This is a genomic window from Roseivivax marinus (assembly GCF_900109705.1).
GTDB classification, from domain to species: domain Bacteria; phylum Pseudomonadota; class Alphaproteobacteria; order Rhodobacterales; family Rhodobacteraceae; genus Roseivivax; species Roseivivax marinus.
This window is the reverse complement of sequence record NZ_FOAI01000006.1, coordinates 1-224,845: the sequence shown is the minus strand read 5'-3', so window position 1 is coordinate 224,845 and position 224,845 is coordinate 1. Positions and strand designations below refer to the sequence as shown.

Below are 224,845 nucleotides of genomic sequence, written 5' to 3'. Positions count from 1 at the left end.
GGGATGCATCGGGCATCCGGTCCGTTGTGTTCGGTGCGACGACGCCAGGGAGGAGGAGAGGCGCCGTCGCTGTTTCCGAGAACCCCAAGGGAGGAGGAGAGGGTCCACGGCTCGGTGCGGAGGAGGATGCATCGGGCATCCGGGTCCGCTGTGTTCGGTGCGACGACGCCAGGGAGGAGGATAGGCGCCGTCGCTGGTTCCGAGAACCCCAAGGGAGGAGGAGAGGGTCCACGGCTCGGTGCGGAGGAGGATGCATCGGGCATCCGGTCCGCTGTGTTCGGTGCGACGACGCCAGGGAGGAGGAGAGGCGCCGTCGCTGTTTCCGAGAACCCCAAGGGAGGAGGAGAGGGTCCACGGCTCGGTGCGGAGGAGGATGCGTCGGGCATCCGGTCCGCTGTGTCTAATTTCAGGATGCGGGACTTTGTTTCGTCGCCCGCTCAACCTGATCTGTCTCATTCTCGCTGCGCTGCAACATCACTTCGATGGAATTCTTCCAAAGGTGCGTCGCGCAATCATATTTTCTATCTCAGGCGTCGTGGGCTGCCTGCCAGGCGATCGATTTCAACTGAGACCGGTGCAGGCCGAGGTCCGCCAGTTCCGCGCCGGTCAGGCGCGACAGCTCGCGGTAGGTCTCGCGGTACACCCGGCGCTGTGCCGACCGGGCGCGCCACGCCTCGACGAACGAGGTCGCACGTGCACCCAGGGTGCCGGTCGTCGCGGTCGTTGTCGTCAGCGTTGCCATTTCCGTCTCCGTATCGTCTCGTCCGTTTCGTTGACCCCAATCTGAGCGCTATGCTGCACCTGCACAATGGCCGAGACGACAAGGCAGCCATGCGCGGAACGCAACGTGTAAATCCAGCAAAACCAAATGGTTCCGGGGGAGGGCTTTGGTGACGCGACGTTTTTATCGCTTGTGCGGAATACCTGTCGCGAACCTGACGCACGTATAACTCTAATTTTTACGCGCGAAAATAACCTTGGGTTGTGTGGCGCGCAGTCGACTAGTTTGCCGTGCGCGCCGTTAGCGCTGCACAAATCGCGTCGAGCCCATCGCTCAGCGCGGCCGGGCCGGGCTGGAGGATCAGCGGCGACTTGATTTCGTGGATCAGGCCTTGCGCAACCGCCGAGATCGTCTCCCAACCGGGACGCGCGGCGATACGTTCGGGGCGGACCTTCTTGCCGCACCACGAGGCCAAGATGACGTCCGGCGCGGCCTCGATCACCGCCTCGGGCAGGATGATCCGGTCCTTAGCCGCCGTGCAGCCGCGCAAGTGCGCGAAGCAATCGGTGCCACCCGCGATCTCGATGAGGTCAGACACCCAGCCGATACCGGTGATGATCGGGTCGTCCCATTCCTCGAAGTAGACGCGTGGGCGGGGACCGGTGCCAGCCTCGGCGGCGACGGCTGCGAGGCGCTCCTCGAACGACACCGCCAGCGCTTCGGCCGCGCCGGCGCAGTCCACGATCCGCCCGAGCGTGCGGATCATGCGAAGAATGCCGGCCACGTCGCGCTGGTTGAAGGCGTGAACCTCGACGCCCTCGGCGATCAGGGCGCGCGCGATGTCCGCCTGCAGATCCGAGAATGTCAGGACGAGGTCCGGCGCAAGCGCGAGGATCTTCGGTATGTCAGCCGAAGTGAAGGCCCCGACCCGCGGCTTCTCCCGCCGCACGCGCGCAGGGCGCACCGCGTAGCCCGTCACCCCGGCGATGCGGTGCTCCTGCCCGAGCAGGTAGAGCGTCTCGACAGTCTCTTCGGTCAGGCAGACGATGCGCTCGGGTCCGCTCATTCCAGAACTCCGGTGGTTTCGATAAGGGGGCCGTTCTCGGTGCGGTGAACCCGCGCGCGGAGGCGGAACACCTGCGCCAGCAGGTCCGGTGTCAGCACGTCCGACGGCGGCCCGTCTGCCACCATGCGCCCGGCATCCAAAACCACGACGCGGCTGCAATGCCGCGCGGCAAGGGTCAGGTCGTGCAGCGACACGAAGACGGCGCGTCCCTCGGCGGCCAGCGCCGCGAAGGTCTCGAGCGTGGCAACCTGAGCCGCCGGATCGAGACCCGCCACCGGCTCGTCGGCCAGCAGAAGCGGTGCCTCCTGCGCCAGCGCGCGGGCGATCAGGGCGCGCGCCTGCTCTCCGCCCGACAAGTCGGTGGCACGGCGCCCGGCAAAAGCCGTGAGCCCCATGCGCCCCAGTGCGCCGTCGATGGCCGCGCGGTCCTCGGCGCGCAGCCGGGTGCCAGGACGCAGGTGCGGTAGGCGGCCCAGCGTCACCAGGCGCTCGACGGTGACGGGCCACGCGATCTCCCGCGCTTGTGGCAGCCACGCGGCAGCGGCGGCGCGGCCGCGCGGCGACATGGCCGCCAGCGACGAGGAGCCCGTGGCCGGGATCAGGCCGAGCGCCGCGCGCAAGAGCGTCGTCTTGCCGGCGCCGTTCGGTCCGATCAGGCCAACGCACTCGCCGGGCTCGATCCCGAGTGATACGTGATCGACCACCGGGCAGGCGCCGCGGTGCACTGTAAGGGCATCCAGACGCAGCGCGGTCATGCGCCCTCCGACCGGGTGCGCCAGATCAGGTGGAGGAAGAGCGGCGCGCCGATCAGTGCCATGACGACGCCGAGCTTGAGGTCGCGCGCGGGCAGAATGACCCGCACCGCGATGTCGGCGGCGAGCACCATCGCCGCGCCGCCGAGCGCCGAGGCCCAGAGCAGCGTGGAGGGCCGCGCGCCGGTCAGCGGCCGCAGAAGGTGCGGCACAACGAGGCCCACGAAGCCGATCGCGCCCGCCACCGCCGTCGCCGCGCCCACAGCCGCAGCCGTGCCGAAGAGAAGCGTCAGGCGCAGCCGGACCAGCGAAACGCCAAGTGCCTCCGCCGCGTCCTCGCCCAGCGTCAGCGCATCGAGCCCGCGCCCGAGGGTCAGAAGAGCAGCCCATCCCAGCACCATGACCGGGGCCGCCAGCGCCAGGTGGCTCAGCGACCGGTCCGACACCGATCCCATCATCCAGAAAACGATCTCGGCGGTGGCGTAGGGGTTTGGCGACAGGTTCAGAACCAGCGCGGTGAGCGCTCCCGTCAGCGCCGACACCGCGATCCCGGCGAGGATCAGTGTCAGCGACCCGCCGCGTGGCCCCGCCAGCATCAGAAGCACCCCCACCGCGCCCATCGCGAACAGAAGCGCGGTCAGCGGCAGGGCCAGCGCGAAGGCGGCGACCAGTCCGGTCTGCAGCGCCAGCACGGCCCCGAGCGCGGCCGCGCCGGAGACACCGATCAGCCCCGGCTCGGCAAGCGGATTGCGCAGGAAGCCTTGCATGGCCGCGCCCGACAGTCCTAGCGACGCCCCAACCATCGCGGCGAGCGCGGCGCGCGGCAGGCGAATTTGCTGCATGACAGTAACCTCGAGCGGATCGCCGATCCCGAACAGCGCTGCGACGGCGTCGCCCATGGGAATCGCGGCGTAGCCGACGACGAGAGACGCCAGCAGCAGCGCCAGCGTCACCGCGGAGAGCAGCGCCGCGAGGGCCGGGGCGGGGAGGCGGTCGGGCGTCATCGAGTCGCTCCAGCTGATGTCGACGGTTCGCGCTCGTCGGCGCGCGTGTCCGAACGCCGAAACAGACCGCCTCCGCGCGCCGGTATCCGGGCGCCGGCTCGCGAGCCGCGCGGGATTTCGACGACTGAACGCGTGCGAGTCGCGAAAGGGAATAGTGTCTCCGCAGAGTGACAGCGTTCTCTGTCGGCTTCGTCCGCAACTCCGGACTCACCGCATTGGCCGCGTTGAGCGCGCGGCACTCCGTAGTGATGCTGGCCGCCATGGCCCTGTGTGACGACCGCGGACCTCATTATGTGCCCGCCTCGTCGGCCAGCGTCACCAGCCGTTCCAGAGCGTCCAGCAATTTCGGCGTCTCGCAGCTCCAGTCGGCGCCGTCGCGGACGTCGCGCAGGGCGCCGGTGGCGGCAAGGGCGGGGTGGCGGACCATCTCGGTCGCCCAGGCGAAACCCTCGTAAGGCGTGCCGACCACGATAAGGTCGGGATCGGCGAGCACGGCGGCCTCGAGCGGCAGGCGGCCGCCGGGAGGGAGGCCCAGCTCTGTCGCCACGTTCCGCATTCCTGCCGCACGCAGGAGGTCGTCTGCCATGCTGCCGGCGCCCGAACTGCGGCCCTGCGCATGATACAAGAGGGTGCGCGGGCCTGACTCTGCGTCGCGGGTCAGACGCGCGCGCCGGCTCTCGAAGGCATCGATCATCCGGGCGGCGCGCTCCTCCTGGCCCAGCACCTCGCCCATGCGCCGCATGTTGGCCACCGCCTCGTCGAGCGAGCTGACAGGAGCGAATGTCTCGACCCGGTAGCCCAGACGCTCCAACATCGTGACAGTCGCGCGCGTGGTATAAGTACCGGCGAGCACGAGGTCGGGCTTTCGCAGCACGACCGCCTCGGCGGCGCCGGGCGTGACGGGCACGTCGGCCATCTCGGCGGCATAAGCAGAGGTGGCTGGATCGTGCGCCAGCGTCGACACGGCCACCAGCGCGTCGGGCGCCAGGAGCCACGCCAGCTGGTCGGTACAGACATTCAGCGACACGACCCGCTGCGGTGCGTCTTGGGCAAATGCACCGCCCGACAGCACCGCCGCGCCCAGCCCGACGGCTAGCGCGACGGCGCGGGTCATGGCCTCAGAACGAGGCACGGACACCGAAATAGGCCGCGCGGTCCGAGGTCGCGTAGTCAGGCACGCGCTGGTACTCGACGCCGCCAAGGTTCTCGATCCGCAGGTAGGCCTCGACGCCCTCGCGCACTTGATAGGCGGCCTGCGCGTTGACCACGGTGAACGCATCGACTTCGGACAGCCCGGTGAAGGTGGCATTGTTCACGTCCGGGAAGTCCGCCGCGTGGCGCACCTGCAGGGTGCCGGTCAGCTTCGGCGTGATCGCCGCGTCGAGAGCGAGGTTGAGATCGTAGCGCGGCACGTTGGCGAGCGGGTCGTCGTTCTGGTCGCGCGCGTCCGTGTAGGTGAAGTTGCCGCGCAGGCTCAGCCGGTCGCCGAGCGGCGCCGATGCCGCCAGCTCCAGCCCCTGGGTCACCGAGGTTCCGGGCGTCTGAATGTAGCCCGCGGGGAATTCGAAGCCGATCAGGTCGTCGATCTCGGTGTAGAATGCGGTCGCCCGGACCGTCGCGCCGCCGGTGAAGTCCTTCTGCAAGCCGATCTCGGCGCTGCGGCTGCTTTCGGGGTCGAGCCCGGTGTTGCCGTAGTCCGGGTTGTACAGTTCGTAGAGCGAGGGTGCGCGGAAGCCCGAGCCGAGCACGCCGCGCAGGGTCATGCCATCGCCGAACCGCCAGGCGGCCGCGGCGCGCGCGGTGGTCTCGCCGCCGAACTCGGAATGGTCGTCGTGGCGCAGCGCCAGCGACAGGTCGAGGTCGGGCGTCGCGGTCCAGAGCGCCTCGGCGTAGATCGCGCGGGTGGTGACATCCTCGGGCGCGCTTTCGGCGCTCTCCTCGGTGCGTTCGGCGCCGAAGCTCAGGGTGACGGCGTCGGTCGCGGTCCAGCTGCCGCGGTATGACACTGTCTCGCGCTCGCCCTCGAAGGACGATTCGAACCCGTTGGCCGAGGTGGTGCGGTCGGTGCGGTAGCGCGTGGCCTCGAAGAAGTGGTCGACCGGCCCGGTGGTCACCTCGGCGTAAGCGCGGATCGCGCGCGTTTCGGTCTCGGACGTGCCGTCCTCGGGATCGGCACCATAGGTTGCATCGTATTCGCCCTCGGCGGTCAGGCCAAAGCCCGACAGGCCCAGCCGGACGTCCGGGGTCACGTCCACGTAGGCGTCGAACGACAGCCGCGACCCCTCGTAGCCGTCATCCTCGTCGTAGCCGTCGGCCTCGACCGCCGAAAATCCGTCGGTGACCACACGCGAGAAGCTGAGCGCGATCCCCGCCCGGTCGGTGGCGGCGCCAAGGCTCAGGCTGCCCCGGCGGGTGTCGTAGCTGCCCGCCTCGAGCGAGACCGATCCTTCGGTGCCCGCGCTCGCGGGCGCGCGCGCGGTGGTGACGGAGACCACGCCGCCGATCGCCTCGGAGCCGTAAAGCGCCGATTGCGAGCCCTTCAGCACCTCGACCCGATTCACGCCGGCCACGGTCAGGTTGCCCCAGTCATACTGTACCTGCGGGCCGGTGGGGTCGGTGACGTCGATGCCGTCGATGACCACCGGCACGTAGCGCGGGGGCAGGCCGCGCAGGCGCACGCTGCCCACGGTGCCCAGCCCGCCGTTCTGCGTGGTGCTGACGCCCGGCAGGGTGTCGAGGTAGTCCGACAGCGACAGGTCCGGCGCGGTCTCCAGGTCCTGGGTCTCGACGACTTCGACGGTGGCGCCGGTCTCGGACAGCGCGGTGGGCGCGGCGTTCGCGGTGAAGGTGAGCGTTCCGAGATCGACGACTTCATCCTGCGCGGCTGCGGGGCGGGAGATGGCAATGGCCGCGACGCAGAGCGCGGCGGCAGAGACGGAGAGACGCATGGGCGCGTTCCCTTTCCAAAGCGCGGCCCGGATGGGACCGCATGGTACGACAGGTCTTCGGAGAGGGGATGACCCTTCCGCAGACGGCGAAGTGATGTCACCGCGACGGAAGAACCGTTACCGCTGCCGCGCCCCGCGACGGGTAGGGTGATCGCTCTGGCAGGTCTCCTGGCTTCGCGGGTCGTCGCGCGGGCCGGGCCTTCCCGGGGCCGCGTTGGCCCCAGTGGCATCTTCCGGTCGCGCTCACCGCTTACAGTTGCGGGGGCAGCCGCGGCGTCGCACCGCGTTCCCTTTTCACCGGCATGTGCCGGACCTGAGCGCCTTCCTGCTACGGAAGGGGGGCGTTCCGCGCAAGACCGAACCGCCATGCGCCCGAATTCCGGCCGCGCCGGGCGGGATTCGGGGTCCGGATTGGGACCGTATGGGACAAAGCATGGGATTGGTTGGGATCAGGGGCTGAATTGGCTGTCGAAATGCCGGGCGACGATGGTCCGCAGTGGGACTCGCCCGGGATTCGAATGAAGCAGATCGTTCGAATCGTGGACCGAAGCGGGAACATTGGCCGTGCCGCGGAGTTTGTGCCCAAATTGCCACGCTTTTGCAGAGGCATGATAGGCTCCAGATCGGGGTTTGATCTGGGCGGAATTTGGCCAGTCAGGCGGAACATCTAGTCGATCTTGACGAGCTCGGCGCAAGATAAGCTCTCATTTCCGTGATCCGCCGCGATCCACATCTGGTTATCCACAGTGCCTGTGAACAAGATTCTGTAGTCGTCCCAACTTTTCCCGTTGAGGGGAGGCGTTTCCCATGCCATACCTAACTCATCCGAAGGGAAGCAGACAAACAGCGGAACAACGCAACAATCCGCAATGAAAAAAACCGAGGCAGGTTTCTACAGGCAACTGTTTCTCAAGGACAAATGGAATTCGAGCGGCGCGGGCGAGCAGACATCCCCCCAGGTGGCGCGCGCTCTCGGATCCTCCCGCAACGCGGGACCAAGCGGCGGGTCGATCAATGGCAGCTGATCGACCCGCCGTATTTCGTTTCGGGGGCAGGAAAGGGCTAGCGGCGTGGGCCGACGGCTGAGGTTCAGGGGCGAGAGTACCAACAAGGTCGATGGCAAGGGCCGTGTCTCGATCCCCCCCTCCTATCGCCGTGTGCTCGAAGCGGGCGATCCCGACTGGGCTGCCGGCGCAGAGACCGGCCCGAGCCTGGTCATCGTCTACGGCGACCACCGCTCCAAGTGCCTCGAGTGCTACACCATCGAAGAGTTCGAAGCGGTCGAGGACCGCATTTCGCGCATGAAGCGGGGCAGTCAGAAGCGTCGCGTGCTCGAGCGCCTGTTCTCGTCGCAGAGCATGACCACCACCATCGACAACACCGGCCGCATCGTGCTGACCCAGAAGCTGCGCGAGAAGCTCGGCATCTCGGGTGAAATCCAGTTCGCGTCGAACGTCGATACCTTCCAGATGTGGGAGCCGCAGACCTACCGCGAGGAAGAGCTGTCGAAGACCGAGGCCTTCCTCGAGTCGATGCCCGACGACTTCGATCCGCTGGAACTGCTCGACGACGAGGACGACGAGGAGGTGGCGTAAATGGCCGCGCCTCACGTTCCGGTCCTGTTGCGTCCCATCCTCGAGGCGGCCGCGCCGGTCCGGGGTGTCTGGATCGACGGCACCTTCGGGGCAGGGGGCTATGCCCGCGCCCTGCTCGAGGCCGGGGCGGGCACCGTCTACGGCATCGACCGCGACCCGCTGGCCCACGAGTTGGCCGCGCCCTGGGCCGCCGACTACGGCGACCGGCTGCGACTCGTGCAGGAGAACTTCGCGAATCTCGACACGGTTGCGTCCGACGTGGACGGCGTGGTGCTGGATCTCGGCGTGTCGTCGATGCAGCTCGACCGCGCCGAGCGCGGCTTTTCCTTTCAGAAGGACGGCCCGCTCGACATGCGGATGAGCCAGGACGGGCCGTCGGCCGCCGATCTCGTGAACGAACTGACCGAAGTCCAGCTGGCGGACATCCTCTTCACCTACGGGGAAGAGCGCGCCTCGCGCCGGATCGCGCGGGCCATCGTGCGCGAACGCGCCGAGGCGCCGATCGAAACCACCCTGCGCCTGTCCGAGATCGTCGAAGGTTGCCTGCCGCGCCCCAAGCCCGGCCAGTCCCATCCTGCCACGCGCTCGTTCCAGGCGCTGCGGATCGCGGTCAACGACGAGTACGCCGCGCTGCACGAAGGTCTGGCGGCCGCCGAGCGCGCGCTGGCGCCGGGCGGGCTGCTGGCGGTGGTCACGTTCCACTCGGTCGAGGACCGCATGGTGAAGCGGTTCCTGCAGTCGCGCGCCGGGCAGACCGGCCGCGCCAACCGATTCCAGCCGCAGATCGAGGAGCCCGATCCTCAATTCGACCTTCTGTCGAAGAAGGCCATCGGTGCCGACCGTGACGAGCTTGACGCCAACCCCCGCGCGCGCTCTGCCAAGCTGCGGCTCGCGCGCCGCACCGAGGCGCCCGCGGGCGTGCTCGACCCGTCCGACATTGCGATGCCGCGCCTCAAGGAGACCCGCTGATGCGCACCTTCGTCTACGTCCTCACCGCGCTGGCCGTGATCGGCCTGGGCTTCTGGGCCTACCACGAGAACTACAAGACGCAGGCGGTGCTGTCCGAATCGGAGCACTACGCCCGCGAGATCGGCCGCGCACACGAGCGGCTGTCGATGCTGCGCGCGGAATGGGCCTACCTGAACCGGCCCGAGCGCCTGCGCGACCTCGCCGAGATCAACTTCGACCGGCTGGGTCTTCTGCCGTTCCACCCCGACCAGTTCGGGCGCGTGGACCAGGTCGCCTATCCGCAGCCGACCGAGACCGGGCTCGAGATCGAGGAGCCCGTCGACATCTCCAGCCAGGGAGCCGAGCCATGATCCGCACGCCGCTTCGCCCGCTCGCCCGCATCCTCGATGCCCGCGGCAAGGGAGAAAACCCCGACGCCATCGAACGCGAGAACCTGCGCATCCGTCACGAGCAGATGCGCGACAAGGCCCGCGCCCGCGCGGAGAGCCGGCTGCTGGTTCTGGGCGTGCTGTTCTTCTGCGCGTTCTCGGTGATCGGGGCGCGCATGGGCGTGCTGGCCGGGTCCGAGCCCGCCGAGCCCCGCGCGCAGGCGTCAGGCGCCGCCATCGTGACCGGCCGCGCGGACATCGTCGACCGGCGGGGCCGTATCCTCGCGACCAACATGGAGACGCATTCGCTCTACGCCCATCCCCAGCAGATGATCGAGCCCGAGCGCGCCGCGGACGAGCTGGTCAAGATCTTCCCCGAGATGGAGAAAGAGCGCCTTCTCAAGGACTTCACCGGCAAGCGAAAGTTCGTCTGGGTGCGCAAGACGCTGTCGCCCGAACAGAAGCAGGCGGTTCACGACATCGGTGAGCCGGGCCTGCTGTTCGGCCCGCGGGACATGCGGCTCTACCCGAACGGCAAGCTTGCGAGCCACATTCTCGGCGGCACGCGCTTCGGCCACGAGGACGTGCGCTGGGCCGAGGTCGTGGGGTCGGCCGGGATCGAGAAGTATTTCGACGACGAACTGCGCGACCCGGCCCGCGAGGGCCGCCCGCTCGAGCTGTCGATCGACCTGACCGTGCAGGCCGCGGTCGAGCGCGTGCTCAAGGGCGGCATGATGCTGATGAACGCCCGCGGCGCCGCGGCCGTTCTGATGGACGTACATTCCGGCGAGGTGATCTCGGTCGCGTCGCTGCCGGACTTCGATCCGAACTCGCGCCCGCTGCCGCCGACGCAAGGATCGCCGTCGGACAGCCCGCTCTTCAATCGTGCGGTGCAGGGCGTGTACGAGCTGGGCTCGGCCTTCAAGATCTTCGCCGCCGCGCAGGCCATCGATCTGGGGCTGGTCAATGCGCAGACGGTGATCGACACCAACCCGCCGCTCAAGGTGGGCGGATTCCGCATCGGCGAGTTCCGCAACAAGAACTACGGGATGCAGACCGTCGAGGAAGTCATCATCAACTCGTCCAACCGGGGGACCGCCCGTCTGGCGCTTTCGATCGGGCAGAAGCGCCAGCAGGATTTCCTCAAGGACCTCGGCTTCTTCGAGCCCACGCCGTTCGAGATCGTCGAGGCCAAGGGAGGCAAGCCGCTGCTGCCGGCGAAATGGACCGACCTGTCGAGCGTGACGATCTCCTACGGCCACGGCCTGTCCAGCTCTCCGCTGCACCTCGCCGCGGGTTACGCGGCCATCGCCAATGGTGGTCGCAAGGTGAAGCCGACCCTGCTCAAGCAGTCCGGTCCGCAATACGGGCCGCGCGTGATGGGCGAGGCAGCGGCCTCCGCGGCACAGGTGATGCTGCGCAAGGTGGTCACCGAGGGCACGGCGAGCTTCGCCGAGGTCGCGGGCTACCACGTGGCGGGCAAGACCGGCACCGCCGACAAGCCCAAGGAGCGCGGCGGCGGCTACTACAAGGACAAGGTCATCGCGACCTTCGCCTCGATGTTCCCGGCGACCGACCCGAAATACGTCCTGATCGTCACCCTGGACGAGCCCGTGGACACCACCGGCGACCGTCCGCGCCGCACCGCCGGCTGGACCGCGGTGCCGGTGGCGCGCGAGATGATCACGCGCATCGCGCCGCTTCTCGACCTGCGCCCGGACTTTTCCACCGAGACCGGTCTGACGCTGGCGCGGAACTGAGGGCGGTTCGGCGTCGACGGGGGCGGTCCCGGGACGGCATGGCGGGCGCGTGAGGGCCACGGCGGAGCGAGGGCGCTGCCCTCGCGCTCCCGAGGTATTTGACGCCCAAAGACAGGCGGGGTTCCGCCGTCGCCGGGCCTTCCGCCGCGGTGCGCCACCTGATAGATCCCGTTCAAAACGGAGGGCGACATGAGCCGGGGGCAGAGCGTGAGCGGTATCGAGAAGTCACTGGGCGAGCTGGGCCTGACCGCCCGTGGCGGGCGCGACGTCCGCGTCTCGGGCCTTGTCGTCGACAGCCGCGAGGCCGGGCCGGGCACGCTGTTCGCGGCGATGCGGGGAACGCGGATCCACGGTGCGGAATTCGCCCGCGCGGCGCTGGCGCAGGGGGCGGTGGCGCTTCTGACCGACGCCGAGGGTGCCGAGATCGCCGCCGAGGCCGTGGCCGAGCACGACACCGCCCTGATCGTGGCCGCCGATCCGCGCCAGGCGCTGGCGATGACTGCCGCGCTGTGGTTCGGCGCCCAGCCCGAAACGATGGTCGCGGTGACCGGCACCAACGGCAAGACCTCGGTCGCGGCCTTTACCCGGATGATCTGGCAGGAACTCGGCGTGCGTGCCATCAACCTCGGCACCACCGGGGTGGAGGGCGACTGGCACGCGCCTCTGCGCCACACCACGCCCGAGCCGATCACCCTGCACCGCGCGCTCGCCGCGGCGCACGAAGCGGGCGTCGAATGCGCCGCGATGGAGGCCTCGTCCCACGGGCTGGAGCAACGCCGGCTCGACGGCGTCACGCTGACCGCGGCGGCGTTCACCAACTTCAGCCAGGATCACCTCGACTACCACGACAGCTTCGACGCCTACTTCGCAGCCAAGGCCGGGCTGTTCGCCCGCGTCCTGCCCGAGGACGGCACCGCGGTCATCAACCTCGAGGACGCGCGGGGCGTCGACATGGCCGCGATCGCCCATGCGCGGGGCCAGCAGCTGATTACCGTCGGGCGCGAAGAGGGGGCCGACATTTGCCTTATGGGGCAGCGCTTCGAGGCGGCGGGCCAGACCGTGCGGGTTCGTCACGACGCCGTGGTGCGGCAGGTGTCCCTGCCGCTGATCGGCGGCTTCCAGGCCGAAAACGTGCTGCTTGCGGCCGGCCTCGCCATGGCCTGCGGCGCCGAGGCCGACGAGGTCTTCGCCGTGCTGCCGCGCCTGTCGACGGTGCGGGGGCGGATGCAGCTCGCCGCCACGCGCGAGAACGGCGCGACCGTGTTCGTGGACTATGCCCACACGCCCGGCGCCGTCGAGACGGCGATCACCGCGCTGCGTCCTCACGTCATGGGGCGGCTCGTGGCGGTGATCGGCGCGGGCGGCGACCGTGACCGGACCAAGCGGCCCCTGATGGGGGCGGCGGCGGCCGCGAACGCCGATCTCGTGATCGTCACGGACGACAACCCGCGCTCGGAGGACCCGGCTTCGATCCGCGCCGCGGTGATGGAGGGCGCCCCGGACGCCATCGAGGTCGGAGACCGCGCCGAGGCGATCCTGCGCGGGGTCGATGCGCTGGGTCCGGGCGACGCGCTGCTGATCTGCGGCAAGGGGCACGAGACCGGGCAGGTGGTGGGCGACACCACCTATCCCTTCGACGATGCGGAGCAGGCGTCGGTCGCGGTGTCGGCCCTTGACGGTACGGGAGCATGAGCGTGCTCTGGACCGCGGACGAGGCGCAGGCGGCCACCGGCGGACGGCTGGCCGGGCCGACCGACTGGACTGCGCGGGGTGTTTCGATCGACACCCGGACCCTGCGCCGGGGCGACCTTTTCGTGGCGCTGAAGGACGTGCGGGACGGGCACGATTTCGTTGCGCAGGCGCTCGAGAAGGGAGCGGCCGCCGCGCTCGTCACGCACCGCCCCGAGGGGGTGCCCGAGGATGCGCCGCTTCTCATGGTGGACGAGGTGCTTTCGGGGCTCGAGGCGCTGGGTCGCAGGGCGCGGACGCGGACCAGGGCGAAGGTCGTGGCGGTCACCGGTTCGGTTGGCAAGACCTCGACCAAGGAGATGCTGCGCCAGGTGCTGGGCGGCCAGGGCCGCACCCATGCCGCCGAAGCCTCCTACAACAACCACTGGGGCGTGCCGCTGACGCTTGCGCGGATGCCCGCGGACACCGAGTTCGCGGTGATCGAGATCGGCATGAACCACCCCGGCGAGATCGCGCCGCTGGCGCGCATGGCCCAGCCGGACGTGGCGATCGTGACCACCGTCGCCGCCGCCCACCTCGCGGCCTTCGACGGGATCGAGGGCATCGCCCACGAGAAGGCGGCGATCTTCGAGGGTCTGAAGCCCGGCGGCATGGCGATCTTCAAGGGTGATCTCGAGACGTCTCCGATCCTGGAGGCCGCGGCGCTGGCCGCCGGTGCCGCCGTTCGGACCTTCGGCGAGACCGCCGCCTGCCACCACCGCGTCACCGACATCCGCATCGGCGACCGCCACACCGTGTCCGAGGGCCGGGTGTGGCGCGCACCGGTGCTCTACAAGGTGGGCGCGCCGGGCCGTCACTTCGCCGTCAACGCGATGGCCGTGCTGGCGACCGCGCAGGTGCTGGGTCTCGACCAGGCGACCGCGCTGGGCGATCTCGGCCGATGGACCCCGCCGGCCGGCCGCGGCCTGCGAGAGGTCGTGGCGCTCGACCTCGTCGACAGCCGCGCGACGCTCGAGCTGATCGACGACGCCTACAACGCCAATCCGACCTCGATGGAGGCCGCGCTCGAGGTGCTGGCCGCCGCCCGCACCGTGGACGACGTTGGCCGCGTCGCCCGGGGCCGGCGCATCGCCTATCTCGGCGACATGGGCGAGCTTGGCGCGGGCGAGGCCGAAGCCCATGCAGGCCTCGCCGAGTCGCGCCACATGAAGCGCATCGATACCGTGCACTGCGTGGGGCCGCTGATGCGGAACCTCTACGATGGGCTGCCCGCCGAACGGCGCGGGCGCTGGACCGAGACCGCGGCCGAGATGGAGCAGACGCTGCGCCGCGACCTCGACGCCGGCGACGTGGTGCTCATCAAGGCGTCCAAGTACATGGGCCTCCCGCGTCTGGTTGACGCAATCAAGAAATTGGGCGAAGGCGCCAGCGTCCCGGACGCCTGAGCGCAGCGACGAAGAGCGTGCCGCGCCGCGGGGGTGCCCCGGCGGGGCGCGCGACCGGAAACCACGAACAGGACAGGTGGGAGACGACGGATGCTATTCTGGCTGACCGAGCTTTCGGACGGCGGCGGGGCGTTCAACCTTTTCCGCTACATCACGTTCCGCGCCGGCGGCGCGTTCCTGACGGCATTGCTGTTCGGGTTCCTGTTCGGAAATCCGCTGATCAACGTGCTGCGGCGGCGGCAGGGCAAGGGCCAGCCGATCCGCACGGACGGCCCCGAAACCCACATGTCCAAAGCCGGCACGCCGACCATGGGCGGTCTGCTGATCGTGGGCGCGTTGCTGACCTCCACGGTGCTCTGGGCACGTCTGGACAACCCGTTCGTGTGGATGGTCCTGTTCGTGACGATCTGCTACGCGGCGATCGGCTTTGCCGACGACTACGCGAAAGTCACCAAGCAGAACGCGGCCGGGCTGTCGTCCAAGATGCGGCTTCTGCTGGGCTTCCTGATCGCCGGCGTCGCGGGCTACTGGGCCTCGCTCTTCCATCCGCCTGAGCTGACCGGAAACCTTGCACTGCCGGTGTTCAAGAACACGCTGATCCATCTCGGCTATTTCTTTGTGCCCTTCGCGATGATCGTGATCGTGGGCGCGGCGAACGCGGTGAACCTGACAGACGGGCTCGACGGTCTGGCGATCATGCCGGTGATGATCGCGGGCGGCACGCTGGGCATCATTGCCTACGCCGTGGGCCGCGTTGACTTCACCGAGTATCTCGACGTGCACTACGTGCCCGGCACCGGCGAGATCCTGATCTTCTGCGCCGCGCTTTTCGGCGGAGGGCTGGGCTTTTTGTGGTACAATGCGCCGCCCGCGGCGGTCTTCATGGGCGACACGGGCTCGCTCGCGCTCGGGGGCGCGCTCGGGGCCATCGCGGTGGCCACCAAGCACGAGATCGTGCTGGCCATCGTCGGCGGGCTCTTCGTGGTGGAGGCGTTGTCGGTCATCATCCAGGTGATGTACTTCAAGCGCACGGGCAAGCGTGTGTTCCTGATGGCGCCGATCCACCACCACTACGAAAAGAAGGGGTGGGCCGAGCCGCAGATCGTGATCCGGTTCTGGATCATCGCGCTTATCCTCGCGATGATCGGTCTCGCCACCCTCAAGGTCCGGTGACGCCATGATTGCGGTGCACGGACACGCGGGCGAGCGCGTCGCCATCCTGGGTCTCGGCCGGTCGGGCCTGTCCGCCGCGCGGGCGCTGCGCGCCGGCGGGGCGGTGCCTGTCCTGTGGGACGACAACCCCGACGCGCGGGCGCGGGCCGAGGCCGAGGGCTTCGAGATCGCCGACCCCACGCGCGCGGGCGCGCTGGCGGCGGTGACCATGATGGTCGTCTCGCCCGGCATCCCGCATCTTTACCCGGCGCCGAACCCGGCCATCGCCGCGGCGATGGAGGCGGGGGTGCCCGTCGACAACGACATCGGCCTGTTCTTCCGCGCGCTGGGGCAGGGGGCGTGGGATTCGCTCGACACCCCGCCCAAGGTGGTCGCGGTCACCGGGTCGAACGGCAAGTCCACCACGTCGGCGCTGATCCACCACGTGCTGGAAGAGGCGGGCCGCCCCGCGCAGCTGGCCGGCAATATCGGGCGCGGTGTTCTGGATATAGACGCCCCCGGAGAGGCCGGCGTCGTGGTGCTGGAGCTGTCGTCCTACCAGACCGAGCTGGCCCGCGCCCTGACCCCCGACATCGCGGTCTTCACCAATCTCACGCCGGACCACCTCGATCGCCACGGCGGGCAGGGCGGCTATTTCGCGGCCAAGCGCAGGCTTTTCGCCGAGGGCGGCCCCGACCGTGCGGTGGTCGGCGTGGACGAGTCCGAGGGCCGCTTCCTCGCCAACCAACTGGCCACCGCGTCCGCCGACGACCGGGTGATCCGGGTTTCGGCCGGGCGCAAGCTGTCGGGACCCGGCTGGCAGGTCTTCGCACGCAAGGGCTTCCTCACTGAATGGCGCAAGGGCCGGCAGGTGGGCTCCATCGACTTGCGCCAGGTGCGCGGCCTTCCGGGCGCGCACAATCACCAGAACGCCTGCGCCGCCTATGCCGCGTGCCGGGCGCTGGGGCTCGGTCCGCGCCAGATCGAAGCCGGTTTCCACAGCTTCGAGGGGCTGCCTCACCGGAGCCAGATCGTCGCCGAGGCGGACGGCGTCACCTACGTCAACGACTCCAAGGCCACCAACGTGGACAGCGCGCTGAAGGCGCTGCAGGCCTTCGACAAGGTGCGCTGGATCTGCGGCGGCCTGATGAAGGAAGGCGGGCTCGGCGCGCTGGAGCCGGGCTTCGGCCACGTCGAGAAGGCCTACGTCATCGGGCGCGAGGCGGCGGCGTTCTCGCTCGAGCTCAAGGGCGTGGAGGCCGAGGTCTGCACCACGATGGCGCAGGCCGTCGCGCGTGCCGTCGCGGAAGCGCAGCCCGGCGAGACCGTGCTGCTGGCGCCGTCCGCGGCCAGCTTCGACCAGTACGACAATTTCGAGAAGCGCGGCGAGGATTTCGTGGCGCAGGTGAAGGCGGCACTGGGCAGAGCCTGACAGGCGGCTTACGCCGGGCGGCGCAGGTCCGTCATCACGCCCGCCTCGAGCGCCTGCCGGTGGATCGCGCCGATCTGCGCGGGAATGCGCTCCAGCCCGAGGATGCGCGCGATGGCAAGCCGGTGATTGCCGTTGCCGGCCAGCATCGGGCGGCCGGTCCGGTCGATATGCACGAGTACGCCACCATGCTCGCGACGGAAGCGCTCGGGCCGCGAGATCACCGGCTCGAGACGCCGGACACGCGCGATCTCCTCGTACATCCGGTCGATCCGTTCGTAGCGCCGGTGCACGTCCTCTCGCGTGCGGCAGCCGTCGAACACCCCGGCGCGGGCGATCCGCGCCATCATCTCGTCGATGATGCCGGTTTCCTCCCAGCTCTCACCCTGAACGAAATGGCGATTGCAGGCGGCGATCTTCTTGGCTTCGTCGATGGGTCGCCAGGACAGGTCCCAGTCTCCGTCCGCGACGGTGCCGCTGTGGCGCCGGCGAAAGACGGTCTTGCCGCCGCGGGCGTAGATTCCCGTGATCTCGCGCGGGTCGATCCAGACGCATTCGTCCGACAGCGGCGCGTCCCGTCCGTAAAGCACGCGATTTTTCAAGTCGCGCAGGGCCTTGCGGGGCACGCCGGCTTCGATCATGCGCATCAGGCGCGGACGGGAGGAAACGGACTCGTCTGTCATGGCGCTTGGAATGTAACGCCTTCATGACAGAACGGGAGGGGGCGCCGTGAAAGGTAACGGTTTTATGTATCTTTCATGACATATCCAGCACGCGTGCTGCGGTCTACGAGGTGCCTTGCGCGGCACTGATGGCCTGACCCGCCGCCCATCCCGACGACCACGCCCACTGGAAGTTGTAGCCGCCGAGCCAGCCGGTCACGTCCACCGCCTCGCCGATGAAGTAGAGCCCCGGCACCTGCGCCGATTCCATCGTCTGCGAGGACAGCGTGTCCGTCGCCACGCCGCCCAGCGTCACCTCGGCGGTCCGGTAGCCCTCGGACCCCGCCGGCACCAGGCGCCAGCATCCCAGCGCCTCGGCCAGCGCCGCGATGCGCGCGTCCGAGAGGTCGCCGAGCTTGCCGGACAGGTCCATCGTCTCGGAGAGGTGCGCCACCAGCCGCTGGGGCAGGTGCCGGGCCAGCTCGGTCGTCAGTGCCCGCCGCCCCTGCGCCGCGCGCCCTTCGCGGAGTGCGGTGGCCAGGTCGGTGCCGGGCGCGAGGTCGATCTCGACCGCCTCGCCTTCGCGCCAGTAGCTCGACGCCTGCAGCACTGCCGGGCCCGAAAGCCCGCGATGGGTGAACAGCATCCCCTCGTCGAAGGCCGCGCGGTCCGTTGCCACCCGGGCCGGGACCGCCACGCCCGACAGGGGCTTGAAGCGCCCGTCGGGAAAGGTCAGCGGCACGAGCCCCGGCCGTGTTTCCGTCACGCGGTGCCCGAACTGCCGCGCGATGTCGTAGGAGAGCCCCGTGGCCCCCATCTTCGGGATCGACTTGGCACCCGTCGCCACCACCAGCCGCTCGGCGCGGACGTCGATGCGACGGCCCTCCCGCTCCAGCGTTGCCACGAAGGTGCCGTCGTGGCGCAGGTCGACCAGTTGTGTCGAGAGCCACAGCTCGGCCGGGCCCATCTCGGCGCGCAGCATCTCGATGATGTCGCGGGCGCTGTCGTCGCAGAAGAGCTGGCCCAGCGTCTTCTCGTGCCAGCCGATGCCGTGCTCGGACACCATCGAGATGAAATCCCACTGGGTGTAGCGCGCCAGCGCAGACTTGTGGAAATGCGGGTTCTCGCCGAGATAGCACTCGGGTCGAATGTCGAGATTGGTGAAGTTGCAGCGCCCGCCGCCCGAGATGCGGATCTTCTCGCCCGGCTTCTTCGCGTGGTCCACCACAAGACAGCCCGGCCCCGCCTGGGCCGCGCACATCATGCCCGCCGCCCCGGCCCCGAGGATCAGCGTGCGAACCTGTCGCGTGGTGCCGTTTTCCATGGCGGGGCAGGGACCACGGTGCGCGGGTCTGCGCAAGCCCCGCCGTGCCGTCTTTTCCCCGCCGCGCGAGGTGATAAGGTCGCGCGACGCCCCGGCACGGCACGATCGGGGCCCGATCACGCACGAGGAGAGCATGTCCCGACCTTCGGCCATCCCGAGGCCCCGATGAGCGAACCGCTGGTGTTGATCCCCGGCTTCGGCTGCGACGCGCGGGTCTTCACGCGGCAGGTGGAGGTGCTGTCCCGGCGCGTGCCGGTGACGATTCTGCCCGCCGCCTCGGGCGAGCGCATCGAGGAAATCGCCAGCGCCGCCCTGCCACACCTGCCGTCGCGTTTCGCGCTGGCCGGGCAGGGCTTCGGCGGAATGGTAGCCATGGAGATCGTGCGCCGGGCCGCCGACCGCGTGCAACGGCTCGCCCTGCTGGCGACGACGCCGCTGCCCGACACGCCGGCCGAGGCCGCGGCGCGCGAACCCCGGGTCGTGGCCTTGCGCGGCGGGCGCATGGAGGACGCGATCTCGGGCGAGATTCCGGCCTCGGCGCTGGCCCCGGGCGCGACCCGCACGGTCTGCCACGCACAGCTCATGACCATGGCGCGCGACCTCGGCAAGGACGCGCTCCTGCGCCAGATCAGGGCGCTCCAGCGGCGCAAGGACCAGCAGGCGGCGCTGCGCAAGGCGCGCGTGCCCGTGTTGGTTCTGGCGGGCGCGCACGACACGCTCGTGCCCGAAAAGCGCCAGCGTTTCCTGGCAGAACTGGTGCCGCACGGACAGCTCGAGATGATCGAGGATGCCGGCCACCTGCCCAGCATCGAGACGCCGGACGCGGTGACCGACGCGCTGTCGGACTGGCTCGAGGCGCCGCTTATCCTGCGTTGACCACGCCGGTCGCGCCCCATATGTGAGCCCTGCGCGGAGGGCCGGATGGCCGCGGGCGGGCCTGTCCCGTCCGAGGAAAGTCCGGACTCCCCGAAGAGACGGTGCCGGGTAACGCCCGGGCAGGGCAACCTGACGGATAGCGCCACAGAGAACAGACCGCCCGGTCAACGCGACCGGGTCAGGGTGAAACGGTGGGGTAAGAGCCCACCGGGGGGCCGGCAACGGCGCCCGCATGGCAAGCCCCACCGGGAGCAATGCCAAATAGGGATCCCGCGCGGACGCCTCGCGTGCGCAGGGCGGCTTCGGCCCGAGGGATCCGGGTTGGCAGCTCGAGCCGCCGGGCAACCGGCGGCCCAGAGGAATGGTCATCTCCGCCCCGCGAGGGGTGCAGACAGAATCCGGCTTACAGGCCCTCCGCGCATCCGAGACCTTCACCCCGAAGGAGGCCGCGCCTTCTTCCTGGTAAGATATCCCGGGAGCGCGAGAGCCATGCTCTCGATCCGCCGCACTCGATCGGCGCCGCCCGCAGATCGCGCCGGCACCCGGTTGACATGGCCCGCGTCCCGTGTAGAAGGCGGACTTCAGATTTCACGGGCCGCGCGCCCGGAGACTCGCGTGCCCGCCCGAAGGAGACCGACACATGGCGAAGCCGACCACCATCAAGATCCGCCTGAACTCAACCGCAGGCACCGGCCACTTCTACGTGACCAAGAAGAACGCGCGGACGATGACCGAGAAGATGACGATCCGGAAGTTCGACCCGGTTGCGCGCAAGCACGTCGAATACAAGGAAGGCAAGATCAAGTAAGCCTTCCGCCTCGCATCGCGAGGGACAGGGCGCCGTCCGCCACGTGCGGGCGGCGTTTTCGTGCGTGCTGGCGTGATCGGGCCGGGCGGGGTACGCTGGCGCGGCTCACTCGGAGGCCAGGCATGTCCGCCATCGACGCTCTCGCCATCCGGCGCGCGACGCCGGAGGATCTCGACGCGGTCGACGCACTGTTCAAGGCGTCGTATCCCGCCCTCCTGCGGGCGGACTACCCGCCCTCGGTTTTCGTCACCTCGATTCCCGTCATTGCCAGGGCCCAGCCCGCCCTTCTCGACTCCGGGACGTTCTTCCTTGCCGAAGCCGAGGGCGACGTGGTCGGCGCGGGGGGATGGTCGATCGCTGCGCCGGGCCAACGCGCGGGCAGGGCGGGCATTGGCCACGTCCGACACGTTGTGACCGATCACACCCGGACCCGGCGCGGAATCGGACGCGCGCTTCTGGGCCGTGTGGCGGCCGATGCGGCAGAATGGGGCGTGACCGAACTACGCTGCCAATCGACGCTGACCGCCGTCCCGTTCTACCGCGCACTCGGGTTCGTCGAGGTCGGTCCGATCAGCGTCGAATTGCCCCGCGGCATCGCTTTCCCCGCGGTCCTGATGCGCCGGAGCCTCTGACGCGGCGCATTCTGGGCCGGAGCAGACCTGTCATCCCGTCACGCACGAAAAAGCCCCGCCGGATCGACCAGCGGGGCTCTTTTTTCCGTGTCCGGACCGTCAGGCCCGAAGCTTGCTCACTCGCGGTTGCCCAGAAGCTGCAGCAGGAACATGAACATGTTGATGAAGTCGAGGTAGAGACGCAGGGCGCCCATGATCGCCGACTTGCCGAGCCACTCGCTGTCGCCGTACCGCGCGTGCTCGATGTACTCGTTCTTGATCTGCTGGGTGTCGTAGGCGGTCAGGCCCGCGAAGATCAGCACGCCGAGGATCGAGATCGCGAAGGCGATGGCGGGCGAGCCGAGGAAGATGTTGATGATCGACGCCACGATCAGGCCGATCACGCCCATGATCAGGAACGAACCCCAGCCCGAAATGTCCTTCTTGGTGGTGTAACCCCAGAGCGACAGGCCCGCGAAGGCGATCGAGGTCACGAGGAAGACCTGGATGATCGAGTAGCCGGTGAACACCAGGAAGATCGAGCTGATCGACAGACCCATCACCGCGGCGAAGACGTAGAATACGGTCTGCGCGGTCGCGGCAGACATCCGGTTGATGCCGGCCGAGAAGCCGAACACGAACAGCAGAGGCGCGAACATGATGAGCCACTTGAGCGGCGACGTGTAGAGCGCGGAGCCCAGCTGCGTCAGGTAGGTGTCCGAACTGATCTGCGCGACGCCCGCCGACGGATCGGCAGTGGTGGCGAGACCCGAGATGGCCCACGCCGCGAGGAAAGTGATGAAAGTGCCCACGGACATGGTGCCGTAGACCTTGTTCATGTGGGCGCGCAGGCCCGCATCGACCTCACCGGTGCGGGCGCCGGCCGCTGTCCCGGTGCGGATCGTGTTGTAGTCTGCCATTGATGCCTCCGAATTGAACCCTGTGCCCGGACGTTTGCCCGGATTTGCAGGTAATATCGGGGGTGGGGAACGGCTTTTCAAGATAGTTCCGGCGTGGCGCGGGCGACCGTACGACATGTCGCAGGGCGACGTCTGCAGGGCAGGCGGACGGGACGGAACTGACCGGGCCTCAGACTCGGAGCCCCGGGACACTTCGAGGTGGAAGACGCGGCAGGCGGCCCGGCGGTCCGGAGGAGGGCGCCGGGCCGGGACAGCGGACCGCGCGTGCGGCGATCAGGAGGGCATCTCGATCACCACCTTGCCGGTGGCCTGCCGGGTCCGCAGGAGTTCGAGGCCCTCGTCGGCGCGCTCGAACGGCAGGACGTGACTCACATGCGGGTGCAGCTTGCCGTCCGCATACCAGCCGATCAGGGTGGCGAGGCTGTCGGTGACCACCTGCGGGCGGAAGGCGAGATAGCCGCCCCAGTAGAGACCGAGCACCGAGACGTTCTTGACCAGCAGGTGGTTGGCCTTGATCTGCGGCACCTCGCCGCTGGCGAAGCCGATGGCGAGAATGCGCGCCTCGGGTTTGCAGGCGCGCAGCGCGGCGGTGAACTGATCGCCGCCCACGGGATCGTAGACCACGTCCGCCCCGCCAAGCGCCTTTACTGCCTCACGGATGTCGTCGGTCTCTGCGTCCAGGAGGTGGTCGGCGCCGGCGGCACGGGCGGCCTCGAGCTTATCGGCGCCGCGGGCGCAGGCGATCACCGTGGCGCCCATGCGCTTGCCGATCTCGACCGCGGTCAGTCCGACGCCGCCGGCCGCGCCGAGGACGAGCAGTGTCTCGCCCGGCTGCAGGCGGGCCCGATGGTCGAGCGCCACGTGGCTGGTGCCGTAGGCGATCTGGAAACCAGCGGCTTCGACCGCTGTCATGGAGTCGGGCAGGCGTACTGCGCGGATGGCGTCGAAAACTCCTTCCTCGGCCAGTCCGCCGTGACCGCCGTAGACCGCCACGCGGTCGCCCACGGCGAGGTGATCAACGTCCGGCCCGGTGGCGGTGACGGTGCCCGCGACCTCGAGTCCGAGAGTGAAGGGCGGCTCGGGCGTCTCCTGGTAGGTGCCCTTGACCATGAGAAGGTCGGCGAAGTTCAGGCCGCAGGCCGCGATCCGGACGCGGATCTGACCCGGGCCGGGGGCTCGTAACGTAACGTCACTTATCGATGGTGGCGTTCCTGCCGCGGACACACGCCATGCGCGAACGTCGGGTTCGGTACCGTTGCCGTGATTTGTCATCGATAATCTGCCTTTACTTACGGTAAGTTGCGTGAATTCCGCGTTATTCCCGGGACGATTTGCGAATGTTTCCCGGCGACTGCCCTTCGTGAACGCACAGGGCCTACCAAGGGGCGAGCAATCGGTTTTTCTTGCCCGGCTGCGTTGTTTGGCGTAAACCCGACACATGTCGTAGGGGTGCACGACGCCAATAGCGGATCTGACCGGGTGGGTTCCAGTGACAGGGAACCCCGGGGGCCGGACGGGTCTTGTAGCGAAACGTGATGGCGCAAGGAAACCAAGAATGACGCATCCTGTGGACGTGCATGTCGGGAAACGGATCAGACATCGACGCTGGCTCGTCGGTATGACGCAGCAACAGCTCGCCGAGCGTGTGGGCATCAAGTTCCAGCAGATCCAGAAGTACGAGACGGGGGCCAACCGGGTCAGCGCGTCCCGTCTCTGGGATATCGCGGACGCGCTCGACGTGCCGGTCAGCTTCTTCTTCGAGGGTCTCGAGGCCACCGAAGCCGAGATGTCCGAGGCCGGGCACGAGGCGATGCCGACCACCGACGCGGTTCCGGCCGACATCCTCGGCGACAAGGAAGCACTGGATCTCGTGCGCTCCTACTACGCCATCCCCGAACACCAGCGCCGCCGCCTGTTCGAACTGGCGCGCGTTCTCTCTGACGTCGCCTGAAAGCCTCCGTTCGACGAGGACGGCTGACGCTTGTCATCACGTGCCGTCCGGTCTAGCCCCACGGGCAGGGACCGGACGGACACCATGATGACCTACACCCCGACATTCTACGATCTCGACGCCGGCACTGCCCGGTCGCTCGTCGCGGCCGCCCACGCGGCCGCGGATGCGGCGCGCGCGGCGATCCTGCCGCATTTCCGGGCCACCGGGCTGTCCGTCGACAACAAGGACGCCGGCGGCTTCGACCCGGTGACCGAGGCCGACCGGGCAGCGGAAACCGCCATGCGCGCCGTGCTGGCCGAGATGCGCCCCGAGGATGCGATTCTCGGCGAGGAAGCGGGGACCACGCCCGGCACCAGCGGGCTCACCTGGGTGCTCGACCCGATCGACGGCACGCGCGGGTTCATGTCGGGCACGCCGACCTGGGGCGTGCTGGTCGCGGTCTCGACCGGGGACCGGGTGATCTACGGCCTGATCGACCAGCCCTATATCGGCGAGCGGTTCGAGGGCGGTCTCGGGCGCGCCACCTACGCCGGGCCGCACGGCGGCGGGACGCTCCGGGCGCGGGGAACCGCCTCGCTGGCGGACGCCACCCTGATGACCACCTTTCCCGAGGTCGGCACGCGCGGCGACGCGGAAGCCTTCGGTCGCGTGGCGCGGCAGGTCCGGCTGACGCGCTACGGCTGCGACTGCTACGCCTACGCGCTTCTTGCCGCGGGCCATGTGGACCTGGTGATCGAAGCCGGGCTTCACGCCTACGACATCCAGGCGCCGATCGGGGTGATCGAGGCCGCGGGCGGCATCGTCACGGACTGGGAGGGCGGTCCGGTCCTGCACGGGGGCCGCGCGCTGGCAGCGGCGACGCCGGAACTGCACGCGGCGGCGCTTGCCGCGCTGGCGGGCTGAGGCGCCGCCGGGCGGCAAGGGGAGCACCGGGATGGCCGAGATATTGATCCGCGGCGCCGACACCGTGCTGACGATGGAGACGCCGGAGGCGCGGCTCTCGCAGGTCGACATCCGCCTTCGGGATGGCGCGATTGTCGAGCTGGGGCAGGGGCTCGACGCGGACGGGGCGGAGGTCGTCGATGCACGCGGATGCGTCGTCACCCCGGGGCTCGTGAACACCCATCACCACCTCTACCAGACGCTGACGCGAGCTGTGCCGGGCGCGCAGGACGCGCTGCTCTTCGGGTGGCTCCGGACCCTCTATCCGATCTGGGCGCGCTTCGGGCCGGACGAGATGCACGTCTCGGCGCTGACCGGGCTGGCGGAATTGGCGCTGTCCGGATGCACGATGACCTCGGACCACCTCTACCTCTATCCGAATGGCGCACGGCTGGACGACACCGTGGCCGCGGCCGACGCGGTGGGGCTGCGGTTCCATCCGACGCGCGGCGCCATGTCCATCGGCGAGAGCGCCGGAGGTCTGCCGCCGGATGCGCTGGTCGAGGACGAGGACGCGATTCTCGAAGACTGCATCCGCGTGGTCGACGCCTTTCACGACCCGGACCCGGCGGCGATGGTGCGTGTCGGGATCGCGCCGTGTTCGCCGTTCTCGGTCAGTCGCGAGCTGATGCGCGACGCGGCGCTTCTTGCGCGGGACAAGGGCGTGATGCTGCACACGCACCTCGCCGAGAACGATGAAGACGTCGCCTATTCGCTGGCGCAGTTCGGCTGCCGACCGGGGCAGTACGCCGAAGATCTGGGCTGGACCGGCCCGGACGTCTGGCACGCCCACTGCGTCAAGCTCGACGGGGCCGAGATCGACCTTTTCGCCCGGACCCGGACCGGCGTGGCGCATTGCCCATGCTCGAATTGCCGGTTGGGCTCGGGGATCGCGCCAGTGCGTGCGATGCGCGACGCCGGCGTCCCCGTCGGACTGGGCGTGGACGGGTCGGCCTCGAACGACTCGGGTAACCTCGCGGCCGAGGCGCGCATGTCACTGCTGCTTCAGCGGGTCTCGCGCGGGGCCGACGCCATGAGCCCGGCCGAGGCGCTGTGGATCGCCACGCGCGGCGGGGCCGAGGTGCTGGGCCGGGGCGACGTGCTGGGGCGTGTCGCTCCGGGCTTCCGCGCCGATCTCGCGATCTGGGACACGCGGGGCGTGGAGACTGCGGGCAGCTGGGACCCGGCCGCACTGCTGCTGGCCGGGCCGAGCCAGGTGCGCGATCTCTATGTCGAGGGCCGCGCGGTGGTCCGGGATGGCGAGTTCCTGCCGTTCGAGCTGCCGCTGGTGCTGGAACAGCAGAGAACGCTGGCCCGGCGGCTTGCCTCGACGCTATAAGGCAGCGAACTGAAGGTACCGTAGAGCGTGTAAATATGTCTTTCGGAAACATCCTTTCGCGTGTGTCTGGCGTTGCCGCGCTGATCCTTTGCCTGTCCTCCCTGCCGCTTCAGGCGGCCGTGAACGATATCCGTTCGGCGCACGGCCTCGCGCCGCTCGCGCGGTCGGCGACGCTCGATGCGGTCGCGCGGGAACACGCACGTTATCTCGCCCGGCTGGGCCGGCTGAGCCATTCCGGCCCCCAGGGGCAGATCGGCGATCGCGCGCGCGCGGCGGGATACGACTACTGCCAGGTCGCCGAGAACCTCGCGCGGGGACACCGTAGCGAAGACGCTGTCCTGCGCGGTTGGCTGCGCTCGCCGTCTCACCGGCGGAACCTGTTGCACCGCGACTTTGCCGAGTACGGCATGGCGCGGACCGGGGGCAACGTGTGGGTCCTCGTGGTCGGCCGCCGCGGCTGCTGACCAGCCGAGACGGGGGAATTAGATTAAATTTTTCAGTATCTTGCGCTGGATCAGCAGCGAGCGTTCGGGGCATGACGGAGCCGGTTCCATACCGGAGGTCGCCTCATGCTCTGTCGCCTGCGCCACGCGTTCGCCGCCCTGCTGTGCCTGCTGCCGCTCTGGGCCGAGGCGGCCCAACCGCTTGACGCATTCCGCCGGCAGAACGGGCTCGGCCCCTTGCGCGCGAACCCGGCGCTGGAGCGGCTCGCGCTCGGGCACGGCGATTACCTCATGCGCAGCGGCCGGACGACCCATTTCGGTCCGCGGGGCGAGCGGATCTCGGACCGCGCCCGCGCCAGGGGCTACCGCTACTGCTATATCGGCGAGGCGCTGGCGCGCGGGCAGGGAGACATCCATTCGGTGATCGGCGACTGGGCGGCCTCGCCGTCGCACCGGCGCATCCTGCTGGCGCGGATGGCCACGGAATACGGCCTCGTGCGGATGCCGGGCAACGTGTGGGTGCTGGTCACCGCGCAGCCCGGCTGCTGATGCTGACGACGCCGCGACGGCGCTCGGCTGCGCCGTCGCCCCGCCCGCCGTCCCGCAAGCCGCCTAGCGGTCGACCCTGCGGCCACCGATCCACGTTTCGCGCACGGCCCGGTCGTCGCCCATCATGATCGTCGCGAACAGCGCCTCCCACGCGTCGTGGGCGCGCTCGGCCCGCAGCGCGAGGGCCGGGGTCGAAGCGAGGTCGAGCACGCAGAGATCCGCCTCATAGCCCTGCGCCACGCGCCCGATCCGGTCGCCCAGCCGCAGCGCCTCCGCCGACCCGGCGGTGGCAAGCCACATGAGCTCGGCCGCGTGCAGGGGGCGACCGCGCAGCTGACCGACCTCGTAGGCCGCGGCCATGGTCCGCAGCATGGAGAACGACGACCCTCCGCCGGTATCGGTGGCCAGCCCGATGCGCAATCCTGCCGCGGTCAGTCCGTCCATGTCGAAGAGCCCCGAACCGATGAAGGTGTTCGACGTCGGACAGTGCACGAGGGCGGCATCCACCTCGGCCAGCCGGGTGCGCTCGCGCGGCGCGAGATGGATCGCGTGGCCATAGAGGCCGTTCGGCCCCAGAAGGCCCGCGCGCTCGTAGGTGTCGAGGTAATCGCGCGCCTCCGGGAACAGCTCGCGCACCCAGGCCACCTCGTCGGTCTGCTCGGACAGGTGCGTCTGCATCAGGCAGTCGGGATGCTCGGCCCAGAGCGCCCCCAGCGCCTCGAGTTGCGCGCGCGTCGAGGTCGGCGAGAAGCGTGGCGTGATGACGTAGGACAGCCGGCCGCGTCCGTGCCAGCGCCCGAGCAGCGCCTTCGAGTCGTCATAGGCGCGCCGCGCGTCGTCCAGCAGGCCCTCGGGGGCGTTGCGGTCCATGCAGGTCTTGCCCGCCAGCACCCGCTGGCCCCGCGCCTCGGCGGCGGTGAACAGGGCATCGACGCTTTGAGGGTGGACGGTGCAGTAGCTCGCCACGGTCGTGGTGCCGTGCGCGGCGGTCAGGTCCAGGTAGGCCTCGGCCATGCGCGCGGCGTAGTCCGGATCGCCGAAGCGCATCTCTTCGGGAAAGGTGTAGGCGTTCAGCCAGTCGATCAGCCGCTTGCCCCAGCTCGCGATGATCGCGGTCTGCGGGTAGTGCACGTGGGCGTCCACGAAGCCCGGGCATATCAGCGCGTCGCGATGCTCGATCACCTCGGCCCCGGGATGGGCGGCGACCAGCGTCGCGCCGTCGCCCACCGCGGCGATGCGTCCCGCGGCCACGACCACGGCGCCGTCGGGGTCGATCCGCAGTGCGTCTGTCCCCTCGCGGAACGGGTTTCCCTCGGTGCGCAACACCTGGCCCCGCAGAACGATTTCATCCATCGTGCCCGTCCTTTCATCGCCGTGAGCCGCAGACGCGCGACCCTAATCGCGCCCGTGCCGGAGGACAATCGCGGCCCCTGTTGCTTTTCCCGGGGCTGCCCTATGGTCCGCCCGGACCGGCGGACGACAGACCAAGGAGGCGCGGCGCATGAGCGAAGAGCAGACGGACATCGCCCCCGAGCCGGAGGCCGCCGAAGACGACGCCTACGCGCTCGACCCAAAGACGATCGCCTCGATCGTCTACGCGGTGGACGTCTCCGACCGCGACAAGCTGGTCGAACTGCTCGACCCGTTGCACCCCGCCGACATCGCCGACCTGATCGAACAGCTCAACGCCTTCGACCGGATGCGTCTGATCCGGCTCTACGGGGCGGAGTTCGACGGCGACATCCTGACCGAACTCGACGAGGGCATCCGCGAGGAGGTCATCGGCATCCTCAATCCGAAGGTCCTCGCCGACGCGGTGCGGGACCTCGATTCGGACGACGTGGTCGACCTGCTGGAAGACCTCGAGGAGCCGCAGAAGGAAGCGATCCTCGAGGTTCTGGACGATCCCGACCGGATCGCCGTTCAGCAATCGCTGACCTACCCGGAATACTCTGCCGGCCGCCTGATGCAGCGCGAGGTGGTGATGGCGCCCGAGCACTGGAACGTGGGCGAGGCCATCGATTTCCTGCGCAATTCGGACGACCTGCCGGATCAGTTCTACCACGTGATCCTCGTCGATCCGCGGCTCAAGCCGGTGGGAAAGGTGGCGCTCGGCAAGCTCATGGGCTCGCGCCGCGAGGTGCTGCTGAACTCGATCACCGACGAGAGCTTCCATGTCATCCCGGTGTCCCGGTACGAAGGCGACGTGGCGTACGCGTTCAACCAGTACCACCTGATCTCGGCCCCGGTGGTGGACGAGACCGAGCGGCTGGTCGGCGTCATCACCATCGACGACGCCATGGCCGTGCTCGAGGAGGAAAACGAAGAGGACATCCTGCGCCTCGCCGGTGTGGGCGAGGAAAGCTCGCTGTCCGACAGCGTGATCGCCACCACACGCCAGCGTTTCCCCTGGCTCGCGGTGAACCTTGTGACGGCGGTACTGGCCTCGCTGGTGATCGCGCAGTTCGAGAACGCAATCGCCCAGCTCACCGCGCTCGCCGTGCTCATGCCCATCGTGGCCTCCATGGGCGGCAATGCGGGCACGCAGTCGCTGACGGTTGCGGTGCGCGCTCTCGCGACGCGTGACCTTACCGGATCGAACGCGCTGCGGGTGATCCGGCGCGAGGTCGTGGTAGGCCTCGTGAACGGTGCGGCCTTCGCGCTCATCATGGGGATCGTGGGGCTCTTGTGGTTCGGCTCGGCGCAGCTGGGCGGGGTGATCGCGGCGGCAATGGTCATCAATCTCGTGGTGGCGGGCCTCGCCGGGATCGGCATTCCCATCGTTCTGGAAAAGCTCGGCGTGGACCCCGCGCTTGCCTCGGGCGCGTTCGTGACGACGGTGACCGACGTGGTCGGCTTCTTCGCCTTCCTCGGCCTTGCCGTGATCGTGTTGCTGTGACCGAAGAAACCGCCCCCGATCCCAAGGCCGCGGCCCGCCGCGCGGCCTTCGACCGGCGCAAGGCCGCCTTCAATGCGCGCCCGGCCGATCCTGCGCGCCTCTTGCGCGAGGTTCTCGCCGCGCACCGGGGAAGGCCGCTGTCGGGATACATGCCGATCCGGACCGAGATCGACCCCCGCCCCGCGATGGCCGAGGCCGTGGCTCACGGGCCCGTGGCCACCCCGGTCATCCGGGGTGCGGGCCAGCCGCTCGACTTCGCGCGCTGGACCCCGGACACGCCGCTCCGGACCGGCCCCTTCGGTGCCGCCATTCCGGAGACGCTCGATCTGATCGATCCCGAGGTCCTGATCGTTCCGCTCGTCGCCTTTACCCGGGCGGGCGACCGGCTTGGCTATGGGGGCGGCTTCTACGACCGTACGCTCGCCCGTCTACGCGCGGCGCGTCCGACGCTCGCCATCGGCTTCGCCTTCGCTGCGCAGGAGGCCGATACGCTGCCCACCGAACCCACCGACCAGCGCCTCGACCTGATCGTTACCGAGGCCGACATCCTCACGCCGGTCTGAGTGGGGCAGGGGCATCGCGGTCGCACGCGAAGTCCGCGCAGTTTCGTGACCCGGGCAGGACACGCATGAACGACTGCCGCTGATCTGGCCCAAGTCGGCTGGCCAGTATCGCAGCGCCGTTCCGTTTCACGCCGCCCCTTACCGTTCCACAAGCTCCACCCGGCGGTTCCGGGCCTGTCCGTCGCCCGTTGCATTGGATGCGACTGGAGCCAAGGGCCCGACCCCGGCGGGCACGACCCGATCCGCCGAGACCCCGTGGCTCCCGACCAGCGCGTCGACGACCGCTTGCGCACGGCGACGCGAGAGGTCGAGGTTGAAGTCGTAGCCGCCCACGGTGTCGGTGTGACCGACGATGTAGACGTCGATGTCGGGATTGTCCGAGAGCAGCTTCGCCATCTCAGCGAGCGCGGCGTCGGATTTGGGCGTCAGCGTCGCCTCGTTGGTGTCGAAGTAGATGTCCGAGGCCGAGGCCGCGCGCATGGGAGCGGAAGCGTGGGAACGGATCCGGGCGGAAACGCCAGAGAGCGACGATCGCGCCTTCCGCGAGACGGTGCAGGGCCTCTCCACCCGATTGATCGAAACCGCCGGCGGGACGCCCTCGGACTGGGACGTCGTGGCGTTCGACTCCGATCAGGTGAACGCGTTCGCGCTGCCGGGCGGACGCATCGGCGTCTTCCGAGGACTCTACGACCTCGCCCAGAGCCCCGATCAGCTGGCCGCCATCATCGGCCACGAGATCGGGCACCTGCAGGCGGATCACGCGCGAGAGCGGATGGGCAACGCCCGCGCCCAGAACGCGCTCCAGCGGGTGGTGGCGTTCTTCCTGCGGCAGTCGGACATCGAGTTCGACGAAGAGATCATGGCCGCGCTCGGGCTCGGCCTGCGCTACGGGCTGGCGCTGCCCTACGGGCGCCAGCAGGAGCTGGAGGCCGATCGCCTTGGGCTGACCCTCATGCGCGACGCGGGCTTCCAGCCTCAGGCGGCCGTGCAATTGTGGGAGAGGATGCAGGCCGCTCAGCCCAACCGACCGCCCGAGTTCCTTGCCACCCATCCCGCCCCGCAGGCGCGCATCCGCGAACTGCGCGAGATGATCGAGGCCTGAGGCAGGCGCTTCCGAAGGGCGCTCAGTTTTCCGAGGGCCTGCCGCAGCGTGCTGCCGTCCGCTCGAAGACTTCGGTGCTCTGCGGGTCATTTCCGCGGATCATCGCATCGAGGCGAAGCACCCAGTCGCGGGCGTCCCGGTGGATCCGGCCGGCGTCGTCGGGGTCTGCCTCTGCCCGAAAACGCTCTGCGTCGGCGCGGGCATCCGCCGCGCCGTCGAGATAGGCGGAGATGTCGGCATAACGAGCGAAGCCCTCCCAGAACGCCGCGCAGTCGGCGGCGTCACTCTGGGCGGCGCGCAGGGGCACAGCGGGTAGGGTGATAACAAGGATCAGGGCGCCGGCCAGCGGCGCCCCGCGCATCAGCGGATCGCGACGCGCGCGGCGCTCTCGGGCAGTTCCTCGTCGAAGCAGCGCTGGTAGAACTCGGCCACGGTCTGACGCTCGAGCTCGTCGCACTTGTTGAGGAACGACACGCGGAACGCATAGCCGATGTCGTGGAAGATCGAGGCGTTCTGCGCCCAGGCGATCACCGTCCGGGGGCTCATCACGGTCGACAGGTCGCCCGACATGAACGCGGTGCGCGACAGGTCCGCGACGGTGACCATCTGGCGGACGGTCTTGCGGCCCTTGTCCGTGTCGTAGGCCGGGCACTTGGACAGAACGATCTCGGTTTCGGCGTCGATCGACAGGTAATTGAGCGTCGCGACGAGGCTCCAGCGGTCCATCTGACCCTGGTTGATCTGCTGGGTGCCGTGGTAGAGGCCAGTTGTGTCGCCGAGGCCCACCGTATTCGCGGTCGCGAAGATGCGGAAGAACGGGTGCGGGTGCAGCACCTCGTTCTGGTCGAGCAGCGTCAGCTTGCCGTCCACCTCCAGCACGCGCTGGATCACGAACATCACGTCGGCGCGGCCGGCATCGTATTCGTCGAACACGATCGCGGTCGGGTTCCGCAGGGCCCAGGGCAGGATTCCTTCTTGGAATTCCGTGACCTGCACGCCGTTCTTCAGCTTGATCGCATCCTTGCCGATGAGGTCGATCCGGCTGATGTGGCTGTCGAGGTTCACCCGCACGCAGGGCCAGTTCAGCCGCGCGGCGACCTGCTCGATATGCGTGGACTTGCCGGTGCCGTGGTAGCCCTGGATCATGACGCGGCGGTTGTGGGCAAAGCCCGCGAGGATCGCCAGCGTCGTGTCGGGGTCGAACCGGTAGGTCGAGTCGAGCTCCGGCACGCGCTCGGTGCGCTCTGCGAAGCCGTGGACCTTCATGTCGGTGTCGATCCCGAAGACGTCGCGGACCGAAATCTCCTCGGTCGGCTTGGCGTTGATGTCGATCGAACCGTCCGCCATGTGCTGCTCCGTCCTCGTCTTGTCCCGTTTCGGCAGGTGTCGCGCGCCCCCTCCGGGCCCGCTCCGCGCGGCCCCGGAGGGGGCGCGGCGCGGGGTCCGTGGTGCAACATATCGCGACGGGGGGCAAGGGGAAGGATCGACAGGCGGACGCGCGGCGGCTAAGCCTCTTGGGTATGGCCCGATCCTGATGCGGCCGGCAGGGCCGGGCAGGGGACCCGGGTGACCAGTCCGGGCCGGTGGCGGCCCGGCCCCCCAAAGCGCCACCCGGACGGCAGATGACGATCCAGAAGACCCCGCACGAAGAGATCGAGGAGCTGCTCGCCCGCATCGCGATGGGCGACCGGAAGGCGTTCTCGGCGCTCTATGACCGGACCTCGGCGAAGCTTTTCGGCATCTGCCTGCGCGTGCTTGGCGATCGCGCCGAGGCCGAGGAGGCCCTGCAGGAGGCCTATGTCCGGATCTGGAACCGGGCCGACGCCTACCGCGTGAACGGGTTCTCGCCGATGACGTGGCTCATCACGCTGACCCGCAACATTGCCGTGGACCGCCGCCGCCGGCGCCCCGCGCGGCCGGCAGAGGCGCTCGATCTTGCCGACACCATGCCCGACACCGGCCCGGGCCCCGAGGACATCACCGAGGAACGCTCGGAGGCGCAGCGCCTTCACGCGTGCCTGCGCGAGCTGCCCGACGATCGCGCGGCGCTGGTGCGCAGCGCCTATCTCGACGGCTTCACCTATGCCGAACTGTCCGAGGCCACGGGGATCAAGCTCAACACCGTGCGCACCTGGCTGCGGCGGTCGCTGATCCAGCTGCGCGAGTGCCTGGCCCGATGAGCGTGGGCGTGGATACGGTCGGCCCCGAGGACGGCGGCACGGCGCTGGCGGCGGAATACGTCCTCGGCCTCATGTCGGATGCGGAGTCCGAGGCCTTCGAGGCGCGGCTCGCCGACGAGGACGCGTTGGTCGACGAGGTCGTGCTCTGGACCGAATATCTCGCGCGGCTGGTGGACGCGATCCCCGAGACGGCGCCTGCGGCGGCGGTGAAGCGGCGGATCGAAGCGACGGCATTCGGAGAAACGCTCGGACGCTGGAGCCGGTCGCCGCTGCGGCAGATCATTCCCTACGGCATTGGCGGCGCGCTCGCGGCCATGGCGCTCTGGGCTGCGGTGTCCTTCGGCCTCGTCGGGGGTGGCGGGCCCGAACAGCCGGTGCTGGTGGCGGACGTGACACTTGAGGATTTGCCGGTTGCGATCCACGCGGGCTACTTCGCCGAGGCCGGCGAACTGCTGGTGATCCGCGAACAGGGCGAGGTGCCGGCGGGTGCCGATCTCGAGCTGTGGCTGGTGCAGGAAGGCGCGGCGCCGGTGTCGCTGGGCCTCGTGCCTCGAACCGAAGAGCGCGTGCGCTATCCGCTGGCGGACGTCGTCGCCGCGGACCTAGGGGGTGCGACGCTTGCCGTCAGCCGCGAGCCCCCGGGCGGCTCGATCACCGGCCTGCCGACCGGTCCGGTCGTGGGCACCGCGCCGGTGCTGCCGTTCTGAACCGGCCCGGGTCCGGTTCGCCGGCAGCGCGTCGCCGTGCCGCCGATCACCGCCCGTTGAAACATCCCTGACCTGAACGTGTCCGTCGTGTGAGACCGGGGGTGAAACCCCGGTCCGCTCCTGCCCGTGGGTGCATGTGTCCCCGGCGATGAACGTCGGGACGCACAGCAAAAGCCCCTCGAGGGAGGATACGTCATGACCACCAAGACATTTCTCGCAGCCCTGACCGGCGCCGCGTTCATCGCCGGCGCGGCTACCGCCCAGGACAACCCGCAGGTCGGCGGCGCCGACATGTTCGCCGACCGCACCATCGTCGAGAACGCGGTCAACTCTCCGATCCACACCACGCTCGTGGCCGCGGTCCAGCAGGCCGGTCTGGTCGACACGCTGAACGGCGAAGGCCCCTTTACCGTCTTCGCGCCCACCGACGAGGCCTTCGGAATGCTGTCCGAGGACAGCCTCAACGCGCTTATGATGGACGAGAACCAGGAGCAGCTGGCGCAGATCCTGACCTGCCACGTGGTCGCGACCAACGCGATGTCCGACGCCATCGCGGGCATGATCGCCGATGACGGCGGGATGCACCCGGTGCCGACCGTGGGCGGTTGCACGCTTCAGGCCGAGATGAGCGGCGACACCATCACCCTGACCGACGAGAACGGCCGCAGCGCGACCGTGACCATCGCCGACGTGCAGCAGTCCAACGGTGTCATCCACGTGATCGACCGTGTGCTTCTGCCCGCTGGACAGGCGGGCTGAGCGATCCGCATTTTGTCGGGGCGTCCGCACTGACTATCTAATGAGCGGACGGGCGCCGACCCGTCGCCCCGCCGGTGTCCCTCCCGGCGGGGCGGCGCCGGTCCCGGCGCATCACCGACCCTGTTCATTCCGCGAGGAGGCCCGACACCATGATGAGACGCGACTTCATGACCCGCACCGCCGCCATTCTGGGGCTCGGCACCGCCGCCGGGGCAGTGACCCGCGGCGCCACCGCCACCGCCGCCGAGGGCGAGGAGACGTTCCCGCTGACCCGGACCGAGTCGGAATGGCGCGAGATGCTCAGCGATGCCGAGTACCGCGTGATGCGCGAAGAAGGCACCGAGCGGGCCTTTTCATCGCCGCTTCACGATCTCAAGACCGAGGGCACCTATGTCTGCCGCGGCTGCGACCAGGCGCTCTATTCCTCGGAGCACAAGTTCGACAGCGGCACCGGCTGGCCGAGCTACTGGCAGCCGATCGCCGAGGACGCCGTCGGCACCAAGCCCGATCGGTCGTTCTTCATGGTCCGCACCGAGGTCCACTGCTCCAACTGTGGCTCGCACCTGGGCCACATCTTCGAGGACGGCCCCGAGCCCACGGGTCTGCGCCACTGCATCAACGGCGTCTCGCTGAAATTTCAGGAAGCCTGAGCGCACGCGGGGTCGTTTTCGGCCCCGCGCTGACGTTCGAGTTCCAAAAGATCGGCCCGGCCCCCGGTTCGTCGGGGGCCGGGCCTAATCAAGGGAAAGTCCATGTTGAGAGGTGCGCTCCCGGAAGCGACGGTCCGAAGGGGACGAACGGACCGACGCCACCGGGAAAAGAGCCGACCGCCGGTTGGGATCGAGGCGCGATCGGTGTGACGCGCCTACAGGCTATTCAACCCGGGATTGAAAGTCGATAGGAAAATGCAGCCTTTCGCTGTTCATATTCCGGTCACTTGAAGTTTCGGCTTTCCTTGATCTGGTCCCAGGCCCACATGACCTCCTGAAGCTGCTCTTCCTGGCTGCGGTCGCCGCCGTTCATGTCGGGATGCAGAACCTTGATGAGCGCCTTGTAGGCCTTGCGGACCTCGGCCTTCGACCAGTCTTCCTTCGCCTCGAGAATCTCGATCGCGCGCCGCTCCGTGGACGGCAGGCGCTTGCTGGAGCTGCCGCCGCCGTTCCGCCCGGGATTGCGCGTGGCGTTGTTGCCGAGAACCTGGTGCGGGTCCTCGATGCCGAGCCGCGCCCAGGCGCGGGCCTCGGGATCGCGCCAGTCCTTGGTCTGGCGGTCCCAGACCTTGTCCGAGGTCGCCTGCGCGTTCATCTCGGCCTCGGTCTTGCCGTGGAAGAAGTCCCACTTGAGATTGTATTCGCGGACGTGGTCCTTGCAGAACCAGTAGAAATCGTCGAGCACGTCAGGAGCCTTCGGCGCACGGAACTTGCCCGGCTGGTCGCATCCCTCGTGGTCGCAAATGCGGGTCGACGTCTCGGATTCACCGGACATCCCCCGCCGGCCACGCGGGTTTTTCTTCTTGGCCGAGGACACGGACATGTCGAAACCGAAGGGATCGGATTTGCTCATGGGGCACCTCTTTTCGACTCGGACGCCGGAGTTTAGACAAAACGCGGCCGGATGTTAGGGGTTTGGAGGCGAAAATTGTCGCGAACATCGGAAATCGAGACACGCCTGCGCGAGGCGTTTTCACCGGACCATCTTGAGGTCCACGACGACAGCGAGAGCCATCGTGGACATGCTGGATTTCAGGAGGGCGGCGAGTCCCACTTCCACGTGGTGATCCGCTCGTCCCGGTTCGAGGGGCTGTCGCGCATCGCCCGTCACAGGGCGGTGCACAAGGCGCTGGGCGAAGACCTCGTGGGCCAGATCCACGCGCTGTCGATGGACCTCGCCACGCCCTGAGCGTGGCGATGCCCTTGTGTTCGGTGGCCTAGCGGTCGTCCGGGTCGTCGGGCGACTGCGCGGCGCGGGCCCGCAGGATGGCCGAGAGATCGCGGACCTGTTCGGTCTCCTCGACGCCGTTGTCGTGCCAGCCCTCCGGCGCGGACGGCTTCTCGGGTGCGGGACCGGGTTGCAACGCGTGCTGCAGGTTCGCGGTGTCTCCCGGCTGATCCGCCTCGTTCTGGTCCGCGTCGGTTGGGTCCGCGGGGGCCGGTTCCGTCGGAACGGGCGCCGACGCCAGAGCGGCTGACAGTTCGTCTATGGGCGCTTCCTGCGGCACTTGCGTCGCGGGCTCTGTCTGCTCCGTCGCGGCGCGCGGTTCATCGGTCCGAGGTTCCTGAGCGGGCCGGGCGTCGCGCGGGGTGACCGCCGGTGCAGCCACCGCGGCCGCGGCAGGTGCGGCAGTCGAAACCGAGGGCGCCGGCTTCGGGGCAGGGGCCTCGAGCATCCGGGGCTTCAATTCCGCGTCGCCGTCGCCGGTGGCACGGCGGAAGACCAGCATCGTGCGCCAGACCGTGACGGAGCCCGTCAGGCCCGACCGCTCTTCCGACGGCAGCGTCTCGGCGCGCTGGTATTCCCAGCCCCCGGACGCCATCTCGTTCATCAGTTTCTCTATGGCATGGGCAAAGCGGGCCTCGTTGCCCTTCACGCCCTTTGCCTTCTCGCCACGGGAGGGCGCTGGCAGGACCTTGTATTCGTAGTTGGGCATTGCGTTACCTGCTCTTCGGTGCGGCGCGCATCCTACCTGCGGCGGGACGCCGGGGAAAGCCGTGCGGGGGATCCCGGCAAGCTTTCGCCCCGGACCCGGTCCGGTGGGCGCCTTGTCGTTCAGTAGGACGCGAAGCCGGACGGCGCCCGGCTTCGGCGTCGGTCGTTCGTCGCGAGTGCAACAACCGGCCGAACGGCCGGCGGGCCGCTCAGAGGCCGAGTTTCGCCGTGACGATCTCGTTCACGGCCTTCGGGTTCGCCTTGCCTCCGGTGGCCTTCATCACCTGTCCCACGAACCAGCCCGCGAGCTTGGGGTTGGCCTGCGCCTTTTCCACCTGTGCGGGGTTCGCGGCGATCACGTCGTCGACCGCGGCCTCGATGGCGCCGGTGTCGGTCACCTGCTTGAGACCCTTCTCCTCGACCACGTCGGCGGGGTCGCCGCCCTCGGTGTAGACAATCTCGAACACGTCCTTGGCGATCTTGCCCGAGATCTCGTCGGCCTTGATGAGCTTGACGATCCCGCCCAGCTGCGCCGGCGACATCGGGCTGTCGGCGATATCGCGGTCGTCCTTCTTGAGGCGGCCGAACAGCTCGTTGATGACCCAGTTCGCCGCGAGCTTGCCGTCGCCGCAGGCGCCGGCCACTTCCTCGAAATACATGGCGTTCTGGGTGTCGGCGGTCAGTACCGAGGCGTCATACTCGCTGAGGCCGAAGTCCTTGACGAAGCGTGCCTTCTTTTCGTCCGGCAGCTCGGGAAGGGTGGCGGCGATGCCGTCGACCCAGGCCTGCTCGATCTCGAGCGGCAGCAGGTCCGGATCGGGGAAGTAGCGGTAGTCGTGCGCCTCTTCCTTCGAGCGCATGGACCGCGTCTCGCCCTTGTCGGGATCGTAGAGCCGGGTTTCCTGCACGACCTCGCCGCCGCCCTCGATGATGCGGATCTGGCGGCGCGCCTCGTAGTCGATGGCCTGCTGGATGAAGCGCATGGAGTTCATGTTCTTGATCTCGCAGCGCGTGCCGAGATGCGCGAAATCCTGCGTCTCCATGTACTTCTCGTAGGCGCCCGGGCGGCACACCGAGACGTTCACGTCGGCGCGCAGGTTGCCGTTCTGCATGTTGCCGTCGCAGGTCCCGAGATAGCGCAGGATCTGGCGCAGCTTGGTGACGTAGGCGGCCGCCTCTTCGGGGCCGCGGATGTCGGGGCGGCTGACAATCTCCATCAGCGCGACGCCGGTGCGGTTGAGGTCCACGAAGGACATCGCGGGATCCATGTCGTGGATCGACTTGCCGGCGTCCTGCTCTACGTGGATACGCTCGATCCGGACCTTGCGGGCAATGCCCGGCTCCATGTCCACGAGGATCTCGCCCTCGCCAACGAGCGGGTGATACAGCTGGCTGATCTGGTAGCCCTGCGGCAGGTCGGGATAAAAGTAGTTCTTGCGGTCGAAGGCCGAGCGCAGGTTGATCTGCGCCTTCAGGCCGAGGCCGGTGCGGACCGCCTGCTCGATGCAGAACTCGTTGATGACCGGCAGCATCCCCGGCATCGCCGCATCCACGAACGACACGTTCGAGTTCGGCTCTGCGCCGAAACGGGTCGACGCGCCCGAGAACAGCTTGGCCCGGCTCGCCACCTGGGCGTGCACTTCCATGCCGATCACGAGCTCCCAGTCGTGCTGGGCTCCGGCGATGACCTTGGGCGTCGGGGCCTCGTATGTCAGGTCCAGCATGAACGGTCTCCTTCGGGATCACTCGCGTGGGTCGCACGCGGGTTTAGTCCCGCGGCCCGGACGGGGCAAGAGGGGCAGGGCGCGCCGTGCGCGCCGTCAGGCGTAGGTCCAGCCTTCCGGCCCTGCGCGCACGCTGCGCCCGGCGGCGAGGTCGTCGGCGAAAAGACGGCCGATGGACGACAGCGCGCGGGCGGCACCGGTTTCCGGTCCGTCGGCCGGGGCGGCCGTTGCGACGGGCGAGGGCGCCGCGGCCCAGACCCGCGGATGCACCTCGCGGAGGTGGTCGGTGACGATCCAGCAGAACGAGGTCGCGATGGCGCGATGTGCGGGCGGTGCATCCGGCCCGCAGGAGAGAGTGAACCCCGTGAGCGCGGCGAGCCGGTTCACGACCGCCTGGTCAGGGCCCGCGGCGAGGATGTCGTGCAGCCCCTCGACGAAAAGCGCAGGGTCGAGCGCCGCGACACAGGAGGGGTCCGCGTCGATGGCGTCGAGGCAGGTCCAGACGTAGCCTCCCATGCCCCAGATGTCCGCGGTGCGCGCCGCAGAGCGGCAAGCCGCCTCGTGCAGCGCGGCGTGGCTGCCGAACCGGTCCGGCATCATGTCGCGCCCGAGCGCCGAGAGGTGTCGCGCGCAGCGTGGGTCGAGATCGATGAGGTCGTCGTAATCGTCGATCACCCGCGCCGCTGCCCCGCGGGTGCCTGGCAGAACCGCGCAGCGCGCCGCGGCGAGGCTGGCGGCGTCGGCCTCTACGGGGTCGAATGCGTCGAGCAGCTTGCGTGCCGCGTTGAAGTGGGTGTGAAACCCCGCCCGGCCGATCCGCCGGTCGGCTGCCTGACGGAGCCACGCGGTGCCCAGATCCAGATGCGCCCGCACCACCACCAACGCGACACCGTGATCGAGGCTGAGCGCGTCAAGCTCGTCGCGCAGGTCCGCGATCGGACGGTTTGCGGCGTCGGCGTCCGAGCGACCCGCTGCCGCACAGGCGGCGCTCACGGCATCCTCACGTGCGCCTGCGGCCAGCAGTTCGGCCACCGATGCGCCGCCCGGCGTCAGGGCGCGCGCCGAATCGGCGGCCCGGATCAGCGCCCCGAGCTCGGCCCAGTCCTGTTGCCGGGCAAGGTGGCGGCCTTGGGCCAAGATCTGCGCGCGGGCACGATCCTCCGCGCTGGAGGTCAGGATCGGCACGTCGATCTGCCCCGGTTCTGGCCGTTCGGCAGCCTCGGGGGGCAGGCCGACCCGCTGACCAAAGGGACGCATGGCACCGCGGGCCAGGTCGCGAACGTCAGCAATTCGAGGGCGGTGGAGGAAGGCGCGGGCATTGAACATGAGCCGGGTGTGGCGGCGCATCGGGGCGGCAAAATGGCGCAGACCGAGCGCGCGAGGGGCCAATGCAGGGCTTCCAAAATCCGAATGGTAAACGCGCGATTTGGCGGCATTCCGCGCATGGAATGTTGCCGCGCTTGCACGCGCGCGCGTGATTAAGGACACCGGACAGCATGAGAGCTGCCACTCACACCGCATGGCCGGCACCGCGCCGGTCCCCGTGGACCCCGCTGCGCGCGACTGCCGCGGCGCTCCTTCTCTGCCTCAGCCTGCCCGTGAGCGGGGCCGGACCGGCCTCCGCCCAGACGATCGGCGCGATGTCCCCGCATCCCGGTGCCGGCGTGTCCGATCAGGCGGTCGAGGTGTCGCTGCGCCCTAAGGTGCGCGACGACCGGCTGCCGAAGGCGCGCTGGGGCACCTCGGCGCGCGGCCAGACCTGGACCCGCGCCGCGGTCTCGGCGTTGCGCGGCCCGGCCTCCGGGCTGACCGATATCGTGCCCGGCGATATCGACACCTGGTGCCCCGCCTACGAGGAGAACAACCGCCGCCTGCGCGAGGCGTTCTGGGTAAGCCTCGTCTCGGCGCTGGCCAAGCACGAAAGCACCTATCGCCCTACGGTGGTGGGCGGCGGCGGGCGCTGGCACGGCCTTTTGCAGATCCTGCCTTCGACGGCGCGGCTCTATGGCTGCCGCGCGGGCTCGGGCGCGGCGCTGCAATCGGGCGCCGCGAATCTCAGCTGCGGCTTGCGGATCATGGCGCGCACCGTGGCGCGCGATGGCGTGGTGTCGGCCGGCATGCGTGGCGTGGCCGCCGACTGGGGGCCGTTCCACTCGAGCACCAAGCGCTCGGACATGATCGCGTACACGCGCAGCCAGGCGTTCTGCAAATCGGTCCCGGGCAAGCGCCCGATGGCGCGTCCGGACGTCGACGAGACCGTCCCGCTCTATGCCGAGATCCCGCCGCGTGACGCTCCGGTGTTCAGCACGCAGGGCCGGCTGGCCCCCTGACGCGCCACGGCCCGTCGTGATGCGGCGGGCCGGTTTCCGGGCGCGCCAAGCTGTGCGGCGCGTCCACGAATCTTCCGGAAATCGTAATGTTCGAGGTGTCGTGCCATCTGGTGTGGCGCTTTGACGTCGCGCGCTATTAGCTTGAACTTACTGGAAAACTGTCAGCCCGCGCGGTGCTCAGGTCGCCTTGAGCCAGGACGGGCGGCGCGAGTTGTCGATCAGCGACACCGCCGGGGCGCGACGGCCGCCGAGGGCCAGCGTGGCGCGGCGCAGAAGGTCGATGCCCTCGTCCGACGTCTTCGGCAGCGCCGCGGCCGAGATCGGCTCGCCCACCGTCACGCGGTAGGGCTGGCGCGCCTTGTTCAGCGTCTCGTGGAAGAGCGTGATGTCGCGCAGCGTCGGGTGGATCAGGTCGAAGAGGTAGAACAGCGCCGAATTGCGGGCGCGGATGTTCACCGGGATCACGGGCAGGTCGAACTTGCGCGCGATCATCGCCGCGGACGCCATCCACGGCCGTTCGTGCAGGCTGAGCCCGCGGCGCTTGGCGAGGCGTCCGGCCGGGAAGATCACGCCGAGACGTTCCGCCTCGACGGCGCGGCGGGTATAGGCCATCGTTTCGCGCGTCTTGCCATGGCTGCGTTTTTCCTCGCGCCATTCCACCGGGGCGATCATGGCCTCGTACTGCGGCAGGACCCGCAGGATGTCATGGTTCGCGAAGTAGTAGGCATCGGGCCGCAGCGGCGCGAGCAGGTGATGCAGGATGATCCCGTCCGCGATGCCCGTGGGGTGGTTGGCCACGACCAGCGCCGGACCGTTGCGGGGGATGTTCGACAGGCCCGAGGCCTGCACGTCGCGCGCCAGCATCTCGCCGAGGATCGCCATGATCTCGGACGCCGGCAGGTCGTTCAGCCGCTCACCGAGCGCAATGGTGCGCTCGTAGCCCAGCATCATGTTCAGGACCTGCCGCGCCCGCCGCGTACCAAGACGGTTCGAGAAGAGCCACGGGGCCCGTTCCTCGATCAGCGGGTCGATGCGATCCTTGATGCTTTCGGTCATATTCAGGCACCCAAGCCACGTCTCGTTACGGACCCATGACACGAGCCTTCCGCGAAGGGAAGCGCGTCACGCCTCGGGCTGGCGAAAGGCACGAGCGAAATGCGCGGCCTTAGCCTTGTGGAACGATGATCTAGCGGGAAAAGTTCCCGTGACACATTGAATTTTTGATGACGGCCCCGCCCGGCGAAGATGTGCCGAACGGGGCCCGCTTCTGTCAGCCCAGCAGGCGGGCGACCATCTCGCCCATATCGCGGCTGAGCTTCGGCTTGTCGCGCAGGCTTTCGAGTGCGGCGCGCATCTTGGCCTGACGGTCGTCGTCGTAGCGCCGCCAGGTCTGGAAGGCCGTCGCCATCCGCGCCGCGGTCTGCGGGTTCTTCTCGTCGAGACGCGCGAGCCATCCGGCGAGGAAGTCGTAGCCCGCGCCGTCGGCCCGGTGGAAGCCGGCATGGTTCGACACCAGCGCGCCCATCACCGCGCGGAAGCGGTTGGGATTCGTCCAGTCGAAGGCTGCGTGTCCGGTCAGGGCTTCCGCCCGCTCGACTGCAACCGGGGCGGGGGCGGACATGATCTGGATGCCGAACCACTTGTCCATGACCAGGCGGTCGTCCTTCCACTGTGCCTCGAACGCCGCGAGCGCGTCGTCCGCTCGCTCAAGCCGCACAAGATTGCCGAGCGCCGCGAGCTTCAGGGTCATGTTGTCCGCCGCCTCGAATTGCGCCTTGGCCGCCGATCCGCCGTCGAGGCGCGAAACCAGCGACAGCACGCGCGTGCCGAGCGCGCGCTTGCCGGACTGCTGTGCGTCCGGGGCGTAGGGTTCGGCCACGCGCGCCTCTTCGGAGAGGCCCGGCAGGTCGTCGGCCCAGCGGTCGGCTGTGGCGCGGACGGTGGCCTCGACCGCATCGCGGATCGCGTCGGGGTCGGGCGTGATGCCCTTCTCGTAGAGAGCCTGCGCCAGCTCGGACTGCGTCGGCAGCCCCATCATCAGAGCGCGGTAGGCGGGGTCGAGCGCGGGGTCGGTCACCACCGCCCGCAGCGCGTCGAGCCACGCGCCGTCGGGATCGGCCCCGTCCACCACGCTCGCGATCAGCGACCCGCGCGCAAGGCCGCGTCCGGCTTCCCACCGGCAATAGGGATCGGTGTCGTGGGCCAGCAGGAAGGCCTGTTCGGCGGCGTCGCTCTCGCGCTCGAGCACCACGGGGGCCGAGAAGCCGCGCAGGAGCGACGGGATCGGCCGGTCCGGCATGTTGTCGAAAGTGAAGCTTTGCTCGGGCTCGGTCACCTCGAGCAACTGCGTCGGAAGCACCTCTTCGCCGCCGGGCGAAAGAAGGCCCACCGCCACGGGCAGCACCTGCGGCAGCTTCTCGGACTGGCCGGGCGTGGCGGGCGTGCGCTGGCGGAAGGTCAGCGTGTAGCGCGCGCCTTCGTAGCTTTCCTCGACCGACAGGCGGGGCGTGCCCGACTGGGTGTACCAGCGCTTGAACTGCGACAGGTCGCGGCCGGTGGTGTCCTCGAAGACCTGAAGCCAGTCCTCGATGGTGCAGGCCTGACCGTCATGACGCTCGAAATAGAGCGCGACGGCCTTGTCATAGGCCTCGTCCCCCACCAGCCGCTTGAGCATCCCGATCACCTCGGCGCCCTTCTCGTAGACCGTGGCGGTGTAGAAGTTGTTGATTTCTTGGAAGCTCTCGGGCCGGACCGGATGGGACAGCGGCCCCTGATCCTCGGGGAACTGGCGGGCGCGCAGGTCGATCACGTCGCCGATCCGCTTCACCGGAGCCGAGCGCTGGTCGGCGGTGAACTGGCTGTCGCGGAAGACGGTCAGACCTTCCTTGAGGCACAGCTGGAACCAGTCGCGGCAGGTGATGCGGTTGCCGGTCCAGTTGTGGAAGTACTCGTGCGCGATGATCGCCTCGATCCGCTCGAAATTGGCGTCGGTCGAGGTGTCCTGGCTTGCCAGCACCGCCGAGGAGTTGAAGATGTTCAGACCCTTGTTCTCCATCGCGCCCATGTTGAAGTCGTCCACGGCGACGATGTTGAACACGTCGAGGTCGTATTCACGGCCGTAGACCTCCTCGTCCCAGCGCATCGAGGTTCTGAGCGCCTCCATGCCCCACGCGGTCTTGCCGAGGTCGCCCGGGCGCACCCAGAGGTTCAGGTCCACGTGCCGGCCCGACCGGGTGGTGAAGCTGTCCGAACGCGCCTCGAGATCGCCCGCCACCAGCGCGAACAGGTAGGAGGGCTTGGGCCATGGGTCGTGCCATTCCGCGACCCCGCCGTCCCGTGTGCCGGGATTGCCGTTCGACAGCATCACCGGCAGGTCCGACTCGATCCGGACGTCGAAGGTCGCCATCACATCCGGGCGATCAGGATAGTAGGTGATCTTCCGGAATCCCTCGGCCTCGCACTGGGTGCAATACATGCCGTTCGACATGTAGAGTCCTTCGAGCGCGGTGTTCTTCGCCGGCGCGATCTCGACCTCGGCTTCCCAGGTGAAGGGGGCGTCGGGCACCTCGCAGGTAAGCCCCTGCTCGGTCAGCGTGGGCGTGACCGGGCTTCCGTCGATCGCCGCCGAGATCAGCGTAAGGTCCTCGCCATGCAGGAAAAACGTGCGGTCGGTGGCGTCCGGGTTCGGGGCGAAGCGGATGCGGCTCTTCACCCGCGTGGCCTCGGGCGCGAGGGCGAAGGTCAGCTCCACGCCCTCCACCACGTAGCCGAACGGGGTGTAGTCCTTGAGGTAGATCGTCTGCGGGCTCGCGTCTTTCACGGGGGCACTCCTTCGGGGTTCGCGCCCTCGGCGACATGGTGCCGGGAGCGGGGGTCGACCAGCTTGCCGACCGCTTTGGCTGATCTACCGTCTAAGCCAACCCGCCGCGCCGCCGCAACGTGTGCGCCGCCCGCGCGGCCCAGCACTGACCAGAGGTTTTCAGAATGTCCGCACCCGATACCAACACCGAGAAGGAAGAACAGCGTCACCGTCCCGCCCTTCTGGGGATTCGCGCGTCCATCATCTATGCCGGGATCCTGCTGCTCGGCCTGATCGTCTGGCTGGTCGTCAGCGGTCAGGACGACACCGGTGAGCCCGGCGGAGACGACACCGTGCCCACCGTGGAAGAGGGCATGGAGACCGAAGAGGCGCTCGAAGGCTTCGAGGAGGAGACCTACGAGCCCGGCGGCAATTCCACCGGGTCGGTGAGCGCCGATAGCGAAGGCGAAAGCGGCGGCTCCGGGACAGAAAACGAGAACGGCGGCACCCAGTAAGACCCGCCGGATTGGCCCGCTCCCGCAAGAAAGCTGACCTGCCCACCAAGGTCTGTCCGGTCTGCGGGCGGCCCTTCGCCTGGCGCAAGAAGTGGGAGAAGGTCTGGGACGAAGTGCGTTACTGCTCCGAGAGATGCAGGCGCAACCGCAAGTCCACCGATTGATGCCGCTCCGACGTGCAAAGGTAAAAGACCCCGGTCGCTGCCAGCGGCCGGGGTCTTGTTTCCGATAGGAAACCCGTGTCATCTGCGCACGACGGTATGCCGGCCACGCCGGCACAGTCCGACACGGCAAGGAGGAGACGCCCATGACCGACCGCATCGACCGCCACGGATTGCAGGTGGACAAGATCCTCTGCGACTTCATCGAGACCGAGGCGCTGCCCGGTTCGGGTGTCGAGGCCGAGGCGTTCTGGTCGGGCCTGTCGGCGCTGGCGCATGACTTCGCGCCGCGCAACGCCGAACTGCTGAAGGTTCGCGAGGACCTGCAATCGAAGATCGACGACTGGCACACCGCGTATCGCGACCATCCGCACGACCACGCCGCCTACAAGGCCTTCCTCGAAGAGATCGGTTACCTGCTGCCCGAGGGCGACGACTTCGAGATCGAGACCTCGAACGTCGATCCCGAGATCGCCACGGTGCCCGGCCCGCAACTCGTGGTGCCGATCACCAACGCGCGCTATGCCCTGAACGCCGCGAATGCGCGCTGGGGCTCTCTCTATGACGGGTTCTACGGCACCGATGCGCTGGGCACGCCGCCGCCGGCGGGCGGCTATGACAAGGGCCGCGGCGCCCGGGTGGTGGCGCGCACCCGCGTGTTCCTCGACGAGGCGTTCCCCATCGACGGCGGCAGCCATGCCGATGCGCGCCGCTACCACGTGAAGAACGGCGCGCTGCTGGTCGATGACATGCCGCTGGCCCAGCCCGACAAGTTCGTGGGCTTCCGCGGCCACCCCAAGGCGCCCGAGGCGATCCTGCTGCGCAACAACGGTCTGCACGTGGAACTGGTCTTCGACCGCACCCACCAGATCGGCGCCCGCGATCAGTGCGGGCTTGCCGACGTGCGGCTGGAAAGCGCGGTCTCGGCGATCATGGATTGCGAGGACTCGGTCGCCTGCGTCGACGCCGAGGACAAGGCGCTGGCCTACCGCAACTGGCTGGGCCTGATGAAGGGCGACCTGACCGAACGCTTCGAGAAGGGCGGCGCCACCGTGACGCGCGCGCTCAACCCCGATCCGGCCTTCACCGCGCCGGACGGGCAGGGGACCGTGACCGTGAAGGGCCGCGCCCTGATGCTGGTGCGCAATGTCGGCCACCTCATGACCAACCCCGCGATCCTGCTGAACGACGGCTCGGAGATCTTCGAGGGGCTGATGGACGCGATGGTCACCACGCTGATCGCGCGCCACGACCTGTCGCGGGCTGGCGGCAACTCGACCGAAGGGTCGGTCTACGTGGTGAAGCCCAAGATGCACGGGCCGGCCGAGGTCGCCTTCGCCGACGAGACCTTCACCCGCGTCGAGGAAGCGCTGGGCCTGCCGCGCTACACCGTGAAGCTCGGCATCATGGACGAGGAGCGCCGTACCTCGGTGAACCTCAAGGAGTGCATCCGGGCCGCGAAGCACCGCTGCGCCTTCATCAACACCGGTTTCCTCGACCGCACCGGCGACGAGATCCACACCTCGATGGAGGCGGGACCCTTCAGCCGCAAGGGCTTCATCAAGGACAAGGGCTGGATCACCGCCTACGAGAACCGCAACGTGGACATCGGCCTCGAATGCGGGCTCTCGGGCAAGGCGCAGATCGGCAAGGGCATGTGGGCCATGCCGGACCTGATGGCGGCGATGCTCGAGGCCAAGATCGGCCACCCCAAGGCAGGCGCCAACTGTGCCTGGGTGCCGTCGCCCACCGCCGCCACGCTTCACGCACTGCATTACCACCGCGTGGACGTGCTGGGCGTGCAGGAGAAGTTGCGCGACGGCGGCCGGCGGGCGCACGTGGACGCGCTTCTCGACATTCCGCTCGCGTCCTTCCGCAAGTGGTCGCCCGAGCAGATCGCCCGCGAGGTGGAGAACAACGCGCAGGGCATCCTCGGCTACGTGGTGCGCTGGATCGACCACGGCGTCGGGTGCTCGAAGGTGCCCGATATCAACGACGTGGGCCTCATGGAGGACCGCGCGACCTGCCGCATCTCGGCCCAGCACGTCGCCAACTGGCTGCATCACGGCGTGGTGGAGCGCGAGGAGGTCATGACCATCCTGCGCCGGATGGCCGAGGTGGTGGACCGCCAGAACGCGGCCGATCCGTCCTACCGGCCGATGGCGCCGGGCTTCGACGGGATCGCCTTCCAGGCGGCCTGCGACCTGATCTTCCAGGGCCGCGAGCAGCCCTCGGGCTACACCGAGCCGGTCCTGCATCGCCGGCGCCTCGAGCTGAAGGCGATGGCGTAAGCGGATGAGACCGGCGAACCGGGGCTCTGCCCCGGACCACGGAGTACTTGGAACGAGAAGAAGACGGGCGGGGCGCGCATTATCCGCGCGGCCGGCCCAGGATATCACTTGGAAGAAACAGGAAGGGAGCCGACATGGCCGAGATTTCGCTGAGACGGGCCCGCACGATGATCCGCAAGGCGCTGGAGCACGCGCGCGGCGCCGAGTTCAAGCCCATGGCAGTGGCGGTGCTGGATTCGGGCGGCAACCTCATCGCCTTCGAGCGCGAGGACGGCGCGAGCCCCGGCCGCTACGAGATCGCCCGGGGCAAGGCCTATGGCGCGGTGATGCTGGGGATGCCAGGCTCTGCACAGATGGCGCGCGCTGAGGCACAGGCCTACTTCGTGGCCTGCGCGAACGGCGCGCTGGGTGGCGGGATGATCCCGGTGCCGGGTGGCGTTCTGGTCAAGGATTCCAAGGGCCGGACCATGGGCGCGGTCGGCGTGAGCGGGGATGCCTCGGAGAACGATGCGGCTGCCGCGAAAGCGGGCATCGAGGCCGCGGGACTTTCCGCCGAGGACTGATCCGCTTTATCAGGGAGGCCTTGCGGCCTATATCGAGTGGAACGCGCTTTCACCCGTCCCTGATCCAAGAGGCAGACATGGCCCGCCCGGTCATCGGCATCGTCACCAACTCGCACCTGATCAACGACCAGTACCCCGCCCACGCCAGCGGCACGATGCTGCAGCAGGCGGTGGCCGAGGTTTCGGACGGGCTGCCTCTCCTGGTGCCTGCCGATCCGACCCATGTCGACCTCGCGGACCTGCTGGACACCTGCGACGGCTTCCTGCTGCCAGGCGGGCGGCCGAACGTGCACCCGGAGGAGTACGGTGAGGAGCCGACCGAGGCCCACGGCGCCTTCGACCGGGGCCGCGACGGCGTGGTCCTGCCTTTGATCCGTGCCTGCATCGAGCGCGGGCAGCCGGTGCTGGGCGTCTGCCGCGGCTTCCAGGAGCTGAACGTGGCGATGGGCGGCACGCTCTATCCCGAGATCCGGGACCTGCCGGGACGCATGAACCACCGGATGCCCCCCGATGGCACCATCGAGGAGAAGTTCGCGCTGCGCCACGCGGTGAACTTCACCGAGGGCGGCCCGTTCCACCGGCTCATGGGCAGCCGTCAGGTCATGACCAACACGCTGCACGGGCAGGGGATCAAGGCCGCCGGGAAGCGCATCGTGATCGACGGCACCGCCGATGACGGCACGCCCGAGGCGATCTACGTCGACGGCGCGCCGGGCTACGCTTTGGCCGTGCAATGGCATCCGGAATACCGCGCCGCCGAGGACCCGGTATCGCGCCCGCTCTTCGCGGCCTTCGGCGATGCCGCGCGGGCGTGGTCGCGCGGGCACGTGGCCACGCCGGATCGCAAGACCGCCTGAAGCCGGGAGCGCGCGGCCCGTCAGGCCGCCGCGGCGGACGACGGCGCAGCCGTCAGCGCCGGGCGGATCAGCGCGGCCTCGCGGCGCTTCACTGCCATCCGGGCGAGGGGGCCGTAGCTCTCGGCCCCGGTCCGTAGCGTCGGCACCGCCTCGAAGAGCGAGGCCCGGGCGCTGTCCGAAAGCGCGGCGAGTCCCACCGGCCCGGGATGAAAGCTCTCGGTCGCGGCGCCCTCGGCATAGATCACGTGATGGGCGTCGAGCAGCAGGTGGATGTAGGTCACCTCGGCCGTGGGGGCGCGGAAGATGCCCGCGGCATCGTCGAGATGGCTGGCGGTGACGAAGACCTCTGGCGCGGCGAAATACATGCCTGCCCGCCAGTCGGCGACCAGCAGCCGGTGCCGCGGCGACACGGTCAGCGCCCGGCGCTGGCCCGGCAGGACGCCCGCCGGTACCGTCACGGGAGCAAAGTCACCGAAGCCTCCGACCCGGCTTGCGCCGACCCAGCGCAAGGGCAGCGGCCCGGCGTCCCTGGTCACGATCCGGTCGCCGGGGCGAAGCGTCTCGATCGGGCGGGGGCCGGTCTCGGTCAGGATCAGCGTTCCGGGCACGAAGCAGATGATGTCGTCGATGTTCGAGAAGGTGACGACCGTGCCGTCGTACATGGTGACCGAGCCGGAATACTCGCCACCGCCCGTTTCGGTCCGCGTGAGCGTGCCCCGGTCGGCCAGCCCAGCGAGGTCGAGCCGGTCGCCCTTGGCCTGGTCGAGCGTCCCGCCGTCGATGGTGATCGTGCCGCCGCCGCCCTCGCCGAGGTCCACCAACCGGTAGAGGTCGTCGCCCGCGCCGCCCGAGACGGTGTCGTCGCGGCCGACCTCGAACGTGTCGTCGCCGGCACCGCCCTCCATGTAGTCCGCGCCGGTGCCGCCGATAACCGAATCCGCGCCGACGCCGCCGTAGAGGCTGTCGTCTCCGCCGCGCCCGTCGATGGTGTCGTCGCCGGAGCCACCGTAGATGACGTTGGTCCAGTCCGGCCCCTGCGCGTCGTAGCCGGTGAGCACGTCGTCGTAATCCGAGCCGATGATGCCGTCGAGGCCACCCCAGCTGACGTCGCCCTCGGCGTCGCCGCCGGAGAAGGTGTTGTTGGACAGGTCCACCCGCACCGCGCTGCCGGAGCCCGCGTAACTGACGAAATCCATGCCCGATGCGGCGTCGAGCATGTCGGCGCCCGCGCCGCCCTCGAGGGTGTCGTTGCCGGCGCCGCCACGCAGGGTGTCATTCCCGGCGCCGCCCAGAAGGCTGTCGGCCCCGTCGCCGCCGTCGAGGGAATCCGCCCCGCCGCCGCCCGCGATCGTGTCGTCGCCGCCGCGCCCCAGGATGGTGTTGGCGCCTGCGTCGCCGGTCAGCGCGTCGCCGCCCGCGCTGCCCGCAAGGTTTTCGATGCCGCCGGCCAGCACGTCGCCGGTGGCGTCTCCGCCCGAGGCCGTTCCTGCGCCGAGGTCGACCGAGACAGGCGCGGCCGAACTGCCGTAGTCCAGCCAGTCGATGCCGGTGCCGCCCGCGACGGTATCGGCGCCACCGCCGCCGAGAAGCGTGTCGTTGCCCGCCCCGCCGTCCATGAAGTCGCTGCCGGACCCGCCGTCGAGCAGGTCGTTGTCGCCACCGCCAGACAGCGTGTCGTTGCCGGCCTCGCCGTAGAGCCGGTCGTTTCCCGCGCCGCCGACGATCGAGTCGTCCCCCGCGCCGAGGGTCTGCGCGGTGAAGTTCACGTCGGTCAGCCAGATGCCCTGGGTGCCGGATTGCTGGTTGGCATAGGTGATCGAGATGCTCGAGACCGGGCCCGCGATCTCGACGAGGACCGAACCGCCGGCCTGGTCCTGGTTATCGGCGACCTCGTTTGCCGTGATCGTGCTGCCCGACACCGTGTCGCCGCCCGATGGGGTCAGCGTGACCGCCACCGGGTTGCCGGCCGCGTCGAAGGCGGTGACGGTGACCACGTCGGTGTGGTTCCCGCTGCCCCAGTCGATGTCGTTGATGCGGAACGAGACGTCGGTGACCTCGTCCGCCACGTCGGCGCCGTCGGATGCGGCGAAGCTCATGGTTGTGGTCGAGGTCGGACCGTTGCCCTGGCCGAAGAGGAACAACGAGGAGTTGGACGCGAAGTCCTCTCCGGGGGCTACGTATTGCGGCCGCGCGGTGTCCACGAGGAAGGTGGGAACGTTGTCGCCGGTGTCCTCGAAGCCGAGGGTCACGTCGATGGCGCCGGTATCCTGGGTGAACCCGGCCGAGAGGTCGGTCCCGTCGCCGCCCTGGTCGGTCCAGCGCAGTGTGCCGTCCACGTCGCGCGGGGCGGTGCCGCCGTAATCGCCGTAGATCACGTCGTCGCCGGCCTGGCCAAGCAACGTATCGGAGCCGCGGCCGCCGTAGACTGTGTCGTTGCCGGCCCCCGCCTCGACGCTGTCGCCCGGCGCGTCGGCGGAGTCGTCGGTCTGCTCGTAGGCCGGATCGAGATAGTCCGGATCGATGCGGTCGGCGCCGGAGGTGCCGTCGACGATGCCATCGGGCTCGGCGTAGTCGGCATAGGTGAAAACGGGCGATCCCGCGTTCACGTCCGGGTTCGTGTCCCGCTGCACCACCTGGTAGGTGCGCCCCTGGATCAGCGGCGCCTCGGAGAGTGTGTACTGGCCCGTCGCGCCGCCGCTCTCCACGTCGAACTGTGCGACCTGGAACTCGCGTCCGGTCACGGTGTCGCGCAGGGTCCAGACGATCTCGGCATCGACGGTGGTCGAGGTCGAGGTGCCCCCGGGCACGCTGACCGAGGCGGTCGCGGTCTCGCCCCCGGCGCTGTCGTCGTCGAGCGTCAGGCCGCCCGCGCCGGCCTCGTTGTCGGTGATCGTCGCAATGCCGTTGTAGTCCGCCGGACCGGTCCAGACGAAACTCGAGCCCGACGCCCCCATCAGGTTCGTCGGCTGGAAGGCATAGAAGCGCAACGTGTAGGTCGGCATCCGGTGCTCTCTTCTCGGGGCGACGCGGCCGGACGAGCGGGCGCGCGGTTCCGTGTCGGAATAGCGTCGCCCGGCGGCGAAAAGATGGTAAACGAGGCCGTAACCAAGGCACGTTCCGGGTCCTTTCGCGGCGTGTTTCGGCGTCACGGACGGGCCAGCGCCCGCCAGGCAGGCTGGGGGCCGTGCGACGGACGGCGAGAGGGGGATTGCGATGGCGGGACAGCAGAAAGAACACGGGCCGCAGGGGCCACGCGGCCTTGGCTGGATCGATCTCCCGCCGGTCTGGCTGGCGGCGGCGCTTGTCGGGTCCTGGCACTTGCGCGGGATCGGTCCGGACCTCGGCGCTTTCGGCCTCGCCGCGGGCGGCCTCGTGGCGGTTGCGGCCCTGGTCCTCGTCGCGCTGGCAGTGCGCGAGTTCGCCCGCCACCGCACCACGGTCGTGCCGCACCACGTTCCCGCCGAGCTGGTCACCACCGGCATCTACGCGCGCTCGCGCAATCCGATTTACCTCGCCGACCTGATGATCCTCGGCGGGCTGTCGCTGGCCTGGAATGCGCCGCTCGGTCTGGCGCTCGTTCCGATACTCTGGTGGATCCTCGACCGCCGCTTCGTACGACCTGAAGAAGCCCGAATGAGTGGCAAGTTTCTTGCCGGCTTCGATGCCTACACGCAACGAACGGGTAGGTGGCTTTAACTCGTCCGGCCGCTATGCTCTAAACCCGGCAAACAAGGTGAATTCCGACATGGCGGCCCTCCGGCCGCCATGTCGTCACGTCTGACGGAGAGGGAACCAATCTCGTGAAGATAGGGACGCCAAAGGAAATCCTTCCGGGCGAGAACCGGGTGGCGATGACGCCCGACTCGGCGCGGATGCTGCAGAAACTGGGTCACGAATGCCTGGTCGAGGCCGGTGCCGGCGAAAAGGCCGGCTCCCTCGACGATGCCTACCGAGAGGCGGGCGTCGAGGTCGTGGACGGTGCCGACGCGCTCTGGAGCGGGGCGGATATCATCGCCAAGGTGCGGCCGCCCACGGAAGAGGAACTCAACCACCTCGACAGCTCCAAGACGCTGATCTCGCACTTCTATCCGGGTTCGAACGAAGAACTGATGAAGCTCGCCGCCGACAAGGGCGCGAGCGTCATCGCGATGGACATGATCCCGCGCATCAGCCGCGCGCAGAAGATGGACGCGCTGTCGTCGATGGCCAATATCGCGGGCTACCGCGCGGTCATCGAGGCGGGCAACAACTTCGGCCGGTTCTTCACCGGCCAGGTCACCGCGGCGGGCAAGGTGCCCCCGGCCAAGGTGCTGGTCGTCGGCGCGGGCGTCGCGGGCCTCGCCGCCATCGGGACGTCCACCTCGCTGGGCGCGATCACCTACGCCTTCGACGTGCGGCCCGAAGTGGCCGAGCAGGTCGAGAGCATGGGCGCCGAGTTCGTCTACCTCGACTTCGAGGAAGAGCAGGAAGACGGTTCGGAATCCGGCGGCTACGCCAAGCCGTCGAGTCCCGAGTTCCGCGAGGCGCAGCTGGCCAAGTTCCGCGAGCTTGCACCCGACATCGACATCGTCATCACCACGGCCCTGATCCCGAACCGGGAAGCGCCCGAGCTGTGGACCGAGGACATGGTTAAGGCCATGAAGCCGGGATCGGTGATCGTCGATCTTGCCGCCGAGCGTGGCGGCAACTGCAAGATGACCGTCAAGGACGAGAAGATCGTCACCGACAACGGCGTGACGATCGTCGGCTACACCGACTTCCCCAGCCGGATGGCCACGCAGTCCTCGACGCTCTACGCGACGAACATCCGTCACCTGATGACCGACCTGACGCCCAAGAAGGACGGCAAGGTCGATCACGACATGGAGGACGACGTGATCCGCGGCGCGACCATCGCGCATGCCGGAGAGGTCACCTTCCCGCCGCCGCCGCCCAAGACCAAGGCGATCGCGGCGCAAAAGCCCAAGCCGAAGGAAAAGGAGAAGACGGCGGAGGAGAAGCGCGCCGAGGAAATGGCCGCTTTCAAGCAGCAGACCAAGCAACAGGTCACGCTGCTCGCCGTCGGCGCGGTGCTGATGCTGCTCGTGGGCATGATCGCCCCGGCCAGCTTCCTGCAGCACTTCATCGTCTTCGTGCTGGCCTGCTTCGTCGGCTTCCAGGTGATCTGGGGCGTCGCGCACAGCCTGCACACGCCGCTCATGGCGGTGACCAACGCGATCTCGTCGATCATCATCCTCGGCGCGCTCATGCAGATCGGATCGGGGTCGTTCCTCGTGATCCTGCTGGCGGCGCTGTCGGTGTTCATGGCCGGGATCAACATCTTCGGGGGCTTCCTCGTGACACGGCGAATGCTCGCCATGTTCCAGAAATCGTAAGTCGGAGGGGACAATGGACTTCGGATTCACTACCGCGGCCTACGTGGTCGCAGCCGTCCTCTTCATCCTCTCGCTGGGTGGATTGTCGGGACAGGAAAGCGCGAAACGCGCCGTGTGGTACGGCATCGTCGGCATGGCGCTGGCGGTCTTCGCCACACTCATCGGACCGGGCGGCGGCCTTTGGTGGCTGTCGATCATCCTGATCGCGGGGGGCGGCGCCATCGGCACGGTCGTCGCCAAGCGCGTCGGCATGACCGAGATGCCGCAGCTGGTCGCGGCGATGCACTCGCTCGTCGGTCTCGCGGCGGTCTTCGTGGGCTACAACGCCCATATCGAGATCGGCCGGATAAGCTCGGTCTTCGCCGAAGCGGGCATCCCGTTCCCGCTGGGCGAGATGGAGGCGGCCATGCTTGCGCAGGCCGACGCCCTGTCAGAGCAGTTCCGCGGCTTCGGCGCGATCGTCGCCCACAAGACGCAGGCCGAGATCAACGTCCTGCGGCTCGAGCTCTTCCTCGGCATCTTCATCGGTGCGGTGACCTTCACCGGCTCGGTGATCGCCTACGGAAAGCTGGCCGGAAAGGTCTCGTCGGCGGCCACCAAGCTGCCGGGTGGGCACCTTCTGAACGCGGCCGCGGCCGGCGTGTCGCTGCTGTGCCTGTTCTGGTACTTCGGCACGGGCGGGCTGTTCCCGCTGATCCTGATGACGCTGCTCGCGCTCTTCATCGGCTATCACCTGATCATGGGCATCGGCGGCGCCGACATGCCGGTGGTGGTGTCGATGCTGAACAGCTACTCGGGCTGGGCCGCGGCGGCGATCGGCTTCTCGCTGTCCAACGACCTTCTGATCGTGGTCGGCGCGCTCGTGGGCTCCTCGGGTGCGATCCTGTCCTACATCATGTGCAAGGCGATGAACCGCTCGTTCATCTCGGTCATCCTCGGCGGCTTCGGCGGCTCGGCGGGACCGGCGCAGGAGGTCGAGGGCGAACAGGTCGCCATCGATGCCGACGGCGTGGCACAGGCGCTGGAAGAGGCCGACTCGGTCGTCATTGTGCCGGGCTACGGCATGGCAGTGGCTCAGGCGCAGAACAACGTCGCCGAGCTGACCCGCCGCCTGCGCGGTCAGGGCAAGGAAGTGCGCTTCGCCATCCACCCCGTCGCGGGCCGTCTGCCGGGGCACATGAACGTGCTGCTGGCCGAGGCGAAGGTGCCCTACGACATCGTGCTCGAGATGGAGGAGATCAACGACGACTTCCCCGACACCGACGTGGTGATCGTCATCGGCTCCAACGACATCGTGAACCCGGCGGCGCAGGACGACCCGAACTCGCCCATCGCTGGGATGCCTGTGCTCGAGGTCTGGAAGGCGAAGAACGTGTTCGTGTCCAAGCGCGGGCAGGGCACGGGCTATTCCGGCATCGAGAACCCGCTGTTCTTCAAGGACAACACGCGGATGTTCTACGGCGACGCGAAGAAGTCGCTCGACGACCTGCTGCAAAAGGTCAGCTGACCTCGCGCGGGGCGGCCTGTTCCGGCCGCTCCGACGCCAAACCCACGGGCTGTTGCCAATGAGCGACACCCCGTTAGCCAATCCCCGCCGACGCGGTGGCTTGGCTCTGCCGACCGGCGGCGACCCTGTAAGACAGAGACGAGCTTCGTGCTAAGACCCCCCGTACCCGCTGCCACGGGAGCGGGGGAAGCTGCTGCCCCGAGGTCCACGTCATGATCGCCCAGGAAACCCGGTCCGTCCGTATCTTCGCGATGGTTACCATCGGCCTTCTTCTGGCCGGCGTCGCCATGCTGTCCAACCCGTTCATCGGGCACTGGGCGCTGCTCCTGGCGCTGGGGGCGGTGCTGACGCTCGTGCGGGCGATCGTTCTTGCCGTGCGCATCGACGCGCCGCAGCAGGGGCATGATCGGCCCTGATCGCGACACGGTTCCCGGGACGCGGCAATCCGGGGGCTTTACGGATCGGCGCCGGGCGGTGACTACTCGTTCCGACGAGACCGACCCGAGGACACCATGCCGCCGATCCAGGATCACCCACTGCGCTACCGGTTGGCGAACGAGCTGCACGCGCGTCCCTTTCCCTCGCTCACCGCGCCCTGCCGGGCTGTCTACCTCGCGGTCAAGAAACCGCATCAGGCGGCGTCGCGGGACCGCGCGCTCGACCTCGCGCACCTGACCGAGCTTCTGGACCGCTACGGGACCCAGCATCCGCAGCCGGGCGCGACCCACTGGTCGGGCCGGATCGGGCAACACACCCTCAAATGGGAGCAGCACACCGAATTCGTCACCTACACGGTGTTCCTCAACGGCCTGACCGAGCGGCCGTTCGATCCGGCGGATTTCGATGTCTTCCCGAGCGACTGGCTCGACCGCGCACCGGGGGTGCGGATGACCTCGGCGCTGGTGCGGGTGACCGAGCGGCCCGAGGACGATGCCGAGGCCGGCCGAATGATCGACGACTGGTTCGTGCCCGAAAGCATGGCCGTCAGTTCCGTCATCGACGACGACGCGATCATCGCGGGCGACTTCCGCATCGACCCCGCCGGCCACCAGCGCTTTGCCGTGTTCCCGCGCGCCCATGTGGGCGAGCGCCGGGTGGGCAGGATCGTCCAGCGCGTGACCGAGATCGAGACCTACAAGGCCATGTCGATGCTGGGCTTCACCCGCGTGCGCGAGATCGCCCCGCGGCTGGGCGAGATCGACACCGAGCTGTCCGAGCTGATGGAGGCGATGGTCCAGGGCACCGGTCCGGCCGAGGAGACGCTGAAATCGCTGCTGGCGGTGTCTTCCGACCTCGAGCGGCTGTCGGCCCAGACCTCGTTCCGTCTCGGTGCCACGGCGGCCTACGAGGCCATCGTCGGCCAGCGCATCTCGGTCCTGCGCGAGGAGCGCTGGCAGGGGCGTCAGACCTTCGCCGAGTTCATGATGCGCCGCTACGATCCTGCGATGCGGACGGTGAAGTCCACCGAGAAGCGGATCGGCACCATGAGCCTGCGGGCCATGCGCACCTCCGAGCTTCTGCGCACGCGGGTAGAGGTCGAACGCTCGGCCCAGAACCAGGAACTGCTCGAGGGCATGAACGCGCGGGCCGACATGCAGCTGCGCCTGCAGAAGACTGTCGAGGGGCTGTCTACCGTGGCGATCAGCTACTACGCGGTTTCGCTTGCCTCCTACCTGCTTTACCCGGCCGCCGAGGCGATGGGCATCTCCAAGGGGATGCTGACCGCTGCGGTGACGTTGCCGGTGATCCTCGGGGTGTGGTTCATGGTTCGCCGGATCCGTCGCGCGGTCGAGCACGAGTAGGCGACCGAATCCTCAGCGCCCCCGGAGTCGCGGATCGAGCGCGTCGCGCAGCCCGTCGCCGAGGTAGTTGACGCTCAGCACGGTCAGCGAGATCGCCACGCCCGGCAGGATCACCCGCTCGGGGAAATCGACCATGCGCGCGACCGCGTCCGCCAGCATCTTGCCCCAGGTGGGATAGTCCGACGGAAAGCCCACGCCGAGGAACGACAGCGCGCTCTCGGTGATGATCGCGGTGGCGAGGCCCAGCGTCGCCGAGACCATGATCGGCGACAGCACGTTGGGCAGCAGGTGGCGCAGGATGATCTTCCACGAGGTCGTGCCGATGGAGCGTGCCGCCAGCACGAATTCCCGCTCCTTCAGCGCCAGCACGTCGCCGCGCACGATCCGCGCGGTGGGCATCCACGAGGTGATGCCGATGACCGTGACGATCAGGATGAACATGCCGCCCTCGGGGCCGAAATTCGCGCGCAGCGGCTGACGGAAGAGGGTCACGGCCACCAGCAGAAGCGGTAGGATCGGCAGCGACAGGAACAGGTCGGTCAGTCGCATGAGCAGCCCGTCGAGCCGGCGGAAAAAGCCGGCAGTGACCCCGATGGCCGTGCCGATCAGCACCGACAGGAGCATCGCCGCCCAGCCCACGGCGAGCGACGCGCGCCCGCCCGAGATCATCTGCGCCAGCATGTCCCGCCCGAGGTTGTCCGTGCCGAAGGGATGCGCCCAGGAGATCGCCGCGTCGCCGTTCCAGAGGCCCACGTAGATCGGCCGCAGGTCCTTGTTGCGGATGTCGAGCTCCTGCGGATCGAGCGTCCAGAGCCACGGCCCGAAGATCACCGCGAGGGTGATGAACAGCAGGAACGCGCCGCCGGCGACCGCGCCCTTGTGGCGGGTGAACTGCTCCCACACGTCGCGCCACTTGGAGCGGGGCGGCGCTTCGGGGCCGTCGTCGGCAAGCGCGTCGATGGCGGTGGGGCTGGCGGGAACGGGTTCAGTCATAGCGGATCCGCGGGTCGAGCAGGCCGTAGAGCACGTCGGCCACGAGGTTGAACAGCACGATGAGCGCCGCGAAGATGAAGGTCAGCGTCATCACCATCGGCAGGTCGTTGGCGAAGAGCGATGTGATCAGCAACTGCCCGATCCCGTTCACCTTGAAGACGTTCTCGGTGATGATGGCGCCGCCGAAGATCGCCGGAACGCCGAGCGCGATGACCGTGACCACCGGGATCATCGAGTTCCGCAGCACGTGGACGTTGACGACGATCGCCTCGCGGAGGCCCTTGGCGCGGGCGGTCCGGACGTAGTCCTGTCCGAGATTGTCGAGCATCGAGGCGCGCATGTAGCGCGAGAACTGCGCGGTGATCTGCAGCGCCAGCACCATCACGGGCATGATCATCTGGCTCAGCTGCACCATGAAGCTGTCCCAGTCGTTGACCACGTGAGTGGTGTCGTAGATCGACGGGAACCAGCCCAGCTGCACCGAGAAGATCACGATCAGCAGAGGGCCGGTGAAGAACGGCGGGATCGAGAAGCCGATCATGGTCACGAAGGTGCCCGCCTGGTCGAAGACCGAGTATTGCCGGTAGGCCGAGTAGATGCCCACCGGGATCGCGATCAGGATGCCGACCACGTAGGCCAGCCCCACGACCCACAGGGTCTGGGGGATGCGCTGCATCACGATTTCCATCACCGGCGAGCGCGTCTGCCACGAGATCACCCGCAGATCGCCGTTATAAAGCGAGGTATCCGGCAGCCAGCCCAGCAGAAGCGTGTCGCGGGTCAGCCAGTCGATGAAGACCGCGGGCTCCAGCAGGAAGACCTGCCGCAGCCATTTGGCGTATTGCACCAGCACCGGCTCGCCGAGGCCGAGCGCCTCGCGCATCTGCTGCTTGACCTCCGGCGGCACCGTCAACGGAACCTGCGCCATCGGATCGCCGGGGGCGAGTTGCAGGAGCATGAAGATCACGAAGCTGATGAGGATCAGCGTCGGGATCGACAGGATCAGGCGTCGGATCGTGAATGTGAGCACATGGCCTCGTGGCGTCGAACGGAATGAGGGGGCAGAGCGGCTACCGCGGGGACGGGACCATCCGCGTGCGGGCGTCGGGCCCGGGCGGTGGCGTATGGTGGCCTGTCCGTGCAACCGAAGCACGCTTCATGGTCGGGGACTTGGTCAGAGGCGGCGGCGCTGCGGTCGTCGAGGTCCGGGCCGGGACGGCACCGACCGCTCTCGGTCAAGGCAAGCGCCCCGTGGAAGTCGTGCGCGGCACCGGGCATCCGCAGGCCCTTTCGCGCGCTGCGTGGCGCGCGCGTGCGGGCTGCGGCGGGGGGCTCCCGCCACGTCCCGCGTCCGAGCGGCCGGGCGATGTTGTCCATCTTGGCATGCCTCCGGGCTGGGCCGGAAAAGGGGCCGGGCAGGGGCCGGAGCGGGCGGGCCGCTCCGGCCGGCGTCGTCACTCCTCGCGGTACCAGTCCGCGATGTTCCACAGTTCGCTGTCCCAGGTGTTCAGGACCACGCCGCCGAGGCTGTTCGACTTGGCCGACACCCGACCGCGGTGCACGAGCGGCACGATGGTCATCGTCTCGGCGGTCAGGATGTCGTTGAGCTCCTTGGCGATGCGCTGACGCTCTGCCGGCTCGCCGGTCTCGCCCAGTTCGTCGAGCAGCGCGTCGTATTCCTCGGAACAGAAGCGGTTGATGTTCTCGCCCTGCCACTGGCTCTCGGGCTTGGGCTCGTTGCCGCAGCGATACTGCGCGAGATAGGGCTGCGGATCGGTGCCGTCGAAGTTGTTGGCGTACATCTCGACGTCCGCGTAGAACTTCTGGAACGTGTCCGGGCTGCCCGGGTCGCCACCGAAGAACACCGACGAATCGACGTTGCGCAGCTCGGTCTCGACGCCGATCTCCGACCACCACTGCTTGATGAGCGCCTGGAAGTCCTGGCGCACCGCGTTGGTCGAGGACTGGAACAGCAGCGACAGGTCCATGCCGTCCTTCTCGCGCACGCCGTCGCCGTTCTCGTCGGTCCAGCCGGCTTCGTCCAGAAGCGCCTTGGCGCCCTCGATGTCCTGCGTCAGGCACTCGGTGTTGTCCGAGGCGAACTGCTCGGGCGCAGGCACGAGGTTGCAGGTCGCCTGCCCGGCCTGACCGTAGCCGATCTCGGTGAGAAGCTGCCTGTCGATGGCCATCGACAGGGCCCGGCGCACGCGTTCGTCGGTGAGGATCGGATGCGGATGCTGCACGGTCGCGCGCTCGCCCTCGGGAAGGTCGGGGGAGGGATCGGTCATGTTCATCTCGATCCGCTCGACCAGCGTGCCGAAGGCCGCGATCGGCTCGCCCTGGCCGGCTGCGGCCATCTGGTCGAGCACGTCGGGCGTGAGCTGCAGGTTCCACGCGTAGTCGTATTCGCCGGTCTCGAGGACCGCGCGCGCCGCGGCCACCGCGTCGCCGCCGCCCTTGAAGTTCACCGTCTGGAACGCCGGCTTGTCCTCTTCGCGGTAATTGTCGTTGGCCGTGAAGGTGATGACGTCGTTGGGGCGGAAGTCCTCGACCACGAAGGGGCCGGTGCCGATCGGATTGAAGTTGGCTTCGGTGCAGGTTGACGCCGCCGCGCCGAGGCAGTCCTGGAACTGGGCCTTCTGGATGATCGGGCTCTCGCCGCCAACGAACATCGAATAGGGGTTGGGCATCGGGCGCGAGAAGGTCACCGTGACGGTCTGGTCGTCCACCGCCTCGACGCTTTCGATGTGGTCGAACTTGGCGCGCTGGGCGCAGCCGCCCTCGGGGTCCATGCAGTATTCTGCGGTGAACACCACGTCCTCGGCGGTCAGCGGCGAGCCGTCGGACCACGTGATGTCGTCGCGCAGGTTGTATGTGATCTGCGTCAGGTCCTCGGACACGCCGCCGTTCTCCAGAGTGGGAACCTCGGTCACCAGCCATGGCTGACGCTCGGCGGTCTCGTCGTAACGCACCAGCGGCTCGAGAACGAGGCTCGACGCCTGGATGTCCTTGGTGCCGCCCGACAGGTACGGATTCAGGATCGACGGCGCCTGCCAGTAGAGGATGTTGACCTGGCCGTCCTCGCCGCGTTCGGCATGGGCGGCGGCGGTCAGCGCGCACAGAGCCGCGGTCCCCGTCAGAAGGGTCTTGAGCGTCATGGATGTCTCCCTGTTGGCGGGCGGTCGTGTGCCGCCCCTCATTCTTGGTGAACCTGCCCGACCATCTCCGTGGTCGTGGGGCCCTGATGCTGATCGAAGCCAAGCTGCGCCCGAAATGCAACCCCGGGGCTGGGCTGTCGTGACGTTCCGCCGGCAACGCCGCCGAGCAGGGCACTCTGCCGCCTCTCGCGGCGGCAGGTCGGACAGATGCGCGACACCGGGGTGACGGGGCGTCCCGGGGGCTTGCCAGCGCAACGCCGCGGCTTCTAGCGTTCCACGGACCCCGTTCCTTCGCCAGAGGTGCCCATGCTCGACGCCGCCCCCGCCGCCAACCCGACCGATAGCGCCGCCCGGCCCGTCGCCCGTATCGACAGCCTGCGGGTCGAGTTTCGCACCCGGCGCGGCACCATCGTGGGCGTCAAGGATGTCTCCTTCGACGTGAAGCCCGGCGAGACCGTCTGCGTCGTCGGCGAGAGCGGGTCGGGCAAGTCGGTGTCGTCGCTGTCGCTCATGCGCCTGATCGAGTTCGGCGGCGGCGAGATCGCGGGCGGGCGGCTGCTGTTCGACCGTGGGGGGCAATCGGCCCTCGACCTGGCCACTGCCGACGAAGAGCTGATGCGCGACATCCGCGGCAACGAGATCGGCATGATCTTCCAGGAGCCCATGACCGCGCTGAACCCGGTCTTCACCGTGGGGCGGCAGCTGACCGAGGGCCTGCGTGTCCACCGGAACATGTCCAAGCGCGATGCCCGGGCCCGCGCGCTCGAGCTTCTGCGCGAGGTCCGCATCCCCGAGCCCGAACGCCGCCTCGACCAGTATCCGCACGAGCTTTCCGGGGGGATGCGCCAGCGCGTGGTGATCGCCATGGCGCTCGCCTGCCGGCCGAAGCTCCTGATCGCGGACGAGCCGACCACGGCGCTCGACGTGACCATCCAGGCCGAGATCCTCGCCCTCATCGACCGTCTGAAGCGCGAGACCGGCACGGCGGTCATGTTCATCACCCACGACATGGCCGTGGTCGCGCAGATGGCCGACCGCGTGGTGGTGATGTTCCGCGGCGAGAAGATGGAGGAAGGCCCGGTGGAGGAGATCTTCGCCAATCCGCGCCACGCCTATACCCGTGCGCTTCTGGCCGCGGTGCCACGGCTGGGCGAGATGGAGGGCACCGACGCGCCGTCGCCCATGCGTCTCGTCGGCCGCGACGGACCCGAGCCGAAGCCGATCCCGGGAACGACCGAGCCGCTTCTGCGGGTGCGCGGGCTGACCACGCGCTTTCCGGTCAAGGGCGGCCTGATGCGTCGCACGGTGGCGCGGGTGCACGCCGTCGAGAACGTGTCCTTCACGCTCAACAAGGGACAGACGCTGTCGCTCGTGGGCGAGTCTGGCTGCGGCAAGTCCACGGCGGGCCGCTCGCTTCTGCGGCTGGTCGAGCCGGATTCGGGCGAGATCGAGCTCGACGGCCGCGACGTCATGGCGCTGTCGGCGCGCGATCTGCGCAAGGCGCGGGCGGACATGCAGATGATCTTCCAGGACCCGTTCGCTTCGCTCAATCCCCAGATGCCGCTGGCCGAGCAGGTGGCCGAGCCCATGCGGAACTTTCCCGGGCTGGCGAAGGGGGACGAGATCCACGACCGGGTGGCGGCGCTCTTCGACCGCGTGGAACTGCCGCGCAGCTACCTGCGCCGATACCCGCACGAGCTGTCGGGGGGCCAGCGCCAGCGCATCGCCATTGCCCGCGCCCTCGCGCTGAACCCCAAGCTGATCGTATCGGACGAGGCGGTCTCGGCGCTCGACGTGTCTGTGCAGGCGCAGGTGCTGAACCTGATGATGGAGCTGCAATCCGAGCTGGGCCTGTCCTATCTCTTCATCAGCCATGACATGGCGGTGGTGGAGCGTGTGTCCCACCACGTGGGCGTCATGTATCTCGGCCGGATCGTCGAGATCGGCCCCCGCCGCGCGGTCTTCGAGGACCCGCGCCACCCTTACACCAAAGCACTCATGCAGGCGGTGCCGGTGGCCGATCCGACCCGGCGCACGCGCGAGCGGGACCTGAACTTCAAACCGATCCCCTCGCCGATCCATCCGAATGGTCACGAGCCGGGGCCGTCCGTCTACGAGGAGGTCGGACCGGGCCACCACGTACTGACGTCCGAGAGCGGATACTGAGTCGCCGGCGCCGGGCGGAAGCTTGGCTGGACGAACGGGGCAGGCGAAGGCCGAACGCATCCGGTCGAACGTGATTCCACGGAACCCGACCGTTCCATCGCTGGCGGTGACTGCGAGGCGTGGTCCGCGATCGTCGCGGATGTCGGGCAGAGGCCACTGGATGGTCGCCGGCAGGAGGGACCGTGGCGCGTCGACCGGGATGGGGCTGGAAGCCGGCCTGTCCTGTCGCCGGGCCGCGTCGCGTCGGCTGCGCGAGCGGCTCTGGGGCGGAGTGACGCCCGCTCGGAGCCGGCGCGGCACCGCGGGACGCGCCCTGGGTCAAGTCTGCGCTGGAGAGACCGGGGGGGGGCGGCGCCTGCGGCGCGTCGGATCACTCGGACCGTACGGCGCTTTCGGCGACGAGATGCGCTCGATCCCTGTGAGGCCCGGGCCGACGGCCGGACGCTCACCCTTTCGCCGCTTGCCGGACTGCGACCGTGCGCCGCCCACCGGAACCCTGTCCGCCACACGCCGTTGCCCCCTCGGTAAGGGGATCGAAAGGACCGAAATGACACGTTTCGCCGACAAGACCGCCATCGTCACCGGCGCGGCCTCCGGCATCGGCGCGGCCACCGCGCGGCGCCTGTCGGGCGAGGGCGCCAACGTCATGCTGGTGGACGCCGATGCCGAGGGGCTGAACCGCGTGGCAGCGGACTTGCCGGCGGAACGCACGCGCACGCTGGCCGGCGACATCTCGCGGGAGGACGTGAACGCCCGCATGGTCGCCGACGCGTGCGAGACGTTCGGCGGCGTGAACATCCTTGTCCCCAATGCCGGAATCGCGGTGAAGGGCACCATCGGCGACCTGCCCACCGAGGATTTCCGCCGGGTGATCGAGACGAACCTCTTCGGCACGCACCTTGCCATGAAGCACGCGTGGTCGGCGCTCCGGACGCGTCACGGCTGCGTGGTGGTCACCGATTCCGTCTCGGGCATCCGCGGCGACTGGGGCGCGTTCGCCTACAACACCTCGAAGGGCGCGATCACCAATCTCGTGCGCGCGACCGCGCTCGACTACCGCACCCACGGCGTGAGGGTGAACGCGGTGGCGCCGGGCTTCACCCGCACCGGCATGACCGCCGATCACGTGGACGATCCCGACTATCTCGCCGACATGCTGCCCCGCATCCCCATGGGCCGCGCGGGCGAGGCCGAGGAAGTCGCCGCCGCCATCGCCTGGCTCGCCAGCGACGACGCGAGCTTCGTGAACGGGGTGATCCTGCCGGTGGACGGCGGCACCACGGCTTCGAACGGTCAGCCGCCACTGGGCTGAAACCTCCGGCACCCGGACCCCGTGCGCCCGGCCCGACAGGTGGCTCCCTGCCCGTCGGCCGCGCCTGGCGCTGAGCAATCCGAGCCGCGTGCGCGACTGCCTCGCCGTTCGACATTCCGCACGTGTGGCACCCTGGTCTCGGACGAACGCGACCGCGCGCTCTGGCCGACATGTCCCGACCGCGCTACGCCTTCGTGAAACGCGAAGGAACACACATGCCAGACCGCCTCTCACCCCGTGCCATCCTCGACCGCCTCGTGGCGTTTCCCACCGTCAGCCGTGACAGCAACCTGCCGCTGATCGACTGGGTCGAGGACTACCTCGCGGGGCACGGCATCACCGCGCACCGCCACTGGAACGAGGACGGCACCAAGGCCGCTCTCTTCGCCCATGTCGGCCCCGAAACCGAGGGCGGCGTGGTCCTGTCCGGGCACACGGACGTGGTGCCGGTGGACGGTCAGGACTGGACCCATGCGCCGTGGGAGGTGACAGAGGCGGACGGCAAGCTTTTCGGGCGGGGCACCACCGACATGAAGGGCTTCGACGCGCTGGCGATCTGGGCGGCGGTCGAGGCGCAGCACGCCGGGGTGTCGCGTCCCTTGCAACTTGCGCTTTCCTACGACGAGGAGATCGGCTGCACCGGCGCGCCGCCCCTGATCGCGGCGATGGCCGACCTGCCGCGCGCCTCCGCCGTGATCGTGGGCGAGCCGACGGGCCTGTCGCCGGTCACCGGCCACAAGGGCGGCGTCAGCTTCGAGGTCCACGTCCACGGCTACGAGGTGCATTCGTCGATCCTGCACACGGGCGTGTCGGCGATCATGTGGGGCGCGAAGCTTATCGAATGGGCGAACGAGCTGAACGACAGGCTGCTTGCCGCCGAGCCCTCGGCGCTCGCGGCGCCTTTCGACCCGCCCTGCACGAACCTGCACGTGGGCCGCATCTCGGGCGGTACCGCGCACAACATCACCGCGAAGGACTGCACCTTCCTCGCCGGGTTTCGCGTGGTGCCCGGAGAGGACCCGCAGGACTGGCGGCGCCGCTTCCACGAGGCCGCGGCGGATCTCACGCGCCGGATGCAGGCGATCCGCCCCGAGGCGTGGATCGAGGTGCGTGACACGTTCTCGCTGCCGACCTTCGTGCCGGAAGAGGGGGGCGAGGCCGAGGCGCTGGCCCGCGCGCTCACCGGCGACAATGGCCCGGCCGGCGCAGTCAGCTTCGGCACCGAGGCGAGCCACTTCCAGGCCGCCGGCTATTCGGCGGTCGTCTGCGGGCCGGGCGACATCGCGGTTGCCCACCAGCCTGACGAATTCATCACCGTGGCGCAGTTCGAAGGCGGCCAGCGGATGATGCAACGCCTCGTCGAGCACCTCGCGCGATGAGCTTTCCCTTCACACTCCCCGAGACTCCAGAGCACGACGGAGAGCTCCCCGATGCCGCCGACGCCGTGATCGTGGGCGGCGGCGTGATCGGCGTCTGCGCGGCGCTGGCGCTGGCCGAGGACGGCCTGCGCGTGGTGCTCTGCGAGAAGGGGCGCGTGGCCGCCGAACAATCGAGCCGCAACTGGGGCTGGGTTCGGGTGCAGGGACGCGACCCGGCCGAGATCCCGGTGGCGCTCGAGGCGCAGCGCCTTTGGCAGGAGTTCGACACAGCCTGCGACGGCCGCCTCGGACTGCGCCGGGTCGGCTTGACCTACCTGGGCGAAACGGAGGCCGAGGTCGCGCGCTTCTCGTCCTGGCTGGCCTCGGCCTCGCCCTTCGGGGTCTCGAGCCGCCTGCTCGACCGCGAGGGCGTGGCGCGACTGCTGCGGGGGGCATCGACGCGCTGGGCCGGAGGGTTGCACACGCCGACCGACATGGTGGCCGAGCCGTGGGTCGCGGTGCCCGAACTCGCCCGCCTCGCCGCCGCGCGCGGCGTGACCATCCGCGAGCGGTGCGCGGTCCGGACCCTGCGGACCGAGGCGGGCGCCGTGACCGGCGTGGTAACCGAACGCGGTCCCATCCGTGCCGATCGCGTCCTCGTGGCGGGTGGAGCGTGGTCCTCGCTGTTCCTGCGCCGCCACGGCGTGTCGATCCCGCAGCTCTCGGTGCGCGCGACCGCGCTCGAGACCGGCCCGCTGCCGCAGGTCACCGGCACGGCGGGCGTCGACAGCCGGCTCGCCTTCCGGCCGCGTGGCGACGGCGGCTATACGCTGGCGCCCTCGACCGCGTCCGAGTTCTACGTCGGGCCCGATGCCCTGCGCGCAGCCCGAAAGTACTGGCGCGTTCTGCGCGAGACCGGCTTCGACATCCGTCTGCACCCGGCGGCACCGGCGGGTTTTCCCGATGCCTGGGGCACGCCGCGGCACTGGGGCGACGCGGACGAAACCCCGTTCGAGCGAATGCGCATCCTTACGCCACCGCCCAACCTCGACAAGGCGCACTCCGCCTGCGCGGCCTTCGCCGAAAGCTTCCCGGAGGCGGGGCCGGTGACGCCGCGCACGGCCTGGGCGGGGATGATCGACACCATGCCCGACGTGGTGCCGGTGGTGGATCGCGTGGCACCGGTGCCCGGCCTGACTGTCGCTACGGGCATGAGCGGCCACGGGTTCGGCATTGGCCCGGCCTTCGGCCGCATCGCCGCGGCGCTCATGCAGGATCGCGACCCCGGCCACGCGCTCACCCGCTTCCGCTTCGACCGCTTCTCGGACGGCAGCCCGATGCGCCCGGGGCCCGGGTTCTGAGCGGGTGACGGTCTTGGAAAGGGACCGACCTGCGCGGCGACCGACGTCGAGCAGGGACGCCGTCGTTCGTGGAGAACGTGGCGATCGTCGCAGAGCGGGCCCGTCGCCCGTCCTGACGGCACATCTCGGCCGCGATCCTCGTTCGCCATCCCGCTTCCCCAGCGGCGCCCTCGCCGCCGCTTGCAGCCCGCGCGGCGCTCCGGCACTCTGCGGCCTTCCATCCCCAACCGGAGCCCGCTTCATGCCGGTCAAGAACCGCTTCGCCGAACTGCACGACGAGATCGCCGCCTGGCGCCGCGACTTCCACCAGCACCCCGAGATCCTTTTCGAGACGCACCGCACCGCCGGCATCGTGGCGGAAAAGCTACGCGCGTTCGGCTGCGACGAGGTGACCGAGGGGATCGGCCGCACCGGCGTCGTCGGCGTGATCCGCGGAAAGGAAACCGGCTCGGGGCGGACCATCGGGCTGCGGGCGGACATGGACGCGCTGCCGATCCACGAGACCACCGGCGCCGACTGGGCCTCGAAGACCGACGGCGCCATGCATGCCTGCGGCCATGACGGGCACACGGCCATGCTGCTCGGGGCCGCGCGCTACCTGTGCGAGACGCGCAATTTCGACGGCACCGTGGTGGTGATCTTCCAGCCGGCCGAGGAGGGCGGCGGCGGAGGCCGCGAGATGTGCGCCGACGGGCTCATGGAGCGCTGGGGGATCGAGGAGGTCTACGGCATGCACAACTGGCCCGGCGTCCCGGTCGGCCAGTTCCAGATCCGTCCCGGGCCGTTCTTCGCCGCCACGGACCTATTCGAGATCGAGATCGAGGGCCGGGGCGGCCATGCCGCCAAGCCTCACGAGACCATCGACACAACCGTCGCCGCGGCGCAGGTGGTGACCGCGCTGCAGACCATCGCTAGCCGCAACGCCGACCCGGTGGGCCAGGTCGTGGTGTCGGTGACGTCGTTCCAGACCTCGTCGAACGCTTTCAACGTGATCCCGCAGAAGGTGCATCTCAAGGGCACCGTCCGTACCCTGTCGCCCGAGATGCGCGACCTCGTCGAGGCGCGGATGACGACGATCTGCACCTCGGTCGCCGAGGCGTTCGGCGCCACAGCCCGCGTGGACTACCTGCGCAACTACCCGGTGATGGTGAATACCGAGGCGCAGACCGACTTTGCCGCCGAGGTCGCGAGCGCGGTCGCCGGCGGCTGTGACACCGCGGACCTCGTCATGGGGGGCGAGGACTTCGCCTACATGCTCGAGGAGCGCCCCGGCGCCTACATCCTCGTCGGCAACGGCGACACGGCGTCGGTGCACTCGCCGGACTACGACTTCAACGACGAGGCCATCCCGGCGGGCTGTTCGTGGTGGGCCGAGATCGTGGAGCGCCGCCTGCCGGCCGCGTGACGGCTTCGGGGCCTCGCGCCCCCGGACGGGCGGATGCGAGGGCTCTGCCCTCGCGCTCCCGGAGTATTTCTACCGAGAAGAAGGGCGCGGGTCGCAGGGTCACGGTCGGTTGCCGCGCCTAGTGATGGGTGAGCGACAGGAGCACGCCGCACAGGGCGAAGGAGACGCCCATGGGAAAGCTGCGCGGCGTCGCGAGGCTCTTCCAGCCCGCAAGGGCGGGCGGCGCGGTGCGGCGCAGGGCGAGGACCGCGAGGATGCCGGCGAGGAGGCTCAGCGCGAAGAGGCTCGGCGCGGCGGTCCAAGCGGTCACGGGCACGAACAGCGTCAGGATCGGCAGGGCCTTGGCGTCGCCGCCGCCGACGACTCCGGCCGCGAAGGCGGCGAAGCACAGCACGAAGATGCACGCGGCGGCGAAGACGCGGAGCCCGATCTCGGGGGCGGGCACGGTGAACGGCGCAACCAGCGCGAAGACCACGGCGAGCGCCACCAGCAGCCGGTTCGGGATCCGCAGCTCGCGCAGGTCGCCGATCGCCATGGCGCCCAGGAGCGGCCAGGCGGCGAAGAGCGGGAGCGTTTCAGGCGACATGGGCGGCGCGTCCGCGGATGTCGTGCCCAGCCGCTTCGCGCATCAGCAGGTGCACGAGATCGGCCTGCGACGGGACAACGGTCTTGGCGTAGATGTTCTGAAGGTGCGTGTTCAGCGTCGAGCGGCTGATCGCCAGCGCGCCCTGCAGTCCGTCGCGGGTCAGACCCTGCCGGAGCAGAAGGCACACGCGGTACTCGGCACGGCTCAGCCGGTAGGGGTTCGCCATCGCCAGCGGGTCGGCGGTGTCGGGGCGCGCGGCGGCGGGGCCGCGGCGGGTATCGCGCTCCACGGTCGTGAGCAGGATGCCGGGCGCGCGGTCCTTCCAGGCTTCGGAGAGGATCGCCGCGAGCGCCTCGATCTCGTCGGTCTCGGGACCCGAGAGGGGATGCGCGAAGTGCATTTCGAGGTAATCCGAGACCCGGGCGCTTTGGCAGATCGGAACCACCACGGTGGCGGCGAGGCGCCGGGCGCGCAGCGCGGTTTGCAGCCGGGGCAGGTCGTGGAACTCCTGCGTGTCGGCGGGCCAGATCGAGCCCTCTCGCGCTGTGCCCAGATAGGGCCCGAGCACCGCCGCGGCGCAGGACGCCGGGGCGCCGGCCGCGGAAAGGTTCGCGGTCGCGTCGTGGGAAACCACGTATTGCGGCCGCGCGGGATCTGCGTGCCGGAGCCGGCAGAGCCGCCACAGGTGCGTCGAACACCTCGCCGAGCTTGCGCAACGCCACCGGAAGCGCCGTGGCCCCGTGGGCCGCGCGGACCCAGGCCGCCACGGCCTCGAGCCGCTTGTTTCCCGTGGGGTGACGTCCCGTCTGGTGGGACCCGTTCGAATCATTGTTTCTATGCATATGGGTAAGGCCGCCGTCCTGCCCGCTACAGAAAAGTTTAAAATTCATTAACTGAATCTGATAATGTCATTTGCCTTATTTCAGACAATTTTTTCGGCAGATTTTGCCGCAATTGGCCGGAAAATTTTAGCTAAGGTTGTATTTCCCTGCGACACCGCCGTTGCACTTCACGAATAAGATGTGTCCGGCGCCGCGAAATGTGGCGCTGCCTGAACGGCGGCGGGGGGGCGAGGCCCTCAGTGCGACATCAGGCGGATATAGCGAATCACGTTCGGCCCGATCGTGATCATGATCAGCGCGGGCAGCATGAGCGACGCGAGCACCGCGGACATCTTGACCGGCAGCTTGTTGGCCATCTCCTGCGCGCGCATCTCGCGGTAGTCGCGCATCTCGCGGTAGTCGCGCATCTCGTTGGCGTAGGTGGTCAAGGCCTCGGACATCGGCGTTCCGAAACGCATGGACTGCTGGACGACCTGGGCAAAGGAGCGGACGACCTCGACCCCGGTGCGTCCGGCCATGTCGTCGAGCGCATCCTCGCGTGCACGCCCGGCCTGGATCTGGTGCTGGGTCGAGAGGAACTCGAACGCGATCTCGGGCGAGACCGAGGCCAGTTCGTTGCCGACGCGGGTCATGGCGAGGTCGAAGCCGAGGCCGGTGTCCACCGACACCGGCATGAGGTCGAGCGCATTCGGGAACGCTTCCTCAATGCGGCGCTGGCGCTCGCGGACGCGGCGGTCGAGCCACGCTGACGGCGTGAAGTATCCCACGCCGACGAGGATCGCGAGCCACTTCAGCGTGGCGGAATGACTCAGTTCGGCGAATGGCTCGGCCAGCGCGTCGGGCAGGCCCAGACCCGGCGTGCGGGCGGCCATCACGAGGGCGAGGAAGATCAGTGGCACCACGAAGCCGACGAAGACCCGGACCAGCATGTAGATTTGCAGCGCACCGGGCCGCGTGAAGCCGGCCTGCAGGAGCTTGAGCCTCAGCTTGTCGGTCTCCTTGCCCTCGCGCGGGAGCACCGCGCGCATGAGCCCGCGCGGCGTCGCAACCGTTTCGCGCAGAAGGCCGCGGGCGCGCCGGGCGTCGCGCGCGGCCTCGGTGCCGCGGGCGATGCGCTCGGCGGCCGGGTTGCCGCGCAGCGCCGCGCCCACCGACACCACGGCCAGCATCAGGCCGGCGGCGACGCCGAGTTGAAGGAGGAGGGCGGCATCGAGGTCGAGCCGTACGAGCAGAAGGTTCAGGGCATCCATCGGTGTCATCCCTTCAGATGCGGAAGTTGACGAGCTTGCGCAGGACGAGCGCGTTCAGGACCACGAGCGTCGTGATGATGATCATCATCGGCGTGAACATCGGGTCGTCCATGACGTCGCCGTAGTAGCCCGGCGAGGACATCATCGTGGTGGTGAAGATGAAGAGCGGCAGGCCGGACAGGAAGAAGGCCGACATCCGCCCTTCGGACGAGATCGCCTTGATCCGGCGGCGCATGGACAACCGGCTGCGCACCACCGACGCCAGCACCGAGATCACCCGCGCGAGGTCGCCGCCGGTGCCGTGCTGGATGTTGATGCTGGCGGCGAGATACTGGACGTCTTCCTGGCCGCTGCGCTCGGCGAACTCGGTGAAGGCGTCGGTCAGCTCGTCGCCGAAGCTCACCTGGTCGTAGATCAGGCCGAATTCGGTGCCGATCGGGTCGGGCATCTCGTTGGCGACCGCGCCGATCGAGGTGTTGAGCGGGTGGCCCACGCGCAGGCCGCGCGCCAGCAGGTCGAGCGCATCGGGCAGCTGCGCCACGAGCTTGGCGTTGCGGGCGTTGCGCGCCGCGACAAGCACCGCGACGGGCGCGCCGCCTCCGAGGATGAGTGCGGCGAGAAGGGCGAGGGGCAGCGCGATCATGGTCTGCGCCACCGCGAAGACGACGACGATCGCCGCGGCGCACAATGCGAGGAAGGTGCGGACGCCAATCCGCCATCCCGCCTGCCGGAGCGCCTGCGGCAACTCGGTCATGCCGGGCAGCGCTTCCAAGCCGGTGCGGGCCTCGGCGGGCTTCAGCAGGGCAAGGATGTCGGCTGTATCCGCGCCGCCCTCCATCAGGCGCATCCGCCGGTTTCGGGCCTCGGCGCGGGTCTCGCCCCGCCGCAACAGTTGTACGAGCCCCGAGAAGGTCAGGAAGATGCCGAGGAAAGCCGCGTCGTAGACGGCGTAGGTCGCGATCTCGGCGAGGACGATGTCGCTCATGGTTTCACCCCCTGCGCTGGACGAAGCTGTCGGCATCGAGGTCGGCGCCGGCCGCCAGAAGCTGGTCCATGCAGCGGGGGCGGATGCCGGTGGGCACGAACTGGCCCAGCACCTCGCCGTTCTCGCCCCGGCCGGTCTTCTGAAAGATGAAGATGTCCTGCATGACGATCACATCGCCCTCGGTGCCGGTAATCTCGGAAATGCTCATCACCCGGCGCTTGCCGTCCGACAGGCGCGAGAGCTGGACCACGAAACTGAGGCCCGAGGCGATCTGCGCGCGCACCGCGCGGGTCGGAAAGTCGACGCCCATCATGGTGACCATCTGCTCGAGACGTCCGAGCGCGTCGCGGGCGGTGTTGGCGTGGACCGTGGTCATCGATCCGTCGTGGCCGGTGTTCATCGCCTGGAGCATGTCGAAGGTCTCGGCGCCGCGGACCTCGCCGACGATGATCCGGTCGGGGCGCATGCGCAGGGCGTTGCGCACGAGGTCGCGCTGGTGGACGGCGCCCGACCCCGAAGGCGACGGCGGCCGGGTCTCGAGACGGACGACGTGGCTTTGCTGAAGCTGGAGTTCGGCGGCATCCTCGATGGTGACGATCCGCTCGCGGTCGCCGATGAAGGACGACATGGCATTGAGCATGGTGGTCTTGCCCGATCCGGTGCCGCCCGAGATCAGGACGTTCATCCGTGCCTCGACGATCCCGCGCAGGAGCGCCGCCGCCTGCGGCGACAGCGCGCCGCTCTCGGTCAGGCGCGCCATGGTGTAGGGCCGCGCAGAGAACTTGCGGATGGATACGGAGGGCCCGTCGATGGCGCAGGGCCGGATGATCGCGTTCACGCGGCTGCCGTCCTCGAGGCGCGCGTCGACCCAGGGGGTGGTCTCGTCCACCCGGCGGCCGATGCGGCTGACGATCTTGTCGATGATCCGCAGGAGGTGCCGTTCGTCGCGGAAGCGGGTGCTGGTGCGCTCCAGCACGCCCGCGCGTTCCACGAAGACGTTGCGGTGGCCGTTCATCAGGATGTCGTTGACCGTCGGGTCCGACAGCAGCGGCTCGAGCGGGCCGAAGCCCAGGATCTCGTGGATCAGCTCTTCCACGAGGCGGTTGAAGTCCTCGGTCCGCAGCGCCTCGCCGGTGCTGCGCAGGTGCTGGGTGACGACGCCCGCGACCTCGCGGCGCAGCTCCGCCTCCTCGACCTTGTCGAGGATCGACAGGTTCAGCCTCTCGAGCAGCGCGTCGTGCAACTGGCTCTTCAGGTCGAGCCAGTGCAGCAGCTGCGGGTCATCCTCCAGCGCCGGGTCGGGCACGACGACCTCGGGCACCGAGGCCGTGGCCTGTGCCTGGCCCCCGGGCAGCGGCACGACGTTCGAGGGGCTGTGGGTCTTCTTGCCGAAATCCTTGAACATGCGTCTGATCCTTATGCGCGCGGCTGCACGGACTGTGGGGTGGTGCTGTCTTTCACGATCGCGCGGGCGATCCCGCGCAGGCCCTTCATGACCGAGCTGCCGCTGGCCGCCTCGGACAGCAGCACGCCCCGGTCGAGGGCCTGCCGCATCGGCTTGGGATCGTCCGGCAGCCAGTATTTCAGGTCGCGCCCGAGGGTCTTGGCCGCCGCCGCGTGATGGGCGGCGCTGATGATCGGCTTGCGCTCGCGGTTGATGACGATGTCCACCGGCGGATCGAAGCGCTCCTCGCCGAAGAAGCCGATCAGGCGCTGGGCCTGGCGGATCGCCGGGACCGTGGTGTCAGTGACCATCAGGATGCGGCTCGCGCGGCTGACCACCGGGGCGATCCAGTCGACGAGCGTGCGGGCGAAGTCGACGACCACGTAGTCGAATTCCTGCTGAAGGTGTCCGATGAGGGCGTCCACCTGATCGCGCGCGAGCGCGTCCACCGGCAGGAACTGCTTGGGCGCGGTCAGAACCCAGAGGCCCGAGGCGTGCTCGACCATCGCCTGATCGACGAAGGTGTGATCCGGGACGATCTTTTCGGTGGCCATGCGGAACAGCGCCTCGGACGGCGCCATGTCGAGCGCGGCGGACACCGAGCCGAACTGGAGGTCGAGGTCGACAACAGCGACACGCGCCCCCGTCGTTTTGCGCAGGAGGCCGGTCTTCTGCTGCAGCTGGTCGGCGAGGTTGATCGCGATGGTGGACGAGCCGACGCCGCCGCGCGCCGGGCAGACCGCCAGCACCTGACCGAGCCGCCGCTCGGACCCGCGGCCCGCCAGCGCCGGAAGCTGCGGCGCCTTGCGGGTCAGCGCGAGGATCAGGTCGCGCAGCTCCTCGCGCTCTGCGGGATATGGCAGGATCTCGTCCACGCCGGCCTTGCGCAGCGCAAGCGCCTCGGACAGCTTCAGCTCCGCGTCGCTGAGAGCCAGCAGCTTGCCCTCACCGCCGATCTTCTCGCGCAGCGCCCGGACCGCGGCATGATCGTGTTCGTCCCGCAGGCGGAACACCACGAGGTCGTTGTCCCGCGCGAGCTGCACGGCTGCGCCGTTGACCCGGTTGAGCGTGTCCTTGCGGACGCTGACGTCGATGTCCTGCTCGGTCGACACCGCGCCGCGCACGGCCTCGATGATCTGGTCGGTGTCGGAGATGACGATGATCGAAGAACGGGTGTCCATGGTGGCATCCTCTGGGCTGCGCCTATCCGTCGGTGCCGAGGGCGAGATCCTCGCCCGGCACCGAGGCCCCGAGTGCGGGGAAGGCGACCGTGCCCGCGGCGAAGGCGTCGTCGGCGCCGACCGCGAGGGTGGTGAGTTGCGGAAGCAGGGCGACGAAGGTGAAGTTCAGATCCTGCAGCTCCACGGTGACGTTCGGAACGTAGGGGCCGCCGAGAAAGCCCAGGTCGGGATCGAACGCGTAGCGGAACCGGAGATTTGAGATGGTGGCGGTGTTGGGCAGGGTGGGGCGCACCAGGGCCCAGACCTCCTCGGCGGTGGCATTGCCCGGCGCCGCGGTGCAGATCTGCGTGCCGGCGTTCTTGCACACGCCCGAGCCCGCGCTGCACGACGTGCCGTAGGAGGGCAGGGTGCCGGTGCCCGGCGCGTCGGGACGTTCATGGACCTCGGGGACGTTCGCGCAGGCCGGCGGGCGCACGGCGGCGATCCGGACCGCGCGGTGCAGCGCCTTCTCGGCCGCGACCTGGTGGAACAGCATCCGGCCGAAATCCACCGTGCCGAGGAAGATCAGCAGGACCGCGACGATCGCCACGGCGAACTCGACCAGCGTGGCGCCGGATTCGTCCTGCAGGACCGCGCGGGCCCGGTGGTGGAGGGGTGCGCGCCCGCTCATGACCCGAAGATCCGGCTCTCGTCGGTGACGGTGGCCTGCACCGTTCCCAACGTGCCCCCGGCGAGGGCGAAAATGCCCTGAAAGGGGAAAGTGATGGTCAGCGTGGCCGTCACCTGCGCCACCGGCGCCGGCGAGACCCTGTAGGTCCCGGCCACGCATTTCAGGGCCGGGACGACCGAGTCGACGGTGATGCTCGAGGGAAAGACGGTGTTCGCCTGCGCGTTCAGCCGCACGATATCCTCGAGCGCGGCGGTGTAGCCGGCAAGCGAGGCCGCGGTCTCGCAGCTGTCGGACGAGGCCACGCGGCCGAGGTAGCGCGCGGCGTCCCGGACCCCGGCGGTCGCCGCCTGGTACGACCACATCATCCGTCCGCCTTCCACCACGATGGCGAAGATCAGGATCATGAGCGGCAGTCCAATGGCGAACTCGACCAGTGCGGCCCCGCGGTCGTCGCGGCGGAGGCGTCTTGCGAGGTCGGGAAGGGAGGGGAGGCGGCTCATTGTCCTGTCACCTGTAGAGCTGCACGCCGTCGCGGAAGATGCCGGCGGCATCGCTGCCGCCCGCGCCCGGTCCGCTGGCGCTGCCGATGACCTCGGCCCAGATGGTGAAGGAGTTGCCCGAGCCGTCGTTGCTGGCGGGCTCGGTCAGGAACATCGACACGATTTCCTTGTAGGGCACGCCGGTCTTGGCGCCCGACACGCCCTCGGCGGTGCAATCGATGGCGGCGACCGACACGACCCGGCGCTTGTAGTCGACCTCGGGATTGGTCTGCACGTTGCAGATCGGGCGGCCGCTCTCGGCGATCGGGGAGCCGTCGGAGCCGTTGCCCGAGGTGTCCCCGGTCAGGATGTCGCCGGTGACGGCGATCTCGGCGCGGTAAATCTCGAAGCGGGTCGGCGTCGCCGGGTTCGCGGCATTCGCGGACAGCCAGGTCTGGATCGGGGCCGGAACGGTGCCGTCGAAGGGCGCGTAGTTGGTCGAGAAGTAGGCGTGGCGGTCCCAGTCCCCGGTGCCGAAACGCAGCCCCGCCCCGCCGTTCAGCGCGTTGCAGGTGTTCGGAACCCCCGCGCCGTCGCCGAAGCAGGTGTCACGCGGCAGGCCGATCGTGTTGGGCGACAGGGCCTCGTTGTTGCCGATGCACTGGCCGCCGCCGTTCGGGACGATGCCCTTGACGACGTTCGGCGCGGGCGCGAAGCGGGGGTCGTTCTTCTTGCCGTTCATGGACGAGTTGTAGATATCGAAGCGGGTGTTGAGCGCGGCCTCGTAGTTGCCGGTCTTCTGGCCCGGCTCGATGTCCACGCCGCGCTGGCTGAAGCACTGGGTGATCGGCCCCGCCGCGCCGAGAAGGCACCGGTCCAGGTTGCCGCCGGTCTCGCCCTCGCAGGGGCCTTCCTCGTCGATCAGGAATTTCGAGGGGTCGAGGAACCCGAAGGCGCCGGGCAGCCAGGCGCCCGATCCGCTGCCGCCCGAGCGCAGCTCGATCATCTGTCCGACATTGGCGTCGGCGCTCCAGCCCGAGGGCAGGCACATCATCAGGGGCGTGATGTCGCAGGCATAGGCGGTGAAGCCGGCAATGGCGGTGGCGCCCACGGTGCTGTCGATCGGGTCGTTGCCCGACAATGCCGCGAAGGCCGCGCCGAAGGTCAGGGGCACGGTCTTCTGGGTCACGTCGACATGGGCAAAGAGCGCCTCGGCGGGATCGGTGGTGACCGCGGTCACGGGATCCACGTCCTCGGCCGGCAGGTCCGACAGGAACAGGAGCGCGTAGTCCTGCGCCCCGGCAAGTGCAGTCCCGCCGTCGCCATAGGTCTGGCTGTCGGCGATCATGGCCGCGGCGGCCGATGTGGCGCGGGTGATCGCGTCGGGCTGGCCGTCGAGCTCTCCGGCCGCGGCGAGCGCGACGTTGTCGGCAAAGGACTGGAGGTCCGTCTGCGTGACGGCGATGCGGCCCAGGTCGAAGGACATCGCCACGAGACCGAGCAGCACGGTCAGCGACACGCCCCAGAACGGCAGCACCGCGCCCCGTTCGTCGGCGGCGAAGATCGCGAGGGATTTGTTCACGATCATCGCCCCGGCCCTCAGTTCACGATCGTTTCGGACAGGTCGGTCGCCCGCCGGATCCGCACGACGGGGCGGCGGTCCTTTACCTCGACGGGCATCGAGTCGAAGAGCAGGTCGTTGAGCTGCACGGTGTCGAGCTCCTGCGCCGCGTCGTCGTCGAGCGAGCGCAGGGAGAGGCTCAGCGCACCGGCGCGTTGCGCCAGCGCCAGCCGCTGGCCCTGGTCGGCGGTGACCTCGACCGTCACGGTGCGGGCGACGCCCGGCGTGTCGTCGAGTTCGTCGGCGTCCTGGTCGACGCCGATCACGCGGATGTTCTGAAGGATGGTCACCGCGCGGAGCGACTCGTTGCGGCCTTGCGTCAGAACCACGTCGACCCGGTCGCCCGGCGTCACGAAGCCGCCGACCGAAGTCGCGGCATCCACGTTGATCGCCATCGCGCGGGTGTTGGGAGAGAGCGTCTGCACGATGGTGACCTTCTCGCCGAACTCCGACACCGTGGTGGCGCGCAGCGGATCGCCCTGCGAGATCGCCCGCCGGGCGCGCCGAGGCTCGCCCTTGGGGCCTTCGAGCAGGTCGTCGTAGGCATGGAAGACGCCCGCGGGGACGTGATCGACCGGCCACGCGATGGTGGCGAGGAGTTGCGCGTCGATCGGCTCGCCGAACTGGATGTCGCGGCTGGCGACGATGACGGCGCGGGTCGAACTGTTGTCGAGCGGCCCCTCGGTTCGGACCTGAAGGAGATCGCGGGTCAGGTAGACCGAGCCGCCGGCGACCGCGAGCCCCGCGACCGCGGTGAGAAGTGCTGCAATGCGCATGGCGTGGGTCCCTTCGAGACCGGGGGCATGCTGCGCGTCAGGAAAAGCGACGCGCAGGCCCGCGGTATGGTTTGAAACGTCGGAGAATCTGCCGCGCCGTGTTCGGAGGTCCGGCGAACCGGCACCATCGGCGCGGCAGGACTGGCTCTTGGCCGGGTCAGTCGGCCATCGCGGTCCCGGCAGCGCCCATGGCGGCGTTGAAGTCCGTCTCGAGGACGGTCAGGCCGGCTGCGCCGACGGCAACCGCGAACGCGACGGCAACGCCGTACTCGACCAGGGTGACGCCGCGCTCGTCGCGCTTCAGGCGGGAGAAAGTGTTCTTGAGCAGAGTCTTCATGGAAATGTCTCCAGGTGTTGTGTGCAATGCGTGGAGCTTGAGTTTGGCAGTCGCTCCCGGCCCCAGGTGGGTGAGGGCCGCATAACAGGGGTAGCAGTCCCTGACGGACGGCGGATCGGTCTGCGATGCCGAGTTTGCAACTGCGGGATGTAATTCTCGGCAGGCCGGCTCGCGGGGCCGCGCGGTTGACGAGCCGGTGCGTCCGGGTCTGTGCGGGAGCGTCTTGGTCCCTGCGGGGAGGGTGAGGGTGCTGCCCTCGCTCCCCCGGGATATTTAGCCCGAGAAGAAGGGGCGGCGTGGCGTCATGCCCATGGTCGTGCCCTTTGCGATGGGCGACGGCGCCCGCGTCGCAAGCCCGGATGTTCCCCGCGAGAAGACGGCAGGCGCCGGTCGCCGGTCACCGGCACCGTTCGGCGGTTCTTGCGGCGGCGGGGCGCGGCGGGTAAGCGGCTGTCATGACGCGCGCGACCATCGTCTGCATAAAGTGGGGCACCGCCTTCGGGCCGGACTACGTGAACCGGCTCTATTCCGGTGTGCGCCGCAACTTGTCCGTTCCTGTGCGCTTCTGCTGCATGACAGAGCACGCCGACGGCCTACACCCCGACATCGAGGTGATCGACCTGCCGCAGGAGCCGTTCCGCGCCGACATGGACGCCGCTCTCGCCGTGGCGAACCGGCAGGGCGCCATGCGCAAGGTGTCGCTGTTCCGGCAGGGTGTGATCCCGGACCTCGACGGGCCGGTGCTGGGCTTCGACCTCGACGTCGTGATCACCGGCGCCCTGGACCCGATCCTCGCGCTCGCGCCGGGCGACGTGGTGATGCGCCACGACTGGACCGAGAAGCGCAAGGGCCGGCCCACCGGGCACGGCTCGGTCTTTCGCTACGATCCGGCGCGGCACGGCTTCCTTTACGAGGACCTCGCCGCGGACGCCTATGCGGAGGTCGAGCGCGCGCGCGGCTCCGAGCAGCGCTACACCTCGCACAAGGCGATGGACAACGGCGTCTTCACCTACATCCCCGGCGAATGGGTGGTGTCGTTCAAGTACGACTGCAACCCGTTCCCGCGAAACTGGGTCGCGCCGCCGCGCCTGCCGGACGATGCGCGCGTCGTGTGCTTCCACGGCCGGCCGAAGATGCCGGAGGCGGTCGCGGGATATCGCGGCTCGCTGATCCGGCGGTCGATGCCCTGCGACTGGCTGCAGGACCACTGGATCGACCGCGCGCGCGCCGATCTCGGCGACGCCTGGGCTTGATCCCCGGCGCGCCGCCGACTGCGTCGCAAGCCACTGCCATGCGTGTTCGGCGAGCCGGGGCCTTCCTCGTAGAACCAGTGAGTATGACCTGGGGTCACCACGAGATCGTTGCGGTGCCCGCGGTCGGCCAGGGCCTGTCCGTTGGGGGCGTGCATCCTCGACGGCGAAGAACTGTTCGCCGCTGTTTATGCAAAGACCGTAGGGCTTGGCGTCGGCCGGTGCGCCAGCGTGTCGAGGGGCATACGGCCGCCGTGCAGCGCGGCCACCCTCAACAGAGACCTCGTCCGGTTCGATAGGGCTGCACGGAGGGGCAAGCGGGTCGATCCGCACCGCCCGGCTCTCGACCTCGCGTGGCGGCGCTCCTGACGTGAGCGACGGCACCTTCGCCGGCTTCCGCGCTCATCGCACGGGCAGTGCCGGCGCAGATCAGATGCAGCACCAGCAATCTCATCGGCGGTCATCCGTGTCGATCCGGTCCGGGGCTGACGCGGATCATCGGCGGCACGGCGACGTCCGCGGGGTGATCGGTTGGCAGGCATGTCGCGGCGGCTGCCCGGCGGACCGGCGAGCGGCTGCCGAGAATGCCCCCTGGCGGGGTTCGCTCCCCTTGCCCTATGGGCTCTCCTCGCGCTAAGTGCAGGCGCCGTTGGAAGTCGAGGAAGGGCAGTCAGCATGCGTCGCGTCGTGGTCACCGGAATGGGCCTTGTCACCCCGCTTGCCTGCGGGCTCGAGGAAAGCTGGAAACGCATCCTGGACGGGCAGTCCGGGGCGGGCACGATCTCGAAGTTCGATGCCTCGCACCTCGCGACCACCTATGCCTGCGAGGTGCCGCTGGGTGACGGGTCGGACGGGACGTTCAATCCCGACGACTGGATGGCCCCGAAAGAGCGCCGCAAGGTCGACGACTTCATCCTTTACGGCATCGCTGCCGCCGAACAGGCGGTGCGGCAGGCCGGCATCCATGAGGCCCCCGAGGAGGACAAGCTGCGCACCGGCGTGATGATCGGCTCCGGCATCGGTGGCCTGAACTCGATCGCCGACACCGCGCTGCTGATCCGCGACAAAGGCCCGCGTCGGGTGTCGCCGTTCTTCATCCCGGGCGCGCTCATCAACCTGATCTCGGGCCAGGTCTCGATCCGCTACGGTTTCAAGGGTCCGAACCACTCGGTCGTGACCGCCTGTTCGACCGGCGCCCACGCCATCGGCGACGCTGCGCGGATGATCCGCGACGACGATGCGGACGTGATGGTCGCGGGCGGCGCCGAGGGCGCGATCTCGGAGATCGGGATCGCCGGCTTCAACGCGTGCAAGGCGCTCTCGACCAAGCGCGGCGACACGCCCGAGGCCGCGAGCCGCCCCTACGACAAGGACCGCGACGGTTTCGTCATGGGAGAGGGCGCGGGCATCGTGGTGCTCGAGGAATACGAGCGCGCGAAGGCCCGCGGCGCGACGATCTACGCCGAAGTCTGCGGCTACGGCCTGTCGGGGGATGCCTATCACATCACCGCGCCCAGCGAAGACGGCGACGGCGCCGAACGCTCCATGCGCGCGGCGCTCAAGCGCGCGGGGATCGAGCCCGGCGATCTGGACTACATCAACGCGCACGGCACCTCGACCATGGCCGACGTGATCGAGCTTGGCGCGGTCGAGCGGATGCTCGGCGACGCGGTGGACAAGGTCACCATGTCCTCGACCAAATCGGCCACCGGGCACCTTCTCGGCGCCGCCGGCGCGATCGAGGCGATCTTCTCGATCCTCGCGATCCGTGACCAGGTTGTGCCGCCGACCATAAATCTCGATGATCCGGTCGAGGCGCGTATCGACCTCGCACCCAACGAGAAGCGCGAGCGCGAGGTGCGCTACGCTCTGTCGAACTCGTTCGGCTTCGGCGGCACCAACGCGAGCGTCATCTTTGGACAGGTGACCTGATCCCATGTGGCGCCACATCGCCTCCAACGCGCTGACCTTCTTCGTGATCCTCGTCTTCCTCGTGGGTGGCGGGATCATCTGGGCCCAGCGGGAATACGAGACCGCCGGCCCGCTGTCCGAGGCGATCTGCCTTGAAGTGCCGCGCGGCTCGAACATGAGCCGGGTGAGCGAGGACCTCGCGGAGCAGGGGGCGGTCACCTCCGCGACGCTCCTGCGGCTCGGCGCGGACTATTCCGACAAGACCCAGTCTCTCAAGGCCGGCTCCTACCTGGTGCCCGAGAACGCGTCGATGGCCGAGATCGTGGACATCGTGACCCGCGGCGGCGCCTCCACTTGCGGGACCGAGGTGATCTACCGGATCGGTGTCAACTCCGCCGAGGTCGAGGTGCGTGAGCTCGACCCGACCACGGGCCGGTTCGAGGACATGGCCGAGTTCGACCCGGCCGCGGACGAGGTGCCCGAGGAATACACCCGCGTGCGCGAGGCCTCCGATACCCGCTACCGGGTGGCTCTGGCCGAGGGGGTGACCTCGTGGCAGGTGGTCGAGGAGCTGCGCAGCGTCGACGTCCTGGAAGGCGAGGTCGAGGTCCCCGAGGAGGGCTCGCTTGCCCCCAACAGCTACGAGGTGGCGCCCGGCGACAGCCGCGCCGACCTGATCGACCGGATGCAGCGCGCGCAGGAGGTCATCCTGTCCGAGGCGTGGGCCAACCGGGCGCCCGACCTTCCGCTGACCGGGCCCGAGGAGGCGCTGGTGCTGGCGTCCATCGTCGAGAAGGAGACCGGCGTCGCCGAGGAACGGCCGCAGGTGGCCTCTGTCTTCGTGAACCGTCTGCGCCGGGGGATGCGGCTGCAAACCGACCCCACGGTGATCTACGGCATCACCGAAGGGCAGGGCGTGCTGGGCCGCGGAATCCGCCAGTCCGAGCTGCGCCAGGCGACGCCCTACAACACCTACGTGATCGAGGGCCTGCCGCCGACGCCCATTGCCAACCCGGGTCGCGCAGCGATCGAGGCGGCGCTGAACCCGGCCGAGACGCAGTACGTGTTCTTCGTCGCGGACGGCACTGGCGGACATGCCTTCGCCGAGACCCTCGACGAGCACAATGAGAACGTCGCCCGCTGGCGCCAGATCGAGGCCGAACAGGGCGAGGACACGCAGGCCAACTGAGCCTGTCCCGCGATGTGACAACAAAACGGCCGGAGGCGCACTCGTCTCCGGCCGTTCACGCAAATTTCAGTGCATATCCAAGAAGATCGCGCACGTCAGATTGCGTTTTCAAGCATTTGGAATACATCTACGCCAATTGGCGTCAAATCATATCCAGACGATGACAGATGAGGAACGCCGGACTGCGGTACGCGCCGTTCGATGAGGGAATGTGAATGACGGGGATGTCAGAGAACAGTGCGTCGTCGCTGATCGGAAGTGCGATCGGGCAGTCTCCGCTTTCGATCGTGCTGACCGATCCGCGGCTCGACGATAATCCGATCACCTACGTGAACGAAGCCTTTTTCCGCACCACGCAATACAGTCGCGATTTCGCGCTCGGGCGGAATTGCCGCTTCCTTCAGGGGCCGGACACCCGCCCCGAAGACGTGCAGGCATTGCGCGAGGGCCTGCAATCGCAGACGCAATTCGAGCTGACGATCACCAATCACAAGGCGGACGGCTCGCCGTTCCTCAACCATCTCCTGATCTCGCCCGTCCGGGACGACGAGGGTGACGTGGTCGCGTTCTTCGGCCTTCAGCGCGAACTCGACGCCGAGCGCGCGGCCGCCGCGCGGAGCGAGGCGAACAAGCTGCGCGACAGCGCGACCGAGATGCTGCGCGAGCTTCAGCACCGGGTGAAAAACCACCTCGCCATGGTCGTGTCGATGATCCGGATGCAGGCGCGCCGAGACGTGACCGCCGACAGCTTCACCGCCCTGTCGCGGCGGATCGAGGCGCTCGCGCTGCTCTACGAGGAACTGTTCAAGCTCAATCTCGACGGTGCGCGGGACCGCAAGATCGATGCCGGCGCCTATCTTGGACGGATCGCGTCGGTCCTGTCGGGGATCGAGGGACGCGACGGCGTGAAGGTCGACGTGCGCTGCGATCCGATCGAGCTGAGCGTGGACCAGGCGGCGCGGTGCGGCCTGCTACTGTCCGAACTCGTGACGAACGCGCTGGAGCACGCCTTCTCTGCCCGCGACACCGGCACCATCGAGGTGGTCTGGACGATGGCGTCCGGCGACGGCGATCGGGTACGTCTCAAGGTCGAGGACGACGGCGTAGGCTTGCCGGTCGGAAGCAACTGGCCGTGGAGCGCCGACAGCCTCGATGCGCAGCGGGCGAAGGCCGCACGCTCGGACGGCACGCTCGACACCACCGGTGCGCCGGCCGATCCCGGTGTCGGTGGCAGCATCGTCTCGGCACTGGCCCGCTCGATGGAGGCTGAGATCACGGTGGAGCCCGGTGCGAACGGCGGCACATCGGTGGAAGTGGTGTTTGAGCGCGAGGGCTGACGCGCGCGCAAGCCAGACCCGCAACGAAAAAACGGCCCGTCCCGTCCGGGGCGCGCCGTTTGTATTCCGTGAACCGGGACGGCCGGGCTCAGAGCTGAGCCATTACCTCGTCGGAGGCTTCGAAGTTCGTCGTTACGCGCTGAACGTCGTCGTCGTCCTCGAGCGCGTCGATCAACTTCATCAGCGACTGCATCCCGTCGAGGTCCAGCTCGGTGGTGTTCTGAGGTTTCCAGACCAGCTTGGTCGACTCGCTCTCGCCCAGCTGCTCCTCCAGCGCGGTGGAGACATCGTTGAGGTCGGTATCGGCGCACCAGATCACGTGTCCGTCCTCGGAGCTTTCCACGTCCTCGGCGCCGGCTTCGATCGCGGCCTCGAGGACCGCCTCGCTGTCACCGACGGAAGCGGGATAGATGATCTCGCCCTTGCGCTCGAACATGAAGCCGACCGACCCGGTCTCCCCCATGTTTCCACCGTTCTTCGAGAAGGTGGAGCGGATGTTGGACGCGGTGCGGTTTCGGTTGTCGGTCATCGCCTCGACGATCACTGCCACCCCGTTCGGGCCGTAGCCCTCGTAGCGGATTTCCTCGTAGGCTTCGCCGTCACCGCCGGTGGCCTTCTTGATGGCCCGGTCGATGTTGTCCTTGGGCATGGACTGGCCCTTGGCTTCCTTGATCGCGAGCCGGAGCCGCGGGTTCTTGTCGGGGTCCGGGTCGCCCATCTTCGCGGCGACCGTGATCTCTTTCGAGAACTTCGAGAAGAGCTTGGAGCGCGCGGCGTCCTGCCGCCCCTTGCGGTGCTGGATGTTCGCCCATTTGGAATGGCCGGCCATGATGATGCCTCGTCGGATCGGAGTGCCTGAAATCGACCGTCTCTATAGGGCAGGGGCCGGGTTGAGGGCAAGCGCCGCCGGGGCGCGCGTCTGGACGGCGCCCGCGCGGGCGGCTAGGCCTGCGCCCCGGCGGATCGGAGGGGCGCGTCATGCAGGCAGAGATCGCGGGCTTCACGCTGGGCCTGTCGCTGATCCTCGCGATCGGGGCGCAGAACGCCTTCGTGTTGCGGCAGGGACTGATGCGGCGTCACGTGTTGCCGGTCGTGTTGACCTGCGCCGTCTCGGACGCGGTGCTGATCGCCGCGGGCGTCTCGGGCATGGGCGCACTCGGGGAGGCATGGCCGTGGTTCGCGCCCGCCATGCGCCTGGGCGGCGCGGCGTTCCTGCTGTGGTACGGCGCGCGAGCGGTCCTGTCTGCGTGGCGCGGGGGCTCTGCGATGGAAGCCGGGGACGCCGCGCAGTCGCGCATGGCGGCGCTTCTGACCTGTCTCGCGCTGACCTGGCTCAACCCGCACGTCTACCTCGACACGGTGGTGCTTCTGGGCGCGGTGTCGTCGCAATACGATGACCGGCTTGGCTTCGGCCTCGGCGCCGTGACCGCATCCATCGTGTTCTTCTTCGCTCTCGGCTACGGTGCGCGGGCGCTGGCGCCGGTCTTTGCCCGACCGAGGGCATGGCAGGTGCTGGATGCCCTGATCGGTGTCGTGATGTGGGTGCTGGCGGCAGCGCTGCTGGCGGGGGCCTGAGACCGTGCGGGCACATGGATGGGCAAGCGATGCAGGGGCGCGCTCCGCGCACGGTCGCCATGCGGCGGCTGCGCGGTGCCACCGCAGCCCGGTGTCTTCCGCGCCACGCGTCGCGCACCGGCCAATCGCGCAACGGCGCCGTGCCGCGGTGGCGGGGTTGCATGTCCCCGGTCGGCAACGCTTGATGCGCGCATGACACAGGCCGAGATCGTCACCGCGCCCGCAGCCGCCTCCGACACGCCGCCCTCACGGCCGGTGGCGGGCATCGCGTGGATGATTTTCACCGGCTTCTGCTTCGTCACGGTCACCGCGCTGGTCAAGACGCTGGGCGGCCGCATCCCCGCCGCCGAAGCCGCTTTCCTGCGCTACCTGCTGGGGCTGGTGTTCCTGATCCCGGCCTGGCGCCAGCTCACCGACATGCGGCTGACGGGCCGGCAGTGGACGCTGTTCTCGCTCCGCGGGGCGTTCCACACCATCGGCGTGATTTGCTGGTTCTATGCCATGACGCGGATCCCGATCGCCGAGGTCACGGCCATGAACTACCTCAACCCGGTCTACGTCTCGATCCTCGCCGTGGTGTTCCTGGGCGAGCGCATGGCGGCGCGGCGGGTCATGGCCATCATCGCGGCGCTGATCGGGGCGGTGGTGATCCTGCGCCCGGGCTTCCGCGAGCTCGACCCCGGGCATTTCGCAATGATGGTTACCGCCCTCGTCTTCGCCGGGTCGTATCTGACGATGAAGGTGCTCTCGTCCCAGGTCTCGGCCGCCATCGTCGTGGCGATGATGTCGATCACCGTGACCATCGGCCTCGCGCCCTTCGCCTTCGCGAACTGGGTGACGCCGACGCTGCCCGAACTTGGCATCCTCATGGGCGTGGCCTGCGCGGCGACGGCGGGGCACTACGCGATGACCCGCGCCTTCGCCGCCGCGCCGGTCACCGTGACCCAGCCGGTGACCTTCCTGCAGCTCGTTTGGTCCGTGATCGTGGGCGCGGTGTTCTTCGCCGAACCGCCCGATCCCTTCGTCGTCGCGGGCGGCGGCATCATCATCGCGGCGGTCACGTTCATCACCTGGCGCGAGGCGCGCGCCAAGCGCCGGGCCATCACTCCGCCGATCCACGCAACAAAGCACTGACGCAAGCGCGACCGTTTCCGTGCCGGAAATGACCCCGCGGCGTGCAAGGTTTCGCCGCAATCCGGCGCAAAGGTCGATGACATAAGAACTAAGTCATCACCTTACGGAGTGTCCCATGTTTGCGAACAATGCATTGACCGAGAATTTCCACGACGTCCGCGCCTTCATCCTGCACGAGCGCGCCAAGGTCGTATCAGACGCCGAGTGGCGTTTCCGGATGAAAGGCTACGGCTACAACCTGCGCAAGACCGACACGGGCTACGAGGTGGCACGCCTTCCGCAGAACAACGTCCTGGGCATGATCGAGGCCTGATCCCATCCATGACATCGCCAGTCTGACGGCCCGGCCGGTCCCCGCGACCCGCCGGGTTTTTTCGTGCCGTTCCCGAACCTTCAAGGAGGGCGGGTGGGTTCGCGATCCAAAATTGATTGACGAGTCAATCAGTCATGACTAGGTTTCCCCTCGTAGGCTAACCGGCAATGACAGGAGGCGCGCGCATGACCCGGCCCAACATCCTCGTCCTGATGGTGGACCAGTTGAACGGAACCCTGTTCCCCGACGGCCCCGCCGATTTCCTGCACGCGCCGAACCTCAAGCGGCTGGCCGAGAAGTCGACGCGCTTCCGCAACGCCTACACCGCCTCGCCGCTCTGCGCGCCGGGCCGGGCGTCGTTCATGTCGGGCCAGCTGCCGAGCGTGACGCGCGTCTACGACAATGCCGCTGAATTCTCGTCGGACATCCCGACCTACGCCCACCACCTGCGGCGCGCGGGCTACCAGACATGTCTGTCGGGCAAGATGCACTTCGTCGGCCCGGACCAGCTGCACGGCTTCGAGGAGCGTCTGACGACCGACATCTACCCGGCCGATTTCGGCTGGACGCCGGACTACCGCAAGCCGGGCGAGCGCATCGACTGGTGGTATCACAACCTGGGCTCGGTGACGGGGGCAGGGGTCGCGGAGACCTCCAACCAGATGGAATACGACGACGACGTGGCCTACTTCGCGCAGCAGAAGCTCTACGACCTGTCGCGGGGCCATGATGCGCGGCCGTGGATGCTGACGGTCAGCTTCACGCACCCGCACGACCCCTACGTGGCGCGGCGCAAGTACTGGGACCTCTACGAGGATTGCGAGCACCTCCAGCCCGAGGTGCCGGCCTTCGAGTACGAGGATCACGACCCGCACTCTCAGCGCATCTTCGACGCCAACGACTGGCGCAGCTTCGAGATCACGGAAACCGACATCGCGAAATCGCGCCGGGCCTACTTCGCCAACATCTCCTATCTCGACGACAAGATCGGCGAGATCCTCGACGTGCTGGAGCGCACGCGGCAGGAGGCGATCATCGTTTTCGTCTCGGACCACGGCGACATGCTCGGAGAGCGCGGCCTGTGGTTCAAGATGTCCTTCCACGAGGGCTCGGCGCGGGTCCCGCTGATGGTGTCCGCGCCGGACATGGAGCCGGGGCTCGTGACCGATCCGGTCTCGACCATCGACGTGTGCCCGACGCTGTGCGACCTTGCCGGGGTCTCCATGGCCGAGGTGATGCCGTGGACCGAGGGCGAGAGCCTGAAGAAGCTGGGGCAGGGCGGGACGCGCACCTCGCCCGTGGCGATGGAATACGCCGCCGAGGCGTCCTATTCGCCGCTGGTCTCGCTCCGCGCCGGCAAGTGGAAATACACCAACTGCGCGCTCGACCCCGAGCAGCTGTTCGATCTCGAGGCGGACCCCCACGAGCTGACCAACCTCGCCGAGGACAAGGACTGCGCCGACACGATCGAGCGGTTCCGCGAGATGGCGGCGCTGCGCTGGGATCTCGAGGCCTTCGACGAGGCCGTGCGCGAGAGCCAGGCCCGCCGGTGGGTGGTCTACGAGGCGCTGCGCCAGGGCGGCTATTACCCGTGGGACTTCCAGCCGCTTCAGAAAGCGTCCGAGCGGTACATGCGCAACCACATGGACCTGAACATCGTCGAGGAAAGCCAGCGCTTCCCGCGCGGCGAATGAGGCAGAGATGAGCTACGACACGCAACCCAAGGCCAGCCACTTCATCGACGGCGCCTATGTCGAGGACACGGCCGGCACGCCGATCGAGGTGATCTATCCCGCCACCGGCGAGGTGATCGCGACCGTCCGTGCCGCGACCGACGCGGTGATCGAACAGGCGCTGGACAGCGCGCGCCGGGCGCAGGCCGAATGGGCCGCGACCTCGCCGCGCGAGCGCGGGCGGGTTCTGACCCGCGCGGCGCAGATCCTGCGCGAACGCAATCGCGAGATGTCCGAGCTCGAGACCCGCGACACCGGCAAGCCCTTGCAGGAGACGCTGGTCGCCGACGCCACCAGCGGTGCCGACGCGCTGGAATATTTCGGCGGCATCGCTGCCGGCCTGACCGGCGAGCACATCCCGCTGGGCGAGGACTGGGCCTATACCGTGCGTGAGCCGCTGGGCGTCTGCGTCGGGATCGGCGCGTGGAACTACCCCACCCAGATCGCCTGCTGGAAGGCGGGCCCGGCGCTGGCCTGCGGCAACGCGATGGTGTTCAAGCCCTCCGAGACCACGCCGCTCTGCACGCTGAAGGTGGCCGAGATCCTCGTCGAGGCGGGGCTGCCCGCGGGCCTCTTCAACGTGGTGCAGGGTGCCGGACCCGTGGGCGCGGCGCTGACCACCGATCCGCGCGTGGCGAAGGTGTCGCTCACGGGCTCGGTTCCGACGGGCCGCAAGGTCTACTCGGCGGCCGCCGACAGTCTCAAGCACGTCACCATGGAGCTTGGCGGCAAGTCGCCCCTGATCGTGTTCGACGATGCCAGCCTCGAGGACGCCGTGGGCGGCGCGATCATGGCGAACTTCTATTCCTCGGGGCAGATCTGCACCAACGGCACCCGCGTCTTCGTCCAGAAGGGGCTGCGCGAGCGGTTCGTGCAGCGCATGGCCGAACGGATGAAGGGCGCGGTGATCGGCGACCCCCTGGACGAGGCCACCAATTTCGGCCCGCTGGTGTCGGCGCGGCAGATGGAGATCGTCGAGGGCTACCTCAAGACCGCGCAGGACGAGGGCGCACATTGCGTGACCGGCGGCGAGCGGATCGACCGGCCCGGCTACTGGATGACGCCGGCACTGTTCGACGGCGTGACCGACGACATGACCATGGCGAAGGAAGAGATCTTCGGCCCGGTCCTATCGGTGCTGGAATTCGACGACGAGGACGAGGTGGTCGAGCGGGCCAACGCCACGACCTTCGGGCTGGCGGCCGGCGTGTTCACGCGTGACATCTCGCGCGCGCACCGGGTGATCGGGCGGCTCGAGGCCGGGACGTGCTTCATCAACTCCTACAACGACGCTCCGGTGGAGATGCCGTTCGGCGGCGTGAAAATGTCGGGCGTGGGCCGCGAGAACGCCAAGGCGGCGATCGAGCACTACAGCCAGGTGAAGTCCGTCTACGTCCGCATGGGCGCAGTCGAGGCGCCGTTCTGAGCCGGGCGGGCGGGCGCGCCCCGCTTCGGAGAGCGCCCGCCCGCCCACCCCGCTCTCCGAAGCGGGGCTTTCTCCCGGACCGGCGTGCGGCGCGCATCCGGTCGGGGTCGTGGATTTGCCGAGAGGCGCCCCGATGGGCACGTCTGCCCCCCGAGGCGTCCTTTCGATGATCGAGGCGGGTCGGTCGAGCCTCAAGGACGCCTGCGGCGCCGCGCTTTCGCGCGGTGGCCTGACGGCCCTCCCTGACCCTCGACCGACTCACCGGAGGTAAGAGAGATGGATGCAGATTACGTCATCGTAGGTGCCGGAAGCGCAGGGTCGGCCGTGGCCTACCGGCTGGCCGAGGCCGGACATTCCGTCATCGTGGTCGAGCACGGCGGCTGGGACGGCGGCCCGCTCATCAACATGCCGGGCGCGCTGAGTTACCCCATGAACATGTCGATGTACGACTGGGGTTACGAGACCGAGCCTGAGCCGCACCTCGGCGGGCGCCGGCTGGCGGCGCCGCGTGGCAAGGTGATCGGCGGTTCGTCCTCGATCAACGGCATGGTCTACGTCCGCGGCCACGCCATGGACTACGATCACTGGCGCGACCAGGGCGCGGACGGCTGGGGCTATGCCGACGTGCTGCCCTATTTCAAGCGTATGGAGACGAGCCACGGCGGCCAGGATGGCTGGCGCGGCACCGACGGTCCGCTGCATGTCAGCCGCGGCCCCCGGGACAACCCCCTGACCCGTGCCTTCGTCGAGGCCGGCCGGCAGGCGGGCTACGAGACGACCGAGGACTACAACGGCGAGAAGCAGGAAGGCTTCGGCGCCATGGAGGCCACCATCCACCGCGGCAACCGCTGGTCGGCGGCCAAGGCCTACCTGCGTCCGGCCAAGAAGATGGGGGTGCAGTTGGTGCGCGGCCTCGTCACCCGCGTGGTGATCGAGAACGGCCGCGCCACGGGCGTCGAACTGGAGCGAGGCGACACCAAGGAGACCGTGCGCGCGCGGGCCGAGGTGATCCTGTCGGCCTCGGCCTTCAACACGCCGAAGCTGCTGATGCTGTCGGGGATCGGTCCGGCGGCGCATCTGGCCGAGCACGGCATCGACGTGGTGGCCGACCGCGCGGGCGTGGGCGCGAACCTGCAGGACCACCTCGAGCTCTACCTGCAGATGGCGGCGACGCAGCCGGTGAGCCTGTTCAAGTACTGGAACCTTCTGGGCAAGGCCTATGTGGGCGCGCGCTGGCTCTTCACGCGCAGCGGGCCGGGCGCGTCGAACCAGTTCGAGAGCGCGGCCTTCATCCGCAGCCGTGCGGGCGTGGCCTACCCGGACATCCAGTATCACTTCCTGCCCATCGCGGTGCGCTACGACGGGCAGGCGGCTGCGGAAGGCCACGGGTTCCAGGCCCATGTCGGTCCGATGCGCTCGGCCTCGCGCGGGACTGTGCGGCTGGGCGGGCGCGATCCGGAAGCCGCGCCGAAGATCCGGTTCAACTACATGAGCGATCCGCAGGACTGGGAGGACTTCCGCACCTGCATCCGCCTCACCCGCGAGATCTTCGAGCAGGAGGCCTTCGCGCCTTATGCCGGTCACGAGATTCAGCCCGGCGCGGACGTGCAGTCGGACGATGCGCTCGACGCCTTCATCGCCGAGCACGTGGAAAGCGCCTACCACCCCTGCGGCACCGCGCGGATGGGGCGCCGCGACGATCCCGGCGCGGTGGTCGATCCCGAAGGCCGGGTGATCGGCGTCGACGGGCTTCGGGTGGCGGATTCGTCCATCTTTCCGCGGATCACCAACGGCAACCTCAACGGGCCGTCGATCATGGTCGGCGAGAAGATCGCGGACCACATCCTCGACCGGCAATTGCCGCCCGAGAACGCCCGCCCCTGGGTCCACCCGGAATGGGAGACGGCGCAGCGCTGAGTTTGATCCCGATCAAGGCGGGGCGGTCTGGGGCGACGCATTCTCGGCGGTGAGTGTACCGCAGAGGATGCCGCCATGACCCACACGCCCCACCGCCTTGCCGAGGACTTTCCCGACCACTCCGCCGACATCGCCGCGCTGCGCCGCTCGGACGCGCATTTCGCGCGGCTGGCCGAGGAGTATGACCAGATCAACGACGACATCCACCTGTCGGAGATCAACGTCCAGCCGCTCGAGGACATGGAAGAGGTGCTCAAGCGCAAGGAACGCGCGAAGCTGAAGGATGCGATCTACGCGATGCTGACCCGCGCCCGGCTCTGACGCGGCTGCAAGAGGTGAGGCTCAGCCGGTGCCGCCGAGCTGAGCCTCGATCGCGTCGACGATGGACGAGGACAGCGGCCGCGCCGCCGACCCCCAAGTCGCGATCACCGCGCCGTCGGGGGCGAGCAGCACCTTGTTGAAGTTCCACGACGGCGCGAAGTCCGCGGTCTCGTCCAGCCAGCGGTAGAACGGGTGTGCCTCGGGGCCGGTTACGTGCGTGATCGTCGTCATCGGCAAGTCGAGGTCGAAGTTCACCGCGCAGAAATCCTTGACCGCCGCGTCGCTGTCCAGCTCCTGCCGGAAGTCGTTCGACGGCACCGCGAGCACTACGAGCCCTTGATCGCGGTACCGGTTGTAAAGGTCCTGCAGCGCATCGTATTGCCGGGTGAAAGCGCAGCGCGACGCGGTGTTCACCACAAGCACCGGGTGCCCCTGCCAATCGGCGCTGTCGATGGTTCCGCCGTCGATGGAGGAGAAGGTGAACCGCTCGCGCGCCGTGGCGGGCAGGGCGGTCAGCAGGGCGAGGCACAGGGCAAGGGTGAGGCGTAGCATGGTCGGGTCTCCGGTCGTCTGGCGCGGAACCTAGCGCGCCCGGGCGTTGCATCCACGCGGGCCGGGACTATCCTGTTTCATCTCGGAAGGAGAGATGCCCATGGCCGGAGGATGGAGCCGCGACGGTGCGGTGAGCGAACAGATCGAGGCCTCGATCAGCGACGAGCTGGAGCGGATGAAAGCCCGCCGCCAGCCCACGGGCGAAAGCCGGACCCATTGCGCGGAATGCGAAGAGCCGATCCCCGAGAAGAGGCGTGCCGCCATCCCGGGGGTGAAGCTCTGCATCGATTGCCAGCAGGAACGTGACGGGCGTGCCGTGCAGCGCGGCGGCATCAACCGGCGCGGGTCGAAGGACAGCCAGCTGAAGTGAGCCGCGGTCAGGCCGGGGCAGGGGCGTCCTGAAGTGCGAGCCGCATGACGTGCTGCGGGCCGGCCGCGCCGCCGAGGTAGTCTTCGCCGGTGTCGATGAAACCTCCGCCCAGATAGGCCGCACGGGCCCCGGGATTGCGGTGATTGACCGTCAGGTAGACGGCTGTTGCCTCGGGATATTGGCGCGCGAGATACGGGTGCAGCGCCCGACAGGCGTCTTTGGCGATCCCGCGTCCCTGGTGGCGGCCGTCGATACAGAACATCCGAAGCCCGACGCTGCCGTGATCGGCGAAGTCGTGCGCCCGGGCGTAGTCCCGGTCGATGGCGAAGAAGCCGACGGGAGTATCGCCCTCGACAATGAGGTGGCCGTCGCGCGGGCCATCCGCCTGCGCCATCGACAAGGCCGGGGGTGAGGCAAGTTCATGCTGCTCCGGCGGCAAAGTGATCGCGGCCAGCAGATCGGGCCGCCCGGGGGGCAGCGGGCAAAGTTCGATCGTCATTCTCGTACCGGGAGGTGACGCGCCCGGCCCGGAGGCCGGGCGGCGCGCTCAGTCCTCCATCGCCTCCAGTTCGTCGATGAAGCCCTCGATCATCGACAGGCCCTTGTGCCAGAAGGTCGGGTCGGTCGCGTCGAGGCCGAAGGGAGCCAGAAGGTCCTTGTGGTGCTTCGACCCGCCGGCGCGCAGCATCTCGAAATACTTCTCCTGGAAGCCCTCGGGCCGCTCGCGGTACTCGGCATAGAGCGCGTTCACCAGTCCGTCGCCGAAGGCGTAGGCGTAGACGTAGAACGGCGTGTGGACGAAGTGCGGGATGTAGGCCCAGAAGGTCTCGTAGCCTTCCATGAAGTCGAAGACGGGCCCGAGGCTTTCGGCCTGCACCGACATCCACAGCGCGTTGATGTCGTCCGGGGTCAATTCGCCGCCCTTGCGCGCCTCGTGCAGCTTGCACTCGAAATCGTAGAACGCGATCTGGCGCACCACGGTGTTGATCATGTCCTCGACCTTGCCGGCCAGAAGGACCTTCTTCTCGGCATCGTCCTTGGCGTTCGCCAGCATCCGCTGGAAGGTCAGCATCTCGCCGAAGACCGACGCGGTCTCGGCCAGAGTCAGCGGCGTCGAGGCCAGCATCTCGCCCTGTCCGGCGGCCAGCACCTGGTGGACGCCGTGGCCAAGCTCGTGCGCGAGCGTCATCACGTCACGCGGCTTTCCGAGGTAGTTCAGCATCACGTACGGGTGGGCGTCCGTCACCGTCGGATGCGCGAAGGCGCCCGGCGCCTTGCCCGGCTTCACCGCCGCGTCGATCCACCCCTTGTCGAAGAACGGCTGTGCGATCTCGGCCATCTTCGGATCGAACTCGGAATAGGCGTTCATTACCGTCTCGCGCGCCTCGTCCCAGTCCACGGTGCGGTCAGAGGACATCGGCAGCGGCGCGTTGCGGTCCCAGACCTCCATCCGGTCCAGCCCCATCCACTTGGCCTTGAGCGCGTAGTAGCGGTGCGACAGCCGCGGGTAAGCCTCGACCACCGCGTCGCGCAGCGCCTCGACGACTTCGGGTTCCACGTCGTTGGCGAGGTGCCGCCCGGTCTGCGGCGTCGGCATCCCGCGCCAGCGGTCCATGACCTCCTTCTCCTTGGTCTGCGTGTTGTGCACGCGCGAGAAGGTCCGGATGTTGTTGGTAAAGACCGACCCCAGCGCGCGCGCCGCCGCCTCGCGCTTGGCACGGTCCTGTTCTGACAGCAGGTTCAGCGTCGCTTCGATGCCCATGACCTCGCCATCGACCTCGAACTCGAGCCCCGCGATGGTCTCGTCGAAAAGCCGTTCCCAGGCGTCGCCGACGACGCCCATGTCGTGGAGGAACTTCTCCATCTCGTCGGACAGCTGGTAGGGTTTCATCGCTCGCACGCGGTCGAAGGCCGGCTTGTAGCGCGCCAGCTCGTCGTTCTCTTTGAAAAGCGCGGCGTAGATGTCGTCCGGCACCCGGTTCAGCTCGAGCGAGAAGAACACCAGCGGAGTGGTGTAGGCGGTGATCTTCTCCTGCATGTCCGACAGCATCTTGGTGCGCGCCGGGTCGGTGGTGTTCTGGTAGTAGCGCAGGCCCGCGTAGGACATGATCCGGCCCGCGACGGCCTCGATCCGTTCGTGGCGGTGGACCATCTCGAGGAACGCGTCGGCGTCCAGATTCGCGATCTTGCCCTCGTAGTCCTCGGCAAAGCGCTTGCAGGCGTCCTCCAGCCAGTCGAGATCACGCTTCAGCTCGGGCGCATCGGGCGCCGGGTAGAGGTCGGTGAGGTCCCATTCGGGCAGGTCGCCCAGGTCGCGGCCTCCGGCAGTGGCGTTGGCATCGAAAAGCGGACGGACGGTCATGCGAAACTCCTTGGCTCTTTCCTCACAGGTAGGGCTTGGAACGCGACGTCAGCAAGCGCCCGCCGGCTTCTTCTTGGCAAAAATATTCCGGAACATGATTTGGCGGGGGCGGCGACACGGCGGCTCTGCCGGCTCTTGTCGCGCCGCCTACCCGTAGGCCGCCAGCATGTCCTTGAGGTCCGCCAGCGTGTTGGCCTCGTCCTTGGGCTTGTCATGGCGCCACCGGCTCATGCGGGGAAAGCGCAAGGCGACGCCGGACTTGTGACGTGGCGAGGCCTGTATGCCCTCGAAGGCGATCTCGAACACGTGGTGCGGGGTGACTTGGCGAACCGGGCCGTAACGCTCCACCGTGTTGCGGCGCACCCACCGGGTGATCTTGTCGAACTCCGCGTCCGTCAGCCCGGAATAGGCCTTGGTGAAGGGCACGAGCGCGTCGCCGTCCCAGACCGCGAAGGTGAAGTCGGTGAAGAGGTTCGCGCGCCTCCCCGAGCCCTGCTGGGCGTAAATCATCACCGCGTCGATGGTCAGCGGATCGAGTTTCCATTTCCACCAGTCGCCCTTCTTGCGGCCCGACAGGTAGGGGCTGTCCTTGCGCTTGAGCATCACGCCTTCGGCGCGGAAGTCGCGCGCGGTGGCGCGCTGGCGGGCGAGGTCGTCCCAGTCGGAGAACGCGACCAGCGGCGAGGGCAGCACCGGTGCGTCCTCGGGCAGGCCCGCGATCAGAGCGTCGAGCCGGGCGCGGCGGTCCTGCATGGGGACGTCGCGCAGGTCGGCGCCGTCCTGCTCCAGCAAGTCGTAGGCAAGGATCGAGACCGGGGCTTCGCGCAGCAGCTTTTTCGGCACGGTCTTGCGGCCGATCCGCTGTTGCAGCGTGTTGAATGGCAGAGGCTGGCGGGCTTCTGCGTCCCAGGCCATGACCTCGCCGTCGATCACCGTGCCGTCGGGCAGGAAATCACGGGCACGGGCAAGTTCGGGGAAGCGATCGGTCATCAGCTCTTCGCCCCGCGACCAGAGGTGATGCGCGCCGCCCCGGACCACCAGCTGGCCACGAATGCCGTCCCATTTCCACTCGGCCTGCCAGTCGTCGGGCGACCCGAGGTCGGCCGCCGGATCGTCGAGCTGGTACGCGAGATAGAACGGGTAGGGCCGCGACAGGTCGGCCTGCGCGTCCTCGGCCTCGATCAGGTCGTGATAGGTGGTGTCGTCCGGGGTCCAGCCGCCCATGAGCTTGAGCGCGAGCGCCGCCTCATCCTGCCCGGTGGCCTGTGCCAGAGCGCGGGTCATCAGCTTCTGGCTTACGCCGATGCGCCAGCCCCCGGTGATAAGCTTGTTGAAAAGGAACCGCTCGGTGGCATCGAGCTGGTCCCACGCGGCGAGGATCCGGCCGCGCCGCACGTCGATGTCTACCTGAGCGAGTCCGCCCAGGTCCTTGATCCAGTGCGACAACGGTCGGTCTGTCTCCTGCGCGGCCGGGGGCAGGACCAGTGCGATCGTCTCGGCCAGGTCCCCGACGATGGGGTAGCTTTCTTCCAGCAGCCAGAGCGGGATGCCGGCCCGTTCCGAGGCCCATTCGCGCAGCTGTGTCGTGGTGACCGCGCGCTTGGGGCGCCGTCCCGAGAACAGCGCGATGGTCCAGAGCTTGTCGTCGTCGGAGGCCTCGCGGAAGAATTCCGCCAGCGCCTTGGTCTTGGCGGTGGTGCGGGTGGTCTGATCGACGGCGGTGAAGAGCCGGGCAAAGTCCTTCATGCCGCCTCCGTCGCCGCCCTGTCCTCGTCTTCCTCGCCGCCGAACTCGGTCGGGACGACCTCGGCGTTCCAGCCTTCGGACTTGAGCCAGCGCGCGAAGATATCGGTGTAACCGTGTGTGCAGTATACGTTTTCTGCTCCCGTCTCGCGGATGGCCCCGATAAGCCCGTCCCAGTCCGCGTGGTCCGACAGCACGAAACCCCGATCACCGGCCCGCCGCCGCCGAACACCGCGCAGGCGCATCCAGCCGCTCGCGAAGGCCGCCGATACCGGACCGAACCGCCGCGCCCAGGGCGTGCCGAGGGCCGAAGGCGGCGCCAGCACCAGTGCCCCCTTGTAGCTCTTGGCGTCGGTGTCTGGCAGGACCTGCGTCGTATCGGGCAGATTGTAGCCTTGCGCCCGCAGGACGCCGTTGGTGCCCTCGACGGCGCCGTGGGTCAGGACCGGGCCAATGGACGGGTCCACCAGCGCCAGAAGGCGCTGTGCCTTGCCCAGCGAGTAGGCGCCCAACATCGAGGTGCGGCCCTCGGCGGCGTTCTTCGCCCACCATGTGTTGATCTCTTCGGCGACGGTGGCCTGGCTCTCCCAAGTGAAGACCGGCAGTCCGAAAGTGCATTCCGTGATGAAGGAGTGGCACGTAACCGGTTCGAAATCCTCGCAGAACCCGTCCTTTTCGGTCTTGTAGTCGCCCGAGACGACCCAGACCTCGCCGCCAACCTCCACGCGCACCTGCGCCGAGCCGGGGATGTGGCCCGCGGGGTGGAACGACACGGTCGCGTCACCGATGCGCCGGGTCTCGCCGTAACGGATTGTCTCGAGGTCGATCTCGCCCAGCCGGTAGCGCATGACCGGGGCTGCGGCCTCGGTGGCGAGGTAGCGCGCGTGTCCCTCGCGGGCATGGTCGGCGTGGCCGTGCGTGATGAGGGCGCGATCCACCGGCCGCCACGGGTCGATGTAGAAGTCGCCCGCGGGGCAATAGATGCCGCGTTCGGTGAAGGTAAGCACGCGCTGTGTCATGGCGCTGAAGCTAGGGCGCGCCCGACCGGCGCCAACGGGCTCAGGCCGAGGCGGCGGCCGCTGCGCGCTCGGGCGCGTCGAGGAAGTGGCGGGCGATCGCCTCGGCGATCTGGCGGCGCACCGCGGGACGGTCCATCAGCACCTCGTGCTCGCCGCCCTCGACAATCTCGAGCCGCCCGCCCGGCCAGTTCTGCATCCGCGACCGGATGCGTCCCACGTCCACGATCCGCTCGTTCGAGCCGACGAAGGTCAGGCAGGGCAGGTCCGGCGAGGGGCGCCGCGCAAGCGCGAAGCACTCGGCCAGCGCCTCGTGCAGCCAGTGCAGGGACGGGCCGCCAAGCTGAAGCTTGGGCTCGGCCTCCACTTGCCGGCGCATGTAGTCGAACATGTCCGTGTCGGTGGTCAGCATGTTCTTTTCGAACGCCTCGGCCACCACGTAGGCCTCGGGGCGCGTGCCCGGTGCGTAGACGTGGCCCAGCCCCATGCGCGAGCCCGACCATCCCAGCGCCCAGGCGACGGGCCGCAGGAACGCCGCGATGCGGATTCCCCACATCGGGCCGGTGAAGGCGGCGGCGTGGACCGGCAGCCCCTCCATCAGCGAGCGCAGGCCGATACATCCGCCCATCGAGTGGGCCAGCAGGAAATACGGCTCGGGCAGGTCCATCGACCGCGCGGCGTCGAGCAACGCCGCCACGTCGCGCTGGTAGTCGCGGAATTCGACCACGTGGCCGGTGCGCTCGTCCGGCAGAAGCCGGTCGGCGAGGCCCTGACCGCGCCAGTCGATGGATACGGTATCCAGACCGAACTCTGCGAAATCGCGCGCGGTGCGGCCGTACTTCTCGACGTATTCGGTGCGTCCGGGGAACAGCAGCACCGTGCCCCGGGCGGCGTCTCCGGTCTGGCCGGAAGGGAAGTGCGCCATGCGCAGGCGCACTCCGTCGGCCGCATCGATCCAGACGGCCCGGCTGCCCTCGGGGGCGTCCGCGAGCGCGTCGAGAAACGGGGCGGCCTCGTGCATCAGGACAGGACCTGCGCCAGCTGCATCGCCTTGCCCATGTCGCCGTCGATGGCGAGCTTGCCGGACATGAAGGCCGAGGTCGGGTCGAGGTCACCGTCGAGGATCGACTTGAAGGTGTCGGCATCCGCCTTGAGCGTCACGTCCGCGGCCTCGTCGCCTTCGCGCGCACCGGAGCTGTCGACCATGAAGCAGCCCTCGTCCTCGACGTCGAACTTCGCCGTGCCGTCGAACCCGGACGTGTCCTTCTCGTTCATCACCTTGACCGCTTCGGTCACAACTTCGCTCATCGCGCTGTCCTCCATTTGATCGCACGGCCGCTGGCAATTCCCGCAGGGGCCGCTAAACTCACTCGGACAATGAGAACGCAGTCTGAGAAAATCAAACGTAGCGTGGCGGCATTTGCTGCCGTGGTATTGATTTCCTTACCCGGCACAGTGGCCGCGCAGGTGGGGTCGGACGAGGCGTCCGACCTTCTGACCGACCTGCGCGAGGCCGAGGATCCGGTCGCCGCCGACCGCGCCGAACGCGCGCTTCGGCTGGAATGGGCGCAGTCCGGGTCGGCCTCGGCGGATCTTCTGCTCAAGCGGGGGCGCGACGCGCTCGAGGTCGGACAGACCGACGCCGCCATCGAGCACCTGACCGCGCTGACCGACCATGCGCCGGATTTCGCCGAGGGATGGTTCGCGCTCGCCACCGCCTACTACACCGAAGAACTCTTCGGCCCCGCTGCCCGCGCGCTGGAACGCACGCTGGTGCTCAACCCCGACCATTACGGCGCGCTGCAGGGGATCGGCGCGATCCACGACCAGCTCGACCGGCCGCGCAAGGCCTACGCCGCGTATTCCGCGGCCGCCGCGATCCGCCCGTACAACGACGAGCTTACCGAGGCGCTCGACCGGCTTGCGCGCGAGGCGCAGGGCTGGCAGCTCTAACACCGCTCCACAGGGCAACAAGGGCGCTTCATGCCAGACCGCGCACGGGTCGCGGCCGTTCTCGGCCCGACCAACACGGGCAAGACCCATTACGCCATCGACCGGATGCTCGGCTACCGGACCGGAATGATCGGACTGCCGCTGCGGCTGCTCGCGCGCGAGGTCTATGACAAGATCGTCGCCGCCCGCGGGCCGTCCGTCGTGGCGCTCGTGACTGGCGAGGAGCGGATCGTGCCGAAGCGGGCGACCTACTGGGTCTGCACCGTCGAAGCGATGCCCGAGGGCATGGGCACCGATTTCGTCGCCATCGACGAGATCCAGCTCTGCGCCGATCCCGAGCGCGGCCATGTCTTCACCGACCGCCTGTTGCGGATGCGCGGCCTGCGCGAGACGCTCTTCATGGGCGCCGACACCATGCGCGGCCCCATCGCGGCGCTTGTCCCGGGCTGCGAGTTCATCCGCCGCGAGCGCATGAGCCAGCTCGCCTATACCGGCTCGAAGAAGATCAGCCGCCTTCAGCCGCGCACCGCCATCGTCGGCTTCTCGGTCGAGAACGTCTACGCCACCGCCGAGCTCTTGCGCCGGCAAAAGGGCGGTGCGGCTGTGGTCATGGGGGCGCTCAGCCCGCGGACGCGGAACGCGCAGGTCGAACTCTACCAGTCCGGACAGGTCGATTTTCTTGTGGCCACCGATGCCATCGGCATGGGGCTCAACCTTGACATCGATCACGTGGCGTTCTCGTCGCTGTCGAAATTCGACGGCCGCCGGATGCGCCTGCTGGCCCCGAACGAACTGGCGCAGATTGCCGGGCGCGCCGGGCGGGGCATGTCGAATGGCACCTTCGGCGTCACAGGCGAGGCCCATCCGCTGGACGAGGAGGTCGCCGAGGCGATCGTCGATCACCGCTTCACGCCAATCAAGAAGCTCAACTGGCGCAACGCGGACCTGTCGTTCGGCAGCGTCGAGCACCTGATCCGGTCGCTGGAGAAATCGCCGGACGATGAGCGGCTCGCCAAGGCGCGCGAAGCCGACGATCTCATGGCGCTCAAGCAGTTGTCCCGCGACGCCGAGGTGATCGCCCGGGCGTCGGACCCGAAATCGGTCCGCCTACTCTGGGATGTCTGTCGCGTGCCGGACTTTCGCGGCATCTCTCACGCGGAACATGCTGGCCTCTTGCAGGTTATATTCGGACACCTTCACGAGCGTGGCGTGATCCCCGACGACTTCGTCGCACGGCAGGTCAAACGGATCGACCGGACAGACGGGGACATCGACACGCTCTCGAAACGGCTGGCGTTCATCCGGACGTGGACCTATGTGGCCCAGCGGTCCGGTTGGGTCCGGGACGAAACGCATTGGCGCGATACGACACGCGCGGTAGAAGACAGGCTGTCCGATGCGCTCCACGAGCGACTGACGCAGCGATTCGTTGACCGGCGGACGAGCGTGCTCCTCCGCCGGTTGAAGCAGAAGGAGGCCCTCTTGGCCGAAGTGAACGACAAGGGCGAGGTGACGGTCGAAGGCGAATTCGTCGGCCGCCTCGAAGGATTCCGGTTCCGTCAGGACAAGGATGCGCAGGGGCAGGAGGCGAAGACCCTCAAGACTGCCTCGCTGCAGGCGCTCGCGCCGCATTTCCACCTGCGGGCCGACAGGTTCTACAACGCGCCCGATACCGAGATCGACTTCACCGAGCAGGGCGGCCTTATGTGGGGCGACCAGGCGGTGGGCAAGCTCGTTCAGGGCGACGATCCGCTGAAGCCGCGGATCGTGGCGTTCGTCGACGATGACGCCGGCGCGGACGTGGCCCAGAAAGTCGAGCGGCGGCTTCAGCACTTCATGGACCGCCGGATCGCCGCGCTGTTCGAGCCGCTGGTGAACATCCAGAAGGACGAGGCGCTGAGCGGCCTCGCCAAGGGCTTCGGTTTCCGCATGGTCGAGGCGATGGGCGTGATCCCGCGCGGCCAGGTGGCAGACGAGGTGAAGGCGCTCGATCAGGATGCTCGCGGCGCCCTGCGCAAGCACGGGATCCGGTTCGGCCAGTTCACGATCTTCATGCCGCTGCTGCTCAAGCCCGCGCCGACACGGCTGCGCCTTGTCCTCTGGTCGCTGGCGAACGGCCTCGACACCTTTCCCGAGGCGCCGCCGCCCGGGCTGGTTACGGTCCCCGAAACGCCGGGCATGCCGCAGGATCAATACGCCGTGATGGGCTACCGCCGGGCCGGCCAGCGCGCGATCCGCATCGACATGCTCGAGCGCCTCGCGGACATGCTGCGCGGCGAGGACACCCGCGGCGGCTTCGAGGCGCGGGCCGACATGCTGTCGATCACCGGTCTCACGCTCGAGCAGTTCGCGGACCTCATGCAGGGTCTCGGCTACCGTGCCGAGAAAGGCGAACGCGAGAAAGTGAAGGCGGTCGATCAGACGGTCCCCACGGACGAGGACGTCGCTCACGAGGCGGAGGTGCCGCCTGAAGGCACCACGGCCGAAGAGGACTCCATCGCAGACGTATCGCCCGAGACGATCGAGCCCGACGCCCCCGAGGGCCCCGTCTTCGACGCGGCCCAGGACACGGAAGCCGGTGCGATCACCGAACAGCCGAACCCGGCCCCGGAAAGCCCGGCGGCCGAGGCGGCAGGCGACATCCCCGATGCAGACCTCGCCCCCGTGGCCGAAGAACTGGTGGACCAGCCCCCGGAAGAGCCCGTGGACAAGGTCTCGGGCGAGGAGACGCCGATCGGGACTGCGCCTGACGAGGACGTGGCCGGCCCGGAAACCGAGGTGTACTACACGTTCACCTGGGCCGGGAACCGCGGCAACCGGCAAGGCCGGGGTCAGGGCGGCGAGCGTCAGGGCCGCGGCGGCAACGCCGGAGGTGAGCGCGGGCGTGGCGGTCCGAAGGGAAGCGGCGGCAAGGGCAAGCCCAAGGGCGGCAAGCGTCCGCCGCGCGACGGCCAGCAGGGCGCGCGCTCGGCCGAATCCAAGCCGCAGAAGAAGGACCGGATCGATCCGGACAACCCCTTCGCCGCGGCGCTCATGGGGTTCAAGGACAAGTCGTAAAGTGACCGGGGCCGAGGACGTCCCGGCGCCGCCGGGCGGCAAGTTGCGCGTCGACAAGTGGTTGTGGCAGGCGCGGTTCTTCAAGACCCGCAGCCTCGCGGCCAAGGTCGTCTCGGGCGGGCACGTTCGGCTCAACGGCGCCCGTATCGCGAAGCCCGCCGTGGCGGTGGGGGCGGGGGATGTGCTCACCTTTCCCCAGGCCCGCGACGTCCGCGTCGTCCGCATCGTCGCACTGGGCGAGCGGCGCGGGCCGGCGCCCGAGGCGCGCGGCCTCTACGACGATCTATCACCGCCCGAACCGCGTGCGCCGGACCCCTCCAGGCCGGTGGCGAGCGCGGGTGGGCGACCCACGAAGAAGGCACGGCGGCAGCTCGATCAAACCCGCGGTGAGGCGCTTGAATGACCCCCGCGCTTGGTCTAGCTGTCGCCCGACACGGCACCGGGATACGGAAATGACCTATATCGTCACCGACAATTGCGTCGCCTGCAAATACACCGACTGCGTCGAGGTATGCCCAGTAGATTGCTTCTACGAGGGCGAGAACATGCTTGTCATTCACCCCGACGAATGCATCGACTGCGGTGTGTGCGAGCCCGAGTGCCCGGCGGATGCCATCCGCCCGGACACCGAGCCGGACATGGAGAAGTGGGTCGAGTTCAACCGCAAGTACTCCGAGCAATGGCCCGTGATCGTGACCAAAAAGGACCCGCTCCCCGAGGCCGAGGAGCGTGACGGAGAGACCGGGAAGGTCGAGAAATACTTCTCGGAGGCGCCGGGCGAGGGCGGCTGAAGCGATTCGCGCGGAGGTTTGCCGACGCGCGGCAGGTATCCGCCGTAAGTGCCTGATTTGGCGCGAGATTAACCCTTGCGCGGGGTGTGCTGGAAAGTGCGCCCCGAAAGTGTTATATTTCTACCACAAATGGGTACGGCGTGTGCATACGGCGTCCGGGACATGCTGCCGCCGGACGATTGCTCCCATGAGACCGACCGTGAGGTGACCGGGAACCGAGGTTTCCGATTGCCTCTCGTGTCGTCTGTGTACTGCCGAGCTGTCGAGGAAGTCGCTCTATGACCAAAGCCAAGAAGTCCGAATTTCGCCCGAATGACTATGTTGTGTACCCCGCGCACGGAGTGGGCCAGATCATGTCGATCGAGGAACAGGAGATCGCGGGCATCAAGATGGAACTGTTCGTCATCTCGTTCGAGAAGGACAAGATGACCCTGCGCGTGCCGACGCACAAGGCGACCGAGGTGGGCATGCGCTCGCTGTCCTCGCCTGATGTGGTGAGCGAGGCGATGAAGACGCTGCGCGGGAAGGCCAAGGTCAAGAAGGCGATGTGGTCGCGTCGCGCCCAGGAATACGAGCAGAAGATCAATTCCGGCGACCTGATCGCCATCGCCGAGGTGGTGCGCGATCTGCACCGCGCGGACGATCAGCGCGAGCAGAGCTATTCGGAGCGTCAGCTTTACGAAGCGGCGCTCGAGCGTCTGACCCGCGAAGTCGCCGCCGTCTCTGGCGGGGACGAGGTCGCAGCAGCGAAGCAGGTCGACGAGGTTCTGGTTTCGCGCGCGGCCTGATCCGCGACTGTTATATTCCGATTTCGGGCCGCATCTTTGGATGCGGCCCTTTTCATTTGAATTTTCTATAGTTTGAACGACGCGGGCGGGGCCGATTTAACGTGGCCTTAAGCGCGTGCGCCTGACTCTGGATGAAGAGGCGCCCGGCAGTTGGGGGCCGGCCTCGGGGACAGGGGCGTCATGCAATGAGTTTCACACCCGTCATTCCAGCGTCCGGTCTTGCCGGCTGGGCCTACCTGTCGCGCACCCGGCAGGACCAGCAGCGCATCCACGAGAATTCCGCCCAGACACAGCGGGACATTGCCGCATTCAAGTTCCGCATTGGCGATATCGAGACCGCGGACCAGCTGCTCGACGACCGCGCTACGCTGCGCGTGGCGCTCGGGGCATTCGGCCTCGAGGAAGAGATCGGAAATCGCGCCTTCCTCGAACGGGTGCTGACCTCGGATCTGTCGGACCGCACGTCGCTTGCGAACAAGCTCAGTGACAAGCGGTTCCTGGCCTTCGCGCAGGCGTTCGGCTTCAACGGGGACGGCCCGCGCCTGTTGATCGAGGGGGAGACCGGACTGGGTGCGCGCCTCTCGGCGGTGGAGAGCGCTGAGGAGCTTATCGCAACGCCCTCGCTCCTGCGGGAGGCGCTGCAGAAATTCGGCCTGGAAGGGGACGCGCGCAACCCGTTCTTCCTGCAAAGCGTGCTGGAGTCGGACCTCTCCGACCCGGGGTCCTTCGCGAACCGCCTGAGCGACGAGACCTACGTCGAGTTCGCGCGCGCCTTCAACTTCGGTGCGCGGGAGAAGGCGGCCAGCACCCCCGTGGCGCGCTTCGTCGCGGCCTTCGAGGGTCGGATGGACACACTTCGAACCGCAGACGACCTTCTGGGCGACCCAGCGCTGCGCAGCGCGGCGCTGGACGTCTTCGGGATCGAGGGACCGGTCAGCACCAACTTCCTGCGGCAGGTCCTGACCTCCGACCCGGCCGTGCCGGAGTCCTTCGTGAACGGGCTCGGCGACCGCCGCTTCCTTGCCCTGTCGGAGGCGTTTGGCTTCGGCACGCCGCCGCCCACGGATGGCTCGGACCCGGCACCCAGTCGCGCCGCGGCCTTTGTCGAGGCCGTCGGCGCCGAAGCCGACACTCTGAACGCTGCGACGGATGTTATCTTCAACAACGCCGTGCGCGAGGTGACCTTCGACTTCTTCGACGTCAGCAACCGCTCGGACCTCGTCTATCTCCAGCGGGTCATGGAGTCCGACCCTGCCAACCCGACCTCCCTGAGCGGCCTGCATCCCGACCGGCGCTATGCCGCGATGGCCAAGGGCTTCGGCTTCGCGACCCCGGAAGCGGGCCGCGTCCTGCCCGAAGGTTTTGCCGACGAGATCGTGCGGCGCTACGTCGACCGCAGTTTCGAGGTCAAGGTGGGCGAGGTCGACACCACCATGCGGCTTGCCCTGTCCCTAGGCCGCGAACTGCAGACGGTGGCCGACCGCAGCCGCTCGGAAAGCACCCAGTGGTTCGCCGTCATGTCCTCGCCGCCGCTGCGCCAGGTGTTCGAGACCGCGTTCAGGCTGCCGCCCAGCTTCGGCTCTCTCGATCTGGACCAGCAGCTCGACGTCTTCCGGGACCGTGCCGAGCAGGCCTTCGGCACAAGGAGGGTGGACGCCTTCACCGATCCCGAAAAGCTCGATGCCCTGCGCCGGCGGTTCCTGGTCCTGTCAGAGCCTGAACCGCAGGCCACCACTGCCGGGGGCGCCGCCGCGGCGCTGTCGATCCTCTCGGGCACCGCGGGGGCGTAGCGCGTGCCCTCAGGCCGCATCGTCCTTCCGCTCGAGCGCCGAGAAAAGGGCGGTTTCCAGCTCCTTCTCGAGCTCCTGCGCGCGGGCGATATAATCGGGATTGTCCTTGGCCGGCACGTCGGGGCGCCAGTGCTTCGCCAGCTCGCGGACGGTGTAGCGGTCGTGATGGTAGAACGTGTTCTGGGCCTCGTTCGCCTCGTACTCGGTCAGGCCAATCTGCTCGAGCACGTAGCGTCCGGCGCGGATCGAGCTGTCGAACATTTCGCGCACGATGTCGTCGGCGCCGGCCTGGTACAGCTGGTAGACATGGGTGCGATCACGGGCTCGCGCCACGATGTGCAGACCCTCGCCACGGTGCCGGCGGGCGTAGGACACGAGCCGCGTGGTCGCCGCGGGATCGTCGAGGGCCACCACCAGCACCTTGGCGTGGTCGATCCCCGCGGCGTGCAGCAGTTCGGGGCGCGTCGGATCCCCGAAATACCCCTTGAAGCCGAAGCGGCGCATCAGCTGGATCGTCTCGATGTCGTGGTCCACCACCACCGTCCCGAAACCGCAGCTTTGCACCAGCCGGTTCACGATCTGCCCGAAGCGTCCGACGCCTGCGATGATGACCGGCGCATGTTCGTCGATCTCGTCGTCGGCGCGCTCTTCACCGCCGTCCCCCATGCGCTGCGACAGCCATTCGTAGATGATGAAAAACAGCGGCGTGAAGAGCATCGACAAGGCGATGACCAGCAGCAGGCGCTCGCCCAGCTCGGGCAGGAAGACGCCCTGCTGGAGGGAGAACGACACCAGCACGAAGCCGAATTCGCCCGCTTGCGCCAGCCCGAGGGTAAAGAGCCATCTCTCGCGCCCGCGCAGGCCGAAGATCACGCCGAGACCGTAGAGGATCGCCCCTTTCAGCAGCATGACACCAAGGGCGAGGGCAAGCAGCGTGAGCGGTTCGCCAAAGAAGGTGCCGAAGTCGATGCCAGCGCCCACGGTGATGAAGAACAGGCCGAGGAGAAGGCCCTTGAACGGCTCGATGTCAGACTCGAGCTCGTGCCGAAACTCGCTGCCCGCCAGAACGACGCCCGCCAGGAACGTGCCGAGCGCAGGCGAGAGCCCCACCAGCATCATCAGGAACCCGATCCCGAGCACGATCAACAGGGCAAAGGCGGTGTACATCTCGCGAAGCCGCGCGGCGTGGATGAAGCGGAAGATCGGCCCGACAAGGAACATCCCCGCAAGAATGATCGCCGCGATCGCAGCCAGCGTGACCAGTGCGACACCCCATCCCGGCAGGCCCTCGACCAGCGACATGGTTGCGTGGTGGGCATCCTCGCCGTGACGCTCGATCGAGCCGTCGGCGTTGAGCGTGGTCATCCCCGAAGCCGCGAGCAGGGGCAGAACCACCAGCATCGGGATCACGGCGATGTCCTGCGTCAGCAGCACCGAGAAGGTCGAGCGGCCGCCGGCGGTCTGGATCAGCCCCTTCTCGGACAGGGTCTGGAGGACGATGGCCGTCGAGGACAGCGCGAAGGTCATGCCGACGGCGAGAGCCGGCCCCCACTCGAGACCGAGCGCCATGCCTGCCGCCATCACCGCAGCGCCGGTCACGACGATCTGAAGCCCCCCGAGGCCGAGGAGCTTCTGTCGCATGTTCCACAGCGCCCGCGGCTCCAGTTCGAGGCCGATCAGGAACAGCATCATCACCACGCCGAACTCGGCGAAGTGCTGCAGGTCCGATGTCGCGGTGACGAGGCCCAGTATCGGCCCGATGACGATCCCGGCCAGCAGATAACCCAGAACCGAGCCGAGCCCCATCCGCGAGGCGAGCGGCACCGCGATCACCGCGGCGAGCAGGAAGATGGAGGCCTGGTAAAGAAAGGTTTCCATGGTCGTCGCGATCCTCGGAGCGTTGCTGACCGAGTGTGGCGCGAGCGGGACAGGAATGACAACAGCGCCCGGTCACGGTCGCGGCATCGCGTCGCGCGACGGAGGGCCAGTGCCACGCGCCCGGGCAGCATCACGGCCGCCCGGAGCGACGGGTCAGGGCATCTCGAGCGTCACGTTGCGCCCGCTCTTGACGTAGCGCAGTTCGGACTCGCCGATCGCCGCGACGCGCCCGCCGTCGATGCGGTCGCCGACCTTGACCTTCTGGTAACGCCCGTTCGACAGGCGCACCAGCGCGCGGCGGCTCGAGGGCTGGCCGTAGACGCCGATCAGGTTCACGCCCCGCAGGTTCAGCGCGTTGCGCACCGTCGCCTGCTGCGACACGGACCGGTTCGAGGGCGCGCTCGGGCTCACGGTCTGCGGCGCGACCTGCGCGGCGGCCGCCACCTGCTGCGGTGCGGCCTCGGCCTGCGCGGCGCGCGTGTCCTCGACGATGCTGGCGAAATTGCGCGGCCGCGTGATGGGCTTGCGCGACGCGGCGATGGCCTGTGCGGTGGCCTCGGCGATGCCGTTTTCGTCGGTGCCTTCTTCGGCAGCGGCGGCTTCTTCTGCCGCAACCTGCGCGCTTTCTGGACGCACGAGAGGGCGGAGCGAGGCAAGCTCGGTCCGGCTGACGCCATTGAACGCCGCGCGCTCGGTGTCTTCGATCAGGGTCACCGGACGATCGTTGGGCCGAGTACTGCCAAGGCGGCGCAGCGTCTCGACTTCCTCGATGGTAGTCGGCACGGCGGCGGCGCCATCAGGCAGCGCCTCGGTTCGATTTGGCGGAACTGCGGGCGGCAAGCCCGCGAAGATGCGGATTTGGTCAGGGTTGATCGCGCCCTCGGGGGTCGCATTCACCAGTCCGCGGGCGTCCAGGTCGAACACGGTGTCGGCGGGTGCCGGCGACATGGGTGCGGGCAGGGTCGCATCCGCACGGGCGGTGTCGAGCGCGGGCAGAGCGATGGCGTCGCTCCCGCTCACGGTGTTGTCGAGAGACAGTAGATAGACGTCCTCGGTGCCCTGCGGGCCGGGCTCGAGCGGCAGCGGGGCTTCGGGCGCGCGAGCCCAGATGCCGGTGGCGGCGTAATTCGCCTCTGCCGCGTTCGCGTCGAGTTGCTCGGGCGTGATCGTCGGCTCGGAGAAGGCGGCGGGACCTTCGGACGCGTCGGTCTCGGTGTCGAGTGCGGCGACCTGCGTGTCGGCGGTGGCATCGGCATTCTCCGCCACGGGCTCTTCGACTGCCGGGCCGGTCGCGGTGGCCACGGCAGAGGATTCCGCCGTGCGGAACAGTCGCGCGATCCCGTCGTCGAGGAAGACCGAGGCCCAGGCCGCCACGCCGGCAAGAAAGATCAACAGCGCGGCCGTCAGCATGAGGCCGAGGAAGCGTGGCTTGCCACCCACATTCTGCGCATCGGACCGGGCGCCGAACACCGTCATGCTCTGCGCCTCGTCGCGGGGCGCCTTGGCCTTGGCAGCCTTTTTGCGGCCGGGGCGAAGCGAGGCAATCCGGTTCGGTTCGGAGCCTTGGGTGTCGGTTGTAGGAGCCTCGGAGGCAGCGGGACGGTCAAGCGACGCAGCGAGGTCAGGGGCCGGAGCGCCGGTAGCGGCGGCAGGCTTTGGCGGAGTGGCGGGACTTTCAGGCGCGCGATCGTCGGGCCGGCTTGCGGCGAGGGAGCGCAGGCGGGCCTGCACCTCGTCGGGGTTGGGCCGCGCGGGGATCGGGCGGTTGAGGGTGCCGCCCTCCTGGGCCGGGCCGACGCGCGGTGCGCCGGCGGGCGCCTCCGCCTCGCGGGCGGCGCGCACGCTCGAGAAGGTCGGGGTCGCCGGGGCGACGGGCGGCGCGGGAGCGGCTGGTCCGGTCCCAGCGCTTGCCGGAGCGGCTTTTGTCTCTGAGCTGGTCGCCGTGGTCCCGGCGTCGGTCGGGGACGTTTCGGCCGGTGCGGATGAAAGTGCCTCAGAGTCCGATCCGGTGTCCGTGGCGGCGGCTTCGGCGGGCACTTTTTGACCCGGGTGGGGCTTCGGATCACCGGGTGCGGTGGACGCTGCAGTGCCAGATTCCGGCTTCGATCCGGTCGGCGCACTGTCTGGCGTGGTTTCACGTGCCTCGGGTCGCTGCGCGGCGGCGGCCGTCGATGTCGCGGACGCGCTCGTTGCGCCGACCGCAGCGGGCGCGGGCTGGCGATTCGGGGTGCTCGGTGTCTCGGCTGAAGGCTCGGCGCTGCCGGTCTTCGCTTCGCGTGCGGTCCCCGAAGGCGCGGCAACGGCAGGAGCCGCCTTTTGAGGCTCCTTCGCGGCCGCAGAGGCCGGCTCGGACGTAGCGGGCTTGACTTCCGGCGTCCGCGGGGCGGTTTCAGACTTTGTCACGGCCGGCGTTGCCGACTCTGTCGCGGTCGTACGCTCGACGGAGAAGAGCGGGAGCGAGGCGGCGGCCTCAGTCGTCCCTGAATCGCGCGTGGCCGGTTCTTGCGCCTCGGACGCGACCGGTTTCGTCGCCGCCTGTTTCGCCTCCACTTCGGCTGTTGGCCGGGGAGTCTCGGGCGAGGAAGGAGCGGTTTCGGCGGGTACCGGCGCCGCGGCAGGTTCGAGTGCCGGTTCCGCTTTGGGGGGCGTGGAGGGCTCCGGCGCGGGTGCGTCTTGCGCCGGGGCAGCCCCCGAACCCTGTGGCGATGCTGTCGCAGCCGAGGCCGCGGCGGCACCCGCCTCGTCCGCGCTCACCAGGCGGATCGGGCGGGCGTCGCGCTCGGGCTGGGGCCCGTTCCACGACGGAAGCGCGCCGAAGAACGGTTCGCCCTTGAACTTGCGCGGCTTGGGCAGGGCCACGGCGCAGGCGGGCCGGAAGCCATGCGCCAGCGCGAAGGCCTCGGCCTCTTCCAGAGTCTCGCGGGCGACCACGGCGATGAACAGCCGGTCCTTCTTGATCGTGAAGTCGTAGACCAGCTCGTTCATCGCGTAGGGCGTGGCGCCATCAACGGCCGCGTGCGCCTCGGTCGCGCGGGTGTTGTCCTCACCGGGGTCGGGGCGGTCGAGGAACTTGATCTGCTCGGCCGGGATCACGAGCTTCACGACGGTGCCGTCGGGCGACAGCGCCTCGGCGGCGGCGCGCAGGCGGGTCATGTCCGCGTCGAGGTCGCCGTCCAGCTGGGCCTCGCCGATCTGGGTCCAGCCGTTCGGCCCGCGTTGCAACAGCGCGATCCCCTCGAACGACAGGTTGAGCGCAAAATCCGGTGTCATATCGGGACCTTTACCATCGCACAGCGGGTGTGGGGAGTCCGGGAGCGGGCTTCCCCTGCTTCTAACGCAGGAGCCCGCCGATCGGAAGCAGGGGAGGCTTGTGGCGCGGTCACGCCTTCGCGACACTCTGCCGGCATACAGGACCTTCGGAGGCATCATGCGCAGATCAGGAATCATCGCGGCGGCACTTGTGGCGTTGGCCCTGCCGTTCACACAGGCGGCGGCGCAGACAGCGGCCGAGGCCCCGCGGGTCATCACCGTCACCGGCGAGGGCGAGGCCGCCGCAGCGCCCGACATGGCGACGATCCGGCTTGGCGTGACCGAACGCGCCGACACCGCGCAGGCGGCGATGGACGCGGCCTCGGGCGTGGCCGAACGGCTTCTCGCGGCGCTGTCGGAATTCGGCATCGACCCGCGCGACGTGCAGACCACGGACCTCTCGCTGTCACCGGTCCTCGGCGAGCCTGACGGGCCGGGCCGGACCGCCGAGGTCACTGGCTTCGAGGCGTCGAACCGGGTGACGGTTCGGGTGCGACGGCTGGACGACCTGCCGGCGATCCTCGGCGCGGCGCTCGAAGACGGGGCCAACCGGCTGGACGGCCTGAATTTCGCGGTGTCGAACCCCGATCCGCTGCTCGACGAGGCGCGGCGCGCGGCGGTCGAGGACGCGCGGGCCCGCGCCAGCCTGTTCGCCGAAGCCGCGGGCGTCACGTTGGGACCGGTCCGCTCGATCTCCGAGCAAGGTGGATACGGCGGGCCGATGCCCGTGGCCGAGATGCGCATGGCGGCAGTCCCGATCGCAGCCGGAGAGGCCGGCTACTCGGCCTCGGTGACCATGGTCTTCGGCATCGAGGACTGACCGGGGTTCTCCAGCAGCCAGGTCAGCACGTAGACCCGGATCGCCGAGGCCAGTCCGGTCTCGACCTCGCGCGCGCCGTCGATCTCGGCGGCGAGCGCGTTCACCGGCTTGCCTTCTCGCGTGGCGATGTCCCGGAACACGGTCCAGAACTCGTCCTCCAGCGAAACGCTGGTGCGGTGGCCGCGGAGGGTCAGGGATCGCTTGACGGGTCGTCCGGGCATGGCCGTTCCAGCTGATGATCGTCCACATGTCGGCGGGCGTCCTCGGCGGCACGCGTATCGCGCGCCTTCTCCTCTGCGGTCCGGCCGAACCGCACGGCATTCTCGTCCGCCGCGGCGCGTCGCGCATCGCGCTGCCGCTGCTTCCGGACACGGGAGAGGTTGGTCACCTTGGCCATATGTTCAGCTTACGGAATGTGGCTGGAGAGGCCAAGAGGGCCCGGGCGCGACGCAGCGGAACCGCGCCGATGCCCGGGGCCGGGAGGCCGATCAGTCCTTCGGACCGATCATGTCCTCGGGACGCACCACGCGGTCGAAAGTTTCTTCGTCGACGAAGCCCAGGTTGATGGCCTCTTCCTTGAGCGTGGTGCCGTTTTTGTGCGCGGTCTTGGCGACCTTGGTGGCATTGTCGTAGCCGATGGTCGGTGCGAGCGCGGTCACCAGCATCAGCGAGTTGCGCATCAGCTCGCCGATCCGGGTCTCGTTGGCCTCGATCCCCGAAACCATGTTGTCGGTGAAAGCCGATGCCGAATCGCCCAGAAGCTGCATCGATTGAAGCAGGTTGTAGCTCATCATCGGGTTGTAGACGTTGAGCTCGAAGTGGCCCTGGCTGCCGGCAAATCCCATCGCCGCGTCGTTGCCCATCACGTGCGCGCAGACCATGGTCAGCGCCTCGGCCTGCGTCGGGTTCACCTTGCCCGGCATGATCGAGGAGCCCGGCTCGTTCTCGGGCAGGATCAGCTCGCCCAGGCCCGAGCGGGGGCCGGAGCCGAGAAAGCGGATGTCGTTGGCGATCTTGAAGAGCGAGCCCGCGACGGTCTTCAGCGCGCCCGACATCATCACCATAGCATCGTGGGCGGCCAGCGCCTCGAACTTGTTGGGCGCGGTCACGAAGGGCAGGCCGGTGATCTCGGCGATCTTGGCGGCGACGCCCTCGGCCCAGCCGGCGCGGGTGTTCAGGCCGGTGCCCACGGCGGTGCCGCCCTGGGCCAGCTCGTAGATGTCGGGAAGGCAGGCCTCGACGCGCTCGATCCCCTTCTTCAGCTGGTGCGCGTAGCCCGAGAATTCCTGCCCGAGGGTCAGCGGCGTCGCATCCTGGGTGTGGGTGCGGCCGATCTTGATGATCCCGTCGAATTCCCTGGCCTTGGCCTCGAGCGCGGCTTGCAGCTTCTTCAGGCCCGGCAGCAGCACGTCACGCGCCTGCATGGCCGCGCCCACGTGCATCGCGGTCGGGAACGTGTCGTTCGACGACTGGCCCATGTTGCAGTGGTCATTGGGGTGGACCGGCTTCTTGGAGCCCATCTCGCCGCCGAGGATCTCGATCGCGCGGTTCGAGATCACCTCGTTGGCGTTCATGTTCGACTGCGTGCCCGAGCCCGTCTGCCAGACCACAAGCGGGAAGTTGTCGTCGAACTGGCCGTCGATCACCTCCTGCGCGGCCTGCTGGATGGCTTCGCCGATCTCGGACCCCATGGTGCCCTGCTCGACGTTCTGCTGGGCGCAGGCCTTCTTGATCGCGCCGAGCGCGCGCACGATCGGGACCGGCTGGCGCTCCCACCCGATGGGGAAGTTCATGATCGACCGCTGGGTCTGTGCGCCCCAGTACTTGTCGGCGGGAACCTCGAGAGGGCCGAAGCTGTCGGTCTCGGTGCGGGTGGCGGTCATGTCTCGTCCTCGCGTGAAGGTCATCGAGGCGCGGGATAGCGCGCTGCCGCGGCGCGGGCAACATGGATGCACGCTGCGGCGGCGGGCATGGCGCGCACGGTCCGGCGCATCCGGACGGGCGCGGCGCCACGGCCGCCGGCGGAACTCAGACCATCATTTCCTTGGTCGCCGAGAGCGTGATCTCGGGATAATCCCGCTCGACCCGGTCGATGTCCCACTGCATCCGCGTGAGGTAGACCACATCGCCGTCGTTGTCGTGACCGATGTGCTGCTTGTTCTTGGCCGCGAAGGTCTCGACCGCGTCCTTGGGGCCATGGACCCACCGGGCGGAGGTGAACTGCGACGGCTCGAAGCGTACGGGCAGGCCGTATTCCTGTTCGATCCGGGCGCCGAGCACCTCGAATTGCAGGGCGCCCACCACGCCCACGATGTAGCCCGAGCCGATGGACGGCTTGAACACCTTGGCCGCGCCTTCCTCGGCGAACTGGAACAGCGCCTTTTCAAGATGCTTGGCCTTCATCGGATCGCCCGCGCGCACGCCTTGCAGCAGTTCGGGCGCGAAGGACGGGATGCCGGTGACCTTCAGCGCCTCCCCCTCGGTCAGCGTGTCGCCGATGCGCAGCTGGCCATGGTTCGGGATGCCGATGATGTCGCCGGCCCAGGCCTCTTCGGCCAGTTCGCGGTCGGAGGCGAGGAAGAGCACGGGCGCGGTGACGCTCATGGTCTTCTTGGACCTTACGTGCGTGAGCTTCATGCCGCGCTCGAAATGGCCCGAGGCGAGGCGGACGAAGGCAACGCGGTCGCGGTGCTTGGGGTCCATGTTTGCCTGGACCTTGAACACGAAGCCCGAGACCTTGCTCTCTTCGGGCGCGATCTGCCGCGGCTCGGCGCGGGCGGGCTGGGGCTCGGGCGCGTAGGCGCCGATGCCCTCCATGAGTTCCTTAACGCCGAACGAGTTGATCGCCGAGCCAAACCAGATCGGCGTCATGTGCCCCTCGAGCACCGCCTGCTTGTCGAGCGCGGGCAGAAGCTCGCGCGCCATCTCGACCTCTTCCTTCAGCTGATCGAGCAGGCCCGCGGGCACGTGCTCTGCCAGCTTTGGGTCGTCGAGGCCGCTGATCTGGATGGACTCCGCGACCTTGTTGCGGTCGGCGCGATCCATAAGCTCGAGCCGGTCGTTGAGCATGTCGTAGGCGCCGACGAAGTCGCGGCCCATGCCGATGGGCCAGGACGCCGGCGTCACATCGATGGCGAGATTCTCCTGGATCTCGTCGACGATCTCGAAGACGTCGCGGCTCTCGCGGTCCATCTTGTTGCAGAAGGTCAGGATCGGCAGGTCGCGCAGGCGGCAGACCTCGAACAGCTTCCGGGTCTGACTTTCCACGCCCTTGGCGCCGTCAATGACCATGATCGCCGCGTCCACCGCCGTCAGCGTGCGGTAGGTGTCCTCGGAGAAGTCCGAGTGGCCGGGCGTGTCGACGAGGTTGAAGCGGAAGTCGCGGAAATCGAAGGACATTGCCGAGGCCGAAACCGAAATGCCGCGATCCTTTTCCATCTGCATGTAATCCGAGCGGGTGCGTCGGGCCTCGCCCTTGGCGCGGACCTGTCCCGCCATCTGGATCGCGCCGCCGAACAGCAGGAACTTCTCGGTCAGCGTGGTCTTGCCGGCATCCGGGTGCGAGATGATCGCGAAGGTGCGGCGCCGCGCGATTTCGGGCGGCAGGGCGGGGCGGTTTGAGGGCGCGTCGAGCATGGCCGCGGATATAGCGCCGCACCCCGGCCGCCGCAATCGGGCGGCGGGGGCGTCACGATCTTAATTAAGATCGTGACGCGGGCGGCCCGCGGGACGCGGCAAAACTCTTAGCGTAAGAGTTTTGCCGCCCGGAACCGGCGCCCTGCGCGGGCGGTTCTTCAGGCGAAAGGAGACCCGCCATGGCAGACGACCGGTCGTCCATCAAGGACGAGAAACTCTACGAGGACCTGCGCGACGAGGGCATGTCCAAGGAAAAGGCCGCCCGCATCGCGAACGCGAAGGCGAACGACCGGCAGCAGCCCTCGAAGAAGGGCGGCAAGCAGCCTCCCTACGAGGAGTGGAGCAAGGACGACCTCTACGAGCGTGCGCAGGAGATCGGCATCGAAGGACGTTCGGACATGACGAAGGACGAGCTGATCGAGGCGCTGCGCGCGCACTGACACGCCGTCTTTCCCGCGCCACGCTTTGGGGGCAGACTGAACCCGGGCCCCGGGATGCGGAGGAGGACGGATCATGGACCTGAAGGACATTGCCCAGGCGCTGGTGGAGGGGTGCAACGCCGGCGCGGAGGTCGACAACCTCGATCGGCTCTATGCCGACGACGCGGTCTCGGTCGAGTCGGCTGCCATGTCGGGGATGGACAGCCGCGAAACCCGCGGGCTCGACGGCATCCGGGGCAAGCATGCCTGGTGGGACAGCGCCACGGCCGACGTTGTGTCGCGCGCCGAAGGGCCTTTTCTTCACGGCGACGACCGCTTTGCGGTGATCTTCCACGCGAAGGGACGGATGGTCGCCGACGACAGCACCTTCGAGATGCGCGAGGTCGCCGTCTACCATGTCAGCGACGGCCGCATCGTCCGCGAGGAGTTCTTCCAGGACGGGCAGTGAGCGATCTGCGAGAAGCATCCGGCCTGGCTCGCAGAGCGGTAGCCTACTTTTGGAACTGTCGGAGGGGGCTGGCACATGCGCAGCCTGGTGCGGCGGAGTCTGGCGCCTCGCCATGACGGATTTTCATATCGGGCGCGCCGCAAGAGAAAGCGCTTCTGCGTGAATCGGCGCGTCTCGATCAAGCGCTGCGAGGACGGTTTGGGTGTGCATCCCCATTACCCACTCGTCAGGTTTGGTGAGGAACGTCGTGATCTCCCTTTCCGCAGCACCTCGCATCGCGGGCATCGGGTCGCCGGTTATCCGGAGCGGCCGGGCCGTACCGACCATAGGTATTGCGTTTGGCTGAAGATCATCGGGTTCGATCCACAAGCCATCGCCTGCAGCGCGGGGACGACCCCGGCCCGTTTCCGGCGCCATCGTGCAGCCGCCTGCCGCGCACCTCACCCGCTCGACGATCTCCGCAGGATCTCGGCGGCATCCGCGCGGCGCAGAAGCGATTCCTGCACCTCGATCTCGTGACCTCCGTCGGCGCGGTGCCCGGGGATCACCTTGTCCAGCGACGCCGGGAGGTCGGCGGGCAGAGCGCCGCGGGTGCGGGTGTCGATCAGCATGGATTCCGCCGCGATGCCTTCGGCGTAGATGATCTGGTGGTGGTCGAAGAGCATCTGGTAGTAATCCACGAACCCGCCGTTCATCCGCGTGACGCTGTCGCCGTTCACCAGGTGCCGTGCCTTGACCAGAAGCTCCGAGCGGCCTGCGCCGAGCCGGTCCGTCCGTTGGTAGATGAAAAGCCTGTGGTCGGGGCTCACGATCAGGTCGTTGATGTTGTTGAGCGTGCCCGCTCGGATCACGATGGGGGCGAACTCGCCAATCGCGCGGACGGTGGAATGGCCGATCCAGCGGATCTCCTGCACGCCGTCATCGCGGGTGAGAACCCGGTCGCCGACCTCCAGCGTCTCGATCGCGCGCTGGGCGCCCGAGGCCATGGTGATCATCGTGCCGCGGGTGAAGGACACGCAGGCCACTTGCGCAAAGACCTGCGCCGCGCGGTCGCGGTCGATCCCCACGAGCGCATAGTCGGCGCGCGGCCGCAGCGGCGCGAGGGGCAGAAGGTAGACGCCGTCGACATTCCCCTCCGCGTCCGTTTCGACCATCACAAGCGCTTCGGTGGTGGAGCCGTCGCCCGACATGAACGTCAGCGCGCAGTCGAGGTGGATATCCGCGCCGGGGCGGCCGACATCGCCGTCGGGGCCCACGGTCAACGACGGCTCGTCGCTGGGCAGCAGGCTGAGGCGGACCGGCGCGGCCACCGGCGACAGGCGGTAGATGTCGTCGAGCATCAGCTCGTCGCAGAACGAGATGCCGTCACCGAGGTTCGCGCCGTTCGACACGCGGAACTGCCCGGCCCGGTAGACCGAGACGGATTGGGCGGGGCGGCTTTCGGCGTCGGCGCGCATTGCGGACTTCCCAAGGGTTTCGGGACGGCGGGTCCCTCTCTATACCTGCCCTATACATCGAAAGAAATTATGTCTTCAAATTGCCCGAGTGCCGAAGATGTGTCGGCAAGTGGGGCAAGGGACGCAACGGAACGGAGGCAGGCATGGACCTGGGGATCAAGGGAAAGCGGGCGCTGGTGACGGCCTCGTCCAAGGGGCTGGGCCGCGGCTGCGCCGAAGCGCTGGCTGCAGCGGGCGTGGACCTGGTGCTGAACGCGCGCGGCGCCGAAGCGCTGGAGGCCACCGCCGCGGACATCCGCGCGGCGCACGGCGTCGAGGTGACCGCCGTCGCCGCCGACATCACCACCGAGGAAGGACGCGCGCGCGTGCTCGAGGCCGCGGGCGCGGTCGACATCCTCGTGACCAACGCCGGCGGTCCGCCCCCTGGCATGTGGTCGGACTGGGGCCGGTCGGACTTCATCGCCGCGCTCGACGCCAACATGCTGGCGCCGATCGCGTTGATGACCGCGCTGTTGCCGGGAATGATCGAGCGCGGCTGGGGCCGGGTCGTCAACATCACCTCGCAATCGGTGAAGGCGCCGATCCCGCAGCTCGGACTGTCGAATGCCGCGCGCACCGGCCTCACGGGCTATGTCGCGGGGACCTCGCGGCAGGTCGCGCCCCACGGCGTGACGATCAACAACCTTCTGCCGGGCATCCACGACACCGACCGGGCGACTTCGCTCGACCAGGGGGTGTCGCAGCGCGAAGGCGTCGACATGGCGACTGCCCGCGCGCGGCGTGAAGCGACCATTCCCACGCGCCGCTATGGCACCCCCGAGGAATTCGGCGCGGCCTGCGCCTTCATCTGCTCGCAGCACGCGGGCTTCATGGTGGGACAGAACGTGCTGCTGGACGGTGGCGCGACCAACGCCACGATCTGATGGCGCGCGGCCCGGACGGGCAGGGAGGCGGCGCCGGCACCTCGTTGTCGGCGCAGCTCTTCAACGCGCGGACGGTGGGCGATCTCGGGGCCGAGTTGTCGGTTCTGCCGGGCTTCGACGCCGAGCGGTTCGTTGCCGAGGCGATCCGCGACCTCGACGGGCTCGGCGTCTTCGCCCGGCTCGACCGGATTGCCGATGCCGCCGAGGCGCAGTTGCCGCGGGACTTTCCCGCCATGGCCGACGCGCTCGAGGCCGCACTGCCACCGCCGCTCGACCCGGAGCGGACGGACGACGATTTCGGCCGTTTCATCCACGCGCTTCCGGGTGTTCTGGCGGTGCGGCACGGGCTTGCCCATCCCGATCGGGCGCTCGACCTGATCCACGCGGCCACGCAGCGATTTTCGATGGAATACGCGGTTCGGCCATTCCTGTCGCGCTGGCCGGACCTGACGCTTGCGCGGATGGCGGACTGGGCGGAGGATGCCAACTACCACGTGCGACGGCTGGTCTCCGAGGGCACGCGTCCCCGGCTGCCGTGGGGCGCGAACGTGACCATCGACCCCTTGGCACCCCTGCCGCTGCTGACTGGTCTGCACGCGGATCCCACGCGCTATGTCACGCGGTCGGTGGCGAACCATCTCAACGACCTGACCAGGATCGCGCCGGATGCGGTCTACCGCGCGCTCGGCACGTGGCACGCGGAAGCCCGGCAGGAGCGACGCGAGCTTGAGTGGATGACCCGCCACGCCCTCCGGACGGCGGTGAAGCGCGGTGAGCCCGAGGCGCTGCGGCTCTTGGGCTACGATCCCGACGCGGCGCTTTCGGTTACCGTCGATGCGCCCGAGGTCGTGAGGATCGGCGCGACGCTCGACCTCTCCGTGATGGTCGAGGCGCACGAGGCGGCGCGGGTCATGGTCGACTACCGGGTGACGTTCCACCGGCCCGGCGGCCGCGCCGGAGAAAAGGTCTTCAAGCTGGGGCAGGGACACATCGCGCCCGGCAAGCCGCTGCGGCTTGCGAAGAGCCACCGGCTGAAACCCGATGCCACGACGTTCACCTGGCATCCCGGTCCGCACCGGCTGGTGGTGCAGGTAAACGGGCGGGATCGGGCGGAGATGGCCTTCGAGGTGGAGGACTAGGCGGGGCGTCGGCGATAAATCCGCGCGGTTGGCATGTGAGCGGCGCAGACGTCGCACCGTGAGATCGGCGTCCGGGTTGCCCGCGTGCCATGCGGAAGCAGCGCTGAACGTGCTTAGGCGGTCCTGCCTCGAATCCACCGCCTAGCCCGCGGTCAACAACGTCCCGCCGCGGGGCACGTCGAAAGCGGCCGACGGACCGAGCGACAGGAAACCATCCGCAGCCCGCCTGCGGAGTCACAGGTCGCTTCTCAAACCGGCGCGGTGCCCCAGCGTGCTTCGAGCCGCTCGAGCGCGGCCACGCGTTCCTCGGTCTTGGGATGGCTCATCAACCACGCGGGCATGGCGCCCCGCGACCCGGTGAGGCCCTCCAGCTTGCGGAAGAGCGACTTCTGCGGCGCGATCCCGATTCCGGACTTGGCCAGCAGCGCCGCGGCGTAGGCGTCGGCCTCGTACTCGTCGTCGCGCGACAGCCGTGCCGCCAGCAGCGAGGTCAGCGCGTTCGCGATGACCACCCCGAGGCCCGGGATCAAACGGCTCAGCACCATGATGAGCGCGGTCCGCACGGCGTTCTGGCCGGAGAAGTCGATCATCCGCTTGCGGGCGTGCCCAAGCGCCACGTGACCCAGTTCATGCGCGATCACGCTCGCCATCTCCTCGGCCGAAACCTCGCCCGAACGGTATTTCTGGTAGAAGCCGCGGGTGATGAAGATGCGGCCGTCCGGCGCGGCGAGGCCGTTCACCGGCTCGATCTCGTAGATGTTCACGCGAATGCGTTTGAGGTCGAGCGCCTCGGCCATCCGGTCGGTCAGCGTCTTGAGACGCGGATCGGCCAGTTCGGTAGACTTGGCATCGAGCTCGCGCGCCGTGCGCCAGGCCGAGATGCGGTACATCGCCAGCGCATAGAGTATCGCGAGGAGGAGCGGGGTGAACTTCAGCATGGTCCGAATATGGGCCCGGACCGGGGCGCGGCCAAGCGCCGGGGTGATCCCCGGCGCCTGCCAATTCGTCGCGGGTTGCGCTGGCGCGCTCAGACCAGCTTGGCGTCCATGGTGATCTCCGCGGTGCCGCCCTTGTAGAGCTTGGAGATCGGGCAGCCCTCCTTCGCGGCGTTGGCGGCCTCCATGAACTTGGATTCGTCCATGCCCGGCACCGATGCCGTCACGTCGAGATGAACCTTGGTGACCGAGAAGCCGTCGCCGTCCTTCTCGAGGCTGACGGTCGCCTTGGTGTCGATTTTCTCGGGCGTGGCGTCGTGCTGGCCAAGGATCATCGACAGCGCCATCGAGTAGCACGAGGCATGTGCCGCGCCGACCAGCTCTTCGGGGTTGGAGCCGGGCTCGCCCTCGAAGCGCTTGTTGAAGCCGTACTGCACGCCGTCGAGGACGCCGGACTCGGTCGAGATGGTGCCGGTGCCCTCTTGCAGGCTGCCTTCCCAATGTGCGGTTCCGAACTTGTTGATCATGGTGGATACCTCCGATCCGGTGTGTGTCTCGATGGGTCAACGGCGAGTGGACGCCCGGGTTCCTGTCGCGCGCGATGTTTTGCCGCCGCGGACCTTCGCGAAATCGCGCCCCGGCGCTGTCTGGGGCTGCCGCACACGGCTCCGCGTCCTATAAAGGCCTGGACCGCCAGCAGGAGACCGGAACATGGCAGACGACTACAGCTCGAACGCGCAGACCTTGGGCGCCGTCGCGATCGACAGCTTCACCACGGGCGTGCTCGAGACCGAGGGGGACACCGACTGGTTCGCCGTCGTGCTGGAGGAGGGTGCGACCTACAATTTCGGTGTCTTTGGCGAGGATGGCGGCGGTGGCACGCTGACCGATCCGACCGTGGCCCTGGTGACCTCATCGGGCGCGGAACTGGCGTCCAACGACGACTTCGAGGGCCAGAGCCTCGATGCCGCGGTGTTCGGCTTCGTCGCGCCACGCTCGGGAACGTATTTCCTCGTGGCCGGCGGGTTCGCCGGCGACACCGGCAGCTATTCGGCGGCGATCGAACTCGAGGAACCCGCCGCCGGGAATGATCCCGACGACGACTATCCCGCCGACCGCAGCACCGACGGCGCGCTGACCGCGAACCAGCCGGTCGCGGCGCGCTTCGGCGACGTGGGCGACGTGGACTGGTTCGCCATGACCCTCGCCGCCGGTCAGCCCTACCGCATCGACGTGAGCGCGAGCACCGGGACCTTCACGGACGTGGTGCTGCGCGGCGACGGCATCGACGGTCTGCCCTTCCTGATTGACGCCACCATGCCGTTCACGGTGCCGCGCGACGGCACCTATTTCGCCGACGTCTACGGCGGGGCGGTGGAAGACTACACGGTCACGCTGCGCCCTCTGAACATCTCCGAGACGGGCGACACACGCGGCGCGGCCACGGCCGTGGCCAATGACGGTACCGCGCAGGGCACGGTGGACTACGCGCTCGACACCGACGTGTTCGCCGCACGGCTGGGCACCGAGGAGACCTTCAACGTGGTGGTCGGCCCGCGCGGGGCGGGGGCCCTGTCGCTCGAGGTCCGGCTGACCGACGGCGCTGGCACGGTCCTCGGCACGGGAGACTACGATGCCGAGGCCGACCTCTGGACCGTGGCCGACGTGTCGGTGCCGCGCGACGCCACCTACTACGTCGAGGTGACCGACGCCGGCTCTCTCGTCGGCGCGCGTTACGACGTCGAGATCGAGGGCTTCGTGCCGGTGGTCAGCGACGGCACGGACGCGCGCGATGACGTCACCGGAAGCCCCGGCGCCGACACCATCTCGGGCGGGGCGGGCGACGACATCCTGCGCGGCGAGGGCGGTGCGGACCGGCTGGTTGGCGGGCCCGGCGACGACGGCCTCTACGGCGGCGACGGCGCCGACACGATCCTCGGCGGGCCGGGCAACGACGACATCGCGGGCGCCGCGGGCGCCGACGTGATCCGCGGCGGCGACGGCAACGACCTGATCGGCGGCGGCACCGGCGACGACGACATCGACGGCGGCACGGGCTCGGATGGCATCTTCGCCGGCCGTGGCGACGACACCATCCTCGGTGGCGAGGGCGACGACCGGCTCTCGGGCGGCATCGGCGTCGACCGGGTCGAGGGCAACGCCGGCGACGACGAGTTGGGCGGCGGCCGGCAGGACGACGTGGTGATCGCGGGTGACGGCAACGACACCGCGGGCGGCGGCGGTGGCAGCGACATCGTGCGCCTCGGCGCCGGCGACGACCAGGGCTTCGGCGGCTACGGCAACGACCTCGTGCTTGGTGGCGCGGGCGACGATCTCGTGGCCGGGGGCTTCGGCAACGACACGCTCGACGGCGGTACCGGCAACGACACGCTGCGTGGCGGCGGCGGAGCCGACAGCTTCGAGTTCCGCGACCTCGTCGCCGGCGAGACCGACGTGGTCGAGGATTTCGATGCGCGGTTCGACCAGCTCGTCTTCGAGGGCGTCGCGGCGTCGCAGGTCGACGTGGCGCAGGCCGGCGCCGACGTCGAGATCGAGGCCGCGGGTCAGCTCGTGGTGGTCGAGGATGCCGACGCCGAGGCCGTATCGAACGCGGTTTTCATTCTCGGCTGACCGGATCGCGGCGGCGCGGCGCCATGGTGCCTGCGCCGCCCGTGATATTCCCGTTCAAGGCGAACATTCCTGTTGAGATATGAGTTGACGTGATCTAGCATCACGTCAAATTTATTAGCAGGAGCAAGGCATTGGACGATTACAGCTCAGACGTTGAGACCGAGGGAACCATCGAGGTCGGCGGCACCGCCACGGGCGAGATCGAGGAACCCCGTGACGTCGATTGGTTCGCCACGACCCTCGAGGCGGGCGTCGAATACAGCATCCGGCAGCGGGGCACATTCTCGGACGGCGGCAGTCTCAGAGACCCATTCGTGTTCGTCTTCAACGCTGCCGGCGAGGAAATCGCGAGCCGCGACGATACGTTCGATCTGGAGCCGCAGCTTTACTTCACGCCCGAGACGACCGGGACCTACTACATCGGCGCCGGCGGGTTCGGTGGCGACGTTGGTACCTACACGCTGAGCCTCGAGATCACTCCGCCGGACATTCCGAACTCGGCGGCCACCGAGGCCGAATTGACGTTCGGTGAGCCGTTCTCGTCCGATTTTCGCGATCCCTACGACGCCGACTGGTTCCGCTTCCAGAGCGACGAGGGCGCCGTCTATCGGCTCGAGGTCAGCGTCGAAGACGACGATCAAGCGCTCTTTGTATTCGTCGATCTCCTGGACGGGGATGGGGAGTGGATTGCCGGCACGTGGCTCGACAATGACGCAAACAGTGGGACCTTTGCCGGACCTGTGACCGGCCCGGCATACATCGCGGTCGCCAACGACTATTCGTCCGCCATGGACTATACCGTTACTCTGACACCCGTGACGGACGACCCGAATGACGTGCCGGGCGACGATTCCACCGAAGAGGTGCTCGAGATCGACGTGCCCCGTGACGGCACGTTCGAGCTCAGCGGCGATCGTGATGTTTACGCAGTCATGCTCGAGGGCGGGGAGCCTTACCGCTTCGACCTGACGCCGCCGTCGGGGCAGGACTATCTCAACGCGCAGATCGCAGCGTTCGAGCTGCTCGATCCGTCGGGTGAGCTGGTCGCGACCGCCGGATGGGCCGAGAACCGGGACGGCTACGTGATCGACGGCATCACGCCCCCGTCGGATGGTACCTACTACCTCGCGGTAACCGGATCGTCCCGCACCGGCCTTTTCACACGCGAAGAGGCCTACGGCATAGTGGCGCTGTCGCTCTCACCGATTATCGCGACCGGGACCGAGGATGGCGATGAGATTCGCGGCGGGATCGGAGACGATCAGCTTTTCGGGCTCGGCCGCGGCGACCTGATCGTCGCCTCCGAGGGCGACGACCTGATCGAGGGCGGCGCCGGAAACGACAGCCTTTTCGGGCAGCTCGGCAATGACACGATCCTCGGCGGTACGGGCGACGACGACATCGCCGGCGCCGACGGGCGTGACCTGATCTCGGGCGGCGCCGGCAACGATACCATCGGCGGCGGCGAGGGCCGCGACGTGATCGACGGCGGCGAGGGGAACGACTTCATCGCCGCGGGCAGCTCGGCCGACCTGATCGAGGGCGGTCTCGGCGCGGACAGCCTCATCGGCGGCCGCGGGCGGGACACCGTGCGCGGTGGCGACGGCGACGACGTCATGTCGGGTGGTTTCGCGGATGACGTCCTTCTCGGCGGTGCCGGCAGCGACGAGATCGGCGGCGGTTCCGGCGCCGACGTGATCTATGCCGGGCTCGGGGACGATACCGTGGGCGGCGGCTTCGACGCCGACCTGATCGTCCTCGGCGCGGGCGACGATAGCGGATCGGGCGGGCAAGGCGCCGACACCCTGATCGGTGGCGTGGGGAGCGATGTCCTCGAAGGCGGCTACGGGTCCGACCGGCTGGAGGGCGGTGCCGGCGACGACACGCTGACCGGCGGCGAGAACGGCGACACCTTCGTGTTCGACGCATCGTCCGAAGGCGGGGCGGACGTCGTGACCGACTTCTTCTACGAGGGTGCGGGCGACGGGGACGACTACTACGACTACTATTACTATTACGACACCCTGCCGTTCGACCGGCTGGACATCCACGGCATCGACGGCGCGCAGGACGACCCCGAGGCGGCGCTCGACGCCCTCGATATCTCGGTCACCGACGCGGGCCTTCTGGTCGATTACGGCACCGGAACGGTGCTTTTGCAGGGGGTGACCGATGCCTCGGTCCTCGGGATCGACAACGTGATCTTCGTGTGACAGCCATCGCAGGACGGGGCCGTGGACCGGCCCCGTCCGCTCAGCGGCTCAGCATCCGCATCCCGGCGTCGATTCCGTCGATCGTCATCGGCACCATGCGGTCGTCGAAGATCTGGCGGATCAGGCCGATCGACTGGGTGTAGCCCCAGAACCGCTGCGGCACCGGGTTGATCCAGAGGTGATCGGGCCACTGGGCGCGGGCACGCTCCAGCCAGACCTGCCCGGCCTCCTGGTTCCAGTGTTCGTTGGCGCCGCCGGGGTGCACGATCTCGTAGGGGCTCATCGACGCATCGCCCACGAAGATGCATTTCCAGTCGCTGCCATAGGTCCGCAGGATTTCGGCGGTCGAGGTCTGCGCGTCCCACCGGCGGCGGTTGTCGCGCCACACGCCCTCGTAGAGGCAGTTGTGGAAGTAGAAGTGCTCGAGGTGCTTGAACTCGGCGCGTGCGGCCGAGAACAGCTCTTCCACCACCTTCACGTGGTCGTCCATCGACCCGCCCACGTCGAGAAACAGCAGCACCTTCACCGCGTTGCGCCGCTCGGGGCGCGTCTTGACGTCGAGATAGCCGTGCTCGGCCGTGGCGCGGATGGTGCCCTGCAGGTCAAGCTCGTCCGCCGCCCCGTCGCGGGCCCATTTCCGCAGGCGCTTGAGGGCCACCTTCACATTGCGTGTCCCGATCTCGATCTGGTCGTCGAAATCGCGGAAATCGCGCTTGTCCCAGACTTTGACCGCGCGGCGGTGGCGGCTTTCCTTCTGGCCGATCCGCACGCCTTCGGGATTGTAGCCGTAGGCGCCGAAGGGCGAGGTGCCGGCGGTGCCGATCCACTTGCTGCCGCCCTGATGCCGACTGTCCTGTTCGCGCAGCCGCTCCTGCAGCGTCTCCATCAGCTTGTCGAAGCCGCCGAGCGCCTCGATCTCGGCGCGCTCCTCCTCGCTGAGGTGCTTCTCGGCCATCTTGCGCAGCCAGTCCTCGGGCAGATCCATCGCCTCGATGACGTCCTCGGGTGCGATGTCCTCGAGTCCCTTGAAGCAGTGGGCGAAGGCGCGGTCGAAGCGGTCCACGTGCCGCTCGTCCTTCACCATCGCGGTGCGGGCGAGGTAGTAGAACGCCTCGACGTCGTAGGTCGCGAGGCCCGCGCGCATGGCCTCGAGGAACGTCAGGTATTCCCGGAGCGAGACGGGCACGCCGGCACGGCGGAGAGTGTCGAAGAAGGGCACGAACATGGGAGACGTTCTAGGGCATCGCGTCGGGCTATGGGAGGGGGTGTCCGCGATGCCGCGCCCGGGCCGGTCCGGTTGGGCGTCATGCGCGACTCCGGGGCGCATGACCGCCACGGCAATCCGGGGCGTGAGGCGTTCCCGAACCGATCCGTGTGCCCGAAGCAAAACGTCCGGGCCGGGCGGTTCAAGCCATTGTTTTCTCGACGATGATGGTGGCGATCAGGCCCAGCAGCGCGAAGAGGATGGCGTAGCCTGCCGCGTATTGTGCGATGTCGGCCGCGCGGCCCTTGGCGCGGCGAGCGGAATTGGCGCCCAGAAGGGCGCCCGCGATGGCGCTCAGAAGCACGATCATAGTTGGCCGAGGCCTCCCTTGAGCGGATTGAGTGCGGCGACCTCGCGCAGCTTCGCGCGGACCGCCCAGTCGGCGCCAAACCCGTATCTTGCCCATCCCAGGCTGTCCAGCCGCACCGCCCGTCCCTCGGTGACCTGACCCTCGAGTTCCAGCGCCTCCGCGCGCAGCAGCATGAGCGTCGACAGGAGCGCCGCGTTCTCGTGCTGTGCCGCGGTCTCGAGGTGCGGGGTGAGGCGCGCCAGAGCCGCGTCCGGGCGGTTGTGTGCGATCTCGTAAGCCGCAAGCTGCGAGGCAACGTAGGCGCGGTGCAGCCGGGTCTGCGGCGAGGCGGCGAAGTAGCGGTCGGCCTGAAGGAACGCGTCGTGCGCGCCCTCGGGGTCCTCGGCCTGCAGGATTCGGCCCATGGCGTAGTGCGAGAAGCCGCGCCGGTGATCCTCCCACCCCATGGCAGAGGCGATCTGAAGCGCCCGCAGGCCCGCGCGGCGCCGGGCCTCGGCCCCGGTCTCGGGCCCTAGCGCGGCCTGCACCGCGGCGATCCACGTGCGCGGGGTGGGCGTCAGGCGGGCAGGGGCCACGCGCTCTCCGGCCGGGTTCAGGCGGGCAAGAATGCCGGGCAGCCGGGCCGCCACGTCCTCGCGGGTCATCCCCGAGCGCAGGGCCGGGTCGTAGTAGGTCCGCAGGATCAGCATGTCGTAGCCGGTCAGGACCGTGTGCACGTTGTCGTCGTTGAAGACCGAATCCGGAAGACGGTAGAGGTCGTTCAGCGGGCCGATGGCCTGCGCCATTTCCTCGTGCAGGCAGTCGCGGACCTCCTGCGGACTGGTGTCCGCCGGCACGAAGATCGTCACGCGCTTGCGGACGGCAAGCTGCGACCAGGACACGATCTGAGAGCGGCGCACCGAGAGGTAGTCGCGCAACGACCCGACATTGGGGACCACGAAACAGGCGGCCTGCGGCAGGTGGCGGCGGATCTCGGCGCGCGGCACCGCCTGCACGGTGATCTGTGCCCCCCCGAGGCCGGGGCCCGCGCGCGCGATGTCGAGCCCCGCCTCGCGCCGCATCCGGGCCAGCACCCGGTCGAGATCGCGCTGGAGCGTGCCCGGCGCGGCGCCTTCGACCCGCACGCGGATCGGGGCCTCGAAGCGGGTGAAGACCGACAGGCGGCGACCGGACTCAAGCGCGAAGGTCAGGTCGAGGAAGTCCCGGGCGAGGTCGGCGTTCGACGTGGTCACCGGGTCGGCCCGGGTGGCCGAGAAGCCCTTCATCGCCGGCAATGACGAGGGCTCGGGCGTCAGCGCGGCGCGGCTCGCGGTCTCGGTGACCGGCACCGCTGGCGCACAGGCGGCGAGAAGCAGAGCCAAGGGAAGCGCCAGACGCCGGCTCATGAGCGCTGGTACTTGATGAACGGCGTCAGAACGCCGATCCGGTCGTAAAGCTTGCGCGCGGTCTCGTTGAAGTCCTGCGTCATCCAGTAGACTTGGGCCGCGCCCTGCGTGTCGGCGGCGGCGTAGACCGCCTCGATCAGCGCGCGGCCAACGCCTTTGCCCCGCGTGTCGGGGGCCGCGTAGAGGTCCTGAAGATAGCAGACGTCCTCGATCTTCCATGCGTGGCGGTGAAAGACGAAGTGCACGAGTCCCACGGGCCGGTCGCCGTCGAGGGCGAGAAACCCGCTGTGCGAGCGGGGATCGTCATCGAGCAGGCGGGCGAACGTGGTGGCGTAGACCTCTTCGGGCACCGATGCCTCGTAGAATTCCAGGTAGCCCGTCCACAGGTCGCGCCATGCGGCCTCGTCACCGGCGCGCAGCGGGCGCACCGTCACATCGTTCGCTTGTGCCAAGTCTTTACCTGCTCTTCGTGGAACCGGCGCTTTTCATGAGTATGGGGCGCGTTGCGGTTGCGGCCACTATAGGACAAATCGCGGGCAGCGCGACGGGCCGCAGGCACAAATGCGATCCGCGCAGTGGCGGCGCGCATTGCAAGGTGTTTCGCGTATAAATATCAGTGCTTTAGGCCGTGCGTTTCGGCAACAGGTCCGGCCCGCGGGCCGAGTCCGTCGCCGTCTCAGCGCCCCTGCCGTCGCGCCATGAAGGCGAGGCGTTCGAAGAGGTGTACGTCCTGCTCGTTCTTCAGAAGGGCGCCATGCAGCTTGGGCAGGGCACTTGCCCCGTCGCGCTGCAGGTCGGCGGGATCCATGTCCTCGGCCAGCAGCAGCTTGAGCCAGTCCAGCACCTCGGACGTGGAGGGCTTCTTCTTCAGGCCCGGCGTCTCGCGCACTTCGTAGAACTGCGTCAGCGCCGTGGTCAGAAGCTCCTGCTTGATGCCGGGGTGGTGCACCTCGACGATCTGTCGCAGCGTCTCGGGCTCGGGGAACCGGATGTAGTGGAAGAAGCAGCGGCGCAGGAAGGCGTCGGGCAGCTCCTTCTCGTTGTTCGAGGTGATGATGACGATCGGACGGTGACGCGCGCGGATGGTCTCGCCGGTCTCGTAGACGTGGAACTCCATCCGGTCGAGCTCCTGCAACAGGTCGTTGGGAAACTCGATGTCCGCCTTGTCCACCTCGTCGATCAGAAGGACCACGCGCTCGTCGGCCTCGAAGGCCTGCCAGAGCTTGCCCTTGCGGATGTAGTTGGAGACGTCGTTGACGCGCTCGTCGCCCAGCTGGCTGTCGCGCAGACGGCTGACGGCGTCGTACTCGTAGAGACCCTGCTGCGCCTTGGTGGTGGACTTGATCGACCATTCGATCATCGGCACGTCCAGCGCCTGCGCCACCTGACGGGCCAGTTCGGTCTTGCCGGTGCCGGGTTCGCCCTTCACGAGGAGGGGCCGCTCGAGCGTGACCGCGGCGTTCACCGCCATGGTCAGGTCGTCGGTGGCCACGTAGCTGTCGGTGCCGTCGAAACGCATGCTCTGCCATCCTTTGTCGTGTCCGCCGAAGGCCTAGTCAGCCTCTGCCGGCGATGCAAGCTGAGCCCGCGCGCGCCACCCGCGCAGGCCGGGTGCGGAGCCCGCGCCACCGCGCACGACCGTCTATAGATGGGCCTGCTTTGACACGTGACAATTCGTTGGTGTTCGGTTAAGTGCTGCCCGCAGGGGTGCTTGATATCTGGGGAATTTAATATGGCAGATATCGGCTATCATAGGGGATGCGCCATGAAACCAGAGTCCTTTCTTCCCGACGATTACCGTCCCGCGGAAGATGAACCGTTCATGAACGAGCGTCAGCTCGAGTACTTCCGCCGCAAGCTGATCATGTGGCGGAATGATCTGCTGGCGGACAGTCGGGACACGATCGAGGGATTGCAGGACGGGACCCGCAACATCCCGGACGTGACCGACCGGGCCAGCGAGGAAACCGACCGCGCCATTGAACTCCGGACCCGCGACCGCCAGCGCAAGCTTGTCGCCAAGATCGACAGCGCGTTGCGCCGGATCGAGGAGGGTGAGTTCGGCTATTGCGAGGTGACTGGAGAGCCGATCTCGCTGAAGCGCCTCGACGCGCGGCCGATCGCGACCATGAGCCTCGAGGCGCAGGAGCGTCACGAGCGCCGCGAAAAGGTCCACCGCGACGACTGACACGCCCGACGCGCCGGCGGCGGGCCGGGGCGACGGAAACGGGGACGACAGAACCAAGGCGCCGGGGCGATCGACCCCGGCGCCTTGCGTTTGAGAACAGGCCGCGCGGCCGGACAGGGAGCGAAGGCATGGACGTAGTGATCGTGGGGGCGGGCATCGGTGGGCTGGCTGCCGGTGCGGCGCTGGCCGGGCATGGCCATGCGATCCGTGTGCTCGAGCGTTCGCCCGAGCTGAGAGAGGTGGGCGCCGGCATCCAGGTCTCGCCCAACGGGCTGCGGGTGCTGGAGGCGCTGGGCGTCGCCGGCCGTCTCGACGATGCGCCGCGCGCCCGGGCCGTATCCCTGCGCGAACATCGGCGGGGGGCTGAGGTTCTGCGGCTCGACCTCGCGGCGCGCGGGATGGATGCGGGCTATCGCTTCGTTCACCGCGCGGACCTCGTGGCGGTGCTGGCCGAGGCCGCCCGCGCGGCCGGCGCGGTGATCGAGACCGGCGTGAGCGTCGAGACCGTGGACCCCGCCGAGCCCGCCGCTGCCGTGCTGGCAGACGGCACGCGGATCGAGGCCGATCTCGTGATCGGCGCCGATGGCCTGCACTCGGTCCTGCGACCGGTCCTCAACGGCGCGGCGCCCGCGCGGTTCACCGGGCAGGTGGCGTGGCGCGCGACGGTCCCGAACGTCATCGACCACCCGTCCGAGGCGCGCGTCCAGATGGGACCGGGCCGGCATCTGGTCAGCTATCCCCTGCGGGGCGGTGCGCGCGTGAACCTCGTCGCGGTGGAAGAGCGCAAGGCGTGGACCGCGGAAGGTTGGCAGCACACCGACGATCCCGAGGCCCTGCGCCGCGCCTTCAGGCGGTTCGGAGGCCCCGCCGCGCAGCTTCTGGCCGAGGTCGAGGCACCGGGGCTCTGGGGGCTCTTTCGCCATCCGGTCGCGGCGCACTGGCACAGGAAGGGCGTGGCTCTTCTGGGCGATGCCGCTCATCCGACGCTGCCGTTTCTGGCGCAGGGGGCCAACATGGCGCTCGAGGATGCGTGGGTGCTGGCCCGCGCGCTGGAATTGCCCGGCGGTCTTGGCTCGCGCCTGCACGCCTACCAGACGCGCCGCCGCGCGCGGGTCGAGCGGGTCATCGCGGCGGCTGACGGCAACGCGTGGAAATATCACCTTCGGACGCCGCCGATCCGTTTCGCCGCCCATACCGCACTGCGGATTGCGGGCCGCCTCGCACCCGACCGGATGCTGGGGCAGTTCGACTGGCTCTACGGGCACGACGTGACGGCCTGATTGCACGCGCGGTGTGCATCGCGCCCCCTTTCCACCGCCGCCGTGGGGGGCGACACTGGAACATGCCGTGCCTATCTGTGCGGCAGGAGGACAGATCATGGACGCATCCACCACCGAGCCCGCCGCTGACACCACCCGAGCCGAGCGGTTCGACAGGGCCCCGGAAACCGCCCTGGCCTGGCACCGAGAGGGCAAGGGCGCCGCGCTCGCCACGGTCGTCCAGACCTGGGGCTCCGCGCCGCGCCGGGTCGGGTCGCAGCTGGCGATCTCGGGCGATGCCGAGATCGAGGGCTCGGTTTCGGGCGGCTGCGTCGAGGGCGCGGTGATCGTGGAGGCGCTTGAGGCGATGGAGGAAGGCGCGTCGCGCGAGCTCGAATTCGGGGTCTCGGACGATGATGCCTTCGCCGTGGGCCTGGCCTGCGGCGGCACGATCCGGGTGCTCGTGGAGCCGGTCGGCGCGGCGCTGCCCGAGGACATGCTGGCAGAGCTTTGCGAGATCAGGGCCGAGAGGACGCCCGCCGCCTATGTCGTGGATCTGGAAAGCGGCGTGCGCCGCATCGACCGCGACGGTCACGCCGACCGCTTCCGAATGGATCGGTCCGGTTTCGAGGAGGACGGCCGCACCTTCGTCGCGATCCACAATCCGCCGCTGCGGCTGGTGGTGGTGGGCGCGGTCCACATCGCGCAGGCGCTGGTGCCGATGGCGCGGATCGCGGGCTTCGACCCCGTGGTGATCGACCCGCGCGAGACCTTCGGCTCGGCGGCGCGGTTTCCCGGCGAGCGCATTCTGACCGATTGGCCGGACGACGCGGTGGCCGAAGTCGGTCTCGACACGCGCACCGCGCTGGTGCTGCTCACCCACGACCCCAAGCTCGACGACCCTGCGCTGATGCGCGCCCTGCGCTCGGACTGCTTCTACATCGGCGCCCTCGGCTCCACCCGGACCCATGCCAAGCGCGTGGAGCGCCTGGCCGAGGCAGGTTTCTCGGAAGCGGACATCGCGCGCATCCACGGGCCCGTCGGCCTCGATATCGGCGCGTCCGGCCCGGCCGAGATTGCGGTGTCGGTCCTGGCGCAGATGGTCTCGGTCCTGCGGACGGTGCGGTCGTGAAGTTCGGGCCGGTCCCGCTGGCCGAGGCCGAGGGCGCGATCCTTGCCCATTCGGTGCGCCTGAACGGCGGACGTCTCAAGAAGGGCCGGACGCTCGAGGCGGACGACCTCGCGCAACTGGCGGAAGTCGGCGCGACAGAGGTTACCGTGGCGCGGCTCGATCCCGGCGACGTGCACGAGGATGCCGCCGCCCGGCAGCTGGCCGACGCGTTGGTGCCGGATCCCGAAGCCGCCGGGCTCCGCATCGGGCCGGCGGCGACCGGCCGGGTCAACATCTTTGCGACCGGCCCGGGTGTGGTCGATATCGACGCCGAGCGGATCGACGCGGTGAACGCCGTGCATCCGATGATCACCTTGGCGACTCTGCCGCCGTGGCAAAGGGTGGCCGAGCGGACGATGGTCGCCACGGTCAAGATCATCTCCTACGCGGTGCCCGGGGTCGCGCTCGACCGGGCGCTGTCGATGGGCGGGGACGCCATGGGGCGGCAGTCCCCGGTTCTGACCACCGCCGAACTGATCCAGACGCAGGTGCCGGGCGATCCCGAGCCGGGCGAGAAGGGCCAGCGCGCCATCGGCGACCGGCTCGAGCGGCTGGGTGTGACCTTGGCTCCGCCGCACGTCGTCCGGCACGAGGCCGGTCCGCTGGCGCAGGCGCTGGCGGCGTCGGCCGCCGATGCGTTGTTCGTTCTGACGGGTTCGGCCACCTCGGACATCGCCGACGTGGCGCCCGAGGCGGTCCGCATGGCGGGCGGGACCGTGCATCATTACGGGATGCCCGTCGATCCGGGGAACCTTCTGTTCCTCGGCGAGCTGCGCGGGCGCCCGGTGGTGGGCTTGCCCGGCTGTGCGCGATCGCCCGCGCTCAACGGCGCCGACTGGGTGATGGAGCGCATTCTCTGCGGTGTGGAGGTCGGCCCGCGCGACATCGCGCGCATGGGGGTCGGCGGCCTGCTGAAGGAAGTGCCTCAGCGCGGGCGTCCGCGCGAAGGGTAGGGCACGCGGCCATCAGCGCATCCCGGCACGAAAAAGGGCGCCCGCGGCGCCCTTCGTCGTCTCGTGCACGGTCCCGACACCCCGCCGGGCGTCCCCCGTCACTTGGTCGTCGGCCCGATCATCATGACCATCTGGCGACCTTCCATCTTCGGCATGTTCTCGACCTTGCCGATTTCCTTGACGTCGTCCGCCACGCGCTCGAGCAGGTTGCGGCCAAGGTTCTGGTGCGCCATCTCGCGTCCGCGGAAGCGGAGCGTCACCTTCACCTTGTCCCCCTTCTCGAGGAACTTGACCACGTTCTTCATCTTCACTTCGTAGTCGTGGCTGTCGGTGTTGGGCCGGAACTTGACTTCCTTGACCTCGATGGTCTTCTGCTTCTTGCGGGCTTCGGCTTCGCGCTTCTGCTGTTCATACTTGAACTTGCCGAAGTCCATGATCTTGCAGACCGGCGGCGTCGCGTTCGGGGAGATCTCGACGAGGTCGAGGCCCGCGGCCTCGGCCAGTTCCATGCCGCGCGAAGGCGCGACTACGCCGATATTCTCGCCTTCGGCGCCGATGAGACGGATTTCTGCAACCCGGATTCGATCGTTGACGCGGGGGCCGGTGTCGCGCGTTGGGGGCGCGTTGTGGGGTCTGCGGGCTATGGCACAGCTCCTATCGTGATTTTTTCTGTCAGGAGCGCAAAATAGACGTGAGAAGCCTTGATTTCAAGCGCCAAAGCCGTGGTCATGGGGCCTGTCTGCCCCCGCGGGGCGCGCCTCGGAGGAGACCTCGATGAAACGACACGGACGGATCGCGACGCTTGTCTGCGCGGGCTGGTTGCTGGCCGCGCTGCCGGGTGCGGCAGAGACCACCGAGCCCGCTGACGAAGCGTCCCGGGATGTCACGCGGGACGCCATCGAGGGGGCCGTCGACGCCGGCCGCGAGAGCGCGCGGGACGGCGCAGTCCCGGCGCGGCCCGCGCCGCCGCTCTCGGCACTGACAGTGAGCGGCTACGACCCCGAGGCGGTCGATCGCCTCATCGCCACGTCCGGTCTGAGTTCGGCCGACCGCGTCGCGCTGCGCGCGGACCGGCCGGATATGGAATCGCCCGCCGACGAGCGCGCGGTCTACCTCGAACGCCTGCGCGCGGCGCTGGGATTGCCGCCGTTGCCCGCGCTCTGACGGTCGATGTCCAACGCGGTTCAGCAAGTGTCACGGGTGAACCAACCAGTTTTTTAATAATTGTGCGATAAAATAAATAAAACGTGCAGGTTTTTAGTTTGTCTACATATTCGGGTCCCGTAACGTCGGCTGGCACGACGGAGATCCCGCACATGAGAACACTTCTTTCCCCCCGGCATAAGGCTGACCCTGTGGTCCTGATCGCGGCCTTCGGCGCGGTGCTGTGCCTGAGCGAGTTGATTTTCGGGTGGGCCGGCGGGGCCGACGGGATTGTCCGTGTCAAAATCACCCATCCCGCCCTGGTACCGTCGAGCGCGGTCTGCCTCACGCTGATCTGCGTCGCGATCCTGCTCAGCCGGATTGCATCGTGGCGGCTGGTCGCGGTGACGCTCCTCGCCACGACGGCGGTTCTTTCCGTCGAAGCCATGATCCAGCATGCTGCAGGCGATCCGATGCTGATCGACACGCTCTTCGTGGACCGTATGCGAGACTACGACGGGATGTCCGCGGTGACAGCCGGTGCGCTGATCCTTCTGGCCGGGTGCAACGTTCTGCTGATGCACGGGCCCCGGCGGCTCGTTAAGCCCCTCGAGACGATCGGATTTCTCGGGGTTTCGGCCGGATGCGCGATCATGCTGGCGCATTCCTTCGACCAGTGGTCGGTCTACTCGATCGCAGTCTTCCGCCAGATGTCGGAACTGGAGACCGTCACGCTGGCCGCGCTTTTCGGGGCGTTGGCCCTGCGCGCCCGGATGCCGCGCGGCAGGATCGGATCAGTCCAGGAACGCCTTTTCGACCACGTAATGCTTGGGGTCGGAGTTCGCGCCTTCCTCGAGCCCGTAGCCTTCCAGCAGCTCCTTGATCTCGAGGTTGAAGGCGAGGTTTCCGCAAACCATCGCACGGTCCGTCTCGGGCGAAAGCTGCGGCACGCCCAAGTCCTCGAACACCTGCCCCGAGCGCATCAGGTCGGTGATCCGGCCCATCTTGGGGCTCTCCTCGCGCGTGGTGGTCGGGTAGTAGCGCAGCTTCTTGAGGTTGTCGGCGCCCAGAAGCTCGACCAGCAGCTCGTCCTCCGGGATCGACTTGATCAGCTCGGCGCCGTAAGCCAGCTCGCCCACCTCGCGGCAGGTGTGGGTGAGGACGATCTCGTCGTAATCCTCGTAGGTCTGCGGGTCGCGCAGCAGCGAGGCGAAGGGGGCGATCCCGGTGCCGGTGGCGAACAGCCACAGCCGCTTGCCCGGCAGCAGCGCGTCATGGACCAGCGTGCCCACGGGCTTCGGCCGCAGGATGATCTCGTCGCCTTCCTCGATGTGCTGGAGGCGCGAGGTCAGCGGGCCGTCCTGAACCTTGATCGAGTAGAATTCCAGCTCGTCATCCCAGGACGGCGAGGCGATGGAATAGGCGCGCAATAGCGGCTTCTGCTTGCCGGTCTTGGGATCCGGCTCGCCCATCAGGCCGATCATCACGAACTCGCCCGAGCGGAAGCGCATGGACGCCGGACGGGTCACGCGGAACGAGAACAGCTTGTCCGTCCAGTGGGTGACGGAGGTCACGGTCTGGGCGTCGGGCAGTGTCTTTACCGGTTTGGCCTGGGCGTCGGTCACGGGGCGTTGCTCTGTCATACTCGGGTCCTTCGTCGGGCGCGAAAGTGCGATGCTTTCCGGCGGGGTGCAAACGGGTTTCGGGAAGGCGCGACGCTCAGCCGCGCAGGCGCGACTGGTAGTCGTGGGCGCGCCAGTCGGCGCGGAAGCGCCATTGGTCCTCGGGCTGGCGGGCGGCGAGTGCGTCGTCGATCTCGATCTCGTCGAAGCCGCAGCGGCGCGCCATGGCGTACTGGTCGGCGATGACGTGCCCGGCAGCGCGCAAGCGGCCGGAATAGCCGCGCAGGCGCAGAAGCCGCGCGAGGCTGAAGCCGCGGCCGTCGGCCGAGGACGGGAAGGCCACGCGAACGATCTCGACACCCTCGGGAAGGGTGTCGAGCGCCGCGGGATCGGTGTCGGAGGGCAGGTCCACGGCGCGGCCGCCATCCTCGCGAACCTCGTCCAGGGAGGCGAAGTCGCCGGTCCAGTCGTCCGGGCCGAAGCCCGCGTCGGTCACGATCACGCTCATGTGTCGTCTCCTTGCCTGATCGCGCGGCCGTTCACGAAGTGGATGCCGCATTCGTCCTTGTCCTCGCCGCGCCACCGGCCGGCGCGCGGGTCCTCGCCGTCTGCCACGCGCGAGGTGCACGGCCAGCAGCCGATCGAGGGATACCCCTGCGACACCAGCGGATGCCGGGGCAAGCGGTTCTCGTCCATGTAGGCGCGCACGTCGTCGGGCTGCCAGTGGACCAGCGGGTTGACCTTGATCCGGCCCGTCGCCTCTTCCAGTTCGAAGAAGTCGAGATCGGCCCGGCCGGCACTCTGATAGCGCTTGCGCCCGGTAATCCAGCCGTCGAAGCCGTCGAGCGCACGCTCCAGCGGCACCGTCTTGCGCAGGTGGCAGCATGCATCGGTGTCCGAGAACCGAAGCGCGCCGTAGGGATCGCGCTCGGCCAGAAGCTCGGCATCGGTGCGCAGCACACGCACATCGCGCAGGCCGAGGCGCTGGGCGACCTCCTGCTGGTAGGTCAGCGTCTCCTCGAACAACAGGCGCGTGTCGATGAACAGCACCGGGGTCGAACGGTCGGCCACGGCCACCAGGTGCAGCAGCGCCACCGACTCCGCGCCAAAACTCGACACCATGGCGATGTCGCCGGCCTCGGGGTCGTTCAGCGCGCCGCGCAGCACGTCCGTGGCACCGTGGTGGCGGTAGCGGGCGTTCAGCGCCGCGACACGCTCGCGCAGGGCGTCAAGGTCCGGCGGCGACGTCGCGCGGGCGCTTTCCTCGATGACGGTTTCATGCCGCATTGGCCCGTTCCTTCTTCTCGGCCTTGTCCTTGGCCGGGTAGAGCGCCGCCTTGAACGGGGCCATGCCGACGCGGCGGTAGGTCTCGAGGAAGCGTTCGTTTTCGTCGGTGCGTTCGGCGAGGTAGGTATCGACCACGGTTTCGACCGCGCCGACGATCTCGTCCGCCGAGAAGCCGGGGCCGGTCCGCTCGCCGAGGCTCGCGGTCTCGGTGTGATCGCCGCCGAGCGTCACCTGGTAGTTCTCCACGCCGGCACGGTCGAGGCCGAGGATGCCGATATGGCCCACGTGGTGGTGGCCGCAGGCGTTGATGCAGCCCGAGATCTTGATCTTCAGGTCGCCGATCTCGTGCTCGGTCTGAAGCTCTTCGAAGCGGGTCGCGATCTCTTGCGCGATCGGGATCGAGCGGGCCGTCGCCAGCGCGCAGTAATCCATGCCCGGGCAGGCGATGATGTCCGAGATCAGGCCGATATTCGCGGTCGCGAGGCCATGCTCGCGCAGGATGCGGTGCACCTCCGGCAGGTCGTCCTTGTGGACGTGCGGCAGCACAACGTTCTGCTCGTGGCTGATCCGCAGCTCGTCGTGGCCGAAGCGCTCGGCGAGGTCGGCCATCACGCGCATCTGCTCGGCGGTGGCGTCGCCCGGCGTGGCCCCGTGGGCCTTGAGGCTGATCTCCGCGATGGCGTAGCCCGGCGCGCGGTGCTCGGTCAGGTTGGTGTCGGCCCAGGCGCGGAAGACCGGGTCGGCGTCGTAAGCCGCGTCATACGTCTCGGTGCCGGCGCCGCGGAATTCGGGCGCGGCGAACTGCGCCTCGATGGCGGAGAGCATCTCCTGGTCGACGCCGGAGAAGGTGGGCTTCACCTCGGCGAAGCGGGCCTCGACCATCTCGCGGATCGCATCGATGCCATGCTCGTGGACGGTGATCTTGATGCGCGACTTGTACTTGTTGTCGCGACGCCCCAGCAGGTTCCAGACCGAGACGATGGCCTCGAGGTAGGGCAGCAGGTCCGCGCCCGGCACGAAGTCGTTGATGACCTTGCCGATCATCGGCGTCCGACCAAGGCCGCCGCCCACCAGCACCTGGTAGCCGATCTCGCCCGCGTCGTTGCGCACGATGCGGATGCCGATGTCGTGCGCGGCGGTCACGGCGCGGTCGTTCGGGCTGCCGGTGACGGCGATCTTGAACTTGCGCGGCATGAACTGGAACTCGGGGTGGTCGGTGGACCACTGCCGGATCAGCTCGGCCACGGGACGCGGGTCCGCGACCTCATCGGCGGCGGCGCCGGCGAAGTGGTCTGCCGTCACGTTCCGGATCGTGTTGCCCGACGTCTGGATGGCGTGCATCTCGACCTCGGCCAGCGCGTCGAGGATGTCGGGAATGTCGCGCAGCTTCGGCCAGTTGTACTGGATGTTCTGGCGCGTGGTGAAGTGGCCGTAGCCCTGGTCCCAGCGCTCGGCGATCATGGCGAGCTGGCGCATCTGCGCGCCGCGGAGCGTACCATAGGGGATCGCCACCCGCAGCATGTAGGCGTGGAGCTGCAGGTAGAGCCCGTTCATCAGGCGCAGAGGTTTGAACTCGTCCTCGGTCAGGCTGCCGTCGATGCGGCGCTCGACCTGCGCACGGAACTGGCGGTTGCGCTCGGCCACGAAGGCCGCGTCGAAATCGTCGTAGCGATACATGAAATCTCTCCTTGGCCCGGGGTGGCCGTTCAGCCGGCCTGCTTGCCGAGGAAGTAGTTGGACGGACCGGTGCGGCGGAAGTCCTCGCGGAAATGCGTGGGCTCGGGGCCGTCATTGGCGGGTTGCATGTCGGCGAGGTAGACGCCCACGACCTCGTCGGCGCGCTTCTCGGCGTCGATCAGGCGGATCTGGGCGTCGGCCTCGTCGGTGAGAAGCTCGGCCTGCTTCAGGTCGCGCACCCAGTTTCCATTGGCGTCGAGGTAGACGACGTCGCCCTCGAGGAGGGCGTTTGCGGTGATGACTTTGGGCGTGAATTCGCGGGGCATCAGAGTGCCTCCTGGGCTTTGAACGAGGTGTCGATCGAGGGCAGGGCGGTTTCGGCCGCGCGCGGCGCGAGGCCGTAAAGCACGAGCGCCGGGCCGTTCATCTCGGCGGCGGCGATGTCGGCGGGCAGGGTGGCGAGGGTCGAGCCGAGCACACGCTGGTCAGCGCGGCTGGCGTTCTCGACCACCGTGACCGGCGTGTCGGGCGCAGCGCCATGCATCATCAGGCGGCCCTGGATGAAGCGGGCGGCCTTCTTGCCCATGTAGATCGCGGCGACCTCGCCCGGACGCGCCAGTGCGGCCCAGTCGTGGTCGGCGAAGCCCTTCATGTCGTGGCCGGTCAGGAGGCGGACCGAGGCGTTGCGTTCGCGCTTGGTCAGGCTCTGGCCGATGGTTGCGACCGCGGCGGATGCGGCGGTGATTCCGGGCACGACCGAATAGGACAGGCTGCGTGCGGTAACGGCTTCCACTTCCTCGTCGAGGCGGCCGAACACCGTGGGATCGCCCGACTTCAGGCGGACCACCTGCGCGCCGGCCTCGACATGCTTCACGATCAGCTCGTTGATGTCGCTCTGCGATGCGGAGGGGCCGAAGCCCTGCTTGCCCACGTCGAGCATCTCGGCCTCGCGGCGGGCGAGCTCGAGGATCTCGGGGCTGATGAGCCGGTCGTGTATCACCACGTCGGCTGCGTCCAGCAGCTTGCGCGCCTTCAGCGTCAGAAGCTCGGGGTCGCCGGGGCCAGCACCCACGAAGGCCACGTGACCCGGGCGCTCCTCGGCAGCGAGGTGACGGGACAGCAGGCCGTCGAGCGCGGCGCGCGCTGCGTCCTCCGCGTCGGCGTCCTCGATGCCATCCACGGCGCGCGGGCCGTCGGCGAAGTAATAGTCGGACCAGAAGTCCCGGCGCGGACGGCCGAAGGGCAGGGCATCGGCGGCCTTGCGGAAAGCCTTGCCCACGCGGGCCAGCAGGCCAAGCCGGGCCGGCAGCCGCTCTTCGAGATCGGCCTTGATCGCACGGGCCAGAACCGGGGCGGCGCCCTCGGTGCCGATCGCCACGGTCACAGGGTCGCGGTCCACGATGGCGGGGGTGATGAACTGGCTGTCGCCAAGGTTGTCGACGGTGTTCGTCAGCGCGCCGTCGGCACGGGCGATGGCTACGGTGCGCGCATCCTCGTTCGCGTCCTCGTCAGCCGCGTAGAACAGCACCGCGCAGGTCGCGTCGCCCGGCTCCATCGCGCGCTCGACGAGACGCAGGCGCCCGGCCTCGGCCCATGCGACGATCTCGGGCGCGGGCGAGGGCGCGAACACGGTCAGGTGCGCCTCGGTCTTCATCAGCAGGCGCAGCTTGGCCAGCGCCGCGTCGCCGCCACCGGACAGCACGACACGCCGTCCGGCAAGGGCGACGAAGATCGGGAAGTGTTGCATGGCGACGCCTCCGAGGCAGTTGGCTCTGCCCGGAGATATAGAATTTCGTCCCGCTTTCCGCCTAGCCCATTGCGGAAACAAGGACATGCGTTCCATAGAGGGCGCACAGGCGAACAGGGTGTTCGTCAGCGCGCCCTCAGGAGGAACGCATGGCACGGATCGACGAGACCGACCGGAAAATTCTCATCGAACTCCAGCGCGATGCGAGCCAGTCGCTCGACGACATCGCCAAGGCGGTTGGCTCGTCCAAGACCCCGGTCTGGACCCGGATCCGCAAGCTGCGCGAGGCCGGAGTGATCGGCGCGCAGACGGTCGAGCTCGACGCCGAGGCGCTGGGCTTCGAGGCGTGTTTCTTCGTCCTGATCCGCACCTCCGAGCACGAGGCCGACTGGCAGGCAAGGTTCCTCAAGGCCCTGCGCGAGCGACCCGAAGTGCAGGAGGCGCACCGGCTCGCGGGCGACATCGACTACATCCTCAAGGTCCGGGTAAAGAACGCGCGGGCCTACGATGCCTTTTACCAGGCGCTGATTTCCGAGGTGAAGGTGCACAACGTCACCGCGTTGCTGTCGATGGAAGAGATCAAGTCGACCACGGCGCTGCCGCTCTGAAGGTCGTACGCGGGCGCAGGTCTCGGTCCTGCGCCAGTCTCGATGTTCCTGCACGGCGCACTTTGGCGGTCGCGTTGCCCGGCGGCGCCCTCGTGGATCGAAAGGGCCGTTGCGTGCAGGCGCGCGACAGCCACCGTGCCGCGCATGACCGCGCCGACACATACGCTACGACACAGGCGCCGGCTCGCGTGACGTTCGTGGCCCACGGCGAAAGCTGACCTCTCCGGCGAGAGAGGATACTTGAGATGTTCGCGTCCGCTTGGCGGGGCGGCAGCGGCAGACACACCATCCGATCGCGATGGCGCCGAACACGGCGCACACTGGCGCGAGGCGCCCCGCTCTTGCTAGACCTCGGACATGCAGCGCTCCGTGCCCAGCCGCGCCCCTCTGGTGGCCCTATTCCTCGCCGTCGCGGCGGCGGTGACGGCGGCGGCGTGGCTCTATGCCTATCACCAGGCGCTGGGTCCGCTGGCGGCGCGGGGACGCTCGGACCTGCTGCTGGCCGCGGACCGCCTCGTCACGCAACTCCAGCGCTACCGCGAGTTCGCCGTCCTGACCGCCGATCATCCCGCGCTCGCCGCGCTGCATGAGGGAGGCGATCCCGAGCCCGCGCGCGCCATGCTGCGCGAAGGAGCGGACAAGACGGGGACGTCGGCGATCGCCTACCGCACGCCCGACGGACGCATCCTTGCCGCTGCGGGGGATCGCATGGCGAACGATGTAGCCGACGCGCCCTTCTTCCGTCGTGCCGTGGGCGGGGCGCTGGGGGCGCGCCTCGTGACCGATCCCGCGCGCGCCCGGGAGCCGGGCTCACGGCTCTTCACCTATGCCGCACCGCAATTCGGACCCGACGGCCGGGTGCGCGGGGTGCTGACGGTGTCGGTGGACCTTGCGCGGCTCGAACAGGAGTGGCGCGGAACGCTGCCCACGGTCTACTTCCTCGACGCGTCGGGCGTGGTGGTCGCGACCAACCGCTCCGAGATCCTCGGATGGGAGCGGCACGACGACGGCCGCGTGACCTCGCCCGGCGGGCGCACCTACCGGGTCGAGACGGTGACGCGGGCCGGCTACCCGATCCGGTTGCAGGACTGGTCACCCTACGTACCGCGCGCGGCACTGCTTCTGCGCGAGCCGCTGCCGGTGATCGGTCTCGACGCCTTCGCCCTGATCGACGTGCGGCCCGCGCGGCGCATTGCGACGCTTCAGGCCTCCGCGGTGCTGGCCGTCGTGTTGTTCTTCGGCGCGATCCTCTTCCTCGTCTCCGAGCGGCGCCGCGCGCTGACCTTGGCCAATGCCGAGCTCGAGACACGCGTGGCAAGCCGCACGCGCGACCTCGTGGACGCGAACGTGCAGCTCACCCGCGAGGTGGCCGAGCGCCAGGAGGCGGAGGCGGCACTCAAGCGTGCCCAGGCCGAACTGGTGCAGGCCGAGAAGCTGTCGGCGCTGGGCCGGATGAGCGCGGGCATCAGCCACGAATTGAACCAGCCACTGATGGCGATCCGGTCCTTCGCCGAGAACGGGGCGGCCTTCCTCGAGCGCGACCGGGCCGACAGGGCGGCGGACAACTTTGGACGCATCTCCGAGATGACACGGCGCATGGGGCGGATCATCCGGAACCTGCGCCTGTTCGCACGGCAGGAAAGCGCGCCGGCGGGCCGGGTGGACCTCGCGCAGGTCGTGGCCAGCGCGATCGAGCTGACCGAGGCCCGCGCCCGCGCCGAGGGCGTGGCGCTCGTCCGCGCCGGTGAGGCGGACCCGGTCTGGGTGCGCGGCGGCGAGGTGCGGCTGGGGCAGGTGGTGGTGAACCTCATCACGAATGCGCTTGACGCGATGGCCGACGCCGGCGGGACCGCGCGCGAGGTCACCGTCACGCTGACCGGCGGCGCCGCGCCCGCGATCGCGGTGGCCGACACCGGGCCGGGGATCGAGGCGCCCGAGCGTCTCTTCGACCCGTTCTATTCGACCAAGGCGGTGGGCGCCGGCATGGGGCTCGGCCTGTCGATCTCCTACGGGCTGGTGCAGAGCTTCGGCGGCGACGTCCGGGGCGAGAACCGCGCCGACGGGCCGGGCGCGGTCTTTACCGTGACTCTCGAGCCCTGGCGCGATGCGGAGGAGGCGGCATGAGCGCGACCCGGGTTCTTCTGGTGGACGACGACGCGGCGGTGCGCGAGGCGCTGGGCCAGACGCTGGAACTCGCAGATTTCGACGCCACCACGGCGGGCAGCTTCGTCGAGGCCAAGGACCTGATCGCGCCGGACTTCGCGGGCGTGATCGTCTCGGACATCCGGATGCCGGGCCGAGACGGGTTTCACCTGCTGGACTTCGCACGGGAGGCCGATCCCGACCTGCCGGTGATCCTGCTGACCGGCGAGGGGGATATTCCGATGGCGGTGCGAGCCATGTCGGCGGGTGCTTTCGGGTTCCTCGAAAAGCCCTGCGACGCCGCCGACCTGACAGCCACGGTGGCGCGGGCACTGCGAACGCGGGGGATGGTGCTGGAGAACCGTCGGATGCGTGCCGAGATCGAGACCGGCGATCCCGCAGCGCGAATGATCTTCGGCGTGTCCGAGCAGGCCAACGCCCTGCGCGCGGGAGTGCGGCACGCAGCGCGCTCCGCCACGCCAGCGCTGGTGACCGGCGCGCCGGGCACGGGTATCTCCAAGGTCGCCGAGGTCGTGCACCTGTCGTCGGCGCGCGCCAAGCGACCGTTCGAGAAGCGCGCGGCCCGCGGCCTCGACCGGGCGGCGCTGATGACGCTGTGGGAAGACTGCGCGGGCGGTACGCTGTTCCTGGACGAGATCGCGGCGCTGCCGCCGGACAGCCAGCTCGCCCTGATCGATGCGATGGACGCGGGCCGCACCACGCTTATCGGCGGCAGCACCGAGGATCTCGAGGCCGCGGTGTCCGAAGGACGACTCGCCGCCGAGCTCTACTGGCGTCTCGCGGTGATCGTTCTGCGGGTGCCGCCGCTCTCCGAGCGGCCCGAGGACATCCCCGTGCTCTTCCGACAATACGTCGCGCAGGCGGCGGAGCAGGCAGGCGTCGCGCCGCCCGAGATCACCGAGGCGCGGATCGCAGCACTCATGGCGCAGGACTGGCCGGGCAACGCGCGGTCGCTGATGTCGGCGGCGATGCGTTTCGTGCTGCGGATGCCCGGGGATGCCGAAAGGATGGCGACCCTGGGCCTGGCCGAGCAGATGGCGCAGGTGGAACGTGCGCTGCTGGTCGCGGCGCTCGGGCGGCACAACGGCCACGCGACCGAGGCCGCGCGGGCGCTCAAGCTGCCGCGCAAGACCTTCTACGACAAGCTTGCCAAGCACGGGGTCCGACCGGAGGAGTTCCGCCGCGGCGCGGGCTGACTGTGCGGATTTTCGCACACCTATCGAAGGTGGGTGTGTGAAAAGTCGCACGTCTGAGCGAGGCGTGATGTTTGCGCAGCGTGAAGGAATGGCGGCAATAATCTGAAATTGTTATAAAATATGTGCGCTTGGAGCGCCCGGCGATTTTTCTGTTGGCGCAATGGCGCGTCGGCGGTCTTCTGCCCGGTGCAGGCGGCGGCAGGAGGATGCCAGCCGCCTTGGATTACCGACGTTCCGGGAGGACACCATGAAGAAGTTTCTGCTGACCGCCACCGCCGTGGCGGCCCTGACCTCGACCGCCGGCGCCGCGTTCGCGGATTGCGACGAAGGCGAGATGGTCATCAAGTTCAGCCACGTCACCAACACCGACAAGCACCCCAAGGGCATCGCCGCGAGCCTCCTGCAGGAGCGCGTGAACGAGGAGATGGACGGCACCGCCTGCATGGAGGTCTATCCGAACTCCACGCTCTACAACGACGACCAGGTTCTCGAGGCGATGCTCCAGGGCGACGTGCAGATGGCCGCGCCTTCGCTGTCGAAGTTCGAGCAGTTCACCAAGGTCTTCCGGATCTACGACCTGCCGTTCATGTTCAAGAACATCGAAGCCGTGGACGCCTTCCAGGCCTCCGACACCGGCCAGGAGATGATGGAATCGATGGCCCGCCGCGGGCTTCTCGGTCTCGGCTACTGGCACAACGGCATGAAGCAGCTGTCGGCCAACACCCCGCTGATCGAGCCCGGCGACGCCGCCGGCCTCAAGTTCCGTGTCCAGCCCTCCGAGGTGCTCAAGGCGCAGTTCGAGGCGCTCGATGCCAGCCCGCAGCCGATGGCCTTCTCCGAGGTCTACGGCGCGCTTCAGACCGGCGTGGTCGACGGGCAGGAGAACACCTGGTCGAACATCTACGGCCAGAAGTTCTTCGAGGTGCAGGACGGCACCACCGAGACCAACCACGGCGTTCTCGACTACCTCGTCGTGACTTCGACCGACTGGTGGGATGGCCTCGACGAAGAGGTGCGCACCCAGCTCGAGACGATCCTCGACGAGGTGACCGAGCAGCGCAACGCGGCCGTGAGCGAGGTTGACGCCGAAGCTCGTCAGGCCGTGCTCGACGCGGGCGGCGAGATCCGCGAGCTCGACGAAGAGCAGCGCGCGGCATGGCTCGACGTCATGAAGCCGGTCTGGGAACAGTTCACCGACGACGTCGGCCAGGAAAACATCGACGCGGCGCAGTCGATCAACCAGAACTTCTGATCCCGGGTCCCGCGACCTGACCGGGTCCGGCCTCTTGATAGGGCCGGACCCCCAGAATTTTTCCGTCACATCGTTCATTCCGGGGGGAGGGGCCATGTCCGCCGATCCACAGCCGAGATCCATGCTCGGCCGGTTCGTCGACGAGCTGGAGGAGACGATCATCGCGATCATCCTCGGCGCGATGACGATCATCACCTTCGTCAACGTCGTGCTGCGGTACGGCTTTAACACCGGCCTGATCTGGGGCCTCGAGGCGACGTCGCTGCTGTTCGCGTGGCTCGTCCTGTTCGGCGTCAGCTACGCGGTGAAGAAGACCGCGCATCTCGGCGTCGACGCGATCACCGGCGCTCTGCCGCGCCAGCCCCGCCGGGTGCTGGCACTGATCGCCGCGGCGATCTGCATCCTCTACGCGGGGCTGCTGCTCAAGGGCGCGTGGGACTACTGGTCGAACTTCGCGAACCTGCCGCAGACCACCGGACGCTGGTTCCCGACCGGGTTCGAGGAGATGGGCCGCACGTCCTATCGCGGCTGGTACGAAGTCACCGACATTCCCTTCCCGGAATGGCTGCGGTGGATCCAGCCGGTGATGAACGAGGGCATGGACTACGAGAAGCTGCCCCGCTTCATTCCCTACTTCATCCTGCCCTTCGGCGCGCTTCTGCTGTTGATCCGCTTCATCCAGGCGGGCGTCGCGATCTGGCGCGGCACGAACATGAGCCTGATCGTCAGCCACGAGGCCGAAGAGGCCGTGGACGACGTCGCCCACCTGAACCGCGAGGACTGATCCATGGACGTCGCAATTCTCTTCGCCATGGTGATCGGCCTGATGCTGATCGGCGTGCCGATCGCCGTCTCGCTCGGCTTTTCCTCCACCATCTTCCTGCTGGTCCTGTCGGACACGTCGCTGTCGTCCATCGCGCAGAGCTTTTTCCAGGCGATGGCGGGTCACTACACGCTTCTGGCGATCCCGTTCTTCATCCTCGCCTCGTCGTTCATGTCGACGGGCGGCGTGGCGCAGCGGATCATCCGTTTCTCCATCGCCATCGTCGGCCACTTCCCCGGCGGCCTTGCCATCGCCGGCGTCTTCGCCTGCATGCTCTTCGCGGCGCTGTCGGGCTCGTCCCCGGCGACCGTGGTCGCGATCGGCTCCATCGTCATCGCGGGGATGCGGCAGGTCGGCTACTCCAAGGACTTCGCCGCGGGCGTCATCGCCAATGCGGGCACGCTCGGCATCCTGATCCCGCCGTCCATCGTCATGGTCGTCTACGCCTCGGCCACCGATACTTCGGTCGGGCGGATGTTCCTCGCCGGCGTCATCCCGGGCCTTCTGGCGGGCACCATGCTGATGGTGACGATCTACGTCATCGCGAAGATGCGCGACCTGCCCAAGGGCGACTGGCTGGGCTGGGGCGAGGTGATCTCGGCGGGCCGCGACGCGTCGTGGGGCCTGTTCCTGATCGTCATCATCCTCGGCGGTATCTACGGAGGCATCTTCACCCCCACCGAGGCGGCGGCAGTCGCGGCGGTCTACGCCTTCCTGATCGCCAACTTCGTCTACGCCGACATGGGCCCGCTCAAGACCGAAGAGGGCAAGCAGAACCTGCCGCTCTGGCGCAAGCCGATCGCGCTTGTGACGGTGTTCTTCCATCGCGACACGAAGGACACGATCTTCGAGGCCGGCAAGCTGACGATCACGCTGATGTTCATCATCGCCAACGCGCTGATCCTCAAGCACGTGCTGACCGACGAGCAGATCCCCCAGCAGATCGCCGAGGCGATGCTGTCGGCGGGCTTCGGGCCGGTGGTGTTCCTCATCATCGTCAACGTGATCCTGCTGATCGGCGGCCAGTTCATGGAGCCCTCGGGTCTACTGGTGATCGTCGCGCCGCTGGTTTTCCCCATCGCCATCGAGCTCGGTATCGATCCGATCCACCTTGGCATCATCATGGTGGTGAACATGGAGATCGGGATGATCACGCCGCCGGTGGGTCTGAATCTCTTCGTCACCTCCGGCGTGGCGGGGATGCCGATGATGCGGGTCGTGAAGGCGGCGCTGCCGTTCCTCGCGGTGCTGTTTGTCTTCCTGATCCTCGTCACCTACGTGCCGATCCTGTCCACGTGGCTGCCAACGATGATGATGGGACCCGAGCTCATCACCCGCTGACCAAGCGGTAAATGGAACCGAGGCAAGGCGCCCTCGTTCGGACATGCGAAACGTATTTCCGGACGGGGGCGTCATGGTTGACTGGGTCAAAGCGAATTCCGAATTGTTGTCCCTTGCGGCAAACCTCGGAATGATGGTGGTCTGGATCGTCTACCTGAACATGTTCCTGGTGAGTTTCAGCCGCCAGAACCGAAGCGTCATCCACATCAGCCGCGCGGCCTCCGAGCACATGAACGGCCGGTGCCTCGTGACCAACATGGGGGCGCAGAACCTTTACCTCGTCGGCGTGGTCATCGACATCAAGACCAAGGACGGCAACTCGCGCGCCATCGTCACGGACCGCGAGGAATGGGGCGAGGGCGATTTCGACAACATGCTGCAACGCACTTTGCAGGGCCCGCTCGGAGCCGGCGAGGCGCGCGATATCGGCAGCTTCGAGGAACTGGCCAAGCGCGCACAGGCGCGTTTGGGAAGCGAGTTCGACACCCGCAGAAGCAAGGCGCTGACGATCACGGCGGTGGCGGCGCCGAACCAGCATCAGAAACTCGTCGGCGCCTCGAAATGCTTCAACGTGCAGGACGTCGATGCCGAGGATGCGGAGCCGCGCTTCGTGCCCTCGACGCTGATGACGAAACAGATCTCGGGTCTTTTCCGCACGCGTCGGCTGTCGCGCATGGTGCAGGACCGCTGACGCGGGACGCCGCCGGGCGTCCCGCGTGATACAGGGGTCAGTCGGACGCGCCGAGCGCCTCTACGATGGGCAGGAAGTCGTCGGCCTTTAGGCTCGCGCCACCCACCAGCGCGCCGTCCACGTTGGATGTTGCGAAGATCTCGGCCGCGTTCGCCGCCTTCACGCTGCCGCCGTAGAGAAGCGGGATCGCCTTGCCTATGTCGTCGCCGAAACGCTCGCAGAGGGCGGAGCGGATGGCATCGTGCACCTCGGCGATCTGCGGCGGCTCGGCGACCTTGCCGGTGCCGATGGCCCAGATCGGCTCGTAGGCCACCACGAGCGACCCGGCATCGGCGCCGTCCGGGATCGAGTCAGCCAACTGGCCGCCCACCACGTCGAGCGTGCGCTCGGCCTCGCGCTCTTCCAGCGTCTCGCCACAGCAGAGGATCACGCGAAGTCCCGCGTCCCACGCGGCGCGGGTCTTGGCGGCGACCACCGCGTCGGTCTCGCCGTGGTCCTGGCGCCGCTCGGAATGGCCGAGGATGACAAAGGCGGCGCCCGCGTCCTTGAGCATCGGCGCGGACACGTCGCCGGTATGGGCGCCCTTGGCCTCGGCGTGGCAGTCCTGTCCGCCGACCTTCAGGCCGCCCTTTGCGCGCTCGGCCGCTGCCGCGACGAGGGTGAACGGCGGACAGATCGCGACCTCCGGCGCCCCGTCCGCGCCGATCCCGGCAGCGATGGTGTCGAGTTCCGCGAGCGCGGCCTTGGTGCCGTTCATCTTCCAGTTTCCGGCGGCGAGCTTGGGGGCCATATCGGTCTCCTGTCGTGGTCCGGGTCTGGACATAGCATGGCGGTCCCGGGGCGGCGACCCTGCGCCGCATCTGCCGGCCGGATGAGCGGACCGAACCACACCCGACGCACACGAAAACGCCCTGCGCGAGGGCAGGGCGTCGAAGAATCCGGTGATGGGTGCGGGCGTCAGTCCTCGCGCTCGGCGGCGAGTTCGTCAACGTCCTTGAACTTGATCGACTCGCCGCATCCGCAGGCGTCCACGACGTTGGGATTTCGGAACTTGAAGCCCGATTCCAGAAGCGCGGTCTCGTAGTCGATCTCGGTGCCGAACAGGAACATCTGGGCCATGGGCGCGATCAGCACGCGGGCGCCGTCGCGCTCGACCACCTCGTCGTTGTCGTCGGCGGTGTCGACGTAATCCATGGTGTATTCCATGCCCGCACAGCCGCCCTTCTTGACGCCGATCTTCAGGCCGTAGCGACCGTCCTTTTCCATCAGCTTCGAGATTTGCCGGACCGCCGCGTCGGTCATCGTTACGGGGGCCTGGCCGGGAATACCGAACATGGGCGCGCCTCCTTGCAGTGTCCTACCAAACTAGTGGGTCTGCGCGCTTCTCTCAAGGGGACGCGCGGGATTGCCCGCGACCGTGGCGCCGGGGGCCACGTCCCGCGCGACCACGGCGCCGGCGCCGATCACGGCGTCGTTGCCCACGGTCACGCCGGGCAGGATCAGCGCGCCGCCCCCGATCCAGACATTGCGTCCGATGGTGACGGGGCGCCCGAATTCGAGGCCCCCATCGCGGGTTTCGCGGTCGCGCGGGTGATCGGCGGCAAGCAGCTGGCAGTAGGGGCCGATTTGGGTGTTGTCGCCGATGGTGATCGCGCAGACGTCCAGCAGGACGCAGCCGAAGTTCAGGAACACGTCGCGGCCGAGGGTGATGTTCCAGCCGTAATCCACGTGGAACGGCGCGCGGATCGCGCTGCCCTCGCCGATCTCCGCCAGCAGCACGTCGAGGATCGCGATCCGCTCCGGATCGTCGACGATGGTCTGGTTGTAGTCGCGCAGAAGCGCCTGCGCGCGCCGTCGCTCGGCGGCAAGGTCGGTGTCGCCGGGGCGGTAGAGTTCTCCGGCGCACATCTTTTCGCGTTCGCTCAAGGGGTGTCTCCGATCAGCAGTATGGCAAGGAAGGCGGCGCCCAGCGCCCAGGCGATGGAAGCGAGCGTGCCGACGATGATGTATTCCGCCGATGCGCGATCGTCTCGGGTCGCGTCGAAGCGCAGGATCGACTTGGCGGCCACCAGGAACGCGACGCCGGTGGTGTTGCCGGTCACGACAAGGGCGTAGGTCAGCAGCCGCTCGAGCTCTCCGATCCGGGCGCCGGCGTCCTTGAGGCTGCCCTCGGCGATGCCCTCGATCTCGGCGTCGGTGCCTATGGTGGCCAGCGTCTTGCCGACGGCGAAGCGACCCGCGCGCACGGCGATCAGGCCGAAGGCGAGGTAGGCGAGCGCCGGGGCGGTGCCCTCGGGCAGCAGCGCGGCCCAGACGCCGTCGGCCCAGAGTGTCGGCACGACCAGAGCCGCTGCGCCGAGGGTCGCGAGGTGCGCTGCCTGATCGGCAAGGAAGGGCCCGAGCGTGTCGCCCACGGCCTGCTTGATGCGGTCGATGGCGATGTGGACTGCCGTGACGGCCAGGGCGGCGCCCAGCGCCGCGAGGGTCGGGGCCGCGACCACGAGAAATGTCAGTGCGGCCACGCTCGCCGCGTGCAGCGCGGCCACGCGCAGACGGCCCTTGCCCGCGACCATCGCGTCGGTCTGCAGGACGAAGTCGGCCAGCCCGTGCGCGAGCAGCAGGGCCGAGAAGGTGGCGGCGGCGTCGGTCAGGTCGGGTCTCCGGTGAAATTACAGGGCCTGTGGCCTGTTTTTCGGATAACAGGCTTGAAGGCCTGTATTGCGGAATAAAGGCCGTGAGGCCTGTAAAGGAGCTCACATGTCATGCGAGCGCGGCCTCGACCGCCTCGAGCGCGGCCTCAATCGCCGGAAGGCCCGCGGCCTCCAACCGGTCGGCGACGCTCTGCTGGCGGATGCCCAGCCGCTCGGCCAGAGCCGCCTGCGACGGGGCGTCCGGGGCGAGCCGGGGGGCCGCGACCTCGGCCTGCGCCAAGCTCCAGCCGCGGGCGAGGGCGTCGCAGAGCTCTGCCACCGCCGGGGCGAGGGGCGGCGCGCCCTCCGCCGCCAGCACCAGTCGCCGGCCCCGCGCCATCGCGTCGAGCGACGCACCCGAGGCGTGGAAGGCTGCGCCATCGGCATCCGACAGATCGCTCGTGCCAGCGGAGGATATACCGCCGAGGCCAATGGCGATGCGGGTCTCGGCGGTCTCGGCCGTCAGCAGGCGGGCACGGAGGAACAGCGCGCAGCGCAGGGCGCGGGGGCCGTCGGGCACCAGCGCCTGCCAGCCGTCGCCGCGAAACCGGGTCAGCCGCGCCGGCCCGCCGGTCCACGCCGCCGCATCCTCCAGCGCCGCGGCAAGAGCGTCGAACACCGCCGCGACGCCCTCGGAGCCCGCCTGCCGCGAGCCCACGATATCGCCGGTCAGGATCGCCGCCGTCTCATGCTCCATTCCGCCGGTCCTTCGTCCGCGCATTCGCGGCCACTAGACGCCAGCGCGCGGGCGGGATGCAAGGGAGGCCCGGCGCGAAAAAGGGGACGGCCAAACCGGCCGCCCCCACCTGTCGCGGCATTCGCCGCCTGGCCTCAGAGGCCCTTGCAGTTCGCGTAGTAGGTCACCGTGGCCGGCCAGTCCGAAAACACGCCGCGCACGCCCACGTCCTGTGCCAGAACGTCCAGCGCCTCGTAATAATCGCCGTCGCTGTCGACGATGTCGTTCACCGACTGGAAGTACCAGCCGCCGCCCTCGGCCAGCGGGCCGGAACGCTCGAGCGTCCAGGCGATCAGCTCGAGACCGGCGTCCTTCGCCGCCATGGCATACTCCGACGCTGCGATCTCGTCGTTCTCGCCCACCGTCATCATCATGTTGAGCGACGGCGCGAGGTAGTTCACGCCCTGCTCCTTGAGCGCGGCGAAGTCCTCCTGCCAGGTTTCGGAATCCTGCTCGTCGAAGCCGTCGGTCCACTCGACGAGGAACACCGCCTGCGCGCCGAATTCCGGCTCGTTCTCGATCCAGTAGAGCACATCATCGAGCAGGAAGGATTGCGGCCAGACGCGCGAGGGGTCGATGCCCGCGTCTTTGTACTCGTCGATCATCTTCTGGGCGTAGTCTTCCTGGCTGAAGCCCTCGTAGGGCATGTCGACCACCGGGGTCTTCAGCTCGGGGGTGAAGTCAGCGCCCATCGCATCGAAGAGCGCGATCGACTCGGCGTGGGTCATCAGCGTCGCATCGTTGTCGTAGAGCGTGGTGCGCCAGTCGGCCACGCCGCCCAAGTATTCCTCGGCCGTGGTGGCCTGCGGGTTCGACGCGTCCATCTTCGGCGACAGCGTCTTGAACTCGTCGAGAGTGAGGTCCGAGGTGCGGCACTCGGCCGTGGCGTCGCTGCCCTCGGAGGCGGGTTCGAACGGGGTCGAGCACTTCTCGGCGAGGTCCGTCACCACGATGTCGGTGGTCGTGTGCAGATCGTTCTGCGCGTGCCGACAGACCAGTTCCTGATCGGCGGTGAAGGCCACGTCGCATTCCAGCACGCCCGCGCCCTGTCCGGCGGCGGCGTGGTTGGATTCGACCGTGTGCTCGGGGAACATCAGCGGCGCGCCGCGGTGGCCGATCGAGAACGTCGTGCGCTCGGGCGTCTGTCCCATGCACTGGGTCAGCTCGTCCTTGAGCGGGCCATCCTCCATCTTGGAGATCAGGAAGAACGGGCGCGGGCCGTAGCTGAGGCCGGCGGAGTAATTCATGCCGCTGTCGTCCATCGACTGGTGCTGTTCGGCGGCGGCGGCGAGTGGCAGGCAGGCCAGCGCGGTGCCGAGAAGGAATGCACGGGTCATCGGAAATACCTTTCTGTTGGTGACGCCTCCGCATGACCATGGCGCGTAACGGGTGCGTGGCACAACCGTTACGGTTTCGTGACGGCGGCCCTCTCCCTTCCGGGCGGGTCAGCCGGCCTCGAACGGTGACAGCATCGGGAAGATCGGCTTGGCCTCGGTCTGCATCTCGGCCGCCTCCGCCAGCATCCGCTCTCGCACCTCGCAGATCCGCGCCCAGGCGGCGTTCGGATCGGGGCAGGGGATGAGGAACAGCGCCTCGAGCCCGAAGGCGTCGTGGTTCGCGACGTAGAGCCCCCGATTGGTTTCGAGCGCCTTCTCGTCCTCGCTGTCGATCTCGTCGAGCAGCTTGAAGTATCGGTCGCGCAGGGCGTCCACATCGGCTGTATGGGCGAGCTTGAGCCGCACCTCGCCGATCAGGGCCGGGTCGCGCATGGTCCAGTTCTCGAACGGCTCGTCCACGAAGTCGACAACGGGCACCACGATGCGCTTGCCGGTCCATTCGCGTAGCTGCACGAAGGTGAAGTTGATCCGCTCGACCGAGCACAGGTGGCCGTCATAGACGATCTTGTCGCCGATCCGCGCGGATTGGTTCAGCGCGATCTGCAGAGAGGCCATGACGTTGGCCAGCATGTTGCGCGCCGCGAAGGCGAGGATCACCGTGAACGCGCCCGCCGAGGCCAGCAGCGAGAAGCCGAGCGTCTGCATGATGTTGGCTTCGCGCAGGATGATCCCCATGCCCGCGATGGTCACCACGACGATCATCGCGCGGCGGATCGCGGCGACCTTGGTGGCCATGTCGCGCTTGCGTTCCTGGCCCTCGCCGACCTCGGTCAGTACGTCGCCGTCGAAGCTGACGAGCCGGTCCATGATGGTATCGGCGAGGTTGACGATCGCCCAGATCGTTGCCGTGACGAAGCCCACCGCAATCATCGGCGACAGCACGGTGTCGATGCGCCCGGAAAACAGGAACAGGTTCTTGGTGCAGATCGCCAGCGTGCCCGCCACCACGACGAGGATTACCGGCGGCCGCAGCGCGACAAGGATCGACGTGCTGCCCTCGTCCCGGCGTGTCCGCCCGAGCCCGCGCGACATCATCGCGTAGGTCAGGCGCCCAAGCGCGATCGCCAGCGCGATCATCAACGGCAGCCCGATCAGTTCCCAGACCCGCAGGTTCCAGAAGGCCCGCTTGAGCAGGGGTTCCGGCAGCCAGCGTTCCAGGCGCGAGGGACCGTAGACGGCGTAGAGGTCGGGCACGTTGTCGACGGTCTGGCGGGAGAACACCCAGACCGGATCGCGCGCGGGCTCTTTCACTCGGTTGAGCCGCAGGCTGATCGGACGGCCGCCAAGCTCCACGAGCGCAAGCAGAAGGGATCGGCGCGGCTCCCCGGCCATCGCGGTCTCGGAGGCGGCCCGCGCGTCGAGCGCGTCTGGCCGGTCGAGCAGCTGGTACCAGTTCACCACGATCTTGCGGTCGATCACGACGAAGAGTTGCCGCGCCAGCGCCGCGCCCACGTCGCGTTGCTCATCGTCGGGCCAGCCGGCCAGATCGAGAAGGTGCGCCGCGTCGTCCCAGCGGTTGTCCCGCCCGAGGGCGAGGAAGCTCTCGACCGTGGAGCGCGGCGTGGTGCGGTCGATGTCGTCGGGGGCCGGGCCGAGGCCGGGATTGAGGATATCCAGGGAATACCACGAGGACGTGGCCGCGTTTTCCTGCGCGTGAACGGGGACGCCAAGGGCGGCGACGAATACGAACACGAGGAGGGCGGCAAAACGTCTCACCGCCCGTACGTCGTCCGATCCACGCAATCGTCAATATGTGAATGTGGCCAAGCCGGGCCGTTCCGGGCGCGCCTGCCGGATGCCGTTGCGGCAAGGGCAAGCCCTGCCGCGGCGGATCCTTACATGAAGCCGAGCTCCAGCCGGGCCTCGTCCGACATCATGTCCATGCCCCAGGGCGGCTCCCACGTCAGCTCGACGTCGACCTGCTTGACCCCGGCGAGGGGCTCCACGGCGTCGGCGATCCAGCCGGGCATCTCGCCCGCCACCGGACATCCCGGCGCGGTCAGGGTCATGATGATCTTCACCTCGTTCTCCGGGGTGATATCGATCGTGTAGACGAGTCCGAGGTCGTAGATGTTCACCGGGATCTCCGGATCGTACACGCCGCGGCACGCCTCGACCACCTGGTCGTAGAGCGGATGCTCGGTCGAGGAGGGCGCGATCAGCGGGGCACCTTCCATCTGGGGGCTTGCGTCGGACATGCCGTTTCCTTCGTCGTCATTCCTGAGTGGAGATATAGGAAAAGGGCAGCGAAGGGTAAAGGCCGCGTCGCCCCGGGGACAGATTTGGCCAACGCGATCGGGTGCGACACGTGCGACATCCGGGCGCTGGTCTGGCAGAGCCCCCGCCTTATCTCAACCGCGATGACGCAGACCGAGCCCGGAAAACCGCCCCTCGGCAGCCCCGGACCTCACCCTGTCTGGCGGCTGATCGAGCTGATGATCGGAAATTTCTCCGCGCCGCCGGGAAGGACGCGTATCGCCGTGGCGCTGGCCTACGGCGCGCTCTGCCACCTCGTCTTTGCCGCGGCCATCCTGGCGATGGTCTGGACACTCTGGAATGGCATGATGATAGGCCTCGGCGCGGTGCCATTCCCGTATGCCATCCTCGTCAATGCCGCGCTGGTCCTGCAATTCCCGCTGCTGCATTCGCTGTTTCTGAACGGTCGCGGCGCGAAGGTGCCGGGCCGCGTGCTTCCGGGGCCGTGGGGCAAGACGCTTGCCGCCACCACCTACACCATTTTCGCCTCGCTCCAGCTGCTGGCGCTGTTCCTGCTCTGGACGCCCTCGGGCATCGTCTGGTGGCGGGCCGAGGGCGCGGCGCTCTGGGTGGTTCTTGCGCTGCACGTCGCCTCGTGGCTGTTCCTGATGAAGTCCAACCTCGACGCCGGCGCCGAGCTGCAATCGGGCGCGTTGGGGTGGACGTCGCTGGTGCAGCTGCGTGACCCGGCCTGGCCCGACATGCCGACGAGGGGCCTCTTCACCCTGATCCGCCAGCCGATCTACGTGGGCTTCACGCTCGTGCTCTGGACCGTGCCCACCTGGACGCCGGACCAACTTGCCGTGGCCGCGGTGCTGACGGCCTACTGCCTGATCGCGCCCGCCCGCCTGAAGGAGCCGCGCTACCTCCGTCGCTTCGGTGCGCGATATGCGCGCTACCGGGACGCAGTGCCCTACATGATCCCCGGACGCCCCCGACCTACCGAACGCAAACAGGACCCGACCCATGGCTGACCGCGCGCGCAACGACCTGAGCATTTACGACGACGCGGCGGATGCCTGGTGGTCCGACGAGATCCGGTGGGTCCGCACGCTCAAGAACCTCGTGCCGGGCCGCTTCCGCTTCTTCGACCGCCACGTGGACTGGCAGGGCAAGCGCGTGCTGGACCTGGGCTGTGCCGGCGGCTTTATGGCCGAGGCGCTGGCCCGGCGTGGCGCCACCGTGACGGGCCGCGACCCGGCCGAGGACGCGATCCGGGCCGCGCGCGAACACGCTGCGCAGGAGGGTCTGTCGATCGCCTACGACGTGGGGGTGGGCGAGGACATGCCCTATGCCGACGGGTCCTTCGACGCGGTGGTCTGCGTCGACGTTCTCGAACATGTTCGGGACCTCGACCAGACCCTGTCGGAATGCGCGCGGGTGCTGGCGCCCGGCGGCGTGTTCGCCTTCGACACCATCAACCGCAACCGGGTGGCGCGCTTCTTTGCCATTACCATGGCCGAGGACGTCGTCGGCGTGCTGCCCAAGGGCACCCACGATCCCGACATGTTCATCCCGCCCGACGATCTGCGCGCGCGGATGGAGGCGGCGGGCCTGAACCCCGGTCCGTTCACCGGCCTCGGCCCCCGCGGCGTCACGAAGCGCCTCGACCTCAAGTTCGGTCCGCTGCCGATGCAGACGGTGCAGTACATGGGCCTTGCCACGAAGGCGTGCGGATGACCGCGCTCGCCGTCCTCCTGACGGGGCTGCTCTTCGGGGGCATGACGTTCTATTCCTTCGCGTTCGCGGGCTTCCTCTTCCGCCACGCGTCCCCCGAGGAGGCCGGCCGCCTCCTGCGTCTTGCCTTTCCGGCCTTCTACCTCGCCTCCATCGTCACCGCGGGCCTTGCCGCGCTGGCCGCGTTCGCCATCGACCGAACGGCCGCACTGCTGCTTCTCGCGGTGGTCCTGACCACGATTCCGGCCCGACAGGCGCTGATGCCCGCGATCAACCGCGCCACGGACACCGGCGCCAAAGCTCGCTTCGCCTGGCTCCATGGTGCCTCGGTGGCGCTCGGCCTCGCACAGATCGCCGCCGCCGGCTGGGCGCTGCTGCGGCTCGCCTGAGCGCTTCCTTCGTCAGGAAATGGATGCGCCAGGCGTAGCGGGCAGGGGCCCGGTCGTGCTCGGCCCGCGCGTCCGCCCGCCGGCTCGTCTCGTTGCGGGTTACTCGGGGGCGCGGGGGCCAACGCCCCCCCGCAACGTTCAGCCCAGCAGCTTGCGCCGCCGCGTGGGCGAGGGCCGAACACGCTCCTCGATGTGATCGTAGAGCATCCCGGCCACGTTCTTCTTCGATGCGCCTTCGATGCCCTCCAGCCCGGGCGAGGAGTTCACCTCCAGCACCTTCGGCCCGGCTTCCGAGCGCAGCAGGTCCACGCCTGCGAGGTTGAGCCGGAAGGCCCGCGCGGCCCGCACGGCGGTCTCGCGCTCCTCCTTCGAGATCCGCACCACCTTGGCCGATCCGCCGCGGTGCAGGTTCGAGCGGAAGTCGCCCTCCGCCCCGGTGCGCTTCATCGAGGCGACCACGCGCCCGCCCACCACGAGACAGCGGATGTCCTCGCCCGCGGCCTCCTTCACGAAGTCCTGCACGAGGAAATTCGCGCGCAGGCCCCGGAAGGCGTCGATGACCGACTGCGCCGCCTTCTTCGTCTCGGCCAGCACCACGCCCTTGCCCTGCGTCGATTCCAGCAGCTTCACGATCATCGGCGCCGTGCCCACAAGCCGCATCAGGCTGTCGGTGTCCTTGGGAGAGGCGGCGAACGCGGTGTTGGGCATCCCGATCTTGTGCCGCGCCATGAGTTGGTGGGCATAGAGCTTGTCGCGCGAGGCGGTGATCCCCTCGGAGCCGTTCACGCAGAAGGTGCCTATGGTCTCGAACTGACGGATCACCGCTGTTCCGTAGGAGGTGATCGTCGCCCCGATGCGCGGGATCACCGCGTCGTAGCGGGGCAGGCGCTGGCCGTCGTAATGCACCTCCGGCGCCATGGCGTTGATCGCCATGTAGCAGCGCGTAGTGTCGATCACCTCGACGGTGTGGCCCCGGCTCTCGCCTTCCTCCACCAGCCGGCGGGTCGAGTAGTTGTTCTCGCGGCTCAGCACCGCGATGCGCAGCGCGCGGTTCGGCGCCTGCGCCCGCACCGCCTTGGAGGCGTAGACGTCGAAGCTGCGCTCGGGCTGCAGGAAGCGGTCGGTGGCGACGATGGTGATGTGATCCTTGAGCGCCTCGCGCCCGAGCAGCATCCGGCTTGCCATGGCGCCGCGATTGGTGAGCGTCACCTCAATCGGCCAGCTCTCGCCGCCCACCTCGAGGGTCGAGGCGATGACGTAGCGGCTCTCGCTCTCGCCGTTCGACGAGGTGACCATGCGCCGGTCGATCACCTTGGCCGAGCACGGGATCACCAGATCCTCGCGGCCGGGCACGGGGTGCACGGTGAAGCGCACACGCGGCGCGGCGCTGGAGCCGAAGGTCTCGATATCCGAGGCGTGGAGCGCGGAGGTGCGCGCGCCGGTGTCGACCTTTGCCTTCAGCGCGGGCAGGCCGAGATCGGGCAGGGCGATCCATTCCTCCCATCCGAAGCGGATCAGGTTCTGCGCGGGGTCGGTCTCGGTCTCGGGCGTATCGGTCATCGGCTGTCCTCGTGAGGTTCGCGGCACGGCTAGCAAGCGCGGCGCGGCCAAACAAGGTTGACGCCCCTTGATAACGAAGACGCGACGCCCTCAGACCTGCCCGCGTCGTCCGCTTCTTCTCGGTGAAAATACTCCGGGAGCGCGAGGGCATAGCCCTCGCTCGCCGCTGTGTCACGCGTCACGCCGGACCGATTGCGCGCCGGGCATTGCGGTTCGTGTGCTCAGTCCAGAACGTCTGCGTCCCGTGCACGGCGGTAGAGATGCCAGCTCGCGTGCCCCAGAACCGGCAGTGAAACGAAGAGACCGAGGAACCACGGCAGCAGAGAGACCAGCGTGAGACCTGCGATCGTCGCCGCCCAGACCAGTGACACGCGCGGGTGTGCGGTGGTCGCGCGCAGGCTTGCGCGCATGGCAGTGACGAAATCCACCTCGCGGTCGAGCAGCATCGGAAGGCTGAATGCGGTCAATCCGAACAGCAGAAGCGCGAAGGTTGCACCGAAGAGGAGCTCCGCCAAGACCATCAGCAGGCCCGCGCCCGAGAGCCAGGCCGCGGGCGTCACCGCCGAGCCCAGGATCGCCGAGGGCCCCATGAAGAGTGCGAACAGCATGTGGGCGAAAAAGCTCCAGAAGAGGACATAGATCAGGATCACCGCGCCCGCCCACGGGATCTGCCGGGTGCGTTCGTGCCACACCACGCCGAGAATGCCGCCCCATGTCAGCGCAGCCCCCGCCGCGCGCCGCCGGCTGACCTCGTAGAGCCCCACGGCGAGGAATGGCGCCAGAAGCGGGAAGGCCAGCGTCAACGACAGCGTCCACGTCAACATCCCGGCGCCGAGCTGCACGAGGCCGACCCCGAGGACGACGTAGACGCCGGCGAAGAAGAGCCCGAATCGAGGCGCCGCCCGGAAGTCCGCGATCCCGTCGGCCAGCGCCGCACGCAGATCGCCGAGTGTCAGCGCCGTATCGCTCCGGGACGGCGAGGACGGAGCGCTCTGCGGGTCCGGCGTGGCGGTCATTCTCGGTCTCCCTTCGGCCGGGCGTTGGGTTTCGTGCACTATAGACGGTTTCATGCGGCGCGTCGCCGGTGGCGTGTGACCTCCGCTGCCGGCCGTTGTGCTGTCTGGGCGAGGGCTCTGCCCTCGCGCACCCGGAGTATTTCAGCCGAGAAGAAGAAGCCGGGGCGGCGCTTCGGGATCGTTCCGGACCATCCTGGTGCCGGGCGGGGTATGCGAAGCGTCGTCAGGGAGCCTCTTTGCCAGCAAGACGGCAGGGAAGACGGCGCGGGGATGGACGCCGGAGTGGCTCCGGGGGCGAGACCCCTCGAGGCATGGCGTGCTGCCGGGTCGAGGTGCCGCTGGCGCGGACAGGGGCAGGGGCACCTCCTTCCCGGTCTCGGAGTGGCCCGTGGCGCGAAGAAGCCGTGCCGGGGGTGGCGGAGGGGCTGCTGCGGCGGTCGGGACGCGCGCCGGCCCGTGTTTCGGGCCGGGCGCCGTGAACGCATGCCGGCAGTTCCGTTGCGGCGCTCAGGCCGTCTTGCCGGGCGCCGCGGGATCGGGCAGAGGACGCGCATGACCCGCTTCTCCTTCCGCCTCGACGCCACCGACGGCCGCGCCCGCACCGGCGCGATCGACACACCGCGCGGCACCATCCGCACGCCCGCCTTCATGCCCGTGGGCACCGCCGCGACCGTGAAGGGCATGATGCCCGAGAGCGTGGCCGAAACCGGCGCCGACATCCTCCTGGGCAACACCTACCACCTGATGCTGCGGCCCGGCGCGGAGCGGATCGAACGGCTGGGCGGGCTGCACCGGTTCATGAACTGGGACGGGCCGATCCTGACGGATTCAGGCGGCTTCCAGGTGATGTCACTATCGGACCTGCGCAAGCTCACCGAGGACGGCGTCACCTTCAAGAGCCACATCGACGGCTCGAAACACTTCCTCTCGCCCGAGCGGTCGATGGAGATCCAGCGCCAGCTCGGCTCGGACATCGTGATGGCCTTCGACGAGTGCCCGGCGTTGCCCGCGCCGCGCGAGCGGGTGGCGGCCTCCATGCGGATGTCCATGCGCTGGGCCGCGCGCTCGCGCGAGGCGTTCGGCGACCGTCCGGGCCACGCGCTCTTCGGCATCCAGCAGGGCGGTCTCGAGGCCGATCTGCGCGAGGAAAGCGCCGCGGCGCTGAAGGAGATCGGCTTCGACGGCTACGCCGTGGGCGGCCTTGCCGTGGGCGAAGGTCAGGAGGCGATGTTCGCCTGCCTCGACCACGCGCCCGAGACGCTGCCGCGCGAGGCGCCGCGCTACCTCATGGGAGTGGGCAAGCCAGACGACATCGTCGGCGCCGTGAAGCGCGGCATCGACATGATGGACTGCGTGCTGCCCTCGCGCTCGGGGCGGACCGGACAGGCCTGGACCCGGCGCGGCCAGGTCAATCTCAAGAATGCCCGGCACATGGACGACCCCCGTCCGCTCGACGAGGCCTGCACCTGTCCGTGCTGCCGCAACTACAGCCGGGCCTACCTTCACCACGTCCACCGCGCCGGTGAAATGATCGCCGGGATGCTGCTGACCTGGCATAACCTGCATTACTATCAGGAGCTCATGTCCGGCCTGCGCGCGGCGATCGCTGGAGGACGCTTCGCCGCGTTCGAGGCGGCGTTCCATGCGGAGCGCGCTGGGGGAGATATCGAGCGGCTCTGATCCGCGAGGCCGCATGGGCGGCGCGCTGAGGCACGCGGGCTCTGCCCTCTCGCTCCCGGGATGTTTCAACCAAGAAGAAGCAGGGGCGTGCGCGGAGAGGGCCGCCTTTTCGCGAAGGGTGGAGCGAGCAATCCAGCCGTCTGCGAAGAAGCGCCGGCTTGCGGCCCGGCCTTTGATCGGCGTTCCGTCGGGCGCGGGAAGGGGCGCGCCGGGCGAACGAAAAAGCGCGCCGCGGGAGCGGCGCGCTGGGTGAAGGTGCGGAGGCGTCCCGGTTCAGGTGGTGATGAGGTCGTCGAGATCGAGGCCGACGATCACCGGGTCGTGGTCGGAGGAGGCGAACGGGCCGTCGCTGTAGAAGGCCGCCTCGGTGAACCGAGAGTTGTAGCTCAGCAGGTCGGGCTCGTCGGCGTTGATGTGCCACTCGGCGAGGCCGGAGACATTGTCGTCGAGGCTCGTGGACGCCATTGCCTGGTCGAGCGTGCCCCGCTGGCCGTCGAAGACGTAGCTGTAGGCCTCGTCCTGCCCGATGAAGCGGTCGATCAGGTCGACGTAGCCCTCGTCCGAGGCCAGCGTTTGCGTCGGGTCCTCCATCGCGTAGGCGTTGAAGTCTCCGATGATCAGGACATCGTCGGCGCCGGTACCGGCATAGGCGTCCGGTGAGCCTGCCTCGAACCACTCGGTCAGTTCCTGCGCGGCGTCGGTGCGGACACCGTTCCAGAAGCCCTGGCCGTCGCCCGCGTCGAAGTTGGGATCGGCGCGCAGGGCGTCGAGCAGGGACTGAACGCCCGTGTCGCCGGGGTTCGCCGCGAGGAACTCGACCGCATCCGCCTCCACGTCGGCAAGGCCGCTGTCGCCCTTCGACTTGAAGTGCACCGAGGAGACGGTGAACGCCTGGATGCCATCGGTCTCGATGAAGGTCGCGGCGACTGTCGGGCGATTGCGCTGAAAGTTTCCGATCTCGATATCGTTGCCGGTCTGGCTCGCGATCTGGTCGGCGAGGTCGTAGGTGCCGGCCGCGCTTGCTTCGTCGAACACCAGGTAGTCGGAGGCGAGCAGGTTCACCTCGGTCGTGTCGTAGATCAGGCCGGTGGTGATCGCGTCGGTGCCGAGGAAGGCACCCTCCGCGCCGCCGGTCGGATCGACGTAGTCGAAGACCTGGCCGGTGCCGCGCGCCGCGGCCTCGGCGTTCAGCGCCGCGACGAAGGTGGCAATGGCCGAATCCGGTCCAAAGCCGTTGTTCTCGATCTCCTGCAACGCGAAGACCTCGGCACCGGTGGTCAGCGCGGCGTCCACCAGCTTGGCGGTCTGGCGTTCGAGATCGTCGGCGCTGGTCGCGCCGCGCGGCTCGAGAGCGCCATCGGGGCCGGTCATGTTGCCGCCGGTGTCGAGCGTGGTGAAGTAATTCAGCACGTTGAAACCCGCGACCTGGACGTCGCCGCCCACATCGGCCGGCGCATCGGGGCGAGCGCCGCTGTTGGTCTCCTCGTCGATGAGCAGGATGCCATCGGGCAGGACGGCGTATTCGCCGAAGCCGTAGGTCACGACACCAGTCACCGGGCCGTCGATCTCGGCGCCGAGGCGCAGGGTCGGACCGGCCTCGGTGAAGGTGTCGCCGCTGTCGATATAGCCGTTGCCGTTGTCGCCGACCCCTGCCGGGGCAAACGCGAATGCGTCGGGATTCTGGCCGCTGAAGCCGTCGTCGATCAGGAGGCGGTTGTTGAGGTTCGCCTGCATCAACTGCTGGATCGCGCCCTGCTCGGTCTCGGGGTCATATAGCTGCGTGGGTTGCGTCTGGGTCCCCGCCGATACGGTGATCTGGCCGAAGCGGTCGAAGTTGAAATTCTCGATCACCGTCAGCGGGTCGTCGGTCTCGCTGGAAAGCGCGATGCGCATGCCCTCGACGGCCTCGTAATCCGGCATCGCGTCTCCGGACAGGCCGATGTCGGCCGGGGTCGGAAGGGGCGTGTCGCCGGCGACGACCGTGATGTCGGTGACGTCCGCGATCTCGGTCAGGTCGAAATATTCCGTCACCGTGCCCGACACCGAAACCGTGTCGCCCAGAGACGGCAGGTCGAGGTTCATGGGGTTCGCGTCGAGGAAGACGTAGACGCCCTCGGAGGTGGAGGCGTCGCCGTCGGCATCTGCGTCCTCTTCCTGCAGGAAGAAGTTGTTGCCGCGGACTGCCGTCACCACGGCTTCGACGGTGACGGTCTGGCCGGCGAGCGGCGAGGCGCCGCCGCTGCCTTGCACGGCCGAGATCAGCGTGGTCTCCCCCGGCTCGACCGGATCGCCGGTCTCGTTGGTGGCGCCGGGCGTGTCGCCCGAGGTGTCGCCGAAGGGCAGGAGGGCGAAGGCGCCGTCTCCGTCGGTCGCGCGGGCGAGGCCCGCGGGGGTGAAGCTGCCATCGGGGCCGAAGACGTCGGTGCTGTAGTTGACGTCCGGGTTGTCGTCGCCGTCGGTCAGCGACACGCCGGTGAGGACGGTGCCGATGTCGCCATCGAAGGCGCCGTCGTCATCGGTGTCGAGGTCGTCGCCCGCGGTGCCGGTGAAGTTCTCGACCAGGAGGAAGGTCTGCGGCGAGCCGAAGAAGTCGAGGCCGTCAACGCCCACGTCACCGGCGCCGAGTTCGGGATTCGACGCCTCGCCGACCAGCAGGAAGCCGTTCTCGTCCGCCACCGCTCCGTCGAGCGAGACCGCGTAATCCACCTGGCCCGGGGCGAACTCGCCCGAGACGGCGAGCAGGGTGAGACCGTCGAAGCTCTGGCCCGGGGTGCCGTAGAGCTCGACGAAGTTCGAGGTGTCGTCGCTGGCGCCTTCCGAGGAGATGCGCAGCTCGTTGATGACGGGGGCGTCCGGCGCGGTGCCGTCGTCGTTGGCCGCGCCCGGCGTCTCGGCCACGGGGCCGAACCAGGTGTCGCCCGCGCCGCGCTGTAGCGACAGGCCCGCCAGCGTGTCGCCGGTCTCCGCGACGCCGATATCGGTCGAGGTCATTCCGGCCGCCGAGCCGTTCGTCGCGGTGAACGTGCCGCCGTAGCTGAGGAATTCGATCACCTCGCCACCGTTGACCAGCGCGACGCCGTCCGGCGCGCCGTTCTGGATGCCCGCGATCTCGAGCGTGTAGTAGTCCCAATCGGCGTCGCTGCCCGAGGGTGTGCCGGGCAGGGCGACAGTCTCGTAGCTTGCGCCGTTCGACCCGTTGTAGAGCACGACCTGCGTCGCGGAGACATCGGCGCCCGAGGCCACCCGCACCTCGACGAACTCGCCCGTGTCGGCGCCGTCGTTGTCGTAGTGAAGCTCGTTCAGCCGCGCGACGAATTCGACTGGCTCACCGCTGTCATCGTCGTTGGCCTTGCCCGGCGAGCCGAGGTCGCCGGCGCCGAAGGCCGTGTCCGCGGTCTCCCAGTTGGTGCCGTCGGTATTGTCGAGCGCGGGATCGGTCAGTTCCATCGACGCGCCGTTCGGGTCGGGGAAGGCAGGGCCGCCGTCATAGGCCACGCGGTCGATCTCGCGGCCGAGGGTGTCGGTCAGGATCACCTCGTCGGCGCCGTTGGCCAGGTTGATGCCGCTGTAGACGTAGTCCGCCTCGATGCCGCCGTTCGCATCGCTGTCGCCGTTGCGCGCGAGGACGAGGTAGTCGCCGGGCGCCACGATCAGCCCGTCCGGCGCCGAGATCACGTGCGAGTCGCTGCCGTCGTCCGAGATCGTCCAGCCGTCGAGGTCGATGGCGGCCTCGCCCGCGTTGTAGACCTCGAAATATTCGCCGTCCGTGTCGCTCACCGCGCTCGGGTTCTGCATGATCTCGGTGATGACGATCCGTGCAGGCGGGACAAAGTCGTTGTCATCGCCGCGGGTCTCGGCCTCTGGGCCGGTCCAGTCGCCCTCGACCGTGCGCTGGAGCGACTGACCCACTGGGGTGTCACCGGGCTCGCTCACACCGATGTCGGTCGATGTCATGCCCGCGGCGGGGCCGTCTGCGGCAGTCAGCGTGCCCTCGTAGCTGAGGAACTCGACCACGGTGTCGTCCTGCCAGACCAGCGCGAGACCGTCGGGCGATCCGTTCTGGAGCCCGGGCGTCTCGACCACGTAATAGGCGAAGCCGTCGCGCACCGTCGCCGGGGCATCGGGCAGGTCGTAGGTTTCGTACTGCCCGCTGCCGTTGCCGTTGTAGAGGACGAGAGAGAAGTCCGCCGGCGAGACACCCTCGGCGAGGCGAACCTCGACGAACTCTCCGGTGTCGGCGCCGGCATTGTCGTAGTGGAACTCGTTGATGCGCGCCTCGGCGGTCGTGATCTCGTCCACGTCGGTGACCGTCACCTCGACCGCGCGGCGAGTCTCGGCGCCGTCTGCATCGGTGGCGACGACGGTCAGGTCGTAGGCGTTATCCATGTCTGCATCGGCAGGGGCCTCGTAGTCGGGCGCCGTAGAGAAGGCCAGAGTCCCGTCCTGCGCCAGCGTGAAGAGCCCCGCATCCGCGCCCTCGAGGGACAGCGTGACCGCGTCGCCTTCAAAGTCGGCGACAGTGATCCCGGCGTCCACGGCGGTGGTGTTCTCGGCGACCGTCACCGTCTCGGCGGCGGTCAGCACCGGCGCGTTGTTGCGCCCGTCGAGCCAGATGGTGGCATCGTCGGCGGCGAAGTGGAGCGCCTCTGTCTGGTAGAGCCTGTCCGTGCCTTCGGCCTCGCTTGAGACCGTGACCCGCTGGAAGAAGCGGCCCTGCGTGACGATGTCGTAATCCGCGTAGCTGCCCGCGAAGATCGCGGTGTCGGTGCCGAGGCCCCCGTAGAACGTGTCGTCGCCGGGGCCGCCCTCGGCGCTGTCGTCGCCGAAACCGCCGAAGATCCGGTCGTCGCCCGCGCCACCGCGGATCGTGTCGTCGCCGAACTGGCCGAAGATGCGTTCACCGCGCGCGCCGCCGATCAGGCTATCCGGCCCGAACGAGCCAAAGACAAAATTACCAAACGAAAGCGGCATCGCGATTCTCCGATACAAGGTCGTGGCCCGCGTGAAGTCGCAGGCGGACGTGACAATTCCTTAACGATTGCCGACCGATGCAGGCCCGAGATGCAAGGGGTTCAGGTTGTAAAGACGTCCGCAGTTCTCGCGAATGGCGAGAAGTCGCCGGTTTTCGGCAATACATCGCCCGCGTTGTAAGCATCGCGTTTCGTACACGTCATCCGAATGTTTAGTCCGCGACGACGCCGACAGGCGGTGCGATAGGACTGGAAAAATTCTGCAGCGCGGCAATACTTACCCGCGAAAGTCGGAATATCCGCTCCCGTAGGACCGACTGCGACCATGAAGAGGTAAGATCATGCTGAGACGCGACCTTCTGGCCGGGCTGGCCGCCCTTGCCGCCATGCCCGCCCGCGGACAGGAGGCCGGAGGGACCGGCGACGCCGCTGCATCCCCACCCACCCCGGACGATGTGCCGGGACTGCAACTCGGGGACGCAAGCGCCTTCAGCCCGGACATGGTGCGCGAGATGGCGCGGAGCCGGGCCGAGCAGGCCTACGAACGGCCTCAGCGCATTCCCAAGGCATGGACCGAGATCAGCTACGACCAGTATCGCGCGATCTGGTTCGACGCCCGCAACGCGCTCTGGAACCAGAGCGGCAAGGAGCCGATCCGGCTCGATGTCTTTCCTCCGGGGCTCTACTTCCCGACGCCCATCGACATCTCGATCGTCGAGGACGGCAATACCCGCCCGTTGCTGTTCGACATGAACGTATTCGACACCTCCGACCAGTTCCCCGACCTGCCGGTGGACGAGAGCCTCGGCTACTCCGGCTTCCGCCTGCGCGCGGAGATCGAGAACCCCGGCATCTTCACCGAATTCGCGGTATTCCAGGGCGCAAGCTATTTCCGCGGGATCGGCGCGGGGCAGATCTACGGCCTGTCCGCGCGGGGTCTCGCGTTGCGCACTGCGGACCCGGAGGGAGAGGAGTTCCCCGAGTTCCGCGCCTTCTGGATCGAGCGTCCGGCCCCCGGCGCGGACGGGGTGGTGATCCACGCTCTGCTCGACGGACCGAGCTGTACCGGCGCCTACCGGTTCAGGCTCGTGCCGGGCGCCGACCTGCGGATCGAAGTCTCTTGCGAAATCTTCGCCCGGCGCTCTCTCGAGAACGTTGGCATCGCCCCGCTGACCTCGATGTTCCAGTTCGACGAGACCAACCGCGACCGCTTTTCGGACTTCCGCTCGGCGGTGCACGACAGCGACGGGCTGCTCATGCACAACGGGGCGGGCGAGACGCTGTGGCGTCCGCTGGCGAACCCCGCGTCGCTCCAGCTCAGCGCGTTCGGCGACACCGATCCGCGCGGCTTCGGCCTGATGCAGCGCGAGCGTGACCTCGACGGCTTCGGCGACCTCGAAGCGCTCTACCACCGCCGGCCGAGCCTCTGGATCGCGCCGCGCGGCGCATGGGGGCAGGGCTCGATCACGCTGGTGGAAATTCCCACGGACGACGAGATCTACGACAACATCGTCGCCTACTGGCGCCCGGCCGAACCCATCGCCGAGGGCACCTCGCGCAGCTACGCCTACGACATGACCTGGTCGGACCAGAGCGACTACGGCACCGGTCTGCGGGTTCTGAACACACGCGCCGGACAGGCGCGCGCGCCCGAGGGTCAACTGCGCTTCGCCATCGATTTCGAGGGGGCCGACACCCTGCCGTCCGACCTCGACGGCGTGGAACCGCTGGTACGGGCAACCGCGGGACGCGTGAATTCGCCGACCGTGCAGTGGAACCGGGAAACCGGCGGCGCACGTTTGGCGTTCACATTGGAACCCGGGAATGCCGGCATAGTTGAAATCCGTGCGCAGCTGCGGCGCAACGGAGAACCCTTGAGCGAGGTTTGGCTATACAGATGGACGGCCTGACACCTGAAATGAGCGATACCAACGAGACCTGGATGCCTGCGGAAACGCCGCTGCCGATGCGTGCGCAGGCGTTCTCCCGTCGACCCGACGAGGCCCGCCGGACCATTCCGCGCTGGCGTCTCGGCGCGATCGCGTGGCGCGTGGGCGCCTTCGGTCCGCCCCTGCTGATCACGCTGTCTCTGATCTACGGCATCGTGCAGTGGTTCGGATCGGGCGGCTTCACGCTGCAGGAAGGCATCGTGGTCACGCTCGTCGGCCTCACCTTCGTCTGGATTTCTCTTTCCGTATCGGCCGTTTGCATTGCCGCGTTGAAGCTGTGGCTCGGGCGTGGACGCGAAAGCGACGCGCCGCGTGCCGCCCAGCGTGTCGCGCTGCTCGTGCCGGTCTACAACGAATGTCCCTGGGACGTGCTCGGCAACGTGGCCGCGATGCGGCGCGAGCTGGCCCGCGGCCGGAAGCGTGACGACTACGCTTTCTTCATCCTGTCGGACACCCGCGATCCCGAGATCGCGGCCGAGGAGGAACGCGCCGTCGCGCAACTGCGGCAGGAAGCCGGGGAGATCCCGGTTCATTACCGCCGTCGGACCGAGAACACCGACAAGAAGGTCGGCAACATCAACGACTGGATCGCCCGCTGGGGCGCCAACTGGGACGCGATGGTCGTCCTCGACGCCGACAGCCTGATGACCGGCGCCGCGATCCGCCACCTGTCAGACGCGCTAGCCCGCGATCCCGATGCCGGCCTGATCCAGACCTTCCCCGTGCTCATCTCGGCCGAGACACTGTTCGGCCGGATGCAGCAGTTCGCCACGTCGGTCTACGGCTGGCTTCTGGCCGAGGGCCTCGCCCTCTGGTCGGGGTCCGAGGGCAACTACTGGGGCCACAACGCGATCATCCGCACGAAAGCGTTCGCGGACAGCGCCCAACTGCCGTACCTGCGCGGCCGCGGCGGCAAGAACGAGCTGATCCTCAGCCACGATTTCGTCGAGGCGGGTATGCTTCGCCGCGCCGGCTGGGCCGTGCGCTTCCTGCCGCGCGCCGGTGGCTCGTTCGAGGAAACGCCGTCATCCCTGATCGACTTCGTGCTGCGCGACCGCCGCTGGTGCCAGGGCAACCTCCAGCACCTGCGTTTGCTGACGGCGCGGGGGTTCCACCCGATCTCGCGCTTCCACATGCTGCAGGGCGCGTTCGCCTACCTGCTGTCGCCGGCGTGGTTCGTCCTGCTGGTCATCTGGTCCGCCATCCTGCCGATGACGCAGGCGCCCGTAAGCTACTTCCACGCCTCGAACCCGCTTTACCCGGTCTGGCCGCAGATGAGCGAGATGAACGGCGTGTGGTTCCTCGTCTTCATCTACTTCATGCTGCTCCTGCCCAAGGTGGCTGCCGCGGCGCTGTTGTTCTTCAGCAAGGGGGTCGCACGCCTCTATGGCGGGGCTGGCCGGTTCGCACTGACCACGCTGTTCGAAATCGCGCTGGCCATCATCTACGCGCCAATCCTCATGGTGCAGCAGACCGCAGCCGTGGTGCGCGCCGCGCTCGGCCGTCCGAACCCGTGGGCGCCGCAGCAGCGGGGCAACACCAGCTACTCGTGGTCCACGCTGATCCGGTTCCATTGGCTCGAGACCATCCTTGGCGTTGTCATGGTTACGGGCATGGCGACCGGGGTTCTCTCGGCTTGGCTCGCCCCCGTGGCGGTCAGCCTGATCCTTGCGGTGCCTCTGTCGCGGCTGTCGTCGGTGCGGGTGGCGGACAGCTCGCTCAAGCCGCTGCGCCTCGACACGCCGCTGTCGCTGCGCGAGCCGCGGGTGCAGACACACGCTCGGGCCGAAAGGGCGCGGCTTCACGCGCTGCTCAAGGCGCCCGCGCCGGGGTCCATCGCGGCCGAATAAGCGCCAGGCTATGACAGAAACAACGGGCGGGTCCGGGATGTCGGGCCCGCCCGTTTCGCGTCAGGCCACCTCTTCGGCGCTCAGCGGACCGGGGTGGAGGCAGGCGCACCGATGAACGTCCGTGCCCGGCGCCGGCACCGTCTCGGCGCAATCGGCCTGCGCGCGCGGACAGCGGGTGCGGAATACGCAACCCGACGGCGGGGACATGGGGGAGGGGAGGTCGCCCGAGAGCGGGATGATCGTCTTCGTGCGCTCGATCTTCGGGTCGGGGACCGGCACCGCCGACATCAGCGCCTGCGTGTAGGGATGCTGCGGGTCGGTGTAGAGCCGCTCTTTCGGCGCGGCCTCCATCACCCGCCCGAGATAGAGCACCATCACCTCGTCCGAGATGTGCTTCACCACGCTCAGGTCGTGGGCGATGAAGAGAATCGCGAGGTTCAGGTCGCGCTGCAGCTCCTGCAACAGCTCCACCACCTGCGCCTGGATCGACACGTCTAGGGCCGAAACCGGCTCGTCGCAGATCAGCAGCTTGGGTTCCACGGCAAGCGCGCGGGCAATGCCGATGCGCTGGCACTGGCCGCCCGAGAACTCGTGCGGGTAGCGGTTGATCATCTGCGGCAGGAGGCCGACCCGATCCATGATCCGCGCGACCCGCGTGCGCACCTCGTCGCGTGACAGGTCTGGTCGGTGGGTGCGCAGCGGCTCCGATATGATCTGGCCCAGCGTCATCCGCGGGTTCAGCGACGCCAGCGGGTCCTGGAAGATCATCTGGATGTCGGACCGGTAGGCCAGCATCTTGCGCGGCGACAGCGCGAGCAGGTCCTCGCGTCCTTCCCAGATCACCTGTCCGGTGGCGGGCACCGTGCGGATCAGGGCGCGGGCGAGGGTGGACTTGCCGCAGCCTGACTCGCCCACCACGCCGAGGGTCTGCCCCGGCATGATGTCGAAGCTGACGCCGTTGACCGCGTGCAGGCGGCGCGGCTTGGTCCACGGCATGTCGCCGGGACGGGTGATCCCGAAGCGGACGTTCACGTCGCGGGCGGAAAGGAGCGGAGTGCTCATGCGGCGACCTCCTCGACCGGGCGGTGGCAGGCTCGGGCGCGGCCGTCTCCGGCGGGCGCGAGCGGGGGCATCACGCTGCAGTCCTCACCGGCATGGGCGCAGCGCGGGCGGAACGGGCAGCCCTGGGGCGGGCGCGCCATGTTGGGCGGGTTGCCGGGAATCGCCTCCATCCGGTCCTGTCCCTGATCCACGCGCGGCACCGCGTGCAGCAGACCGCGGGTGTAGGGATGCGTCGGCTTGTCGAACAGCGGATCGGTCGGCGCGCGTTCCATCACCCGGCCACCGTACATGACCGTCACCCGCTCGCAGAAGCCGGCGACCACGCCGAGGTCGTGGGTGATGAGCATCGTGGCCATGCCGAACTCGGTCTGCAGCTCGCGCAGCAGCGACATGATCTGCGCCTGCACTGTCACGTCGAGCGCGGTGGTCGGCTCGTCCGCGATCAGCAGGTCGGGCTGGCACAGGAGCGACATGGCGATCATCACGCGCTGCCGCATGCCGCCCGAGAATTCGTGCGGGTAGAGGCGGATGCGGTCCTTCGCGCCGGGAATGCGCACGGCGTCCAGCATTTCGACCGATTTCGCCAGTGCGGCGCGTTTCGACATGCCCTTGTGGAGCATCAGCACCTCGGCCATCTGGTCCGAGATCCGCATGTAGGGATTGAGCGACGTCATCGGGTCCTGAAAGATCATCGCGATGCGGTCCGCGCGCAGGCGGTTCAGAACCTTCGGCGGCGCGTTGAGGATCTCCTTTCCGTCGAAGCGGATGGAGCCCGAGGCGCGCCCGTTGCGCGCCAGAAGGCCGAGGATCGCGAAGGCGGTCTGGGACTTGCCCGAGCCGCTTTCGCCGACGACGCCCAGCGTCTCGCCCTTGTCGAGCGAGAGCGAGAGGCCGTTCACGGCGTGTACCGCGCCGTCGGCGCTGTCGAAGGTGACATCGAGCGTGTCGATCTCGAGTAGGGACATGTCAGGAGGCCTCCGGGCCGTATGTCTCGATCCGGCGCGAAGGGCTGCGCCGGCACGCGGAATGGCGCCAAAGCGCCGCCCCGAAGGGACGGTTCGGCGCGACCCGGTCTTGCCGCCGGGCGGGGCATTCGAACTGGGCGGGTGCAGCCATCCTCACCGGTCCTTCGGATCGAGCGCATCGCGCAGCCCGTCGCCGACGAAGAAGAAGCCGAACAGCGTCAGGCAGAAGAACAGAAGCGGGAACCCGAGCTGCCAGATCGTGCCGTAGGCGATGGTGCCCGCACCCTCCGAGATCAGCGCGCCGAGCGAGGTCAGCGGCTCCTGCACGCCCAGGCCGAGGAACGAGATGAACGACTCGGTCAGGATCATCAGCGGCACCAGGAGTGTCGCGTAGACAGCGATGACGCCCAGGAGGTTCGGCACCACGTGACGCCGGATGATGGTCACCGCCGGCACGCCGGTGGCGCGCGCGGCCTCGATGAACTCGCGGTTCTTCAGACTCAGTGTCTGGCCGCGGACGATCCGGCTCATCTCGAGCCACGAGATCAGCCCGAGGCCGACGAAAAGCGCCGTCATGGAGCGTCCGTACATCACGAGGATCAGGATCAGGACGAACATGTAGGGGATGGCCATCAGGATATCGACGGCGCGCATCATCACGCTGTCCACCCGGCCCCCGACATAGCCCGCCGTCGCGCCGTAGATCGTGCCCACGACCACCGCCACCAGTGCCCCCACGAGCCCGACCATCAGGCTGACCTGCGTCCCCTGCACGGTGCGCGCGAAGAGGTCGCGGCCAAGGTCGTCGGTGCCGAAATAGTGCCCGTTCGACAGCGACGGTGCGCCCTCGGTGGCGATGGCGCCCATCACCGCGTAGTCAAGCTCTTCGTTGGACCACTGGGCGATCAGCCCGCCGAACGCGGCGAAGAGCGCCACGACCAGCAGGATCCCGAGCCCCGCCACCGCGGCGCGATTGGCGAAGAAGCGGCGGCGGGCGTCGGCCCAGAGAGAACGCCCGGCAACCGGGTCCTCCTCGGACAAGCGGTCGGCCAGCGCTTCCATCTTGTGTTGATTGGCGACCATGGATCAGTACCGGATCTTCGGGTCGATCCATCCGTAGAGGATGTCGACCACGAGGTTGAACAGGATCGTCAGCGCGCCCATGAGGATCGTCACCCCCATCATCACCGCGTAGTCGCGGTTGAGCGCGCTGTCGACGAAGGCTTTGCCGATGCCGCCGGTGGAGAAGTAGACGTCGACCACCACCGAGCCCGTGATCATCGCCACGAAGGCCGGCCCGAGATACGAGATGACCGGCAGCATCGCGGGCTTGAGCGCATGGCGCAGGATCACCCTGCGTTCGGGCAGGCCCTTGGCGCGGGCGGTCCGAACGTGGTTGAGGTTCAGCGTCTCGAGCATGGACGACCGGGTGATCCGCGCGATCGACGCCATGAACGACGTGGACAGCGCCACAACCGGCAGCACGATGTATTCCCATTGGCCCCCCTGCCAGCCACCGCCCGGCAGCCAGCCGAGCCAGAGCGTGAAGACCAGCACGAGGATCGGCGCCATCACGAAATTCGGAAGCACCTGCGCGCCGATCGACACGCCCACGGCGAAGTAGTCGAGGATCGTGTTCTGCCGGATCGCGGCGACCGTTCCCAGCGTCACGCCGACGAGCACCGCGACCACGAACGAGATCGCGCCGTAGGTCAGCGTGACCGGGAAGCCCTGCGCGATGATCTCGTTCACCGTGCGGTCCTTGTAGACGAAGGACGGGCCGAAATCGAACTCGGTCAGGATGCCCCACACATAGGTTGCGATCTGGCGCCAGAGCGGCTGGTCGAGCCCGTACTTGGCGTTGAGGTTGGCCAGCACCTCGGGCGGCAGCTCGCGCTCGGACGTGAACGGCCCGCCGGGGGCCGCGTGCATCAGCACGAACGAGACGATGATGAGGATCAGCAGCGTCGGAATGGCCAGCGCCAGACGCTTGAGCGTGTAGGACAGCATCGGCAGCCCCTGTCGAAGATCGGCGCGGGCGCGCGTCGGTCGGGATGGGAAGAACGCCCGGGCACGCGGCCCGGACGGGCGAGGGGCGCCGCGACTGGCGCCCCTCACACATCAGGCCGCGATCACTCGGCGACGCGGTACATGTCCTTGGCGTACCAGGTCTGCATCACGTTCTCGGTGGGCAGGCCGCGGATGTCGGGCTTGACCATGTCCACCTGCGCGTAGTGGTAGATCGGCAGGATCGGCATCTCCTCGGCCAGGATGCGCTCGGCCTCCTGGTACATCGGCAGCGGGTCCTCGGCGGTCTTCGACTCCTTCATCACGGCGTCGTATTCCTCGTTGAAGAATTCGCCGTTGTTGTGGCCCGAATACGAGGTGAAGAGGTCGAGATAGGTCGACGCCTCGTTGTAGTCGCCGCACCACGCGTAGCGTGCCATCTCGAAGTCCTGCGCCTGCATCCGGTCGGTGTGGACCTTCCATTCCATGTTGTTGAGCGTGATGTCGAAGCCGAGCGGCTTGAGCATCTGGCTCGCCGCGATGGCGATGCGCTTGTGATCCTCGGAGGTGTTGTAGTTGAGCGTGAGCTCGACCGGGTTGTCGGGGCCGTAGCCGGCCTCTTCCATGAGGGCCTGAGCCTCGGCCATGCGGTCTTCCTGGCTCATGGTCGACCACTCGGTCTCGGGCGCCTCGAAGCCGGCGGTTGCCCAGTGCGTCCAGTTGTAGGACGGCTCCTGTCCGCCCTGCAGGATGCGGTCGACGATGATGTCGCGGTCGATGCCGTAGGCCAGCGCCTTGCGGACGCGCACGTCGTTCAGCACCTCGGGGCCGCTGTCGCCCACGTTCAGCATGTAGATGTACGAGCACGAGTAGGGCGTCGATGTCGCCTGCTCGGGGTACTCTTCCTTCAGGCGCGGGAACTGGCCCGCGGGCACGTCCACGCGGTCGAGCTCGCCCGCGAGATAGCGCGTCAGGCCCTGGTTCACGTCGTTGATCGTGAGCGCCGTGAGGTTCGTCAACACCACGTTCTCGGCGTCCCAGTAGGTTTCGGACTGCGACATCTCCACCCGCTCGCCGAGGATGTGCTCGTCGAGGACATAGGCGCCGTTGCCGACCATGTTCTCGGGACGGGTCCAGTTGTCGCCGTACTCCTCGATGGTTGCCTGGTGGACCGGGAAGGTCGACGCGTGCACCACCATCTGCGGGAAGTAGGGCAGGGGCGTCGCGATCTGCACCTCGAAGGTATGGTCGTCCACCGCGCGCACGCCCAGCTCTTCGGGCTCCATGTCGCCGGAGATGACCTCGGGGGCGTTCACCACCTGCATCAGCTCCATGTACCACGCGTATTCAGAAGCCGTCGCGGGGTCGGCCAGCCGGCGCCAGGCATAGACGAAGTCCTGTGCCGTCACCGGGTCGCCGTTCGACCACGTCGCGTCGTCGCGCAGGGTGAAGGTGTAGGTTGTCTGGTCTTCCGAAACCTCGTGATCGGTGGCGACACCCGGAACGAGGCTGCCGTCGGCGTCCTCGCTGTAGAGGCCCTCGAACAGCTGACGCAGAACGTCGGAACCCTCGACGTCGGTGTTGATCTGCGGGTCCATCGACTTGATCGCGTCGAGCAGCCAGAACGTGAAGGTCTGGTCCTCGGCCAGCGTGGTGCCCTCGGGCACGGGATTGTCGGCCAGCGCGGGCGTGGCGACGAGAAGCGCGAGGGCCGAGGCGGCGAGCGTCGGTCGGAACATGCGGGTGATACCTCCATTGGCGTCCATTCGGACTGGTTGGCGCGGGCGCGTCGACGCCCGGAATGCGGGAAATTGGGTCCTCGGCTGTCGCGCGGCACAACCCTCACGTTGCGGAAGGGCCCGACTCTTTCGCCGATCGGCTGGAACACGCCGATCGTCCGGCATTCCGGGCCACGGTCAAGACCCGAGTCGCGCCGGCACGCAGACGTGAGATTTCCGAAAATGACTCAAGCCGCGCAGATAATTTTATCAAAATTACAAATGGCGATTCGTGGGGCGCTCGCGACGACCGTGTCCCCTTTTGAAGCCGCAGGCGCGCTGGTTTGGCGCACATCCGCCCGCACGCGTGCCGTCGATGGCTCATGGCTCGGCGTGGTCGCCGGGCGGGAATTAAGGCAATGAAATGTCGACATAAATCCTGCGCGTTGACTTGCCGGGACCGCTCCGATACCAGACCGGCGACGCGAGCCGGACGGGGGATTTCCTTTGCGAGTGATGGTCAAGATCAGCGGCGAGGCCCTGGCAAGCGGGTCGAGCGGCGTATTCTCGGACGATGCGATCTCTGCGGTCGTGAAGGAAATCCTGAAGCTGCACGACGACGGGGCCGAGGTGTCCTGCGTGATCGGCGGCGGCAACATCTTCCGCGGCTCCATATCCAGCGACTGGAACATCGAGCGGGTCGAGGCCGACAACGTCGGCATGCTCGGCACCATCGCCAACGGCATCCTCTTGCGCGCCAAGATCGAGGCGACCTCGGACATCGAGGTTCGCCTGATGTCGGCGCTGACCATTCCGCAAATCGGTGAGCCCTACATCCGCCGTCGCGCCCAGCGCCACCTCGAGAAGCGGCGGATCGTTCTGCTTTGCGGCGGCATCGGCGAGCCTTACCTCACCACTGACTACCCCTCGGTGCAGCGCGCCATCGAACTGGATTGCGATTGCGTGCTGGCGATGAAGAACGGCATCGACGGCGTCTACGAGAGCGACCCGAAGAAGAACGCCGACGCCAAGCTCTACAAGACGCTGACCTTCGAGAAGGCGATCAAGGACCGGCTGACCTTCATGGACCAGGCGGCGCTGGTGCTGGCGCAGCAGCACAAGATGCGCGTCCACGTGGTCGGCTTCGACCAGTCGGGCGCCGCAGGCCGCGTGCTGAACGGAGAGACCATCGGCACCACGATCACCGACGATGCGGACGTGACCTTCTACTGACGGCGCGGGCCGCGCGCCTTCCGCGCGGCTTGCACCCCCCGGCGGCTTCGTCTCTGTTCCTCGGTGCACAGAGACAGAGGCCCCGATGATCCCAGACACGTTGTCCCCTCCGCTGCGCGCCTGTCTCGACGGGCCGGCGCCACGCGCCACCGGCTTCATCGTCACCATCTACGGCGACGTGGCCGAGCCCCGCGGCGGCACGCTCTGGATGGGTACGCTCATCGAGACGTGTGCCGATCACGGCATCTCGGAAAGCCTTGCGCGGACGGCGGTCTCGCGGCTGGTCGGGTCCGGCCGTCTGGCGGGCGAGAGGGTGGGGCGGCGCAGCTATTACCGCCTGACCGATGCGGCCCGCGCCGAGTTCCGGCAGGCGGCGGGGCTGTTCTACGATCCGCCCGCGCCAGCCCGCGGCTGGCTGATCGCGCCTGGCGCGACCGACCTGCCTGACGACCTGAGCGCGGTCTGCTGGGCCCGCGTGGCGCCCGATCTCGCCATGGCGCCCGACCGCGCCGACGTGACGCGGCCTGCGGGGGCGCTGCTGACTGCGACCGCGGACGCGGGACGCGCGCCGGCGCGCGCCTTTGCTGCCGCGCACTGGCCATTGAAGGACGTGGCCGACGCGTATCGCACCTTTCTGCGCCGCTTCGTGCGCATGGCCGGGGCGCTGGCGGGCGAGGCGCCAAAAGACGGTGCGGCCAGCCTCGCGTTGCGCCTGCGGCTGGTGCACGCCTATCGGCAGGCGGTGCTGTCCGACCCGCGCCTGCCGTCCGACGTGCTGCCCCCCGACTGGCCCGGCCCCGAGGCACGGCGGCTTTTCGCCGAGGTCTACCTGGCCCTCAGTCCCGTGGCGGATTCCCATGTCGGTGCGAATTTCCACGGCGCTGACGGACACTTGGCCGCCGAAACCGAAGCCACGTCCGCACGTCTCGCGGCACTGGCGACCATGCGTGACTGAAAAGCGTCACGCCAAAACGATTGAATCCCCTTCAAGTGTGACGCTTTTCGTGTTACATCCTCCATCACCCGATCGGCATCGCCGGGTTCGGGGAGGCGACGGGCACGCGCCCACGGGCAGTCGAGGGATCCACACGATCCCGCTCCGCGTTCGTCTCGAGGAGAGGAGGACGACCGATGTATGCACAGATGGTGAAATCCGAGGGCAGCTCGGGCGAACAGACCCCCGAGGAGAAGGGCTTTCAGGCGCGCATCGACGCGGGCGACAAGATCGAGCCCAAGGAGTGGATGCCCGAAGGCTACCGCAAGACACTGATCCGCCAGATCAGCCAGCACGCCCATTCCGAGATCGTCGGCCAGCTGCCCGAGGGCAACTGGATCACGCGGGCGCCCACGCTCGAGCGCAAGCAGATCCTGCTGGCCAAGGTTCAGGACGAGGCGGGCCACGGTCTGTACCTCTATTCCGCCGCCGAGACGCTGGGCATCAGCCGTGACGAGATGTTAGAGCAGTTGCACTCCGGCAAGGCCAAGTATTCGTCGATCTTCAACTACCCGACGCTGACCTGGGCGGACATGGGCGCGATCGGCTGGCTTGTGGATGGGGCGGCGATCATGAACCAGGTGCCGCTGCAGCGCACCTCCTACGGCCCCTATTCCCGCGCGATGATCCGCATCTGCAAGGAAGAAAGCTTCCACCAGCGGCAGGGCTACCACATCATGATGAAGATGGCGCGCGGCACCGATGCCCAGCGCGAGATGGCTCAGGATGCGCTCAACCGCTTCTGGTATCCGGCTCTGATGATGTTCGGCCCGTCCGATGCGAACTCGGTCCATTCCGAGCAGTCGATGGCGTGGAAGATCAAGATCAACACCAACGACGAGCTGCGCCAGCGTTTCGTGAACGAGACCGTGCCGCAGGCCGAGTTCCTCGGGCTCGAGGTGCCGGACCCGGACCTTGCCTGGAACGAGGAGAAGGGCGGATACGACTTCACTCAGCCCGACTGGGACGAGTTCTTCGAAGTGCTCAAGGGCAACGGACCCTGTAACAAGGAGCGGCTCGGCACCCGCGTGCAGGCGTGGGAAGAGGGCGCGTGGTTCCGCGACGGGCTGACCGCCTATGCCGACAAAGCCGCGAAGCGGCGCGAGGCGGCGGCCACGGCGGCCGAGTGAGCGCCGGTTCGACCGGTCTTATAAAGACGTTAGGAGGAGGCGTTCATGTCGAGAGAGTGGCCGCTCTGGGAGATTTTCATCCGCAGCCAGAACGGGCTGAACCACCGTCACGTGGGCAGCCTGCACGCGCCGGACGCGGAGACTGCGATCAACAACGCGCGTGACGTCTACACCCGCCGCAAGGAGGGCGTGTCGATCTGGGTCGTGCCGTCGAAGGAGATCACCGCCTCGGCGCCGTCCGAGAAGGGGCCGCTCTTCGACCCGGCCGAGGACAAGGTCTACCGTCACCCGACCTTCTACGACATTCCCGACGACGTGGGGCACATGTGATGCCGTCGCTTCCCGACATGACGACGCCGAATGTGGTGGACCTCGCCGACCGGGCCGAGGGTCAGCCGCGCGACGTTCTGGCCGACCAGCCCGACCTAAAGCCGGCCTTCTTCGAATGGCTGTGCCGCATGGGCGACTCGACCCTCGTGCTCGGGCACCGTCTGTCGGAATGGTGCGGCAAGGGCCCGGCGCTGGAAGAGGATATCGCCGTCGCGAACGTGGCGCTCGACCTGATCGGTCATACGCAGATGTGGCTCGGCCTCGCCGCCGAGGTCGAGGAGGGTGAGCGCACCGCCGACGACCTTGCCTACCTGCGCGACGTGATGAAGTTCCGCAACGTGCAGATGGTCGAGCTTCCGAACGGCGACATCGGCCGCACGCTCATGCGGCAGTTCCTGTTCGACGCCTGGCATCACCTGATGCTCGAGCGGCTGGCCGGTTCGACCGTGACCGAGGTTGCCGAGATTGCCGCGAAGGCGTTGAAGGAAGTCCGCTATCACCTTGAAAGATCGAGTGATCTTGTAATCCGACTTGGTGATGGCTCCGACGAGAGCCACGCCCGGATGCAGGACGCGCTCGAGCGGCTCTGGCCCTACACGGGCGAGATGTTCACCGGTGATGCGGTGGACGAGGCCGTAGTGGAGGCCGGGATCGCGCCGCTGCCGCAGGACTTGCGCGCGGACTGGACGGCGCTGGTGGGTGAGGTGCTGGAGGAGGCCACGCTCACCCCGCCCGAGAACGGCGACGTCCATCGTGGGGGCCGGCAGGGGCGCCACACAGAGCACCTGGGCTACCTTCTGGCCGAGATGCAGTTCCTGCAGCGCGCCTATCCGGGGGCGGAATGGTGACCGACACGCTGCCCGACACGGCCACTGTGTGGGAATGGCTGTCCGAGGTGCCGGATCCCGAGATCCCGGTGATTTCGGTCACCGATCTCGGCATTGTCCGCGAGGTGCGCCGGGAGGGGGAGACGCTCGTGGTCGCCGTGACGCCGACCTATTCGGGGTGCCCCGCCACGGCGGTCATCAACTTCGACATCGAAGCGCACCTGCATGCCAAGGGCGTGAAGCAGGTCCGGCTGGAACGCCGGTTGTCGCCGCCGTGGACCTCCGATTGGCTGAGCGAGGCCGCGCGCGACAAGCTGCGCGCCTACGGCATTGCACCGCCGGTGGACGGGACTGCCTCGGACGTGACCAGCGCGCGCGCCGCGCGTCTTGCAGGGACGTCGAACTTGACCGTGACGTGCCCGCGCTGCGGCTCCGGCGCGACCGAGAGGGTCAGCCAGTACGGCTCGACCCCGTGCAAGGCGGCCTACCGCTGCACCGAGTGCCTGGAGCCCTTCGACTACTTCAAGTGCATCTGATCGGCTGTCGGGGAGGACGGACGATGATTGCGAGAACCGATGCCCTGGCGCGCAATGCGCTTCACCGTTTCCCCGGCGAGCAAACCCGCGCCGGCCGCGATCCATACCTCGTCGCGGACGCTACGGGCGATTGGCGCGAAGCCCATGCTGCCGGGAAGGCGCGGTCCCTGTCCAAGCCTCAACCGCGGCACCGCGCCGTGCCCCGTTCGCCGCACTCCGCGCCGAACCACGCTCACCCATTCCAAGCGCAGGACGCCGCCTGATGCCACGCTTTCATCCGCTCACCGTCACCGACGTTCAGAAGACCACCCGCGATGCCGTGGTGGTCACCCTTCGGCCCGAGGACGACGCCGCACAGGCCTTCGACTTCACGCAGGGCCAGTACCTGACCTTCCGCCGCGACTTCGACGGGGACGAATTGCGCCGGTCCTACTCGATCTGCGCGGGGCTGGATGACGGCGTGCTGCGCGTGGGCATCAAGCGGGTCGACGGTGGTGCGTTCTCGACCTGGGCCAACGAGGAGCTGAAGCCCGGCGACACCCTCGAGGCGATGGCGCCGATGGGCAAGTTCTTCACCCCGCTCGATGCAGCGACCGAGAAGCACTATCTCGCCTTCGCCGGCGGGTCGGGGATCACGCCGGTCCTGTCCATCGTGAAGACCGTTCTGGCGCGCGAGCCGAACGCGCAGGTCACGCTGGTCTACGCCAACCGGCAGGTCAGCTCGATCATGTTCCGCGAGGAGCTGGAGGATCTCAAGAACACCTATCTCGGGCGGTTCTCGGTGATTCACGTTCTGGAATCCGAGTCGCAGGACATCGACCTGTTCTCGGGGCGCGTGGATGCCGAGAAGATGGATGCGCTCTTCCGCCACTGGATCGACCCGGCCTCGGTCGACACGGCTTTCATCTGCGGCCCCGAGCCCATGATGCTGACCATCGCCGAAAGCCTGCGTCAGCACGGCCTGGCCGACGATCGCATCAAATTCGAGCTTTTCGCCTCGTCCCAGCCGGGCCGCGCGAAGAAGGTGGTGTCGAAACAGGCCGCCGAGGCAGGCGCCATGTGCGAGGCGCAGGTGACGCTCGACGGCGCGACGCGGACGTTCCGGATGCCCAAGGACGGCACGCCGGTCCTGCAGGCCGCGCTCGACAACGCCATGGATGCGCCGTTCTCGTGCCGGGCCGGGGTCTGCTCGACCTGCCGCGCCAAGGTGCTGGAGGGCGAGGTCGAGATGGAGACGAACCACGCGCTCGAGGATTACGAGGTCCGGGCAGGCTACGTGCTGACCTGCCAGTGCGTGCCTATCTCGGACAAGGTCGTCATCACCTACGACGCCTGAGGCGCGACAGGGGCGCGGTCTCGCGCGCACAGGACATCAACCACGGGGAGGACATCATGCTGCAGAGCGCACCGCGCCGGCTGGAAAGTTACGTCTCGGGCGCATGGCGCGCGGGCGCGGGCGAGGGGCAGGAACTGCTTGACGCCGCGACCGGGGCGCCCGTCGCGCGCATCGGGGCCGACGGGCTCGACCGTGCCGAGGCGCTGGCCCACGCCCGCGAGGTCGGTGGACCGGCGCTGCGGCGCATGACGGTCCACCAGCGCGCGCTGATGCTCAAGCGGATCGGCCTCGCGCTGATGGAGCTGAAGGAAGAGTTCTACCGCGAGAACTACCGCACCGGCGCCACGCGCAAGGACGGCTGGATCGACATTGAGGGCGGGATCGGCACGATGCTCACCTTCGCGAGCCGCGCCCGCCGTGAACTGCCGAACGCACACGTGATCCCCGAGGGGCCGGTGGAGCCGCTCTCGGCCGATCACACCTTCTCGGCCCAGCACGTTCTGACCCCGCGCCTTGGCGTGGCGGTGCATATCAACGCCTTCAATTTCCCCGTCTGGGGGATGCTGGAAAAGATCGCGCCCGCGCTGATCGCGGGAATGCCGTGCCTTGTGAAGCCCGCCTCGCAGACCGCCTACCTGACCGAGCTGGTCGTGCGCCGGATACTCGAGATGGAGGTGCTGCCCGAAGGTGCTCTGCAGCTGCTTTGCGGATCGGCCGGCGATCTTCTCGATCACGTGGAAGAACAGGACGTGGTGACCTTCACGGGCTCGGCGGCCACGGGGCGCAAGCTGCGCGTTCATCCCGCAATCGTCGAGCATTCCGTCCCGTTCACCATGGAGGCCGACAGTCTCAATTGCTCGATCCTGGGCGCGGATGCAGGGCCCGACACGCCCGAGTTCGACCTTTTCGTGCGCGAGGCCGTGCGCGAGATGACCGCCAAGGCCGGGCAAAAGTGCACCGCGATCCGCCGTCTGCTGGTGCCCGACGCCTACGCTGATGCGGCGAGCGAGGCGATCTCGGCGCGGCTTGCGCAGGTCGCCGTGGGGCTGCCCGACGACGACGCGACCCGTATGGGCGCGCTGGTCAGCCGGGGCGAGCGTGACGCTGTCCGCGCCAGGATCGCCGAACTGGCCGCCGAGGCCGAGATCGTCGCGGGTGACCCGGACGACGTACGCCTTGCCTCGGGCGATCCCGAGCAGGGCGCCTTCCTGAACCCGGTGCTGCTGCGTTGCGGCAACCCCGCCACCGCCCGCGCCGTGCACGAGGTCGAGGCCTTCGGCCCGGTGGCGACGCTCATGTCCTATGCCGATGGGGGCGAGGCCGTGAAACTGGCACGGATGGGGCGTGGCTCGCTCTGCTCGTCGCTCTTCACCAATGACCCGAACGTGGCCGCGGAGGTGGTGAGCGGCGTGGCGCCGTTCCATGGCCGGGTGCTGATCGGCAGCCGGACATCGGCGAAGTCCTCGACCGGGCACGGCTCGCCCCTCGCGCCACTGGTGCACGGCGGTCCGGGGCGCGCGGGCGGCGGCGAGGAGATGGGCGGCATGCGCGGCGTGCGCCACTTCATGATGCGCACGGCGGTGCAGGGCGCGCCGGGGCTGCTCGCGGCGGTGACCGGAACGTGGTCCGACGGCGCTCCGGCCGATCGCGAGGTGCATCCCTTCCGCAAGTCGCTGGCCGAACTGGAACTGGGCGACCAGATCCTCACCGAGGCACGCGAGATCACCGAGGCCGATACCGAGCACTTCGCCGATTTCACCGGCGACACGTTCTACGCCCACATGGACGAGGCCGCCGCCCGCGCGAACCCGTTCTTCGAGGGGCGCGTGGCGCACGGCTACCTGATCGTGTCCTTCGCGGCCGGCCTCTTCGTGTCACCCGAGCCGGGGCCCGTGCTGGCCAACTACGGCATCGACAACCTGCGTTTCCTCACGCCGGTCTACTTCGGGGACTCGCTGCGGGTGCGACTGACCTGCAAGGAGATCAATCCGCGCGAGGAGGCCGAGCACGGGGAGGTGCGCTGGGATTGCCAGGTGACGAACCAGCATGACGAGATCGTCGCTCAGTACGATGTGCTGACGATGGTGGCGAAGTCCTGGCCCTGAAACACACGGTCCCGACCAGGAGCAAAAATCTTAAGTAAGATTTTGCCCCGCTCTGGCCGCGACAGTCTCGCCATGGCACGGCGGCCCGGAGCCCGGGCCGCCGCTTCTTGCAGGATCAGATGAACACGAAATCCGCCACCGTCAGATCGATGGACGAGACGCCCGCAAGGGCGATGAACTGGCCGTCGTAGTTCAGCACCGCCGCATCGAGCCCGCTCTCGAGCGTGACGTCGTAGATATCGAGCGTATCGACCTTGCCCTCGAGCCCCGTGCCGGGCGCGTTGGTGACCCCGCTCAGGCGCAGGGTGTCGATGCCCACGGTGAAGTCCTCGACGATATCGACCGCCCCGGCGTCGCCGCCGTTCCAGATGAACACATCGGCGCCCGAGCCGCCGCTCAGCAGGTCATCGCCGCCTCCGCCATTGATCCGGTCGTCACCGCTGCCGCCCTCGATCGTGTCGTTGCGACCACCGCCGGCAAGGAAGTCGTTGCCCAGGCCGCCGTCCACCACGTCGTCGCCTTCACCGCCACCGATCGCATCGTCGCCTGCGCCGCCCGCGATCACGTCGCGCCCGGTGCCGCCGCCAAGCGAGTCGTCACCTTCGCCGCCAGTGATGGAGTCGTCGGCGTAGGAGCCGCCCATGGTGTCCCCACCGTCTCCGCCCGCGATGGTGTCGTTGCCTGCGCCGCCCGCAACCACGTCATCGCCGGTGCCGGCCGAGATGCTGTCCGCACCGCCTCCGCCGCCCAGTGTGTCCTGACCGGCCTCGCCGTTCAACACGTCGTCGCCGGTGCCGCCGCCGATGAAGTCGTTGCCCAGTCCGCCCCAGACCTCGTCGTTCCCGACCGAGGCCGCGATGTTGTCGTCGCCGGCGCCACCATCGAGCGTGTCGTTGCCGCTGCCACCGAGAAGGCCGTCATCGCCATCGCCGCCCATGAGGTAGTCATTGCCGTCGCCGCCTTCGATACGGTCGTCGCCGCCCCGGCCTTCGATGGTGTCCGCGTTGGCCGTGCCGGTGAGGACGTCGGACCCCTCGGTCCCGGTGCCGCCCATCACGTCGACGGAAACAGCGTAGTCGCCGGACCGGCCGAAGTACGAGTCGGTGCCGACCCGCAAGTAGTAGGTCCCGGTTTCCTCCGGCGCGAATTCGAAGGCGAGAGCAGGTTCTTCAGCCGTGTCGGAGCGAAGTACGGTGCCATTCGCGGACAGGACCGCGAAAGCGGAGCGTTCGATCGGATCGCCCGTCGCCGCGGCTTCGAGCGACAGACCATAGAGTGTGCCGGCCTCAAGCTGCACCGCGATCATGTCCTCATCGGTGTCGTAGTCGAGGGTGCTTTCCAGAGACCCTCCCATGGCGACCGAAGTCGCGGTGCCCGTGCCGCCGGAAATCTCCTGCTGAAGGGTCAGCCGATAGGCGCCGTCTGAAATGCCGCGCGGGTTTGCTGTGATGAAGAAATCGCCGTCCGTCCCGGGCTCGTGGGTCAGGGTGGCGACGTACTCGTCATCAGTGTCGGAGCGGGTGATCTCGGTTCCGGTCTCGTCGGACAGAAAGACCCTGTTGTGACCGAGGCTGTCAGGGCCGACGTCTCCGGTCATTCGGACAACATAGTTGTATCCGCTTTCCAGCCTCGTGCCGAACACGTCGAGATCACCACCATAATCGATCGCGCTGCTTACGGAACTGTCGACTTCGATGACCTCCGGGGTGGCAAAAGTGTTGGAGATCTCTTGGTTTGCAGTAATCCTGTATCCACCGGTCTCGGTGTAATCCGGGTCTGCAGCGATAAAGATCGTTTCGTCGATCTCCGGGGTGTAGACTATGCGAGCCGTCTGGTCGCCGTTTCCGGACTCGCCGATATAATTCTGTTCGCTACCATAGATTTCCAGGCGGCTTTCGCGCGCCAGGCCGCTTCCTGTGGCGGTCATTTCGAAGAAATAACTGGACCCTTCTTCAACGTCGACCCGGAATACGTCTTGGTCATAACGGTAGTCAATTGCACTGGTCACGCTGCTACCCGGCGCAAGCGTCGTTGTAGAGGACACGCTGTTAGATATTTCCGAAAAGGGTGTGATGACGTAATTTCCGAGCGCCGGATTCCTCCAGCTCAGTTCGTCCGGAGCTGTGGAGAGGTAGTATGTGCTGTCTGTGCTCGGAGACACGCTGACACGCGACACTGCGGCTTCAAGACCGGTTGCGATCAGTACCCCATCCGAGTTGCGCAGCTCCAAGGCGCTCTCTTCCAGGCTGTTCGCGCTTCCGTCACCATTGAGGTGGAAATAATACCCGGTACCCCCGGTCAGATCGATGCGCACCCAGTCGGATTCGTATGCTGAATCGACGGTGCCGCGAAACTGGTCGTTTATGCCGATTGAATATGTTGTGCTGGTATTCGAAGGCGCTTCGGTCGACTCGTAAACGTTTGACATTTTTATTCCATATTTCCGGTGCGTCCCGCGTCAATCACGGGATTGGGAGGTATGCACGGAAAATATTATCGGTCAACTTGAGGGTGGAAATATTTGCGGCGCCACAGTCTCATTTGCCACGGCAACCTTAACGAATTCTTAACCTTTGCCCCGGGAATTCGATCCCGTGGACTCCATATATATATCCCGTTCCGGATATGAAGTCCGGCAGATCGCTTATTTCAGTCCTGCCACGCCGTCCAGCATCAGGCCGGTTGCGATCTCGGCGTATGCCTCGCGGGTTAGAGCGCCGTCGTCGCGGAACCACATGTAGACCCAGTTGAGCATCCCGAAGAGCGACATGGTTACCGGCATCAGCAGGGCCGGTTCGCCCGAGGCGAGGTCTGGCCGAAGGGTCACGAAGACTGCCGACACCCGCCGCACGATGCGCCGCTCGAGGGTACGGATCGCGGCGCGCTCCGCCTCGGGGAGGGCGTCGGCGGCGTTGAGCTGCACCTTGTGGAAGTCGTCCGCGCCCCGGTAGCTCTCGAGCACGGTGCCCACCAGCCGCCGCAGCCGGGCACGCGGTTCGAGCAGCGGGTCGTCGGCCTCTTCGAGCGCGGCGTCCAGGGCCTCGAGGTGGGTGGCGATGATCGCGAAGATCAGCGCGTCCTTGGACGGGTAGTAGTGGTAGAGCAGGGACTTGGACACGCCCGCCGCCGCCGCGATCTGAGACATCGACGCGCGCTCCATACCCTGCGTGGCAAAGACCTGCGCGGCCTCCACCAGCAGGATGTGGCGCTTTTCCTCGAAGTCGCGGGCGCGCGGCCGGGCCATCTCAGCCGCGGGTCCGGTTGTCGACCACGCGCTTCGCCTTGCCCTCGGACCGGGCGATTGCGCTGGGATCGTGGACCTCGACCTTGGCGGTGACGCCCACCACGGACTTCACGTGATGCGCAAGGTCGCGCGACTGCGCGGCGCGCGCCTCGGCGCCGGCATGGCTCTCGGCGGCCTCGGCGTGGACGATCATCGCGTCCATGCGGTCGACCGAGATCAGCTCTATCTGGAAGTGCGGGGCGAGGCCCGCGCATTTCAGCAGCTGTTCCTCGATCTGCGTCGGGAACACGTTGACGCCGCGCAGGATGATCATGTCGTCCGAGCGCCCGGTGATCTTCTCCATCCGTCGCATCGACCGCGCCGTGCCCGGGTGCAGGCGGGTGAGGTCGCGTGTGCGGTAGCGGATGATCGGCAGCCCCTCTTTGGTGAGCGTGGTGAACACCAACTCGCCCATCTCGCCGTCGGGCAGCACCTCGCCGGTCTCGGGATCGATCACCTCGGGGTAGAAGTGATCCTCCCAGATGTGCAGGCCGTCCTTGGTCTCGACGCACTCGTTCGCGACACCGGGGCCCATGACCTCGGACAGGCCGTAGATGTCCACGGCGTGCATGTCGAAAGCCTCCTCGATCTCGCGGCGCATGGCGTTGCTCCACGGCTCGGCCCCGAAGATGCCGACCTTGAGCGAGCTCTCGCGCGGGTCGCGTCCCTGCCGGCGGAACTCGTCGAGGATCGAGAGCATGTAGGAGGGCGTGACCATGATGATGTCGGGACGGAAGTCCGAGATCAGCGTCACCTGCCGCTCGGTCATGCCGCCCGAAACCGGCACCACCGTGCAGCCCAGCCGCTCGGCCCCGTAATGCGCGCCGAGCCCGCCGGTGAAGAGGCCGTAGCCGTATGCCACGTGACAGATGTCGCCCGCACGCCCGCCCGACGCGCGGATCGAGCGCGCGACCATGTCCGCCCACATGTCCACGTCGTTCTGGGTGTAGCCGACCACGGTGGGCTTGCCGGTGGTGCCCGACGAGGCATGGATGCGCGCGATGCGCTCACGCGGGACGGCGAACATGCCGAACGGGTAGGTGTCGCGCAGGTCCTGCTTGGTGGTGAAGGGGAACTTCGCGAGATCGGCGAGCGAGGTCAGGTCGTCCGGATGCACGCCTGCCGAGTCAAATCGCTCGCGGTAGAACGGGGCGTTGTCGTAGGCGTGGCGCAGCGACCATTTCATCCGCTCCAGCTGGAGCGCGGCGATCTCGTCGCGGCTCGCGGTCTCGATCGGGTCGAGGATCGCGCCGTCCGGGGTCAGGTCCTTCATGTCGTCTCCTCCCTTGGGCCGCGGCCTTACGGCGCGGCGAGTATCTGTCGGTCGAGGGTCCGCGACTGCCCGCGGAACGCCGCGATGGCGGTTCCGTCCTCCCGGGTCACGGTCACGTCGTAGAGCCCTGTCCGGCCCGTGCGGGCCACCTCGCGCGCGGTGGCGGTCAGCGTGTCTCCGACCGCGCCGGGCGCGAGGTAGGTGATGCTGTTCGACTGCGCCACGGTCACCTTGCCGTAGCTGTTGCAGGCGAAGGCGAAGGCGCTGTCGGCCAGCGTGAAGATGTAGCCGCCGTGGCAGATTTCCCAGCCGTTCGCCATGTCCTCGGTGACCGGCATTGTCAGCGTGGCGGTGCCGGGGCCGACGGCGACGATCTCCATGCCGAGCGCTTGGCTGGCACGGTCGGTCGACCACATCCGGTCGGCGCAGGCGCGGGCGAGCGCCTCGGGCGTCATGGCCTCGGAGCTCATGAGCCGGTGAAGCGCGGAGGGCGTTTCTCGAGGAAGGCGGTCACGCCTTCGGCGTAGTCGGACGAATGGCCGGCCGCGCGCTGCGCGTCCCGCTCGGCGTCGAGCTGTGCGTCGATGTCGCGGCTGGCGGCGTCCTGGATCAGGTGCTTGGTCAGTCCGAGGCCGCGTGTCGGGCCGGCAGCGAGCCGCAGCGCAAGGGCGCGGGCCTCGTCCATCAGCGCCTCGTCGTCGACCGCACGCCAGATCAGCCCCCAGGAGGCGGCATCGTCGGCGCTGACCGGCTCGCCGGTCAGGGCGAGCGCCTTGGCGCGCGCCTCTCCGAGGATGCGCGGCAAAAGCCATGTCCCGCCGGCATCCGGAACCAGACCGATACGCGCAAAGGCCTCGATGAATCGCGCCGACCGGGCGGCGAGGACGATGTCGCAGGCGAACGCCACGTTCGCACCGGCGCCGGCCGCGACGCCGTTCACCGCGCAAACCACGGGCTTGGGCAGGGCGCGCAGGCGGCGCACCAGCGGGTTGTAGTAGGTTTCGAGCGTCACGCTCAGATCGGGCGGGGCGTCCCATGTCCGGGGGTCGCGGTCGCCCAGGTCCTGGCCCGCGCAGAAGCCACGCCCCGCCCCGGTCAGCAGGACGGCGCGCACGGTGGCGTCGTCCTCGGCGCGGCCCAGCGCTTGAGCGAGGGCGTGGTGCAGGTCCGCGTTGAAAGCGTTGAGCTTGTCCGGACGGTTGAGCGTCAGGGTGAGCACGCCGTCGGCGCACTCCACCAGCAGGGGTGTCTCGGTCATGTCTCCTCCCACGCCGTCCGGGACCGTCCGTCGGCACAATCGTTAAAGTAAGATAAACCGTCCGGTCGGTCAATTAACTCCGGGCCGCGGGGCGACGCCGGGGCGGGCTTGCATGGATGGACGATTCCGCTTTTGATCGCGCCGGACCACGCAGAGGGGAGACTGTCGTGCGTATCTGCGGAATTCTTGCGGTATCGGTGGCGCTTGGCAGCGCGGCGATGGCGGGCGGCCTCGACCTGCCGGAGCCGCTGACCGATGCCGATTTCGCGCCGGTGGACCCTGCCGAAGCGGCACTGGGTCAGTTGCTGTTCTACGACCCAATCCTGTCGGGCAACCGCACCATTTCCTGCGCCACGTGCCACCACCCGAAGTTCGCGACCGGCGACGGCGTGTCGCTGGGACTGGGCGAGGGGGGCGTGGGCCTCGGTCCCGACCGCCGTGCCGATCCCGACAATCCGCCCGAGGCGCTGGTGCCGCGCAACGCGCCGCCGCTCTTCAACATGGGCGCGCACGCGGTCACGGTGCTGTTTGCCGACGGACGCATCGAGGTGGACCGGACGCGGCCATCGGGCTTTCGTACGCCGATGGAGGACGAGATGGTCGCGGGCTTCGACAGTCTGCTGTCGGCGCAGACCATGTTCCCCGTTCTCAGCGACGACGAGATGGCCGGCCACTACTCCGAGAACGACGTGAGCCGCGCCGTGCGCCGCGGCCTCATCACCGGACCCGACGGCGCGTGGGATATCCTGTCGCGCCGGGTGGCGGAGATCCCGGCCTATGCCGAGGGGTTCGAGGCGGTCTATCCCGAGATCGCAGCGGGCCGGGACATCGGCTTCACCGACATTTCGAACGCCATCGCCGCCTTCGTCGCCGCCGAGTGGCGGTCGGACACCGCACCGTTCGACGCCGTCCTGCGCGGCGAAGCGACGTTCGAAGGGGCGGCCGCACGCGGCGCCGCGCTGTTTTACGGCGAGGCGGGCTGCGCGACATGCCATTCCGGGCCGCTGCTCTCGGATTTCGACTTCCATTCCATGGGGGCACCGCAGCTCGGGCCGGGAAAGGCACTGTCGTTCGAGAGCCATGTCCGCGACGAGGGCCGGTTCCGGGTGACCGGCCGCACCGACGACGCCTATGCCTTCCGCACGCCGCCCCTTCGCAACGTCGCGGAGACGGGGCCGTGGGGCCATGCAGGGGGCCACGACGACCTGGCCGGATTCGTGCGCGATCACGCCGACCCCGAGGCGGTGCCGGCCTACGCCGCCGTTCTTCCGCGGGACGTGCCGGAGGCCGACAAGCTCTGGCGGGTGCGCGACGACGTGGCGGAGCGGGGCCGAATATCCGAGGCGGCTCAGGGGGCAGGGCGGAGCCTGTCCGAGACCGAGGTTGCCGACATCGTCACCTTCCTCGAGACGCTGACCGATGCGGCAGTGCTGAAGGGGCGGATGGGCATTCCGGAGACGGTGCCGAGCGGGCTGCCGGTCGACCGGTAGGCGCCCGCGTTCCTTGAGCGTGGTGGCAGGCCGGCATTCCCGAGGCAATGCTGGCCGACCGGTGTCACAGCAGGGGACAGCCGACGAGCGCGAAGAATTCGATGAGACCATCTGGCCTGCGCGTCCGCGAGCACCGAGCGCCGGTCGACGACACGGAGGCTCGGGATTCGCGCGGTCGAAGCCATGCGCTCAGGCCCGTCCGCGCATCCTCTGTTCGACCGCCATGGCGTGGCGCATCCCGAGATCCGAAATCTCGCGCATCAGCCGCTCGCGCTCCGCCGGGTCGGTGGCGGCGTCGCGGGCGGCGCGGGCCTCCTGCAATTCACGGCGCAGGCGCAACTCTTCGGGGACGGCGCCGGCCTCGGCCATGATGCGGTAGCCGAAGAGCGTGACGGCGTCATTGGGACCGCCTATGTCCTCTGCCGGCAGCGGCTTGCCCGCGCCGGGAAGGTTGTCGAACGCACCGTCTTCCATCGCGTCCTGGATGCGGCGTTCGGTCAGAAGCGGAAAAAGCGCCATGTGTCGGACCTTCGTGATGTCCGGCCGATCCTGCGGCGCCCGCGCCCGCGGCGCAAGCTTCGGCAACTGGTCAACGCGTCAGGACCGGCGCCTGGCCGACCATGGTATCGTCGGTGGCCGCCTTGACCAGAAAATCGGCAACGTCGCCGCGGCTGATGATCCCCATCCGCCAGTCCTTGGGATCGGTGAGCACCTTGTAGGTCCCGGTGCGCTTGCCGTTCGTGAGGATCACCGGCCGCGCGAAGGTCCAACGCAGCGCACTGGAGCGGATGATCGCCTCCTGCCGCGTCTTGTCCTTGTAGGGTTCGCCCAGCAGGAACGAGTGGCCGGCCTTTTCGACCCAGCTCAGCGCCTCGATGCTCTCTGAGGTGCCGATGCCGGTCAGGCAGACCAGCCTGTCGGGGCCGTGCTGCTCCATCGCCGGGACCAGCGCCTTGGTCGCATCCGAGAAGAGCGTGACCTTCTTCCAGATCATCGACACGCTCTCCTTGATCCCGAGCGTCAGGATCACCGCATCGACGCCGTCGAGCGCGCGGGTCAGGTCGTCGCGGTCGGTGGCGTCTCCCTGCACCGCCTCGAAGGAGTCGTTCTCGATTTCGATCTTCGAACGGGCAAAGCCGCGCATGCGGTGGCCGAGGTCCAGACCGCGCTTGACTGTCTCCAGCCCGATGCCGCGGCTCGCGCCGATCACAAGAATATGGGCCATGAAGGTCTCCGTTTGTCCGAGCGCGCCCGAAGGCGCTTCGAGGGGCAACGACGCGGGCCGCGGTAGGGGTCCCGTCCGGTCTTGCGCCACGCTGTCGCGGGGACAGGGAAGGTGCCCTCCGTGCACGGCACTGCACGCGGCGGCGCCGTGCTTGGCCTTGTTGGCTGAACCAGGGGCAAACGTGGTCTGCCCGGTGGCGCGCCTCCGAGAGCCTGATGCGCGACCCTCTCCAGCCATCCGCCTTGCGCGCAGTCGCCGCGCGCCCCGCCGCCGCATCGCGGGCCCGTCGCTTGACCCCGGCGGGCGCTGCGTCCACTTATCGGCCCGGTCCGGGCGCGCCGCCCGTGCGCCCCTGATTTTCCCCGGAAGGGAACCGCTCATGGCCCGTCGCACTGTCCCCTTCGCCCGCTTCGAGTGGATGATCGCCTGGCGCTACCTTCGCGCCAAGCGCGCGGAGGGCGGTGTGTCGGTGATGACCTGGATCAGCCTGATCGGCATCACGCTCGCGGTCTTCGCGCTGATCGCCACGCTGGCCGTGCGGTCCGGCTTCCGCACCGAGTTCGTGGACACGATACTGGGCGCGAATGCCCACGTTACTGTCTACTCGGGCGGCGTCGAGGATGCCGAGACCGGCATCGTCGACCGCAGCCTGCCGGACTACACCGCGATGGCCGAGCGCGTGCGCGAGGTCGATGGCGTGACCCGCGTGGCGCCTCTGGTGAAGGGGCAGGTCATGGCCACCGCCAACGGCCGCAATACCGGGCTCGAGGTCTTCGGCATCGCGCAGGCGGATCTCGAGACCATCCCGCGCATCGCCGATCCCGAGACCGCGCGCGGCGACATCGACAGTTTCGCCGAGGGCATCGCCATCGGCTCGGGCGTCGCGCGCGAGCTGAACGTCGGTCTCGGCGACCAGGTGCGGCTGATCTCGCCCGACGGGGTGAAGACGGCCTTCGGCACCTCGCCGCGGGTGAAGGCCTACGACGTGGTCTACATCTTCACCGCCGGGCGCTACGACATCGACCGCACTCGCGCCTACATGCCGTTCGAGGAGGCGCAGCTCTACTTCAACCGGGACGATGCAGCCGACGAGCTGGAGGTCATGGTCGAGGACCCCGAGGAGGTCGACGGTATCGTGCCCTCGGTGCTGCGCGCGGCGGAGGGGCCGAACACCTATGCCTGGACCTGGCAGGACGCGAGCGGCGGGTTCCTCCGAGCGCTCGAGATCGAGGACAACGTGATGTTCGTCATCCTGTCGGTGCTGGTGCTGATCGCTGCGATGAACATCGTCTCGGGTCTCATCATGCTGGTGAAGAACAAGGGCCGCGACATCGGCATCCTGCGCACGATGGGCCTTACCGAGGGCGCGGTGCTGCGCATCTTCTTCATCTGCGGTGCCTTCACCGGCGTGATCGGCACGGTGATGGGCGTGGTGCTGGGCTGCCTCTTCGCGATCTACATCGACCCGATCTTCTCGTTCGTGAACTACGTCGCGGGCGGCGGCGTCTGGGACCCGTCGGTGCGGGGTATCTACGCGCTCCCGGCCGAGCTGCAGCTGGGCGACGTGATCTCGGCGGTGGCGCTGTCGCTGGGGCTCTCGTTCGTCGTCACGATCTTTCCCGCGCGCCGGGCGGCGCGCATGAACCCGGTGGAGGCCCTGCGCTATGAGTGATCCCGTGCTGGAGCTGTCGGGCATCGAGAAGGGTTACAACCACGGCCAGCCAAACGAGATCCGCGTGCTGCGCGGCATCGACCTGAAGGTCGAGCCGGGCGAGGTCGTGGCGCTGGTCGCGCCTTCGGGCGCCGGCAAGTCGACGCTGCTGCATATCGCCGGGTTGCTCGACACGCCCGATCACGGCCTCGTCCGGATCGCCGGCGAGGACATGACCGGCCGGCCCGACCGGCGCCGGACCGCGGTGCGCCGGGATTCGGTGGGCTTCGTCTACCAGTTCCATCACCTGTTGCCGGAGTTTTCGGCGCTGGAGAACGTGGTGCTGCCGCAGCTCGCGAACGGTGCGAGCCAGTCCGAGGCCGAGGCGCGGGCGCGGACCCTTCTCGACAGCGTCGGCGTGGCGGACCGGGCCGAGCATCGCCCCGCGGCGCTTTCGGGCGGCGAGCAGCAGCGCGTGGCGTTCTGCCGGGCGATGGCGAACGCGCCGAAGCTTCTCCTGGCCGACGAACCCACGGGCAACCTCGACCCCGAAACCTCGGACCGGGTGTTCGGCGCGCTCCTGACGCTCGTGCGCGAAACCGGGCTCGGGGCTCTGGTCGCGACGCACAACCTTGCGCTCGCGGCGCGGATGGACCGGCAGGTCACGCTGGATCAGGGCGCGCTGACGGCGTGAGGCGCGGTCCCGCGCTCAGGCCCGCTGGGTGATCCAGACGCCCAGGGCCATGACCGCGATGCCGGTGGCGCGCGTCGCGGTCAGCGCTTCCTGCCGTGCACCGAAAAGACCGAACTGGTCGATGGCGGCCGAACTGACCAGCTGTCCGATCAGCACGAAGAACACCGCGTTCCCGACCCCGAAGCTGGGCGCGATATAGGTCACCGACAGCACGTAGAACGCGACGAGCAACCCGCCGAGGAACAGGTGCCGGGGCTGTCCCTGCGCGCGCATCAGCGCGGCGGGGCCGAGCGTGACACACACGGCAAGCGCGGCCAGAAGCGCAACCATGAACAGGATTACCGCGGCCGCAGCCGGAGAGCCCATCCGGACGCCGAGTTGTGCATTGAGCGCCGCGAGAAGCGGAATACCGATCCCGGCGGCGAACATGATTGCGGCGGACAGGGGCATGGCGGTCTCCGTACCGAGGGGGTTTCGGCGCGAGCCTAAGCGAGACCGGCGGGAAAGTGCACCGGGCGCGAAGGCGCTGGCCGCGACAGGGCAGGTGTGCGCCGGACGGGCCAGCCAGGGACGCGCGGCGCGATTGGACGGCGTGGAACGACCGCGGGCCGGTTCGCGCCGAGGCGGTCGATTTCCGGGAATGCGGACTTGCGGGGTCCGCTGACCACGGGCACACAGACACGTGAGCGTGAAGTTTCAATCCCGGAGGCGTGACATGTTTCGTATTTCCGCAGTTTTCCTGATCGTTGCCGCGGTGGCCGGGTGCGACGAGACCCGGGGTCCGCAGAGCGCCGACTTGGCCGGCATGCCGGATGCATCCGAGGGGCGCGCGCTCTTCATGGATTATTGCTCGGCTTGCCACGGAGAGGATGCGACCGGCAACGGACCGCTCGCCCGGCAGAACCGTCGCGCGCCGGCGGACCTCACGCTGATCTCCCTGCGCCACGGAGACAGCTTCCCGCGCGCCAAGGTGCTTTCGACGGTGGACGGCTACGCGCGCTCGGACCTGTCCGGCCCCGCCATGCCCGAGTTCGGAGAACTTCTGTCGGGCGACCTCGTGCCCTACGACAGCGGCGACGGTACCGCGACGCCCACGCCGCGCAAGCTGGTGGCGCTGGTCGAGTACCTCGAGACCGTGCAAAAGACCCGGTGAGCGCCGCGCCGCTTGCCATCGCGGGGCAGGGGCGGGCACAAGGGAGGCGTCGTCCGACCGGAGCCCGTGCCATGCGCCGAACCCTGCCCCTGTTCCCGAGCCTCTGCGTCGGCACGCTCGTCCTCGCGGGGGCGTGCGTGCAGTTCCCCGAGATCGAGGCTGCCGAAAGCGCCGACGTGGCGCGCGCGGCCTATCCCGACCTCGTCCCGATCGAAACGCTGCTGGCCAGCACCCCGGCCCGGGCGACGCCGGAGATGCGCGGCGCGGTCGAAAGCCGGGCCGACGCGCTCCGTCGCCGTGCCGCCGGTCTCGACGGTCCGGTGATCGACGACGCGACCCGCGCCCGGCTCGACCGGGGTATCGACCGCGACATCGGCGACCCGTAGGAGGACCCGTCCGGAGGTGAGGCCCGCGCGGCTGGACGCTCGGGCATCGAGCTATCGGACGATGCGCAACACCCCGACACGCGGCCGACTGCGTCGAAGCAAGGAAACGGGTGCCGACCCGCGTCCGCGGCGACGAGGTGTCCATCGGTGGATCGCGGTCTCGGCGTCCGCTACCGTCCCAAAGGGCGTGGGCCATGGCCCTCCCTGCCGGAATCGACGCGAACGAGGCGGAGGCTCTTCCGAGCTCAAAGCCGGCGTATCGACCGCGGCCACGCCCCTGACCGACCGCCGGTGCACACCATCACCCGGACACCGCGTCCTCCCCGCCGCATCGCCAAGGCGACATGACGCGCGCGATGCGCCGCCGTTGCAGCGGCCTCGTTCTGGCGCTAGGAGGCCCGCGACCGTCCTGCCCGCGCGTGCGGGCCGCGCCAACGGCCCCGGGGCCGCATTGATCGAAGGAGCCATGCCATGACCACTCCCCTCCGCCTCGGCATCGCGGGGCTCGGCACCGTCGGTGCGGGCGTGGTGAAGATCGTCCGCCAGAAGGCCGCGCTGCTCTCCGAGCGCACCGGCCGCGACATCCAGGTGTCCGCCGTATCGGCGCGCCACCGCGACAAGGATCGCGGCGTGTCGCTCGCCGACTATGCCTGGGAGGACGATCCCGTGGCGCTGGCCACCCGCGACGACGTGGACGTGTTCGTCGAACTGATGGGCGGCTCGGACGGCCCGGCCAAGGCCGCGACCACCGCGGCGCTCGAGGCGGGCAAGGACGTGGTCACCGCGAACAAGGCGATGCTGGCGCATCACGGGCAGGCGCTGGCCGAACTGGCCGAGGCGCGCGGCGCGATCCTGCGCTTCGAGGCGGCCGTGGCGGGGGGCATCCCCGTCATCAAGGCGCTGACCGAGGGCCTTGCCGGCAACGAGATCACGCGGGTCATGGGCGTGATGAACGGCACCTGCAACTACATCCTCACGCGGATGGAGACCGGCGGGCTGACTTACCAGGACGCCTTCGACGAGGCTGACGCGCTCGGATATCTCGAGGCCGACCCCGAACTCGACGTGGGGGGCATCGACGCCGGGCACAAGCTGTCGCTGCTGTCGGCGATCGCCTACGGCACGCAGGTGAATTTCGATGCCGTGGAACTCGAGGGAATCGGCCGTGTGTCCATCGACGACATCCGCCAGGCCGCCGACATGGGCTACAAGATCAAGCTCCTGGGCGTCAGCCGGATGACCGGGCGGGGGCTCGAGCAGCGCATGGCGCCGTGCCTCGTGCCCGCGACCTCGCCGCTCGGGCAGCTCGACGGCGGCACCAACATGGTGGTGATCGAAGGCGACCAGGTGGGCCAGATCGTGATGCGCGGGGCCGGCGCGGGCGAGGGGCCGACGGCCTCGGCTGTGATGGGCGACGTCATGGACCTCGCGCGCGGCTTCCGCATCTCGACCTTCGGGCAGGCGGCCTCGTCGCTCAAGGTGGCGACCCCGGCGGCGGCAGCAACGCCCGCGGGATACTACCTGCGGATGTCGCTTGTGGATCGCCCCGGTGCGCTGGCCAAGGTCGCGGCGGCCCTGGGTGAATCGGGCATCTCGATCGCGCGGATGCGCCAGTACGGCCATGAGAAGGACACCGCCCCGGTGCTCATCGTGACCCACAAGGCGACGCGCGCGGCCCTGGACACCGCCATCGAGGCGATGCTCGCCACCGGCGTGGTGGATGGGGTGCCGGTCGTGCTTCGGATCGAACGTGTCTGAGATCCCCGCCGCGCTGGCCGTGGTCCTCCACGACGGCGCGGTGCTGTTGGTGCGGCGGCGCAACCGTCCCGATGCCGGGCTCTGGGGCTACCCGGGCGGCAAGATCGAGGCGGGCGAGGGCGTCGAGGACGCGGCCCGCCGGGAGCTTCTCGAAGAGACCGGGGTGACGGCGCGACCGCTGGCCCGGCTCGGCACGTTGGAGGTAGTGACGCCGCGCGAGACCTACCTGCTGCACGCGGTGCGCATGGGCTTCGAGCACGGCAAGGTGAGTGCCGGTGACGATGCCGAGGAGGCGCGCTGGTTCCCGCTTCTCCAGGTCATCGGCGGGTGGATCATGGCGAGCCGGGACGTCGATCGGATCGCGCTCCGGGCCGCGTCACAATCTTAATTAAGATTGTGACGCGCGGACGCGCGCCGGACGCGCAAAACTATAATTAAAGTTTTGCGCCGCCGCTCCCACGCCGCGGTCGGCTTGCCTTGTGTGCGCGCAAGCGGCTAGACGGGTCCCCGACACCGCATTGATTTGACCAAAGACCGGAGCACACGCATGGCCGCCCCCACGGATTTCAACGACAGGATGCTGTCCCTCGGCCTCGCCCGCGTGGCCGAGCAGGCGGCCATCGCGTCGGCCGAGCTGATCGGGCGCGGCGACGAGAAGGCGGCCGACCAGGCCGCCGTCAACGCCATGCGCGACCAGCTCAACCTTCTCGACATCGCCGGCACAGTGGTCATCGGCGAGGGCGAGCGCGACGAGGCGCCGATGCTCTTCATCGGCGAGGAAGTCGGCACCGGCAACGGGCCCGCCGTGGACATCGCGCTCGACCCGCTCGAGGGCACCACCCTTACCGCCAAGGACATGCCGAACGCGCTGACCGTGATTGCCATGGGCCCGCGCGGTTCGATGCTGCACGCGCCCGACGTCTACATGGAAAAGCTCGCCATCGGGCCGGGCTACGCCGATGGCATCGTTACCCTCGACATGAGCCCGCGCGATCGCGTGCTCGCCCTGGCCGAGGCCAAGGGCGCGGTTCCGGAAGAGATCACGGTCTGCATCCTCGAGCGGCCCCGCCACGAGGAGATGATCGCGGAGGTCCGAGCCACCGGCGCCGCGATCCGCCTGATCACCGATGGCGACGTGGCCGGCGTAATGCACGCCGCGGAGCCGGCCATCACCGGCATCGACATGTACATGGGCTCGGGCGGAGCGCCCGAGGGCGTGCTCGCGGCCTCGGCGCTCAAGTGCATGGGTGGCCAGATGTATGGCCGTCTGCTGTTCCGCAACGATGACGAGCGGGGCCGTGCGGCCAAGGCCGGGATCACGGATCTCGACCGCATCTACACCCGCGACGACATGGTCACCGACCATGTGATCTTCGCGGCGACCGGCGTGACCAGCGGCTCGCTGGTGCCGGGGATCAAGCGCGAGGTGGGTTACCTGACCACCGAGACGATCCTGATGCGCTCCAAGACCGGATCGGTTCGGCGGATGAACTACCGCAACCCCACGCGCTGAACGGCAAGGGGCGGCCGCCCGTCGCACGGGTGGCCCGATGAAACGATCGCGCAGCGCCCCCCCGGACCGGAGCGGGGCGCGCGCCCACCGCGCCGGCGGACGGCGCGCCACGGATTTTCATGAACCAACGGGAGAGGCAGACATGGTCGCGGACCGGCCGGACTCCTTTCTGGGCGTGGAGGCCTCGCTCTCGGGTCGGCGCTGGATCGGACCATCGCCCGAGGTTGCGCGTCAGGCCGAGGCCATCGGGCAGGCCACCGGCCTCTCGCCGAGCCTGTGCCAGACGCTGGCGCGGCTGGGCGTGCCGTGCGAGGGCGCGCTCGACTATCTCGAGCCGACGCTGAAGGCATTGCTGCCCGATCCGGCCTCCCTGCGCGACATGCACAAGGCCGCCGCGCGGGTCTGCCGCGCCGTGCGCGACCGCGAGCGCATCGCGATCTTCGCCGACTACGACGTCGACGGTGGCGCCTCCGCCGCGTTGCTGATCGACTGGCTGCGCCAGCAGGGCCGGGCGGCCACGCTCTACATTCCCGACCGCATCGACGAGGGCTACGGCCCCAACGAGCCTGCCATGGCCGAGCTTGCCCGCGGCCACGACCTGATCGTCTGCGTCGACTGCGGCACGCTCTCGCACGGTCCCATCGCCGCCGCCGCGGGCACCGACGTCGTCGTGCTGGACCACCACCTCGGCGGCGAGACGCTGCCCGATGCCCATGCCGTGGTGAACCCCAACCGGCAGGACGAGGACGGCAGCCTCGGGCATCTCTGCGCCGCGGCCGTGGTGTTCCTGATGCTGGTCGAGTGCGGCCGTCAGATGCGCGAGGCCGGCGCCGCGGGGCCGGACCTGATGCCGCTTCTCGATCTCGTGGCGCTGGCCACCGTGGCGGACGTGGCGCCGCTGATCGGGGTGAATCGCGCGCTCGTCCGCACCGGGCTGAAGGTCATGGCGCGGCGCGCCCGCCCCGGGCTGGTGGCGCTTGGCGACGCGGCGCGGCTCGACACGGCACCCACATCCTACCATCTGGGCTATGTCCTCGGGCCGCGCGTGAACGCGGGCGGGCGCATCGGCAAGGCCGATCTCGGCGCCCGTCTCCTGGCCGAGACCGATCCCCACACCGCCCGCGCGATGGCCGACCGGCTGGAGCAGCTCAACGTCGAGCGGCGCGAGGTCGAGGCGTCGGTGCGGGCCGCGGCACTCGCGCAGGCCGAGGAGCGCGGCCTCGACGCGCCCTTGGTCTGGGCCGCGGGTGAAGGGTGGCACCCGGGTGTCGTGGGCATCGTCGCCTCGCGCCTCAAGGAACTGACCAACCGTCCGAGTATCGTCATCGGCTTCGATGGCGACACCGGCAAGGGCTCGGGCCGCTCGGTCGCGGGCGTGGACCTCGGCGCGTCCATCCAGCGGCTGGCGGCCGAAGGCCTGCTGGAGAAGGGAGGGGGCCACCGCATGGCCGCCGGCCTGACGGTGGCGCGCGATAAGCTGGAGCCCGCCATGGCGCGGCTGAGCGAGCTTCTGGCGCGGCAGGGAGCCGGCACCGGCGGCGCCGCGGACCTGTGGCTCGACGGTCTGCTGATGCCCGGCGCTGCCTCGGTGGAGACGATCCAGGACCTCGACCGCGTCGGTCCCTTCGGGGCAGGGGCCCCGGCGCCGCGCTTTGTCTTCCCCGACATGCGGATCACCTTCGCCAAGCGCGTGGGCGAGGGACACCTGCGCCTGAGTTTCGGCGACGGCACCGGCCCGACCCTGTCGGGAATCGCCTTCGGCGCCTTCGACGGCCCGCTCGGCGGCGCACTGGCGGACCATCGCGGCGCGCGATTCCACCTCGCGGGACGGGTCGAGATCAACGACTGGCAGGGCCGGCGGAGCGTCCAGCTGCGCCTCGAGGATGCCGCGCCCGCATGACGTGCGGGAAAGGTGAGAAATCCGGCAAATTCCTCTTGCAGGGTCCCGCGGTTTTTCTTAGACACCGCCCCACGCCAAGCGCGGCCCGTTCGTCTATCGGTTAGGACGCCAGGTTTTCAACCTGGAAAGAGGGGTTCGATTCCCCTACGGGCTGCCACTTTTCCTTGGCGCACCCCCCGAACACATCTCATACATGCGGCTGATCTGATCCAGTCGGACCGATGTTTCACGTCGGGCCTTGGCCGTCTCGGTGTTCCGGCCCCGCCCGGAGTGGGAGGCGGGACCGGTCTCGGTTTTGCGCTCAGACGAAGATGAAATCGTCGAGCGTCAGGTCGGAGGCCGCGACGCCCAGGAGATGGATGGTCTGGCCCTCGTAAGAGATCTGGGCCGCGGCGACGCCGCCCAGCGTGACGTCCGAGATGTCGAGCGCATCGACCCGGCCCTGCAGGCCCGAGCCCGGCGCGTTCTCGACGCCCGACAGGCGCAGGAGGTCCGTGCCGTCGTCGAAGTCGAGAATGCGGTCGGTCTCGCCGTCGAACCACTCGGTGAACACGAAGACGTCCGCCCCGGCGCCGCCGGACATGGTGTCGTTGCCGGGACCGCCGTTGATCGTGTCGTTGCCGGTGCCTCCCTCGATCCGGTCGTCGCGGCCGCCGCCGGCGAGGAAGTCGTCGCCGCTGCCGCCGAGCACGGTGTCGTTGCCTTCTCCTCCGCCGAGACTGTCGTTGCCGGTGCCGCCGTCGAGCGTGTCCTGACCGGTGCCGCCCCCGAGCGAGTCGTCTCCCGATCCGCCGACCACGCTGTCGTCGCCGAAGCTGGCGCCCATGGTGTCGTCGCCTTCACCCCCGAGCAGCACGTCGTCGCCGGGTCCGCCGTTGTTCACGTCGTTGCCGTCGCCCGCGTTGCTGACGTCGTCGCCGCGGCCACCGCCGATGGTGTCGTTTCCGTCGCCGCCCTCGATGGTGTCGTTGCCCTCTCCACCACCGATGAAGTCGTCGCCTTCGCCGCCGTTGACCTCGTCGTTGCCGTCCGAGGCCGCGATGGTGTCGTCGCCGCCCTGGCCCGAGAGGTCGTCGTCGTCCTCTCCGCCACCGATGACGTCATTGCCCGCACCGCCGAGCACGGTGTCGTCGCCGCCGTTGCCCGAGAGCGTGTCATCGAAATCGCCGCCCTCGATGAGCTCGTCGGTGCCGTCACCCTCGAAGACGATCGACGTAAGCTCTCCGGCCTCGACCAGCGTCGACGCCGTGGCAACGCCCAGCGATTGGGTCTCGGAGCTGGCCGAGGTCCGCACGAGGTTCGACAGGGCGAAGGACGCGGTCTCGTCGGCGCCGCCTGCGTCGTTCGAGGTCAGTTCCAGCGACACCGTCACGATGTCCGGGCCGCCGGCGGTGAACGTCGCCGTGCCCGACAGCGCGCCCGAGGCGATGTCTTCGGCGTCGATGCCGGTGATCGCGTAGTCCACGGTGAAGTTCGTGTCGGTGCTGCCGATCCGCACGACCGAGAAGCGCAGCGTGTCGCCCTCGACGACGGCGTCGGCATAGGCGTTCGCGTAGACCACCGTGTCGACCACGGTGTCGTTGTCGGGCGTGGCGTTCGCGAAGAACGACTGCACCTGGCCGAAGAAGCCGGAGCTGCCGAGCGGGCCGTTAAAGGCATCGAATCCGTCAGACCCGCTGGTGCCCACGCCGCCGGTTCCGCCCGTGCCGCCGAGACCGCCGTCGCCGCCGTCGCCGCGGGTGCCCGGATTGCCCCGGGTAAGGATGGCGTTCGCGTCTCCGAATGCGACCGCGCCGGTCACCGCAATTTCCCCGCCCTCGGTCCAGACACCGGCGCTGACCGACCCGCCAGTGCCTGCGGTGCCCCCGCGTCCTCCGGCGCCGCCGTCGCCGCCGTCGCCCCCGGCCGCGACGATGATGCCGCCGAGGCGACCGCCATCACCGCCGTCGCCTCCGCGTCCGCCCGCGCCGCCATCGCCGCCGTCGCCACCGACGCCGCCCCGGATGTCGAGGCCCGGCCCGAAGGCCGAATCCACGATGCTCAGGTCGCCCGCGTTGACCACGGTCGCCGCGTCGCCGCCGGTGCCTCCGGTTGCGCCGAGGCCGCCGACGCCGCCGTCGGTTCCGTCAGCGCCGGCCGTGGCTGTCTGCGGCGGGAAGACGATAAAATTGCGGCCGCTGGCGCCGTCGGTCCCGTTCAGGCCGTTTCCGCCGTTGGAGCCGTCCGCGCCGGGCTTCCCGAAGGCGTCGGATTCCTGGATCGCGACACGCGCGATCTCGAGGCTGCCGAGATTGAGGATCGAGGCCGCCTGCGCGATGTCGCCGGGAGACGCGCTCCCGAACCCGGTCGAGCGCCCGTCGGTCAGCACGAGATTGCGCAGGGTGGCGTCGCCGTCCTCGGTGACCATGAAGTGCATGCTCGAGTTCGCGGCCGAGATGGTCACGTCGCTGAGGCCGTCCCCGTTGATGTCGCCGTCGACGGTAATCTCGGTCGACAGGGTCAGGGTCCCTGCGAGGGTGACGTTGGTGATGCCGGGATCGAACAGGATCGTGTCCGGGCCCGCGGCGGCGTCGGCTTCGGCGATGGCCTCGCGAAGGGTAAGGACGCCGTCCGTGTCGTCGCTGGTATCCGCGCCGCTGGTGACTGTGAAAATGGCCATGTGACCTCCCGATATGACTTGATGCTTCAAAATGCGTGCCGGTCACGAATGCGAAATATGAGATGCGTGGTCGGAACGCCGCAATTAAAGGCACGAGAAGCCCTGCAAGCTACGGTTTTATCCGAGCGCAGGAATTAGGGCATAAGTTGAGCCGTGGCGCAGGGCGGACGCCCCGTTTCACCGGCAATGGCCGGGCCGGGCCTGTTCCGCCGTGGGCGCATCTGTCTGTATTATCTGTAATACAGATTTCTTCCATTTCGGGAAACATCGTGCTAGGCTCCGGTCAATCGCCGATGTCGACGGTGGCGTCGGACCGGATCACCTTCGGCCCATATTCGGAGGATACATGCGCGATCACCTGCGCCCCACGCTTCCCGAAGGCGGAAAGGCCCGCCGGGTCTACCTGCTGCTGCGCGACGATATCACGTCGGGCGTGCACGGTCCCGGAGCGCTTCTGCCCGGAGAGCAGCGCCTCGCCGAAAGCTACGGGGTCAGCCGGGTCACCATCCGTCGCGCGCTCGATGCGCTCGAGGGCGACGGGCTGATCGATCGGAGGGCGGGCAGCGGCACGCGTGTTTCGGCCGCGCCCGGCACCGAGGCGATGGCCGCCGACGTCACCACGCTGATCCCGCAGATCGTTCGCATGGGCCAGCATTCGGCGCGGCTCCTGTCGTTCTCCTACGACGTGCCGCCGGCGCAGGTCGCCCGCGAGATGGGGATCGCCGAGGGTGAGCGGGTGCAGACTGCCGTCCGCGTGCGCCTGGCCGAAGGACAGCCGTTCTCGCACCTGACGACCTACGTGCCCGAAGACATCGCGGCGAACTATTCCGAGGCCGATCTGGCCAACACGCCGCTCTACCAGCTGCTCGAACGCTCTGGCGTGCGGGTGGCCTCGGCGCACCAGACGGTAAGCGCGACGCTGGCCTCGCCGGACGTGGCGCAGGCACTGGAATGCTCGACCGGGTCGGGGCTGCTGTCGCTGCGCCGGGTGGTGCGGGACGCGCGCGGCCGCGTGGTCGAGCATCTTTCGGCCCTCTACCGACCCGACCGATTCAAGCTGGAGATGGCACTGACCCGGGTGGGGGCGGACGACGCGCGCCACTGGGAGCCGGTCGTGGGCGACCGCAGCGCCGAGGACATGGAAGACGGGAACGGAGGCAAGGCATGAGCCGCACGCTGGTCGACAAGCTCTGGGACGCGCACGAGGTCCGTGTCGATCCCGACGGCACGTCGCTGCTTTGGGTGGATCGCCATCTCGTGCACGAGGGGTCGCACCACGCCTTCGCCAAGCTCGCTGAGCGCGGACTGGAAGTGGCCGAGCCCGACCTGACCTTCGGCGTGGCCGATCACTACGCGCCCACGCGCGGCCGCGACGCGGTGGCCAATCCCGACATCGCCAAGATGCTCGATCGGCTCGAGACCAACACCGAACGTCACGGCATCCGTCTGTTCGGCCTGCGCGATCCGCGTCAGGGGATCGTGCATGTTCTGGGCCCCGAGCAGGGGCTGACGCTGCCGGGTCTTTCGATCAATTGCGGTGACAGCCACACTTCGACACACGGCGCCTTCGGCGCGCTGGCCTTCGGGATCGGCGCGACGCAGGTGGCGCACGTGCTGGCTACGCAGACGATCCGTGCGAGCCGGCCCAAGGCCATGCGAATCCGCGTGGACGGCGCGCTGGGGCCGGGCGTGACCGCCAAGGACATCGCCCTGCACTGGATCGCGCGGCTCGGCACCGGCGGGGCCACCGGCCACGCGGTGGAATACGCCGGCGAGGCGGTGCGGGCATTGTCGATGGAGGGGCGCATGACGCTGTGCAACCTCTCGATCGAGGGCGGCGCGCGCTTCGGGCTCGTGGCCCCGGACGAGACAACCTTCGACTACGTGAAAGGTCGGCCCTTCGCACCCGAGGGCGATGCATGGGACGGCGCGCTCGCCGCGTGGGCAGACCTGCACACGGACGCGGACGCGCGCTTCGACCGCGAGGTCGAAATCGACGCGGCCGGCATCGCACCCACCGTGACCTGGGGCACCTCGCCCGAGCAGGCCGCGCCGATCAGTGCCACGGTGCCCGATCCCGACACGCTCGACGCCGGACGGGCGCAAGCGGCGCGCGAAGCGCTGGATTACATGGGCCTGACACCGGGCGCGCCGCTCGATGGCATCGCGGTGGACCAGGTGTTCCTCGGCTCCTGCACCAATGCCCGGATCGAGGACCTGCGCGCCGCCGCGAAGGTGCTCGAAGGACGGCGCGCGAAGGTGCCCGGAGTGGTTTCGCCCGGCTCCATGCTGATCCGCGCGCAAGCCGAGCGCGAGGGCCTCGACAAGGTGTTCACGGATGCCGGCCTCGAATGGGTCGCCGCCGGGTGCTCCATGTGCGTCGGCATGAACGGCGACATCGTGGAGCCGGGCAAGCGCTGCGCGTCCTCGACAAACCGCAACTTTCGCGGGCGACAGGGGCGGGGTGCGCGCACGCACCTGATGTCCCCGGTGATGGTCGCCGCGGCGGCCGTGACCGGCACGCTCACCGACGCCCGCCCGCTTCTGGAGGGACGCGACCGATGACCGGATGGACGACGCACGAGGGTCTCGCTGTGGCGCTGCCGCGCGCGAACGTGGACACCGACCAGATCATCCCGGCGCGTTTCATGTCCGCGAGCCGGGCCGAGGGTTACGGCGGCTTTCTCTTCGCCGACCTGCGTGATGGCGATGCGGACTTCCCGCTCGACCGTCACCCCGACGCCTCCGTTCTCGTTGCCGGACCCAACTTCGGCAGCGGCTCCTCGCGCGAGGCGGCGGTCTACGCGCTGGTCGATGCTGGCATCCGCGTGGTCGTTGCCGAGAGCTTCGCCGACATCTTCGCGGGCAACGCCGTAAACAACGGTCTGCTGCCGGCAGCAGTGCGCGACGCGGCCGAGGTTCTCGAGGCGCTCGGGGACGGCACCGCCGAGGCGTCCGTAGACCTCGAAGCGGGTACGCTCACGATTGGCGGGCAGACCCACGGTTTCGACATCCCCGACATCTGGCGGCAGAAGCTCATCAACGGGTGGGACGATATCGACCTGACCCGTGCGCATCTCGACGACATCTCGGCTTACCGCCACCGGCGCGCGACGGACGCGCCGTGGGTCTGGGCCGGGGACGGCACCTCCTCCGCGGGCTGACCGCGGGGACCGATCCAACCAACGACTGCCCCGAAAAACGGCAGCGACAGACAAGGAGACGACCATGAAGATGACGACCATCGGTGGCACACTCGCGGGGATCATGACCCTCGCAAGCGCGGCGCAGGCACAGGAGACGCTGACCGCGGTCCATGCCTTCCCCGAGACGCTGATCTACACCCAGAGCTTCCTCGAGTTCGTAGACAAGGTGAACGAGCGTGGCGAGGGTGTCGTGCAGATCGAGGTCCGTGGCGGCCCCGAGGCAATGGGCATGTTCCAGCAGCCCGAGGCGGTCCGGAACGGCGTGGTGGACATGGTCTATACGCCCGGCTCGTTCTACGCGGGCACCGTGCCCGAGAAGGACGCGCTGGTGGCGTCGAACCTCACCGCCATCGAGACGCGCGAGAACGGCGGCATCGAGCTGATCGACCAGATCCACCAGGAGAAGATGGGCGTTAAGTATCTCGGGTGGTTCGACAGCGGGGTCTGCTACAACCTCTGGACCCGCAATGAGCCCGAGCTGGACGAGGACGGCAATCTCGACGTCTCCGGCCTGCGGCTGCGCGGCAACGCGGTCTACAACGCCTTCTTCACCGAGTATCTCGGCGCGCAGGTGATCGACCTGCCGACCACCGACGTCTACTCGGCGCTCGAGCGTGGCGTGGTCGACGCGACCGGCTGGACCCAGATCGGGCTGATCGACCTGAAATGGAACGACTTCCTGAACTACCGCATCGAGCCGTGCTTCTTCTCCACCGACCTGGGGGTGATCGTGAACCTCGACACGTGGGAGGGCCTCTCGGAAGAGGCGCAGACGATCCTTCAGGAGGTCGCGATCGAGCACGAGGCGTCTTCGGTCGAGGCAATGCGCGCCAAGCGTGACGAGGATTTCGCCGCGCTCGACGAGCAGGGCATGGAAGTGGTCGAGCTCGAGGGCGAGGCCGCGGCCGAGTATCTCGCCGCCGCACGCGAGCGCACCTGGGGCCGGATGCAGCGGCTGATGGAGGAGGCGCCGCAGGGGGCCGGAAACTATGACGCCCTGATCGAGCACTTCTACGACCCCGGGGCCGACGCCGAGTAACCGGCACACATCAATGGCGGCGCCCCGTCCCGGCCGGGAGGGGCGCCGCCTGCGTTTTCCCACCCCACGCGCGAAAGGCGATCTCATGCGATCTCTGCGCCGCGCCTATGACGGCTTCGTCACTCTGATGGCGATCGTCGCGGGCGCCATGCTTCTGTGGCTGATGGTGTCCATCGTGATCTCGGTCACGCTGCGAAACCTCGGGCTGCAACCCTACGCCTGGCTCTTCACCTCGTCCGAATACGCGCTGCTCTACATGACGATGCCGGGCGCGCCCTGGCTCGTGCGCGAGAAGGGCCATGTCCACATCGAGCTTCTGACCTCGGCGCTGCCGCCGGGGGGACAGGCTGCGGTCAGTCGCGCGGTCGCGGCCGCCTGTGTGCTGATCTCGGCGATCCTGGCCTGGAAAGGGGCGGAGCTCTTCTGGACCAACGTCGTCCGCAGCGACTTCGACGTGCGCGCCTACTTCACCCCGAAGTGGATCCTGACCATCGCGTTCCCGATCAGCTTCACGCTGATGGCGATCGAATTCGGGCGCTTCGTGTTCGGCGAGGAGCTGATGCATTCCGGCGAGGCGGGGGTGCACGAATGATGGAATGGTACGGAGCGCTCGGCCTTCTGCTGGGCGCGATCATGGTGCTGATGGCCACGGGTATGCCTGTGGCGCTGGCCTTCCTCGCGGCCAACATCCTTGGCGCATGGATCTTCATGGGGGGCGGCGCGGGCATCATCCAGCTGCTCGACAATGGCTTCGGAGCGGTGACGAGCTTTGCGCTGGTGCCGATCCCGCTCTTCCTGCTGATGGGCGAGCTGTTCTTCTTCACCGGACTCGGCACGCGGATGTTCGGCGCCATCGACAAGCTGCTCGGGCGCCTGCCGGGCCGGCTGTCCTACGTCACCGTGATCGGCGGGACCGGCTTCTCGACGTTGTCGGGCTCGTCCATGGGCTCCACCGCCCTTCTGGGCGCGCTGATGGTGCCCGAGATGATCGAGCGCGGCTACAAGCGGCACATGTCGATCGGGCCGATCCTCGGGACCGGCGGCCTTGCCATCATCATCCCGCCCTCTGCGCTGGCGGTGCTGCTGGCAACGCTTGCCCGCGTGGACGTGGGGGCGCTGCTGCTGGCGGGCGTGGTGCCGGGCCTGATCCTCGCGGGCCTCTACGTCGCGACGATCTGGCTGCAGGTCAAGATCGACCCCGACGCGGCGCCGGCCTACGAGGTGCCCTACATGTCGCTCGGCGAGAAGTTGAAGCTCGTGATGCGCGACGTGGTGCCGATGCTGTCGGTGATGGTCCTGACCGTCGCGGGCATGATCGGCGGCGTCTTCACGCCGTCGGAGGCCGCGGCCTTCGGGGCGCTCGGGGTGCTGATCCTCGCCGCGATCTTCCGGGGCCTGACATGGGAGTCGCTGGTGGAATCGATCCGGGGCGCGCTCAAGGTCACGCTGATGGCCTACCTGATCGTCTTTGGCTCCGCCACGTTCAGCCAGCTTCTGGCGTTCTCGGGCGCCTCGTCGGGACTGATCGACTGGGCGACCGGGTTCGAGCTTTCGGCACTGGCGATGCTTTGCGTGATGTTCGCGGTGCTGCTGCTTCTGGGCATGTTCATGGAGCAGATCTCGATCATGCTGCTGACTGTGCCGATCTTCTTTCCGCTGGCGCAGTCGCTGGGTTTCGATCCTGTGTGGTTCGGGCTGGTGATGCTGCTGGCGCTGGAGATCAGCTTTACCACGCCGCCCTTCGGGTTGCTGCTCTTCGTGATGAAGGGCGTGGCGCCCCCGGGCACCACCATGCGCGACATCTACGGCGCGGCGTTCCCGTTCATCGGCTGCTCGCTTCTCCTGGTGGCGCTGCTGGTGGCGTTCCCACAGCTGGCGCTGTGGTTGCCGGGACGCTGAGGTCAGCCCGGGGGCGGCGAGAGCCGCCCCCGGGGTAACACGGGGTCCGGTCGGGCAGAGAACGGCGCACCTGTGGGAGGCCGAGCCCGTAGGCGCGAGGTGCATCGCCGGTCCGCAGGCGCACCGGCCTCGTTTCGGGTCGGACGATTTCGCCGCAGAAAAGCTTTGGGGAAGCCTACGCGGGCAAAGACGCTCTCTCCCCGTTCAAAGCAAATCACTGGAAGTGCAGCGCGGGCGGCGGGACGGGCAGGCGGCTTCTGAAGCTCATCTTCGGGATGCGGAGCGACGTCCCCGTGTTTCCAACGCTTCGAATGATCCCGAGTAAACCGAGCGGGTTGGACGTCGTGCCCGCAGCCTCGTCCTGCCGCCGGTCGATGCGGCGGCCGCGTACCGCGCGGCGGCTTGCGGCCGCGGTCCCTGGCGGGCGTGGGGGGCTCGGAGAAGATGAGGAAGCGGGCGGACAGCGTCCGCCGGCCTCTCAGACCTTCGCTGCTCCTGCGGCACGTCCCAGCACCACTGCCGCGAGAAGGCCGTTGCCGGACAGGTAGCCGCTGTCGCCCTTGCCCGAGACGCCGCAGGCGGCGCCGCCGGCGGCGAAGAGGTTGGGGAAGACGCTGCCGTCCTCGTGCAGAACGCGGCCCGTGCCGTCGGTCTCTAGACCGCCCTGCGTATGGAAGAGCGCCCCGGTGACCCGCACGCCGCAATAGGGCGGAGCGAGCGACGCGACGCCGGTCCAGTCGCGGCCAAAGGCGTCCTCGCCCGCACCCGGCCGGTCCGACAGCGCGCGCGCCACCGCAGCGGGCGTGAGGCCCAGGGCCTCCGCCAGCGCCTCGGGCGTGTCTGCCGTCACGACTGCGCCCTGCGCCTCGGCATTGCGAAAGTCCTCGAACTGGCGGGCGATCCCGGCGATGCGGCTGTCGAACAGTGTCCACGCCTCGCCGCCTGGCTGGGCGAGCACCGAACGCGCCGCCTCGGAATAGCCCTGCGCCTCGTTCCAGAAGCGATCGCCGTTGCGGTTCACCTGAACGCCGCCCTCGGTGATCGTGGCCCAGGTGATGAGGATGCCGTGCGGGTGCGCGACGTTGCCGTGCCCCTGGTAGGCGCCCAGATGCCGCGTCCGCGCGCCAAGCGCGCCGGCCCAGTCCACGGCCTCGCCGCGGTTGCCGTCATGGCCGAACCAGAGTGCGTCCTCGATCTGGGGCATGTGCCGGGCAACCATGTCACGGTTGCCCCCGAAGCCGTTGCAGGCCAGCACGAGCTTGGCGCAGCCCACGGTCTCGACGCCGCCATCCGGGCGGCGCATGGCCACGCCGGTGATCCGGGTGCCCTCGTGGAAGAGCGTCTCGGCCCGCCGGTCGCAGATCACGTCAATGCCCGCCGCCTCGGCGGTGGCGCGCAGCGTGTCGATCAGCTCGCGCCCCGCGCGAGAGGGCAGGCCGTGCATCCGGCGCCGGGAATGGCCGGGATAGTCGAAATCGGTGACCACCGAGAACGGCAGGCCGTGCGTCTCGGCCAGCCATTCGACCACCGGGGCAGATCCGCGTGCGAGCGCGTCGACCAGCGCCGGGTCGTTCTCGTTGTGCGCCTTGGCCTGGATGTCGGCGGCGAAGCGGTCGGGGTCGTCCTCGATCCCGGCGTCGCGCTGGAACGCGGTGCCTGCTGCCGGGATCAGCCCGGCGGACAGCGCGGTCGAACCCTGCGGGACGGGGTCCGCCTCGATCACCAGAACCTCCTGTCCGGCCTCGTGGGCGGCCAGCGCCGCGACCATGCCGCAGGCGCCGCCGCCGACGATCAGCGTGCCGACCTCGAAGTCGAAGGCGTCGGGCGTGGGCGCGGCATCAGCCATCGCTGCCATCCCACTTGCGGCCTTCTGCCAGCATTTCGGGGGTTCCGATCACCTCGTTCAGGCCGCCGAAATCGAACATCCGATCCCCGAACGGCCGGTTCGATCCGTTCTGCGCGAGGCTGGCGTAGTAATCCTGGGCGGTCTTGGCCAGCGCGCGGACGATCCCGCCGGGAAAGATGACGATGGAAAAGCCCATGCTCTGCAGGTCCTCGGCGGACGAAATCGGCGTGGCGCCGCCTTCGACCATGTTCGCCAGCAAAGGGATGCGGTCGCCGAAGGTTTGCGCCACACGGGTCATCTCGTCGCCCGAGCGGGGCGCTTCGATGAAGAGGGCATCGGCGCCGGCGGCGATGTAGGCTTCGGCGCGGGCGAAGGCGGCGTCGATGCCCTCGACCGCGATGGCATCGGTTCGTGCGATGATAAGTGTCTCGTCCGAGGCCCGGGCCTCGGCCATGGCGCCGATCTTGCCGGCCATTTCGGCCTGCGGGATGAGCGACTTGTCGGCGAGGTGGCCGCAGCGCTTGGGATAGCTCTGGTCCTCGACCTGAAGCGCCGCGGCGCCCGCGCGTTCGTACATCCGCATGGTGCGCTGCGCGTTCAGCGCGTTCCCGAAACCGGTATCGGCGTCGATGATGACGGGCAGGGACACCCGGTCCGCGATCAGCGCCATGGTGTCGGCCATCTCGGTCGCGCTGGTCAGGCCGATGTCGGGGCGTCCGAGGCGGGTGTAGGCCACTGCCGCGCCCGAGAGGTAGAGCGCCTCGAAGCCGGCCTCGGCGGCGAGCGCCGCCGTCAGCGCGTCATAGACCCCGGGCGCGACGAGGATCGGGTCCTCGGCCAGTCGTGCGCGCAGGCTCATGTCGCGCCCTCCGCCATCGCGGCCGCCTCGGCGCAGGTCATTTGCGGGCCGAGCGAGCCAAGCGCGGTGAGCGTGGCTGCGTGGACCTCGTCCTTGAACGCCGCGCAGCCGTCGGTCAGCAGGACGGTATGGATGTCGCGCAGGTGTGCGTCGCGCACGCTCGAGGCCACGCCGCCGTTGGTGACGATCCCGCCCACGATCACGGTGTCGATGCCGAGCTTGCGCAGGATGAACTCCAGCCGCGTCTGGTAGAATGCGGAATAGGCGACCTTCTCGACGGTGTAGTCGGCGGGACCGAGCTCATCGACGAGCTGGTGGCCGAACTTGCCCGGGGCGAAATCGCCCTTGCCGAGGAAGGGGCGCAGCTCCTTCAGGTGGGGCGAGATCAGCGGCTCGTCATTGGGCCCCGGCACCAGAGTGAACTGGGCCGAGACGTAGGTGCCGCCGGCGGCGCGCAGCGCGTCGCGCAGGGGGCGGATGCGCGCGGGCAGGGCGGCGATGGCGTCGGCGCGCTGGTTCGCTCGGCCGTAAGCGCCTTCGGGGTGCAGGAAGTCGTTCTGCAGGTCGATGGTCAGAAGCGCGGTGCGCTTCGGGTCGAAGTTCTCAGCCATGGGAGTCCTTCCGGGTGATGATGGTGTTGCCGAACGCGTCCACGCGGCCGGTCAGATCGGGCTCGATCAGGACGGTGGTGTCCGCCTGTTCGAGGATCGCCGGGCCCGCGACCTCGGCGCCCACGGGCAGGGCGAGGCGATCGTAGATCGCCGTGTCGTGCCAGTCGTCGCCGAAATGCACCCGGCGTGATCCCTTGAGCGCATCCTCGACGCTGCCGCCAGAGGGGGCGAGTGTTGTCAGGTCGAACTTGGGATGTTTGCCGATCACCGCCGAGCGCAGGTTCATCACGCGGCGGGTGCCGTTCGGCAGAAGCCGTCCGTATGCGGTGTTGTAGGCATCGTCGAAGGCCTCGGCCACCTGCTTGGCATTCGGTGCATGGACCTTGCCGTTGCGCACCTCGACCGGGATCGGCACGGACACGGTGTGGGTCTGGCCGACATAGGCCATGTCGAGTTCGAACACGGTCTCGCGCGCCTCGAACCGGGTCTCGGTCCCCTCGAGCATGGCGGTGCCGGTGTTCACGTGGTCCTGCATGAAGCGGGTGAGGGCGGCGGTGTCGAGGTCGTCCACGGTCGAATTGATCGTCTGCACGAAGTCCTGCCGCATGTCGGCAATGACGCAGCCTATGGCCGATGTGACGCCGGGATAGCGCGGGACGATCGCCCGCCCGATGCCGACCTCGGCCAGCATCGCCCCGGTGTGCAGCGCACCGCCGCCGCCGAAGGGCATGAAGGCAAAGCGCTTGGGGTCGAAGCCGCGTTCGATGCTGACGAGACGGATGGCCCCCGCCATGCGCGAGTTCGCCACCCGCAGGATCGCCTCGGCCGCCTGCACCGTCGACAGGCCGAGCTTGTCGCCCACGTGGATGTCGATCGCGCGGCCCGCCGCGTCCACGTCGAGGCGGTCGAGCTTGCCGCCGATGGGATTGTCCGGATCGATCCGGCCCAGCACCACGTTGGCATCGGTGACCGTGGGCCGGTCGTTGCCCTGCCCGTAGGCGACCGGGCCGGGGGTGGAGCCCGCGCTTTCGGGGCCGATATTCAACAGGCCGCCCTTATCGACCCAGGCGATGGACCCGCCGCCCGCGCCGATGGTGGTGATCTCGATCATCGGTGTCCGCACGACCATGCCGAAGTCGATGGAAGTCTGCGGCGCGAGCATCGAATGCCCGTCGGCGATCAGCGAGACGTCGAAGCTGGTGCCGCCCATGTCGCCGGTGATGACGTCCGGAAACCCGGCCTCGCCCGCGATGTAGCCCGCGGCGATCACGCCGGCCGCAGGACCGGAGAGCGCCGTGCGGACGGGCAGCTGGCACGCGGTCTCGACACCCATGACGCCGCCGTTCGACTGCACGATCATGAATTCCGACCCGAAGCCTCCCTCTCGCAGGGCACCGTCGAGACGGTTCAGGTAACCCGACACCTCTGGCTGGAGGTAGGCGTTGAGCGCGGTGGTCGAAAACCGCTCGAACTCGCGGATCTCGGGCAGGATCTCGGACGAGCAGGAGACGTGCGGATTGGGCCATGTCTCGCGCAGGGCGGCGACGGCTTTCGCCTCGTTCTCGGGGTTGGCGTAGGAGTTGGCGAAGAGCACCGCGACCGCTTCGCAACCGGCCGCGCGGAGATGCTCTGCCGCCGCGCGCACCGCGTCGAGATCGACCGCCGTGCGGATGGTGCCGTCGGCGAGCGTGCGCTCGGGCACCTCGAGGCGCAGGTCGCGGGGCACGACCGGTTCGAACTCGCCGCGCAGACCCCAGGTGCGGGGCCGGTCGCGGCGGCGCATCTCGAGCACGTCGCGGAGGCCCTCGGTGGTGATGACGCCGATCCGCGCGCCCTTGCGTTCGAGAAGCGCGTTGGTGCCGGCGGTGGTCCCGTGGATCACAGCGCTGACGCCCGAGAGGTCGTCGGTCTCGCGGCGAATTCCCTCGAGAAAACCGCCGGACTGGTCCGGGCGGGTCGTCGGCACCTTGGCCACGCGCGCCTCGCCCGCGGCCTCGTCGAGGAAGAAGACGTCGGTGAACGTGCCGCCCACGTCCACGCCGATCATGCGCTTGCCGGTGGTCTCGGTCATGCCGCACCTCCACGGCCGTAAAGCCGTTCTGCCGCATCCGCCCCGAGCAACCCGCGTTCCACGTCGCGCGCGACCGCTTCGGGGTCGCGCTCGGCCGCCGGGCCGTAGCCGCCGCCGCCGGGGGTCTCGAGCCTCACCGCCTGTCCCTGTCTCAACTGTATTCCCCGCATCTTGGAGACCATCGGCGGCTGCGCCCAACCGTCGTCGGTCTGGTAGGAGAAGCGGTTGGTCGCCGCCTCGCTGCCGCCGGCCACGCCCTTTGGCGCGTGCTTGCCGCGTTCGCCGAAGAGAAAGACCTCGGCCCCGTTCTCTTCGAGCACCTCGATTTCGTAGATCGCGCCCAGCCCGCCGCGATGACGTCCGGCGCCGCCGGAGTCGGGGCGCAGCGCCCATTGCCGGAACATCACCGGGTAGGCGGCCTCCAGGATCTCCATTGGCGGGATCGTCGCGGTCGAGATCGGCGCGCTGCCGTGGTTCAGCCCGTCCGACTCGGGCGAACCGCCGTGGCCGCCGCCGTAGAACGAGAACATCACCCACGGCTGGCCATTCTTCTTGCGTCCCGCGATCGAGAGCGCGTTGATCGTGCCGTAGGCGTTGGCCACCACCCGGTCGGGCGCGGCTTGCGACGCGGCGGCGAAGATCACGTCGATCATCCTCAGGATCGTTTCGGTGTATCCGCTGACCGGGGCGGGAAACTCTGCGGACAGAAGCGAGCCTTCCGGAATGCGCACGTCGATGGCCCGCATCACGCCGGCATTGGCCGGCAGCATCGGGAAGATGTGCTTGATCGCGACGTAGGCGGTCGCCACCGCCGTCGGCCGCGCGATGTTCACCGGCCCCTGGCAGCGGTCCGCCGTGCCCTCGAAATCCAGCGTCATGCGGTCGCCGCGGATTTCCAGCGCCACCCGGATCGGCAGCGCCTCGTCCACGATGCCGTCATTGTCGAGAAAATCCTCGGCCTCCCAGCGACCGTCGGGTAATGCGTCCAGCTCGGCCCGCATCAGCGTGTCGGCGCGATCCGAAAGCGCGTCGAGCGCTGCGGACACCGTTCCGCCGCCGTATTCGCCCAGCAGTTCGTCCATGCGCTTCACGCCGAGGTCGAGCGCCCCGAGCTGTCCGTTGAGATCGCCTTCGGCCGATTGCGGCAGGCGGGTGTTGCGCAGGATGATGTCGAGCACGCCCCGATCCATCTCGCCCGCGCGGGCGAGCTTCACTGGTGGCAGCACGAAGGCTTCCTGGAAGGCGTCCTTGGCCGCCGGATTGTAGTTGCCGGGCGCGCCGCCGCCGAGGTCGTGCCAGTGCCCGACCGAGGCCAGCCAGCAGAACAGCTCTCCGTCGCGGAAGTAGGGGCGCACCAGCCGCATGTCGTTGAGGTGCGTGCCCCCGAGATGCGCGTCGTTGAAGATCCAGATGTCGCCGTCCTGCGGCGTCTCGCCGGTCTCGCGCACCTTGTCGATGACCGCGCGCACGGCGAAGGACATGACGCCGACGAAGATCGGCAGGCCGGATTTGCCCTGCACCAGGGTGTCGCCGGTCCGGGCGTGGTAAAGGCCGTGGCTGGCGTCATGCGCCTCGGCGATGATCGGGTTGAAGGCCGCGCGGAACAGGGTCGCGTCCATCTCGTCGGCGATCTGTTCCATTCGGCCGGCCAGCACGGCCAGCGTGATCGGGTCTATGGCTGCGTCGCTCAAGGGCGCACCTCCGCTATGTCGTTCCAGACGTCCTGTTTCGTGATGAGCCCCGCCTCGAGCTCGAACCGGTCGATGAACCGGATGCCTTCGAAGGGCGTGCCATCGGGCCACGCGCCGTGCAGCGTGCCGCGGGCGTAGACCACGGCGGGGCCGGGGGTGGGGCAGGGTTCGAAAGCCTCGTAGGTCTTGGCCACGTGGCGGTAGCGCGGCTTCGACCACGCGATCAGCTCGTCTAGCGTGGTCATCGGTCCGCTGCCGGGGAAGGTCATGATGAAGCCCGGCCCGAGGCAGGCCCGCGCCGCGTCGAGATCGCGCGCCTCCATGGCGTCGAGGTAGCCGCGCACCACGGCGCACGGATCGGGAAGGGCAGGCGCGCCCGCGCGCTGCGTACGTCCACGCATGTACTGGGAGGGCGCGCGCTCGTGGATCATCACCGTGATCGCCTCGGGCGCGGCGGGAACGACGAGCCGGACGGCGTCGGTCAGCGCCTCGCCGAGCCGCGTGCGGGCGGCGTCGTCGTATCCCTCCAGCAGGTGCAGTTCGACGATGGGCATGGCTCTGGCTCCCCGGTCATCCTGTATCTTCTATAATACAGAAAGATGTCTGGGGAAAGAACGAAGGCACGGACGGCCCGGCTGGTTTCCTCAGAAAACGCCGAGGGCGAGCCCTGCCGCGAGAGCCTGGCCGAGTTCACCGCAACGCTCGAGATCGCTGTCGGAAATGGTCTTCGGGGCCTGGATGGCCTCGGGGGTCTGGGCATGGGTGCAGACGATCAGGGGGTCGTGCACCTCGCGAAGCCTCCAGCCCTGGGCGATGCGTGCAACCTGCCGGGCGGCGTTCTCGCCGTCCGAGCCCGCGCAGACCATCTGGGCGTAGGGTCGGCCCTCAATCCGGCCGAGCACCGGGTAGTAGCTGCGATCGAAGAAGTCCTTCATCACCCCGGCGATCGCCGCGAGGTTCTCCGGGCCCGCGAAGAGGTATCCATCGGCGGCGAGCAGGTCGTCGGGGCCGGCCGCGTCCGCCGTCAGCGAACGCACGTCTTCATGTAACTCTTCGCGCGCGCGCGCGTAGGCCGCGTCGGCCATCTGGCGTGTGCCGCCGGTCGAGGAGTGGTGGACGATCAGCAGACGGGGCATCGTTTGGGCCTCCTGGTCGGGGTTCGGTGCGATCGAGAAGAATCGTAGAGCGGGGCAGGGGGGCAGACAGTCCGCGCACCGAGGATTCGACTCGCGAACCGGGGTGACTCGGGCCGCGACGGCGCGAGTCGCTGCCGATTCAGCCGCGATTCACCTCAGATCCCGCGGTTCGAGCGTGATCGGGCCTTGGGCTGTGCCGCCTCAAGATGCACGCGACCCCGCTCGAAGCCCTTGTATGACGGGTTTTTCAAAAAAAGTTCGCCTTGGATGATTTTTCCTGTTGCAGGGTTTGGCGGTTATCCGTAGATAGCCCCTCACCGGCGGCGCTGAGGCGCCAACGGGACGCCAGACGGGGCGGACGGG

203 protein-coding genes, 1 tRNA gene, 1 other RNA gene and 1 riboswitch are annotated in these 224,845 nt (G+C 68.5%); of the genes, 108 read left to right on the top strand and 97 right to left on the bottom strand.

Features of this window, described 5'->3' with window-relative positions:
• Positions 1 to 526 precede the first annotated feature (526 nt).
• The 6 genes from BMX29_RS09785 to BMX29_RS09760 all read right to left on the bottom strand — a co-directional run bounded on the left by BMX29_RS09785 (position 527) and on the right by BMX29_RS09760 (position 6,491).
• Complete coding sequence (locus BMX29_RS09785) at positions 527 to 742, bottom strand: DUF1127 domain-containing protein (RefSeq protein ID WP_043844678.1); 216 nt, start codon at positions 740 to 742, stop codon at positions 527 to 529.
• Between the two features lie 259 nt (positions 743 to 1,001).
• Positions 1,002 to 1,787: a cobalamin-binding protein gene (locus BMX29_RS09780; RefSeq protein ID WP_092812291.1), complete on the bottom strand. Its 786-nt coding sequence runs from the start codon at positions 1,785 to 1,787 to the stop codon at positions 1,002 to 1,004.
• Positions 1,784 to 2,542 carry an ABC transporter ATP-binding protein gene (locus BMX29_RS09775; RefSeq protein WP_092812289.1) on the bottom strand — a complete coding sequence of 253 codons (759 nt, stop codon included), beginning with the start codon at positions 2,540 to 2,542 and terminating at the stop codon, positions 1,784 to 1,786. Before BMX29_RS09775 ends, BMX29_RS09780 begins: the two co-directional genes overlap by 4 nt.
• Positions 2,539 to 3,543, bottom strand: coding sequence for a FecCD family ABC transporter permease (locus tag BMX29_RS09770; protein WP_092812287.1), 1,005 nt, complete (start codon positions 3,541 to 3,543; stop codon positions 2,539 to 2,541). The genes BMX29_RS09775 and BMX29_RS09770 overlap by 4 nt, the downstream gene beginning before the upstream one ends.
• A gap of 289 nt (positions 3,544 to 3,832) precedes the next feature.
• On the bottom strand, positions 3,833 to 4,657 hold the full coding sequence (locus BMX29_RS09765; protein WP_092812285.1) for an ABC transporter substrate-binding protein: 825 nt from the start codon (positions 4,655 to 4,657) through the stop codon (positions 3,833 to 3,835).
• A gap of 4 nt (positions 4,658 to 4,661) precedes the next feature.
• Entirely contained in the window at positions 4,662 to 6,491 is a 1,830-nt protein-coding gene (locus BMX29_RS09760; RefSeq protein ID WP_092812283.1) for a TonB-dependent receptor plug domain-containing protein, read from the bottom strand.
• Between the two features lie 141 nt (positions 6,492 to 6,632).
• Positions 6,633 to 6,823: riboswitch (cobalamin riboswitch) on the bottom strand.
• 738 nt (positions 6,824 to 7,561) lie between these two features.
• Here BMX29_RS09760 and mraZ point away from each other — a divergent pair.
• From mraZ to murD, 8 genes are all read left to right on the top strand, one after another.
• Positions 7,562 to 8,086: a division/cell wall cluster transcriptional repressor MraZ gene (gene mraZ, locus BMX29_RS09755; protein ID WP_175471170.1), complete on the top strand. Its 525-nt coding sequence runs from the start codon at positions 7,562 to 7,564 to the stop codon at positions 8,084 to 8,086.
• On the top strand, positions 8,087 to 9,055 hold the full coding sequence (rsmH, locus tag BMX29_RS09750) for a 16S rRNA (cytosine(1402)-N(4))-methyltransferase RsmH (RefSeq protein WP_092812281.1): 969 nt from the start codon (positions 8,087 to 8,089) through the stop codon (positions 9,053 to 9,055).
• On the top strand, positions 9,055 to 9,405 hold the full coding sequence (gene ftsL / locus BMX29_RS09745) for a cell division protein FtsL (RefSeq protein WP_043844671.1): 351 nt from the start codon (positions 9,055 to 9,057) through the stop codon (positions 9,403 to 9,405). The genes rsmH and ftsL overlap by 1 nt, the downstream gene beginning before the upstream one ends.
• Positions 9,402 to 11,183 (top strand): peptidoglycan D,D-transpeptidase FtsI family protein, encoded by a 1,782-nt coding sequence (locus BMX29_RS09740; RefSeq protein ID WP_043844670.1) that lies wholly within the window; start codon positions 9,402 to 9,404, stop codon positions 11,181 to 11,183. Before ftsL ends, BMX29_RS09740 begins: the two co-directional genes overlap by 4 nt.
• Positions 11,184 to 11,372: 189 nt before the next feature.
• Positions 11,373 to 12,875 carry a UDP-N-acetylmuramoyl-L-alanyl-D-glutamate--2,6-diaminopimelate ligase gene (locus tag BMX29_RS09735; RefSeq protein ID WP_092812279.1) on the top strand — a complete coding sequence of 501 codons (1,503 nt, stop codon included), beginning with the start codon at positions 11,373 to 11,375 and terminating at the stop codon, positions 12,873 to 12,875.
• Positions 12,872 to 14,317: a UDP-N-acetylmuramoyl-tripeptide--D-alanyl-D-alanine ligase gene (locus BMX29_RS09730; protein WP_092812277.1), complete on the top strand. Its 1,446-nt coding sequence runs from the start codon at positions 12,872 to 12,874 to the stop codon at positions 14,315 to 14,317. Before BMX29_RS09735 ends, BMX29_RS09730 begins: the two co-directional genes overlap by 4 nt.
• 90 nt (positions 14,318 to 14,407) lie before the next feature.
• Positions 14,408 to 15,490: a phospho-N-acetylmuramoyl-pentapeptide-transferase gene (gene mraY, locus BMX29_RS09725; protein WP_092812275.1), complete on the top strand. Its 1,083-nt coding sequence runs from the start codon at positions 14,408 to 14,410 to the stop codon at positions 15,488 to 15,490.
• A gap of 4 nt (positions 15,491 to 15,494) precedes the next feature.
• Positions 15,495 to 16,901, top strand: a complete 1,407-nt coding sequence (gene murD, locus BMX29_RS09720) for a UDP-N-acetylmuramoyl-L-alanine--D-glutamate ligase (RefSeq protein ID WP_092812273.1) — start codon at positions 15,495 to 15,497, stop codon at positions 16,899 to 16,901.
• Between the two features lie 8 nt (positions 16,902 to 16,909).
• On the opposite strand, the gene BMX29_RS09715 is transcribed toward murD, so the two are convergent.
• Positions 16,910 to 17,581 carry a hypothetical protein gene (locus tag BMX29_RS09715; protein ID WP_051487724.1) on the bottom strand — a complete coding sequence of 224 codons (672 nt, stop codon included), beginning with the start codon at positions 17,579 to 17,581 and terminating at the stop codon, positions 16,910 to 16,912.
• Positions 17,582 to 17,684: 103 nt separating this feature from the next.
• On the bottom strand, positions 17,685 to 18,884 hold the full coding sequence (locus BMX29_RS09710) for a BaiN/RdsA family NAD(P)/FAD-dependent oxidoreductase (protein WP_175471169.1): 1,200 nt from the start codon (positions 18,882 to 18,884) through the stop codon (positions 17,685 to 17,687).
• 165 nt (positions 18,885 to 19,049) lie between these two features.
• On the opposite strand from BMX29_RS09710, the gene BMX29_RS09705 reads away from it, so the two are divergent.
• The 4 genes from BMX29_RS09705 (at position 19,050) to BMX29_RS09690 (ending at position 21,200) form a co-directional block, all read left to right on the top strand.
• Positions 19,050 to 19,760, top strand: coding sequence for an alpha/beta fold hydrolase (locus BMX29_RS09705; RefSeq protein ID WP_043844665.1), 711 nt, complete (start codon positions 19,050 to 19,052; stop codon positions 19,758 to 19,760).
• A gap of 33 nt (positions 19,761 to 19,793) precedes the next feature.
• An RNA gene (rnpB, locus tag BMX29_RS09700) (RNase P RNA component class A) lies at positions 19,794 to 20,182 on the top strand.
• A gap of 218 nt (positions 20,183 to 20,400) precedes the next feature.
• The gene (rpmG, locus tag BMX29_RS09695; RefSeq protein ID WP_005856346.1) at positions 20,401 to 20,568 is read left to right on the top strand and encodes a 50S ribosomal protein L33; all 168 of its coding nucleotides are present in this window, start codon (positions 20,401 to 20,403) and stop codon (positions 20,566 to 20,568) included.
• 122 nt (positions 20,569 to 20,690) lie between these two features.
• Complete coding sequence (locus tag BMX29_RS09690) at positions 20,691 to 21,200, top strand: GNAT family N-acetyltransferase (protein ID WP_092812269.1); 510 nt, start codon at positions 20,691 to 20,693, stop codon at positions 21,198 to 21,200.
• A gap of 116 nt (positions 21,201 to 21,316) precedes the next feature.
• Here BMX29_RS09690 and BMX29_RS09685 read toward each other — a convergent pair whose 3' ends face one another.
• The gene (locus BMX29_RS09685) at positions 21,317 to 22,099 is read right to left on the bottom strand and encodes a Bax inhibitor-1/YccA family protein (RefSeq protein ID WP_092812267.1); all 783 of its coding nucleotides are present in this window, start codon (positions 22,097 to 22,099) and stop codon (positions 21,317 to 21,319) included.
• Positions 22,100 to 22,372: 273 nt separating this feature from the next.
• A complete protein-coding gene (locus tag BMX29_RS09680) occupies positions 22,373 to 23,371 on the bottom strand; it encodes an NADPH:quinone oxidoreductase family protein (RefSeq protein ID WP_092812265.1) in 999 nt (332 codons plus the stop codon).
• A 283-nt stretch (positions 23,372 to 23,654) separates the two neighbouring features.
• Here BMX29_RS09680 and BMX29_RS09675 point away from each other — a divergent pair, with 283 nt between their 5' ends.
• The 5 genes from BMX29_RS09675 to BMX29_RS09655 all read left to right on the top strand — a co-directional run bounded on the left by BMX29_RS09675 (position 23,655) and on the right by BMX29_RS09655 (position 27,326).
• The gene (locus BMX29_RS09675) at positions 23,655 to 24,050 is read left to right on the top strand and encodes a helix-turn-helix domain-containing protein (protein ID WP_043844661.1); all 396 of its coding nucleotides are present in this window, start codon (positions 23,655 to 23,657) and stop codon (positions 24,048 to 24,050) included.
• A gap of 87 nt (positions 24,051 to 24,137) precedes the next feature.
• The gene (hisN, locus tag BMX29_RS09670) at positions 24,138 to 24,956 is read left to right on the top strand and encodes a histidinol-phosphatase (protein WP_092812371.1); all 819 of its coding nucleotides are present in this window, start codon (positions 24,138 to 24,140) and stop codon (positions 24,954 to 24,956) included.
• Positions 24,957 to 24,987: 31 nt separating this feature from the next.
• Positions 24,988 to 26,334: an 8-oxoguanine deaminase gene (locus tag BMX29_RS09665; protein WP_092812263.1), complete on the top strand. Its 1,347-nt coding sequence runs from the start codon at positions 24,988 to 24,990 to the stop codon at positions 26,332 to 26,334.
• A gap of 35 nt (positions 26,335 to 26,369) precedes the next feature.
• Entirely contained in the window at positions 26,370 to 26,798 is a 429-nt protein-coding gene (locus tag BMX29_RS09660; protein ID WP_092812261.1) for a CAP domain-containing protein, read from the top strand.
• 105 nt (positions 26,799 to 26,903) lie between these two features.
• A complete protein-coding gene (locus BMX29_RS09655; RefSeq protein ID WP_092812259.1) occupies positions 26,904 to 27,326 on the top strand; it encodes a CAP domain-containing protein in 423 nt (140 codons plus the stop codon).
• 63 nt (positions 27,327 to 27,389) lie between these two features.
• Here the strand turns inward: BMX29_RS09655 and guaD are convergent, their stop codons facing one another.
• Entirely contained in the window at positions 27,390 to 28,679 is a 1,290-nt protein-coding gene (guaD, locus tag BMX29_RS09650; RefSeq protein WP_092812257.1) for a guanine deaminase, read from the bottom strand.
• Positions 28,680 to 28,827: 148 nt separating this feature from the next.
• Between guaD and mgtE the strand changes: the two genes are divergently transcribed.
• Together mgtE and BMX29_RS09640 are read left to right on the top strand one after the other, a co-directional pair.
• Positions 28,828 to 30,225, top strand: a complete 1,398-nt coding sequence (gene mgtE, locus BMX29_RS09645) for a magnesium transporter (protein ID WP_043844657.1) — start codon at positions 28,828 to 28,830, stop codon at positions 30,223 to 30,225.
• Positions 30,222 to 30,788, top strand: coding sequence for a 5-formyltetrahydrofolate cyclo-ligase (locus BMX29_RS09640; RefSeq protein ID WP_092812255.1), 567 nt, complete (start codon positions 30,222 to 30,224; stop codon positions 30,786 to 30,788). Before mgtE ends, BMX29_RS09640 begins: the two co-directional genes overlap by 4 nt.
• A gap of 138 nt (positions 30,789 to 30,926) precedes the next feature.
• On the opposite strand, the gene BMX29_RS09635 is transcribed toward BMX29_RS09640, so the two are convergent.
• Entirely contained in the window at positions 30,927 to 31,268 is a 342-nt protein-coding gene (locus BMX29_RS09635) for an OmpA family protein (protein WP_092812369.1), read from the bottom strand.
• Here BMX29_RS09635 and BMX29_RS09630 point away from each other — a divergent pair.
• Positions 31,267 to 31,890 carry a M48 family metallopeptidase gene (locus BMX29_RS09630; protein ID WP_175471168.1) on the top strand — a complete coding sequence of 208 codons (624 nt, stop codon included), beginning with the start codon at positions 31,267 to 31,269 and terminating at the stop codon, positions 31,888 to 31,890. The genes BMX29_RS09635 and BMX29_RS09630 overlap by 2 nt on opposite strands.
• A 22-nt stretch (positions 31,891 to 31,912) precedes the next feature.
• On the opposite strand, the gene BMX29_RS09625 is transcribed toward BMX29_RS09630, so the two are convergent.
• Together BMX29_RS09625 and cobS are read right to left on the bottom strand one after the other, a co-directional pair.
• Entirely contained in the window at positions 31,913 to 32,251 is a 339-nt protein-coding gene (locus tag BMX29_RS09625; protein WP_092812251.1) for a hypothetical protein, read from the bottom strand.
• Positions 32,251 to 33,237 (bottom strand): cobaltochelatase subunit CobS, encoded by a 987-nt coding sequence (gene cobS / locus BMX29_RS09620; protein ID WP_043844653.1) that lies wholly within the window; start codon positions 33,235 to 33,237, stop codon positions 32,251 to 32,253. Before cobS ends, BMX29_RS09625 begins: the two co-directional genes overlap by 1 nt.
• Before the next feature lie 275 nt (positions 33,238 to 33,512).
• Between cobS and BMX29_RS09615 the strand changes: the two genes are divergently transcribed.
• The 4 genes from BMX29_RS09615 (at position 33,513) to msrB (ending at position 36,186) form a co-directional block, all read left to right on the top strand.
• Positions 33,513 to 34,070 (top strand): sigma-70 family RNA polymerase sigma factor, encoded by a 558-nt coding sequence (locus BMX29_RS09615; protein WP_043844652.1) that lies wholly within the window; start codon positions 33,513 to 33,515, stop codon positions 34,068 to 34,070.
• Positions 34,067 to 34,777 carry an anti-sigma factor gene (locus tag BMX29_RS09610; RefSeq protein ID WP_092812249.1) on the top strand — a complete coding sequence of 237 codons (711 nt, stop codon included), beginning with the start codon at positions 34,067 to 34,069 and terminating at the stop codon, positions 34,775 to 34,777. The genes BMX29_RS09615 and BMX29_RS09610 overlap by 4 nt, the downstream gene beginning before the upstream one ends.
• 195 nt (positions 34,778 to 34,972) lie before the next feature.
• A complete protein-coding gene (locus BMX29_RS09605) occupies positions 34,973 to 35,536 on the top strand; it encodes a fasciclin domain-containing protein (RefSeq protein WP_043844650.1) in 564 nt (187 codons plus the stop codon).
• A gap of 149 nt (positions 35,537 to 35,685) precedes the next feature.
• Complete coding sequence (gene msrB / locus BMX29_RS09600; protein ID WP_043844649.1) at positions 35,686 to 36,186, top strand: peptide-methionine (R)-S-oxide reductase MsrB; 501 nt, start codon at positions 35,686 to 35,688, stop codon at positions 36,184 to 36,186.
• 283 nt (positions 36,187 to 36,469) lie between these two features.
• Here the strand turns inward: msrB and BMX29_RS09595 are convergent, their stop codons facing one another.
• Positions 36,470 to 37,099, bottom strand: a complete 630-nt coding sequence (locus tag BMX29_RS09595; protein WP_043844648.1) for a DnaJ domain-containing protein — start codon at positions 37,097 to 37,099, stop codon at positions 36,470 to 36,472.
• Positions 37,100 to 37,174: 75 nt separating this feature from the next.
• Between BMX29_RS09595 and BMX29_RS09590 the strand changes: the two genes are divergently transcribed.
• Positions 37,175 to 37,435 carry a BolA family protein gene (locus BMX29_RS09590; protein WP_043844647.1) on the top strand — a complete coding sequence of 87 codons (261 nt, stop codon included), beginning with the start codon at positions 37,175 to 37,177 and terminating at the stop codon, positions 37,433 to 37,435.
• A gap of 28 nt (positions 37,436 to 37,463) precedes the next feature.
• Here BMX29_RS09590 and BMX29_RS19805 read toward each other — a convergent pair whose 3' ends face one another.
• The 3 genes from BMX29_RS19805 to BMX29_RS09575 form a co-directional block, all read right to left on the bottom strand.
• Positions 37,464 to 38,183: a hypothetical protein gene (locus BMX29_RS19805; RefSeq protein WP_092812247.1), complete on the bottom strand. Its 720-nt coding sequence runs from the start codon at positions 38,181 to 38,183 to the stop codon at positions 37,464 to 37,466.
• A 208-nt stretch (positions 38,184 to 38,391) separates the two neighbouring features.
• Positions 38,392 to 39,906, bottom strand: a complete 1,515-nt coding sequence (gatB, locus tag BMX29_RS09580) for an Asp-tRNA(Asn)/Glu-tRNA(Gln) amidotransferase subunit GatB (RefSeq protein ID WP_092812245.1) — start codon at positions 39,904 to 39,906, stop codon at positions 38,392 to 38,394.
• A gap of 96 nt (positions 39,907 to 40,002) precedes the next feature.
• Entirely contained in the window at positions 40,003 to 41,295 is a 1,293-nt protein-coding gene (locus tag BMX29_RS09575) for a hypothetical protein (protein WP_139196973.1), read from the bottom strand.
• Positions 41,296 to 41,402: 107 nt separating this feature from the next.
• On the opposite strand from BMX29_RS09575, the gene BMX29_RS09570 reads away from it, so the two are divergent.
• Complete coding sequence (locus tag BMX29_RS09570; RefSeq protein ID WP_244889201.1) at positions 41,403 to 42,236, top strand: transglycosylase SLT domain-containing protein; 834 nt, start codon at positions 41,403 to 41,405, stop codon at positions 42,234 to 42,236.
• Between the two features lie 177 nt (positions 42,237 to 42,413).
• Here the strand turns inward: BMX29_RS09570 and BMX29_RS09565 are convergent, their stop codons facing one another.
• Both BMX29_RS09565 and pepN read right to left on the bottom strand, forming a co-directional pair.
• On the bottom strand, positions 42,414 to 43,292 hold the full coding sequence (locus BMX29_RS09565) for a lysophospholipid acyltransferase family protein (RefSeq protein ID WP_043844644.1): 879 nt from the start codon (positions 43,290 to 43,292) through the stop codon (positions 42,414 to 42,416).
• Positions 43,293 to 43,506: 214 nt separating this feature from the next.
• Entirely contained in the window at positions 43,507 to 46,056 is a 2,550-nt protein-coding gene (gene pepN / locus BMX29_RS09560) for an aminopeptidase N (RefSeq protein WP_092812241.1), read from the bottom strand.
• A gap of 164 nt (positions 46,057 to 46,220) precedes the next feature.
• Between pepN and BMX29_RS09555 the strand changes: the two genes are divergently transcribed.
• The 5 genes from BMX29_RS09555 (at position 46,221) to BMX29_RS09535 (ending at position 50,422) form a co-directional block, all read left to right on the top strand.
• Positions 46,221 to 46,550, top strand: a complete 330-nt coding sequence (locus BMX29_RS09555; RefSeq protein ID WP_092812239.1) for a hypothetical protein — start codon at positions 46,221 to 46,223, stop codon at positions 46,548 to 46,550.
• 11 nt (positions 46,551 to 46,561) lie between these two features.
• On the top strand, positions 46,562 to 46,714 hold the full coding sequence (locus BMX29_RS09550; RefSeq protein ID WP_092812237.1) for a DUF2256 domain-containing protein: 153 nt from the start codon (positions 46,562 to 46,564) through the stop codon (positions 46,712 to 46,714).
• A gap of 143 nt (positions 46,715 to 46,857) precedes the next feature.
• Positions 46,858 to 49,002, top strand: a complete 2,145-nt coding sequence (locus BMX29_RS09545; RefSeq protein WP_092812235.1) for a malate synthase G — start codon at positions 46,858 to 46,860, stop codon at positions 49,000 to 49,002.
• Positions 49,003 to 49,136: 134 nt separating this feature from the next.
• Complete coding sequence (locus tag BMX29_RS09540; RefSeq protein WP_043844640.1) at positions 49,137 to 49,565, top strand: GlcG/HbpS family heme-binding protein; 429 nt, start codon at positions 49,137 to 49,139, stop codon at positions 49,563 to 49,565.
• Positions 49,566 to 49,642: 77 nt separating this feature from the next.
• Positions 49,643 to 50,422, top strand: coding sequence for a gamma-glutamyl-gamma-aminobutyrate hydrolase family protein (locus tag BMX29_RS09535; protein WP_092812233.1), 780 nt, complete (start codon positions 49,643 to 49,645; stop codon positions 50,420 to 50,422).
• Positions 50,423 to 50,442: 20 nt separating this feature from the next.
• On the opposite strand, the gene BMX29_RS09530 is transcribed toward BMX29_RS09535, so the two are convergent.
• Complete coding sequence (locus tag BMX29_RS09530; protein ID WP_092812231.1) at positions 50,443 to 53,424, bottom strand: Hint domain-containing protein; 2,982 nt, start codon at positions 53,422 to 53,424, stop codon at positions 50,443 to 50,445.
• 211 nt (positions 53,425 to 53,635) lie between these two features.
• Between BMX29_RS09530 and BMX29_RS09525 the strand changes: the two genes are divergently transcribed.
• From BMX29_RS09525 to BMX29_RS09505, 5 genes are all read left to right on the top strand, one after another.
• Positions 53,636 to 54,118: a methyltransferase family protein gene (locus BMX29_RS09525; RefSeq protein WP_092812229.1), complete on the top strand. Its 483-nt coding sequence runs from the start codon at positions 53,636 to 53,638 to the stop codon at positions 54,116 to 54,118.
• 104 nt (positions 54,119 to 54,222) lie between these two features.
• Positions 54,223 to 55,797: a Re/Si-specific NAD(P)(+) transhydrogenase subunit alpha gene (locus BMX29_RS09520; protein WP_092812227.1), complete on the top strand. Its 1,575-nt coding sequence runs from the start codon at positions 54,223 to 54,225 to the stop codon at positions 55,795 to 55,797.
• 13 nt (positions 55,798 to 55,810) lie between these two features.
• A complete protein-coding gene (locus tag BMX29_RS09515) occupies positions 55,811 to 57,304 on the top strand; it encodes an NAD(P)(+) transhydrogenase (Re/Si-specific) subunit beta (protein ID WP_043844637.1) in 1,494 nt (497 codons plus the stop codon).
• A 212-nt stretch (positions 57,305 to 57,516) separates the two neighbouring features.
• Positions 57,517 to 57,720, top strand: coding sequence for a hypothetical protein (locus tag BMX29_RS09510; RefSeq protein WP_043844636.1), 204 nt, complete (start codon positions 57,517 to 57,519; stop codon positions 57,718 to 57,720).
• 96 nt (positions 57,721 to 57,816) lie between these two features.
• On the top strand, positions 57,817 to 59,106 hold the full coding sequence (locus BMX29_RS09505) for a DUF3422 family protein (protein WP_092812225.1): 1,290 nt from the start codon (positions 57,817 to 57,819) through the stop codon (positions 59,104 to 59,106).
• Positions 59,107 to 59,118: 12 nt separating this feature from the next.
• Here the strand turns inward: BMX29_RS09505 and BMX29_RS09500 are convergent, their stop codons facing one another.
• The 3 genes from BMX29_RS09500 to BMX29_RS09490 form a co-directional block, all read right to left on the bottom strand.
• Positions 59,119 to 60,099 carry an ABC transporter permease gene (locus BMX29_RS09500; protein WP_092812223.1) on the bottom strand — a complete coding sequence of 327 codons (981 nt, stop codon included), beginning with the start codon at positions 60,097 to 60,099 and terminating at the stop codon, positions 59,119 to 59,121.
• On the bottom strand, positions 60,092 to 61,129 hold the full coding sequence (locus tag BMX29_RS09495; protein ID WP_092812221.1) for an ABC transporter permease: 1,038 nt from the start codon (positions 61,127 to 61,129) through the stop codon (positions 60,092 to 60,094). The genes BMX29_RS09500 and BMX29_RS09495 overlap by 8 nt, the downstream gene beginning before the upstream one ends.
• A 424-nt stretch (positions 61,130 to 61,553) precedes the next feature.
• The gene (locus BMX29_RS09490) at positions 61,554 to 63,257 is read right to left on the bottom strand and encodes a peptide ABC transporter substrate-binding protein (protein ID WP_092812219.1); all 1,704 of its coding nucleotides are present in this window, start codon (positions 63,255 to 63,257) and stop codon (positions 61,554 to 61,556) included.
• Positions 63,258 to 63,563: 306 nt separating this feature from the next.
• On the opposite strand from BMX29_RS09490, the gene BMX29_RS09485 reads away from it, so the two are divergent.
• The 5 genes from BMX29_RS09485 (at position 63,564) to BMX29_RS09465 (ending at position 70,859) form a co-directional block, all read left to right on the top strand.
• Positions 63,564 to 65,423: an ABC transporter ATP-binding protein gene (locus tag BMX29_RS09485; protein ID WP_092812217.1), complete on the top strand. Its 1,860-nt coding sequence runs from the start codon at positions 63,564 to 63,566 to the stop codon at positions 65,421 to 65,423.
• A gap of 547 nt (positions 65,424 to 65,970) precedes the next feature.
• Entirely contained in the window at positions 65,971 to 66,735 is a 765-nt protein-coding gene (gene budC, locus BMX29_RS09480; protein WP_092812215.1) for a meso-2,3-butanediol dehydrogenase, read from the top strand.
• A 215-nt stretch (positions 66,736 to 66,950) separates the two neighbouring features.
• Positions 66,951 to 68,114: an acetylornithine deacetylase gene (gene argE / locus BMX29_RS09475; protein WP_092812213.1), complete on the top strand. Its 1,164-nt coding sequence runs from the start codon at positions 66,951 to 66,953 to the stop codon at positions 68,112 to 68,114.
• Complete coding sequence (locus BMX29_RS09470; RefSeq protein WP_092812211.1) at positions 68,111 to 69,454, top strand: NAD(P)/FAD-dependent oxidoreductase; 1,344 nt, start codon at positions 68,111 to 68,113, stop codon at positions 69,452 to 69,454. Before argE ends, BMX29_RS09470 begins: the two co-directional genes overlap by 4 nt.
• Positions 69,455 to 69,695: 241 nt before the next feature.
• Entirely contained in the window at positions 69,696 to 70,859 is a 1,164-nt protein-coding gene (locus BMX29_RS09465) for a M20 aminoacylase family protein (protein ID WP_092812209.1), read from the top strand.
• Between the two features lie 118 nt (positions 70,860 to 70,977).
• Here BMX29_RS09465 and BMX29_RS09460 read toward each other — a convergent pair whose 3' ends face one another.
• From BMX29_RS09460 to BMX29_RS09410, 11 genes are all read right to left on the bottom strand, one after another.
• The gene (locus tag BMX29_RS09460) at positions 70,978 to 71,445 is read right to left on the bottom strand and encodes an A24 family peptidase (RefSeq protein ID WP_092812207.1); all 468 of its coding nucleotides are present in this window, start codon (positions 71,443 to 71,445) and stop codon (positions 70,978 to 70,980) included.
• Complete coding sequence (locus BMX29_RS09455; protein ID WP_092812205.1) at positions 71,435 to 72,079, bottom strand: helix-turn-helix transcriptional regulator; 645 nt, start codon at positions 72,077 to 72,079, stop codon at positions 71,435 to 71,437. The genes BMX29_RS09460 and BMX29_RS09455 overlap by 11 nt, the downstream gene beginning before the upstream one ends.
• A gap of 444 nt (positions 72,080 to 72,523) precedes the next feature.
• On the bottom strand, positions 72,524 to 73,537 hold the full coding sequence (locus BMX29_RS09450; RefSeq protein WP_092812203.1) for a type II secretion system F family protein: 1,014 nt from the start codon (positions 73,535 to 73,537) through the stop codon (positions 72,524 to 72,526).
• Between the two features lie 13 nt (positions 73,538 to 73,550).
• Entirely contained in the window at positions 73,551 to 74,522 is a 972-nt protein-coding gene (locus BMX29_RS09445; protein ID WP_175471167.1) for a type II secretion system F family protein, read from the bottom strand.
• A 4-nt stretch (positions 74,523 to 74,526) separates the two neighbouring features.
• Positions 74,527 to 75,927 carry a TadA family conjugal transfer-associated ATPase gene (locus BMX29_RS09440; protein ID WP_092812199.1) on the bottom strand — a complete coding sequence of 467 codons (1,401 nt, stop codon included), beginning with the start codon at positions 75,925 to 75,927 and terminating at the stop codon, positions 74,527 to 74,529.
• An 11-nt stretch (positions 75,928 to 75,938) separates the two neighbouring features.
• A complete protein-coding gene (locus tag BMX29_RS09435; RefSeq protein WP_092812197.1) occupies positions 75,939 to 77,147 on the bottom strand; it encodes a CpaE/TadZ family protein in 1,209 nt (402 codons plus the stop codon).
• A gap of 22 nt (positions 77,148 to 77,169) precedes the next feature.
• The gene (locus BMX29_RS09430) at positions 77,170 to 77,817 is read right to left on the bottom strand and encodes a TadE/TadG family type IV pilus assembly protein (protein WP_092812195.1); all 648 of its coding nucleotides are present in this window, start codon (positions 77,815 to 77,817) and stop codon (positions 77,170 to 77,172) included.
• Entirely contained in the window at positions 77,814 to 78,317 is a 504-nt protein-coding gene (locus BMX29_RS09425) for a TadE family protein (protein ID WP_092812193.1), read from the bottom strand. Before BMX29_RS09425 ends, BMX29_RS09430 begins: the two co-directional genes overlap by 4 nt.
• Before the next feature lie 7 nt (positions 78,318 to 78,324).
• On the bottom strand, positions 78,325 to 79,878 hold the full coding sequence (locus BMX29_RS09420; RefSeq protein WP_425314275.1) for a pilus assembly protein TadG-related protein: 1,554 nt from the start codon (positions 79,876 to 79,878) through the stop codon (positions 78,325 to 78,327).
• Positions 79,879 to 79,895: 17 nt separating this feature from the next.
• Complete coding sequence (gene cpaB / locus BMX29_RS09415) at positions 79,896 to 80,693, bottom strand: Flp pilus assembly protein CpaB (RefSeq protein ID WP_092812189.1); 798 nt, start codon at positions 80,691 to 80,693, stop codon at positions 79,896 to 79,898.
• A gap of 157 nt (positions 80,694 to 80,850) precedes the next feature.
• Positions 80,851 to 81,030, bottom strand: coding sequence for a Flp family type IVb pilin (locus BMX29_RS09410; RefSeq protein ID WP_092812187.1), 180 nt, complete (start codon positions 81,028 to 81,030; stop codon positions 80,851 to 80,853).
• Positions 81,031 to 81,485: 455 nt separating this feature from the next.
• Here BMX29_RS09410 and BMX29_RS09405 point away from each other — a divergent pair, with 455 nt between their 5' ends.
• The 4 genes from BMX29_RS09405 (at position 81,486) to BMX29_RS09390 (ending at position 86,717) form a co-directional block, all read left to right on the top strand.
• The gene (locus BMX29_RS09405) at positions 81,486 to 82,283 is read left to right on the top strand and encodes a glycosyl transferase (RefSeq protein WP_043844621.1); all 798 of its coding nucleotides are present in this window, start codon (positions 81,486 to 81,488) and stop codon (positions 82,281 to 82,283) included.
• Between the two features lie 672 nt (positions 82,284 to 82,955).
• On the top strand, positions 82,956 to 84,212 hold the full coding sequence (gene fabF, locus BMX29_RS09400) for a beta-ketoacyl-ACP synthase II (protein ID WP_092812185.1): 1,257 nt from the start codon (positions 82,956 to 82,958) through the stop codon (positions 84,210 to 84,212).
• 4 nt (positions 84,213 to 84,216) lie between these two features.
• The gene (mltG, locus tag BMX29_RS09395) at positions 84,217 to 85,380 is read left to right on the top strand and encodes an endolytic transglycosylase MltG (RefSeq protein WP_092812183.1); all 1,164 of its coding nucleotides are present in this window, start codon (positions 84,217 to 84,219) and stop codon (positions 85,378 to 85,380) included.
• A gap of 215 nt (positions 85,381 to 85,595) precedes the next feature.
• A complete protein-coding gene (locus BMX29_RS09390) occupies positions 85,596 to 86,717 on the top strand; it encodes a PAS domain-containing protein (RefSeq protein WP_051487712.1) in 1,122 nt (373 codons plus the stop codon).
• An 88-nt stretch (positions 86,718 to 86,805) separates the two neighbouring features.
• Here the strand turns inward: BMX29_RS09390 and BMX29_RS09385 are convergent, their stop codons facing one another.
• Positions 86,806 to 87,546, bottom strand: a complete 741-nt coding sequence (locus tag BMX29_RS09385) for a YebC/PmpR family DNA-binding transcriptional regulator (protein ID WP_043844618.1) — start codon at positions 87,544 to 87,546, stop codon at positions 86,806 to 86,808.
• A 149-nt stretch (positions 87,547 to 87,695) separates the two neighbouring features.
• On the opposite strand from BMX29_RS09385, the gene BMX29_RS09380 reads away from it, so the two are divergent.
• The 7 genes from BMX29_RS09380 to BMX29_RS09350 all read left to right on the top strand — a co-directional run bounded on the left by BMX29_RS09380 (position 87,696) and on the right by BMX29_RS09350 (position 95,136).
• Positions 87,696 to 88,292, top strand: coding sequence for a LysE/ArgO family amino acid transporter (locus tag BMX29_RS09380; RefSeq protein ID WP_092812181.1), 597 nt, complete (start codon positions 87,696 to 87,698; stop codon positions 88,290 to 88,292).
• Positions 88,293 to 88,484: 192 nt separating this feature from the next.
• Entirely contained in the window at positions 88,485 to 89,426 is a 942-nt protein-coding gene (locus BMX29_RS09375; RefSeq protein WP_051487711.1) for a DMT family transporter, read from the top strand.
• Between the two features lie 115 nt (positions 89,427 to 89,541).
• Positions 89,542 to 89,739: a hypothetical protein gene (locus BMX29_RS09370; protein ID WP_043844616.1), complete on the top strand. Its 198-nt coding sequence runs from the start codon at positions 89,542 to 89,544 to the stop codon at positions 89,737 to 89,739.
• A 185-nt stretch (positions 89,740 to 89,924) separates the two neighbouring features.
• Entirely contained in the window at positions 89,925 to 91,433 is a 1,509-nt protein-coding gene (gene betC / locus BMX29_RS09365; RefSeq protein WP_092812179.1) for a choline-sulfatase, read from the top strand.
• Between the two features lie 7 nt (positions 91,434 to 91,440).
• The gene (betB, locus tag BMX29_RS09360; RefSeq protein ID WP_092812177.1) at positions 91,441 to 92,898 is read left to right on the top strand and encodes a betaine-aldehyde dehydrogenase; all 1,458 of its coding nucleotides are present in this window, start codon (positions 91,441 to 91,443) and stop codon (positions 92,896 to 92,898) included.
• A gap of 276 nt (positions 92,899 to 93,174) precedes the next feature.
• Positions 93,175 to 94,815 carry a choline dehydrogenase gene (betA, locus tag BMX29_RS09355; RefSeq protein ID WP_092812175.1) on the top strand — a complete coding sequence of 547 codons (1,641 nt, stop codon included), beginning with the start codon at positions 93,175 to 93,177 and terminating at the stop codon, positions 94,813 to 94,815.
• Between the two features lie 75 nt (positions 94,816 to 94,890).
• Positions 94,891 to 95,136 (top strand): HP1242/YdcH family protein, encoded by a 246-nt coding sequence (locus BMX29_RS09350; protein WP_043844612.1) that lies wholly within the window; start codon positions 94,891 to 94,893, stop codon positions 95,134 to 95,136.
• 21 nt (positions 95,137 to 95,157) lie between these two features.
• Here BMX29_RS09350 and BMX29_RS09345 read toward each other — a convergent pair whose 3' ends face one another.
• Complete coding sequence (locus BMX29_RS09345; RefSeq protein WP_092812173.1) at positions 95,158 to 95,688, bottom strand: glutathione peroxidase; 531 nt, start codon at positions 95,686 to 95,688, stop codon at positions 95,158 to 95,160.
• Between the two features lie 100 nt (positions 95,689 to 95,788).
• On the opposite strand from BMX29_RS09345, the gene BMX29_RS09340 reads away from it, so the two are divergent.
• A complete protein-coding gene (locus tag BMX29_RS09340; RefSeq protein WP_043844610.1) occupies positions 95,789 to 96,058 on the top strand; it encodes a DksA/TraR family C4-type zinc finger protein in 270 nt (89 codons plus the stop codon).
• Between the two features lie 7 nt (positions 96,059 to 96,065).
• On the opposite strand, the gene BMX29_RS09335 is transcribed toward BMX29_RS09340, so the two are convergent.
• From BMX29_RS09335 to BMX29_RS09310, 6 genes are all read right to left on the bottom strand, one after another.
• Positions 96,066 to 96,557 (bottom strand): GNAT family N-acetyltransferase, encoded by a 492-nt coding sequence (locus BMX29_RS09335; RefSeq protein ID WP_092812171.1) that lies wholly within the window; start codon positions 96,555 to 96,557, stop codon positions 96,066 to 96,068.
• Positions 96,558 to 96,605: 48 nt separating this feature from the next.
• A complete protein-coding gene (locus BMX29_RS09330) occupies positions 96,606 to 98,420 on the bottom strand; it encodes a M3 family oligoendopeptidase (protein ID WP_092812169.1) in 1,815 nt (604 codons plus the stop codon).
• A 147-nt stretch (positions 98,421 to 98,567) separates the two neighbouring features.
• Positions 98,568 to 100,166 (bottom strand): ATP-dependent DNA ligase, encoded by a 1,599-nt coding sequence (locus BMX29_RS09325; protein ID WP_092812167.1) that lies wholly within the window; start codon positions 100,164 to 100,166, stop codon positions 98,568 to 98,570.
• Positions 100,163 to 101,182, bottom strand: coding sequence for a ligase-associated DNA damage response exonuclease (locus BMX29_RS09320; protein ID WP_092812165.1), 1,020 nt, complete (start codon positions 101,180 to 101,182; stop codon positions 100,163 to 100,165). The genes BMX29_RS09325 and BMX29_RS09320 overlap by 4 nt, the downstream gene beginning before the upstream one ends.
• Positions 101,183 to 101,222: 40 nt before the next feature.
• A complete protein-coding gene (locus BMX29_RS09315; RefSeq protein ID WP_092812163.1) occupies positions 101,223 to 102,200 on the bottom strand; it encodes an alpha/beta fold hydrolase in 978 nt (325 codons plus the stop codon).
• Positions 102,200 to 102,487, bottom strand: coding sequence for an SCP2 sterol-binding domain-containing protein (locus BMX29_RS09310; RefSeq protein ID WP_092812367.1), 288 nt, complete (start codon positions 102,485 to 102,487; stop codon positions 102,200 to 102,202). Before BMX29_RS09310 ends, BMX29_RS09315 begins: the two co-directional genes overlap by 1 nt.
• A 102-nt stretch (positions 102,488 to 102,589) precedes the next feature.
• Here BMX29_RS09310 and BMX29_RS09305 point away from each other — a divergent pair, with 102 nt between their 5' ends.
• The 6 genes from BMX29_RS09305 to BMX29_RS09280 all read left to right on the top strand — a co-directional run bounded on the left by BMX29_RS09305 (position 102,590) and on the right by BMX29_RS09280 (position 109,558).
• Positions 102,590 to 103,132, top strand: a complete 543-nt coding sequence (locus tag BMX29_RS09305; protein WP_043844605.1) for a tetratricopeptide repeat protein — start codon at positions 102,590 to 102,592, stop codon at positions 103,130 to 103,132.
• A 30-nt stretch (positions 103,133 to 103,162) separates the two neighbouring features.
• Positions 103,163 to 106,189 carry a helicase-related protein gene (locus tag BMX29_RS09300; protein WP_092812161.1) on the top strand — a complete coding sequence of 1,009 codons (3,027 nt, stop codon included), beginning with the start codon at positions 103,163 to 103,165 and terminating at the stop codon, positions 106,187 to 106,189.
• 1 nt (position 106,190) lies between these two features.
• On the top strand, positions 106,191 to 106,592 hold the full coding sequence (locus tag BMX29_RS09295) for an RNA-binding S4 domain-containing protein (RefSeq protein WP_092812159.1): 402 nt from the start codon (positions 106,191 to 106,193) through the stop codon (positions 106,590 to 106,592).
• A 49-nt stretch (positions 106,593 to 106,641) separates the two neighbouring features.
• Positions 106,642 to 106,980 carry a ferredoxin FdxA gene (gene fdxA / locus BMX29_RS09290; protein WP_043844603.1) on the top strand — a complete coding sequence of 113 codons (339 nt, stop codon included), beginning with the start codon at positions 106,642 to 106,644 and terminating at the stop codon, positions 106,978 to 106,980.
• Between the two features lie 278 nt (positions 106,981 to 107,258).
• Complete coding sequence (locus BMX29_RS09285; protein ID WP_043844602.1) at positions 107,259 to 107,768, top strand: CarD family transcriptional regulator; 510 nt, start codon at positions 107,259 to 107,261, stop codon at positions 107,766 to 107,768.
• Between the two features lie 185 nt (positions 107,769 to 107,953).
• Entirely contained in the window at positions 107,954 to 109,558 is a 1,605-nt protein-coding gene (locus BMX29_RS09280) for a DUF1217 domain-containing protein (protein ID WP_175471165.1), read from the top strand.
• A gap of 9 nt (positions 109,559 to 109,567) precedes the next feature.
• Here BMX29_RS09280 and BMX29_RS09275 read toward each other — a convergent pair whose 3' ends face one another.
• Positions 109,568 to 111,436 (bottom strand): monovalent cation:proton antiporter-2 (CPA2) family protein, encoded by a 1,869-nt coding sequence (locus tag BMX29_RS09275; RefSeq protein WP_092812155.1) that lies wholly within the window; start codon positions 111,434 to 111,436, stop codon positions 109,568 to 109,570.
• Positions 111,437 to 111,589: 153 nt separating this feature from the next.
• Positions 111,590 to 114,706, bottom strand: coding sequence for a hypothetical protein (locus tag BMX29_RS09270; protein WP_092812153.1), 3,117 nt, complete (start codon positions 114,704 to 114,706; stop codon positions 111,590 to 111,592).
• A 157-nt stretch (positions 114,707 to 114,863) separates the two neighbouring features.
• Between BMX29_RS09270 and BMX29_RS09265 the strand changes: the two genes are divergently transcribed.
• Positions 114,864 to 115,565, top strand: a complete 702-nt coding sequence (locus tag BMX29_RS09265) for an SIMPL domain-containing protein (RefSeq protein ID WP_092812151.1) — start codon at positions 114,864 to 114,866, stop codon at positions 115,563 to 115,565.
• Here BMX29_RS09265 and BMX29_RS09260 read toward each other — a convergent pair.
• The 4 genes from BMX29_RS09260 to BMX29_RS09245 form a co-directional block, all read right to left on the bottom strand.
• Positions 115,523 to 115,786 (bottom strand): ribbon-helix-helix domain-containing protein, encoded by a 264-nt coding sequence (locus BMX29_RS09260; protein WP_092812150.1) that lies wholly within the window; start codon positions 115,784 to 115,786, stop codon positions 115,523 to 115,525. The genes BMX29_RS09265 and BMX29_RS09260 overlap by 43 nt on opposite strands.
• Positions 115,756 to 115,962, bottom strand: a complete 207-nt coding sequence (locus tag BMX29_RS09255) for a DUF4169 family protein (RefSeq protein ID WP_092812149.1) — start codon at positions 115,960 to 115,962, stop codon at positions 115,756 to 115,758. The genes BMX29_RS09260 and BMX29_RS09255 overlap by 31 nt, the downstream gene beginning before the upstream one ends.
• 91 nt (positions 115,963 to 116,053) lie before the next feature.
• Positions 116,054 to 117,448 (bottom strand): class II fumarate hydratase, encoded by a 1,395-nt coding sequence (gene fumC, locus BMX29_RS09250; protein WP_092812148.1) that lies wholly within the window; start codon positions 117,446 to 117,448, stop codon positions 116,054 to 116,056.
• 145 nt (positions 117,449 to 117,593) lie between these two features.
• Entirely contained in the window at positions 117,594 to 119,201 is a 1,608-nt protein-coding gene (locus BMX29_RS09245; protein WP_043844597.1) for a peptide chain release factor 3, read from the bottom strand.
• 179 nt (positions 119,202 to 119,380) lie between these two features.
• On the opposite strand from BMX29_RS09245, the gene BMX29_RS09240 reads away from it, so the two are divergent.
• Entirely contained in the window at positions 119,381 to 119,641 is a 261-nt protein-coding gene (locus BMX29_RS09240) for a DUF7218 family protein (RefSeq protein WP_092812147.1), read from the top strand.
• A 73-nt stretch (positions 119,642 to 119,714) separates the two neighbouring features.
• Complete coding sequence (locus tag BMX29_RS09235; protein ID WP_092812145.1) at positions 119,715 to 120,089, top strand: nuclear transport factor 2 family protein; 375 nt, start codon at positions 119,715 to 119,717, stop codon at positions 120,087 to 120,089.
• A gap of 440 nt (positions 120,090 to 120,529) precedes the next feature.
• Here BMX29_RS09235 and BMX29_RS09225 read toward each other — a convergent pair whose 3' ends face one another.
• Entirely contained in the window at positions 120,530 to 121,546 is a 1,017-nt protein-coding gene (locus BMX29_RS09225) for a Hint domain-containing protein (RefSeq protein WP_043844595.1), read from the bottom strand.
• A 143-nt stretch (positions 121,547 to 121,689) separates the two neighbouring features.
• Between BMX29_RS09225 and BMX29_RS09220 the strand changes: the two genes are divergently transcribed.
• Positions 121,690 to 122,469: an SDR family oxidoreductase gene (locus BMX29_RS09220; RefSeq protein ID WP_092812141.1), complete on the top strand. Its 780-nt coding sequence runs from the start codon at positions 121,690 to 121,692 to the stop codon at positions 122,467 to 122,469.
• The gene (locus BMX29_RS09215; protein ID WP_092812139.1) at positions 122,469 to 123,608 is read left to right on the top strand and encodes a hypothetical protein; all 1,140 of its coding nucleotides are present in this window, start codon (positions 122,469 to 122,471) and stop codon (positions 123,606 to 123,608) included. The genes BMX29_RS09220 and BMX29_RS09215 overlap by 1 nt, the downstream gene beginning before the upstream one ends.
• A 248-nt stretch (positions 123,609 to 123,856) precedes the next feature.
• Here BMX29_RS09215 and BMX29_RS09210 read toward each other — a convergent pair whose 3' ends face one another.
• The gene (locus BMX29_RS09210) at positions 123,857 to 124,546 is read right to left on the bottom strand and encodes a M48 family metalloprotease (protein WP_092812137.1); all 690 of its coding nucleotides are present in this window, start codon (positions 124,544 to 124,546) and stop codon (positions 123,857 to 123,859) included.
• Positions 124,547 to 124,635: 89 nt separating this feature from the next.
• Positions 124,636 to 125,070 (bottom strand): OsmC family protein, encoded by a 435-nt coding sequence (locus BMX29_RS09205; protein WP_092812135.1) that lies wholly within the window; start codon positions 125,068 to 125,070, stop codon positions 124,636 to 124,638.
• 184 nt (positions 125,071 to 125,254) lie between these two features.
• Between BMX29_RS09205 and BMX29_RS09200 the strand changes: the two genes are divergently transcribed.
• Together BMX29_RS09200 and BMX29_RS09195 are read left to right on the top strand one after the other, a co-directional pair.
• Positions 125,255 to 127,174, top strand: coding sequence for a calcium-binding protein (locus BMX29_RS09200; protein ID WP_092812133.1), 1,920 nt, complete (start codon positions 125,255 to 125,257; stop codon positions 127,172 to 127,174).
• A gap of 131 nt (positions 127,175 to 127,305) precedes the next feature.
• Complete coding sequence (locus BMX29_RS09195; protein WP_092812131.1) at positions 127,306 to 129,387, top strand: calcium-binding protein; 2,082 nt, start codon at positions 127,306 to 127,308, stop codon at positions 129,385 to 129,387.
• A 40-nt stretch (positions 129,388 to 129,427) separates the two neighbouring features.
• Here BMX29_RS09195 and BMX29_RS09190 read toward each other — a convergent pair whose 3' ends face one another.
• The 5 genes from BMX29_RS09190 to BMX29_RS09170 all read right to left on the bottom strand — a co-directional run bounded on the left by BMX29_RS09190 (position 129,428) and on the right by BMX29_RS09170 (position 133,865).
• Complete coding sequence (locus BMX29_RS09190; RefSeq protein ID WP_092812129.1) at positions 129,428 to 130,612, bottom strand: vWA domain-containing protein; 1,185 nt, start codon at positions 130,610 to 130,612, stop codon at positions 129,428 to 129,430.
• Positions 130,613 to 130,793: 181 nt separating this feature from the next.
• Entirely contained in the window at positions 130,794 to 130,961 is a 168-nt protein-coding gene (locus tag BMX29_RS09185) for a hypothetical protein (protein WP_043844589.1), read from the bottom strand.
• Entirely contained in the window at positions 130,958 to 132,346 is a 1,389-nt protein-coding gene (locus tag BMX29_RS09180) for a DUF2927 domain-containing protein (protein ID WP_092812126.1), read from the bottom strand. The genes BMX29_RS09185 and BMX29_RS09180 overlap by 4 nt, the downstream gene beginning before the upstream one ends.
• Complete coding sequence (locus BMX29_RS09175; RefSeq protein WP_092812124.1) at positions 132,343 to 132,798, bottom strand: GNAT family N-acetyltransferase; 456 nt, start codon at positions 132,796 to 132,798, stop codon at positions 132,343 to 132,345. The genes BMX29_RS09180 and BMX29_RS09175 overlap by 4 nt, the downstream gene beginning before the upstream one ends.
• Positions 132,799 to 133,022: 224 nt before the next feature.
• Complete coding sequence (locus BMX29_RS09170; RefSeq protein WP_043844586.1) at positions 133,023 to 133,865, bottom strand: AAA family ATPase; 843 nt, start codon at positions 133,863 to 133,865, stop codon at positions 133,023 to 133,025.
• Positions 133,866 to 134,111: 246 nt separating this feature from the next.
• On the opposite strand from BMX29_RS09170, the gene dksA reads away from it, so the two are divergent.
• From dksA to BMX29_RS09150, 4 genes are all read left to right on the top strand, one after another.
• Positions 134,112 to 134,534 carry an RNA polymerase-binding protein DksA gene (gene dksA, locus BMX29_RS09165; protein ID WP_043844585.1) on the top strand — a complete coding sequence of 141 codons (423 nt, stop codon included), beginning with the start codon at positions 134,112 to 134,114 and terminating at the stop codon, positions 134,532 to 134,534.
• A 128-nt stretch (positions 134,535 to 134,662) separates the two neighbouring features.
• A complete protein-coding gene (locus BMX29_RS09160) occupies positions 134,663 to 135,814 on the top strand; it encodes an FAD-dependent monooxygenase (protein ID WP_092812122.1) in 1,152 nt (383 codons plus the stop codon).
• 97 nt (positions 135,815 to 135,911) lie between these two features.
• Complete coding sequence (locus BMX29_RS09155) at positions 135,912 to 136,925, top strand: XdhC family protein (RefSeq protein ID WP_092812120.1); 1,014 nt, start codon at positions 135,912 to 135,914, stop codon at positions 136,923 to 136,925.
• Positions 136,922 to 137,917 (top strand): molybdopterin-binding protein, encoded by a 996-nt coding sequence (locus BMX29_RS09150; RefSeq protein ID WP_092812118.1) that lies wholly within the window; start codon positions 136,922 to 136,924, stop codon positions 137,915 to 137,917. Before BMX29_RS09155 ends, BMX29_RS09150 begins: the two co-directional genes overlap by 4 nt.
• Positions 137,918 to 138,015: 98 nt before the next feature.
• On the opposite strand, the gene infC is transcribed toward BMX29_RS09150, so the two are convergent.
• Positions 138,016 to 138,561 carry a translation initiation factor IF-3 gene (gene infC / locus BMX29_RS09145; RefSeq protein WP_043844582.1) on the bottom strand — a complete coding sequence of 182 codons (546 nt, stop codon included), beginning with the start codon at positions 138,559 to 138,561 and terminating at the stop codon, positions 138,016 to 138,018.
• A gap of 130 nt (positions 138,562 to 138,691) precedes the next feature.
• Between infC and BMX29_RS09140 the strand changes: the two genes are divergently transcribed.
• Positions 138,692 to 139,081, top strand: a complete 390-nt coding sequence (locus tag BMX29_RS09140) for a hypothetical protein (protein ID WP_092812116.1) — start codon at positions 138,692 to 138,694, stop codon at positions 139,079 to 139,081.
• Between the two features lie 53 nt (positions 139,082 to 139,134).
• On the opposite strand, the gene BMX29_RS18795 is transcribed toward BMX29_RS09140, so the two are convergent.
• The 7 genes from BMX29_RS18795 to cysG all read right to left on the bottom strand — a co-directional run bounded on the left by BMX29_RS18795 (position 139,135) and on the right by cysG (position 145,394).
• Entirely contained in the window at positions 139,135 to 139,725 is a 591-nt protein-coding gene (locus BMX29_RS18795; RefSeq protein ID WP_139196971.1) for a hypothetical protein, read from the bottom strand.
• Positions 139,726 to 139,854: 129 nt separating this feature from the next.
• Positions 139,855 to 140,703, bottom strand: coding sequence for a ferredoxin--NADP reductase (locus BMX29_RS09135; protein ID WP_092812114.1), 849 nt, complete (start codon positions 140,701 to 140,703; stop codon positions 139,855 to 139,857).
• Between the two features lie 76 nt (positions 140,704 to 140,779).
• Positions 140,780 to 141,190 (bottom strand): DUF934 domain-containing protein, encoded by a 411-nt coding sequence (locus BMX29_RS09130; protein WP_092812112.1) that lies wholly within the window; start codon positions 141,188 to 141,190, stop codon positions 140,780 to 140,782.
• The gene (locus tag BMX29_RS09125; RefSeq protein ID WP_043844577.1) at positions 141,187 to 141,969 is read right to left on the bottom strand and encodes a phosphoadenylyl-sulfate reductase; all 783 of its coding nucleotides are present in this window, start codon (positions 141,967 to 141,969) and stop codon (positions 141,187 to 141,189) included. Before BMX29_RS09125 ends, BMX29_RS09130 begins: the two co-directional genes overlap by 4 nt.
• A complete protein-coding gene (locus tag BMX29_RS09120) occupies positions 141,959 to 143,647 on the bottom strand; it encodes a nitrite/sulfite reductase (protein WP_092812110.1) in 1,689 nt (562 codons plus the stop codon). Before BMX29_RS09120 ends, BMX29_RS09125 begins: the two co-directional genes overlap by 11 nt.
• Before the next feature lie 29 nt (positions 143,648 to 143,676).
• Positions 143,677 to 143,973 (bottom strand): DUF2849 domain-containing protein, encoded by a 297-nt coding sequence (locus tag BMX29_RS09115; protein ID WP_043844575.1) that lies wholly within the window; start codon positions 143,971 to 143,973, stop codon positions 143,677 to 143,679.
• On the bottom strand, positions 143,973 to 145,394 hold the full coding sequence (gene cysG, locus BMX29_RS09110; RefSeq protein WP_092812108.1) for a siroheme synthase CysG: 1,422 nt from the start codon (positions 145,392 to 145,394) through the stop codon (positions 143,973 to 143,975). Before cysG ends, BMX29_RS09115 begins: the two co-directional genes overlap by 1 nt.
• Positions 145,395 to 145,543: 149 nt before the next feature.
• On the opposite strand from cysG, the gene BMX29_RS09105 reads away from it, so the two are divergent.
• The 7 genes from BMX29_RS09105 (at position 145,544) to BMX29_RS09075 (ending at position 153,468) form a co-directional block, all read left to right on the top strand.
• Positions 145,544 to 146,002 carry an Lrp/AsnC family transcriptional regulator gene (locus tag BMX29_RS09105; RefSeq protein WP_043844573.1) on the top strand — a complete coding sequence of 153 codons (459 nt, stop codon included), beginning with the start codon at positions 145,544 to 145,546 and terminating at the stop codon, positions 146,000 to 146,002.
• Positions 146,003 to 146,359: 357 nt separating this feature from the next.
• The gene (locus BMX29_RS09100; RefSeq protein ID WP_092812106.1) at positions 146,360 to 148,126 is read left to right on the top strand and encodes a sensor histidine kinase; all 1,767 of its coding nucleotides are present in this window, start codon (positions 146,360 to 146,362) and stop codon (positions 148,124 to 148,126) included.
• On the top strand, positions 148,123 to 149,361 hold the full coding sequence (locus tag BMX29_RS09095; RefSeq protein WP_043844571.1) for a sigma-54-dependent transcriptional regulator: 1,239 nt from the start codon (positions 148,123 to 148,125) through the stop codon (positions 149,359 to 149,361). Before BMX29_RS09100 ends, BMX29_RS09095 begins: the two co-directional genes overlap by 4 nt.
• A 247-nt stretch (positions 149,362 to 149,608) precedes the next feature.
• Positions 149,609 to 150,613 carry a DctP family TRAP transporter solute-binding subunit gene (locus BMX29_RS09090; protein WP_043844570.1) on the top strand — a complete coding sequence of 335 codons (1,005 nt, stop codon included), beginning with the start codon at positions 149,609 to 149,611 and terminating at the stop codon, positions 150,611 to 150,613.
• A gap of 94 nt (positions 150,614 to 150,707) precedes the next feature.
• A complete protein-coding gene (locus tag BMX29_RS09085) occupies positions 150,708 to 151,397 on the top strand; it encodes a TRAP transporter small permease (RefSeq protein ID WP_092812104.1) in 690 nt (229 codons plus the stop codon).
• A 3-nt stretch (positions 151,398 to 151,400) separates the two neighbouring features.
• Positions 151,401 to 152,777 carry a TRAP transporter large permease gene (locus tag BMX29_RS09080; RefSeq protein ID WP_092812102.1) on the top strand — a complete coding sequence of 459 codons (1,377 nt, stop codon included), beginning with the start codon at positions 151,401 to 151,403 and terminating at the stop codon, positions 152,775 to 152,777.
• Positions 152,778 to 152,850: 73 nt separating this feature from the next.
• Complete coding sequence (locus BMX29_RS09075) at positions 152,851 to 153,468, top strand: hypothetical protein (RefSeq protein WP_092812100.1); 618 nt, start codon at positions 152,851 to 152,853, stop codon at positions 153,466 to 153,468.
• Between the two features lie 37 nt (positions 153,469 to 153,505).
• On the opposite strand, the gene tpiA is transcribed toward BMX29_RS09075, so the two are convergent.
• From tpiA to BMX29_RS09035, 8 genes are all read right to left on the bottom strand, one after another.
• Positions 153,506 to 154,258: a triose-phosphate isomerase gene (gene tpiA, locus BMX29_RS09070; RefSeq protein ID WP_092812098.1), complete on the bottom strand. Its 753-nt coding sequence runs from the start codon at positions 154,256 to 154,258 to the stop codon at positions 153,506 to 153,508.
• A 167-nt stretch (positions 154,259 to 154,425) separates the two neighbouring features.
• Entirely contained in the window at positions 154,426 to 154,803 is a 378-nt protein-coding gene (locus BMX29_RS09065; protein ID WP_043844566.1) for a HesB/IscA family protein, read from the bottom strand.
• A gap of 30 nt (positions 154,804 to 154,833) precedes the next feature.
• Positions 154,834 to 155,394, bottom strand: coding sequence for a sugar O-acetyltransferase (locus BMX29_RS09060; RefSeq protein ID WP_280513618.1), 561 nt, complete (start codon positions 155,392 to 155,394; stop codon positions 154,834 to 154,836).
• Complete coding sequence (locus tag BMX29_RS09055) at positions 155,391 to 156,086, bottom strand: DUF3307 domain-containing protein (protein WP_280513620.1); 696 nt, start codon at positions 156,084 to 156,086, stop codon at positions 155,391 to 155,393. Before BMX29_RS09055 ends, BMX29_RS09060 begins: the two co-directional genes overlap by 4 nt.
• A gap of 142 nt (positions 156,087 to 156,228) precedes the next feature.
• Positions 156,229 to 156,855, bottom strand: coding sequence for a hypothetical protein (locus tag BMX29_RS09050; RefSeq protein WP_092812094.1), 627 nt, complete (start codon positions 156,853 to 156,855; stop codon positions 156,229 to 156,231).
• A gap of 134 nt (positions 156,856 to 156,989) precedes the next feature.
• Entirely contained in the window at positions 156,990 to 158,231 is a 1,242-nt protein-coding gene (locus tag BMX29_RS09045; protein ID WP_092812092.1) for a glycerophosphodiester phosphodiesterase family protein, read from the bottom strand.
• Between the two features lie 108 nt (positions 158,232 to 158,339).
• On the bottom strand, positions 158,340 to 160,007 hold the full coding sequence (locus BMX29_RS09040; RefSeq protein ID WP_092812090.1) for a mechanosensitive ion channel family protein: 1,668 nt from the start codon (positions 160,005 to 160,007) through the stop codon (positions 158,340 to 158,342).
• A 119-nt stretch (positions 160,008 to 160,126) separates the two neighbouring features.
• Complete coding sequence (locus BMX29_RS09035) at positions 160,127 to 160,489, bottom strand: SUF system Fe-S cluster assembly protein (protein ID WP_043844562.1); 363 nt, start codon at positions 160,487 to 160,489, stop codon at positions 160,127 to 160,129.
• Between the two features lie 84 nt (positions 160,490 to 160,573).
• Here BMX29_RS09035 and BMX29_RS09030 point away from each other — a divergent pair, with 84 nt between their 5' ends.
• From BMX29_RS09030 to BMX29_RS09020, 3 genes are read left to right on the top strand one after another with little or no spacing between them, the layout of a single operon-like run.
• The gene (locus tag BMX29_RS09030; protein WP_244889199.1) at positions 160,574 to 161,521 is read left to right on the top strand and encodes a methyltransferase family protein; all 948 of its coding nucleotides are present in this window, start codon (positions 160,574 to 160,576) and stop codon (positions 161,519 to 161,521) included.
• Complete coding sequence (gene ubiG / locus BMX29_RS09025; RefSeq protein WP_092812088.1) at positions 161,514 to 162,227, top strand: bifunctional 2-polyprenyl-6-hydroxyphenol methylase/3-demethylubiquinol 3-O-methyltransferase UbiG; 714 nt, start codon at positions 161,514 to 161,516, stop codon at positions 162,225 to 162,227. The genes BMX29_RS09030 and ubiG overlap by 8 nt, the downstream gene beginning before the upstream one ends.
• Entirely contained in the window at positions 162,224 to 162,613 is a 390-nt protein-coding gene (locus BMX29_RS09020; RefSeq protein ID WP_092812087.1) for a DUF4149 domain-containing protein, read from the top strand. The genes ubiG and BMX29_RS09020 overlap by 4 nt, the downstream gene beginning before the upstream one ends.
• 138 nt (positions 162,614 to 162,751) lie before the next feature.
• Here the strand turns inward: BMX29_RS09020 and rimK are convergent, their stop codons facing one another.
• Together rimK and BMX29_RS09010 are read right to left on the bottom strand one after the other, a co-directional pair.
• Positions 162,752 to 164,173: a 30S ribosomal protein S6--L-glutamate ligase gene (gene rimK / locus BMX29_RS09015; protein WP_092812085.1), complete on the bottom strand. Its 1,422-nt coding sequence runs from the start codon at positions 164,171 to 164,173 to the stop codon at positions 162,752 to 162,754.
• 221 nt (positions 164,174 to 164,394) lie between these two features.
• Positions 164,395 to 165,189 (bottom strand): DUF2189 domain-containing protein, encoded by a 795-nt coding sequence (locus tag BMX29_RS09010; RefSeq protein WP_092812083.1) that lies wholly within the window; start codon positions 165,187 to 165,189, stop codon positions 164,395 to 164,397.
• A gap of 552 nt (positions 165,190 to 165,741) precedes the next feature.
• Between BMX29_RS09010 and tgt the strand changes: the two genes are divergently transcribed.
• A complete protein-coding gene (tgt, locus tag BMX29_RS09005) occupies positions 165,742 to 166,869 on the top strand; it encodes a tRNA guanosine(34) transglycosylase Tgt (RefSeq protein ID WP_092812081.1) in 1,128 nt (375 codons plus the stop codon).
• Between the two features lie 273 nt (positions 166,870 to 167,142).
• On the opposite strand, the gene BMX29_RS09000 is transcribed toward tgt, so the two are convergent.
• Complete coding sequence (locus BMX29_RS09000; protein ID WP_092812079.1) at positions 167,143 to 171,840, bottom strand: ExeM/NucH family extracellular endonuclease; 4,698 nt, start codon at positions 171,838 to 171,840, stop codon at positions 167,143 to 167,145.
• Positions 171,841 to 172,180: 340 nt separating this feature from the next.
• Between BMX29_RS09000 and BMX29_RS08995 the strand changes: the two genes are divergently transcribed.
• Together BMX29_RS08995 and mdoH are read left to right on the top strand one after the other, a co-directional pair.
• Positions 172,181 to 173,749 (top strand): OpgD/OpgG family glucan biosynthesis protein, encoded by a 1,569-nt coding sequence (locus BMX29_RS08995; RefSeq protein WP_092812077.1) that lies wholly within the window; start codon positions 172,181 to 172,183, stop codon positions 173,747 to 173,749.
• Positions 173,750 to 173,757: 8 nt separating this feature from the next.
• Positions 173,758 to 175,638, top strand: coding sequence for a glucans biosynthesis glucosyltransferase MdoH (gene mdoH / locus BMX29_RS08990; protein WP_092812361.1), 1,881 nt, complete (start codon positions 173,758 to 173,760; stop codon positions 175,636 to 175,638).
• Positions 175,639 to 175,698: 60 nt separating this feature from the next.
• On the opposite strand, the gene BMX29_RS08985 is transcribed toward mdoH, so the two are convergent.
• The 5 genes from BMX29_RS08985 to BMX29_RS08965 all read right to left on the bottom strand — a co-directional run bounded on the left by BMX29_RS08985 (position 175,699) and on the right by BMX29_RS08965 (position 181,411).
• On the bottom strand, positions 175,699 to 176,700 hold the full coding sequence (locus BMX29_RS08985) for an oligopeptide/dipeptide ABC transporter ATP-binding protein (RefSeq protein ID WP_092812075.1): 1,002 nt from the start codon (positions 176,698 to 176,700) through the stop codon (positions 175,699 to 175,701).
• On the bottom strand, positions 176,697 to 177,665 hold the full coding sequence (locus BMX29_RS08980; protein ID WP_092812073.1) for an oligopeptide/dipeptide ABC transporter ATP-binding protein: 969 nt from the start codon (positions 177,663 to 177,665) through the stop codon (positions 176,697 to 176,699). Before BMX29_RS08980 ends, BMX29_RS08985 begins: the two co-directional genes overlap by 4 nt.
• Before the next feature lie 153 nt (positions 177,666 to 177,818).
• Positions 177,819 to 178,727, bottom strand: a complete 909-nt coding sequence (locus tag BMX29_RS08975) for an ABC transporter permease subunit (RefSeq protein ID WP_244889204.1) — start codon at positions 178,725 to 178,727, stop codon at positions 177,819 to 177,821.
• 24 nt (positions 178,728 to 178,751) lie between these two features.
• Complete coding sequence (gene oppB, locus BMX29_RS08970) at positions 178,752 to 179,675, bottom strand: oligopeptide ABC transporter permease OppB (RefSeq protein ID WP_043844553.1); 924 nt, start codon at positions 179,673 to 179,675, stop codon at positions 178,752 to 178,754.
• Between the two features lie 122 nt (positions 179,676 to 179,797).
• Entirely contained in the window at positions 179,798 to 181,411 is a 1,614-nt protein-coding gene (locus tag BMX29_RS08965; protein ID WP_092812070.1) for a peptide ABC transporter substrate-binding protein, read from the bottom strand.
• Positions 181,412 to 181,906: 495 nt separating this feature from the next.
• Here BMX29_RS08965 and pyrH point away from each other — a divergent pair, with 495 nt between their 5' ends.
• From pyrH to paaZ, 8 genes are all read left to right on the top strand, one after another.
• The gene (pyrH, locus tag BMX29_RS08960; RefSeq protein ID WP_043844552.1) at positions 181,907 to 182,623 is read left to right on the top strand and encodes a UMP kinase; all 717 of its coding nucleotides are present in this window, start codon (positions 181,907 to 181,909) and stop codon (positions 182,621 to 182,623) included.
• An 85-nt stretch (positions 182,624 to 182,708) separates the two neighbouring features.
• Complete coding sequence (locus BMX29_RS08955) at positions 182,709 to 183,578, top strand: PaaX family transcriptional regulator C-terminal domain-containing protein (RefSeq protein ID WP_092812068.1); 870 nt, start codon at positions 182,709 to 182,711, stop codon at positions 183,576 to 183,578.
• A gap of 176 nt (positions 183,579 to 183,754) precedes the next feature.
• Positions 183,755 to 184,747 (top strand): 1,2-phenylacetyl-CoA epoxidase subunit PaaA, encoded by a 993-nt coding sequence (gene paaA / locus BMX29_RS08950; RefSeq protein ID WP_092812066.1) that lies wholly within the window; start codon positions 183,755 to 183,757, stop codon positions 184,745 to 184,747.
• Positions 184,748 to 184,792: 45 nt separating this feature from the next.
• Positions 184,793 to 185,077, top strand: coding sequence for a 1,2-phenylacetyl-CoA epoxidase subunit PaaB (gene paaB, locus BMX29_RS08945; RefSeq protein ID WP_092812064.1), 285 nt, complete (start codon positions 184,793 to 184,795; stop codon positions 185,075 to 185,077).
• Positions 185,077 to 185,925 (top strand): 1,2-phenylacetyl-CoA epoxidase subunit PaaC, encoded by an 849-nt coding sequence (paaC, locus tag BMX29_RS08940; RefSeq protein ID WP_092812062.1) that lies wholly within the window; start codon positions 185,077 to 185,079, stop codon positions 185,923 to 185,925. The genes paaB and paaC overlap by 1 nt, the downstream gene beginning before the upstream one ends.
• Positions 185,919 to 186,440 carry a 1,2-phenylacetyl-CoA epoxidase subunit PaaD gene (gene paaD, locus BMX29_RS08935; RefSeq protein ID WP_092812060.1) on the top strand — a complete coding sequence of 174 codons (522 nt, stop codon included), beginning with the start codon at positions 185,919 to 185,921 and terminating at the stop codon, positions 186,438 to 186,440. The genes paaC and paaD overlap by 7 nt, the downstream gene beginning before the upstream one ends.
• 262 nt (positions 186,441 to 186,702) lie before the next feature.
• Positions 186,703 to 187,776: a 1,2-phenylacetyl-CoA epoxidase subunit PaaE gene (paaE, locus tag BMX29_RS08930; protein WP_092812058.1), complete on the top strand. Its 1,074-nt coding sequence runs from the start codon at positions 186,703 to 186,705 to the stop codon at positions 187,774 to 187,776.
• Between the two features lie 56 nt (positions 187,777 to 187,832).
• Positions 187,833 to 189,881, top strand: a complete 2,049-nt coding sequence (gene paaZ, locus BMX29_RS08925) for a phenylacetic acid degradation bifunctional protein PaaZ (protein ID WP_092812056.1) — start codon at positions 187,833 to 187,835, stop codon at positions 189,879 to 189,881.
• 115 nt (positions 189,882 to 189,996) lie between these two features.
• On the opposite strand, the gene BMX29_RS19750 is transcribed toward paaZ, so the two are convergent.
• From BMX29_RS19750 to paaG, 5 genes are all read right to left on the bottom strand, one after another.
• Positions 189,997 to 192,309, bottom strand: a complete 2,313-nt coding sequence (locus BMX29_RS19750; RefSeq protein ID WP_139196969.1) for a calcium-binding protein — start codon at positions 192,307 to 192,309, stop codon at positions 189,997 to 189,999.
• A 216-nt stretch (positions 192,310 to 192,525) separates the two neighbouring features.
• The gene (locus tag BMX29_RS08915; RefSeq protein ID WP_092812052.1) at positions 192,526 to 193,125 is read right to left on the bottom strand and encodes a TetR/AcrR family transcriptional regulator; all 600 of its coding nucleotides are present in this window, start codon (positions 193,123 to 193,125) and stop codon (positions 192,526 to 192,528) included.
• A 1-nt stretch (position 193,126) separates the two neighbouring features.
• The gene (gene paaK / locus BMX29_RS08910) at positions 193,127 to 194,437 is read right to left on the bottom strand and encodes a phenylacetate--CoA ligase PaaK (protein WP_092812050.1); all 1,311 of its coding nucleotides are present in this window, start codon (positions 194,435 to 194,437) and stop codon (positions 193,127 to 193,129) included.
• Between the two features lie 26 nt (positions 194,438 to 194,463).
• A complete protein-coding gene (gene paaI, locus BMX29_RS08905; protein WP_043844709.1) occupies positions 194,464 to 194,892 on the bottom strand; it encodes a hydroxyphenylacetyl-CoA thioesterase PaaI in 429 nt (142 codons plus the stop codon).
• 11 nt (positions 194,893 to 194,903) lie between these two features.
• Entirely contained in the window at positions 194,904 to 195,695 is a 792-nt protein-coding gene (gene paaG / locus BMX29_RS08900; RefSeq protein ID WP_092812048.1) for a 2-(1,2-epoxy-1,2-dihydrophenyl)acetyl-CoA isomerase PaaG, read from the bottom strand.
• A gap of 218 nt (positions 195,696 to 195,913) precedes the next feature.
• Here paaG and BMX29_RS08895 point away from each other — a divergent pair, with 218 nt between their 5' ends.
• Positions 195,914 to 197,185 (top strand): cytochrome-c peroxidase, encoded by a 1,272-nt coding sequence (locus tag BMX29_RS08895; protein WP_092812359.1) that lies wholly within the window; start codon positions 195,914 to 195,916, stop codon positions 197,183 to 197,185.
• A gap of 189 nt (positions 197,186 to 197,374) precedes the next feature.
• Here the strand turns inward: BMX29_RS08895 and BMX29_RS08890 are convergent, their stop codons facing one another.
• Together BMX29_RS08890 and BMX29_RS08885 are read right to left on the bottom strand one after the other, a co-directional pair.
• Positions 197,375 to 197,704, bottom strand: coding sequence for a DnaJ family domain-containing protein (locus tag BMX29_RS08890; protein ID WP_043844540.1), 330 nt, complete (start codon positions 197,702 to 197,704; stop codon positions 197,375 to 197,377).
• A 70-nt stretch (positions 197,705 to 197,774) separates the two neighbouring features.
• The gene (locus tag BMX29_RS08885; protein WP_092812046.1) at positions 197,775 to 198,410 is read right to left on the bottom strand and encodes an NAD(P)-dependent oxidoreductase; all 636 of its coding nucleotides are present in this window, start codon (positions 198,408 to 198,410) and stop codon (positions 197,775 to 197,777) included.
• Between the two features lie 379 nt (positions 198,411 to 198,789).
• Here BMX29_RS08885 and BMX29_RS08880 point away from each other — a divergent pair, with 379 nt between their 5' ends.
• Both BMX29_RS08880 and BMX29_RS08875 read left to right on the top strand, forming a co-directional pair.
• Positions 198,790 to 200,082: a lipoprotein-releasing ABC transporter permease subunit gene (locus BMX29_RS08880; protein WP_043844538.1), complete on the top strand. Its 1,293-nt coding sequence runs from the start codon at positions 198,790 to 198,792 to the stop codon at positions 200,080 to 200,082.
• A complete protein-coding gene (locus BMX29_RS08875) occupies positions 200,075 to 200,755 on the top strand; it encodes an ABC transporter ATP-binding protein (RefSeq protein ID WP_092812044.1) in 681 nt (226 codons plus the stop codon). Before BMX29_RS08880 ends, BMX29_RS08875 begins: the two co-directional genes overlap by 8 nt.
• Before the next feature lie 15 nt (positions 200,756 to 200,770).
• Here BMX29_RS08875 and BMX29_RS08870 read toward each other — a convergent pair whose 3' ends face one another.
• On the bottom strand, positions 200,771 to 201,205 hold the full coding sequence (locus tag BMX29_RS08870) for a DMT family transporter (RefSeq protein ID WP_092812042.1): 435 nt from the start codon (positions 201,203 to 201,205) through the stop codon (positions 200,771 to 200,773).
• 265 nt (positions 201,206 to 201,470) lie between these two features.
• Between BMX29_RS08870 and BMX29_RS08865 the strand changes: the two genes are divergently transcribed.
• From BMX29_RS08865 to BMX29_RS08835, 7 genes are all read left to right on the top strand, one after another.
• Positions 201,471 to 201,908 (top strand): c-type cytochrome, encoded by a 438-nt coding sequence (locus tag BMX29_RS08865; protein ID WP_092812040.1) that lies wholly within the window; start codon positions 201,471 to 201,473, stop codon positions 201,906 to 201,908.
• Positions 201,909 to 201,979: 71 nt separating this feature from the next.
• Entirely contained in the window at positions 201,980 to 202,294 is a 315-nt protein-coding gene (locus BMX29_RS08860; protein ID WP_092812038.1) for a hypothetical protein, read from the top strand.
• 471 nt (positions 202,295 to 202,765) lie between these two features.
• On the top strand, positions 202,766 to 204,052 hold the full coding sequence (locus BMX29_RS08855) for a homoserine dehydrogenase (protein ID WP_092812036.1): 1,287 nt from the start codon (positions 202,766 to 202,768) through the stop codon (positions 204,050 to 204,052).
• Complete coding sequence (locus BMX29_RS08850) at positions 204,045 to 204,440, top strand: NUDIX hydrolase (protein WP_244889198.1); 396 nt, start codon at positions 204,045 to 204,047, stop codon at positions 204,438 to 204,440. The genes BMX29_RS08855 and BMX29_RS08850 overlap by 8 nt, the downstream gene beginning before the upstream one ends.
• Before the next feature lie 159 nt (positions 204,441 to 204,599).
• Entirely contained in the window at positions 204,600 to 205,565 is a 966-nt protein-coding gene (gene glpX, locus BMX29_RS08845; protein WP_043844532.1) for a class II fructose-bisphosphatase, read from the top strand.
• A gap of 142 nt (positions 205,566 to 205,707) precedes the next feature.
• Positions 205,708 to 207,465: a single-stranded-DNA-specific exonuclease RecJ gene (recJ, locus tag BMX29_RS08840; RefSeq protein ID WP_092812032.1), complete on the top strand. Its 1,758-nt coding sequence runs from the start codon at positions 205,708 to 205,710 to the stop codon at positions 207,463 to 207,465.
• A gap of 82 nt (positions 207,466 to 207,547) precedes the next feature.
• Positions 207,548 to 207,622 (top strand) — tRNA-Glu (locus BMX29_RS08835).
• A gap of 144 nt (positions 207,623 to 207,766) precedes the next feature.
• Here the strand turns inward: BMX29_RS08835 and BMX29_RS08830 are convergent.
• Complete coding sequence (locus BMX29_RS08830) at positions 207,767 to 210,124, bottom strand: calcium-binding protein (protein WP_092812030.1); 2,358 nt, start codon at positions 210,122 to 210,124, stop codon at positions 207,767 to 207,769.
• A 346-nt stretch (positions 210,125 to 210,470) separates the two neighbouring features.
• Here BMX29_RS08830 and BMX29_RS08825 point away from each other — a divergent pair, with 346 nt between their 5' ends.
• From BMX29_RS08825 to BMX29_RS08800, 6 genes are all read left to right on the top strand, one after another.
• A complete protein-coding gene (locus BMX29_RS08825) occupies positions 210,471 to 211,292 on the top strand; it encodes a GntR family transcriptional regulator (protein WP_043844530.1) in 822 nt (273 codons plus the stop codon).
• The gene (leuC, locus tag BMX29_RS08820) at positions 211,289 to 212,689 is read left to right on the top strand and encodes a 3-isopropylmalate dehydratase large subunit (protein WP_092812028.1); all 1,401 of its coding nucleotides are present in this window, start codon (positions 211,289 to 211,291) and stop codon (positions 212,687 to 212,689) included. Before BMX29_RS08825 ends, leuC begins: the two co-directional genes overlap by 4 nt.
• Positions 212,686 to 213,288 carry a 3-isopropylmalate dehydratase small subunit gene (gene leuD, locus BMX29_RS08815; RefSeq protein WP_092812026.1) on the top strand — a complete coding sequence of 201 codons (603 nt, stop codon included), beginning with the start codon at positions 212,686 to 212,688 and terminating at the stop codon, positions 213,286 to 213,288. Before leuC ends, leuD begins: the two co-directional genes overlap by 4 nt.
• Positions 213,289 to 213,352: 64 nt before the next feature.
• Complete coding sequence (dctP, locus tag BMX29_RS08810) at positions 213,353 to 214,369, top strand: TRAP transporter substrate-binding protein DctP (protein WP_092812024.1); 1,017 nt, start codon at positions 213,353 to 213,355, stop codon at positions 214,367 to 214,369.
• Positions 214,370 to 214,454: 85 nt separating this feature from the next.
• On the top strand, positions 214,455 to 214,961 hold the full coding sequence (locus BMX29_RS08805) for a TRAP transporter small permease (protein ID WP_092812022.1): 507 nt from the start codon (positions 214,455 to 214,457) through the stop codon (positions 214,959 to 214,961).
• Positions 214,961 to 216,268, top strand: coding sequence for a TRAP transporter large permease (locus BMX29_RS08800; protein WP_092812357.1), 1,308 nt, complete (start codon positions 214,961 to 214,963; stop codon positions 216,266 to 216,268). The genes BMX29_RS08805 and BMX29_RS08800 overlap by 1 nt, the downstream gene beginning before the upstream one ends.
• 478 nt (positions 216,269 to 216,746) lie before the next feature.
• Here BMX29_RS08800 and BMX29_RS08795 read toward each other — a convergent pair whose 3' ends face one another.
• The 7 genes from BMX29_RS08795 to BMX29_RS08765 all read right to left on the bottom strand — a co-directional run bounded on the left by BMX29_RS08795 (position 216,747) and on the right by BMX29_RS08765 (position 224,482).
• Positions 216,747 to 218,114: an FAD-dependent oxidoreductase gene (locus BMX29_RS08795; protein ID WP_092812355.1), complete on the bottom strand. Its 1,368-nt coding sequence runs from the start codon at positions 218,112 to 218,114 to the stop codon at positions 216,747 to 216,749.
• Positions 218,107 to 218,973 (bottom strand): isocitrate lyase/PEP mutase family protein, encoded by an 867-nt coding sequence (locus BMX29_RS08790; protein WP_043847531.1) that lies wholly within the window; start codon positions 218,971 to 218,973, stop codon positions 218,107 to 218,109. The genes BMX29_RS08795 and BMX29_RS08790 overlap by 8 nt, the downstream gene beginning before the upstream one ends.
• On the bottom strand, positions 218,970 to 219,584 hold the full coding sequence (locus tag BMX29_RS08785; protein ID WP_092812020.1) for a cysteine hydrolase family protein: 615 nt from the start codon (positions 219,582 to 219,584) through the stop codon (positions 218,970 to 218,972). The genes BMX29_RS08790 and BMX29_RS08785 overlap by 4 nt, the downstream gene beginning before the upstream one ends.
• Positions 219,577 to 221,655, bottom strand: a complete 2,079-nt coding sequence (locus tag BMX29_RS08780) for a hydantoinase/oxoprolinase family protein (RefSeq protein ID WP_092812018.1) — start codon at positions 221,653 to 221,655, stop codon at positions 219,577 to 219,579. The genes BMX29_RS08785 and BMX29_RS08780 overlap by 8 nt, the downstream gene beginning before the upstream one ends.
• Positions 221,652 to 223,346 carry a hydantoinase B/oxoprolinase family protein gene (locus BMX29_RS08775; RefSeq protein WP_092812016.1) on the bottom strand — a complete coding sequence of 565 codons (1,695 nt, stop codon included), beginning with the start codon at positions 223,344 to 223,346 and terminating at the stop codon, positions 221,652 to 221,654. The genes BMX29_RS08780 and BMX29_RS08775 overlap by 4 nt, the downstream gene beginning before the upstream one ends.
• The gene (locus BMX29_RS08770) at positions 223,343 to 223,900 is read right to left on the bottom strand and encodes a nuclear transport factor 2 family protein (RefSeq protein WP_092812014.1); all 558 of its coding nucleotides are present in this window, start codon (positions 223,898 to 223,900) and stop codon (positions 223,343 to 223,345) included. Before BMX29_RS08770 ends, BMX29_RS08775 begins: the two co-directional genes overlap by 4 nt.
• Before the next feature lie 90 nt (positions 223,901 to 223,990).
• Positions 223,991 to 224,482, bottom strand: coding sequence for a flavodoxin family protein (locus BMX29_RS08765; protein WP_092812012.1), 492 nt, complete (start codon positions 224,480 to 224,482; stop codon positions 223,991 to 223,993).
• Positions 224,483 to 224,845: the final 363 nt, after the last annotated feature.

Coding starts and splice junctions, on each gene's coding strand:
- BMX29_RS09785 (WP_043844678.1), bottom strand. CDS start 742: ATGGCAACGCTGACGACAACGACCGCGACGACCGGCACCCTGGGTGCA.
- BMX29_RS09780 (WP_092812291.1), bottom strand. CDS start 1,787: ATGAGCGGACCCGAGCGCATCGTCTGCCTGACCGAAGAGACTGTCGAG.
- BMX29_RS09775 (WP_092812289.1), bottom strand. CDS start 2,542: ATGACCGCGCTGCGTCTGGATGCCCTTACAGTGCACCGCGGCGCCTGC.
- BMX29_RS09770 (WP_092812287.1), bottom strand. CDS start 3,543: ATGACGCCCGACCGCCTCCCCGCCCCGGCCCTCGCGGCGCTGCTCTCC.
- BMX29_RS09765 (WP_092812285.1), bottom strand. CDS start 4,657: ATGACCCGCGCCGTCGCGCTAGCCGTCGGGCTGGGCGCGGCGGTGCTG.
- BMX29_RS09760 (WP_092812283.1), bottom strand. CDS start 6,491: ATGCGTCTCTCCGTCTCTGCCGCCGCGCTCTGCGTCGCGGCCATTGCC.
- rsmH (WP_092812281.1), top strand. CDS start 8,087: ATGGCCGCGCCTCACGTTCCGGTCCTGTTGCGTCCCATCCTCGAGGCG.
- ftsL (WP_043844671.1), top strand. CDS start 9,055: ATGCGCACCTTCGTCTACGTCCTCACCGCGCTGGCCGTGATCGGCCTG.
- BMX29_RS09740 (WP_043844670.1), top strand. CDS start 9,402: ATGATCCGCACGCCGCTTCGCCCGCTCGCCCGCATCCTCGATGCCCGC.
- BMX29_RS09735 (WP_092812279.1), top strand. CDS start 11,373: ATGAGCCGGGGGCAGAGCGTGAGCGGTATCGAGAAGTCACTGGGCGAG.
- BMX29_RS09730 (WP_092812277.1), top strand. CDS start 12,872: ATGAGCGTGCTCTGGACCGCGGACGAGGCGCAGGCGGCCACCGGCGGA.
- mraY (WP_092812275.1), top strand. CDS start 14,408: ATGCTATTCTGGCTGACCGAGCTTTCGGACGGCGGCGGGGCGTTCAAC.
- murD (WP_092812273.1), top strand. CDS start 15,495: ATGATTGCGGTGCACGGACACGCGGGCGAGCGCGTCGCCATCCTGGGT.
- BMX29_RS09715 (WP_051487724.1), bottom strand. CDS start 17,581: ATGACAGACGAGTCCGTTTCCTCCCGTCCGCGCCTGATGCGCATGATC.
- BMX29_RS09710 (WP_175471169.1), bottom strand. CDS start 18,884: ATGGAAAACGGCACCACGCGACAGGTTCGCACGCTGATCCTCGGGGCC.
- BMX29_RS09705 (WP_043844665.1), top strand. CDS start 19,050: ATGAGCGAACCGCTGGTGTTGATCCCCGGCTTCGGCTGCGACGCGCGG.
- rpmG (WP_005856346.1), top strand. CDS start 20,401: ATGGCGAAGCCGACCACCATCAAGATCCGCCTGAACTCAACCGCAGGC.
- BMX29_RS09690 (WP_092812269.1), top strand. CDS start 20,691: ATGTCCGCCATCGACGCTCTCGCCATCCGGCGCGCGACGCCGGAGGAT.
- BMX29_RS09685 (WP_092812267.1), bottom strand. CDS start 22,099: ATGGCAGACTACAACACGATCCGCACCGGGACAGCGGCCGGCGCCCGC.
- BMX29_RS09680 (WP_092812265.1), bottom strand. CDS start 23,371: ATGACAAATCACGGCAACGGTACCGAACCCGACGTTCGCGCATGGCGT.
- BMX29_RS09675 (WP_043844661.1), top strand. CDS start 23,655: ATGACGCATCCTGTGGACGTGCATGTCGGGAAACGGATCAGACATCGA.
- hisN (WP_092812371.1), top strand. CDS start 24,138: ATGACCTACACCCCGACATTCTACGATCTCGACGCCGGCACTGCCCGG.
- BMX29_RS09665 (WP_092812263.1), top strand. CDS start 24,988: ATGGCCGAGATATTGATCCGCGGCGCCGACACCGTGCTGACGATGGAG.
- BMX29_RS09660 (WP_092812261.1), top strand. CDS start 26,370: ATGTCTTTCGGAAACATCCTTTCGCGTGTGTCTGGCGTTGCCGCGCTG.
- BMX29_RS09655 (WP_092812259.1), top strand. CDS start 26,904: ATGCTCTGTCGCCTGCGCCACGCGTTCGCCGCCCTGCTGTGCCTGCTG.
- guaD (WP_092812257.1), bottom strand. CDS start 28,679: ATGGATGAAATCGTTCTGCGGGGCCAGGTGTTGCGCACCGAGGGAAAC.
- mgtE (WP_043844657.1), top strand. CDS start 28,828: ATGAGCGAAGAGCAGACGGACATCGCCCCCGAGCCGGAGGCCGCCGAA.
- BMX29_RS09630 (WP_175471168.1), top strand. CDS start 31,267: ATGGGAGCGGAAGCGTGGGAACGGATCCGGGCGGAAACGCCAGAGAGC.
- BMX29_RS09635 (WP_092812369.1), bottom strand. CDS start 31,268: ATGCGCGCGGCCTCGGCCTCGGACATCTACTTCGACACCAACGAGGCG.
- BMX29_RS09625 (WP_092812251.1), bottom strand. CDS start 32,251: ATGCGCGGGGCGCCGCTGGCCGGCGCCCTGATCCTTGTTATCACCCTA.
- cobS (WP_043844653.1), bottom strand. CDS start 33,237: ATGGCGGACGGTTCGATCGACATCAACGCCAAGCCGACCGAGGAGATT.
- BMX29_RS09615 (WP_043844652.1), top strand. CDS start 33,513: ATGACGATCCAGAAGACCCCGCACGAAGAGATCGAGGAGCTGCTCGCC.
- BMX29_RS09610 (WP_092812249.1), top strand. CDS start 34,067: ATGAGCGTGGGCGTGGATACGGTCGGCCCCGAGGACGGCGGCACGGCG.
- BMX29_RS09605 (WP_043844650.1), top strand. CDS start 34,973: ATGACCACCAAGACATTTCTCGCAGCCCTGACCGGCGCCGCGTTCATC.
- msrB (WP_043844649.1), top strand. CDS start 35,686: ATGATGAGACGCGACTTCATGACCCGCACCGCCGCCATTCTGGGGCTC.
- BMX29_RS09595 (WP_043844648.1), bottom strand. CDS start 37,099: ATGAGCAAATCCGATCCCTTCGGTTTCGACATGTCCGTGTCCTCGGCC.
- BMX29_RS19805 (WP_092812247.1), bottom strand. CDS start 38,183: ATGCCCAACTACGAATACAAGGTCCTGCCAGCGCCCTCCCGTGGCGAG.
- gatB (WP_092812245.1), bottom strand. CDS start 39,906: ATGCTGGACCTGACATACGAGGCCCCGACGCCCAAGGTCATCGCCGGA.
- BMX29_RS09570 (WP_244889201.1), top strand. CDS start 41,403: ATGAGAGCTGCCACTCACACCGCATGGCCGGCACCGCGCCGGTCCCCG.
- BMX29_RS09565 (WP_043844644.1), bottom strand. CDS start 43,292: ATGACCGAAAGCATCAAGGATCGCATCGACCCGCTGATCGAGGAACGG.
- BMX29_RS09555 (WP_092812239.1), top strand. CDS start 46,221: ATGTCCGCACCCGATACCAACACCGAGAAGGAAGAACAGCGTCACCGT.
- BMX29_RS09545 (WP_092812235.1), top strand. CDS start 46,858: ATGACCGACCGCATCGACCGCCACGGATTGCAGGTGGACAAGATCCTC.
- BMX29_RS09540 (WP_043844640.1), top strand. CDS start 49,137: ATGGCCGAGATTTCGCTGAGACGGGCCCGCACGATGATCCGCAAGGCG.
- BMX29_RS09535 (WP_092812233.1), top strand. CDS start 49,643: ATGGCCCGCCCGGTCATCGGCATCGTCACCAACTCGCACCTGATCAAC.
- BMX29_RS09530 (WP_092812231.1), bottom strand. CDS start 53,424: ATGCCGACCTACACGTTGCGCTTCTATGCCTTCCAGCCGACGAACCTG.
- BMX29_RS09525 (WP_092812229.1), top strand. CDS start 53,636: ATGGCGGGACAGCAGAAAGAACACGGGCCGCAGGGGCCACGCGGCCTT.
- BMX29_RS09515 (WP_043844637.1), top strand. CDS start 55,811: ATGGACTTCGGATTCACTACCGCGGCCTACGTGGTCGCAGCCGTCCTC.
- BMX29_RS09510 (WP_043844636.1), top strand. CDS start 57,517: ATGATCGCCCAGGAAACCCGGTCCGTCCGTATCTTCGCGATGGTTACC.
- BMX29_RS09505 (WP_092812225.1), top strand. CDS start 57,817: ATGCCGCCGATCCAGGATCACCCACTGCGCTACCGGTTGGCGAACGAG.
- BMX29_RS09500 (WP_092812223.1), bottom strand. CDS start 60,099: ATGACTGAACCCGTTCCCGCCAGCCCCACCGCCATCGACGCGCTTGCC.
- BMX29_RS09490 (WP_092812219.1), bottom strand. CDS start 63,257: ATGACGCTCAAGACCCTTCTGACGGGGACCGCGGCTCTGTGCGCGCTG.
- BMX29_RS09485 (WP_092812217.1), top strand. CDS start 63,564: ATGCTCGACGCCGCCCCCGCCGCCAACCCGACCGATAGCGCCGCCCGG.
- budC (WP_092812215.1), top strand. CDS start 65,971: ATGACACGTTTCGCCGACAAGACCGCCATCGTCACCGGCGCGGCCTCC.
- argE (WP_092812213.1), top strand. CDS start 66,951: ATGCCAGACCGCCTCTCACCCCGTGCCATCCTCGACCGCCTCGTGGCG.
- BMX29_RS09470 (WP_092812211.1), top strand. CDS start 68,111: ATGAGCTTTCCCTTCACACTCCCCGAGACTCCAGAGCACGACGGAGAG.
- BMX29_RS09465 (WP_092812209.1), top strand. CDS start 69,696: ATGCCGGTCAAGAACCGCTTCGCCGAACTGCACGACGAGATCGCCGCC.
- BMX29_RS09460 (WP_092812207.1), bottom strand. CDS start 71,445: ATGTCGCCTGAAACGCTCCCGCTCTTCGCCGCCTGGCCGCTCCTGGGC.
- BMX29_RS09450 (WP_092812203.1), bottom strand. CDS start 73,537: ATGGATGCCCTGAACCTTCTGCTCGTACGGCTCGACCTCGATGCCGCC.
- BMX29_RS09445 (WP_175471167.1), bottom strand. CDS start 74,522: ATGAGCGACATCGTCCTCGCCGAGATCGCGACCTACGCCGTCTACGAC.
- BMX29_RS09440 (WP_092812199.1), bottom strand. CDS start 75,927: ATGTTCAAGGATTTCGGCAAGAAGACCCACAGCCCCTCGAACGTCGTG.
- BMX29_RS09435 (WP_092812197.1), bottom strand. CDS start 77,147: ATGGACACCCGTTCTTCGATCATCGTCATCTCCGACACCGACCAGATC.
- BMX29_RS09430 (WP_092812195.1), bottom strand. CDS start 77,817: ATGAGCGGGCGCGCACCCCTCCACCACCGGGCCCGCGCGGTCCTGCAG.
- BMX29_RS09425 (WP_092812193.1), bottom strand. CDS start 78,317: ATGAGCCGCCTCCCCTCCCTTCCCGACCTCGCAAGACGCCTCCGCCGC.
- cpaB (WP_092812189.1), bottom strand. CDS start 80,693: ATGCGCATTGCAGCACTTCTCACCGCGGTCGCGGGGCTCGCGGTCGCC.
- BMX29_RS09410 (WP_092812187.1), bottom strand. CDS start 81,030: ATGAAGACTCTGCTCAAGAACACTTTCTCCCGCCTGAAGCGCGACGAG.
- BMX29_RS09405 (WP_043844621.1), top strand. CDS start 81,486: ATGACGCGCGCGACCATCGTCTGCATAAAGTGGGGCACCGCCTTCGGG.
- fabF (WP_092812185.1), top strand. CDS start 82,956: ATGCGTCGCGTCGTGGTCACCGGAATGGGCCTTGTCACCCCGCTTGCC.
- mltG (WP_092812183.1), top strand. CDS start 84,217: ATGTGGCGCCACATCGCCTCCAACGCGCTGACCTTCTTCGTGATCCTC.
- BMX29_RS09390 (WP_051487712.1), top strand. CDS start 85,596: ATGACGGGGATGTCAGAGAACAGTGCGTCGTCGCTGATCGGAAGTGCG.
- BMX29_RS09385 (WP_043844618.1), bottom strand. CDS start 87,546: ATGGCCGGCCATTCCAAATGGGCGAACATCCAGCACCGCAAGGGGCGG.
- BMX29_RS09380 (WP_092812181.1), top strand. CDS start 87,696: ATGCAGGCAGAGATCGCGGGCTTCACGCTGGGCCTGTCGCTGATCCTC.
- BMX29_RS09375 (WP_051487711.1), top strand. CDS start 88,485: ATGACACAGGCCGAGATCGTCACCGCGCCCGCAGCCGCCTCCGACACG.
- BMX29_RS09370 (WP_043844616.1), top strand. CDS start 89,542: ATGTTTGCGAACAATGCATTGACCGAGAATTTCCACGACGTCCGCGCC.
- betC (WP_092812179.1), top strand. CDS start 89,925: ATGACCCGGCCCAACATCCTCGTCCTGATGGTGGACCAGTTGAACGGA.
- betB (WP_092812177.1), top strand. CDS start 91,441: ATGAGCTACGACACGCAACCCAAGGCCAGCCACTTCATCGACGGCGCC.
- betA (WP_092812175.1), top strand. CDS start 93,175: ATGGATGCAGATTACGTCATCGTAGGTGCCGGAAGCGCAGGGTCGGCC.
- BMX29_RS09350 (WP_043844612.1), top strand. CDS start 94,891: ATGACCCACACGCCCCACCGCCTTGCCGAGGACTTTCCCGACCACTCC.
- BMX29_RS09345 (WP_092812173.1), bottom strand. CDS start 95,688: ATGCTACGCCTCACCCTTGCCCTGTGCCTCGCCCTGCTGACCGCCCTG.
- BMX29_RS09340 (WP_043844610.1), top strand. CDS start 95,789: ATGGCCGGAGGATGGAGCCGCGACGGTGCGGTGAGCGAACAGATCGAG.
- BMX29_RS09335 (WP_092812171.1), bottom strand. CDS start 96,557: ATGACGATCGAACTTTGCCCGCTGCCCCCCGGGCGGCCCGATCTGCTG.
- BMX29_RS09330 (WP_092812169.1), bottom strand. CDS start 98,420: ATGACCGTCCGTCCGCTTTTCGATGCCAACGCCACTGCCGGAGGCCGC.
- BMX29_RS09325 (WP_092812167.1), bottom strand. CDS start 100,166: ATGAAGGACTTTGCCCGGCTCTTCACCGCCGTCGATCAGACCACCCGC.
- BMX29_RS09320 (WP_092812165.1), bottom strand. CDS start 101,182: ATGACACAGCGCGTGCTTACCTTCACCGAACGCGGCATCTATTGCCCC.
- BMX29_RS09315 (WP_092812163.1), bottom strand. CDS start 102,200: ATGCACGAGGCCGCCCCGTTTCTCGACGCGCTCGCGGACGCCCCCGAG.
- BMX29_RS09310 (WP_092812367.1), bottom strand. CDS start 102,487: ATGAGCGAAGTTGTGACCGAAGCGGTCAAGGTGATGAACGAGAAGGAC.
- BMX29_RS09300 (WP_092812161.1), top strand. CDS start 103,163: ATGCCAGACCGCGCACGGGTCGCGGCCGTTCTCGGCCCGACCAACACG.
- fdxA (WP_043844603.1), top strand. CDS start 106,642: ATGACCTATATCGTCACCGACAATTGCGTCGCCTGCAAATACACCGAC.
- BMX29_RS09285 (WP_043844602.1), top strand. CDS start 107,259: ATGACCAAAGCCAAGAAGTCCGAATTTCGCCCGAATGACTATGTTGTG.
- BMX29_RS09280 (WP_175471165.1), top strand. CDS start 107,954: ATGAGTTTCACACCCGTCATTCCAGCGTCCGGTCTTGCCGGCTGGGCC.
- BMX29_RS09275 (WP_092812155.1), bottom strand. CDS start 111,436: ATGGAAACCTTTCTTTACCAGGCCTCCATCTTCCTGCTCGCCGCGGTG.
- BMX29_RS09270 (WP_092812153.1), bottom strand. CDS start 114,706: ATGACACCGGATTTTGCGCTCAACCTGTCGTTCGAGGGGATCGCGCTG.
- BMX29_RS09265 (WP_092812151.1), top strand. CDS start 114,864: ATGCGCAGATCAGGAATCATCGCGGCGGCACTTGTGGCGTTGGCCCTG.
- BMX29_RS09260 (WP_092812150.1), bottom strand. CDS start 115,786: ATGCCCGGACGACCCGTCAAGCGATCCCTGACCCTCCGCGGCCACCGC.
- BMX29_RS09255 (WP_092812149.1), bottom strand. CDS start 115,962: ATGGCCAAGGTGACCAACCTCTCCCGTGTCCGGAAGCAGCGGCAGCGC.
- fumC (WP_092812148.1), bottom strand. CDS start 117,448: ATGACCGCCACCCGCACCGAGACCGACAGCTTCGGCCCTCTCGAGGTT.
- BMX29_RS09245 (WP_043844597.1), bottom strand. CDS start 119,201: ATGCTCGACGCGCCCTCAAACCGCCCCGCCCTGCCGCCCGAAATCGCG.
- BMX29_RS09240 (WP_092812147.1), top strand. CDS start 119,381: ATGGCAGACGACCGGTCGTCCATCAAGGACGAGAAACTCTACGAGGAC.
- BMX29_RS09235 (WP_092812145.1), top strand. CDS start 119,715: ATGGACCTGAAGGACATTGCCCAGGCGCTGGTGGAGGGGTGCAACGCC.
- BMX29_RS09225 (WP_043844595.1), bottom strand. CDS start 121,546: ATGCGCGCCGACGCCGAAAGCCGCCCCGCCCAATCCGTCTCGGTCTAC.
- BMX29_RS09220 (WP_092812141.1), top strand. CDS start 121,690: ATGGACCTGGGGATCAAGGGAAAGCGGGCGCTGGTGACGGCCTCGTCC.
- BMX29_RS09215 (WP_092812139.1), top strand. CDS start 122,469: ATGGCGCGCGGCCCGGACGGGCAGGGAGGCGGCGCCGGCACCTCGTTG.
- BMX29_RS09210 (WP_092812137.1), bottom strand. CDS start 124,546: ATGCTGAAGTTCACCCCGCTCCTCCTCGCGATACTCTATGCGCTGGCG.
- BMX29_RS09205 (WP_092812135.1), bottom strand. CDS start 125,070: ATGATCAACAAGTTCGGAACCGCACATTGGGAAGGCAGCCTGCAAGAG.
- BMX29_RS09200 (WP_092812133.1), top strand. CDS start 125,255: ATGGCAGACGACTACAGCTCGAACGCGCAGACCTTGGGCGCCGTCGCG.
- BMX29_RS09190 (WP_092812129.1), bottom strand. CDS start 130,612: ATGTTCGTGCCCTTCTTCGACACTCTCCGCCGTGCCGGCGTGCCCGTC.
- BMX29_RS09185 (WP_043844589.1), bottom strand. CDS start 130,961: ATGATCGTGCTTCTGAGCGCCATCGCGGGCGCCCTTCTGGGCGCCAAT.
- BMX29_RS09180 (WP_092812126.1), bottom strand. CDS start 132,346: ATGAGCCGGCGTCTGGCGCTTCCCTTGGCTCTGCTTCTCGCCGCCTGT.
- BMX29_RS09170 (WP_043844586.1), bottom strand. CDS start 133,865: ATGCGTTTCGACGGCACCGACAGCTACGTGGCCACCGACGACCTGACC.
- dksA (WP_043844585.1), top strand. CDS start 134,112: ATGAAACCAGAGTCCTTTCTTCCCGACGATTACCGTCCCGCGGAAGAT.
- BMX29_RS09160 (WP_092812122.1), top strand. CDS start 134,663: ATGGACGTAGTGATCGTGGGGGCGGGCATCGGTGGGCTGGCTGCCGGT.
- BMX29_RS09155 (WP_092812120.1), top strand. CDS start 135,912: ATGGACGCATCCACCACCGAGCCCGCCGCTGACACCACCCGAGCCGAG.
- BMX29_RS09140 (WP_092812116.1), top strand. CDS start 138,692: ATGAAACGACACGGACGGATCGCGACGCTTGTCTGCGCGGGCTGGTTG.
- BMX29_RS18795 (WP_139196971.1), bottom strand. CDS start 139,725: ATGCGCCAGCATGATCGCGCATCCGGCCGAAACCCCGAGAAATCCGAT.
- BMX29_RS09135 (WP_092812114.1), bottom strand. CDS start 140,703: ATGACAGAGCAACGCCCCGTGACCGACGCCCAGGCCAAACCGGTAAAG.
- BMX29_RS09130 (WP_092812112.1), bottom strand. CDS start 141,190: ATGAGCGTGATCGTGACCGACGCGGGCTTCGGCCCGGACGACTGGACC.
- BMX29_RS09125 (WP_043844577.1), bottom strand. CDS start 141,969: ATGCGGCATGAAACCGTCATCGAGGAAAGCGCCCGCGCGACGTCGCCG.
- BMX29_RS09120 (WP_092812110.1), bottom strand. CDS start 143,647: ATGTATCGCTACGACGATTTCGACGCGGCCTTCGTGGCCGAGCGCAAC.
- BMX29_RS09115 (WP_043844575.1), bottom strand. CDS start 143,973: ATGCCCCGCGAATTCACGCCCAAAGTCATCACCGCAAACGCCCTCCTC.
- cysG (WP_092812108.1), bottom strand. CDS start 145,394: ATGCAACACTTCCCGATCTTCGTCGCCCTTGCCGGACGGCGTGTCGTG.
- BMX29_RS09105 (WP_043844573.1), top strand. CDS start 145,544: ATGGCACGGATCGACGAGACCGACCGGAAAATTCTCATCGAACTCCAG.
- BMX29_RS09100 (WP_092812106.1), top strand. CDS start 146,360: ATGCAGCGCTCCGTGCCCAGCCGCGCCCCTCTGGTGGCCCTATTCCTC.
- BMX29_RS09095 (WP_043844571.1), top strand. CDS start 148,123: ATGAGCGCGACCCGGGTTCTTCTGGTGGACGACGACGCGGCGGTGCGC.
- BMX29_RS09090 (WP_043844570.1), top strand. CDS start 149,609: ATGAAGAAGTTTCTGCTGACCGCCACCGCCGTGGCGGCCCTGACCTCG.
- BMX29_RS09085 (WP_092812104.1), top strand. CDS start 150,708: ATGTCCGCCGATCCACAGCCGAGATCCATGCTCGGCCGGTTCGTCGAC.
- BMX29_RS09080 (WP_092812102.1), top strand. CDS start 151,401: ATGGACGTCGCAATTCTCTTCGCCATGGTGATCGGCCTGATGCTGATC.
- BMX29_RS09075 (WP_092812100.1), top strand. CDS start 152,851: ATGGTTGACTGGGTCAAAGCGAATTCCGAATTGTTGTCCCTTGCGGCA.
- tpiA (WP_092812098.1), bottom strand. CDS start 154,258: ATGGCCCCCAAGCTCGCCGCCGGAAACTGGAAGATGAACGGCACCAAG.
- BMX29_RS09065 (WP_043844566.1), bottom strand. CDS start 154,803: ATGTTCGGTATTCCCGGCCAGGCCCCCGTAACGATGACCGACGCGGCG.
- BMX29_RS09050 (WP_092812094.1), bottom strand. CDS start 156,855: ATGGAGCATGAGACGGCGGCGATCCTGACCGGCGATATCGTGGGCTCG.
- BMX29_RS09045 (WP_092812092.1), bottom strand. CDS start 158,231: ATGACCCGTGCATTCCTTCTCGGCACCGCGCTGGCCTGCCTGCCACTC.
- BMX29_RS09035 (WP_043844562.1), bottom strand. CDS start 160,489: ATGTCCGACGCAAGCCCCCAGATGGAAGGTGCCCCGCTGATCGCGCCC.
- ubiG (WP_092812088.1), top strand. CDS start 161,514: ATGGCTGACCGCGCGCGCAACGACCTGAGCATTTACGACGACGCGGCG.
- BMX29_RS09020 (WP_092812087.1), top strand. CDS start 162,224: ATGACCGCGCTCGCCGTCCTCCTGACGGGGCTGCTCTTCGGGGGCATG.
- rimK (WP_092812085.1), bottom strand. CDS start 164,173: ATGACCGATACGCCCGAGACCGAGACCGACCCCGCGCAGAACCTGATC.
- BMX29_RS09010 (WP_092812083.1), bottom strand. CDS start 165,189: ATGACCGCCACGCCGGACCCGCAGAGCGCTCCGTCCTCGCCGTCCCGG.
- tgt (WP_092812081.1), top strand. CDS start 165,742: ATGACCCGCTTCTCCTTCCGCCTCGACGCCACCGACGGCCGCGCCCGC.
- BMX29_RS09000 (WP_092812079.1), bottom strand. CDS start 171,840: ATGCCGCTTTCGTTTGGTAATTTTGTCTTTGGCTCGTTCGGGCCGGAT.
- BMX29_RS08995 (WP_092812077.1), top strand. CDS start 172,181: ATGCTGAGACGCGACCTTCTGGCCGGGCTGGCCGCCCTTGCCGCCATG.
- mdoH (WP_092812361.1), top strand. CDS start 173,758: ATGAGCGATACCAACGAGACCTGGATGCCTGCGGAAACGCCGCTGCCG.
- BMX29_RS08985 (WP_092812075.1), bottom strand. CDS start 176,700: ATGAGCACTCCGCTCCTTTCCGCCCGCGACGTGAACGTCCGCTTCGGG.
- BMX29_RS08980 (WP_092812073.1), bottom strand. CDS start 177,665: ATGTCCCTACTCGAGATCGACACGCTCGATGTCACCTTCGACAGCGCC.
- BMX29_RS08975 (WP_244889204.1), bottom strand. CDS start 178,727: ATGGAAGCGCTGGCCGACCGCTTGTCCGAGGAGGACCCGGTTGCCGGG.
- oppB (WP_043844553.1), bottom strand. CDS start 179,675: ATGCTGTCCTACACGCTCAAGCGTCTGGCGCTGGCCATTCCGACGCTG.
- BMX29_RS08965 (WP_092812070.1), bottom strand. CDS start 181,411: ATGTTCCGACCGACGCTCGCCGCCTCGGCCCTCGCGCTTCTCGTCGCC.
- pyrH (WP_043844552.1), top strand. CDS start 181,907: ATGGTCAAGATCAGCGGCGAGGCCCTGGCAAGCGGGTCGAGCGGCGTA.
- BMX29_RS08955 (WP_092812068.1), top strand. CDS start 182,709: ATGATCCCAGACACGTTGTCCCCTCCGCTGCGCGCCTGTCTCGACGGG.
- paaA (WP_092812066.1), top strand. CDS start 183,755: ATGTATGCACAGATGGTGAAATCCGAGGGCAGCTCGGGCGAACAGACC.
- paaB (WP_092812064.1), top strand. CDS start 184,793: ATGTCGAGAGAGTGGCCGCTCTGGGAGATTTTCATCCGCAGCCAGAAC.
- paaC (WP_092812062.1), top strand. CDS start 185,077: ATGCCGTCGCTTCCCGACATGACGACGCCGAATGTGGTGGACCTCGCC.
- paaD (WP_092812060.1), top strand. CDS start 185,919: ATGGTGACCGACACGCTGCCCGACACGGCCACTGTGTGGGAATGGCTG.
- paaE (WP_092812058.1), top strand. CDS start 186,703: ATGCCACGCTTTCATCCGCTCACCGTCACCGACGTTCAGAAGACCACC.
- paaZ (WP_092812056.1), top strand. CDS start 187,833: ATGCTGCAGAGCGCACCGCGCCGGCTGGAAAGTTACGTCTCGGGCGCA.
- BMX29_RS19750 (WP_139196969.1), bottom strand. CDS start 192,309: ATGTCAAACGTTTACGAGTCGACCGAAGCGCCTTCGAATACCAGCACA.
- BMX29_RS08915 (WP_092812052.1), bottom strand. CDS start 193,125: ATGGCCCGGCCGCGCGCCCGCGACTTCGAGGAAAAGCGCCACATCCTG.
- paaK (WP_092812050.1), bottom strand. CDS start 194,437: ATGAAGGACCTGACCCCGGACGGCGCGATCCTCGACCCGATCGAGACC.
- paaI (WP_043844709.1), bottom strand. CDS start 194,892: ATGACGCCCGAGGCGCTCGCCCGCGCCTGCGCCGACCGGATGTGGTCG.
- paaG (WP_092812048.1), bottom strand. CDS start 195,695: ATGACCGAGACACCCCTGCTGGTGGAGTGCGCCGACGGCGTGCTCACC.
- BMX29_RS08895 (WP_092812359.1), top strand. CDS start 195,914: ATGGCGGGCGGCCTCGACCTGCCGGAGCCGCTGACCGATGCCGATTTC.
- BMX29_RS08890 (WP_043844540.1), bottom strand. CDS start 197,704: ATGGCGCTTTTTCCGCTTCTGACCGAACGCCGCATCCAGGACGCGATG.
- BMX29_RS08885 (WP_092812046.1), bottom strand. CDS start 198,410: ATGGCCCATATTCTTGTGATCGGCGCGAGCCGCGGCATCGGGCTGGAG.
- BMX29_RS08880 (WP_043844538.1), top strand. CDS start 198,790: ATGGCCCGTCGCACTGTCCCCTTCGCCCGCTTCGAGTGGATGATCGCC.
- BMX29_RS08875 (WP_092812044.1), top strand. CDS start 200,075: ATGAGTGATCCCGTGCTGGAGCTGTCGGGCATCGAGAAGGGTTACAAC.
- BMX29_RS08870 (WP_092812042.1), bottom strand. CDS start 201,205: ATGCCCCTGTCCGCCGCAATCATGTTCGCCGCCGGGATCGGTATTCCG.
- BMX29_RS08865 (WP_092812040.1), top strand. CDS start 201,471: ATGTTTCGTATTTCCGCAGTTTTCCTGATCGTTGCCGCGGTGGCCGGG.
- BMX29_RS08860 (WP_092812038.1), top strand. CDS start 201,980: ATGCGCCGAACCCTGCCCCTGTTCCCGAGCCTCTGCGTCGGCACGCTC.
- BMX29_RS08855 (WP_092812036.1), top strand. CDS start 202,766: ATGACCACTCCCCTCCGCCTCGGCATCGCGGGGCTCGGCACCGTCGGT.
- glpX (WP_043844532.1), top strand. CDS start 204,600: ATGGCCGCCCCCACGGATTTCAACGACAGGATGCTGTCCCTCGGCCTC.
- recJ (WP_092812032.1), top strand. CDS start 205,708: ATGGTCGCGGACCGGCCGGACTCCTTTCTGGGCGTGGAGGCCTCGCTC.
- BMX29_RS08830 (WP_092812030.1), bottom strand. CDS start 210,124: ATGGCCATTTTCACAGTCACCAGCGGCGCGGATACCAGCGACGACACG.
- BMX29_RS08825 (WP_043844530.1), top strand. CDS start 210,471: ATGCGCGATCACCTGCGCCCCACGCTTCCCGAAGGCGGAAAGGCCCGC.
- leuC (WP_092812028.1), top strand. CDS start 211,289: ATGAGCCGCACGCTGGTCGACAAGCTCTGGGACGCGCACGAGGTCCGT.
- leuD (WP_092812026.1), top strand. CDS start 212,686: ATGACCGGATGGACGACGCACGAGGGTCTCGCTGTGGCGCTGCCGCGC.
- dctP (WP_092812024.1), top strand. CDS start 213,353: ATGAAGATGACGACCATCGGTGGCACACTCGCGGGGATCATGACCCTC.
- BMX29_RS08805 (WP_092812022.1), top strand. CDS start 214,455: ATGCGATCTCTGCGCCGCGCCTATGACGGCTTCGTCACTCTGATGGCG.
- BMX29_RS08800 (WP_092812357.1), top strand. CDS start 214,961: ATGGAATGGTACGGAGCGCTCGGCCTTCTGCTGGGCGCGATCATGGTG.
- BMX29_RS08795 (WP_092812355.1), bottom strand. CDS start 218,114: ATGGCTGATGCCGCGCCCACGCCCGACGCCTTCGACTTCGAGGTCGGC.
- BMX29_RS08790 (WP_043847531.1), bottom strand. CDS start 218,973: ATGAGCCTGCGCGCACGACTGGCCGAGGACCCGATCCTCGTCGCGCCC.
- BMX29_RS08785 (WP_092812020.1), bottom strand. CDS start 219,584: ATGGCTGAGAACTTCGACCCGAAGCGCACCGCGCTTCTGACCATCGAC.
- BMX29_RS08780 (WP_092812018.1), bottom strand. CDS start 221,655: ATGACCGAGACCACCGGCAAGCGCATGATCGGCGTGGACGTGGGCGGC.
- BMX29_RS08770 (WP_092812014.1), bottom strand. CDS start 223,900: ATGCCCATCGTCGAACTGCACCTGCTGGAGGGATACGACGACGCCGCC.
- BMX29_RS08765 (WP_092812012.1), bottom strand. CDS start 224,482: ATGCCCCGTCTGCTGATCGTCCACCACTCCTCGACCGGCGGCACACGC.